At 59.7% G+C, this 189,191-nt stretch carries 177 protein-coding genes, 9 tRNA genes and 2 pseudogenes; 88 read left to right on the forward strand and 100 right to left on the reverse strand.

Annotated elements, in window-relative coordinates; genetic code table 11:
• Positions 1–422: 422 nt before the first annotated feature.
• Positions 423–499: transfer RNA gene (locus tag HDC30_RS04110), tRNA-Val, on the reverse strand.
• A gap of 184 nt (positions 500–683) precedes the next feature.
• Here HDC30_RS04110 and HDC30_RS04115 point away from each other — a divergent pair.
• On the forward strand, positions 684–1,967 hold the full coding sequence (locus HDC30_RS04115; protein WP_027611544.1) for an FAD-binding oxidoreductase: 1,284 nt from the start codon (positions 684–686) through the stop codon (positions 1,965–1,967).
• 147 nt (positions 1,968–2,114) lie between these two features.
• Here HDC30_RS04115 and HDC30_RS04120 read toward each other — a convergent pair whose 3' ends face one another.
• From HDC30_RS04120 to leuC, 23 genes are all read right to left on the reverse strand, one after another.
• Positions 2,115–3,086 (reverse strand): XdhC family protein, encoded by a 972-nt coding sequence (locus HDC30_RS04120; protein ID WP_027611543.1) that lies wholly within the window; start codon positions 3,084–3,086, stop codon positions 2,115–2,117.
• 1 nt (position 3,087) lies between these two features.
• Complete coding sequence (locus HDC30_RS04125) at positions 3,088–4,323, reverse strand: cytochrome c (protein WP_183780977.1); 1,236 nt, start codon at positions 4,321–4,323, stop codon at positions 3,088–3,090.
• A 2-nt stretch (positions 4,324–4,325) separates the two neighbouring features.
• Positions 4,326–4,865, reverse strand: a complete 540-nt coding sequence (locus HDC30_RS04130) for a (2Fe-2S)-binding protein (protein ID WP_003226408.1) — start codon at positions 4,863–4,865, stop codon at positions 4,326–4,328.
• On the reverse strand, positions 4,858–7,689 hold the full coding sequence (locus tag HDC30_RS04135) for a xanthine dehydrogenase family protein molybdopterin-binding subunit (protein ID WP_183780979.1): 2,832 nt from the start codon (positions 7,687–7,689) through the stop codon (positions 4,858–4,860). The genes HDC30_RS04130 and HDC30_RS04135 overlap by 8 nt, the downstream gene beginning before the upstream one ends.
• Before the next feature lie 487 nt (positions 7,690–8,176).
• Positions 8,177–8,253, reverse strand: a tRNA-Asp gene (locus HDC30_RS04140).
• 94 nt (positions 8,254–8,347) lie between these two features.
• Positions 8,348–8,424: transfer RNA gene (locus HDC30_RS04145), tRNA-Asp, on the reverse strand.
• A 55-nt stretch (positions 8,425–8,479) separates the two neighbouring features.
• Positions 8,480–8,555 (reverse strand) — tRNA-Val (locus HDC30_RS04150).
• A gap of 168 nt (positions 8,556–8,723) precedes the next feature.
• Entirely contained in the window at positions 8,724–9,500 is a 777-nt protein-coding gene (locus HDC30_RS04155; RefSeq protein WP_115989372.1) for an SDR family oxidoreductase, read from the reverse strand.
• Positions 9,497–10,708, reverse strand: a complete 1,212-nt coding sequence (locus tag HDC30_RS04160; RefSeq protein ID WP_183780981.1) for an O-succinylhomoserine sulfhydrylase — start codon at positions 10,706–10,708, stop codon at positions 9,497–9,499. The genes HDC30_RS04155 and HDC30_RS04160 overlap by 4 nt, the downstream gene beginning before the upstream one ends.
• A 73-nt stretch (positions 10,709–10,781) precedes the next feature.
• On the reverse strand, positions 10,782–12,287 hold the full coding sequence (gene purF, locus HDC30_RS04165) for an amidophosphoribosyltransferase (RefSeq protein ID WP_003226416.1): 1,506 nt from the start codon (positions 12,285–12,287) through the stop codon (positions 10,782–10,784).
• A 41-nt stretch (positions 12,288–12,328) separates the two neighbouring features.
• Positions 12,329–12,889, reverse strand: a complete 561-nt coding sequence (locus HDC30_RS04170; protein WP_027611538.1) for a CvpA family protein — start codon at positions 12,887–12,889, stop codon at positions 12,329–12,331.
• Positions 12,890–12,987: 98 nt separating this feature from the next.
• On the reverse strand, positions 12,988–13,653 hold the full coding sequence (locus HDC30_RS04175) for an SPOR domain-containing protein (protein ID WP_150369135.1): 666 nt from the start codon (positions 13,651–13,653) through the stop codon (positions 12,988–12,990).
• Positions 13,637–14,944, reverse strand: coding sequence for a bifunctional tetrahydrofolate synthase/dihydrofolate synthase (folC, locus tag HDC30_RS04180; protein ID WP_183780983.1), 1,308 nt, complete (start codon positions 14,942–14,944; stop codon positions 13,637–13,639). Before folC ends, HDC30_RS04175 begins: the two co-directional genes overlap by 17 nt.
• Positions 14,941–15,861, reverse strand: coding sequence for an acetyl-CoA carboxylase, carboxyltransferase subunit beta (accD, locus tag HDC30_RS04185; RefSeq protein ID WP_027611535.1), 921 nt, complete (start codon positions 15,859–15,861; stop codon positions 14,941–14,943). Before accD ends, folC begins: the two co-directional genes overlap by 4 nt.
• A gap of 200 nt (positions 15,862–16,061) precedes the next feature.
• Positions 16,062–16,706: a phosphoribosylanthranilate isomerase gene (locus HDC30_RS04190; RefSeq protein WP_183780985.1), complete on the reverse strand. Its 645-nt coding sequence runs from the start codon at positions 16,704–16,706 to the stop codon at positions 16,062–16,064.
• Positions 16,707–16,770: 64 nt separating this feature from the next.
• Positions 16,771–17,595 carry a tRNA pseudouridine(38-40) synthase TruA gene (gene truA / locus HDC30_RS04195; RefSeq protein ID WP_177439981.1) on the reverse strand — a complete coding sequence of 275 codons (825 nt, stop codon included), beginning with the start codon at positions 17,593–17,595 and terminating at the stop codon, positions 16,771–16,773.
• Between the two features lie 267 nt (positions 17,596–17,862).
• Positions 17,863–20,499 carry a FimV family protein gene (locus tag HDC30_RS04200; protein WP_183780987.1) on the reverse strand — a complete coding sequence of 879 codons (2,637 nt, stop codon included), beginning with the start codon at positions 20,497–20,499 and terminating at the stop codon, positions 17,863–17,865.
• A gap of 209 nt (positions 20,500–20,708) precedes the next feature.
• Entirely contained in the window at positions 20,709–21,719 is a 1,011-nt protein-coding gene (locus HDC30_RS04205; protein ID WP_183780990.1) for an aspartate-semialdehyde dehydrogenase, read from the reverse strand.
• A gap of 248 nt (positions 21,720–21,967) precedes the next feature.
• Positions 21,968–23,080 carry an aspartate-semialdehyde dehydrogenase gene (gene asd, locus HDC30_RS04210; RefSeq protein WP_003226428.1) on the reverse strand — a complete coding sequence of 371 codons (1,113 nt, stop codon included), beginning with the start codon at positions 23,078–23,080 and terminating at the stop codon, positions 21,968–21,970.
• Positions 23,081–23,146: 66 nt separating this feature from the next.
• On the reverse strand, positions 23,147–24,229 hold the full coding sequence (leuB, locus tag HDC30_RS04215; protein WP_027611530.1) for a 3-isopropylmalate dehydrogenase: 1,083 nt from the start codon (positions 24,227–24,229) through the stop codon (positions 23,147–23,149).
• 54 nt (positions 24,230–24,283) lie between these two features.
• Positions 24,284–25,051 (reverse strand): class I SAM-dependent methyltransferase, encoded by a 768-nt coding sequence (locus HDC30_RS04220; RefSeq protein WP_183780994.1) that lies wholly within the window; start codon positions 25,049–25,051, stop codon positions 24,284–24,286.
• 136 nt (positions 25,052–25,187) lie between these two features.
• Positions 25,188–25,832: a 3-isopropylmalate dehydratase small subunit gene (gene leuD / locus HDC30_RS04225; RefSeq protein WP_007969234.1), complete on the reverse strand. Its 645-nt coding sequence runs from the start codon at positions 25,830–25,832 to the stop codon at positions 25,188–25,190.
• Positions 25,833–25,845: 13 nt separating this feature from the next.
• Positions 25,846–27,264, reverse strand: coding sequence for a 3-isopropylmalate dehydratase large subunit (gene leuC, locus HDC30_RS04230; RefSeq protein WP_096796153.1), 1,419 nt, complete (start codon positions 27,262–27,264; stop codon positions 25,846–25,848).
• 141 nt (positions 27,265–27,405) lie between these two features.
• Here leuC and HDC30_RS04235 point away from each other — a divergent pair, with 141 nt between their 5' ends.
• Positions 27,406–28,296 carry a LysR family transcriptional regulator gene (locus HDC30_RS04235; RefSeq protein ID WP_007969232.1) on the forward strand — a complete coding sequence of 297 codons (891 nt, stop codon included), beginning with the start codon at positions 27,406–27,408 and terminating at the stop codon, positions 28,294–28,296.
• A 68-nt stretch (positions 28,297–28,364) separates the two neighbouring features.
• Positions 28,365–31,643, forward strand: a complete 3,279-nt coding sequence (locus HDC30_RS04240; RefSeq protein WP_183780997.1) for a PAS domain S-box protein — start codon at positions 28,365–28,367, stop codon at positions 31,641–31,643.
• Between the two features lie 48 nt (positions 31,644–31,691).
• Here the strand turns inward: HDC30_RS04240 and HDC30_RS04245 are convergent, their stop codons facing one another.
• From HDC30_RS04245 to gltX, 10 genes are all read right to left on the reverse strand, one after another.
• Positions 31,692–32,135, reverse strand: a complete 444-nt coding sequence (locus HDC30_RS04245; protein ID WP_007969230.1) for an Hsp20 family protein — start codon at positions 32,133–32,135, stop codon at positions 31,692–31,694.
• 121 nt (positions 32,136–32,256) lie between these two features.
• Positions 32,257–33,216: a tRNA-dihydrouridine synthase gene (locus HDC30_RS04250; protein WP_102358939.1), complete on the reverse strand. Its 960-nt coding sequence runs from the start codon at positions 33,214–33,216 to the stop codon at positions 32,257–32,259.
• Between the two features lie 231 nt (positions 33,217–33,447).
• Positions 33,448–33,897 carry a thioesterase family protein gene (locus tag HDC30_RS04255; RefSeq protein ID WP_183781000.1) on the reverse strand — a complete coding sequence of 150 codons (450 nt, stop codon included), beginning with the start codon at positions 33,895–33,897 and terminating at the stop codon, positions 33,448–33,450.
• 46 nt (positions 33,898–33,943) lie between these two features.
• Positions 33,944–34,777 (reverse strand): alpha/beta fold hydrolase, encoded by an 834-nt coding sequence (locus HDC30_RS04260; RefSeq protein WP_096796149.1) that lies wholly within the window; start codon positions 34,775–34,777, stop codon positions 33,944–33,946.
• Positions 34,778–34,807: 30 nt separating this feature from the next.
• Positions 34,808–35,347 carry a TetR/AcrR family transcriptional regulator gene (locus tag HDC30_RS04265; protein ID WP_007969225.1) on the reverse strand — a complete coding sequence of 180 codons (540 nt, stop codon included), beginning with the start codon at positions 35,345–35,347 and terminating at the stop codon, positions 34,808–34,810.
• A 181-nt stretch (positions 35,348–35,528) separates the two neighbouring features.
• A tRNA-Glu gene (locus tag HDC30_RS04270) sits at positions 35,529–35,604 on the reverse strand.
• Positions 35,605–35,685: 81 nt separating this feature from the next.
• A tRNA-Ala gene (locus HDC30_RS04275) sits at positions 35,686–35,761 on the reverse strand.
• A gap of 53 nt (positions 35,762–35,814) precedes the next feature.
• Positions 35,815–35,890, reverse strand: a tRNA-Glu gene (locus HDC30_RS04280).
• Positions 35,891–35,969: 79 nt separating this feature from the next.
• Positions 35,970–36,045, reverse strand: a tRNA-Ala gene (locus HDC30_RS04285).
• Positions 36,046–36,248: 203 nt separating this feature from the next.
• On the reverse strand, positions 36,249–37,730 hold the full coding sequence (gene gltX, locus HDC30_RS04290) for a glutamate--tRNA ligase (RefSeq protein WP_003226448.1): 1,482 nt from the start codon (positions 37,728–37,730) through the stop codon (positions 36,249–36,251).
• A 228-nt stretch (positions 37,731–37,958) separates the two neighbouring features.
• Between gltX and HDC30_RS04295 the strand changes: the two genes are divergently transcribed.
• The gene (locus tag HDC30_RS04295) at positions 37,959–39,008 is read left to right on the forward strand and encodes an HlyD family secretion protein (protein ID WP_183781003.1); all 1,050 of its coding nucleotides are present in this window, start codon (positions 37,959–37,961) and stop codon (positions 39,006–39,008) included.
• A complete protein-coding gene (locus HDC30_RS04300) occupies positions 38,998–40,548 on the forward strand; it encodes an MDR family MFS transporter (protein WP_183781006.1) in 1,551 nt (516 codons plus the stop codon). Before HDC30_RS04295 ends, HDC30_RS04300 begins: the two co-directional genes overlap by 11 nt.
• A 114-nt stretch (positions 40,549–40,662) precedes the next feature.
• Here the strand turns inward: HDC30_RS04300 and uvrB are convergent, their stop codons facing one another.
• The gene (uvrB, locus tag HDC30_RS04305) at positions 40,663–42,678 is read right to left on the reverse strand and encodes an excinuclease ABC subunit UvrB (RefSeq protein WP_007969222.1); all 2,016 of its coding nucleotides are present in this window, start codon (positions 42,676–42,678) and stop codon (positions 40,663–40,665) included.
• A 337-nt stretch (positions 42,679–43,015) separates the two neighbouring features.
• Between uvrB and HDC30_RS04310 the strand changes: the two genes are divergently transcribed.
• Both HDC30_RS04310 and HDC30_RS04315 read left to right on the forward strand, forming a co-directional pair.
• Positions 43,016–44,212 carry an amino acid aminotransferase gene (locus tag HDC30_RS04310; RefSeq protein ID WP_027611521.1) on the forward strand — a complete coding sequence of 399 codons (1,197 nt, stop codon included), beginning with the start codon at positions 43,016–43,018 and terminating at the stop codon, positions 44,210–44,212.
• A gap of 220 nt (positions 44,213–44,432) precedes the next feature.
• Positions 44,433–44,633, forward strand: a complete 201-nt coding sequence (locus HDC30_RS04315; protein WP_003226457.1) for a hypothetical protein — start codon at positions 44,433–44,435, stop codon at positions 44,631–44,633.
• On the opposite strand, the gene HDC30_RS04320 is transcribed toward HDC30_RS04315, so the two are convergent.
• A complete protein-coding gene (locus tag HDC30_RS04320) occupies positions 44,630–44,860 on the reverse strand; it encodes a hypothetical protein (RefSeq protein ID WP_003226459.1) in 231 nt (76 codons plus the stop codon). The genes HDC30_RS04315 and HDC30_RS04320 overlap by 4 nt on opposite strands.
• A 228-nt stretch (positions 44,861–45,088) precedes the next feature.
• Between HDC30_RS04320 and HDC30_RS04325 the strand changes: the two genes are divergently transcribed.
• Positions 45,089–45,164: transfer RNA gene (locus HDC30_RS04325), tRNA-Asn, on the forward strand.
• 186 nt (positions 45,165–45,350) lie between these two features.
• Here the strand turns inward: HDC30_RS04325 and HDC30_RS04330 are convergent.
• Complete coding sequence (locus HDC30_RS04330; RefSeq protein ID WP_183781009.1) at positions 45,351–46,874, reverse strand: nucleobase:cation symporter-2 family protein; 1,524 nt, start codon at positions 46,872–46,874, stop codon at positions 45,351–45,353.
• Positions 46,875–47,127: 253 nt separating this feature from the next.
• Here HDC30_RS04330 and HDC30_RS04335 point away from each other — a divergent pair, with 253 nt between their 5' ends.
• Positions 47,128–47,412 (forward strand): BrnT family toxin, encoded by a 285-nt coding sequence (locus tag HDC30_RS04335; protein WP_027611518.1) that lies wholly within the window; start codon positions 47,128–47,130, stop codon positions 47,410–47,412.
• 3 nt (positions 47,413–47,415) lie between these two features.
• Positions 47,416–47,748, forward strand: coding sequence for a BrnA antitoxin family protein (locus tag HDC30_RS04340; protein WP_027611517.1), 333 nt, complete (start codon positions 47,416–47,418; stop codon positions 47,746–47,748).
• A gap of 2 nt (positions 47,749–47,750) precedes the next feature.
• Here HDC30_RS04340 and HDC30_RS04345 read toward each other — a convergent pair whose 3' ends face one another.
• Together HDC30_RS04345 and xth are read right to left on the reverse strand one after the other, a co-directional pair.
• Positions 47,751–48,578 (reverse strand): arylamine N-acetyltransferase, encoded by an 828-nt coding sequence (locus tag HDC30_RS04345; RefSeq protein WP_183781012.1) that lies wholly within the window; start codon positions 48,576–48,578, stop codon positions 47,751–47,753.
• 100 nt (positions 48,579–48,678) lie between these two features.
• Positions 48,679–49,473, reverse strand: a complete 795-nt coding sequence (gene xth, locus HDC30_RS04350; protein ID WP_183781015.1) for an exodeoxyribonuclease III — start codon at positions 49,471–49,473, stop codon at positions 48,679–48,681.
• 127 nt (positions 49,474–49,600) lie between these two features.
• Here xth and HDC30_RS04355 point away from each other — a divergent pair, with 127 nt between their 5' ends.
• Positions 49,601–50,185, forward strand: coding sequence for a GNAT family N-acetyltransferase (locus HDC30_RS04355; protein WP_183781018.1), 585 nt, complete (start codon positions 49,601–49,603; stop codon positions 50,183–50,185).
• Positions 50,186–50,274: 89 nt separating this feature from the next.
• A complete protein-coding gene (locus HDC30_RS04360) occupies positions 50,275–50,574 on the forward strand; it encodes a hypothetical protein (protein WP_097088636.1) in 300 nt (99 codons plus the stop codon).
• A gap of 92 nt (positions 50,575–50,666) precedes the next feature.
• On the opposite strand, the gene HDC30_RS04365 is transcribed toward HDC30_RS04360, so the two are convergent.
• From HDC30_RS04365 to HDC30_RS04380, 4 genes and pseudogenes are all read right to left on the reverse strand, one after another.
• Positions 50,667–52,235 (reverse strand): sensor domain-containing diguanylate cyclase, encoded by a 1,569-nt coding sequence (locus HDC30_RS04365; RefSeq protein WP_183781021.1) that lies wholly within the window; start codon positions 52,233–52,235, stop codon positions 50,667–50,669.
• Between the two features lie 236 nt (positions 52,236–52,471).
• Complete coding sequence (locus HDC30_RS04370) at positions 52,472–52,996, reverse strand: hypothetical protein (RefSeq protein WP_097088632.1); 525 nt, start codon at positions 52,994–52,996, stop codon at positions 52,472–52,474.
• Positions 52,997–53,144: 148 nt separating this feature from the next.
• A pseudogene (locus HDC30_RS04375) lies at positions 53,145–53,254 on the reverse strand (PAAR domain-containing protein); the annotation flags it as partial.
• Positions 53,255–53,390: 136 nt separating this feature from the next.
• Complete coding sequence (locus HDC30_RS04380; RefSeq protein ID WP_183781024.1) at positions 53,391–54,056, reverse strand: ribonuclease T2; 666 nt, start codon at positions 54,054–54,056, stop codon at positions 53,391–53,393.
• A 165-nt stretch (positions 54,057–54,221) separates the two neighbouring features.
• Between HDC30_RS04380 and HDC30_RS04385 the strand changes: the two genes are divergently transcribed.
• The 6 genes from HDC30_RS04385 to HDC30_RS04410 all read left to right on the forward strand — a co-directional run bounded on the left by HDC30_RS04385 (position 54,222) and on the right by HDC30_RS04410 (position 59,503).
• Positions 54,222–54,692, forward strand: a complete 471-nt coding sequence (locus HDC30_RS04385) for a hypothetical protein (protein WP_096796942.1) — start codon at positions 54,222–54,224, stop codon at positions 54,690–54,692.
• Positions 54,693–54,794: 102 nt separating this feature from the next.
• Positions 54,795–56,501 (forward strand): copper resistance system multicopper oxidase, encoded by a 1,707-nt coding sequence (locus tag HDC30_RS04390; RefSeq protein WP_183781027.1) that lies wholly within the window; start codon positions 54,795–54,797, stop codon positions 56,499–56,501.
• Between the two features lie 11 nt (positions 56,502–56,512).
• Complete coding sequence (locus tag HDC30_RS04395; protein WP_183781030.1) at positions 56,513–57,379, forward strand: copper resistance protein B; 867 nt, start codon at positions 56,513–56,515, stop codon at positions 57,377–57,379.
• A gap of 32 nt (positions 57,380–57,411) precedes the next feature.
• Positions 57,412–57,786 (forward strand): copper homeostasis periplasmic binding protein CopC, encoded by a 375-nt coding sequence (gene copC / locus HDC30_RS04400; protein WP_027611506.1) that lies wholly within the window; start codon positions 57,412–57,414, stop codon positions 57,784–57,786.
• A 3-nt stretch (positions 57,787–57,789) separates the two neighbouring features.
• Complete coding sequence (gene copD, locus HDC30_RS04405) at positions 57,790–58,659, forward strand: copper homeostasis membrane protein CopD (RefSeq protein WP_183781033.1); 870 nt, start codon at positions 57,790–57,792, stop codon at positions 58,657–58,659.
• 58 nt (positions 58,660–58,717) lie between these two features.
• The gene (locus tag HDC30_RS04410) at positions 58,718–59,503 is read left to right on the forward strand and encodes a transporter substrate-binding domain-containing protein (RefSeq protein ID WP_183781036.1); all 786 of its coding nucleotides are present in this window, start codon (positions 58,718–58,720) and stop codon (positions 59,501–59,503) included.
• A 137-nt stretch (positions 59,504–59,640) separates the two neighbouring features.
• On the opposite strand, the gene HDC30_RS04415 is transcribed toward HDC30_RS04410, so the two are convergent.
• The 5 genes and pseudogenes from HDC30_RS04415 to HDC30_RS04430 form a co-directional block, all read right to left on the reverse strand.
• Positions 59,641–59,856, reverse strand: coding sequence for a hypothetical protein (locus HDC30_RS04415; RefSeq protein ID WP_027611503.1), 216 nt, complete (start codon positions 59,854–59,856; stop codon positions 59,641–59,643).
• A 102-nt stretch (positions 59,857–59,958) separates the two neighbouring features.
• Positions 59,959–60,738, reverse strand: a complete 780-nt coding sequence (locus tag HDC30_RS04420) for an EAL domain-containing protein (protein WP_183781038.1) — start codon at positions 60,736–60,738, stop codon at positions 59,959–59,961.
• A gap of 136 nt (positions 60,739–60,874) precedes the next feature.
• Positions 60,875–61,747, reverse strand: coding sequence for a methyl-accepting chemotaxis protein (locus HDC30_RS29425; RefSeq protein WP_401277246.1), 873 nt, complete (start codon positions 61,745–61,747; stop codon positions 60,875–60,877).
• A pseudogene (locus HDC30_RS29430) lies at positions 61,733–62,809 on the reverse strand (methyl-accepting chemotaxis protein); the annotation flags it as partial. The pseudogene HDC30_RS29430 and the gene HDC30_RS29425, both read right to left, overlap by 15 nt.
• A 448-nt stretch (positions 62,810–63,257) precedes the next feature.
• Entirely contained in the window at positions 63,258–63,620 is a 363-nt protein-coding gene (locus HDC30_RS04430) for a DUF6124 family protein (RefSeq protein WP_047293169.1), read from the reverse strand.
• Between the two features lie 1,316 nt (positions 63,621–64,936).
• Here HDC30_RS04430 and HDC30_RS04435 point away from each other — a divergent pair.
• The 4 genes from HDC30_RS04435 to HDC30_RS04450 all read left to right on the forward strand — a co-directional run bounded on the left by HDC30_RS04435 (position 64,937) and on the right by HDC30_RS04450 (position 68,152).
• The gene (locus HDC30_RS04435; protein ID WP_183781338.1) at positions 64,937–66,454 is read left to right on the forward strand and encodes a DUF2235 domain-containing protein; all 1,518 of its coding nucleotides are present in this window, start codon (positions 64,937–64,939) and stop codon (positions 66,452–66,454) included.
• Positions 66,455–66,463: 9 nt separating this feature from the next.
• The gene (locus HDC30_RS04440; RefSeq protein ID WP_311659126.1) at positions 66,464–67,114 is read left to right on the forward strand and encodes a DUF2931 family protein; all 651 of its coding nucleotides are present in this window, start codon (positions 66,464–66,466) and stop codon (positions 67,112–67,114) included.
• A gap of 403 nt (positions 67,115–67,517) precedes the next feature.
• The gene (locus tag HDC30_RS04445; RefSeq protein WP_183781041.1) at positions 67,518–67,856 is read left to right on the forward strand and encodes a type II toxin-antitoxin system RelE/ParE family toxin; all 339 of its coding nucleotides are present in this window, start codon (positions 67,518–67,520) and stop codon (positions 67,854–67,856) included.
• Entirely contained in the window at positions 67,853–68,152 is a 300-nt protein-coding gene (locus HDC30_RS04450; protein WP_183781044.1) for a DNA-binding protein, read from the forward strand. Before HDC30_RS04445 ends, HDC30_RS04450 begins: the two co-directional genes overlap by 4 nt.
• Before the next feature lie 87 nt (positions 68,153–68,239).
• Here HDC30_RS04450 and HDC30_RS04455 read toward each other — a convergent pair whose 3' ends face one another.
• The 3 genes from HDC30_RS04455 to HDC30_RS04465 are packed head-to-tail and all read right to left on the reverse strand — an operon-like array spanning position 68,240 to position 71,903.
• Positions 68,240–69,034, reverse strand: coding sequence for a DNA adenine methylase (locus HDC30_RS04455; RefSeq protein ID WP_183781047.1), 795 nt, complete (start codon positions 69,032–69,034; stop codon positions 68,240–68,242).
• Between the two features lie 59 nt (positions 69,035–69,093).
• The gene (locus tag HDC30_RS04460) at positions 69,094–70,146 is read right to left on the reverse strand and encodes a phage portal protein (protein ID WP_183781050.1); all 1,053 of its coding nucleotides are present in this window, start codon (positions 70,144–70,146) and stop codon (positions 69,094–69,096) included.
• Complete coding sequence (locus HDC30_RS04465) at positions 70,146–71,903, reverse strand: terminase ATPase subunit family protein (protein WP_183781053.1); 1,758 nt, start codon at positions 71,901–71,903, stop codon at positions 70,146–70,148. The genes HDC30_RS04460 and HDC30_RS04465 overlap by 1 nt, the downstream gene beginning before the upstream one ends.
• Before the next feature lie 168 nt (positions 71,904–72,071).
• Between HDC30_RS04465 and HDC30_RS04470 the strand changes: the two genes are divergently transcribed.
• The 26 genes from HDC30_RS04470 (at position 72,072) to HDC30_RS04595 (ending at position 89,819) form a co-directional block, all read left to right on the forward strand.
• Complete coding sequence (locus HDC30_RS04470; protein WP_183781056.1) at positions 72,072–72,926, forward strand: GPO family capsid scaffolding protein; 855 nt, start codon at positions 72,072–72,074, stop codon at positions 72,924–72,926.
• A 43-nt stretch (positions 72,927–72,969) separates the two neighbouring features.
• The gene (locus HDC30_RS04475) at positions 72,970–73,977 is read left to right on the forward strand and encodes a phage major capsid protein, P2 family (protein ID WP_183781059.1); all 1,008 of its coding nucleotides are present in this window, start codon (positions 72,970–72,972) and stop codon (positions 73,975–73,977) included.
• 11 nt (positions 73,978–73,988) lie between these two features.
• Entirely contained in the window at positions 73,989–74,705 is a 717-nt protein-coding gene (gene gpM, locus HDC30_RS04480; RefSeq protein WP_183781062.1) for a phage terminase small subunit, read from the forward strand.
• A gap of 95 nt (positions 74,706–74,800) precedes the next feature.
• Positions 74,801–75,097, forward strand: coding sequence for a hypothetical protein (locus HDC30_RS04485; protein ID WP_183781064.1), 297 nt, complete (start codon positions 74,801–74,803; stop codon positions 75,095–75,097).
• Positions 75,094–75,555, forward strand: a complete 462-nt coding sequence (locus HDC30_RS04490; RefSeq protein ID WP_183781066.1) for a head completion/stabilization protein — start codon at positions 75,094–75,096, stop codon at positions 75,553–75,555. The genes HDC30_RS04485 and HDC30_RS04490 overlap by 4 nt, the downstream gene beginning before the upstream one ends.
• The gene (locus tag HDC30_RS04495) at positions 75,555–75,767 is read left to right on the forward strand and encodes a tail protein X (protein ID WP_183781070.1); all 213 of its coding nucleotides are present in this window, start codon (positions 75,555–75,557) and stop codon (positions 75,765–75,767) included. The genes HDC30_RS04490 and HDC30_RS04495 overlap by 1 nt, the downstream gene beginning before the upstream one ends.
• A gap of 49 nt (positions 75,768–75,816) precedes the next feature.
• On the forward strand, positions 75,817–76,131 hold the full coding sequence (locus tag HDC30_RS04500; RefSeq protein WP_183781074.1) for a phage holin, lambda family: 315 nt from the start codon (positions 75,817–75,819) through the stop codon (positions 76,129–76,131).
• Entirely contained in the window at positions 76,128–76,970 is an 843-nt protein-coding gene (locus tag HDC30_RS04505) for an N-acetylmuramidase family protein (RefSeq protein ID WP_183781077.1), read from the forward strand. The genes HDC30_RS04500 and HDC30_RS04505 overlap by 4 nt, the downstream gene beginning before the upstream one ends.
• Positions 76,967–77,209 (forward strand): hypothetical protein, encoded by a 243-nt coding sequence (locus HDC30_RS04510; RefSeq protein WP_183781080.1) that lies wholly within the window; start codon positions 76,967–76,969, stop codon positions 77,207–77,209. The genes HDC30_RS04505 and HDC30_RS04510 overlap by 4 nt, the downstream gene beginning before the upstream one ends.
• Positions 77,206–77,409 (forward strand): hypothetical protein, encoded by a 204-nt coding sequence (locus tag HDC30_RS04515; RefSeq protein WP_183781083.1) that lies wholly within the window; start codon positions 77,206–77,208, stop codon positions 77,407–77,409. Before HDC30_RS04510 ends, HDC30_RS04515 begins: the two co-directional genes overlap by 4 nt.
• Positions 77,406–77,885 (forward strand): hypothetical protein, encoded by a 480-nt coding sequence (locus tag HDC30_RS04520; protein ID WP_183781085.1) that lies wholly within the window; start codon positions 77,406–77,408, stop codon positions 77,883–77,885. The genes HDC30_RS04515 and HDC30_RS04520 overlap by 4 nt, the downstream gene beginning before the upstream one ends.
• On the forward strand, positions 77,882–78,331 hold the full coding sequence (locus tag HDC30_RS04525) for a phage tail protein (protein WP_183781090.1): 450 nt from the start codon (positions 77,882–77,884) through the stop codon (positions 78,329–78,331). Before HDC30_RS04520 ends, HDC30_RS04525 begins: the two co-directional genes overlap by 4 nt.
• Positions 78,321–78,779: a phage virion morphogenesis protein gene (locus HDC30_RS04530; protein WP_183781093.1), complete on the forward strand. Its 459-nt coding sequence runs from the start codon at positions 78,321–78,323 to the stop codon at positions 78,777–78,779. The genes HDC30_RS04525 and HDC30_RS04530 overlap by 11 nt, the downstream gene beginning before the upstream one ends.
• 61 nt (positions 78,780–78,840) lie before the next feature.
• Entirely contained in the window at positions 78,841–79,419 is a 579-nt protein-coding gene (locus HDC30_RS04535) for a phage baseplate assembly protein V (protein ID WP_183781097.1), read from the forward strand.
• Positions 79,416–79,760 carry a GPW/gp25 family protein gene (locus HDC30_RS04540; protein ID WP_183781101.1) on the forward strand — a complete coding sequence of 115 codons (345 nt, stop codon included), beginning with the start codon at positions 79,416–79,418 and terminating at the stop codon, positions 79,758–79,760. The genes HDC30_RS04535 and HDC30_RS04540 overlap by 4 nt, the downstream gene beginning before the upstream one ends.
• Positions 79,757–80,671 (forward strand): baseplate assembly protein, encoded by a 915-nt coding sequence (locus HDC30_RS04545; protein WP_183781103.1) that lies wholly within the window; start codon positions 79,757–79,759, stop codon positions 80,669–80,671. Before HDC30_RS04540 ends, HDC30_RS04545 begins: the two co-directional genes overlap by 4 nt.
• Positions 80,668–81,237, forward strand: a complete 570-nt coding sequence (locus tag HDC30_RS04550) for a phage tail protein I (RefSeq protein ID WP_183781106.1) — start codon at positions 80,668–80,670, stop codon at positions 81,235–81,237. Before HDC30_RS04545 ends, HDC30_RS04550 begins: the two co-directional genes overlap by 4 nt.
• Positions 81,234–82,742, forward strand: a complete 1,509-nt coding sequence (locus HDC30_RS04555) for a phage tail protein (RefSeq protein ID WP_183781109.1) — start codon at positions 81,234–81,236, stop codon at positions 82,740–82,742. Before HDC30_RS04550 ends, HDC30_RS04555 begins: the two co-directional genes overlap by 4 nt.
• Positions 82,743–82,751: 9 nt before the next feature.
• Entirely contained in the window at positions 82,752–83,219 is a 468-nt protein-coding gene (locus HDC30_RS04560) for a phage tail assembly chaperone (RefSeq protein ID WP_183781112.1), read from the forward strand.
• A gap of 90 nt (positions 83,220–83,309) precedes the next feature.
• Positions 83,310–84,482, forward strand: a complete 1,173-nt coding sequence (locus tag HDC30_RS04565) for a phage tail sheath protein (protein WP_183781115.1) — start codon at positions 83,310–83,312, stop codon at positions 84,480–84,482.
• Positions 84,483–84,539: 57 nt separating this feature from the next.
• Positions 84,540–85,055 (forward strand): phage major tail tube protein, encoded by a 516-nt coding sequence (locus HDC30_RS04570; protein ID WP_183781118.1) that lies wholly within the window; start codon positions 84,540–84,542, stop codon positions 85,053–85,055.
• Between the two features lie 44 nt (positions 85,056–85,099).
• Positions 85,100–85,441: a phage tail assembly protein gene (locus HDC30_RS04575; RefSeq protein WP_183781121.1), complete on the forward strand. Its 342-nt coding sequence runs from the start codon at positions 85,100–85,102 to the stop codon at positions 85,439–85,441.
• Between the two features lie 8 nt (positions 85,442–85,449).
• On the forward strand, positions 85,450–85,569 hold the full coding sequence (locus HDC30_RS04580; protein ID WP_183781125.1) for a GpE family phage tail protein: 120 nt from the start codon (positions 85,450–85,452) through the stop codon (positions 85,567–85,569).
• Positions 85,559–88,111, forward strand: a complete 2,553-nt coding sequence (locus HDC30_RS04585; RefSeq protein WP_183781128.1) for a phage tail tape measure protein — start codon at positions 85,559–85,561, stop codon at positions 88,109–88,111. The genes HDC30_RS04580 and HDC30_RS04585 overlap by 11 nt, the downstream gene beginning before the upstream one ends.
• 5 nt (positions 88,112–88,116) lie before the next feature.
• Positions 88,117–88,557: a phage tail protein gene (locus tag HDC30_RS04590; RefSeq protein ID WP_183781131.1), complete on the forward strand. Its 441-nt coding sequence runs from the start codon at positions 88,117–88,119 to the stop codon at positions 88,555–88,557.
• Positions 88,554–89,819, forward strand: coding sequence for a phage late control D family protein (locus tag HDC30_RS04595; protein WP_183781134.1), 1,266 nt, complete (start codon positions 88,554–88,556; stop codon positions 89,817–89,819). The genes HDC30_RS04590 and HDC30_RS04595 overlap by 4 nt, the downstream gene beginning before the upstream one ends.
• A gap of 36 nt (positions 89,820–89,855) precedes the next feature.
• On the opposite strand, the gene HDC30_RS04600 is transcribed toward HDC30_RS04595, so the two are convergent.
• Entirely contained in the window at positions 89,856–90,020 is a 165-nt protein-coding gene (locus HDC30_RS04600) for a hypothetical protein (RefSeq protein WP_183781137.1), read from the reverse strand.
• 251 nt (positions 90,021–90,271) lie between these two features.
• Positions 90,272–91,372: an extracellular solute-binding protein gene (locus tag HDC30_RS04605; RefSeq protein WP_183781140.1), complete on the reverse strand. Its 1,101-nt coding sequence runs from the start codon at positions 91,370–91,372 to the stop codon at positions 90,272–90,274.
• Between the two features lie 117 nt (positions 91,373–91,489).
• On the opposite strand from HDC30_RS04605, the gene HDC30_RS04610 reads away from it, so the two are divergent.
• Positions 91,490–92,257: a helix-turn-helix transcriptional regulator gene (locus HDC30_RS04610; protein ID WP_183781143.1), complete on the forward strand. Its 768-nt coding sequence runs from the start codon at positions 91,490–91,492 to the stop codon at positions 92,255–92,257.
• A 128-nt stretch (positions 92,258–92,385) separates the two neighbouring features.
• On the opposite strand, the gene HDC30_RS04615 is transcribed toward HDC30_RS04610, so the two are convergent.
• On the reverse strand, positions 92,386–92,715 hold the full coding sequence (locus HDC30_RS04615) for a helix-turn-helix domain-containing protein (protein ID WP_183781344.1): 330 nt from the start codon (positions 92,713–92,715) through the stop codon (positions 92,386–92,388).
• Positions 92,716–92,801: 86 nt separating this feature from the next.
• Here HDC30_RS04615 and HDC30_RS04620 point away from each other — a divergent pair, with 86 nt between their 5' ends.
• The 8 genes from HDC30_RS04620 (at position 92,802) to HDC30_RS04655 (ending at position 98,176) form a co-directional block, all read left to right on the forward strand.
• Positions 92,802–93,005 (forward strand): DNA-binding protein, encoded by a 204-nt coding sequence (locus HDC30_RS04620; protein ID WP_183781146.1) that lies wholly within the window; start codon positions 92,802–92,804, stop codon positions 93,003–93,005.
• 11 nt (positions 93,006–93,016) lie between these two features.
• Positions 93,017–93,313 carry an ogr/Delta-like zinc finger family protein gene (locus HDC30_RS04625; RefSeq protein WP_183781149.1) on the forward strand — a complete coding sequence of 99 codons (297 nt, stop codon included), beginning with the start codon at positions 93,017–93,019 and terminating at the stop codon, positions 93,311–93,313.
• A complete protein-coding gene (locus tag HDC30_RS04630; RefSeq protein ID WP_183781347.1) occupies positions 93,313–93,684 on the forward strand; it encodes a hypothetical protein in 372 nt (123 codons plus the stop codon). The genes HDC30_RS04625 and HDC30_RS04630 overlap by 1 nt, the downstream gene beginning before the upstream one ends.
• 72 nt (positions 93,685–93,756) lie before the next feature.
• Positions 93,757–93,990: a hypothetical protein gene (locus HDC30_RS04635; RefSeq protein WP_183781152.1), complete on the forward strand. Its 234-nt coding sequence runs from the start codon at positions 93,757–93,759 to the stop codon at positions 93,988–93,990.
• A gap of 12 nt (positions 93,991–94,002) precedes the next feature.
• Entirely contained in the window at positions 94,003–96,726 is a 2,724-nt protein-coding gene (locus HDC30_RS04640) for a toprim domain-containing protein (RefSeq protein WP_183781352.1), read from the forward strand.
• A 26-nt stretch (positions 96,727–96,752) separates the two neighbouring features.
• Positions 96,753–97,568 (forward strand): ATP-binding protein, encoded by an 816-nt coding sequence (locus HDC30_RS04645; protein ID WP_183781155.1) that lies wholly within the window; start codon positions 96,753–96,755, stop codon positions 97,566–97,568.
• A 58-nt stretch (positions 97,569–97,626) separates the two neighbouring features.
• Positions 97,627–97,890, forward strand: coding sequence for a phosphoadenosine phosphosulfate reductase family protein (locus tag HDC30_RS04650; protein WP_183781158.1), 264 nt, complete (start codon positions 97,627–97,629; stop codon positions 97,888–97,890).
• A 10-nt stretch (positions 97,891–97,900) separates the two neighbouring features.
• Positions 97,901–98,176 carry a pyocin activator PrtN family protein gene (locus tag HDC30_RS04655; RefSeq protein ID WP_183781161.1) on the forward strand — a complete coding sequence of 92 codons (276 nt, stop codon included), beginning with the start codon at positions 97,901–97,903 and terminating at the stop codon, positions 98,174–98,176.
• On the opposite strand, the gene HDC30_RS04660 is transcribed toward HDC30_RS04655, so the two are convergent.
• A complete protein-coding gene (locus tag HDC30_RS04660; RefSeq protein ID WP_183781355.1) occupies positions 98,151–99,302 on the reverse strand; it encodes a site-specific integrase in 1,152 nt (383 codons plus the stop codon). The genes HDC30_RS04655 and HDC30_RS04660 overlap by 26 nt on opposite strands.
• Positions 99,303–99,415: 113 nt before the next feature.
• Between HDC30_RS04660 and dusA the strand changes: the two genes are divergently transcribed.
• Entirely contained in the window at positions 99,416–100,426 is a 1,011-nt protein-coding gene (gene dusA / locus HDC30_RS04665; protein ID WP_183781164.1) for a tRNA dihydrouridine(20/20a) synthase DusA, read from the forward strand.
• Between the two features lie 52 nt (positions 100,427–100,478).
• On the opposite strand, the gene HDC30_RS04670 is transcribed toward dusA, so the two are convergent.
• Positions 100,479–101,312, reverse strand: coding sequence for an undecaprenyl-diphosphate phosphatase (locus tag HDC30_RS04670; RefSeq protein WP_123588482.1), 834 nt, complete (start codon positions 101,310–101,312; stop codon positions 100,479–100,481).
• Positions 101,313–101,819: 507 nt separating this feature from the next.
• Between HDC30_RS04670 and HDC30_RS04675 the strand changes: the two genes are divergently transcribed.
• The 3 genes from HDC30_RS04675 (at position 101,820) to HDC30_RS04685 (ending at position 105,268) form a co-directional block, all read left to right on the forward strand.
• Positions 101,820–102,560: a winged helix-turn-helix domain-containing protein gene (locus HDC30_RS04675; RefSeq protein ID WP_183781167.1), complete on the forward strand. Its 741-nt coding sequence runs from the start codon at positions 101,820–101,822 to the stop codon at positions 102,558–102,560.
• Between the two features lie 278 nt (positions 102,561–102,838).
• Complete coding sequence (locus HDC30_RS04680) at positions 102,839–103,483, forward strand: helix-turn-helix domain-containing protein (RefSeq protein ID WP_183781171.1); 645 nt, start codon at positions 102,839–102,841, stop codon at positions 103,481–103,483.
• Between the two features lie 390 nt (positions 103,484–103,873).
• Entirely contained in the window at positions 103,874–105,268 is a 1,395-nt protein-coding gene (locus tag HDC30_RS04685; protein WP_183781175.1) for an undecaprenyl-phosphate glucose phosphotransferase, read from the forward strand.
• 692 nt (positions 105,269–105,960) lie between these two features.
• Here the strand turns inward: HDC30_RS04685 and HDC30_RS04690 are convergent.
• From HDC30_RS04690 to galE, 6 genes are all read right to left on the reverse strand, one after another.
• The gene (locus tag HDC30_RS04690; protein ID WP_183781178.1) at positions 105,961–108,039 is read right to left on the reverse strand and encodes a YjbH domain-containing protein; all 2,079 of its coding nucleotides are present in this window, start codon (positions 108,037–108,039) and stop codon (positions 105,961–105,963) included.
• A complete protein-coding gene (locus tag HDC30_RS04695; protein WP_311659166.1) occupies positions 108,036–108,797 on the reverse strand; it encodes a capsule biosynthesis GfcC family protein in 762 nt (253 codons plus the stop codon). The genes HDC30_RS04690 and HDC30_RS04695 overlap by 4 nt, the downstream gene beginning before the upstream one ends.
• Complete coding sequence (locus tag HDC30_RS04700; protein WP_096797781.1) at positions 108,794–109,459, reverse strand: YjbF family lipoprotein; 666 nt, start codon at positions 109,457–109,459, stop codon at positions 108,794–108,796. The genes HDC30_RS04695 and HDC30_RS04700 overlap by 4 nt, the downstream gene beginning before the upstream one ends.
• An 8-nt stretch (positions 109,460–109,467) precedes the next feature.
• Positions 109,468–110,529, reverse strand: coding sequence for a polysaccharide biosynthesis/export family protein (locus HDC30_RS04705; RefSeq protein WP_150369267.1), 1,062 nt, complete (start codon positions 110,527–110,529; stop codon positions 109,468–109,470).
• 144 nt (positions 110,530–110,673) lie between these two features.
• Positions 110,674–110,910, reverse strand: coding sequence for a hypothetical protein (locus HDC30_RS04710; protein ID WP_003226528.1), 237 nt, complete (start codon positions 110,908–110,910; stop codon positions 110,674–110,676).
• Positions 110,911–111,141: 231 nt separating this feature from the next.
• Complete coding sequence (galE, locus tag HDC30_RS04715) at positions 111,142–112,158, reverse strand: UDP-glucose 4-epimerase GalE (protein WP_027611482.1); 1,017 nt, start codon at positions 112,156–112,158, stop codon at positions 111,142–111,144.
• Between the two features lie 389 nt (positions 112,159–112,547).
• Here galE and galU point away from each other — a divergent pair, with 389 nt between their 5' ends.
• Positions 112,548–113,381, forward strand: a complete 834-nt coding sequence (gene galU / locus HDC30_RS04720) for a UTP--glucose-1-phosphate uridylyltransferase GalU (RefSeq protein ID WP_027611481.1) — start codon at positions 112,548–112,550, stop codon at positions 113,379–113,381.
• 38 nt (positions 113,382–113,419) lie between these two features.
• A complete protein-coding gene (locus HDC30_RS04725; RefSeq protein WP_183781183.1) occupies positions 113,420–113,824 on the forward strand; it encodes a mannose-1-phosphate guanylyltransferase in 405 nt (134 codons plus the stop codon).
• Between the two features lie 91 nt (positions 113,825–113,915).
• On the opposite strand, the gene HDC30_RS04730 is transcribed toward HDC30_RS04725, so the two are convergent.
• The 8 genes from HDC30_RS04730 to HDC30_RS04765 form a co-directional block, all read right to left on the reverse strand.
• The gene (locus tag HDC30_RS04730) at positions 113,916–115,043 is read right to left on the reverse strand and encodes a GDSL-type esterase/lipase family protein (protein WP_183781186.1); all 1,128 of its coding nucleotides are present in this window, start codon (positions 115,041–115,043) and stop codon (positions 113,916–113,918) included.
• A gap of 110 nt (positions 115,044–115,153) precedes the next feature.
• Positions 115,154–116,197, reverse strand: a complete 1,044-nt coding sequence (locus tag HDC30_RS04735) for an acyltransferase family protein (RefSeq protein ID WP_183781189.1) — start codon at positions 116,195–116,197, stop codon at positions 115,154–115,156.
• A 12-nt stretch (positions 116,198–116,209) separates the two neighbouring features.
• The gene (locus HDC30_RS04740; protein WP_183781192.1) at positions 116,210–117,313 is read right to left on the reverse strand and encodes a hypothetical protein; all 1,104 of its coding nucleotides are present in this window, start codon (positions 117,311–117,313) and stop codon (positions 116,210–116,212) included.
• Complete coding sequence (locus HDC30_RS04745) at positions 117,304–118,533, reverse strand: polysaccharide biosynthesis C-terminal domain-containing protein (protein WP_183781196.1); 1,230 nt, start codon at positions 118,531–118,533, stop codon at positions 117,304–117,306. The genes HDC30_RS04740 and HDC30_RS04745 overlap by 10 nt, the downstream gene beginning before the upstream one ends.
• The gene (locus HDC30_RS04750; RefSeq protein WP_096797763.1) at positions 118,530–119,642 is read right to left on the reverse strand and encodes a polysaccharide pyruvyl transferase family protein; all 1,113 of its coding nucleotides are present in this window, start codon (positions 119,640–119,642) and stop codon (positions 118,530–118,532) included. Before HDC30_RS04750 ends, HDC30_RS04745 begins: the two co-directional genes overlap by 4 nt.
• 14 nt (positions 119,643–119,656) lie before the next feature.
• Positions 119,657–120,739, reverse strand: coding sequence for a glycosyltransferase (locus tag HDC30_RS04755; RefSeq protein ID WP_183781199.1), 1,083 nt, complete (start codon positions 120,737–120,739; stop codon positions 119,657–119,659).
• Positions 120,740–120,779: 40 nt separating this feature from the next.
• Positions 120,780–123,008 (reverse strand): polysaccharide biosynthesis tyrosine autokinase, encoded by a 2,229-nt coding sequence (locus HDC30_RS04760; RefSeq protein WP_183781201.1) that lies wholly within the window; start codon positions 123,006–123,008, stop codon positions 120,780–120,782.
• Positions 123,009–123,046: 38 nt separating this feature from the next.
• Entirely contained in the window at positions 123,047–123,487 is a 441-nt protein-coding gene (locus HDC30_RS04765; RefSeq protein WP_003226547.1) for a low molecular weight protein-tyrosine-phosphatase, read from the reverse strand.
• A 291-nt stretch (positions 123,488–123,778) separates the two neighbouring features.
• Between HDC30_RS04765 and HDC30_RS04770 the strand changes: the two genes are divergently transcribed.
• Both HDC30_RS04770 and tal read left to right on the forward strand, forming a co-directional pair.
• On the forward strand, positions 123,779–124,729 hold the full coding sequence (locus HDC30_RS04770) for a glycosyl hydrolase family 5 (protein ID WP_097088576.1): 951 nt from the start codon (positions 123,779–123,781) through the stop codon (positions 124,727–124,729).
• A gap of 207 nt (positions 124,730–124,936) precedes the next feature.
• Positions 124,937–125,863, forward strand: a complete 927-nt coding sequence (gene tal / locus HDC30_RS04775; RefSeq protein ID WP_027611470.1) for a transaldolase — start codon at positions 124,937–124,939, stop codon at positions 125,861–125,863.
• 214 nt (positions 125,864–126,077) lie between these two features.
• Here the strand turns inward: tal and rssC are convergent, their stop codons facing one another.
• Both rssC and rssB read right to left on the reverse strand, forming a co-directional pair.
• Positions 126,078–126,560, reverse strand: a complete 483-nt coding sequence (rssC, locus tag HDC30_RS04780; protein WP_003226553.1) for an anti-sigma factor antagonist RssC — start codon at positions 126,558–126,560, stop codon at positions 126,078–126,080.
• The gene (rssB, locus tag HDC30_RS04785; RefSeq protein ID WP_041074010.1) at positions 126,557–127,741 is read right to left on the reverse strand and encodes a two-component system response regulator RssB; all 1,185 of its coding nucleotides are present in this window, start codon (positions 127,739–127,741) and stop codon (positions 126,557–126,559) included. The genes rssC and rssB overlap by 4 nt, the downstream gene beginning before the upstream one ends.
• A 274-nt stretch (positions 127,742–128,015) precedes the next feature.
• Here rssB and HDC30_RS04790 point away from each other — a divergent pair, with 274 nt between their 5' ends.
• Positions 128,016–128,315 (forward strand): PilZ domain-containing protein, encoded by a 300-nt coding sequence (locus tag HDC30_RS04790; RefSeq protein ID WP_134786945.1) that lies wholly within the window; start codon positions 128,016–128,018, stop codon positions 128,313–128,315.
• 52 nt (positions 128,316–128,367) lie between these two features.
• On the opposite strand, the gene HDC30_RS04795 is transcribed toward HDC30_RS04790, so the two are convergent.
• Positions 128,368–129,057: a VacJ family lipoprotein gene (locus HDC30_RS04795; RefSeq protein ID WP_115989289.1), complete on the reverse strand. Its 690-nt coding sequence runs from the start codon at positions 129,055–129,057 to the stop codon at positions 128,368–128,370.
• Positions 129,058–129,254: 197 nt separating this feature from the next.
• On the opposite strand from HDC30_RS04795, the gene HDC30_RS04800 reads away from it, so the two are divergent.
• Both HDC30_RS04800 and HDC30_RS04805 read left to right on the forward strand, forming a co-directional pair.
• Complete coding sequence (locus tag HDC30_RS04800; protein WP_183781205.1) at positions 129,255–129,875, forward strand: HAD family phosphatase; 621 nt, start codon at positions 129,255–129,257, stop codon at positions 129,873–129,875.
• 109 nt (positions 129,876–129,984) lie between these two features.
• The gene (locus tag HDC30_RS04805; protein ID WP_183781208.1) at positions 129,985–130,248 is read left to right on the forward strand and encodes a DUF4404 family protein; all 264 of its coding nucleotides are present in this window, start codon (positions 129,985–129,987) and stop codon (positions 130,246–130,248) included.
• 193 nt (positions 130,249–130,441) lie between these two features.
• On the opposite strand, the gene queF is transcribed toward HDC30_RS04805, so the two are convergent.
• Together queF and HDC30_RS04815 are read right to left on the reverse strand one after the other, a co-directional pair.
• Positions 130,442–131,272, reverse strand: a complete 831-nt coding sequence (gene queF / locus HDC30_RS04810) for an NADPH-dependent 7-cyano-7-deazaguanine reductase QueF (protein ID WP_183781211.1) — start codon at positions 131,270–131,272, stop codon at positions 130,442–130,444.
• Between the two features lie 61 nt (positions 131,273–131,333).
• Complete coding sequence (locus HDC30_RS04815; protein ID WP_183781214.1) at positions 131,334–131,867, reverse strand: plastocyanin/azurin family copper-binding protein; 534 nt, start codon at positions 131,865–131,867, stop codon at positions 131,334–131,336.
• A 154-nt stretch (positions 131,868–132,021) separates the two neighbouring features.
• Between HDC30_RS04815 and HDC30_RS04820 the strand changes: the two genes are divergently transcribed.
• Entirely contained in the window at positions 132,022–132,702 is a 681-nt protein-coding gene (locus HDC30_RS04820) for a heavy metal response regulator transcription factor (protein ID WP_047600118.1), read from the forward strand.
• Positions 132,702–134,051, forward strand: coding sequence for a heavy metal sensor histidine kinase (locus HDC30_RS04825; RefSeq protein WP_183781217.1), 1,350 nt, complete (start codon positions 132,702–132,704; stop codon positions 134,049–134,051). The genes HDC30_RS04820 and HDC30_RS04825 overlap by 1 nt, the downstream gene beginning before the upstream one ends.
• A 98-nt stretch (positions 134,052–134,149) precedes the next feature.
• On the opposite strand, the gene HDC30_RS04830 is transcribed toward HDC30_RS04825, so the two are convergent.
• From HDC30_RS04830 to HDC30_RS04840, 3 genes are all read right to left on the reverse strand, one after another.
• Positions 134,150–135,394: a lipoprotein-releasing ABC transporter permease subunit gene (locus tag HDC30_RS04830; RefSeq protein WP_041068958.1), complete on the reverse strand. Its 1,245-nt coding sequence runs from the start codon at positions 135,392–135,394 to the stop codon at positions 134,150–134,152.
• Positions 135,395–135,458: 64 nt separating this feature from the next.
• On the reverse strand, positions 135,459–136,142 hold the full coding sequence (gene lolD / locus HDC30_RS04835) for a lipoprotein-releasing ABC transporter ATP-binding protein LolD (RefSeq protein ID WP_164747873.1): 684 nt from the start codon (positions 136,140–136,142) through the stop codon (positions 135,459–135,461).
• Positions 136,143–136,149: 7 nt separating this feature from the next.
• Positions 136,150–137,400, reverse strand: coding sequence for a lipoprotein-releasing ABC transporter permease subunit (locus HDC30_RS04840; RefSeq protein WP_183781220.1), 1,251 nt, complete (start codon positions 137,398–137,400; stop codon positions 136,150–136,152).
• 94 nt (positions 137,401–137,494) lie between these two features.
• Between HDC30_RS04840 and HDC30_RS04845 the strand changes: the two genes are divergently transcribed.
• Both HDC30_RS04845 and HDC30_RS04850 read left to right on the forward strand, forming a co-directional pair.
• Entirely contained in the window at positions 137,495–138,076 is a 582-nt protein-coding gene (locus HDC30_RS04845; protein WP_007968195.1) for a PilZ domain-containing protein, read from the forward strand.
• Positions 138,077–138,090: 14 nt separating this feature from the next.
• On the forward strand, positions 138,091–138,813 hold the full coding sequence (locus HDC30_RS04850; protein WP_008087738.1) for a glycerophosphodiester phosphodiesterase family protein: 723 nt from the start codon (positions 138,091–138,093) through the stop codon (positions 138,811–138,813).
• Positions 138,814–138,855: 42 nt separating this feature from the next.
• Here HDC30_RS04850 and sthA read toward each other — a convergent pair whose 3' ends face one another.
• Both sthA and HDC30_RS04860 read right to left on the reverse strand, forming a co-directional pair.
• Positions 138,856–140,250, reverse strand: a complete 1,395-nt coding sequence (gene sthA, locus HDC30_RS04855) for a Si-specific NAD(P)(+) transhydrogenase (RefSeq protein WP_003226580.1) — start codon at positions 140,248–140,250, stop codon at positions 138,856–138,858.
• A gap of 197 nt (positions 140,251–140,447) precedes the next feature.
• Positions 140,448–141,497 (reverse strand): FAD:protein FMN transferase, encoded by a 1,050-nt coding sequence (locus tag HDC30_RS04860; RefSeq protein WP_183781223.1) that lies wholly within the window; start codon positions 141,495–141,497, stop codon positions 140,448–140,450.
• 72 nt (positions 141,498–141,569) lie between these two features.
• Between HDC30_RS04860 and HDC30_RS04865 the strand changes: the two genes are divergently transcribed.
• Positions 141,570–142,871 carry an MFS transporter gene (locus HDC30_RS04865; protein WP_183781226.1) on the forward strand — a complete coding sequence of 434 codons (1,302 nt, stop codon included), beginning with the start codon at positions 141,570–141,572 and terminating at the stop codon, positions 142,869–142,871.
• 181 nt (positions 142,872–143,052) lie between these two features.
• On the opposite strand, the gene HDC30_RS04870 is transcribed toward HDC30_RS04865, so the two are convergent.
• Positions 143,053–144,516 carry a glyceraldehyde-3-phosphate dehydrogenase gene (locus tag HDC30_RS04870; protein WP_003226583.1) on the reverse strand — a complete coding sequence of 488 codons (1,464 nt, stop codon included), beginning with the start codon at positions 144,514–144,516 and terminating at the stop codon, positions 143,053–143,055.
• Between the two features lie 354 nt (positions 144,517–144,870).
• On the opposite strand from HDC30_RS04870, the gene mfd reads away from it, so the two are divergent.
• Genes mfd through HDC30_RS04885 form a run of 3 tightly spaced genes read left to right on the forward strand, consistent with a single transcriptional unit; the run spans position 144,871 to position 151,599 of the window.
• Positions 144,871–148,320 (forward strand): transcription-repair coupling factor, encoded by a 3,450-nt coding sequence (mfd, locus tag HDC30_RS04875; protein WP_183781229.1) that lies wholly within the window; start codon positions 144,871–144,873, stop codon positions 148,318–148,320.
• 10 nt (positions 148,321–148,330) lie between these two features.
• The gene (locus tag HDC30_RS04880) at positions 148,331–148,897 is read left to right on the forward strand and encodes a CsiV family protein (protein ID WP_183781232.1); all 567 of its coding nucleotides are present in this window, start codon (positions 148,331–148,333) and stop codon (positions 148,895–148,897) included.
• A gap of 11 nt (positions 148,898–148,908) precedes the next feature.
• Positions 148,909–151,599 (forward strand): DEAD/DEAH box helicase, encoded by a 2,691-nt coding sequence (locus tag HDC30_RS04885; protein WP_183781235.1) that lies wholly within the window; start codon positions 148,909–148,911, stop codon positions 151,597–151,599.
• A gap of 125 nt (positions 151,600–151,724) precedes the next feature.
• Here the strand turns inward: HDC30_RS04885 and HDC30_RS04890 are convergent, their stop codons facing one another.
• From HDC30_RS04890 to HDC30_RS04905, 4 genes are all read right to left on the reverse strand, one after another.
• A complete protein-coding gene (locus HDC30_RS04890) occupies positions 151,725–155,018 on the reverse strand; it encodes a DEAD/DEAH box helicase (protein ID WP_183781238.1) in 3,294 nt (1,097 codons plus the stop codon).
• A gap of 9 nt (positions 155,019–155,027) precedes the next feature.
• A complete protein-coding gene (locus HDC30_RS04895) occupies positions 155,028–155,765 on the reverse strand; it encodes an S-methyl-5'-thioinosine phosphorylase (protein WP_027611451.1) in 738 nt (245 codons plus the stop codon).
• An 11-nt stretch (positions 155,766–155,776) separates the two neighbouring features.
• Entirely contained in the window at positions 155,777–156,787 is a 1,011-nt protein-coding gene (gene nagZ, locus HDC30_RS04900; RefSeq protein WP_041068989.1) for a beta-N-acetylhexosaminidase, read from the reverse strand.
• Between the two features lie 158 nt (positions 156,788–156,945).
• Complete coding sequence (locus HDC30_RS04905; RefSeq protein WP_007961819.1) at positions 156,946–157,653, reverse strand: TetR/AcrR family transcriptional regulator; 708 nt, start codon at positions 157,651–157,653, stop codon at positions 156,946–156,948.
• Positions 157,654–157,882: 229 nt separating this feature from the next.
• Here HDC30_RS04905 and lexA point away from each other — a divergent pair, with 229 nt between their 5' ends.
• Entirely contained in the window at positions 157,883–158,491 is a 609-nt protein-coding gene (lexA, locus tag HDC30_RS04910) for a transcriptional repressor LexA (RefSeq protein WP_003226590.1), read from the forward strand.
• Between the two features lie 10 nt (positions 158,492–158,501).
• Positions 158,502–158,975 carry an SOS-induced cell division inhibitor SulA gene (gene sulA, locus HDC30_RS04915; protein ID WP_027611449.1) on the forward strand — a complete coding sequence of 158 codons (474 nt, stop codon included), beginning with the start codon at positions 158,502–158,504 and terminating at the stop codon, positions 158,973–158,975.
• Positions 158,976–159,069: 94 nt separating this feature from the next.
• Here the strand turns inward: sulA and HDC30_RS04920 are convergent, their stop codons facing one another.
• The 7 genes from HDC30_RS04920 to HDC30_RS04950 form a co-directional block, all read right to left on the reverse strand.
• On the reverse strand, positions 159,070–159,303 hold the full coding sequence (locus HDC30_RS04920; protein ID WP_003226592.1) for a hypothetical protein: 234 nt from the start codon (positions 159,301–159,303) through the stop codon (positions 159,070–159,072).
• A 106-nt stretch (positions 159,304–159,409) separates the two neighbouring features.
• The gene (locus tag HDC30_RS04925; RefSeq protein ID WP_183781241.1) at positions 159,410–159,934 is read right to left on the reverse strand and encodes a DUF6586 family protein; all 525 of its coding nucleotides are present in this window, start codon (positions 159,932–159,934) and stop codon (positions 159,410–159,412) included.
• 144 nt (positions 159,935–160,078) lie between these two features.
• Positions 160,079–162,709, reverse strand: a complete 2,631-nt coding sequence (topA, locus tag HDC30_RS04930; protein WP_027611447.1) for a type I DNA topoisomerase — start codon at positions 162,707–162,709, stop codon at positions 160,079–160,081.
• A gap of 114 nt (positions 162,710–162,823) precedes the next feature.
• Positions 162,824–163,060, reverse strand: a complete 237-nt coding sequence (locus HDC30_RS04935) for a DUF1653 domain-containing protein (protein WP_027611446.1) — start codon at positions 163,058–163,060, stop codon at positions 162,824–162,826.
• A 99-nt stretch (positions 163,061–163,159) separates the two neighbouring features.
• The gene (gene fadA, locus HDC30_RS04940; protein WP_047600135.1) at positions 163,160–164,335 is read right to left on the reverse strand and encodes an acetyl-CoA C-acyltransferase FadA; all 1,176 of its coding nucleotides are present in this window, start codon (positions 164,333–164,335) and stop codon (positions 163,160–163,162) included.
• A gap of 29 nt (positions 164,336–164,364) precedes the next feature.
• Positions 164,365–166,512 (reverse strand): fatty acid oxidation complex subunit alpha FadB, encoded by a 2,148-nt coding sequence (gene fadB / locus HDC30_RS04945; protein ID WP_027611445.1) that lies wholly within the window; start codon positions 166,510–166,512, stop codon positions 164,365–164,367.
• Between the two features lie 527 nt (positions 166,513–167,039).
• Positions 167,040–167,477 carry a hypothetical protein gene (locus HDC30_RS04950; RefSeq protein ID WP_183781244.1) on the reverse strand — a complete coding sequence of 146 codons (438 nt, stop codon included), beginning with the start codon at positions 167,475–167,477 and terminating at the stop codon, positions 167,040–167,042.
• Between the two features lie 103 nt (positions 167,478–167,580).
• On the opposite strand from HDC30_RS04950, the gene HDC30_RS04955 reads away from it, so the two are divergent.
• Complete coding sequence (locus HDC30_RS04955; RefSeq protein WP_027611443.1) at positions 167,581–168,018, forward strand: universal stress protein; 438 nt, start codon at positions 167,581–167,583, stop codon at positions 168,016–168,018.
• 173 nt (positions 168,019–168,191) lie between these two features.
• Here the strand turns inward: HDC30_RS04955 and HDC30_RS04960 are convergent, their stop codons facing one another.
• Entirely contained in the window at positions 168,192–170,114 is a 1,923-nt protein-coding gene (locus HDC30_RS04960) for an ATP-binding cassette domain-containing protein (protein WP_166497692.1), read from the reverse strand.
• 214 nt (positions 170,115–170,328) lie between these two features.
• On the opposite strand from HDC30_RS04960, the gene HDC30_RS04965 reads away from it, so the two are divergent.
• A complete protein-coding gene (locus HDC30_RS04965) occupies positions 170,329–172,257 on the forward strand; it encodes a transglycosylase SLT domain-containing protein (protein ID WP_183781247.1) in 1,929 nt (642 codons plus the stop codon).
• An 85-nt stretch (positions 172,258–172,342) separates the two neighbouring features.
• On the opposite strand, the gene HDC30_RS04970 is transcribed toward HDC30_RS04965, so the two are convergent.
• Entirely contained in the window at positions 172,343–174,121 is a 1,779-nt protein-coding gene (locus tag HDC30_RS04970; protein WP_183781250.1) for an ABC transporter transmembrane domain-containing protein, read from the reverse strand.
• A 256-nt stretch (positions 174,122–174,377) separates the two neighbouring features.
• On the opposite strand from HDC30_RS04970, the gene HDC30_RS04975 reads away from it, so the two are divergent.
• Positions 174,378–174,557: a PA1571 family protein gene (locus HDC30_RS04975; protein ID WP_027611439.1), complete on the forward strand. Its 180-nt coding sequence runs from the start codon at positions 174,378–174,380 to the stop codon at positions 174,555–174,557.
• Positions 174,558–174,635: 78 nt separating this feature from the next.
• Here HDC30_RS04975 and pdxB read toward each other — a convergent pair whose 3' ends face one another.
• Positions 174,636–175,778: a 4-phosphoerythronate dehydrogenase PdxB gene (gene pdxB / locus HDC30_RS04980; RefSeq protein WP_183781253.1), complete on the reverse strand. Its 1,143-nt coding sequence runs from the start codon at positions 175,776–175,778 to the stop codon at positions 174,636–174,638.
• A 171-nt stretch (positions 175,779–175,949) separates the two neighbouring features.
• Between pdxB and HDC30_RS04985 the strand changes: the two genes are divergently transcribed.
• The gene (locus HDC30_RS04985; RefSeq protein ID WP_183781255.1) at positions 175,950–177,359 is read left to right on the forward strand and encodes an MATE family efflux transporter; all 1,410 of its coding nucleotides are present in this window, start codon (positions 175,950–175,952) and stop codon (positions 177,357–177,359) included.
• A gap of 138 nt (positions 177,360–177,497) precedes the next feature.
• On the opposite strand, the gene tusA is transcribed toward HDC30_RS04985, so the two are convergent.
• Positions 177,498–177,749 (reverse strand): sulfurtransferase TusA, encoded by a 252-nt coding sequence (tusA, locus tag HDC30_RS04990; protein WP_003226616.1) that lies wholly within the window; start codon positions 177,747–177,749, stop codon positions 177,498–177,500.
• Between the two features lie 115 nt (positions 177,750–177,864).
• Positions 177,865–178,938, reverse strand: a complete 1,074-nt coding sequence (gene rlmM / locus HDC30_RS04995) for a 23S rRNA (cytidine(2498)-2'-O)-methyltransferase RlmM (RefSeq protein WP_096797183.1) — start codon at positions 178,936–178,938, stop codon at positions 177,865–177,867.
• A 222-nt stretch (positions 178,939–179,160) separates the two neighbouring features.
• Here rlmM and acnA point away from each other — a divergent pair, with 222 nt between their 5' ends.
• Positions 179,161–181,902 (forward strand): aconitate hydratase AcnA, encoded by a 2,742-nt coding sequence (acnA, locus tag HDC30_RS05000; RefSeq protein ID WP_183781258.1) that lies wholly within the window; start codon positions 179,161–179,163, stop codon positions 181,900–181,902.
• A gap of 361 nt (positions 181,903–182,263) precedes the next feature.
• Here acnA and HDC30_RS05005 read toward each other — a convergent pair whose 3' ends face one another.
• The gene (locus tag HDC30_RS05005) at positions 182,264–183,085 is read right to left on the reverse strand and encodes an aminoglycoside phosphotransferase family protein (protein ID WP_183781261.1); all 822 of its coding nucleotides are present in this window, start codon (positions 183,083–183,085) and stop codon (positions 182,264–182,266) included.
• Entirely contained in the window at positions 183,072–183,560 is a 489-nt protein-coding gene (locus HDC30_RS05010) for an SRPBCC family protein (protein WP_183781264.1), read from the reverse strand. Before HDC30_RS05010 ends, HDC30_RS05005 begins: the two co-directional genes overlap by 14 nt.
• 197 nt (positions 183,561–183,757) lie before the next feature.
• Between HDC30_RS05010 and HDC30_RS05015 the strand changes: the two genes are divergently transcribed.
• The 5 genes from HDC30_RS05015 to HDC30_RS05035 all read left to right on the forward strand — a co-directional run bounded on the left by HDC30_RS05015 (position 183,758) and on the right by HDC30_RS05035 (position 186,930).
• Positions 183,758–184,678, forward strand: coding sequence for an ADP-ribosylglycohydrolase family protein (locus HDC30_RS05015; protein ID WP_183781267.1), 921 nt, complete (start codon positions 183,758–183,760; stop codon positions 184,676–184,678).
• Positions 184,679–184,734: 56 nt separating this feature from the next.
• Positions 184,735–185,139: a lysozyme inhibitor LprI family protein gene (locus HDC30_RS05020; RefSeq protein WP_183781270.1), complete on the forward strand. Its 405-nt coding sequence runs from the start codon at positions 184,735–184,737 to the stop codon at positions 185,137–185,139.
• Between the two features lie 219 nt (positions 185,140–185,358).
• On the forward strand, positions 185,359–185,964 hold the full coding sequence (locus tag HDC30_RS05025; protein WP_095140016.1) for a DUF2975 domain-containing protein: 606 nt from the start codon (positions 185,359–185,361) through the stop codon (positions 185,962–185,964).
• 9 nt (positions 185,965–185,973) lie between these two features.
• Positions 185,974–186,180, forward strand: a complete 207-nt coding sequence (locus tag HDC30_RS05030; RefSeq protein ID WP_003226632.1) for a helix-turn-helix transcriptional regulator — start codon at positions 185,974–185,976, stop codon at positions 186,178–186,180.
• A gap of 78 nt (positions 186,181–186,258) precedes the next feature.
• Positions 186,259–186,930, forward strand: coding sequence for a hypothetical protein (locus HDC30_RS05035; RefSeq protein WP_183781273.1), 672 nt, complete (start codon positions 186,259–186,261; stop codon positions 186,928–186,930).
• A gap of 67 nt (positions 186,931–186,997) precedes the next feature.
• Here HDC30_RS05035 and mrdA read toward each other — a convergent pair whose 3' ends face one another.
• Entirely contained in the window at positions 186,998–188,890 is a 1,893-nt protein-coding gene (gene mrdA / locus HDC30_RS05040; RefSeq protein WP_150369307.1) for a penicillin-binding protein 2, read from the reverse strand.
• Positions 188,891–189,191: the final 301 nt, after the last annotated feature.

Below are 189,191 nucleotides of genomic sequence, written 5' to 3' on the forward strand. Positions count from 1 at the left end.
GGAAACAGAGAGACAGAAACGGAATTCGCCAAATCGCAGGCAAAAAAAATCCCAAGCAGCTGATGGAAGCTTGGGATTTAAAAATGCATAAACCGTGGTGGTGAACGCGGGGCAGATGTTACTGAAGTTCACGATCAGCAACAACATTTTTTTGATAACCGGTCGGTTAAAAATACCGGTAACCCGTTCAATATCCACACTTTTTCGACGGATCCAAAAAAAGAACAGAACGCCATATCAACAGATCGTGTTATTTCGAAACACGCTAAGCGCTTGGGTAACGGAAGAGATGCAGTGTTGGAAGGTGCGCTGAGGTGGGGGTTTTGAAAAAGCTTTGCAAAAGTTTTGCAAATCGCAGACAACAAAAAAGGGCCCACCTTTCGGTGAGCCCTTCTAGACCGCCCAGCAGAGCGGATTTTGTTTGGTAGGCGCGATTGGACTCGAACCAACGACCCCCACCATGTCAAGGTGGTGCTCTAACCAACTGAGCTACGTGCCTGCTGTGAGGCGGCATTCTACGGAATTCCGGAGGGGTGTCAACACCTTTTTTTCACCTAACCCTATGAATATGCAAAATATTTAATTTCGGGCCGGCAGATTAGATTTTTCCGGTGGCTGGCGGAGGTTTTTCAACTCGGGTAGGATCGACGCACTCGTAAAATATATTAAACAGAGGCTGCAGGATGGCGAACACCCCTTACCCAGAGTCTTATTACGCTGCGTCGGCCAATGCCGTACCGCCACGTCCGGCCTTGCAGGATGATGTGGAGACGGATGTCTGTGTGATCGGCGCCGGGTATACCGGGCTGTCGTCGGCGTTGTTTCTGTTGGAGAACGGTTTTCGCGTGACGGTGCTGGAAGCGGCCAAGGTCGGCTTCGGTGCGTCGGGGCGTAATGGCGGGCAGATCGTCAACAGCTATAGCCGTGACATCGACGTCATCGAGCGCACGGTTGGCCCAAAGCAGGCGCAACTGCTCGGGCAGATGGCCTTCGAAGGCGGACGGATAATCCGTGAGCGCGTGGCCAAGTACGACATCCAGTGCGACCTGAAGGACGGCGGCGTGTTCGCCGCGCTCTCCGCCAAGCAGATGGGACACCTGGAATCGCAGAAGCGCCTGTGGGAGCGCTTTGGCCACACGCAACTGGAACTGCTCGATCAGCGCCGCATTCGCGAAGTGGTGGCGTGCGATCAATACGTCGGCGGCATGCTCGACATGAGCGGCGGCCACATTCATCCGCTGAACCTGGCGCTCGGTGAAGCTGCTGCGGTCGAGTCCCTCGGCGGCACCATCTATGAGCAATCGCCAGCCGTGCGCATCGAGCGTGGTGCCAACCCGGTGGTGCACACGCCGCAAGGCAAGGTCAGGGCCAAGTTCATCATCGTTGCCGGCAACGCCTACCTCGGCAATCTGGTGCCGGAACTGGCGGCCAAATCGATGCCGTGCGGCACCCAGGTAATCACCACCGAACCGCTGGGCGATGAGCTGGCGAAAACTCTGTTGCCGCAGGATTACTGCGTTGAAGACTGCAACTACCTGCTCGACTACTACCGCCTGACCGGCGACAAGCGCCTGATCTTCGGCGGCGGCGTGGTTTATGGTGCGCGAGATCCGGCGAACATCGAAGCGATCATCCGCCCAAAAATGCTCAAGGCGTTCCCGCAACTGAAAGACGTGAAGATCGACTACGCCTGGACCGGCAATTTCTTGCTGACCCTGTCGCGCCTGCCGCAGGTGGGACGCTTGGGCGACAACATTTATTACTCGCAAGGCTGCAGCGGCCACGGCGTGACGTACACGCATCTGGCCGGCAAGGTACTGGCCGAAGCGTTGCGCGGCCAGGCTGAACGTTTTGATGCGTTTGCCGATCTGCCGCACTATCCGTTCCCCGGCGGGCAGTTGCTGCGCACGCCGTTTGCGGCATTGGGTGCGTGGTATTACGGGTTGCGTGACAAGCTGGGTTTCTGATCAGCTTTCTTGACTGACAAACAACTGTGGCGAGGGAGCTTGCTCCCGCCGGGTCGCGCAGCGGCCCCTCTTTTATTTCGAAAGAAGGCCTGCTGCGCAGTCCAGCGGGAGCAAGCTCCCTCGCCACAAATATTTGCAGAATCCAGATCAGAGCTGGTCTCGGGCAATTCCGCTACGAATCCGCAAGATATCCGCCAGCACCGCCAAAGCGATCTCCGCGGGTGTTTTGCTGCCCAGGTTAAGCCCGATTGGCGCATGAATCCGCGCCAGCTCGACCTCCCCCAGCCCACCAATCCTGCGCAAGCGCTCGAAGCGTTTCTGCGAAGTCTGCTGCGAGCCCATGACGCCGATGTAAAACGCCTCGGTGCGCACCGCTTCCATCATCGCCAGATCGTCGATGCGCGGATCATGGGTCAGCGCCACCACCGCGGTATCGCGATGACAGCCGCCATCGGCGATGAACACTGACGGCAACTGTCGACGAATCTCCACGCCGTTGAGCACCACGCCTTCGAGCACTTCATCGCGCGGATCGCAGAGAATCACTTCGAAACCCAGACCCACCGCGAACTCGGCACAGGCCTGCGCCACGCTGGAGTATCCCGCCAGCAACAGACGCTGAGCAGCACCGACGCGAATCCGCACCCGATCAATCTCGCGCTCGATGCGCGCACCCTGCTCGCGATCAGTGAACAGACTGCGCGCACCGCTGGCCAGATCGACCTCGCGAATCAAACGGCGCTGGCCGAGCAATGCCGATTCGAGTTCACGCAGATGCGCCTGCACCTCGCAGTCGGCGTCAAATTTCTCTACCAGTACGTCGAGAATGCCGCCACAGGGCAGGCTGACCTGCGAGCGCGGATCATCACCTTCGCCGTAGCGCACCACGTTGACCGCATCGAGAAACGCACCTTCAGCGACGCGCTCGAGAAAGTCTTCCTCGACGCAACCACCGGACAGCGACCCGATCCACTGGCCGTTATCGTTCACCGCCAGCAACGAACCCGGCGCACGCGGCGCCGAGCCGTAAGTGGTCAGCACCGTGCAGAGCCAAATGCGCTGCCCCGCCACCGACCACTCCAGTGCCCGCCGCACAACCTGTAGATCGAGATGCTGCATGTCAGTGCGCCTTGTGCTCGACGGCCGGAGCGTCAGCCTGCAGTTTCTGCACGTCGCTCACCGCCAGTTCAGCCGATTGACCGCCCCAGCCTTGACGCAGGTAGTTCAGCAGATCAGTCAGTTGCTCAGGTTTGAGCTTGTCGGCGAAACCCGGCATCGGTTGCATGTGTTCGAACCCGGCGAATTTCTGCTCGCCGATGCCGTCCTCGATCACCCGCACCAGGTTGCGCGGATCTTCCAGGCGCAGCGTGGTATTGCCACGCATGGCCACGGCGATGTGCGGTTTGCCTTCACCACCAGCGGCATGGCAACCGGCGCAGACGTTCAAATATTCCTGACGGCCGCGCTGGGCGCTCGGGCTGAGCTTGTCCAGCGACACTTCAGTCAGCTCTTTCGCCGCTGGCGGCTGGTCGCCAAGCAGGAACGTCGCCATCGCCGCCAGATCCTGATCGTTCAGACCCTGAGTGCTGTTGTGGAACACCGGGAACATCTCGTTGAACATCGTGCCCTGGGCGCTCATGCCGTGCTTGAGGAACGTGCTCAGATCCTGCTGATTCCAGCCGCGCGCCGCCAGATCGGTGGCGAGCAGGCTCGGTGCCAGATAACCGTTGAGGATGCCGCCGGTCAAGCGCTTATCCAAGTGCATCGCGCCCGGCAGGCCGCGTGGCGTGTGGCATTCGCCGCAGTGACCGAGCACTTCGACCATGTACTGGCCGCGCTTCCAGGCTGCGCTTTTGCCTTCGGCAGATTCCAGCTTCAAGGCCTTGCCGTACAGCAGGTTCCAGCCGATCAGGCCCGGACGCACGTTGAACGGAAAGCTCAAACTGGTGACCGGCGCAGCGCGCTCGATCGGCTCGATGGTTTTCAAGTACGCGTGGATTGCATCCGAGTCTTCCCGCGGCATCAGGTGATACGAGGTGTACGGCATCGCCGGATACAGATTGGCGCCGTCGCGACGCTTGCCTTCGGTCAGTGCAGCGAAGAACTCGTCATCGCTGTACAGGCCGATGCCGTGCTCTTTGCTCGGGGTGATGTTGGTGCCGTAGATCGTGCCGAACGGCGAAACGATCGGCAGCCCGCCGGCAAATGGCGCGCCGCCCGGCGCGGTGTGGCACGCCATGCAATCGGCAGCGCGAGCAAGATATCCGCCGCGCTTGACCTGATCATCAGCGTGAGCAAACAACACCGGCGCAGCCAGCCCGACCGCCAGGGTCAGGCGGGTCAATAGATGCTTCATGCTCAACCCTCCTTGACCAGGCCGAGATCGGTCAGCACGTTGCGCGTGGCGTTGTAGTAACGCACGTACCCGGTGCAACGGCAGATGTGGTGGCCGAGGCTGTCCTCGATGACTTTTTCCAGTTGGCTTTTGACGATCGGCTGGCGCTGCAGCTTCTCCACCAGCACCGTCGCGGCGTTGACGAAGCCCGGCGCGCAGTAGCTGCACTGGAAGGCGAATTCGTCGACGAAACGCTGCTGGATCGGGTTCAGCTCAGTGACCTGGCCACTCTCATCACGCTTGGCGTGACTTTCGATGGTGCGGACTTTCTTGCCTTCGAAGTAATGCGCGCCGGTGATGCAGGTGCGCACTTCTTCACTGGTGCCGTCCGGGTTGTCGACGATCACCACGCAGGCGTGGCAAATGCCCTGGCCGCAGCCCAGGCGCGAGCCGGTGAGGTTCTTGTATTCGTGCAGATAGTCGATCATCGGCAGGTCATCAGGGATGTCCACCGGGCCGACGGATTGACCATTGAGGGTCAGTTGAAGCGGACGGTTAGCCATTGAGGGCCTCCTTGATGCGCGCAGCAGTGATTGGCAGATCGCGAACACGTTTACCGATGGCATGCGCCACGGCGTTACCGATGGCACCGACCACCGGGATCATCACCACTTCGGCGATGCCTTTGGACGGATCGCTTGGCGACAGCGGCGGCAGAATCTCCGCGGTCTGCTTCCACACCGCAACGTGACGGGCCATCGGCAGGCGATAACGGTTGAAGTTCCAGTCACCCTCCCCCGGTCCGCCTTCGTACAGCGGCATCTCTTCCATCAGCGCGTGACCGATGCCCATGGCAATCCCGCCTTCGAGCTGGCCTTTGACCAGTTCTTCGACCAGCACCCGACCGCACTCGACCCAAGAATGGTGGTTGAGCACCTCGACTTCCGCCGAGCCTTTGTTGACCTTCAGCTCGACCAGAGTTGCGACCGGGCTGTAGTAAGTCACCGCCGCGTTGTTCAACTGGACCACCGGATAGTTGATGTTCTGGCGATCCAGCAGGTGGAAACCCGCCGTGCTCATCAACGCTTTCTTCGCCTTCGGCGCGCCATCACCGTACTTCACTGCGAGACCGTCGAGCGGCAGACGCTCGCGCACGCCGTCGATGCTGTATTCGGCCTCGGCCCAGCTCCAGCGGTTGAACGCGTGCACGGTGGCGCCGGTGACCAGACCACGTTCGTGAGCGCGTTTGGCCAGCTCTTCGAAGCTCAATGGCTGCATGCCATTGGCAGTGAGCTTGCCATCGACCCAATGCGCATCTTCACGACGCACCACGTAAGGGTTGGCTTGACCGCCGTAAGGGCCCTGACGCCAGATTTCCATGGCCGCCGGCCACAAACCGTTGTTGAACAGCACGCGCGCCGCTTCACGGGTGGCGTGACTGAAGTAGTAGGCCGAGTTGGTCGCGGACGACGCCGAGGCCAGCTTGCCAACCCAGCGCGGGTTGCGCAGCAGGTTGTCCTGTTCTGCCTGGCTCATGATGTAAGGGTTGCCGCTGGTGATCAGCTGCATTTCCTTCCATTCGGTTTCGCCGGTCTTCACGTCGTGCGCCGGGCTGCCAAGGAAATCAGCAACGACCAGCGCCTGCGAAGTGGACATGCCAGTGCCGATTTCAATACCGATGTGACGCAGAGTGATGCGACCTTCAGCAGTGAATTCGATGCTGGCCATCGGCGCTTCGGAACCGGTGCCGAAGTCTTTCTGGCAAATGGCAAAACCCACGCCGTACCAGTTGTCCGGGTCGGCAGCTTCGCGCTGTTTCTTGATCGCGTCGCGGTTTTTCCAGACTTCGTGCACCGAGGCCTTGTCGAGAATCTCGTGCAGGCGCAGGGCACCGGCCGGAATCGCGCCCTGGGTGTTTTTCATGCCCGAACGCAAGGCGTTCTTGCGACGCAGATCAATCGCGTCAACGCCGAGGCGGTTGGCGATTTCGTCGACCATCATTTCGGTCGAGGCCATGCTTTGCAGGGTGCCGTAACCGCGCATCGAACCCGCTTCAACACCACGCGAGTGATAAGCGGTGACCTGCAGATCGTTCTGCGGCATGTAGTAGATCGACTGCGCTGCCGTGGCACCGACTGCCGCCACCGACGGGCTGTAGTTGATGCGACCGCCACCGTCGACGCTCATCTCGGCACGGAAAATCTTGAAGCTGTAGTCATTCTTGTCCACTGCGAGCTGGTAGCGGATGTCGAACGGGTGGCGCTTGATGCCGCTCTGGAACTGCTCGTAGCGGTCGTTGGCCAAACGGATTGGCACACCGGCGCCATACAGCGCAGCGAGGGCCGCGTAGTAGACGAAGATGTTGTGGTCTTTGGAACCGTAGCCCACGGTGTAACCCGGGTGCATGTTCAGGTTTGCCAGGCCGAAGCGCGATGGCGCGATCATTTTCGCGGTCTCGGTCGCCGCTTCCAGCGGGCACTGAGTGGCGACCACGAAGTGCAGGGTCTTGGTTTTCGGGTCGTACCAGCCGTTGCCGTTGTCCGGCTCCATGGCGGCCGGTTCGATCGACGGGGTCTTGTAGCGCTCGTCGAACACCAGCCAGTTGTCCGGCGGCGTATCGATCTCTTTTTTCATGCGGTCGGCGTAGAACAGACCGCGCTCGGTCAGGTTGCCGTGCAGGTTCGGCTGGGAATTCCACACCGGACGCCGGTTTTTCAGCATCGGGAACAGAATCGAGTCTTTCAGGCTGGCGAATTCGTCTTCGTCGGCCGAAGTCGGGCCACCTACGCGCACGTAGCGGAAGCTGCCATAAGGGTCGCCTTCGTAGTACGGCACTTGTGCACCGTAACGAATCGCCTTGTCATTGAATTTGAGTTTGTTCTTGGCCTGGCGGAAACGCTCGAAATCGTTCCAGATCAGGATCGCCACCGGGTGGCCGATGAACATCGGCACTTTGCCTTCCGGCAGCAATGGATCCGGCGCGTGTTCTTCCGGGAAGACGATGCCGTCCTTGTCCAGATCGGCCGCTGTGACAATGCGGTCAGGTTGCAAGTCGGCGCCCAGCCACGACAGGTCGTAGCCTTCGTAGATTCGGTCGGCCTTGATGGTTTTCAGCAACATGGCGTGGCCTTGCTGCTCAGGCCAGCCCGGCATGTCCTTGGAGCGAATGTCGCGAGCAAATACTTTGCTGCCGCAGACCTTGGACAGGGCGTCGTTACGTTGGCGTGCCTTGCCGTTGTTGCCGAGCCACTTCTCGGACGGCACGGTGACGCTGTTTTCCATCAAGGCAGCCAGCGCCTGACTACTAAGCGGCGTGAGCGTGACGCTCACACCCGCCACCAGCCCGCCCTGGAGGAACGAGCGCCGGGATATATCACGGTTGGACATGGATCATCCTCTGGGCGGTTATGTGTCCGCCCTTCTGGTTATCTACTGGGAATCTCGAGTCTTGCAGAAGCCCTTCTTGGCGAAACAAAGGGCGTGTTGACAGTGCAAAGCTGACCGAAAGGTTAACTTTAAAGGTTTCTGAGCGTCCGGCAAACAACCAGTTACAAAAATTTGACTAAAGAATCAAAAAATCAATGCGACGTGGCACCGCAGCAGATCGCCGGGCACACCGACAACCCCCTGTGGGAGCGGGCTTGCTCGCGAAGGCGTACTGTCAGCCAGCACATTATTAGCTGGCACACCGCTTTCGCGAGCAGGCTCGCTCCCACAGGGATTTGCGCTGGATTGAGGAGGGAGGAAGAGAGGAAAGCCAAATTTCAGACACAAAAAACCCCGGTCTTTCGACCAGGGTCTTTGCTATCGATTCCGAAACAACCAGCGGTTGCTTTCGGTGTTTCAAGGCGTTCAGTGGTCCTTGAAACAGATATGGCGCAGCGGACGGGACTCGAACCCGCGACCCCCGGCGTGACAGGCCGGTATTCTAACCGACTGAACTACCGCTGCGTATCGCTTTGAGCTTGCGCTCAAGTAACTCGTTTTGACTGAAAGCTTCGGTGCTTTGCAATCGCGAACCAGACAATGTCTGACTCGTAAAATATGGCGCAGCGGACGGGACTCGAACCCGCGACCCCCGGCGTGACAGGCCGGTATTCTAACCGACTGAACTACCGCTGCGCGTCGGTGGAGGCACTTTCAGCCTACCTCTTGCTTTCGCAAGTTTCTCGGGGAGTGGTGGGTGATGACGGGATCGAACCGCCGACATTCTGCTTGTAAGGCAGACGCTCTCCCCGCTGAGCTAATCACCCGTTTGCATCTCCGAGGCCGCGAAATTTACGCAGGTAGCGAACCTAAGTCAATAGCAGGATTGAAGTTTTTCTGAAAAAGACGAAATTGCTTCATTCCCTGAAGAAAGCAACAACCCTGAAACCGCTATCGCGAGCAGGCTCACTCCCACAGGTTTGCGGCTTCGCTTCTTAGTCCGTGTAAATCATCTTCTTGGTCATGCCGCCATCCACGACGAATTCCTGCCCAGTGACAAACCCGGCATTGCGTGACAGCAACCACGCCACCATCGCCGCGACGTCTTCGACCGTCCCTACCCTGCCCGCCGGATGCTGAGCATGATCGGCATCGGCCAAAGGCTCGGCTCGACGCGCAGAAGGATCCCGCGCATCGATCCAGCCCGGGCTGACCGCATTCACGCGAATCTCCGGCCCAAGGCTGATCGCCAGCGCATGGGTCAACGCCAACAATCCGCCCTTGCTCGCTGCATAAGCCTCGGTATCCGGCTCTGACTGCGCCGCACGGGTCGAGGCCAGATTGACGATCGAGCCGTTGTGCGCCCGCAGATACGGCGCACAATGCTTGGCCAGCAGCATCGGCCCACTGAGATTCACCGCCAGCACCCGATTCCAGTACGCCAGATCAAGACTTTCCAGGGTGATGTTGTGCGGGTCAGCGACTGCCGCGTTGCACACCAGCGCATCGAGACGACCAAATTGGCCGAGCACCTCGGCAACGCCGAGCGCGACCTGACTTTCATCCGCCACGTCCATGGCGATGAACCAGGCATTCTCGCCCAGCACCTTCGCCACTTTCGAACCGCGCACACGATCGAGATCAGTCAACACCACTTGCCAGCCTTCGCTGATCAACCAGGCCGCGATACCCAAACCGATGCCGCGCGCAGCACCGGTAACCAGCGCCACGCGGCCATGGGTGCCCGCCTTCGGAGTAGACAACTCGATCACAACGCCGCCAGACCGCGCGACAGATCAGCCTGCAGGTCCGCCACGTCTTCCAGACCGACCGCGATGCGGATCAGGCTGTCACGAATCCCTGCTGCTTCACGCTCCTGTGGCGCCAGACGGCCATGGGAGGTGGTGCTCGGATGAGTGATGGTGGTTTTGCTGTCACCAAGGTTGGCGGTGATCGAGATCAACCGGGTGGCATCGATAAAGCGCCACGCGCCCTCTTTGCCGCCCTTGACCTCGAAACTCACCACCGCACCGAAGCCCTTCTGTTGACGCCGGGCCAGTTCGTGCTGCGGATGACTCTTGAGACCGGCGTAATGGACTTTCTCGATACCGTCCTGCTGCTCCAGCCATTCGGCCAGTTGCTGGGCGTTGGCGCAGTGCGCCTTCATCCGCAGATTCAGGGTTTCCAGGCCCTTGAGGAAGATCCACGCGTTGAACGGGCTCAGTGTCGGCCCGGCGGTGCGCAGGAAACCGACAACTTCTTTCATGTGCTCGCTGCGACCAGCCACCACACCGCCCATGCAACGGCCCTGACCGTCGATGAACTTGGTCGCCGAGTGCACGACGATGTCCGCGCCGAGTTTCAGCGGTTGCTGCAAGGCAGGCGTGCAGAAGCAGTTGTCGACCACCAGCATCGCGCCTTTGGCGTGAGCGATTTCCGCCAGTGCGGTGATATCCACCAGCTCGGCCAACGGATTGGACGGCGACTCGACGAACAGCAGCTTGGTGTTCGGCTTGACCGCCGCATCCCAAGCCGAGAGATCGGCCAGCGGCACGTAGTCAACTTGCACACCGAAACGCTTGAAGTATTTCTCGAACAGGCTGATGGTCGAACCGAACACGCTGCGCGACACCAGGACGTGATCGCCGGCACTGCACAGGCTCATCACCACCGCCATGATCGCGGCCATGCCCGTGGCGGTGGCGACCGCTTGCTCAGCGCCTTCCAGCGCAGCGATACGCTCTTCGAACGCGCGCACGGTCGGGTTGGTGTAGCGCGAGTAAACGTTGCCCGGCACTTCCCCGGCAAACCGCGCGGCCGCGTCGGCAGCGGTGCGGAACACGTAGCTGGAAGTGAAGAACATCGGATCACCGTGTTCGCCTTCCGGCGTACGGTGCTGACCGGCACGTACGGCCAGGGTATCGAACGCTACGCCTTCGAGGTCGCTGTCCAGCCGACCGGCATCCCATTCCTGACTCATGCTGTCACTCCTTGCCCTGTTCTTGAAAATTAAAAGTCAGATACAAAACCGGCCCCTCAGGGCCGGTAGAAACTCAGTTGTTGTACAGATCGATGATCGCACTGACCGCCTGGGTCTTGACCTTGGAGGCATCGTTGCGTGCCTGCTCGATCTTGTCCAGGTAAGCCTCGTCGACGTCGCCGGTGACGTACTTGCCGTCGAACACCGCGCAATCGAAGTTTTCGATCTTGATCTTGCCGCCACCGACTGCTTCGATCAAGTCAGGCAGATCCTGATAGATCAGCCAGTCTGCACCGATCAGATCCGCCACATCCTGAGTCGAACGATTGTGTGCGATCAGTTCGTGAGCGCTCGGCATGTCGATGCCGTAAACGTTCGGGAAGCGTACGGCCGGGGCCGCCGAGCAGAAGTAGACGTTTTTCGCGCCGGCTTCGCGGGCCATCTGGATGATCTGCTTGCAGGTGGTGCCGCGCACGATCGAGTCGTCGACCAGCATCACGTTCTTGCCGCGGAATTCCAGCTCGATCGCGTTGAGCTTCTGACGAACCGACTTCTTGCGGGCAGCCTGGCCCGGCATGATGAAGGTCCGGCCGATGTAGCGGTTCTTGACGAAGCCTTCGCGAAATTTCACGCCCAGGTGGTTCGCCAGCTCCAGCGCGGCGGTGCGGCTGGTGTCCGGGATCGGGATGACCACGTCGATGTCGTGTTCCGGACGCTCGCGCAGGATCTTCTCGGCGAGTTTCTCGCCCATGCGCAGACGCGCCTTGTACACCGACACGCCGTCGATGATCGAATCCGGACGCGCCAGGTAAACGTGTTCGAAGATGCACGGGGTCAGGGACGGGTTGGTCGCGCACTGACGGGTGTGCAGTTTGCCGTCTTCAGTGATGTAGACCGCTTCGCCCGGGGCCAAGTCGCGGATCAGGGTGAAACCGAGCACGTCTAGCGAAACGCTTTCGGAAGCGATCATGTACTCGACGCCTTCGTCGGTGTGACGCTGGCCGAACACGATCGGACGGATGCCGTGCGGGTCACGGAAACCGACGATGCCGTAACCGGTGATCATCGCCACCACCGCGTAACCGCCGACGCAACGGTTGTGCACGTCGGTCACGGCGGCAAACACGTCTTCTTCGGTCGGCTGCAGCTTGCCGCGCTGGGCCAGCTCGTGGGCGAACACGTTGAGCAGCACTTCCGAGTCGGAACTGGTGTTGACGTGACGCAGGTCGGATTCGTAGATCTCCTTGGCCAACTGTTCAACGTTGGTCAGGTTGCCGTTGTGCGCCAGGGTGATGCCGTAAGGCGAGTTGACGTAAAACGGCTGCGCTTCGGCCGAGGTCGAGCTGCCGGCAGTCGGGTAACGGACGTGGCCGATACCCATGTGGCCGACCAGGCGCTGCATGTGACGCTGCTGAAACACGTCACGCACCAGACCATTGTCCTTGCGCAAGAACAACCGGCCATCATGGCTGGTCACGATACCGGCAGCGTCCTGGCCGCGGTGCTGGAGCACGGTTAGCGCGTCATACAGCGCCTGATTGACGTTCGACTTACCGACGATACCGACGATGCCACACATGCGACGCAACCCCTACTTAATGGATCTGAACTGAACAACACTCACTGAGGCGTTTTGGCCGACGGCAAGAGTTGCTCCTTGAACGGAATATCAGCGGGTACGCTGATTCCGCTGGCAAGCCACCGACTGCTCCACCCGAGAATCAGGTTTTTGGACCAGTCGGCGACCAATAGAAACTTTGGCACGAGCTGTGATTCTTTCCACCACCCGTCCTGCTGTACCGGCCCCAGGCTCAACAGCCCGACTGCCACGACCACCAGCAACACGCCACGCGCCGCGCCGAAGGCCATGCCCAGGAATCGATCGGTGCCGGACAATCCGGTCACCCGCACCAACTCGCCGATAAGATAATTGATCATTGCGCCCACGATCAGTGTGGCGACAAACATGATGGCACAGCCCGCGATCACGCGAGCCGATGGGGTTTCGATGTATCCGGCGAGGTACTCGGACAGTGAGCCACCGAACATCCAGGCAACCGCTCCTGCGATGATCCAGGTCACCAGCGATAATGCTTCCTTGACGAAGCCGCGGCTCAAACTGATCAAAGCGGAGATGGCGATGATTGCAACGATCGCCCAGTCAACCAGGGTAAATGGCACAGTGCAGCCTACAGACGGATAAGGCGGCGCATTTTAGCAGAGCGCACCGCTGTCGGTAAGCTGCGATTTTCAGTGCATTTCAATCGAATCGATAGATCCTAGCCGCGCTCGGGCTGGAAGCGCACGACAAAACCCTTGAGGTTCTGCTGGCGGCTCAATAGATCACGCAGACGATCGGCCTCGGCACGCTCGATCAGCGGCCCGACGAACACCCGATTCTTGCCATCGGCGGAACGGATATAGGCGTTATAGCCTTGGCTGCGCAGAGTTTTCTGCAGGCTTTCGGCGCTGGCGCGACTCGACAGGCTGGCCAGTTGCACCGACCAGCTGACCGACAGGCCATTGGCATCGACGCGACTTTGCGTGGTGTCAGGCTTCGACGCAGCAGCAATTGGCTGAGCAGGCGCCGGAATCGGCTTGGCCACCGCAGGCGGCGCAGTCGGTTTGGCGATTGCTATGGGCGCCGTTGGGGCCGGGGTTGGGGCCGAGACCGCCGCGACTGGAGCAGCAGGCGCAGTGTCTTCTGCGACTTCTTCATCCGCTGGCACCGGTTCTTGCGGCAAAGCCTGCGGCTCAGGCACGGCCACCGATTCCATTTGCACCTGCGGCATCGAAGGGGCTTGCGGCGCGGCAGGCGCCTCGACCGTCACTTGACGTTGCTCGTCCTGGCGGGAAAACAGCATCGGCAGGAAAATCACCGCCAGTGCCACCAGCACCAGGGCGCCAACCATGCGCTGCTTGTACGCTTTATCCAGCAAAGCCATTTGCCGCTTCCTCCGTGGAGCGCCGGGCCAGCCATTCAAGGGCCTCGGCGACACAATAAAATGATCCGAACAACAGAATCTCGTCGTCGCTGGCTGCGATCGCACACTGCCCTTCCAGCGCCGCTGCGACACTGTCATAGGACGTGACGGACGCGCCAAGGTTCTGCAACCCGGCGTGCAATTCACTGACCGGACGCGAACGCGGCGAATCCAGCGGCGCGACCGCCCAATGCTGGACACTAGCATTCAATTCGCCGACAACACCATCCAGATCCTTGTCGGCCAGCAAGCCGAACACCGCCAGGCGCTTGCCTACCGGCGGCCGAGTGGCCAGGCGCCGCGCCAGATACTCCGCCGCGTGCGGGTTATGCCCCACATCCAGCAGCAGGTTCACGCGCTTGCCATGGAATTCGAACGAGCGGCGATCCAGCCGGCCGACCACGCGAGTGGCCTGCAAGGCAGCAACAATTTGCGACGGATTCCACGGCAAGCCGAGCAGCAGATACGCCTGCAACGCCAGCGCTGCGTTTTCCATCGGCAGATCGAGCAGCGGCAAGTCGCGCAGTTCGACCGGCTGGCCTTGCGCATCGGTACCGCGCCACTGCCAGTGCTGGTCTGTGATGCCGAGGTCGAAATCACGCCCACGCAGGAAAAACGGACATGCCAGCTCCCGCGCCTTGTCGAGCAACGGCTGCGGAGGATTCAGGTCGCCGCACAAGGCTGGTTTGCCCTGACGGAAAATCCCGGCCTTCTCGAAAGCCACGGACTCGCGGGTATTACCCAGGTACTCGGCATGATCGACACCAATGCTGGTGACCAGCGCGATATCGGCATCCACCACATTGACCGTGTCCAGACGCCCGCCCAGCCCGACTTCCAGCACCACAGCGTCAAGTTTTGCCTGTTGAAACAGCCAGAACGCCGCCAGGGTGCCCATTTCGAAGTAAGTCAGGGAAGTGTCGCCACGCCCGGCCTCCACCGCAGCGAAGGCTTCGCACAGCTGAGCGTCAGTGGCTTCGACGCCATTGAGCTGCACCCGCTCGTTGTAACGCAGCAGGTGCGGAGAATTGTAGACACCCACGCTCAGGCCCTGCGCCCGCAGCAATGAAGCCACGAAAGCGCAGGTCGAACCCTTGCCGTTGGTGCCGGTGACCGTAATCACCCGAGGCGCCGGCTGGCCCAGTCCCATGCGGGACGCTACCTGTTGCGAACGCTCCATCCCCATGTCGATGGCCGATGGATGCAACTGCTCAAGGTAGGCGAGCCACTCGCCAAGGGTACGCTCGGTCATACGTTGGCAGGCACCGGTGGAACGACGATTGGCTCGACAGGAGCGGCGACGTAGGTAGGAGTCGGCTGGCCGGTCAGCTGCGCCAGCAGATTGCCCAAGCGTGGACGCAGTTCACGACGATCGATGATCAGATCGATCGCGCCATGCTCCAGCAGGAACTCGCTGCGCTGGAAGCCTTCCGGCAGTTTTTCACGCACGGTCTGCTCGATCACGCGCGGACCGGCGAAGCCGATCAGTGCCTTTGGCTCACCGACGATCACGTCGCCGAGCATCGCCAGACTGGCGGAAACGCCGCCGTAGACCGGATCGGTCAGCACCGAGATGAACGGAATGCCTTCTTCACGCAGACGCGCAAGTACGGCCGAGGTCTTGGCCATCTGCATCAGCGAGATCAGCGCTTCCTGCATGCGCGCACCACCGGAGGCGGCGAAGCAGATCATCGGGCAACGGTTTTCCAGGGCGTAGTTGGCGGCGCGCACGAAACGCTCACCGACGATGGCGCCCATGGAACCGCCCATGAAGCTGAATTCGAACGCCGACACCACCACCGGCATACCCAGCAGGGTGCCGCTGACGGAGATCAGCGCGTCTTTTTCGCCGGTCTGCTTCTGTGCAGCGACCAGACGGTCCTTGTACTTCTTGCCGTCGCGGAATTTCAGACGGTCAACCGGCTCCAGATCTGCACCCAGCTCGTTGCGGCCTTCGGCATCCAGGAAGATGTCGATGCGCGCCCGTGCGCCGATGCGCATGTGGTGGTTGCACTTGGGGCAAACGTCCAGGGTCTTTTCCAGCTCAGGGCGATACAGCACAGCCTCGCAGGACGGGCATTTGTGCCACAGACCTTCAGGCACCGAGCTCTTCTTGACCTCCGAACGCATGATCGAAGGGATCAGTTTGTCTACCAACCAGTTGCTCATGCTTTCTTTCTCCAGTACCGGCGGCCCGAACGCTCTGGTTCGCAGCCCCGCGTATGCCCTTCAGCTAAATTCATGTGTGTGGCGATGGTTGGTGGAACGCCGCGGTCAGCGCGGAACATGACCTGCGTGCAACTCCAGAAACCCTCAGCCTCGCCTGCTTTGTGCAAGTGCATTGATGGACGGCAGCAGTTCGCCAGCCGTCACATCGAAGTAGACGCTCCCTGCGAGCTTCTACGTACGGCATTGATGAACGCGCGGATCTTCGCATGATCCTTGATGCCCTTGCTCGCTTCTACCCCGCCGCTGACATCGACCGCGTACGGTTTGACCCGGGCCACAGCGTCGGCGACGTTTTCCGGGGTGAGGCCACCGGCCAGGATCAGCGGCTTGCTCAAAGCTTGCGGAATCAAAGACCAGTCGAACGCCTCGCCGGTTCCGCCCGGCACGCCTTCGACGTAAGTGTCGAGCAGCACGCCACTGGCGCTCGGATAGGCATCGACAGCAGCCGCGATGTCATCGCCGGCCTTGACCCGCAATGCCTTGATGTACGGACGATGCCAGCCTTCGCACTGTTCAGCGGTTTCGTCGCCATGGAACTGCAACAGATCCAGCGGCACGGCATCGAGGATTTCCCCCAACTCGCAGCGGCTGGCATTGACGAACAGGCCCACCGTCGTCACGAACGGCGGCAAGGCCTGGATGATCGCCCTCGCCTGCTGCACGTTCACTGCACGCGGGCTCTTGGCGTAGAACACGAACCCGATCGCATCCGCCCCGGCCTCGACCGCTGCCAACGCATCTTCTATGCGGGTAATCCCGCAGATCTTGCTGCGAACGGCTGACATATCGAGAAAAACTCCGCGTCAAATTCGGGAAAGTCCCGGATGGTAACAAATGCGTTCGAGGGCGTCAGCCGTCAAGTTCCGAGAAACCCGTAAGGAAGTGTGGCCCGATAAAACGCTCGGGCAACGGAAATTCATCGTGATACTCGACCTGCACCAGGTACAGCCCGTACGGATGCGCTGTCACGCCACCGGAGCGCCGCTCGCGGCTTTCCAGCACTTCCTTCATCCACTCGACCGGACGCTCGCCGGCACCAATGGTCATCAGCACCCCGGCGATGTTGCGCACCATGTGGTGTAAAAAGGCGTTGGCGCGGATATCGAGCACGATCATCTTGCCGTGACGGGTCACGCGCAGGTGGTGCATTTTCTTGATCGGCGACTTGGCCTGGCACTGGCCGGCGCGGAACGCACTGAAATCATGAGTGCCGATCAGGTATTGCGCCGCTTCAGCCATGCGCTCAACGTCGAGTGGGCGGTGGTTCCAGGTGATCTCTTCGTTGAGATGCGCCGGACGAATCTGATCGTTGTAGATCACATAGCGATAACGCCGGGCGATGGCTTTGAACCGCGCATGGAAATGCGCCGGCATCACCCGCGCCCAGCTGACACTGATGTCGTGGGGCAGATTGATATTGGCGCCCATCACCCAGGCTTTCAGCGAACGATCGACTGGCGTGTCGAAATGAACCACTTGTCCGCAAGCATGCACCCCGGCATCGGTACGCCCGGCGCACTGCAGCGAAATCGGCGAATTGGCGACTTTCGACAAGGCTTTTTCGAGCTCTTCCTGCACCGTGGCCACGCCGGTCAACTGACGCTGCCAGCCGCTGTAGCGCGAGCCTTTGTACTCGACGCCCAGTGCCACACGGTAAAAGCCTTCGGGTGCCATTTCGGCGACCGGGTTATCTATGTTTGCCAAGGTGGGACAGCCTGCTGATGTACAAAGGCGGGCATTATAAGGCTGTGAGTCGGGGATGCCAGTCAGTTCTGTGTTGACCGATCCGGCCTCTTCGCGAGCAAGCCCGCTCCCACAGGTAGAGCACATTTCAAATGTGGGAGCGGGCTTGCTCGCGAAAGCGCCATTCCAGGCGCTGCAGAATCCAGCCCAAACAAAAACGGCAGCCTCAATGGGCTGCCGTTTTTATTTACCGCTGGCTCATGCCAGGTGCGAAAGCATTTCCTTGGCTTCGCCACGCTGCTTTTCGTCACCCTCGGTCAACACTTCGTTGAGGATGTCGCGTGCGCCGTCGCTGTCGCCCATATCGATGTAGGCCTGGGCCAGATCGAGTTTGGTCGCGGCTTCGTCGGTGCCGGCGAGGAAGTCGAAATCGTCCTCGCCCAGATCATCGCCCATGGCCGCATCGGCTTCGGTGAAGGTCGGCTCGGCGATGCTTTGCGACAGGCGATCCAGCTCGGCGTTGACGTCATTCAGTTCCGCTGCGAATGCGTCAGGCTCGGCCGCCGGGTTGCTGTCCATTTCATCAGCCAGCGACAGATCGAAATCCGCCGGCAGCTCCAGATCGTCCTGTGGCACTTCGTTGGCGACCACAGGCTCGGCCGGCGACAGATCTTTCACGCCTTCGTCCAGATCCAGCAGGAAGTCATCCTCCGCCAGATCCGCCGCCGGGGCTGGCGCAGGCTCGGCACCCAGATCCAGATCGAGGTCGAAGTCCGACAGGTCGTCGAGGTTCTCTTTGATCTCGGTCTGCTGTTGCAGCACCGATTCAAAGCTCAGATCGTCGTCGGCCGGGAACTCGTCCAGCTCCACCGGCGCGTCAGGCTCAACAACAGGTGCAGGCTCAACCGGAGTGATGTTGTCGAGATCGTCCAGGCTCAGGTCGAACGCGCTATCGAGATCGTCTGCCGCAGGCTCAGGTGCAGGCGCCTCCGGCTCGTCGAGCAGCAGCTCCTTGACGTATTGCGCATCGAGTTCGGCGGCGGCTGCCGCTGCAGCCAGACCCGCGACAGCGACGACCGCCATGGCCGGGAAGCGTTTTTTCAGCTCTTCGACCTTGGCGAAGTTATCACCGTTGGCCACCAACTGACGCTCCTGACCCACGAACGCATCGCGGTCACCCTGCTGACCGTAAACCTCCATCAGTTTCAGACGCAGATCACTGCGTTGCGGCTCGAGGCTGACGCCCTCTTCCAGCAACGCTGCGGCCTGATTCAGGCGACCGGCGTTGATGTGCGACTGAGCCTTGTCCAGTACGTCATCGGAACGCTCGGCGGACGGTGCGACCAATGGCGCGGCAATCGGCTCAGCCATCACCACCGGAGCCACTACCGCAGCAGGCGCTGGCGCAGGTGCCGGGGTGTTGAGCTTGACGCTGGCAGCAGGTGTTTCCAGGCCTTCGAAGCTGCTTTCCGGCAGATCCTGTTCGGCGGAGAACTCTTGCTCTTCCGCCAGAGCGCGGGCCATGCGCAGGTGTTTCTCGGCTTCCTGCTGGGCTTTGCGGCGACGGGCCAGCAGCAACAGCAGAAGCAGCAACACCACCGCACCGCCACCGATCAGACCCAGCAGGATCGGATTGGTCAGCAGTTCATTGAAGGTTTTGTCTTCATCGACTACCGGTTTTGGCGCAACCACTGGCGTCTCGGCAGGCGTGTCGACCGGTGGCGCAATCGCCGATTCAGGTGTTGGCGCCGCTTCTGCCGGGGTGGCTGGCGGGGTTGCGGCCAGTTCGGCGGTGATCGCCGGTACGGCAGCGGTCGCGGCTGGCGCAGTGCCCGGGCCTTCGGCCTGCATCTTCGCCAGTTGATTGTTCTTCAGCTCGATCAGGCGTTGCAGCTTGTCCAGCTGACTCTGCAGATCGGCCATGCGGCTTTTCAGTTCCTCGTTGTCACGACGGGTCGTGTCGAGGCTTTCCTGAGTCACCGCCAGCTTGTTGCTCAAGGCCTTGGCATCGCCGGCCGGGCCTTTGCCACGCCCTTTGGCGTTTTCGGCAGAGACCAGACTCAGGTTGTCCTTGGCATTCTGGCCGGCGCCGACATTGCTGCGACCACGCTTGGTGGCATCGAGCTGCTGCTGGCCGGTACCCGGCTTGGCCACATAGCGACGACCCTGACGCCAGGCTTCGTTCTGCGCGGCGACTTCGGCAATCGCTTTCGATTGCGGCAGCGCGGTGCTTTCCACTGAGTCCGGCAGGCGCAGCACCTGACCGGTTTTCAGGCGGTTGATGTTGCCGTCGATGAACGCATCCGGGTTGAGCGCCTGAATCGCCAGCATGGTCTGCTGCACCGAACCGCCGGTGCGCGCCTTCGCGGCAATTTCCCACAGGGTGTCGCGCGGCGTGGTGGTGTATTGCGACGGGTGCGTGGCGCCGGTGGTCGGTGCGGTGATGGTCTGCGACGGTGCCGGTTGCGCGGCGGCGTCAGCGGTCTGTGGCGAGAATTTCGACGGATCCAGCAGCACACTGTAATCGCGCAGCAGACGGCCATTCGGCCACATCACCTGCACGAGGAATTTCACCATCGGTTCCGACAGCGGCTTGCTCGAAGTCACGCGCAGCACGCTTTTGCCGCTGGCGTTGAGCACCGGAGTGAACGTCAGGTCGTTGAGGAAGGCCTGGCGATCGACACCGGCCTTGGCGAAATCTTCGGGTGAAGCCAGGCTCGGCACCACCTCGGCAGCGGTGAGATCCTTGACGTCGAGCAGCTCGATCTCGGCCACCAGCGGCTGGTTCAGGGTCGACTTCAGGGTCAGCTCCCCGAGCCCGAGGGCATGCGCCATACCGGAGGACAGCGCCGAGGCGGCCGCTATTGCTAACACCAGTTTGCGAACTTGAACCATAGCCTCATCCTTTGTTTGAACGTTCCTCGGCCAGCGAGAAGATGTTGATTGCCGCTGCCGTAAGGCATTGCGCGCGACGACGACAGACTGCCGCGCGCGATCATTTCTTTGATGCCCCGGAAAGTCCCGGAGGGTGACACGTTATCAAGTGCTCCGGGCAAGCATAGCGCTCACCTAGAATCAGTCGACAAATTGTTGCCAAGTATCTTTTACAGCAGGTCTTTTATCAACAATTCAGCGACCTGCACAGCATTCAGGGCCGCGCCTTTGCGTACGTTATCTGACGTCAGCCACAGATTAAGTTCCGCCGGGTCGTCGACACCGCTGCGCACGCGACCGACATAGACAACGTCCTGCCCCACCGCGTCACCCACCGCAGTCGGATAATCGCCGGCCTCAACCAGCTCGATGCCGGGCGCATCCTCAAGCGCAGCGTTGACCTTTGCCAGGTCGACCGCGCTCGCTGACTGCAAGGTCACGCTATAGCTATCGCCAAAAAACACCGGGGCTTGAACGCAAGTGGCGGAAATCTTTAATAAAGGCTGCTTCAGCACCTGACGCAACTCGCGCACCAGCCGTTTTTCCAGCAGCGTGTGGCCTTGAGCGTCGGGCGTGCCGACCTGGGCCAACAGGTTGAAGGCCATCTGCCGATCAAAGAAAGTCGGCTCCAGCGGACGCATGTTCAGCAACTCAGCGGTCTGCCGCGCCAGCTCGGTCACAGCTTCGCGACCTTGGGCGGACACGGCCAGATTGGCGGTGACGTTGACGTATTGCAGTTCGAGCAAATCGAGCAGCGGCGCCAGCACCACGGCCAGCGTCGTCGCCGAAGGGCTTGGGCTGCTGACCTGGAACGGTGCCTTCAGACCGGCAATGACCTCGGCGTTGGCCTCCGGCACCACTTGCGGCGCCTGCTCGGCCGGCAATGCGCCGGACAGATCGATCAGCGAGCAACCGGCCGCGTGGGCACGCGCCGCGTAACTCAGGGAAACGGCAGCACCAGCGGCGAAGAACACCAGTTTGACCTTGCTGAAATCGAACTCGTCGACTTCACGCACGCGCACGTTCTTGTTGCGAAACAGCACCGAACTGCCGGCGGATTCGCTGCTGGCCAGCAAGTGCAGGTTGCCGACCGGAAAGTCGCGCTCTTCGAGAATCTGTACGAGGGTTTCGCCGACAGTACCGGTGGCGCCGACGACGGCAATATCAAGGGCCTGGGTCATGGTTCTACCTCTGGCGAAACGGGGGGAGCGGCACTTTACCGGGTGAGTGAGATGCAGGCAATTTCTGTCGGAATGCACAGTGTCTGCACCGAACCCTTCGCGAGCAGGCTCGCTCCCACAGGGGGAACGCATTTCAAGGGTGGGAGCGGGCTTGCTCGCGAAGGCGCCAGACCTGACACCGGGAAACCTGAGGCATAAAAAAACCCGCACCTCTCACAAGGCACGGGTTCTTTCATTGCATCAAGCGATCAACGTTCCAGCAAAATCCGCAGCATGCGGCGCAGCGGTTCGGCCGCGCCCCACAGCAGTTGGTCGCCGACGGTGAACGCACCGACGAATTGCGAACCCATGTTCAGCTTGCGCAGACGACCCACCGGTACGTTCAGGGTGCCGGTGACCTTGGTCGGGCTCAGCTCCTGCATGCTGATGTCGCGGTTGTTCGGCACCAGTTTGACCCAAGGGTTGTGCTGGCTGATCAGCCCTTCGATATCAGCGATCGGCACGTCTTTGTTCAGCTTGATGGTCAGCGCCTGGCTGTGGCAACGCATGGCGCCGATGCGCACGCAGATGCCGTCGACCGGGATCGGGCTCTTGAAGCGGCCGAGGATCTTGTTGGTCTCGGCCTGGGCCTTCCACTCTTCACGGCTCTGGCCGTTCGGCAGTTCCTTGTCGATCCACGGGATCAGGCTGCCGGCCAGCGGTACGCCGAAGTTTTCGGTCGGGTACGCGTCGCTGCGCATGGCTTCGGCCACGCGACGGTCGATGTCGAGGATCGCGCTGGCCGGATCGGCCAGTTGATCGGCCACCGCAGCGTGGGTCGCGCCCATCTGCTTGATCAGTTCACGCATGTTCTGCGCGCCGGCACCGGAGGCCGCCTGATAAGTCATGGCGCTCATCCACTCGACCAGACCGGCCTCGAACAGACCGCCCAGGCCCATCAGCATCAGGCTGACGGTGCAGTTGCCGCCGATGTAGTTCTTGGTGCCCGCGTCCAGTTGCTGGTCGATGACCTTGCGGTTGACCGGGTCGAGAATGATGACGGCGTCATCGTTCATCCGCAGGCTGGAAGCCGCGTCGATCCAGTAACCCTGCCAGCCGGCTTCGCGCAGCTTCGGGAACACTTCGCTGGTGTAGTCGCCGCCCTGGCAGGTCAGGATCACGTCGAGGGTTTTCAGCTCTTCAATGCTGTAAGCGTCCTTGAGCGGAGCAATATCCTTGCCCACGGACGGGCCTTGGCCACCGACATTGGAAGTGGTGAAAAACACCGGCTCGATAAGATCGAAATCCTGCTCTTCCAGCATCCGCTGCATGAGCACGGAACCGACCATGCCGCGCCAACCGATCAGACCTACACGTTTCATCGCAACTACACCTTCTTGAAAAGTGGGCCGCTGCTTTGTATTGAATTTCGCAGCGGGCCCGAGAGATTACAGATTCCGCAGCGCGGCGACTACTGCGTCACCCATTTCCTGCGTTCCGACTTTAGTGCAACCGGCCGAATAGATGTCACCGGTACGCAAGCCTTGATCCAGTACCACGCTGACGGCTTTCTCGATGGCATCGGCCGCATCGTGCAGATTGAAGCTGTAACGCAGCATCATCGACACCGACAGAATCGTTGCCAGCGGGTTGGCAATGCCTTTGCCGGCGATGTCCGGCGCCGAACCGTGGCAAGGCTCGTACATGCCCTTGTTGTTCGAATCCAGCGAGGCCGACGGCAGCATGCCGATCGATCCGGTGAGCATCGAGGCTTCGTCGGACAGGATGTCGCCGAACATGTTGTCGGTCACGATCACGTCGAACTGCTTCGGTGCGCGCACCAGCTGCATGGCGGCGTTGTCGACGTACATGTGGCTCAGTTCGACTTCAGGGTAATCCTTGGCGACCTGCTCGACCACTTCACGCCACAGTTGGCTGGACGCCAGCACGTTGGCCTTGTCCACCGAGCACAGCTTTTTGCCGCGAACCATGGCCATGTCGAAACCGACGCGGGCGATACGGCGGATTTCGCTTTCGCTGTACGGCAGGGTGTCGTAAGACTGACGCTCGCCGTTTTCCAGGGTGCGGGTGCCGCGTGGCGCGCCGAAGTAGATGCCGCCGGTCAGCTCACGGACGATCAGGATATCCAGACCGGCAACGATTTCCGGCTTCAGACTCGATGCATCAGCCAGTTGCGGGTAGAGGATCGCCGGACGCAGGTTGCCGAACAGGCCCAGTTGCGCACGAATCTTCAGCAGACCGCGCTCAGGGCGGATATCACGCTCGATGGTGTCCCATTTCGGGCCGCCCACTGCGCCCAGCAGCACGGCGTCGGCAGCACGGGCACGCTCGAGGGTTTCGTCGGCCAACGGCACGCCATGCTTGTCGATGGCCGCGCCACCGATCACGTCATGGCTCAGCTCGAAGCCCAGGCTGTACTTGTCGTTGGCCAGCTCCAGCACCTTGACCGCTTCGGCCATGATTTCCGGACCAATACCGTCACCTGGGAGAATCAGAATCTGCTTGCTCATGCTTTCCTCGTGTCTTCAATCGGTGCGCCACTCAGGGCGCGCCCGGAAAAATTCTTAGCGCTCAGCCATCAATACGATTACATCTGTACTGAACGAGCCGTCGGCATCAATCTCAAAATATTCTCGTACTTCGTTGCCCATCGACTGCTGCAACTGGCGGATCGCCGCGCGCATCACCTCGGGCGTGCGCATGCGCTCGACCCAACTGCGGTACTCCAGACGCAGGCGCTGACGCGTGGTGCTGCGAGTGTGCAGCCCGGCCTCGCTGACCTGCCGCAGCCACTCGCCGGCGGAATAATCGCGCACGTGGCTGGTGTCGCGCAGCACTTCGACGCTTTGCAGGTAAGTGTCGAACAACGGACTGCCCGGTGACAACACGTCGATGAACGCTGCCACGCCACCCGGTTTCAGCACCCGGCGCACCTCTCGCAGGGCCACCCCGAGGTCGCTCCAATGGTGCGCCGAATAACGACTGAACACGTAATCGAATTCGCCATCGGCAAACGGCAGGCGCTCGGCGGCGCCGTTGACCGTGGAGATATTGGCAAAACCGCGATCCACAGCCGCAGCGGCCACCACATCGAGCATTTGCTGCGACAGGTCGTAGGCCACCACTTCCTTGACCAGTGGCGCCACATGAAAACTCACATGACCGGCACCGCAACCCAGGTCCAGCAGCCGGGCTTCGCCCTGCCCGGCCAGTTCAGCCTGTAGCAGCGCGAACTCGGTGCCTTGCGCGTGAACAGCGCTGCTCAGGTAGGCGGCGGCCTGTTCACCGAATTGCTTTTGTACAATCTGACTGTGCTGGGCGGTGCTGGTCATGGTCACATCCTGCATTTGTGTTGTTTGAGCGGCCGTCTTCGCGAGCAGGCTCGCTCCCACAGGGGAATGCATTTCAAGTGTGGGAGCGAGCCTGCTCGCGAAGAGGCCGGCCCTGACTACATCAATCTCGAATCAATCACGCGTCGCGGAACAACCACGGCTGGCTCACACGATGCTTGGCCTCGAACGCGGCAATCGCATCACCGTCCTGCAAAGTCAGGCCGATATCGTCCAGCCCATTCAACAAGCAATGCTTGCGGAACGCGTCGATCTCGAAGCGGTACACCTTGCCGTTCGGGCTGGTCACGGTCTGCTCGTGCAGATCGATCTGCAATTGATAGCCCGGCTCGGCCTCGACCTGCTTGAACAGTTCATCGACTTCAGCGTCGCTCAGGATGATCGGCAGCAAGCCGTTCTTGAAGCTGTTGTTGAAGAAGATGTCGGCGTAGCTCGGCGCGATGATGCTGCGGAAACCGTATTCTTCCAGCGCCCACGGCGCGTGTTCACGGCTGGAGCCGCAACCGAAGTTCTCGCGGGCCAGCAACACACTGGCGCCTTGATAACGCTCGGCGTTGAGCACAAATTCCTTGTTCAACGGGCGCTTGGAGTTGTCCTGATACGGCTGGCCGACATCCAGGTAACGCCACTCATCGAACAGGTTCGGGCCGAAACCGGTGCGCTTGATCGACTTCAAAAACTGCTTGGGAATGATCTGGTCGGTGTCGACGTTGGCACGATCCAGAGGCGCGACAAGACCAGTGTGCTGGGTAAAAGCTTTCATGCTGCGCTCTCCTTCAGATCAATTCACGAACGTCGATGAAACGACCGTTCACCGCCGCCGCAGCGGCCATGGCCGGGCTCACGAGGTGGGTACGACCACCGGCGCCCTGACGGCCTTCGAAGTTACGGTTGGAGGTCGAGGCGCAATGCTCGCCGGACTCCAAACGGTCCGGGTTCATCGCCAGGCACATCGAGCAACCCGGCTCACGCCATTCGAAACCGGCTTCGAGGAAGATCTTGTCGAGACCTTCGGCTTCCGCCTGCGCCTTCACCAGACCCGAACCCGGTACGACAATCGCCTGCTTGATCGTCGAAGCGACTTTGCGGCCCTTGGCAATCACTGCCGCAGCGCGCAAGTCTTCGATGCGCGAGTTGGTGCAGGAGCCGATGAACACGCGATCCAGCTGAATGTCGGTGATCGCCTGATTGGCGGTCAAACCCATGTATTTCAAGGCGCGGACGATCGAATCGCGCTTGACCAGATCCATCTCTTTGGCCGGATCCGGCACGTTCTGATCAACGGCCAGCACCATTTCAGGCGAAGTGCCCCAGCTGACTTGCGGCTTGATCTGCGCAGCGTCGAGTTCAACTACGGTGTCGAACTTGGCGTCGGCGTCGGAGACCAGGTCTTTCCAGGCTTCAACCGCCTGATCCCACTGCGCGCCTTTCGGTGCGAACGGACGGCCCTTGACGTACTCGACAGTCTTTTCGTCCGCAGCCACCAGACCCACACGGGCGCCGGCTTCGATGGACATGTTGCAGATGGTCATGCGGCCTTCGACGGACAGGTCGCGGATCGCGCTGCCGGCGAATTCGATGGCATGGCCGTTACCGCCGGCGGTGCCGATCTTGCCGATCACCGCGAGGACGATGTCCTTGGCGGTCACGCCGAATGGCAACTGACCTTCGACGCGCACCAGCATGTTCTTCATTTTCTTCGCGACCAGGCACTGGGTGGCGAGCACGTGCTCGACCTCGGAAGTGCCGATCCCGTGCGCCAAGGCACCGAACGCGCCGTGGGTCGAGGTGTGCGAGTCGCCGCAGACTACGGTCATGCCCGGCAAGGTTGCGCCTTGCTCCGGGCTGATCACGTGGACGATGCCTTGGCGGATGTCGTTCATCTTGAACTCGACAATGCCGTACTCATCACAGTTGTCATCGAGGGTCTGCACCTGCAAACGCGAGACCTGGTCGGCAATCGCGGCGATGCCGCCCTTGCGCTCCGGTGTGGTCGGTACGTTGTGGTCCGGGGTCGCGATGTTGGCATCGATTCGCCAAGGCTTGCGCCCGGCCAGACGCAGGCCTTCGAAGGCTTGCGGCGAGGTCACTTCGTGGATGATGTGACGATCGATATAGATCAGCGCCGAGCCATCGTCGCGCTGTTTGACCAAATGCGAATCCCAGAGCTTGTCGTAGAGCGTTTTGCCGGCCATCAGACGGTTCCTCATCAGCTTGTTTCTATGCCCTGGGCTTATCAATAACCCTTTGGCTTGTGAGGCCGATCCTATGGGGTTAGATTAAATAACTCAAATTCATATTTTTTATGCTTTGGATAACCAACTGGAATACGACTCATGGATCTGGCCAACCTCAACGCTTTTATCGCGATTGCCGAGACCGGCAGCTTCTCAGGCGCCGGTGAACGCCTGCACCTGACGCAACCGGCGATCAGCAAACGCATCGCCGGACTCGAGCAACAATTGAAGGTAAGACTGTTCGACCGACTCGGTCGTGAAGTCGGCCTGACCGAGGCTGGCCGCGCCCTGCTGCCCCGGGCTTATCAGATTCTCAACGTGCTGGACGACACCCGCCGTGCCCTGACCAACCTGACCGGCGAAGTCAGCGGTCGGCTGACCCTGGCCACCAGTCACCACATCGGCCTGCACCGCTTGCCGCCCCTGTTAAGGGAATTCACCCGCCGCTACCCACAGGTGGCGCTGGATATTCAGTTCCTCGATTCGGAAGTGGCCTACGAAGAAATTCTCCATGGCCGTGCGGAACTGGCCGTGATCACCCTGGCGCCGGAGCCGCACACACTGGTCAAAGCCACACCGGTGTGGGACGACCCGCTGGATTTCGTGGTGGCGCCGGAACATTCGCTGATCAGCAATGGCGCGGTGAGCCTGGCGGACATTGCCGGTCATCCGGCCGTTTTTCCCGGAGGCAACACCTTTACTCATCACATTGTCCAACGCTTGTTCGAAGCCCAAGGGCTGACGCCGAACATCGCCATGAGCACCAACTACCTGGAAACCATCAAGATGATGGTCTCCATTGGTCTGGCCTGGAGTGTTCTGCCCCGCACCATGCTTGATGAACAAGTGGCGCGCATACCTTTGCCGGGCATACAGCTCAGTCGCCAGCTAGGCTATATCGTGCACACCGAACGGACGCTGTCGAATGCGGCAAGGGCTTTCATGGCCTTGCTGGATGCGCAAATCGATCTGCCAGGGACTCCCGGCTAACTTGTGCTACTCCTATAGAGCCGCTGTCCCTGTGCCTAACGCCACCATCAGCTCAAGGCCCGTTAACAATGCCGAAATCTGTTGACCGAATTCCGCCGATGCCGCGTATTCAGGCCATTGATCCGCGACGTTCCGAGCAGAGCTGGGAGAGTGCGCCGCAATTGCTCGCCGCGCTCAACGGCGCCCGGCTCGGCGCCTGGTATTGGGACATCGAGCGCGGGCAGATCAGCTGGTCACGGGGCACTCAGGCGCTGTTCGGCTTCGATCCACGTCAACCGTTGCCCCAGGACCTGGAATATCTCGACCTGCTGCCGCCCGAAGACCGGGCGAAAACCGTGCGCGCCTTCCACGCGGTGATTGCCGGCGCCCCGCTGGAACAGGCGATGCACCACCGCATCCGCTGGCCCGACGGCAGCCTGCATTGGCTGGAAATCAGCGGCAGCCTGCTGCCGGACAAAAACGGCCGGCCCCGAATGATCGGGGTGATTCGCGAAATCACCCACCAGCGCCAGCGCGAACAGGCTCTGAGCAGCTCGGAGAAACGTTTCGCCACACTTTTTCACCTGTGCCCGAACATGGTGCTGCTGACGCGCCAGGAAGACGGCCTGATCACCGAAGCCAACCAGTATTTCGAAAGCCTGTTCGGCTGGCCGGTCCAGGACGCCATCGGTCGCACCACGCTGGAACTGGGCCTGTGGGTGCACCCGGAGCAACGCGCCGAACTGGTGAAAAAGACCAAGGCCAAAGGCGAATTGATCAGCATGGAAGTGCAGTTCCGCGCCAGCGACGGGCAGATTCATGACGGTATCCTCAGTGCGCAAAAGGTCGAACTCGAAGGCCAGCCGTATCTGCTCAGCACGTTTCTCGACACCACCGAACGCAAAGCCGCCGAACACGCCTTGAAAGACAGTCAGGAACGCCTTGATCTGGCGCTGGACTCGGCGCAACTCGGCACCTGGGACTGGCACATTCCCAGCGGCATGCTCTACGGCTCGGCGCGGGCCGCGCAACTGCACGGGCTGGAGCCGATCCCGTTTCACGAGTCGTTCGAGGAGTTTTTCGAAGGCGTGCCCGGCGAGGAGCGCGACAGCATGCGCGACGCCTACCGCAGCCTGCGCGAAGGCCCGGCCGGCAACTATCAACTGACCTATCGCGTGCAACTGGCGGATGGCAGCTCACGTTATCTGGAAAGCCGCGCCCGCCTCTACCGCGACGAAAATGGCGCGCCACTGCGTATGGCCGGGACCTTGCTGGACATCACCGATCAGGTCGAGCGCGAGCAACGTCTGGTCGCCTCCGAAGAGAAATTTGCCACGCTGTTCCAGGTCAGCCCCGACCCGATCTGCGTCACCCGTCAGGACAGCGGCGAGTTCATCGAAATCAACAACAGCTTCACCCAGACCTTCGGCTGGAGCGCCGCCGACGTGATCGGGCGCACCGCCGAGGACATCGGCCTGTGGGACGCCTCGGCGAAAAGCCTGCAACGTATCGAGCGGGTGATCCGCGAACAGGGCCTGAGCAATGTCGCAATCATCGTCCAGCACAAGGACGGCCAGTCGCTGACGTGCGTGATTTCCAGCCGGCAGATCAGCGTCGGCAATCAGCCGTGCATCGTCACCACCCTGCGCGACATCACCCAACAACAGCGCTCCGAGGCCGCACTCAAGGCCAGCGAAGAGAAATTCGCCAAGGCGTTTCACTCCAGCCCCGACGCGATCACCATCACCGAACGTGACACCGGGCGCTATCTGGAGGTCAACGACGGTTTCTGCCGCCTCACCGGCTATCGGGCCGAAGAAGTGGTGGGCAAAACCGTGTACCAGATCGGCATCTGGGCCGAAGAAAAACAACGCTCGGCGCTGCTTGCCGAACTGCAGATCAAGGGCCGCGTTCATCATCAGGAGATGCTCGGGCGCAACAAGCGCGGTGAGTTGCTGACCGTTGAAGTGTCGATCGAACCGATCACCCTCAACGAAACGGCGTGCCTGCTGCTGACCGCCCGAGATGTCAGCCTGCTGAAAAACGCTGAAGCACAGATCCGCCATCTGGCCTATCACGATCCGCTGACCAATCTGCCCAACCGCGCCTTGCTGATGGATCGCCTGAGCCAGCAGATCGCCCTGCTCAAGCGCCACAACCTGCGAGGTGCGCTGCTGTTCCTCGACCTCGACCACTTCAAGCACATCAACGACTCACTGGGCCACCCGGTCGGCGACACGGTCCTGAAAATCATCACCGCGCGGCTTGAAGCCAGCGTGCGCATGGAGGACACGGTGGCGCGTCTCGGCGGCGATGAATTCGTGGTGCTGCTCAGTGGCCTCGAAGGCACGCGCAACGAGGTCAGTGCACAAGTGCGGGAACTGGCCGACACCATTCGCGAACTGCTCTCGGAGCCGATGTTCCTCGACGGCCAGCGCCTGCAAGTGACACCGAGCATCGGCGTGGCACTGATTCCCGATCACGGCTCGACCCCGACCGACCTGCTCAAGCGCGCCGACATTGCGCTGTACCGAGCCAAGGATTCCGGGCGCAACACCACGCAGATGTACCACAACACCATGCAGAAGGCGGCCAGCGAACGGCTGCGTATGGAGACTGACTTACGTCTGGCGTTGTCGCGCGGTGAATTCAACGTGCACTACCAGCCACAGGTCGATGCGCAGGACAACCGCATCATTGGCGCCGAGGCGCTGGTGCGCTGGAATCACCCGGAACTCGGCGCGCAATCGCCCACTGAATTCATCAAGGTGCTGGAAGACAGCGGGCTGATTCTGGAGGTCGGTACCTGGATCCTCGATGAGGCCTGTGAGGCGTTCAAACAATTGATCGCGCTGAAACTGGTCGACCCGCTCAACTTCAGCCTGTGCGTAAACATCAGCCCACGGCAGTTCCGCCAGAACGACTTCGTCGAACGCATCGAACACAGCATGAGCAGCCACGGCCTGCCCTGCTCGCTGCTGAAACTGGAGATCACCGAAGGCATCGTCATCCAGAACCTGGAAGACACCATCAGCAAGATGCGCCGCCTGAAAAAACTTGGCGTGAGCTTCGCCATGGACGATTTCGGCACCGGCTATTCATCGCTGACCTACCTCAAGCGCCTGCCGGTGGACACCCTGAAAATCGACCAGTCGTTCATCCGCGACGCAACCACCGACCCCAACGACGCCGAGATCATCCGCGCCATCGTCGCCATGGCCCGCAGCCTGGAACTGGAGGTGATTGCCGAAGGCGTGGAGACGCCGGAGCAACTGGCGTTCCTGCAAGGGCTGGGCTGCCATTTGTATCAGGGCTATCTGCACAGTCGGCCGGTGGCGTTGGAGGCGTTGAAAAAGATGCTCGAATGACGAGCACAAAAAAAGGGCGCCAGTGGCGCCCTTCTTTTTTGCTCGGCCTTATTGCAGAACCGGCTTCTGCGCTCCGTTGATCGGGATGCGCTTGGCTTTCGCTTCTTCCGGGATCACGCGCAACAGGTCGATGCTCAGCAGACCGTTGCTCAGATCGGCGGCCTTGATCTCGATGTGATCGGCCAGGCGGAAGGACAGCTTGAAAGCCCGCTGGGCAATGCCTTGATGCAGGAAGGTCACGCCTTCGTTGGCATCACGCTTGCCACCACTGATGGTCAGCACACCCTTCTCGACTTGCAGCTCCAGGTCTTCTTCCTGGAAACCGGCTGCCGCTACGACGATGCGGTATTGATCGTCACCGTGCTTTTCCACGTTGTAGGGTGGGTAGGTGCTGCCTGGCTCGTTGCGCAGCGCGGTTTCGAACAGGTCGTTGAAACGGTCGAAACCCACCGAGGAACGGAACAGTGGTGCCAGGGAAAATGCAGTACTCATGGTTCAAATCTCCTGAAAACAATCAGCAAGGTTTTTTGACTCCGCGACCCGAATTCGGCATCGCGTAACCCTTAGATAGGGACCGCCAAAATGATTTCAAGAGAGTATTTGCAGATTTTTTTCAGGCTGCTTCGGCGACCGGCAAACCGAGCAAACGCGAGACTTGATCCGGTTCTGTCTCGCGACGCAGCACGGTAAACAGCTCGGTCGCCTCGGGATAATTGCGCGTCAGCATCGCCAGCCATTGCTTCAAGCGACCCGGCGATTGCCGTGCGGTCATCTGCGCCTTGGCTTGCAGCCAGAAGTCCTGAATCAGCGGCAGCAGCTCGGCCCAGGTCATCTCGACCACTTCTTCACCGGCGCGCGCGGCAGCGATCTGTTTGGCCAGATCCGGACGCGATACCAGACCGCGACCGAGCATGATGTCTTCGACACCGCTGATCTCGCGGCAGCGGCGCCAGTCCTCGACGCTCCAGATATCACCGTTGGCGAACACCGGCACCTTGACCACGTCCTGCACCCGCGGAATCCACTCCCAATGCGCCGGCGGCTTGTAGCCATCAACCTTGGTCCGGGCATGCACCACAATGTGTTCGGCGCCGCCCTCGGCCAGCGCCGTGGCGCAGACCAGCGAGCCGTCCGGGCTGTCGAAACCGAGGCGCATTTTCGCGGTGACCGGGATGTGCGCCGGCACGGCGCGACGCACGTGTTCGACGATGCTGTTGAGAAGTTCTGGCTCCTTGAGCAGCACTGCCCCGCCCCGGGATTTGTTGACGGTCTTGGCCGGGCAGCCGAAGTTCAGGTCGATCACTTCCGAGCCGAGCTCGCAGGCCAGCGCCGCGTTTTCCGCCAGGCACACCGGATCGGAGCCCAACAATTGCACGCGCAACGGCACACCGGAACGGGTGCGGGCGCCGTTGAGCAGCTCCGGGCCGAACTTGTGGAAGTAGGCCGGAGTGAGCAACTGATCGTTGATCCGAATGAACTCGGTCACGCACCAGTCGATGCCGCCAACGCGGGTCAGCACGTCGCGCAGGATGTCGTCGACCAACCCCTCCATGGGCGCCAGGGCAATTTGCATGGGGAAAACACTACTCAGGAAGAAAAAACGTGCGGCAGTTTACTGGATTACGAGAAAAACCGCAGATCCCTTGCAGGAGTGAGCCTGCTCCCACAGGTATTGGGGTCTGCAGCAGGTTTTGTGGTTTATCGCGGGATCATTGTGGGAGCGGGCTTGCTCGCGAAGGCGGAGGATCAGTCAAATGAATGCTGACTGACACGACGCCTTCGCGAGCAAGCCCGCTCCCACAGGTTAGATTTTCGCTACTCCTGAAGTCTGGATTGCCGGGCCGTAACCCTCGATGAACTCCGCCGGCATGCGCTTGGGTTTGCCGGTGGATAGTTCGATACAGACGAATGTGGTCTGGGCACGCAGCAGGGTGGCGTTGTCGCTGGGGCGGATCAGTTGGAAGTGCCGGGTCATTTTCAGGCGCTGGTCCCAATCGACGATCCAGGTCGCCAGTTGCAGTTCGTCGCCTTCGTAGGCCGCCGCCAGATAATCGATTTCGTGACGCACCACGGCCATCGCCCGATCCAAGCGCCGGTATTCGACCAGATCCAGCCCCAGACGCTGCGAGTGGCGCCAGGCGCAGCGCTCGAGCCAGGTCACGTACACCGCATTGTTCGCGTGCCCCAGCCCGTCGATGTCCTCGGCGCCTACTTGCAGATCAATGGTGAACGGCGTTGCCCGATCCCAGCCCATGCCCCACTCCCGGTCAGATTATTCAACCGGGGCAGTGTAACGGATGTCAGGCCGATTGCCGCGCTTGAAGGCTGCGCCCCGCCAACAGTGATAACACGCCATCAACCACTCGAGGGTCGGCCAGCACCCGCTGGTGGCCGCCGCTTTCCAGGCGCAGCAGGCGACTGTCGAACCAGGATTCGTGGATCAATTGCGATTCCTTGACCGAGACAAAGGTGTCGTCCTCCGCATGCACGATCAGGCCCGGCATATCCAGTTGATAGTGCGCGACATCGAGGGTCGCGGCGCGCATGCCGACGTCCTGCTCGACCTGGCGGATGAACGCCGATCGGGCCCGCGGTGGCATGCCGACATAGCGGGCGAAACCGCGCAGTACGCCGAGGATCCGTGCCGGGGCTGCGATGCTGACCAGGGTTTCGGTGCGCAGGCCCAGTTGCACCGCGAGCATGGCACTGGCGCCGCCCATGGAGTGGCCGATGACGGCTTGAAGAGGAGGCAATTCGGCGGCCGCTTCGAGCATGGCGCGGGCGAACAGTACGACGTTGGCTTCACGCCCCGGCGAACGACCATGGGCCGGGCCATCCAGCGCGACAACGGTGTAACCGGCCTCGACCAGCGCCGTGATCAACGCCGCAAACTGGGTGGGCCGCCCTTCCCAACCGTGCATCAACAGCACCGCCGGTCCCTGCCCCCAGCGCAGCGCCGACAGGCCGAAGCGCAGCGTGATGCGTTCGGCACTCGCCAGCAGCGGCAGCTCCCAATCACGCAACGGCAACGTGCGCGGCGTCATGAACGCCTGACGCATTTTGCTTGCTACTCGTTGCGGTGCAATCCAGCCCAAGGTGCCATTAACGCCACGAACCCACTTCAACGTGTTCATCGCTTTCTCCTCAGGCGTGTTGCCTTCAGGTCAACGCACCGCCGACTTGGCAGCGCGCAGCAATCGATCGGATAAATCGCCCGGGCCCAGCGCGCGTGCCAGCGCCAGACCACCCACCATCAACGCCACATCAGCCAATGCTTTGTCGGTGTCCTCGGGGCTGGACGCCAACTGCGCAATCATCAGTTCCAGGTGTTCGTTCAGCGCGATGCGGAAGGATTCCGGCAGACGCCCCAGTTCGCCGATGGAAGCCGGAATCGGGCACGCGGCATCGCTGGAATCACGGTGCTTGCGTGACAGATAGAACGCAGCGACCAAGGCGCGACGCTCTTCGCCGGTCAGCTCGGAGTCCATGTCGGCAATCAGGTCGCGTCGACGGCTGAGCAGTTGCTTGAACGCCTCGAGCATCATCGCGTCCTTGCTTTCGAAGTGCGCATAGAAACCACCGACGGTCAGGCCGGCGGCGCCCATCACTTCGCCCACGCTGGGATCCGCCGGGCCACGCTGCATCAGTGCGGCGCTGGCAGCCTTGAGGATGCGTTCGCGGGTTTGAGCTTTTTTATCGTTCATCGTTGCCTCCGAATATTACGACTAGAATATTATTCGCATAATAATATTCCGCAAGTCGAGGATATGACCGCTGGTCTGAAGCACAGTGTAAGGAAAAAGGAGAGTTGGCCAAACGCCAGACAAACAAAAGGGCCATTCAATAATTGAATGACCCTTATAAATCCCGCAGAGCGGGTAATCGTGGCGTCCCCTAGGGGACTCGAACCCCTGTTACCGCCGTGAAAGGGCGGTGTCCTAGGCCACTAGACGAAGGGGACACAAACCCTTCTATACAGCTGATCAGTGCTGAGATCTGATCTGATTCAAGGCCGGTGTGGCCAGACCTTGAACTGTAAAATTGGTGGAGCTAAGCGGGATCGAACCGCTGACCTCCTGCATGCCATGCAGGCGCTCTCCCAGCTGAGCTATAGCCCCGGATTTTTCGCCTCGCGGCGGAGCGACATCTTGCAACATCGCTTCTGTAAAACTGGCGTCCCCTAGGGGACTCGAACCCCTGTTACCGCCGTGAAAGGGCGGTGTCCTAGGCCACTAGACGAAGGGGACGCAAACCCTTCTATACAACTGATCAACGCTGAGTGTTGATCGCTTCGGAGCCGGCGTGGCCAGGCTTCGAAGTGTAAATTGGTGGAGCTAGACGGGATCGAACCGTCGACCTCTTGCATGCCATGCAAGCGCTCTCCCAGCTGAGCTATAGCCCCTCATCGTTGATGTCATCGCTGAGGACGGGGCGAATCTTAAGGGCGTATCGAAAGCCTGTCAAACTTATTTTTGAAAAATTTCAAAGTTTTTTGTCGGCATAACAATCACTTACCGCCCTCCCCCAGAAAATCCGGGGGAAAAACGCCGAAGGCCGGAATCAAACGATCCCGGCCTTCGGCGGTTACCGCAGAGTCAGACGTGCTTAAGCAATCGCGCCCAGCAGCTTTTCCCACTCTTTGTTTTCTTTCTTCGACACGCCACCCAGCAGGTCAATCGCCTGGCGCAGACGGAAACGAGTCAGGTCCGGACCGAGGATTTCCATCGCATCGAGCACCGACACCGAACTCGCCTGCCCGGTGATCGCGGCAAACATCAGCGGCATCGCATCGCGCAGCTTCAGTTCGAGGGATTCGACCACCGCCTGAATTGTTGCGGTAATGCTGTCCTTCTCCCACTGACGCAGGCTTTCCAGCTTCCACAGGATCAATTGCATCAACTGACGCACCTGATCACCGGAAAGCTTTTTCGATTCGAACAGCTTGGCATCCGGGTTCACGCCACCGGCAAAGAAGAAGCCGCCCAGCGGTGCAACCTGGCTGAAGGTTTCCACGCGCCCCTGCACCAGCGGTGCGATCTTCATCATGTACTCGGAATTGAACGCCCACTTCTGCACGCGTGCGGCGAACTCTTCCACCGGCAGGTCACGCAGCCACTGGCCGTTGAGCCACGACAGTTTCTCGATGTCGAAGATCGGCCCGCCGAGGGACACACGCTTGAGGTCGAAGTTGTCGACCATTTCCTGCAGCGAGAACTTCTCGCGTTCGTCGGGCATCGACCAGCCCATGCGACCGAGGTAGTTGAGCATCGCTTCGGGCATGAAGCCCATGCGCTCGTAGAAGGTCACCGAGGTCGGGTTCTTGCGCTTGGACAGCTTGCTCTTGTCCGGGTTACGCAGCAGCGGCATGTAGCACAGCTCCGGTTGTTCCCAGCCGAAATATTCGTAAAGCAGAATCAGTTTCGGCGCCGATGGCAGCCATTCTTCGCCGCGCAGCACGTGGGTGATGCCCATCAGGTGGTCGTCGACCACGTTGGCGAGGAAGTACGTCGGCAGGCCGTCGGTCTTCATCAGCACTTGCATGTCCATGCGATCCCACGGGATCTCGACATCGCCACGCAGCATGTCCGGCACCACGCAGACGCCTTCGGTCGGCACCTTCATGCGGATCACGTGCGGTTCGCCGGCGGCCAGACGGGCGGCGACTTCTTCCTTCGACAGCAGCAGCGCGCGGCCGTCGTAACGCGGGGTTTCGCCGCGCGCCATTTGCTCGGCGCGCATCTGGTCCAGTTCTTCTGCGGTGCAGAAGCACGGGAACGCATGGCCCATGTCGACCAGTTGCTGGCAATACTTCTGATAGATATCGCCACGCTCACTTTGCCGGTACGGGCCGTGCGGGCCGCCGACGTCCGGGCCTTCGCTCCAGTCGATCCCCAGCCAGCGCAGGGCGTCGAAGATCTGCTGTTCGGACTCGCGGGTAGAACGCAACTGGTCGGTGTCTTCGATGCGCAGGATGAACTCACCGCCATGCTGCTTGGCAAAGCAGTAGTTGAACAATGCGATGTAAGCGGTACCTACGTGGGGGTCCCCGGTAGGCGATGGCGCGATGCGAGTGCGGACGGTGGTCATGGCATGTCTCGAAAAGAATGAAAAGCAAAACAATCAAGCGGCGAATGGTAACAGGCGACACCCGCCCCGCTCCAGCGGGCAGGGCATTTAAGCCAAGTTTGCGTCTGTAACGCCCATAGACCGTGGTGACGGCCCGAATATCAGCCATTGGCATTTACCGTTTATCGGCGGTATGCCAGATTCAGCCGCAGATAACTTTCCTTACAATTCCTCGACTACAGTTTGCCCATGCCTGCCCAACTCAAGCGTCGCCTGTTTATTTTCCTGCTGCTGGTTCTGTTGATTGCCGGGGGCTTCTTCGCCCACTGGTTTTTCAAGGGCCGTTTTTATGAAAGCACCGATAACGCCTATGTCCAGGGCGAGATCACCCGCGTCTCCAGCCAGTTGAGCGCACGCATCGACGAAGTGTTGGTGCAGGACAACCAGCACGTGGAAAAAGGCCAGTTGCTGGTGCGCCTTGAACCTAATGATTTCCGCCTCGCGGTCGACCGCGCCAATGCCGCCCTCGCCACCCGCGAAGCCGAGCGTTTGCAGGCACAAAGCAAATTGACCCAGCAATCGAGCCTGATCGCCGCCAGCGACGCGCAAGTGGCGACCACCCAAGCCACCCTTGGCCGTTCGCAGATGGATTTGTCGCGAGCCGAAACCTTGCGCAAACCCGGTTACGTTTCCGAAGAACGGGTGACCACCCTCTCTGCTGACGCGCACATTGCCCGCTCGCAAGTGGCCAAGGCCCAGGCCGATGCACAGAGCCAGCGCCAGCAGGTCAACGCACTGACTGCCGAGATCAAACGCCTCGACGCGCAGATCGCCAACGCCCGCGCCGATCTGGCGCAAGCCGAACTCAACCTGACCCGCAGCGAAATCCACGCGCCGATCAGCGGCATGGTCGGCCAGCGTGCTGCACGCAATGGTCAGGTGGTGCAGGCCGGCGCCTATCTGCTGTCGATCGTTCCCGATGAAGACATCTGGGTGCAGGCCAACTTCAAGGAAACCCAGATCGGTCACATGCAGCCCGGACAGAAAGCCGAGCTGACCTTCGATGCCTACAGCGACACGCCGATCGAAGCGCGGGTCGACAGTCTGTTCGCCGCCTCGGGTGCGCAGTTCAGCCTGCTGCCGCCGGACAACGCCACCGGCAACTTCACCAAAGTCGTGCAGCGGATTCCGGTGAAGCTGACCTTCAAGGCCGATAACCCACTGCACGGCAAGATCCGCCCGGGCATGTCGGTCACCGCCACCGTGAACATCAAAGACGCCCCTGACGATGGCCGGTGATTCGCTGATCCGCCCAGTCGGCGAACCGACCCGGCGGGACTGGATTGCGGTAATGAGCGTGATGCTCGGCGCCTTTATGGCGGTGCTCGACATCCAGATCACCAACTCTTCGCTCAAGGATATTCAGGGCGCGCTGTCGGCGACACTGGAAGAAGGCTCGTGGATTTCCACCTCGTATCTGGTCGCGGAAATCATCATGATCCCCCTGACCGCGTGGCTGGTGCAGTTGCTTTCGGCGCGACGCCTGGCGGTTTGGGTGTCGCTGGGCTTTCTGGTGTCATCGCTGCTGTGCTCGATGGCCTGGAGCCTGGAAAGCATGATCGTCTTTCGCGCCATGCAGGGTTTCACCGGCGGCGCGCTGATCCCGCTGGCGTTCACCCTGACCCTGATCAAACTCCCTGAACACCACCGCGCCAAAGGCATGGCAATGTTCGCCATGACCGCCACCTTCGCCCCGTCCATCGGCCCGACCCTTGGCGGCTGGCTCACGGAAAACTGGGGCTGGGAATACATCTTTTACATCAACATTCCGCCGGGGCTGATCATGATCGCCGGGCTGATGTACGGGCTGGAGAAGAAGGAAGCGCACTGGGAACTGCTGAAAAGCACCGACTACACCGGAATTCTCACACTGGGTGTCGGCCTCGGTTGCCTGCAGGTGTTTCTTGAAGAAGGCCATCGCAAGGACTGGCTCGAATCGAACCTGATCGTGGCCTTGGGCAGCATTGCCCTGCTGAGCCTGATCACCTTCGTCATCGTGCAGGTCTCCAAACCCAACCCACTGATCAACCTCGGCATCCTGCGCAATCGCAATTTCGGCCTGTCGAGTATTTCCAGCCTCGGCATGGGCGTCGGCTTGTATGGCTCGATCTATCTGCTGCCGCTGTACCTGGCGCAGATCCAGAACTACAACGCTCTGCAGATCGGCGAAGTGATCATGTGGATGGGCGTGCCGCAGCTGTTCCTGATTCCGCTGGTGCCGAAGCTGATGAAGTTCGTCTCGCCGAAGTGGCTGTGCACGCTTGGCTTCGGGCTGTTCGGGCTGGCGAGTTTTTCGTCGGGGGTGCTCAACCCGGATTTCGCCGGGCCGCAGTTCAATCAGATCCAGATCATCCGCGCGCTGGGTCAACCGCTGATCATGGTCACCATTTCGCTGATCGCTACGGCGTACATCCTGCCGCAGGACGCGGGGTCGGCATCGAGCCTGTTCAACATCCTGCGCAACCTCGGCGGCGCGATCGGCATCGCCCTGCTCGCCACGCTATTGGATGCGCGCACCAAAACCTACTTCGATTATTTGCGTGAAGCCGTTGTGCCGACCAATCCGCAAGTGGCCGAACGGTTGGCGTCGATGACAGACCGCTTTGGCAGTGACACGGCGGCGCTCGGCAAGTTGAGTGAGATCGTGCATCAGCAGGCGCTGATCATGGCCTACAACGACGCGTTTCACTTTGTCGGGATTGCGCTGGGGATCAGCATGCTGGCAATTTTGTTGACCAGGAAATTGCCGCAAGGGCTGAAGGCTGGGGAGTCTCATTAAGACCGCGTTGCCGCCATTCGCGAGCAGGCTCGCTCCCACAGGGGATTTGTGAACGACACAGATCCAATGTGGGAGCGAGCCTGCTCGCGAAGAGGCCCGGTCAGACGATGAAGATCAAACCGCCAAAAGCCGCTCACGCAGTTTGGCAATCTCATCGCGCATCTGCGCCGCCGCTTCGAACTCCAGATCCCGCGCCAACTGGTACATCTTCTCTTCCAGCGCGCGAATGCGTTTGGTGATTTCGCTTGGCGAACGCAGTTCGGCTTCGTACTTGGCGTTTTCTTCGGCAGCCTTGGCCATGCCCTTGCGCTTCTTGCTGCGCGAGCCAGGTACGGTGGCGCCCTCCATGATGTCGGCGACGTCCTTGAATACGCCTTTCGGGGTGATGCCGTTTTCCAGGTTGAAGGCGATCTGCTTGTCGCGACGACGCTCGGTCTCGCCAATCGCCCGTTCCATCGAGCCAGTGATGCGGTCGGCGTAGAGAATCGCCCGGCCATTGAGGTTCCGCGCGGCCCGGCCGATGGTCTGGATCAGCGAGCGCTCGGAACGCAGGAAGCCTTCCTTGTCGGCATCGAGAATCGCCACCAGCGACACTTCCGGCATGTCCAGACCTTCACGCAGCAGGTTGATCCCCACCAACACATCGAAGGTGCCCAGACGCAGGTCGCGGATGATCTCGACCCGCTCGACGGTGTCGATGTCGGAGTGCAAGTAACGCACGCGCACGCCGTGGTCGGCGAGGTAATCGGTGAGGTCTTCGGCCATGCGTTTGGTCAGCGTGGTGACCAGCACCCGCTCCTCGACCGCCACGCGCTTGGTGATTTCCGAGAGCAAATCGTCGACCTGAGTCAGCGCCGGACGCACCTCGACTTGCGGGTCGACCAGACCGGTCGGACGCACCACTTGTTCGACCACGCGCCCGGCATGCTCGGCCTCGTAGTTGCCCGGCGTTGCCGAGACAAAAATCGTCTGCGGGCTGACCCCTTCCCACTCGTCAAAGCGCATGGGCCGGTTGTCCAGTGCCGACGGCAAGCGGAAGCCGTATTCCACCAGGGTTTCTTTACGCGAACGGTCACCCTTATACATCGCGCCGACTTGCGGCACGCTGACGTGAGACTCGTCGATCACCAGCAAGGCGTCGGCCGGCAGATAGTCATACAGCGTCGGCGGCGCAGCACCGGCCGGACGTCCGGACAGGTAGCGCGAGTAGTTTTCGATGCCGTTGCAGTAACCCAGTTCGAGGATCATTTCCAGGTCGAAACGGGTGCGCTGTTCGAGTCGCTGCGCCTCAACCAGTTTGTTGTTGCTGCGCAGGTATTCGAGGCGTTCCTGCAATTCGACTTTGATGTGTTCGATGGCGTCGAGCAGGGTCTCGCGCGGCGTCACGTAGTGACTCTTCGGGTAGAAGGTGAAGCGCGGCATCTTGCGGATGACTTCGCCGGTGAGCGGGTCGAACGCGGAGATGCTCTCGACCTCATCGTCGAACAGCTCGATGCGGATCGCTTCCAGATCGGACTCCGCCGGATAGATGTCAATCACGTCGCCGCGCACGCGGAAAGTCGCCCGGGCAAAATCCATGTCGTTGCGGGTGTACTGCAGGTCGGCCAGACGCCGCAGCAAGGCGCGCTGATCGAGTTTGTCGCCGCGATCGACGTGCAGCACCATCTTCAGATAGGTTTCCGGGCTACCGAGACCGTAGATGCACGACACCGTGGTAACGATGATCGCGTCCTTGCGTTCGAGCAACGCCTTGGTCGCGGACAAACGCATCTGCTCGATGTGGTCGTTGATCGACGCGTCCTTCTCGATGAAGGTGTCGGACGACGGCACATAGGCTTCGGGCTGGTAGTAGTCGTAGTAGGAAACGAAATACTCGACCGCGTTGTTCGGGAAGAACGCCTTGAACTCACCATACAGCTGCGCGGCGAGGGTCTTGTTCGGCGCCAGCACCAGCGTCGGGCGCTGTACCTGCGAGATGACATTGGCGATGCTGAAGGTCTTGCCCGAGCCGGTCACACCGAGCAGCGTCTGGTGCGCCAGCCCGGCTTCGATGCCCTCGACCAATTGGCGGATCGCTTCTGGCTGATCGCCGGCAGGCTCGAAGCGGGTGACTAGCTGGAATTCGGACATACACACCTCTGGGATCGCGGCTCGCGCAGAAAACAGCCGAGCCGCGGGGATGACCGCAAACGACCGTTGTCGCCCAAGGAAAAACGAAGATTGTGCTCAATGTGGAGCCGATTGCCTCGCCTTTCAAGGCAAACGTCCTACATCCGGTAAAGTCTCTGACAGAGTCAATCGACTAACGGTCAAGAAATAATCGGAAAAACTTGCCTGAAAAGCTGAATCGCCTGTCGCCATTGCTCAGTGATGGCCTCTATACTAGCTCCCCGTTTGTGCACCGCTCTAGTGCATTCGGCTGGAGCGCGACACGTCCCTCCACTCTCCATTCAGAGCCGCCGTAATAATGAGCCTGTTCTCCGCTGTCGAAATGGCACCCCGCGATCCAATCCTGGGCCTCAACGAAGCATTCAACGCCGATACCCGGACCACCAAGGTCAACCTGGGTGTAGGTGTTTACTGCAACGAAGAGGGGCGAATTCCCCTGCTGCGCGCGGTGATCGAAGCCGAAACCATTCGCGCTGCTCAGCACGCCTCCCGTGGCTACCTGCCGATTGACGGCATCGCGGCCTACGACCAGGCGGTGCAAAAGCTGCTGTTCGGTAACGACTCGCCGCTGATCGCTGCCGGTCGCATCGTCACCACTCAGGCCGTCGGCGGTACCGGCGCGCTGAAAATCGGTGCCGACTTCCTCAAGCAACTGCTGCCGAACGCCGTTGTGGCGATCAGCGACCCGAGCTGGGAAAACCACCGCGCGCTGTTCGAAACCGCTGGCTTCCCGGTGCAGAACTACCGTTACTACGACGCCGCCACCCATGACGTGAACCGTGCCGGCATGCTCGACGACCTCAACGCCCTGCCGAACGGCTCGATCGTTGTGTTGCACGCCTGCTGCCACAACCCGACCGGCGTCGACCTGACCCCGGCCGACTGGAAAAACGTGCTGGACGTGGTCAAGGCCAAAGGTCACGTACCGTTCCTCGACATGGCTTACCAGGGTTTCGGCGACGGCATCGACGAAGACGCCGCAGCCGTGCGTCTGTTCGCTGAGTCGGGCCTGACTTTCTTCGTTTCGAGCTCGTTCTCCAAGTCGTTCTCGCTGTACGGCGAGCGCGTTGGCGCCCTGTCGATCGTCAGCGAATCGAAAGAAGAAAGCGCGCGCGTGCTGTCGCAGGTCAAGCGTGTGATCCGCACCAACTACTCCAACCCGCCGACCCACGGTGCAAGCATCGTCGCCGCCGTGTTGAACAGCCCGGAACTGCGCGCCCAGTGGGAAGCGGAACTGGCAGAAATGCGCCTGCGCATTCGCGGCATGCGCGAGCAGATGGTCGCCCTGCTGGCGGAAAAAGCCCCGCAGCGTGACTTCAGCTTCGTCGGCCGTCAGCGCGGCATGTTCTCCTACTCCGGCCTGACCACCGAACAGGTGCACCGCCTGCGCAACGAGTTCGGCATCTACGCCCTGGACACCGGCCGCATCTGCGTCGCGGCACTGAACCAGAGCAACATCAAAGCGGTAACGGATGCGATCGTTCAGGTCATCTGATTTCGCCTGGCAATGAAAAACGGGAAGCCTTGGGGCTTCCCGTTTTTTATTTGTCCGAAGGAATCCAACATTCCCTCTAAACTGCACACAAATCTGAATTGTGGGAGCGAGCCCGCTCGCGAATGCGGTGGGTCAGTCGCCATTGTTGGTGGCTGACAGCATTCGCGAGCAGGCTCGCTCCCACAGGTTTCGTACATCCAGGAATTTTGTGAGAACCCAAATGAAAAACGACAACCTGCGCGCTGACCGAGACGACCTGGATGACTTCATCCCCCGCACCACGGCCAAACGCGACAAAAGCCTGGTGCTGCAAGTCGCAGCGGGCGTCTTCCTCGGCGGCCTGGCCCTGTGGCTGGTGCAACTGGCCGCCACCGCCGCTTACGCCAAACTGATGCTCGGTACGATCACCTTCGGCGGTTAGGCGAGTTCCGTCGCCCGTTGACTGGCCGCATCGTCATACGCGACGTAGAGCGATTCGGCGATCTGGCTTTTGATCGCCTTGGTGCTTTCCAGACCGAGGACGAACCCTTCGGCCTTGCCACCAGCACGGTTCAGCTCTTCAGCGGTGCTGGCCTGGGTGATCGCGTCGAAGAGCTTCTCGGCGTGCGGGCCAACGCCCTTGGGCAGGCTGATTTGCGTGACGCTCATACGAGCACCTCGCGTGAAAGGGAAACAACAACGGTTCGAGTCATGGCGCGTACCTTTTCGGCGAATGGCCGGCAGCGCGTGTCACCACTTCCGGGCAACCATGGTAGACCTGTGAGGCGGTTCTGGTAACCGCCAATCGCTGACAAAACACCGTCCGTCCTGCCGAACGCACAAAATTTACACCCGACGCTTGACTTCTCTTTTTGAATCAGTAACATACGCACCAATTCCGCAATAGCTCAGTTGGTAGAGCAAATGACTGTTAATCATTGGGTCCCTGGTTCGAGTCCAGGTTGTGGAGCCAAATAGCAAAGCCCCTGAATCGCAAGATTCAGGGGCTTTTTTGTGGGCGCTCGAAAAGTCAAAAGATCGCAACCTGCTGCAGCTCCGATCCCCTGTAGGAGCTGCCGCAGGCTGCGATCTTTTGCTCTTCAAACCAAAAAGGCCGATCTGTCTCACAACAGATCGGCCTCTTTCATCCATTCAGCGCTCAAACATGCTCGCTGCTCTTCATCTGGGTCTTCGGCGCACCATGCCCATGATCGTGTTCATCAGGCTCGATCACCGGCACTTCCTTGCCATCGCAATCGTGCAGCTTGCCGTCGCTGAAGTAATCGCCTTCACGCAGCGCCGCCAGGTCGCGATAACGCAGGGTGCGCTCTTCTGCGGCGGCAAACACCGACTGTTGGTCAGAGTTGCCGGCGGTAAAGTGGTTGAAGGTCAGATTCAGCACAATCGCCATGATCGCCGACGAGCTGATGCCCGAGTGGAAAATGGTCGCGAACCAGCTCGGGAAATGATCGTAGAAGTTCGGCGCGGCAATCGGGATCATGCCGAAGCCGATCGAGGTGGCGACGATGATCAGGTTGACGTTGTTGCGGTAATCGACCTTCGACAGTGTGCGAATCCCGCTCGCCGCCACCGTACCGAACAGCACGATACCGGCGCCGCCCAGCACTGACGTCGGCACCGCAGCGATCACCCGCCCCATGAACGGCAGCAGGCCGAGAATCACCAGGAAAACACCGCCGGTGGCCACCACATAACGGCTCTTGATTCCGGTCACCGCCACCAGCCCGACGTTCTGCGCGAAGGCGCTCTGGGTGAACGATCCGAAGATTGGCGCAAACATGCTCGACAGCATGTCCGCGCGCAAACCGTTGCCAAGACGTTTGGAATCGACTTTGGTGCCGATGATCTCACCGACCGCCAGAATGTCCGCCGAGGTTTCCACCAGGGTCACCATGACCACGATGCACATCGACAGGATCGCGGCGAAGTGGAAAGTCGGCATGCCGAAGTGGAACGGCGTCGGGAAGCCGAACATCGGCCCTTGGGTGACACCGGAGAAATCCGCCATGCCGAGGAACACCGCCAGAATCGTGCCGATCACCATGGCCAACAGGATCGACAGACGTGAGATGGTCGAGCTGCCGACCTTGCTCAGCAGCAACACCAGCACCAGCGTCACCGCCGCCAGACCGATGTTCTGCATGCTGCCGAAGTCCGGCGCGTGGCTGTTGCCACCCATGGCCCAGCGCGCAGCCACCGGCATCAGCGTCAGGCCGATGGTGGTGATCACGATGCCGGTGACCAGTGGAGGGAAAAACTTGGTGATTCGCGAGAACACCGGGGTGATCAGCAAGCCGATCAACGATGCGGCAATCACCGCGCCCAGCACCGACTGGAAGCCGCCCTCCCCGCCACTGCTGACGATGGCGACCATGGTCGCCACACCGGAGAACGACACGCCCTGCACCAGCGGCAACTGACAGCCAAAAAACGGTAGACCCAGGGTTTGCAGCAGTGTCGCCAGCCCCCCCGCAAACAATGAAGCAGCAATCAACAAACCAATGTCCGCCGGCGACAGCCCGGCCGCCTGGCCAATGATCAGTGGCACCGCAACGATACCGCCGTACATGGTCAGAACATGTTGCAGGCCGTAAGCCATATTCGCGCCGACCCCGAGATTTCCGTCCTCGGGCCGTTGGTGTGAAACATGGGGCGTTTTCATGTGGGGGGTTCCCTGGTTTTTGTTATGCGCACACTGTATTCAATACTCGGGACAAATGTCCATAGAGCTGTATACAACTTGTCAGTCACATAATGGATAGGTAGCCACCCAAGCTTCTATCTCGCCACCTCCATCTCCCACAAATCCGGCAACACATCCCCTCCTGCCCCCGGTTCTTATCGCACTAGGCTGAATTATTCATGGCGACCAGCGGTGCACCGGCGCTCTTTTTTATACATATAAAGTATGCATAATTAAGTCATTCGAAATTCAGTACGACAAAAGCAAGAACGCAGCCAACAAACTCAAGCACAGGGGCGTCAGCCTTGCCGAGACCGAGCCGGTCTTTCATGACGAACGCGCGCTGACGATCGAGGACAACGATCATGACGAACAGCGCTGGATCACCCTCGGTCTCGATGGCAAAGGACGTTTGCTGGTGGTTGCGTACAGTTATCGCGAAGCCAACGTCGTACGAATCATTTCTGCACGTGTCGCCACACCGAGCGAACGTCGCGCATATTTTCTGGAGGCTTGATCAATGAAAGACGAATACGATTTCTCGCACGGCAAGCGCGGTGCCTTGGCGCCCGCCAAGGGCAAGACCCGCATCACCATCATGCTTGATGACGCGGTCATCGAAGCCGCCCGCAGCGTGGCGGAAAACGAAGGCTTCGGTTATCAGACGGTGATCAACAACACCCTGCGCCATGCCCTGCTGGAGGCTGGCAGCAAAAAGCAGGAAGCCGAGCCGCCCCACTCCGGGCAATTCAAGAAAGGCATCACCGCCGCCGACCTCAAGAGTCTGGAAAAAAAGCTGTCGGCGGCGGTCGGGGAAATCCGCCGGGTACTGGAACCGGAAGCCAAGCCCTGAGATCAGGCTGGTACAAGCATCCGCGCCAGCGACTGACGCACATGCGGCTGGTCAGGCAGACGCAAGCCGAACTCCTGCTCCAGCACCTCGATCAACTCATCGACATCCGCCACCTCGCGCCGCTCGCTGTCGGCGCCCATATGATGAATCGCGAAACTGCCGTTATTCAGGGTCCGGCGCCAGCCATCGCCGGTGCGCGCAACCATCAACTGCTGAGCAAACGGTGATTCGGGATGGGTCGAGACGTACCAGTTGCCGAGGGTGTAATCGATGTCTTCCTGGCGTTGCAGATCAAACAGGTACATCGCGCGCCACTCCCCCGCGACATTGGCGCGCAGCATGTAGCCATCGGCCTGTTTCTCGATGCGATAGGACTCGTGCGGCGTCGCCTGTTCAGCCTCGGTATCGAGCAGCAGCGGCGCGGTCGGCACCATACCGCCAAAGCCGACGTCGGTGATGTAGCGCTCGCCATCGATGATTACCAGGCTCAAGCGGTGGGTACGCGCCGTCCACGTGCCTTCGGGTTGCGCCAGCACCACACGCCCGGAGATGCCACGGGCGTCGAAGCCCAGCTCCAGCAATAACGCAAGAAACAGATTGTTCAGTTCGTAGCAGTAACCACCCCGGCCACCGTGGAGAACCTTTTGTTCGACCGACGCCAGATCGATCAGCACCGGCGCGCCAGTGATCGTCGACAGGTTCTCGAAGGGAAAGACGCCGGTGTGGCGCAACTGCAACTGCCGCAGGGTTTCCAGGGTCGGTGCCGGTGGAGCGTCGAACCCCAGGTGTTGCAGGTATAACGCTGGATTCGCCAGACGTGGCTCGCTCATTGCTCAGTCCTTTTGCATGTGGCCGCGGATCGTTGCGCCGCTGGCCGACATGTATACGGGATCGGGCCCCGACTCCGACAATTGATTTCGCCAATCAGCGCTACCCACGCTTGCGCGAACCGATGCGAATCCAGGTCGGCGCATGGTCGCTGGCGTGCGGTTCGTTGCGCACCCAGGCGTCGACGCCGGCCTCGTGCAGATACGGGCTGAGTGCCGGGTTGAGCAGCAGATGATCGATGCGCAGACCGGAGTTGGTTTGCCAATGCTGGCGGAAGTAATCCCAGAAGGTGTAGAGGCGATCGTCGGGATACAGATGGCGCAGCGAATCAGTCCAGCCTTGATCAAGCAGCCGCTGATAACACTCGCGGCTTTCGGGTTGCAGCAGCGCATCCTTGAGCCAGGAGCGGGTGTTGTAGATGTCCATGTCGGTGGGCACCACGTTGTAATCGCCGGCCAGCACCACCGGATGGTCGCTGCTTTGCAAATCCTTGGCGTAGCGGATCAAGCGTTCGAACCAGGCCAGTTTGTAGTCGAACTTCGGCCCCGGTTGCGGGTTACCATTGGGCAGGTACAGGCAGCCGACCAGCACCCCATGCACCGCCGCCTCCAGATAACGGCTGTGCTTGTCCTCGGGATCGCCCGGCAGACCGCGACGGCTCTCCAGTGGTTGCGCATCGCGGGCGAGAATCGCCACGCCGTTCCATGACGCCTGCCCGTGCCAGATCGCGCCGTACCCCGCTGCCTCCAGTTCGGCGGCGGGGAATGCACTGTCGACCGACTTGAGTTCCTGCAGGCAAGCGATGTCCGGTTGCTCGCGCTTGAGCCACGCCAGCAGGTTCGGCAGGCGCGCGCGCAGGCCGTTGACGTTGAACGTGGCGATCCGCAGGTTTTTCATCGTCCAGGCTCCGGCGAACAAGGTGTGAAATTTGTGACCCTGTGCTAACGGCGGTGGTTGCATCGGATCAACCGGCTGCGGCGTAATAGGCGCTCGCCACTGCCCCGAACTGCCGAGACTCGATTCCATGCTCACCACCCTGCAAGGCCCGCGCATCCTCCTGCGCCCGCTTCAGTACAGCGACGCCGACGCCCTGCTCCGCGCTGCCGCCGACGGCGAATTGTGGAACCTCACCGTCACCGTGGTGCCTTCGGCGAGCACCATCGACAGCTATCTGAAAAAAGCCCTCGACGGCCGCGACGCCGGCACGTTCATGCCGTTTGTGATCGTGTTGAAGGATAGCGGCGAAGTGATCGGCTCGACCCGGTTCTGGAAGATCGACCCGCTCAATCGCAAGCTGGAAATCGGCAGCAGCTGGATCGCGGCACGCTGGCAGAAATCCTTCGTCAACACCGAAGCCAAATACCTGATGTTGCGTCACGCCTTCGAGGTGCTCGACTGCGTGCGAGTGCAGTTCACCACCGACGAGAACAACCAGAAGTCGCGCAACGCGATTCTGCGCCTCGGTGCGCAACAGGAAGGCATCGTGCGCCACGAGCGGATCATGCCCGACGGCCGCAAGCGTAACTCGGTGCGTTTCAGCATCATCGATGACGAGTGGCCGCAGGTGCGGCAGGTGCTGGAGCAGAAACTGGCTGAGGATCGAGGCTGAGGCTCGACAACCGCTCGTCAGCCAATCGGCACCAACAGCTGCGGCCGTCAGACCAAAGTCAGGTAACCGAACCTTTTGGGAGACGTACCATGACAACGCGCAAACTGACTTCCCTGTTGCTCGCCGGGCTGCTGGCCACCGCCTCGGTCGGCGCCTTTGCCGCCAATGACGGGGCGGATGCCTCCGGCACCAAATCCGGTGCTACAAGCGGCACCAACATGCCACCCAACAGCACCCCCGGCGCTCCGAAAAACGGTGACAGTACCGATGGCGCCAGCAAGGGTACCGGCACCAACAGTGGCACCATGGGTTCTGGATCGGGAGCGGGGGGCGGCACTGGTTCGGCCGGCGGCGGAACTGGCGGTGCCGGTGGTGGCACAGGCAGCTGAACGAATAAGCGTGACCGCTGGTGATCCGGCATGAAGGAATGAATCTGTGGCGCTGGAATCCGATTCCTCGCCACAGATCAAGCGCGGAGGCTTTAGCGATCCGACCGCATCAACTCGGCAACACCCTCCTCCAGCGACAACACCGCCGCGCGATTGCGCCCGGCATTTTTTGCCTGATACAACGCCGCATCAGCACGCTGGATAAACACTTCAAGGCTTTCATTGCCGCTCGGAATAAATGAGTAGCAGCCCAGACTCACCGTCAGGTAACCGGTGGGCGAACCGCTGTGAGTAATGCGTTTATCCATCACGCTGCGGCGAATCTGCCCGGCAATCGCCAGCACGCCGTTGATGTCGGTATCCGGCAGCAACACCGCGAACTCTTCGCCACCGTAACGCACCGCCAGGTCAGACTTGCGTTGAGAGCAGTTCTTCAACACCTGAGCCACCTGAGTCAGGCAGTGATCCCCTGCCACGTGCCCGTAGGCATCGTTGTAGCGCTTGAAGAAATCAATATCGAGCATGATCAGGCCGACCGGACTCGACTGTCGGGCACCGCGGGCAAATTCGACCTCCAGCGAGCGTTCGAACAGGCGCCGATTCGCCAGCCCCGTCAGGCTGTCGTGGGTCGCGATCTGCTCCAGTGTGCGCTGTGCCTTGCGCAGGTTTTTCTCGATTCGCTCGCCGTCACGCACCTGATGAATGAACACCCAGCCGAACAGGCCGACGCCAAGAATCACCAGCGCCACAATCACGCTGGACTGAAAGGCCCGCTCATACCAACCCTTGAGAATCGTGTCGCGCGAAGAGGCGGACGCTACCACCAGCGGATAAGCCGCCAACTGGCGGTAGCCGTACAAGCGCACCACGCCGTCGACCACCGACTTGATCATCGCAGTGCCGGCCGGGGCTTCGGGCAGCAGCTTCTGGTAGATCCTGCCTTGCGCCAGCGACGAGCCGATCAGGCCTTCGTCGAACGGTCGCCGCGCCAGCAACGTGCCGTCCTTGAGTCCGAGAAACATGATGCCGTTGTCATCGAGGCTGAAGCTTTTGAAGAACCGGTCGAAGTACGCCATCTTGATCCCGGCCATCAGCACGCCCTGGAAGTTGCCGGCGCGGTCGTTGATGCGTTTCGAGATCGGGATGATCCACTGGCCATTCTCGCGGCTGCGAATCGCCGGGCCGATGTGCGCCACGGTAGAAGCGTTTTGCTGGTGAAACCTGAAGTATTCGCGGTCGGCCACACCATTACCACGGGGCAGATCGGTGAACGAGGTGATCACCCACTGGCCCTCGCGATCGAACAGGAACATGCCGTGCAACTGCTCCAGTTGCTGCACCCGACGCGCGAAGGTTTTTTGCAGACGTGGTCGCTGCGCAGCGCCATAACCATCGTCCTCGACCCAATCAGCGAGACTGGTGAGCACCAGGTCAGCGGCCAGAAACGTGTCCTCGGCCTGCTGCGCCATGGCTCGGGTCAGGTTGGTCGACGCGATCTGCGCGTTCGCCAGGTCCTGACGCCGTGTCTGCTCGAGTTGCAGATAGAGCAAGCCGGACAGGCACAGGCACACCGCAACGATGAACAGCGCTGCCGCCTTGCGCAGTGGCAGGCGTTTAAGCGTGCCGGGAGTCTGATGGGGGTCGTGAATGGGGATTGGCAAAAACGTGTCCTGGGCAGGTACGACAGGGGCCGCAGCCCGAAACCCTTACTTTTCATGAGCGTAGCCCAGCGGGGTGCGCACAGCAAACCCGCCCCGCCAACACACGCCTGCCCCGCTGTATCGGCGCGCAAGGGATTTGGATGACCTCCGCACGTCGATTTATTTTCAGTGGTGGTTTTGCGGGTGATCGCCCTCGCGTATCTGCGTAGGGCAATCGCGCAGTGCACCGATGACGGCTATCGGGGTTTGTTGATTTCCCGCAGCAAATCCGCGACCGGCAGGTTCATGGTGTTTGAGTAGTAGGGTTTGTAGCCGTACGCGGTGACGACGACTTTGCAGGGGATTTGTTGTTTGTTCGCGAGGAGTTGATTCAGTTCTGTTACTGAAAGATTTCTCTCAGAACTTCGGTTGCTGGAAGTTTCACTGAGGAATGCGCGAGTAAGGTAGGAAAACTTTCCCTTGTTGTTTTCATTTTTTTCCGATCGTATCAAACCGGATGCGGAGAACTGTATGGCTTTGCCTACTGAGAAATCATGATCATCCGCCAATGCGCAATGAAGCATGCCCGAAATCATCCCAACTCGCTCCCCGCGATCAAAAAGATCCAACACATCAACGTCCGACTGATACCGGATGATGTATAGCAGCGACTTTTCTCTTTCCACAGATTCGAAGTTCAGGTTTGCGGGAGGCTTTGTATGGTCTTTCGCACAACCTGAGCAAATAGCGAGCAAGCAACAAATGAGCACCCTGTACATCATGGAAAATCCTTCATGATTGAGTCAAAAAGCATATCGGCTGCCGATTTGCTCCCCGCGATACGGGCAGTAAACAACCCCAATGCATTTGCATGATTTGTGTCTACATTGACGTTTAATGAAGGGCCAAAGGAGATAAGCCACTTTTCACCAATCCGTCGAAATTCACATTCGGCGAGCCACTGGCATCGGATTGGTGCCATGTCCCGGGTGTGGGCAGGCGGTTGGGTCGGTGACGCGGGCGGCGGGTTTTCCGCTCATGAACAGCTCCTTGCAGTGTGGCGGGTCATCCTTTTTGGGGGCGCAAGCATGCGTGAATTTTCCGGGTGCTTCAAACCTTCAGGCAAAAAAAGGCGCCCGATCGAGGCGCCTTTTTTATTCGTGCAAACCACTCACATCAACGCGATGGCGGCACCCGAATATCCCCCGCCCGGCACTGGGTCTTCACGCCCTTGCCGCACGCGCCAAACTGCAGATCTTTGCCCATGCACACCCGCACTTCCGAGAGTTCCGGGCCGCTGCAGATCACCGCGATGCCATTGGCCGGGATCCCCGGGTTGGCCTTGCGGAACAGGTCGGCGATTTCCTGGGCTTCGAAGTAATACGAGGAGTTGAACGGTTGCAGCTCCTGCGGGATTTTCACCGCGCCAACCGCTTTGTCCGCTTCATCCAGATAGCCCATCGCGCCCAGACCGCTGCAAGTGCCGTGCTTGGACCATTCGTGATCAAGCAGTTTTTTTGTCGGGAACAGTGTCAGGCCCTTGGTGGTTTCCGCCGCCGACAGCGTGGTCAATGGAGGGCAGGATTCCGGCCAGCCGCCATTGGCGTATTGCGGCCACAAGCCGTGCAGCACGAAGCCGTAGCCCTTGCCGGAGCATTGCACGTCATCTTTGTGGGTGAGGCAGAACGTTGGCGACCAGGACAGCGTCAGCAGGTAGTAATCGAACTGCCCCGCTACCGCTTCCGTTTGTACCTTGCTGGCGTTCGACTGACGCGCCGAACTCAGGCCGATGCTACCGGCCGTCAGCGCGATCAGCGCCAGAATTGTAAACAGCTTTTTCATGTACCCGCTCCTTGGGACGCCTGCGTCCGTGGTTTTTGATGCTGACCAGACTTGGCCAGCGCTGATTTCGCCATGCTTGTGTTGCAAGCGCATGACGCAAGGCAAGGCCGTACGCCGTTGAACGGTCTACGATTAACAGGCAGACATCAAACCAAGGGATCCGAAATGAGTAAAGCAGACGAACTCGCCGCCAAACTCAAGCAAACCCGGCACACCCAAGCGGATGCCGCGCTGGAGATCGATTGCTGGCCGGCGCAGGTCTACGATCTGTACCACCGCATCGAGGCCTGGCTGCAACCCGTCACCGAAGTCGGCCTGAAAATCCGTCGCAACCCGACCCACGTTTGCGAAAGCTCACCCGATGGTGAAAGCCACGATTACGCGATCGACCAACTGGTGATCGAAGCCAATCAACAAACCCTGACATTTGATCCCATCGCCCGGTTTACCGAGGACGGCGCCGGCCGCGTGCAGATCACCCTGCCGGATCGCAACACCTACCTGTTGCGCACCGTCGATGAACATCATGAGAGCCATTGGTGGTTGCAAACGGTGGAAACCGGGCAAGAACTGGATGCGATTGCGCTGACCGAGAACAATCTGTTGCAGGTGGTGCAGGAAGGGCTCGGCCTATAACGCGAGTGGCCAAACTGTCAAAACTGTAATCCCCCTCTCAGCCAACTGAAAGCCAGCGCTGGGTAGCCTCCCCGTCATGTATCAAACGGGGACTTCCAGCGCATGCCTTCCAACACCTCAAGACGCACCTTCGTCAAAGGCCTGGCCGCCAGCGGCCTGCTCGGCGGCCTCGGTCTGTGGCGCGCGCCTGTCTGGGCGCTGACCCCGCCTGGGCAGATCAACGAACTGAGCGGCAGCGAATTCGAGCTGTTCATCGGCGAAACCCCGGTCAACTTCACCGGCAGCCCGCGCACTGCGCTGACCATCAATGGCAGTCTGCCCGGCCCGCTCTTGCGCTGGCGCGAGGGTGATACGGTGACGTTGCGGGTGCGCAACCGACTCAGCGCCAGCACCTCGATCCATTGGCACGGCATTCTGCTGCCGGCGAACATGGACGGTGTGCCGGGCCTGAGTTTTCACGGCATCGAACCCGGCGGCGTATACGTCTACCAGTTCAAGGTGCGGCAGCACGGCACTTACTGGTATCACAGCCATTCCGGCTTGCAGGAGCAGGCCGGGGTTTACGGGCCGCTGGTGATCGACGCGAAAGAGCCGGAGCCGTTCCAGTACCACCGCGACTACGTGGTGATGCTCAGCGACTGGACCGACGAAGACCCGGCCAGCCTGATGAAGACCCTGAAAAAGCAGTCCGACTACTACAACGACCACAAGCGCACCGTTGGCGATTTCATCGACGACGTCAGCGACAAAGGCTGGGGGGCCACCGTCGCCGACCGCACGATGTGGGCGCAAATGAAGATGAACCCCACCGACATCGCCGACGTCAGTGGCGCCACCTACACCTTCCTGATCAACGGCCATACGCCCGACAGCAACTGGACCGGGCTGTTTCGCCCCGGCGAGAAACTGCGTCTGCGGCTGATCAACGGCTCGGCCATGACTTACTTCGACGTGCGCATTCCGGGGCTGAAAATGACCGTGGTCGCGGCAGACGGTTTGCACGTCAAACCGGTCAGCGTCGACGAGCTGCGCATCGCCGTGGCGGAGACCTACGACGTGATCGTCGAGCCTGACAGCGAGGCCTGCACCCTGTTTGCCCAGGCCATGGATCGCAGTGGTTACGCCCGCGCCACCCTCGCCACCCGCGCCGGTCTGGCAGCACCGGTGCCTGCGCTGGACCCGCGCCCGCTGGTGACCATGGACGACATGGGCATGGCCGGGATGGATCACGGCTCGATGGACATGAGCGCCATGGCGGGCATGGATCACTCGGCGATGGGTCCGATGCAATCGCACCCCGCCAGCGAACAGGACAATCCGCTGGTGGACATGCAAGCCATGAGCACCGCGCCGAAACTCGACGACCCTGGCCTCGGCCTGCGCAACAACGGCCGTCGCGTGCTGACCTACGCCGACCTGCGCAGCACCTTCGAAGACCCGGACGGCCGCGATCCCGGGCGCACGATCGAGCTGCACCTGACCGGGCACATGGAGAAGTTCGCCTGGTCGTTCAACGGCATCAAATTCTCCGACGCCGAGCCGCTGCGCCTCAAGTACGGCGAGCGCCTTCGTCTGGTGCTGGTCAACGACACCATGATGACCCACCCCATCCACCTGCACGGCATGTGGAGCGATCTGGAAGACGAGAACGGCAACTTTCAGGTGCGCAAACACACCATCGACATGCCCCCCGGTACCCGTCGCAGCTATCGGGTGACGGCCGATGCATTGGGCCGCTGGGCCTATCACTGCCATCTGCTTTATCACATGGAAACCGGCATGTTCCGCGAAGTGCGGGTGGAAGAATGAAGGGGCCGATCATGACTCGAATCGCAGCGTTCTCCTTGTTAATCATCGGCAGCTCCGTCATGGCCGCCGACGACATGCAAGGCATGGATCACAGTCAGATGCCCGGCATGGATCACTCGATGCAGAGCATGGACGACGGCATGATGCAGCCCGCCGCGCCGACAGAAAGTCGCACGCCGATCCCGGTGCTGACCGACGCCGACCGCGCCGCCGTGTTTGTCAGCCCCGGCGGCCATCAGGTGCACGACAGCGCGATCAACAGCTACTTCCTCGCCGACAAACTCGAATGGCAAAACGCCGATGACGGCAGCGCTTTGGCCTGGGATTTGTCCGGCTGGATCGGCGGCGACATCGATCGCCTGTGGCTGCGCTCCGAAGGCGAACGCAGCAACGGCAAGGCCGAGGACGCCGAGCTCCAGGCTTTGTGGGGCCATGCGATTTCGCCGTGGTGGGACGTGGTCAGCGGCGTGCGTCAGGACTTCAAACCCGGCGCCCCACAAACCTGGGCCGCGTTCGGTGTGCAGGGCATGGCGCTGTACAACTTCGAAGCCGAGGCTACGGCGTTTCTCGGCGAAGGCGGACAAAGCGCACTGCGGTTGGAGGGCGATTACGACATTCTGCTGACCAATCGGCTGATCCTGCAGCCCACCGCCGAGCTCAACGTCTACGGCAAAAACGACCCGCAACGGGGCCTCGGCTCCGGCCTGTCGAACACTGAAGCCGGCCTGCGCCTGCGCTACGAAATCCGCCGCGAATTTGCGCCGTACCTCGGCGTGACGTGGCACCGCACCTACGGCAACACCGCCGATTACGTCCGCGAAGAAGGCGAAAATCGCAGCGAAGCACGGCTCGTGCTTGGTGTGCGGCTGTGGTTCTGAATCCCATTGAAAAACAACCCCAGAGGTCTTGCATGCGCACGTTGAATATCACCCTTGTACTCGCCAGCGGATTGCTCCTGAGCAGCCTCGCTCAGGCTCACCCGAAACTGCTGTCATCAACCCCGGCCGAAGGTGCCGACGGCGCGGCTCCCGACAAGATCGAACTGCACTTTTCCGAGAGCCTGCTGACTCAGTTCTCCGGCGCCAAATTGGTGATGACCGAGATGCCGGGCATGGCTCATTCGCCGATGCCGATGAAGGCCAGAGTCAGCGCCGGCAGCGACCCGAAATCCATGCTCGTCACCCCGCTCACGCCGTTGCCCGCCGGCACCTACAAGGTCGAGTGGCGCGCGGTGTCGTCCGACACGCACCCGATCACCGGCAACGTCACGTTCAAAGTGCAGTGAGCGATGGCTGAACTGATCAACATCATTCTGCGCCTGGCGTTGTATGTGGATTTGCTGCTGTTGTTCGGGGTGGCGTTGTTTGCGCTGTACAGCGTGAACGCGCCGCTGCGGTTCAGGCCGCTGTTGCGTGGATTGGCGTTGATCGGGGCCCTGCTGTCAGTGGCTGGAGTGCTGCTGATGACGAGCGCCATGAGTGGCGAAACCGAACTCGCCGCACTCTGGCCGCACCTGCAGATGATGCTGCTGGAAACGGACGTCGGGTTGGCGTGGGCGCTGCGCATGATTGCACTGATCGTGGTGCTGGCTCAGCCGGGGAAGTGGCTCGCGTCGATGGCCGGCGCGGTCGCCCTCACCTCCCTTGCGTGGAGTGGGCACGGAGCAATGGACGAGGGCTCGCTGCGGGTCTGGCATTTCCTCAGCGACATCCTGCATCTGCTGGCGGCGGGGGCATGGTTGGGCGGTATGCTGGCGCTGGTGCTGCTGGCGCGGGGTGGTGTGGATGAAGCACGGATTCGCCTGCTGGCTGCGGCGGTGAAACGCTTCGAATGGATCGGCGCGGCGATTGTGCTGACGCTGTCAGTGAGCGGCGTGGTGAATTACCTGTTCATCGTCGGCCCGAGGCTGGATGAGGTGCTGCTCGGCACCTATGGGATGTTGCTGGCGATCAAGGTTTTGCTGTTTGCCGTGATGCTGGTTCTGGCGGCGCTGAACCGCTTTCACCTTGGGCCTGCGCTGGAGCGATCGCTACGCGATGGACAGCACGTCATCGCGGCGCATGCACTCAGGCGCAGCGTGCTGCTGGAACTGGGCATGGCCCTGCTGATCGTGGCGTTGGTGGCGTGGCTCGGCACGTTGAGTCCGGACGCGGGATGACACCCGAGAAGGCCTTTCACTACACTGGCTCACCGTCCTCTGCAAAAGCCCGATGTCCATGACCATTCTAAAAAGCACGATGATCCTTTGCGGCGCGCTGACCCTGGCCGCTGGCGTTCAGGCGCAGGAAAGCCCTTCGCACCTCGACAGCATCCAGCAACAAGGCCAACTGCGCGTCTGCACCACCGGCGACTACAAGCCCTACACCTTCAAGCGCACCGACGGCGACTTCGAGGGCATCGACATCGCCATGGCGCGCTCGCTGGCCGACAGCCTAGGAGTCAAGGTCGAGTGGGTGCAAACCACCTGGAAAACCCTGATGCCGGACATGCAGGCCGGCAAGTGCGACATCGGCATGGGCGGGATTTCGGTGACGCTGGACCGGCAGAAAAAAGCCTACTTCAGCGACACCCTCGACAGCGACGGCAAGATCCCGCTGGTGCGCTGTGCCGAGCAGGCCAAGTACCAGACCGTCGAGCAGATCAACCAGCCCAACGTGCGTCTGGTCGAACCCGCCGGCGGCACCAACGAAGCCTTCGTCCACGCCTTCCTTCCCAAGGCGCAACTGGCGCTGCACGACAACGTGACGATCTTCCAGCAACTGCTCGACAACAAGGCCGACGTGATGATCACCGACGCCTCGGAAGCGCTGTATCAGCAGAAACTCAAACCGGGGTTGTGCGCGGTGAATCCGCAGCAGTACATGCAGTATGGGGAGAAAGCCTATCTGCTGCCGCGCGATGACATCAGCTGGAAACTGTACGTTGATCAGTGGCTGCATCTGAGCAAAGTCACTGGCAGTTATCAGAAGGTCATTGGTGAGTGGCTGGCCCTGCCGCAGTAATCTTCCAGGCACAAACATTTGTGGCGAGGGAGCTTGCTCCCGCTGGGCTGCGCAGCAGGCCTTCTTTTGAGGGGCCGCCTCGCGCCCCCAGCAGGAGCAAGCTCCCTCGCCACATTGATTCTCAGCCAGGAAATCTATCAATCGTCATGCAACATCCCGGAGCTGTACTGGTTCAAGCTGCTGCCAATGCTGTTGCCGCCAAACTTCAGGGTCGTCGCATGACTGCGCCCCTCCGGCGATTGGCAATCCGAGGAGAAACAACTGGTGGTGGTCAAACCTCCGGCGCCTGAACAGGCACTCAATACCGAGACAGCTGCGGCGATCAACAGCACTTTGACGACATTGGTGCGCATGGTACGGCTCCACTTGGGATGATCTTGTGCAAGCATCCTAGGCCAGAGCCGCACCCGGCAAGATGAAATTTTGCCGATCGACAGCACGGGTTCAGGTTGGCATCAAACCGCCCGCCACGCCTCCATCGGAATCTGCGCCATCGCCTCAAACGCCGGTTTGGCGAACCAGAAACCCTGCATCAGATAAATCCCGCAATCGGCGAGAAAGTCCCGTTCCTCCGGGTGCTCGATGCCCTCGGCAATCACCTCGATCCCCAGTTCAGTACACATGCCCACCACGCCCCGCACGATCGCCTGACGCACACGGTCTCGGTGGATATTGCGGATCAGCGCCATGTCCAGTTTGATCAGATCCGGCTGAAAGTCCGCCAGCAGATTCAGCCCGGAATACCCCGCACCGAAGTCATCAATGGCCGTCTTGAAACCAAACTCGCGATACTCGCGCAGGATGTTCATCAAGTGCTTATTGCTTTCAACGTGCTCGCCCTCGACCGCTTCGAAGATCAGTCGATCAAGCGGAAACGCGTGTGCGCGGGCCGCCTCCAGCGTGCTGCGAATGCACAGGTCCGGACGATAAACGGCGTTCGGCAGGAAGTTGATCGAAAGGAACCCGGTGAGCCCCAACTGCGCTGCCGTAGAGATCGCCCGCACACGGCACAGTTGATCGAAGCGATAGCGGTTCTGGTCATCGACCTGCTGCAGAACCGACAGTGCACCTTCGCCCTGCACGCCCCGTACCAGTGCCTCGTGGGCGAAGGTCGATTGATCACGCACATCGACAATCGGCTGGAACGCGAAGGAGAACGCCATATCGGCCTCGCCTTTTTGCCGGCATCCTTGGCACCCCCCGCTGGGCTGGGGGAAAATTGGTGTATTGGTCATGACGCCCCCTGAGAGCGGGTTGCAACCATCCATGGCCCAGAAAAAAATCACTGCACGGACCGGGTGGCGCCGCTTGGCGGCCCCCGCTTATACAGGCTGACCGGTCAATTCCGGCCAAGTTCATTGCGAAATGCCATCAGGTGCGGAAATGCGCCGTCATGCGTTGCAGGTCCTGCCCCAGCGACGCCAGCTCAATGGTCGCAGCAGCACTTTCTTCGCTGGCGACGGCCGACTGATCGGCCACATCGCGCACACTGACGATGCTGCGATTGATCTCATCGGCCACCGCACTTTGCTGCTCGGCGGCGGCGGAAATCTGCAGGCTCATTTGCTGGATCGTGCCGATCGAATGGTTGATCTCGGTAATCGCCTGTTCGGCCTTCTGCGCCAGCACCACGGTGTCCAGCGTGCGCTCGCGGCTGGATGTCATCAGCGTAGATGCCGCTTGCGTGCCCTGCTGCAGAGTGACAATCAGCGCTTCGATTTCCTTGGTCGAATCCTGGGTGCGCTGCGCCAGCGAGCGCACTTCATCGGCAACCACGGCAAAACCACGGCCCTGCTCCCCCGCCCGCGCCGCTTCAATCGCCGCGTTCAGCGCCAGCAAGTTGGTCTGCTCGGCGACAGCCTTGATCACATCGATGACCTTGCCGATCTGCTCGCTGTCCTGGGACAGCACGTTCATCGCCGCGCCCAACTCCTCGATCGCCACCGACAGTTCGCTGATTTGCACGGTCGCCTGCTTGACCACCGCACTGCCGTGTCGTGCCTGCTGATCGGCCAGGGTCGCGGCGGCGGATGCGTCGGTGGTGTTGCGCGCCACCTCCTGCACGGTCGAGGCCATTTCGTGCATCGCCGTGGCGACCTGATCCACCTCGACTTTCTGCTGACGCACACCGGCGCTGGTCTGTTCGCTCATCGCCGAGAGTTTCTCCGCCGACGTCGAAATATGTGTCACGCCGTTACCGATCCCCTGCACCAACGTGTTCAGACTTTGCGCCATGTCCTGCATCGCGTTTTGCAGATCGCCCAACTCATCCTTGCGGCTGGATTTGGCTTGCACCGTCAGATCGCCCTTGGCAATCCGTCGCGCCAGCTCCACCGTCAGCGCCAGCGGCCCGGTGATCTGCCGCGAGATCAGCACCGCAGCCAACAGACCGACCACCAGTGCCAGCACCGTCAGCACGGCAATCTGGATAAACGCACGCTGTTGATCGTCCCGCGCCAGACGCTGCTGGGTGTCCATCAGGCCGGTCATGATGCTGTCCATCGCCTGGCTCTGTTGATCCACCTGCTGACGCAGGCTCTGCTTCTGCTCGAACAGCGCGGCGACCTCGACCAGCACCTCGCGATAACGGCGCATGCCGGCCTGCGCCTCTTCAAGCTGACTCGACAAGGCCGCCGGCAAACCGCTGCGCGCCTTGCTCATGTCGGCCAGGAAGGCATCGGTGGTGTCCAGCAGCACTTTTTTGTTGGCCTCGCTCGGCACGGCGATATAACGCCGCAACATCAGCCGAAACATCGTCATGCCATTGCGCAGATCCGCCACGGTGCGCAAGTCCGCCACCCGCGCGCTGTCGGCAGACGCCAACGCGCTGGCCGTGGTGCTCTCGAACATGCTGTTGAAGGTCTCGGCGTACTTGTCCGACATCGCCCCCAACGGTTTCAGCGCATCGCTGGTCGCCTTGTCCGCCTCGACCAAACGCTTGACCTGCTGATCGTAAGCCAGCGTGGTGTCCTGCAAACGCTTCAAGGCCTGCTGGTTTTCCGCCCGCGTCAGGGTCTGCAACGCCTTGGCGATCAGCCCCTGCAACACCGTCAGCTGCGACTGATAGGCCTCGGCATAAGCGACATCCGCCGCCGCTTCGTACTGCTTCTCCGACAGCCGCATGTCCTGCGTCGCATCGTTGAGCGTACCGATCAAACGCGTGGTACCCAGGCGATCAACCAGCACATTGCTGCTGTTATAGCCAATGAAGGCCACCGCCCCCACCGCCAGCAAAAGAACGCCAAACCCGGCCCCCAACTTTCGGGAAACCTTGATGTTGCCCAGGAAATTCGATGCTTCTGCCATGTTCAGCCTCTAACGCCCTGACGCGATTCAGCGTCAGGCACAAAAAATAGATCTCTGATAACCGGAGTTACCGCTCATATTCGGGGTCGTCGTCCTGGGCGAAATACGGGCAGCTTCCACTGACCCGGCTGCAACAACCTGACGCGAAAAGCCGTACCGACGGCCCACGCACCAGCGGACAAATCCAGGACTGACGCTGGATTTATCGTTTCAGCAAAGGTGTTGGAACGGATGCTATAAATTTTGGGAAAAGTTGTACAACTTTATATTTTTGTATAATCGTTGAACTTTTTTGAGCGCGTGATGACGCATTGCCATCATTTTTTGTGGCACATCGCTATTGCTGCGAAAACTGGCTGAAACACGCCATTTTGGCCGGTTGTTTTGCGCAATCGACAGAACGCCCTCCGCGATCACAAGCTCGCCGCTCGCCACGGAGGGCAGCGATCTACGCCTTGAGCTCGACGTTATCCAACGCCTGATTCACCGCCAACTCCCCCAACATCACCACCTGCGCAATGCCGAGCAGCGTCTTGCGGTGCGAAACATCCAGCAACGCGGCGAAATCGTTGAGCATGGTGGTGGCGGAACCCAATGATTCACTGGCGTTGGCGAGCAGGGATTCGGTGTCGTAGGCCGGGTTGGCGAGGAACATCGGTCTGGATTGATCACCACTGGCCATGATCTGGCTGGCCGGGGTGAGGTAGTGATCGAGGGCGCGCTCGGCGGCTTCGTGGAGTTTGCGGGAATCGAGGGATTCGTAGGGGGATGCGGGGTTGGTTTCGGGTGGGTTGGGTGTTGGTTTGAACATGGTGCAACTCCTGACGGATAAACGAAAAGGAGCCATCACTCTCGCTACCAAACGAAGGGTGGAGGCCATACGCAGGTTGGTAGACCGGTCGTCAGGAACCCCGGCGCATCCGAAGACGCCCCGCGCATGACCACCATAAAACGAAGACGAGAAACGCCCTCGCAAGACAGTAGTCTTGTGCTTCTGACGGAGACGGGCTACCAAACCCGATCACTGGTTTTCAGTGACGGAGGGACGATAGAACCCGCGAGCTAGACGCACAAGCCGGCGGATTCTGTCTTAGGTGTAGGGGGAGGCGCAAGGTGGTGTAGGAACAGGACTGCAGAGATAGGCCTCATTTAAACAGGCGCTTTTTCACTCCAAAAGGCTTCAAAAATACGCTGATTTTTCGATATAAGGTCACCAGCGCAGAGAGCAATACGATTCTTTTTCAAGCGCTGTACGTCGCTCCAGTGATGGATTGGAACCACTAATTCTGTAGACTGCTAAACACAAGGCCTACAGCGAAGCGATAAAGCTCTCGTACCACTTTCTTACCACCAACCGCCTAAACCAGCATCCCACCAGGGCGAGCGGAACCTCACGCTTATTCCTGTAACGATTGCCTGTCGCTCCAATCCCGACACTATCCACACACGTCACCAGCACCTGACATCGCACGACAAATCCTTCCGGTCGAAACTTGGCATTCGCGCGTGCTCACCCGGATGTATGGATACCTTAGCGTCAAAATTTTCCGGGCTAAAAAAAAGAGTAACATTAGTAATATTTTCCGTTTCTCAACGCCAAAACATTGAAATATAAGGATTTTTTAATCCGTGAAAAAGGTAATATTTCAGTAATATTGAAGCAATCTGATTACTCTTTATGAACGTAATTCTCAAACCTTATAAAGTCCTTTAAAATCAATGACTTGATAGAAAATTACCTTTTCAATTACTTCTTTGTTACTCCTTTTTGTAATCTCAAACCCCACGGATTACGTGGCCTCCAAGCCGTTTCCGTGGGGAGATTACTGAAATTACTCTTTTTGAGACTCCCCCCTTCCCCCTTGAACAGCGCAGCCGCCAGATCCATCAACGGAATACCCGTCGATGCAGGGATCCGCAGGCTTTTATCCCTTCATAATTGTCCACAAAGCTGCCAGCCTGGGCCGACTGCCAACGCTCCGTAATTTATCTGTTTGACACAATCAGTAAGAAGTTCGGCTGATTCACCACAGATCCGTTTGCTAGCCTTCGCGCTCTTCAATGGAAAGAAGTCGAGTGTTCAAAGGAATGTGTCCAACAGATTGGGAAAAAGCGTGTGACCACGTGATGCCGAGCGTTTGCCGGCCCGCGAATCCAAATCCCCCGCGCAAGAAAGCCAAAGCCGCCTGCGCTACACCCTATGAGCCGCCGGCCCTGCTCGAAGAAAAACCTGTTCCGGTCAAGGCACGAATTCGCATCGCGGTGCGTATTGGCGTTTTTTTCGATGGCACCGGCAACAACGCGGCGAACTCGGCCATGGGCCTGGCGTGTGGTGCGCATCATGCAATCAAGCCCGCAGACCTTGCGGCGAGTTGCAAGCCGTACATGAGCGATCCGGACAGCAGTTATGCGAATGACATTAGCAATGTAAAAAAGCTTAGCGACCTTTATTACGAGACTCAGGATGTGGAAGAGGATGCGACAGGTAAGCTGGTTTTACGAAAGCTCTATCTTGAGGGAATAGGAACCACCGCTGGAGCAAAAGATAGTGCAGTGGGAATGGGCACGGGCCGAGGTTCCTCAGGCATTGCAGCCCGTGTACAACAGGCATTTCGGGATATTGACGAGTTGATCCAGGAAGTCGTTGATGCTAATACCGACAGCGAAATTACCTCATTGACCTTTGATGCCTTCGGTTTCAGCAGGGGCGCAGCGGCGGCGCGTCACTTCGCCAATGAAGTTGCCTTGGGCAATCGGGGCCCGTTGCGGGCTATCCTGACCCAGTATGAACGGGCGTTGAGCCGCACCTTCCTGGATTACTACAACAGCGACATTCGCATTGGGTTCATCGGCCTGTTTGACACCGTGGCTTCCATTGGTGGTTTCAGCAATGGCTGGAACGTGCAAAGCCCCATAACGCCTGGTGTGCGTCTGCACCTGCCGCGCGCTCTGTTCAGCGACGTGGTGCAACTGGTGGCACGGGATGAATACCGTGCCAATTTTGCTTTGAACCGGGTGTCGCCCGATCATCTGGAAATCACTTTACCTGGGGTACATTCAAACATTGGTGGCGGCTACCGGGCCGAGGCGCAGGAGTCTGTCTTGATCCGGCCGATGCAAGGCGTGACTGTGGCCAAGGGCACCAACGTCAGACGCACGGATATTTATGCCGAAGCGCTGGTACAAAAAGCAAAGCTGGTGACCAAGGGCTGGCCTGATGAAATGCTCGAGGTGGTCACACCCATGCCCTTACCGGTAAAAACCGAGAAAAATGAGCCCGCGCAGGAGCGGGTATTTGCAGGTTTGCAGCTCAAGCGTCCAGTGCGTGGCGAATTGTCTCGTGTCTATCTGCGCGTCATGTACGAGCTGGCCAAGCAGAAAGGCGTCAAATTCGAAGTGATCGACGAGCAAGATCCGGACTATGTCATCCCAGCTGAACTGCAACCCTTGTGCGATCGCTTTGTCGCCGGCGACTACAGCGTGACCCCGGAAGAAGAAACCATGCTCAGACTGCGATACATTCACATGTCCGCGCACTGGAGCCATCCACTGGACACTACAGGCCAGCGTGAGCCGTCGGTGTTGTACATCAATGCACCTACCCCCGATGCCGTGCGCGTGCGCCACCCCCATGTATCAGGCTGAGACTCAAAGATGATGAAGGTATTAATGGCCCTATTCGGGCTGCTATTGATGGTTGAAGGTCGAGCTGCCGACTCGTTATCCGGTCAACAGGAGTCGCATCATTGGTGGAGCATTGATTTTGGGGGGCCGCCCTATATGGTTGGCTGGGTCGAAAACAGCACTGTGGAAGATATTCACGGTCGTTTTTTTGATAATGGTTCAGGAGGCGCAGTGGGCACGACGCGGCTTCAAGCAGATAATGAAGCAGCTAAGGGATGGCCGAGGGTAGGAGGCAGCGTCAGACCAGTAATAGGTGCCGACTTGCCCAAACGTATATATGTTCGTTGGCAATCGGTTGTGGAGTCGCAGACGTATAAGGTTTGGGTCGACATTCCTGATGACGCGAGACGGCTCATGCGAGCTTCTACCCTGCAACAGTGCACAAAATTAAATCGACCACCACGCTTTAGAGCTTGGCTCATGGTGGGAGTGGCACCTGGCGGAATAGTTCAGGTATGGGTCAAAGACAGTTGCAATGAATCGATAAAGGTCGCGCGAGCACAGGCTGAGGTTGAAGCGCGGGGCCCACATTTGGGAAAAGCCAACGGTAATTACTATCCACAAACCGAAGCGTCCAAACAATACGTCAAAAAATACGGCATTCCTTACGGCAGTTGGTAAGCATACGGTTTTAGCTGCCATTGATTCCCGTCGTGGCGGTTCTTTTTAGGGACGAATTCGGAAAAATCGTACGCCGCCGTTTTCTGCTGTGGCAATGATCCTGAACGGTTTGCTCACCTCATCGCAGTTACCCTCACCGGTGCAGGGATTCGCAGGTTTTTTCTGCACCTGGTTTACGGACGTAGCCCCGGGCGGGCGCCGGCTTGAGCCAGGTGCAGGGGTGCAGAAAAAGTGACCCATTTAGCCCGCAGGCGTGGTGGGGGGATGACTGCGCGCGCCAGGTGCAGATCCCGTACGACCTGTGCAGGCAGCCCAAAACCAGCCAAGCGGACGAGCTGCGCTACCGGCGAGCAACAAATAGTTTGCACTTGCCGGCTTATCGTTTATAAACGACAATGTAGGCATGATAGAGATCAGGCACTACATCGACTACACGGGCGCCGACCCCTTCGCCGATTGGCGCGAGCAGGTGCGCGACATCAAGGCCAGGATTGCCATCGACCGGCGCATCATGCGAGTCGAGCTGGGCAACTTTGGTGACCACAAGCCGTTGCGCGAAGGCGTCTGGGAAATGCGGATCGACGTGGGGCCTGGATACAGGGTCTATTACGCCAAGGCCGGCTTAACGGTGGTGCTGCTGCTTTTCGGTGGCGATAAGCGCAAACAGAGCGCTGACATCGAGCGCGCCTGTGCCTACTGGCGCGACTGGAAGAGCAGTAATCAACAGGAGAACGGACAATGAAAGACCGATCACATGACGCGGCAATGGCCGATGTGTTCCGCAAAGATCCGACCTATGCCGTGGAGCTGCTGAACAGCATCCTTGAGGACGGCGAGCAGGGCGAACTGCTGATTGCTTTACGCCAAATGACAGACGCCTTTGGCGGCGTCCGTGGTGTGGCCAAATCGGCTGACCTGAACCCCAACCAGCTTTATCGAACGCTGTCAGCCGAGGGAAATCCCGCCGTCAGCAGCCTGAGCGCGATCTTGCGCGCCATGGGTTTGAGGCTGGCCATCCAGCCTATTGCTGCGCATTGATGCTGGAGTTTTAGGTTTTGAAGTCTGAGACGAGCAGACAACAAAAAGCCGCCTCATGGGCGGCTAGTGACGGGGTACACCATCAGTTCAAAACAACTGGCCCAGCGCTGCCGGCTCCCAGTTCATGATCACCAGTTCGCCGCTGACCTCAGCTTTGCCTTGGCGTTGGTTGGTGCTGCTGTAGCGGATGTCCAACGTCTCGAAATGAAACCCCTCAAACACGCGCCGGATGTCCGGGTGGTCGTTGATGCTGACCATCACCTTGCCCTTGCAACGACGCATGAAGTCGGCCATCCGTTCATAGTTCTCAAACGGAAAGTCCACCCCGTAGCCTGCGGTCTGCCAGTAAGGCGGATCCATGTAGTGGAACGTGTGCGGTCGATCATACCGCTCGGCGCATTCCAGCCAGCCGAGGTTTTCCACGTAGGTGCCCGACAGCCGCTGCCAGGCGGCAGACAGGTTCTCCTCGATCCGCAGCAGGTTGATCGCGGGACCGGTGGTGGCGGTACCGAAGGTCTGCCCGCTGACCTTGCCGGCGAAGGCATGGTGCTGCAGGTAGAAAAAACGTGCCGCGCGCTGGATATCGGTGAGCGTTTCCGGACGGGTCATCTTCTGCCATTCAAACACTTGGCGGGAGCTGAGCGCCCATTTGAACTGGCGTACGAACTCCTCGAGGTGGTTCTGCACCACGCGATACAACGTCACCAGGTCGCCGTTGATGTCGTTGAGGACTTCCACCGGTGCGGCCTGGGGCCGCATGAAGTAAAGCGCGGCGCCGCCGGCAAAGACTTCGACATAACACTCATGGGGTGGAAACAGTGGAATCAGACGATCTGCCAGACGGCGCTTGCCGCCCATCCACGGGATAATGGGAGTGCTCAAAAATGGCCCTTATTTTGACAATGGTGTTGGTTTACGTTTTGTCCCGCTGCACGGGGGGATTACTTGGTTCCGGAAGGCAGCTCAAACGCCTTGAAGCGCACCACCTCCTCGCCCAGCCACTCGTTCACCTGGGCCAACCGCGCCTGCAGCGGCTCCAGCTCATTGACTGCCCAGACTTCAGCCGCTTCTCTCAGTGATCCGAACCCGCCGGCGTTTTGCGGCACGATGCCCATCAGTTGCGGTGGGATGCGTAAGGACGCGAGCATGTCGTCGCGACTGATGTTTTTGATCGAGGCAAACTCATCCTTGGCGGCCACCTCGCTCACCGGGATCAGCTGAATACCGTCCTTCTTGCCCCCCGGCGCGTAATACAACAGGTTGCGAAAGTTGCCCGGCCCCTTGGAGTTTTTCAGCTGAGCGCGCAAGGCATCGACGTCTTCTTCATTCTTCGCCGCGTCGGTCATGTACAGGATGAATCCAGCATGACTGCCGTTGTTGTAGTACTTGCGCCGGAACAGGGTGGCACTCTCATTGAGCAGCGCACTCTGCAGCGCGGCCAGCCATTCCGGCAGACCGTAGATCTCCTGGTTGATATCGGCTTCGCGCAAGTGACAGATCGAGCCGGGCGCAAACTGGTGTTCATCCTTCCAGCCACGCACCTGGTAATAGGTCTGCAGGTCGACACCTCGGCGCATGTACTTGGCCAGCGGCGGCACCAGGCCCATGGTGCTGCGCAGCATGTTGGTCCGCTTTTCCAGGTAGCAGTTACCGCTCCAGAGCCAGTCCAGGGCGAACTGCTCAAACGCCTGACGGCTGAGCAATCGGTGGGGCACGAACGTGCGGGCGAGCATGTTGCGTTTGAAGTTCAGACCGGACTGCAGGTACACGCTGGCCCGCGTGGTTTTGGCCAGGCCGTCCAGCGATAGCGGCGTTTCAAACCAGCGGCCATTGGCCCAGCATTCCAGGTAATCAAGAATCTCACGGCCGTCGAGCACCGGCGTCGGCTCACCGAAGGTGAACATTTCAGCGGATGCCGTTTCAGGCGGCAGCAGCTCGCCCTCAATACCGGCCGGCGCGCTGGCCACGTGCTTGGAACGCTTGCTTCTGCTCATCAGTAGAACTCCATAAATCCGGTATTGGCCGTGGTCTGCCCTTCGAGAGGTTCGTTGTGCAGCGCGTGGAACGTGGCCCACGCCAAATCGGCGTGACCGGTCTCTTCGCTTCGACCGGCTGTGTAGGTGAACTGGCGCCCGGAGGCGGTGACGGTTTTGCGGATGGCCATCAGCGACTGCGCCATGTCGATCCAACCGGCGTCGAACTCCAGGCGACCGTTTTTGATGACGTCATAGGCCTTCAGCACCAGGCGAGTTTTGACTTCGGGCGAATAGCTGAAGGTGGTGATATTCGGGAAGAACTGCTTCACCAGCTGGGCTACGCCTGCGCCCATGCCGGTGATGTCGATACCGATATAGGTCACCCAATAGCGCTGGGTGATCTGGCGAATAGCCTCGGCCTGGGCGGCGAAATCCATGCCACGGAACTGGTGCCGTTCGAGGATGCGGAACTTGCCACCGGGCACCAAGGGCGGGGCAATCACTACAAGACCGGCACTGTCCCCATTTTCGGCCGGGTCGTAGCCCACCCAGACCTGTCGATCGCCGAACGGCTTTGCGGCAAAGGGTTTGTAGTCCTGTGCCCATAGATCCCAACTGTCGACCATGCACGGCTGCAACATGGCCAGCGGAAAAATGCTCGCGCCGTCGTCGACGAACTGGCACATCAGCAGGTTCTGGAACGCTTCGGCATCGTATTCCTGGCGCAGTTCGTCCAGGTCGAACAGGTCGCAGCCCCGGTCTTCAGCGTCTAGGATCGTGACGATCTGCCGCCACACTTTGTCCTCACACAACCGCCCCTGCTGCAGCGCGTTGTGCGACACATCGATCTTGATCCGCTGCGCCGCCGGCTTGCCCTTGTTGAAGCGCTCCCCCGTCCAGAACGAATAGGCTTCGTGGGCCATGCTCGAGGGCGTTGAAAAGTAGGTTCGACGGTACTGCTTCTGCATCGCCATGCCACTGGCGACCTTGTTCAGTTCCTTGAACTTGAACGTCCAGAAGAATTCGTCGAAGTAGAAGTTGCCGTGGTAGCCCTGGGCGGTTCGCGCGTTGGTACCGAGAAAATGCAGCTCGGCGCCGTTGCCCAGAATAATCGGATCACCGGTGAGTTCGACCCCCACCACCTCACGGGCAAACGCCTGAATGTAGGCCTTGAAGATGTGCGCCTGATTTTTCGAGGCGGAGAGGAAAATCTGGTTGCGCCCGGTGGTCAGCGCATCGATCAACGCTTCCCGTGCGAAATAGTACGTCGCGCCGATCTGCCGTGACTTGAGGATGGCCCGCGTGCGCTGATTGCCGGCCTTGTACCAATCCAGTTGATACCCAAAACAGCCGTCGATAAACGCTTCGGTCAGCTTCTCGATGTGCTCTTCATCGAACTCGTTGCGTTTTGGCGCCTTCTTCGGTCCCTCGTTGCGCTTGGCCAGGTTCGGGTTCAGCTCGGTGTCGGTGCCGCCGTCGTTGAAACGTTGAATACGCGCCTGGCGTTCCAGCTGGCGGTGCAGGAGGTCGATTTCCTTGTAGTCCGATCCGGACTTGGGATCCTTGAGGATCAGTTGCACCAGGCGGGCTTCGGTCGCCGCCTGGATACGTTCCAGCGGGGTCGCCCGGTCCCACTCGTCGCGGGCCTTCCAGCTGTGCAGCGTCTTTTCCTTCTCACCGATCAGCTCGGCAATCTCGGACACGCGATAGCCCTGCCAGTACAGGTGCTTGGCATGGCGGCGGTGATCGGTAGGTATTTCGACGGTGGCGTTCATGGTGCAGATGCTGCCGCCCGCGCGCGAACAGTTCTCCCTGCGGCGCTTGTAAGCGGCGGCTCTACAACGCCACGGCGTTGCCCGTTGGGCTCGCGCTCAACAACATGCCCTTCATCGCAACGTCTGCTGCTCCCTTGGCAGACACTCCCCGCCATGAGGATTTCCGGCATGAAGAAATTTCGCAGTAACTGGTTCCGCGTCGCCGTCGAGGGTGGCACGTCGGACAAGCGCACGATTAAACGCAGCTGGCTGGAACAGGCGGCGAAGAACTTCAATCCGGCCACCTACGGCGCCCGCATCTGGCTGGAGCACTTTCGCAGCCTTCTGCCCGACAGCCCATTCAAAGCCTACGGCGACGTGCTGGCCGTGAAAACGGAAGAAGTGGAAATCAACGGCCAGAAGAAGCTGGCCTTGTTTGCTCAGGTCGAGCCCACTGCCGACCTGATCGCCATGAACAAGGCGAGACAGAAGATCTACACCTCTATCGAAATCGACGACAGTTTTTCCGACACCGGCGAGGCCTACATCGTGGGGCTGGCCGTGACCGACTCACCGGCCAGCCTGGGCACCGACGTCCTGGCCTTCTCTGCGCAAAAACCTGACGTGAGTCCTTTCAAAGATCGCCACTACTCGGCGACCTCGATGTTTACCGAGGCACTGGAGACCGAGCTGTCCTTTGAGGAAGTCGAGGACGTCAGCGGCCAGGTCAAAGGCCTGTTTTCCAAGGTGCGAGACATGCTCGGCGGGTTCAAGGACAAGGAAGGCAAGGACGCAGCGCTGTTCAGCGAACTCGGCGAAGCCATCGAAGCGGTGGCCGAACATGTCGCCAGTCAGACCGAGGCTTTCAGCACCGAAAAAACGGCTCGGGAAAAGCTGCAGGGCGGTCTCGACAAGCTGTCCAGCGACTTCGCCGATCTGCTCAAAAAGCTTGAAAACACGCCGGACACCACCGGCACGACCTCGCAGTTCACCGATCGCCCTGCGGCTACCGGTGGTGACGGAAAGCTCGTCACCGACTGCTGATACCACCGCGGATCCGTCCAGCCTACGAACATCGGAGAACCCAATGCGTAACGATACTCGCGTCCTGTACAACGCTTACCTGCAACAACTCGCGCAACTGCACGGCGTGAGTGACGTCACCACCAAATTCACCGCCGCACCGAGCGTCGCCCAGACCCTGGAAACCCGAATTCAGGAATCCAGCGCCTTCCTCAGCTCGATCAATGTTTTCGGCGTCTCCGAGCAGTCGGGTGAAAAAATTGGTATCGGTATCGACGGCACCATTGCCAGTACCACCGATACCACCCTCAAGGATCGCGAGCCGCGCGACCCAACCGGTCTGGATAACCGGGGTTACGTCTGCACACAGACCAACTTCGACACCGGTATTCGTTACCAGAAGCTCGACCAGTGGGCCAAGTTCAAGGACTTTCAGGCGCGCATCCGTGACGCGATCATCAAGGCGCAGGCCCTCAACCGGATCATGATCGGCTGGAACGGTACCAGTCGTGCAGCCACCTCCAACCCTGAACTCAACAAACTGCTGCAGGACGTCAACATCGGTTGGCTGGAAAAGATGCGTCTGGAGAACGCGGCGCGCGTGCTGCATGAAGTCAAAAACGGCAGCGGCAAAATCGAAATCGGCAACGGCAAGGACTTCGAGAACATCGACGCCCTGGTGATCAGCATGGTCAACGAGTTCATTGAACCCTGGTACCAGGAAGACACCGACCTGGTGGTGATCTGCGGCCGTCAGTTGCTGGCCGACAAGTACTTCCCGATCATCAACAAGACCCAGGCACCGACCGAAATGCTCGCGGCGGACATCGTCACCAGCCAGAAACGCATCGGTAACCTGCCGGCAGTGCGCGTGCCGCACTTCCCGGCCAACGGCCTGCTGGTGACCCGTCTGGACAACCTGTCGCTGTACTGGCAGGAAAACACCCGCCGCCGCACCGTCGTCGACAACGCCAAACGCGATCGCATCGAGAACTTCGAGTCGGTCAACGAAAGCTACGTGATCGAAGACCTTGGCTGCGCGGCCATGGCCGAAAACATCATCCTGCACTGAGGCCGGCGATCATGACCAACCCTTGTCGCCGTCACTTTCAACGCGTCATGACAGCCGAAGCAGCGGCTGCCGTGGCCGGGCCAGCCATGACCATGGAAGGCTGCACCATCTATGAGCTGCACCTGGCAAAACTGCAGCAGGATTACCTGCGCTTGAAACAGGTGCAGTCAACCGAAGGCAAAGCAGAACTCAAGCGACAGCTGCTGCCCGAATACGTGCCCTATGTGGAAGGTGCGCTGGCCGAAGGCAAAGGTGCACAAGACCAGGTACTGACCACCCTGATGGTCTGGCGGATGGATGCCGGCGATTTTGCCGGCGCGCTGGACATTGCCGATTACGTGATCACTCACGCGCTGCTGATGCCGGATCGCTTTGAGCGCACCACCGGCACCATCGTTGCGGAGGAAGTCGCCGAAGTGGCCCTCAAAGCGCAGAAAGCCGGTGGCACCTTCGACCTGGAGCTGTTGCTGCGCACCGAACAGATCGCCGGCAAAGAGGACATGCCCGATCAGGCCAAGGCCAAGCTGCACCTGGCCTTGGGCAAAGCCTTTGCCGAGAAGGTGTCCGAGGACGAATCCGCCGAAAACACCCTGATCGCCCGCACGCATCTCGACTCGGCCAAAACACACCTGGGCCGTGCGATAGAACTGCACACCAACTGCGGCGGCAAGAAAGACCTGGAGCGCGTCGAGCGCCTTCTTAAGAAATTTGCTGCACCCAGCAGCTAACCGAGCGTCCCCACGCACCCCGCCGGCTCGGGGCGGATCGTCAGGCCTGCGCCTGAACGTGAAGCCCCGACCACCGGCGATCTATCGGAGTCATTATGCCTACCGCCTATGCCAGTCTCTACCAAAGCGACTTCAGACTTTCTGAATCGCAACAGCGTCTGCTGGATCTTGCTCAGCGGTACGTCGACGAAACGGAGGCCTATGACCGCACGGTGTGTACCGGCCCCATTAGGCGCGACGGCATCATGCCTGTTACCCGTCACGAATTTGCATTAGTAAACCTTAACGCACGCCTGGCAATGGATCGGATCTGTGCCGCACATCCCGAATTCAATCGTCAGGAAATCCTACGCGCCGTGTCTCGCATCGATAACCGAGGGACTGCGGCATGAGCGCATTTGTAGCCGGTGGCCAGGTCAGTGGCGGCCACATCAACACCGACCCGTTTTGGCCGTCGATCGATCTGCAGGCGCTGCGTGCAAGCCTGCGCATTGATGACAGCGTCACCCCGGCCCGGCTGGAGACAGCGGTGATCGCGGCGGCCATCAACCTCAACCGGGAGCTGAAGTCATGGAAGGCCCAGCAACAGGCGGCCGGTTTCAGCACGTTGGCCGAGGTGCCGGACGATAAGGTCAACGATGTGTCGGTGCAGGCCCATTTGTACCGCCGCGCGATCGAAGCCGGTACCGGTGCCGAGGTCTGCGAGCGCTATCGCTCTTACGACAGCACAAATGCCGGTAACAAAAAAGCTGAAGACCTGATGCCCACCATCGACGACTACCGCCGCGACTTGCGCTGGGCTGTACGCGATTTTCTGGGCATCAGCCGCACAACGATCGAGTTGATCTGATGACTGCCACCGTTCGCGCCCAACTAGGCGACACCGTCGACGCCCTGTGCTGGAGGCATTACGGCCGCACCGCCGGCGTAACCGAGGCAGTGCTCGAGGCCAACCCCGGCCTGGCTGATTACGGCACGAATCTGCCCCAGGGACTGGCGGTACAGATGCCCGAAGCCCAAGCCAGCGCGCCGCAACGCCAAATGGTGAAGCTATGGGATTGAGTTTTTTGTACTACTGCGCCCTTCCACGTCGGCCCATGGAGTAACGCACATGCCTGAACGTCCCGAGACTTGGGCTTGGCTTGCCGCCTGGCTCGAACAGCATTGGTTCATGTTCTACACCGGCCTTCTGGCCCTGGTCATCGCCGCCCTGCGCGTCATCTACGGCGGTGGCTCGTGGCGTCGCATGGCCGTCGAAGCCCCGCTCTGCGGCGCTTTGGCGCTGTCCGCGAGCCACGGCCTGGCCTTGCTGGGCATTCCGGAATCCACCGCGCCGTTCTTCGGCGGGGTGATCGGCCTGCTGGGCGTCGAGGGCACGCGCGCGGCGGCCAAGAAAGTTTTCAATCTCAAGGTAGAGCAACTATGACCACTCTTCGCCACGGCGACCGCTCCCAAGCGGTACGCACCCTGCAAAAGAACCTCAACCGCCACGGTGCCAAACTCGAAGCAGACGGCGCCTTCGGCGACGCCACCGAAGCGGCCGTGCGGGCTTACCAACTGAAAGTCGGTCTGGTGGTCGACGGCGTTGCCGGCAACAAGACGCAAACCAGCCTCGCCGGTGGCGATTGCCGGCGGATGCTGAAAAATACAGACCTGGTTAGCGCTGCGCAGCGGCTCGATGTGCCGCTGGCCAGCGTTTCGGCGGTCAATGAGGTCGAGTCCAGTGGCCGAGGTTTTCTGGACAACGGCAAGCCGGTGATCCTGTTCGAGCGCCATGTCATGCACCGTCGACTGTCAACGGTTCGAAACGAAGGTGATGATGCGGTCGAACTCAAGCGTCAGGCCGACCAGCTCGCCCTGCTCCACCCTGCGTTGATCAACCCGAAATATGGCGGTTATGCCGGCGGTACCGCCGAGCATCAGCGCCTGAGCAATGCTCGCCTGATCGATGACATCGCCGCGCTGGAGTCCGCGTCCTGGGGCGCGTTCCAGATCATGGGTTATCACTGGCAGCGTCTGGGCTACAGCAGCGTGCAGGACTTCGTCACGGCCATGAGCGCCGGCGAATCGCATCAGTTTGATGCTTTCGTGCGTTTCATCGAGACCGATCCGGCCCTGCACAAGGCGCTGAAGGGCCGCAAGTGGGCCGAGTTCGCCAAGATCTACAACGGCCCGGCGTATCAGCGAAACCTCTACGACATCAAATTGCAGCGCGCTTATGAGCGGCACGCTGAATGCGGCTGCGGCCAGGAGGTCGCAGCATGAACACAACTACCCCTAAACCAGAGCGCTTTCCGTACGGCGAATTCTTTAAAAAGGTTCTTCCACTACGGCCGACGCAGATGGACGTTTTGGTACTACCTGCGGATACACCTCCATGGTTGGTAGCAAAAGTCGAATACGCGCTGAAAATGTGCATGCCATTCCCATGCACGGTAGTCACTGGGGATGTGAAGCTTCTGGATGAGTCCGCCATGAATGCAGCAGGTTGGTATCGCCGATGATCGACTATGAAGCCGTACGCAAACTGAAGGTTGAAGACGGTGACCTGCTGGTGGTGCCTGAAACCACCGAACAGGACGACATGCAGCTGCTGGGCGAAGCCCTGCAGATGATGAATGGCTGTCGCGCCGTGATCGTGCGCGGCCCCATCAAGCAACTCGACGTTGCCGCCATGAACAAACTGGGCTGGTACCGCGCATGACCCCACAGATTGCCTATCTCGAAATCTCGCCGCGCATGACCGGCAAAACCACGCGCCTGGTCAAGTTGGCCAACCAGCTCAAAGCCCAGGATCGAACGGTGATTTTCGTCAGCTACCTAGCGGAGGAACTGCGTCGGGAGATGCCGGGTGTCATTGTGCTGGCCGATGGTGAGGAGCCTGCGCCGGACGTCGATCTGCTGGATGCTATCTGGTTCTACGACGAATTTGACTGGCTTAAATCCACCGTGATCCGCGTCGGCGGCTATTACTCGACGACCGCCAAACGCGTCAGAACGCTCGGCGCACCGGTCGATGAAGATGACGTGCTGATGAAACTGCTGGAGTTGAACGGTCTGCGTTTTGAGCGCCACTTTTGGCCCTTCGGTCTGCAGCAAGATGACTGGTTCGCCACCGCCCGAGCCAATCACTCCTCCGAGGACTTTCGCACGATGTTCCTCGGCGAGTTCCTGGCATGAACAAACACGAAAGCCTGCGCAAGCACCTGCTCGCCACCATGCCGGATCTGCGGCACAACCCCGACCGCCTGCTGATCTTCATCGACAACGGCAAGGTTCGTTGCACGGCGGCGCCCAGCTTGTCGTTCGAGTACAGCTTTGACCTGCAGATCATCCTCACCGACTTTGCCGGGCATCCGGACAGTGTGGTGCTGCCCCTGCTCGGCTGGATCAGCGTCCATCAACCCGAGCTGCTGGAGAACCTCGACAAGGTCAAGAACGGTATCCAGTTCGAGGCGGACATCCTGGACAAGAACAAGGTGGACTTCAGTTTGACCCTGCCGCTGACCGAGCGGGTCATTGTGGGCACCGATGCTCAGGGCCAGACCACCATCAAGCATGCCGGCGAGCCGATGCAGGTTGCCGCCCACCTCGATGCGAACTGGATACCCGCCCATGGCCAGTAATCTGGAGGCCCTCGAGGACTGGGCAGCGCCGTTGCTGCAAAAGCTCGAACCCACCGAGCGCAGCAAGCTGGCCCGCAGCCTGGCCCAGCAACTGCGGCGCAATCAGCAGCAGCGCGTGCAAAGCCAGAAAAACCCGGACGGCAGTAAGTACGCCGCGCGAAAGCCACGCAAGCTGCGCGGCAAGCAGGGCCGCGTCCGACGCAAGGTCGGCATGTTTCAGAAGATCCGCAAAGTGGCGTATCTGAAAGCCAAGGGCGACGCCAATGCGATCAGCGTGGGTTTTACCGGGCGCATCGCGCGTATTGCCCGCGTTCACCAGCACGGTTTGAAAGACCGACCGCAGCCAGGCGCACCCGACACGTCCTACGCCAAACGCGAAGTGCTGGGCCTAAGCTCCGCTGACCATGACCTGATCCGCGACGCCCTGCTCGCTCACCTGTCCCTGTAAAGGGCCACGCTACAAGCCCAAGTGGCTGCATTCGCGTGCGCGTGGCCCGAACATCGTCGCCATGACAGACATCGCCGCCCTTTCCCGCCTGATTGAAAACCTCATCCGCTTTGGCGTCATCGCCCAGGTGCAGACGCAGCCGCCGCGCGTGCGGGTGAAAACCGGCCAGTTGCTGACCGGCTGGCTGCCGTGGATCGCCGTGCGCGCCGGCGACAGCAAGGACTGGGACCCACCCAGCGAGAACGAACAGGTGGTGCTGTTCAGTCCATCTGGCCAACTGGCCAACGGCGTTGTCCTCACCGGCGTGTACAGCAACGACAACCCAGCCAATGGTGACCGGGTGGGCCTGCATCGACGCACCTATCCGGACGGTGCGGTGATCGAGTACGACAGCGTCGCGCACCACCTGCGCGCGGTTCTGCCCGATGCCGGCACGACTGAAATCATCAGCAAAGGCGGGCTACGCATCGTCGGCCCGATCGTTCACGAGGGTGACTACACCCAGACCGGCAATCAGACCGTGACCGGCAGCGTCAGCGTGTCGGACGACGTGGTCGCCGCCGGCGTCAGCCTGGTCAACCATCCGCACGGCGCCGTTAAAGCCGGCAACGAACAGTCAGGAGCCCCGCTTCCCACATGAACAGTGAAACCGGCGCCGCCATGGAAGAAATCGACCATATCGTTCAGAGCATGAGCGACATCCTGAGCACGCGCCTCGGCACGCGGATCATGCGCCGTGAATACGGCTCTCTGATTCCTGAGCTGGTCGACCAGCCCTTCAACGACGCGACCCGCCTGCGCGTGTACGCCGCCACCGCGATGGCCTTGATGCGCTGGGAACCACGCATCACCCTGAGCCGCGTGCAGTTCAGCGGTGCCACGCTGCAAGGCGATGTTGCGCTGGATCTGGACGTGGCCCTGGTCGATGCCAACAGCGTGCAGAACCTGCGTATTCCTTTGCAACTGGGGGCCAGCGCATGAACACCTTCGTGCCGATCGACCTCAGCCAGTTGCCCGCCCCGCAGATCGTCGAACAAATCGACTACGAGCAGATCCTGGCCGAGCGCAAGGCGTATGCCATCAGCCTCTGGCCAGTGGAAGAACAAGCGCACATTGCCGCCCGCCTGGCACTGGAATCCGAACCCCTGACCAAGCTGCTACAAGAAAACGCTTATCGGGAGATGCTCTGGCGACAGCGCGTCAACGAAGGGGTTGTGGCCAACATGCTGGCCCTGGCTCAGGGCTCCGACCTGGAGAACCTGGCCGCCAATTACAACGTGCGCCGGATGGTGGTACAGGAGGCCGATCCGACGGCCGTGCCCCCGATCCCGCAAGTGCTCGAAAGCTACGACAGCCTGCGCGAGCGCGCGCAAATGGCCTGGGAAGGCTTGAGCACCGCCGGCCCGCGTAACAGCTACATCTTTCATGCGCGTGCCGCCGATGGCCGTGTGGCCGATGCCACGGCCGAAAGCCCCTCCCCGGCGGTTGTGGTCGTCACGGTGCAGGCGCTGCTCGGTGATGGCAGCGCGGATCCGGATCTGATCCGGATCGTTGACCGCTACCTGAGTGACGACGACCGCCGCCCCGTGGCCGATCGCCTGACGGTGCAAAGCGCGCAGGTCATCCCCTACACGGTCAACGCCCGACTGTTCCTGAAAACCAGCGGCCCAGAGTCCGAGCTGATTCTGGCGGCTGCCGAACAGCAGTTGCTGGCCTTCGTCCACCAACGCCGGCGACTGGAAATGGAAGTATCCCGATCGGCTATTCACGCCGCGTTGCACGTCGAAGGCGTGCGCAAGGTCGAGCTACAGGATTGGGTCGACATCAAGGCGACGCCCTATGAGGCGCCCTACTGCACCGGGATCACGCTCGCTCTGGGGGTGGATAAATGACTGGTCGCTCGTTGATGCCCGGCAATGCTACCCAGCTCGAGCGCCTGGCCGCCGAGGCGTTGGCACAGATCCAGCGCACCCCGGTGCCGCTGCGCCAGTTGTGGAACCCGTCGCTGTGTCCGCTTGAGCTGCTGCCGTACCTGGCTTGGGCGTTTTCCGTGGATCGCTGGGACAGCCAGTGGAGCGAAACCACTAAGCGCGACGCCGTCCGCTCGGCCTACTACCTGCACTCGCACAAGGGCACCATCGGCGCCCTGCGCCGGGTGGTGGAACCGCTGGGCTACCTGATCGAGGTCGTCGAGTGGTGGCAGCTTCGACCGGAAGGCGTGCCGGGCACCTTTTCCATCAAGGTCGGTGTGCTCGACACCGGCATCACCGATGAGGTGTACCAGGAGTTGACCTTTCTCATCGATGACGCCAAGCCGCGCAGCCGGCACCTGATCGGGCTGGCCATCAACCTGGAAACCGCCGGCCGCTTCTACCTCGGCGCCTGCGTCCAGGAAGGCGATGAAATCACCGTGTACCCGCCGGGTTACACCTCTACCCCTCCGGATCTCACTCCATGATCGATCAGACCTCACAGTTCTCCGCCATCCTCACCACCGTAGGCCTGGCCAAACAGGCCGCTGCTGACGCCTTGGGCCAGCGCTGGAAAATCACTGACATGGCCGTCGGTGATGCCAACGGTACCGATCCCGTGCCGGCGGCCTCGCAGACCCAGTTGATCAATGAGCACCGGCGTGCGCCGCTCAATCAGCTGAGCGTCGATCCGGAGCACCCGGCCCTGATCCTGGCCGAGCAGATCCTGCCGGAAAACGTCGGCGGCTGGTGGGTGCGTGAGCTGGGCCTGTATGACGCGGACGGCGACCTGGTCGCGGTGGCCAACTGCGCGCCGTCGTTCAAACCGCTACTGACCCAAGGCACCGGCCGCACGCAGGTGGTGCGCATGCTCATTGCAGTGAGCAACACGAGCCACATCGAGCTGCAGTTCAATCCCGGCGTGGTGCTCGCATCCCACACCTACGTGAATAGCAAAGTGCGCGAGGAACTGGACAAGCGCGGCGCCAAGCAGGCCGTGCGGGTGGCGACCACGACCGACATCGCCCTGACTGACCTGCAGACCATTGATGACGTGGCCCTGGCCGCCGGCGATCGCGTCCTGGTCAAACACCAAACGCGCGCGGCGGACAACGGCCTCTACATCGCCGGCCTCGGCGTGTGGCGACGCACGGCCGACGCCCGTTCCAGCGTGCAGGTGACTGCCGGCCTGACGGTGGTCGTGCAGGAAGGCAGCACCCACGCCGATACCTTGTGGTTGCTGACCACCAACGCGCCGATCGAGCTCGGCGAGACGGAACTGGCCTTTCGGAACATTACGGACGGGCTGGCTCCGATCGCCTCGCCCGCCTTCATCGGAGAACCGACCGCCCCGACGGCGGCAGCGGGTTCCGAGAACGAGCAGTTAGCCAATACGGCGTTTGTGCAGAGCGCAGTCACTGCGTTGATCGGCTCGGCGCCGGAGGGTCTGAGGACATTAGGCGCCCTAGCCAAAGCCTTGGCGGACGACCCCAACTTCTCCGCCACCATGGTCAAGGCCTTAGCGGGCAAACAGCCGAACTTGGGCTTTACCCCGGTGCAACAAGGCACGGGCGCTGGGCAGCTGAGCAACGCGGTGAAGATTGGCTGGAACGGTGCCGACAAGGTCAAAGTGCAGATCGACGCTTCCGACTTTGGTGCCATCGCCCTTGAAAACTGGGTGGCTACTCACTTTGCCCACGTGTCCAGTTTCCAGCGGTACATGGGTGAAAACGGTTATCTGATGTTGCCTCACGGTACGATTCTGCAATGGGGGGCTGGCATGACCGATGCCAATGGTCATGCCACGTTCAGCTACCCGATTGCCTTCCCGAATGCCGTGGTGGGTTTTACATCGACCGCGCGCTGGTTCGCTTCCAATGCGCCTATTCATGTCGGTAACGGCGCGAGGAATAGAGTGCAGGCCACTGTCATGATGAACTGGAACAATACGCCGATTGCAGCGGGTTATGACTGGTTCGCGATCGGATTTTAAGGGGAAAACATGTTCTATTCACCGTCCACCGCCGGTTTCTATAACGCCGAAATCCATGGGGATAACATCCCTGAAGATGCCGTCGAGATCACCGACGCGCTTTACGCCGAGCTGATTGATGCGCCTTCGCGGGGCAAGTGTATCGCCATGGCCGAGGATGGCCTGCCCATGCTCGCGGATCCGCCATCGCCGTCAGCGGAAACCCTGGCAATCATTGAGCGGGCATGGCGAGACACTGAGCTTGCGATCACGGATGCCAGGGTTTCGCGGCACCGAGACGAGTTGGAAAGCTCATCGCCGTGCACCCTCAGCGCCGAAGAATACGGCGAGCTGCAGCAGTACCGCCGGCAGTTGCGGGACTGGCCACAGGCCTCAGCCTTTCCCCGCCACGGACTGCGTCCTGCCCAACCGCAATGGCTCCTCGAACAGCGCCACCACGCCGGGCGCGAACGCTTCCCGCCTCACCGCTCCCTGTAAAGCCCTCCCCTACAAGCCCGCGCGCTCGCCCCGAGGCCGCGCGCGCGGCAGCCTGTGCAGAGTCTTTTCATCACTGCGCAGGCAATCCTTATGGCCGACGAATATCACCACGGCGTCCGCGTCCTCGAAATCAACGAGGGCACCCGTCCCATTCGCACCGTTTCTACCGCTGTCATCGGTCTGGTCTGTACGGCCGACGACGCGGATCCGAGTGTGTTTCCCCTAGACACCCCGGTTCTGCTGACCAACGTACAGGCTGCGATCGGCAAGGCCGGTACCGAAGGCACGCTCGCGGCCAGCCTGCAGGCCATCGGTGACCAAACCAAACCGCTCACCGTGGTGGTGCGGGTGGCCACCGGCAAGACCGACGCCGAAACCACCAGCAACCTGATCGGCACCACCAACGCCAGTGGTAAATACACCGGCATGAAAGCCTTGCTCGCGTCCAAAGGCCGCCTGAAGGTCACCCCGCGTATTCTCGGCGTTCCGGGGCTGGACAGCCTGCCGGTGGCCACGGCACTGGTGTCCATTGCCCAGCAGCTGCGCGCTTTTGCCTACGTCAGCGCCTGGGACTGTTCGACCAAAGAGGAAGCCACCGCCTACCGCGAGAACTTCGGCGCTCGTGAAGTCATGGTCATCTGGCCGGATTTCCAGAACTGGAACACCGTCACCAGTGCCACCGTCGCCGCTCCGGCCGTTGCTCGTGCCTTGGGCCTTCGGGCCAAGATCGATCAGGAAATTGGCTGGCATAAAACCTTGTCCAACGTCGCCGTCAACGGCGTGACCGGCATCAGTGCCGACGTGTTCTGGGATCTGCAGAACCCGGCCACCGATGCCAATTACCTCAACAGCAACGAGGTCACCACCCTGATCAACGAGGGTGGCTATCGCTTCTGGGGCAGCCGTACCTGCAGCGATGATCCGCTGTTCGCCTTCGAAAACTACACCCGTACCGCCCAGGTGCTGGCCGACACCATGGCCAACGCGCAAATGTGGGCCATTGACCGGCCCATGCACCCTTCGCTAGTGCGCGACATGCTCGAAAGCATCAACGACAAATTCCGCGAAATGGTGGCCGGTGGTTACTTGATCGGTGGCAGCGCCTGGTTCCCTGACGACGTCAACGACGAAACCACGCTCAAGGCCGGCAAGCTCTACATCGATTACGACTACACCCCGGTGCCGCCGCTGGAAGACCTCACCCTGCGTCAACGCATCACCGACCGTTACCTGGTCGATTTTTCCAGCCGCCTCAACAGCTAACCCCGGCCCTCCCCGTTGGGGAGGCAACCCCGTGTCCGCCGATCGGAGAACCCCGCCATGGCGCTGCCCCGCAAGCTCAAGAACCTCAACCTTTTCAACGACGGCCACAGTTACCTGGGCGTCTGCAAGTCCCTCACCCTGCCCGCGCTCGGTCGCAAGATGGAAAGCTACCGTGGCGGCGGAATGAACGGCCCGGTCAAGGCAGACCTGGGCTTCTCCGACGACGGCATCCAGCTGGAGTGGAAAACCGGTGGCCTGGATCTGATCTCGCTACGCCAGTTCGGCATGGTCAAGGCCTCGGGCGTGCTGCTGCGTTTCACCGGTGCGTTCCAGCAGGACGACACCGAGGAAATGAGCAACGTCGAGATCGTGGTGCGTGGCCGTCACGAAACCATCGAGATGGGCGAAGCCCAGCCCGGCGAAGACACCGAACACGCCATCACCACCACCTGCAGTTATTACAAGCTCACCGTCGACGGTGAGGACATCATCGAAATCGACCTGCTCAACTTCATCGAAAAGGTCGACGGCGTGGACATGCTCGCCAAGCAGCGTAATGCGCTCGGCATCTGATTACCCCGTTCATCCAACGAAATCCCCAATACCAGGAGCACCGTATGAATACCCCGACAAATGACAACACTGACGCCGCCGAAGTCATCAGCATCAACGACAACCTCGTCATCCTCGACAGCCCGATCAAGCGCGGCCTGCAGCAGATCAGCGAACTCACCCTGCGCAAGCCCAGTGCCGGCGAACTACGCGGCGTGCAGCTGGTGGAGCTGCTGAACCTGGACGTGGCCAGCCTGATCAAGGTGCTGCCTCGGATCTGCTCCCCGAGCATCACCGCCCCGGAAGTGGCCAACATGGACCCGGCGGATCTGCTGGCTTGTGGGGGCAAGGTCTCGGTTTTTTTGCTGCAGAAGTCGATGAAGACGGACGCATCCCTCGTTGCGTAGAAGAGGCCATGGCGGATCTCGCCGTGGTTTTTCACTGGGCACCGGCCGACATGGATGGGCTGGGCCTGCAGGAATTGATGCAGTGGCGCGAACGCGCGCGGGTGAGGCATAGCGCCGATGGCCAATGACTTGAAAATACGGCTGCAGCTCGACGCCATCAATCGCGTGAGCGGGCCGCTGAAGAAGATCTATGCCGGCAGCAACGAAACCGCCCAAGCCTTGAAAGGTGCCAATGAGCAGCTCAAGGCGTTGAAGACGCAACAGGCCAACGTGTCTTCGTTCAAGAAACAACAGGACGCGATCGCCGGCACGTCCGCTCAACTGGTCAAGGCGCAGGCCCACCTGCGCCAGATGAAAACCGCGCTGGGCAGCAATGGCGAAGCGTCGGCCAAGTTTAAGAACGATTTGCGCAAGGCCCACGAAGCCGTGCGCGATCTGACCAGCAAGTTCCAGGAGCAGCGGCGTGGCCTTATTCCTCATATCACCAAGCTCAAGGAAGCGGGCATTTCCACGGGCAACCTGGGCGCCGCCGAGTCCCGCCTGAAGACCTCCGTCGAGGCTGCCAATCGCGCGCTGACCACGCAGAAGGAACGGTTGAGCGCGGTGGCCAAGCAACAAAGCGCTTTGGCCAAGCACCGTGCCGTCTATGACAAACAGCAGCAGTTCGCCGGGCAACTGGCGGGCAAAGGCGCTGCCAGCATGGCCGGAGGGGGCGCAGCGTTGTATGGCGGTGCCCGTGTGCTGGCCCCTGGGATGGCGTTCGACGCAAGCATGAGCCGGGTTCAGGCGATTACCCGGCTAGAGGGCAACTCTGAAGAACTCAAAGGGCTGCGACAGCAGTCTCGCGACCTCGGTGGCTCGACCATGTTCACGGCGGGCCAGGCGGCTGATGCCCAGGGCTTCCTGGGCATGGCCGTATTTGACCCCAAGGCCATCAAAGCCTCGATGCCAGGCATGCTCGATCTGGCCGCCGCCGGCGGCGCTGAGTTGGCTCAGACCGCCGATATCGCCTCGAACATCCTGTCCGGTCTGGGTATGTCGGCTGACCAGATGGGCCGACTCGGTGACGTGCTGGTCGGTACCTTCACCCGCTCCAACACCGACCTGGCCATGCTCGGCGAAACCATGAAATATGCCGCGCCCATGGCCAAGACCTATGGCGTGGAGCTGGAAGTTGCAGCGGCGATGGCGGGCAAGCTCGGCGACGCCGGTCTGCAAGGCAGCATGGGCGGTACTGCGCTCAGTACCGTCATGAACCGTCTGGCTGCGCCGCCCAAAGCTGCTGCGGCGGCACTGGACCAATTGAAGATCAACACGGTCGATGCCAACGGCAACCTGCGGCAGATGCCGGATATTCTCAAAGAGATTCACGACAAAACCAAAGGCATGGGCACCGCTACCAAGGGTGGACTGCTCAAGGCCATCGCCGGCGCCGAGGCGGTCAAAGGCATGGCGCAACTGGTCGACGAGGCTGGCTCCGGCGAATTGCAAAAGCTCATCGCCACGCTGCGCCAAACCGAAGGCGAAGCCAGCAAAACCGCCAAGGTCATGGCCGATAACCTCAAAGGTGACCTGACCACCCTGGGCAGTGCCTGGGAGGATCTGGGCATTGAACTGCAGGAGCAGCAGGACGGCCCGCTGCGCGGACTGGCGCAATCCGTCACCGGCATCATTCGTGACGTGAAAGCCTGGGCGGCAGAGAACCCCAAACTGGCCGCTGGCCTGGTCAAGACGGTGGCCATCGTGGCAGCGCTGGCCGTGGCACTGGGGGGATTATTGGTCACGGTGGCCAGCGTGCTCCTGCCCTTCATCGCGCTGCGTCTGATGTTCGCGCAACTGGGCGTACGGCTGCCGAGCCTGATCGGCCTGTTCTGGAACCTGGGGAAAACCGTGTTGCCCTTTGTTGGCAAAGCGCTGCTGTTGATCGGTCGTGCCTTGATGCTCAATCCGATCGGCTTGGCCATCACGGCGATCGCAGCCGCCGCTTACCTGCTCTACGCAAACTGGGACGCGGTCAAAACCTACTTCGGCAGCGCTTGGGAAGAGATCAAGGCCGGCTTCAGCGGCGGCGTGGGGAGCATCGTCCAGACCCTGATGAACTTCAGCCCGCTGGGCCTGTTGTACCAGGCCTTTGCTGGGGTGATGTCGTACCTGGGCGTGGATCTGCCGAACCGCTTTACCGCGTTCGGCGGCATGATCATCGATGGTCTGGTCAATGGCATCACCCAGAAATTCGGTTCACTCAAAGAGACCATGTCGCAGCTGGGCGACTCCGCCACCGGCTGGTTCAAGGAAAAGCTGGGGATACACAGCCCGTCACGGGTGTTTGCCGAACTGGGCGGTTTCACCATGGAAGGGCTCACCCAAGGCCTCGATGACGGCGCCAAAGGCCCGCTGAGCTCGATGGGACGAATGACCCAGCAGCTGACGGCCGCCGGCATGCTGGCCGTGGGGACGGCGTCGATGCCGGCACTGGCGGTGGATGAACGGCCGCCACTGAGCAGCATCGCCGCACCGTCCTATGACAGCCATGACCACTACGAAATTAACATCCATACCACTCCCGGTATGGATGCCCAGGCGATCGCGCGTGTTGTGCGCGCTGAACTGGCGAACCATGCCAGCCAAAAAGCCGCCCGCCAACGCAGCAGCCTGACCGACCGAGACTAACCCCTATGATGCTTGCACTTGGCATGTTCGTGTTCAGCCTGCACACGGCTGCGTATCAGGAAATGCAACGCCAGACGGACTGGCGCCACCCCAGCAGCAACCGCATCGGCGCCCAGCCTGCGCGCCAGTTCCTGGGACGCGGCGAGGACGCCATCACCCTCCCCGGCATCATGCTGCCGGAGCTGACCGGTACCGCCCTGAGCCTGGATGCCCTGCGTTTCATGGCCGACACCGGCAAGGCCTGGCCAATGATCGAGGGCACCGGGCGTCTGTGCGGGCTGTGGATCATCGAAAGCGTGACCGAGACCCGCAGTCTGTTCTTTCCGGACGGCGCCGCCCGGCGCATCGAGTTCAACCTGTCGCTCAAGCGCATCGATGATGGCCGTATTGACCTGCTCGGCTCCGCCATCAGCAGTGGCCTGAATGTCATGCGAGGTCTGTTGTGATCGAGGCTGCTATTGCCGGTGTCACCGGCTACCTGGACGACGCGATCGAGAAATACCGCCGCCTCACCGCCTACCCGGTACCGGCGTTTCGTCTGACGGTTGATGGCAACGATATTGCGCAGTTAATCAGTCCGCGCCTGATGAGCTTGGAGCTGACCGACAACCGAGGCCTTGAGGCGGACCAGCTCAGTGTCACCCTGAGCGATCATGACGGGCTGCTGTCCATTCCGCCCAGAGGCGCGGTGCTGCAGCTGTGGCTCGGATGGAGCGACACCGGTCTGGTCGACAAGGGCACCTACACCGTCGACGAAACCGAACACAGCGGTGCGCCCGACGTGCTGAGCATCCGCGCCCGATCGGCCGATCTGCGCAAGGGGCTGAAAACCAAACGCGAGCGCAGTTGGACCCACACCACCCTGGGCGAAGTGTTGCGCGATATCGCCACCGGCAACGGCCTGAAAGCCGTGGTGTCCGGCGCTCTGAGCGAGCAATCCATCCTGCAGCTCGATCAGGCGAACGAATCCGATGCCAATCTGATTTGTCGTCTTGGGGAGGAGTTCGACGCGGTGGCCACCGTCAAGGCCGGTTGTCTGCTGTGCCTTCCGGCCGGCGGCGGCAAAACCGCCAGTGGGCTGGATCTGCCCCACATCACGCTAACCCGCGCCGACGGTGACCAACACCGCTACCTGCAGGCCGATCGCGACAGCTACGACGGTGTACGGGCGTATTTCTACGACGTGAACAGTGCCAAGAAGCAGGAAGCCATCGCCGGCGGCGGCGATAACCTCAAGGACCTGCGCCATACCTACAGCGACAAGCAGTCGGCATTGCGCGCTGCGCGTGCTGAGTTCAACCGGCTGCAGCGTGGCAGCGCCACCCTCAGCTACACCCTGGCGCGCGGTCGTCCGGATCTGATTCCGGAACTGACCTATACGCTCCAGGGTGTGAAGGATGAAATCGACGAGATCATCTGGTACGGCGGCAACGTGCAACACAGTCTCAGTGCCGACAACGGTTACACGATGAGTTTGGAGCTGGAAAGCAAGCTTCCGGAAGATACCGTAGAGGGCCTGGCAGAAGAGAACGCTGGGGATTACACCGGAATCAGTGCGAATTATCGCGACAAGAACACCGGGAAAGAAAAGACGGTAACCGCCGGTGATCAGGTCAAGCCGAAGCGGTTACGTTGGCTGTACGCCAGCGAGAAAACCGCAAAGCGAGCGGTTGAAAGGGAATGGGAAAAAATGCAGCGCAACACGTAAACCTAACCCCGGCGCTTGGCCGGGGTTCTTCCTTTCCTATTCTGACAGGAGAGTCAAGGCCTCCAACAAACGCAGAATATCATTTTGATGCTCAACGCTAATCAGGCTGAACATCTGCAATAGCCTCTCTTCTTGATTGCCCATCGCCTGTGCTTGAACAGGGTACACACCTGCTCCTGAATCACTGTTGTCATCCGACATGGAATACTCCTTTTCACACGTGGCGGGCTTCAGGTGCCGACGCATCCCGCTTTCCGGGAACCACGCCACAGCCGCCCAAAAATACGTCTAAGCGTCCAAGATCAAGCGCCAGACATTTGAGGCTTTCCGACATAAGTCGCTTCACGCTTACTGCCTAATAGCTAGGGTGGTTCAGCACCCTCATTTCTGAACGGGGAGGAATTCAGGCCATCTCAAGAAATGAGCAAGCAAATCTATTCCCCTCAAGTTCCTCATCCGGTTTTAACTTTTGTCCAGATGCGCGTTCGGATTCGCTCCATGCTTGATGGTAGTGACTCGAGTGGAAATAGCGTTTTCATAACTTCATGACTGGGCTTGAGTCCCGGGTTTTCGATCACATTTTTAGTAAGCGGAATTTCAGCATCTTTGTTTCCGGTGGCATATCCGGTGTGGGCTCCAACTTTGGCAATGACTTCTGGCCGCATCAAATAGTTTAAAAGCGCCACACCTTGCTCCGGATGTGGAGCATCTTTCAGTAGGACCAGATTTTCAGACCAGACCAAGGCACCCTCTTTCGGAATGCTATATGCGATCCTGCGGCCGTTTTTTGCACTTGCGCTTGCATCCATAGCTACGTTTGCATCCCCAGCCCAGCTAACAATCAAGCAAACATCCCCATTCGCCAGCTCTTGAGGGAGTTTTCCAGAATTAAAATAGCGAATATAGGGACGAATCTTCAGCAATAGCTCTTGCGCCTTTTGATAGTCATCGGCATTTGTACTGTTGTGCGGCAGGCCGAGATAGTGCAACGCAATGGAAACCATCTCGCTCGGAGCGTCGAGCATTGCAACTCCGCACTGCTTGAGCTTGCTGATATTTTCTTCTTTGAAAACTATAGCCCAGCTGTCAACAGGCGCGTTATCCCCTAAAGCGCTCCTAACTTTATCGACGTCATAGCCTATGCCAGTAGTTCCTAAGAGGTATGGAATTGCGTAGCGATTGTGGGGGTCGTTTGCCTCTAACAGTTGTAACACTTCGGGGTCGAGATGCTTCCAGTTACTCAGTTTTGAACGATCTAGCTCTTGGAGTGCCCCCGCTTGGATAAGAGTGGGCAACACGTTCGAAGTAGCTACCACAACGTCATATCCTGACCGCCCAGCCATAATTGTGCTAAGCATCACGTCAGCGGTATCAAAACTACCGTTCACGACTGTAATCCCAGTCTCTTTTTTGAAGTCCGTGGGGGTATCAGGCGAGATCAGCTCAGACCAGTTAAAAAGACGAACTCTGTCACCGTTTGCCAACACTGAAGCGCAAGCCCCCGCACCGAGAACCAAAGCTGTAACAAGATGAAACCATTGTGCGTTTTTCATAACAAGTCCTTATGCGACCGGCTATACCGAGTGGTATCTGCATCCTGAAATTACTGTAACCGGTGCAGAGGGCATTGGGAATACACCCCAATACCTAGGTCTTTGGGAGTAGACGAGATGTCGATCAAAATCGAAAACTTTGCTTGGCATCGCTCGTTCGGAGTACTGGTAGACCAGATCGTAACGCCCAATTTTTGGGGTGCCTTAGTACGTCTGCTGAATGAGTACGTAAAGGTTGATAACTGGGTAGCATTGATCTTCAGCGATACAGGCATCGAGGTAGTAAGCTTTATCGAATGGACAGACGAAACGGAAAGAGATGGCCTCCTTAATAATTATGTCAACGGGCTTTATATGCTTGATCCTTTTTACATCACCAACCGCGAAAACCCAAAAAGTGGACTGCTTCACCTCTTAGATATCGCACCGACACATTTCCTAAAGACAGAGTATTACAACACATACTTTAAACATTACATCTCATCCGACGAAGTAAGCTTCAACGTCCAACTGGAAAACAATAAAACCTTATGCCTCTCCCTCGGCAGCAAAACTCGCTTCTCGCAAAAACAGGTGTCACTGTTAGAAGTAATTAGCCCTTGGGTGATCGCGACGATGCGACTACGCATGAACTTCGAACAGATTATAGAAAAAACACCTGGCAAACGCCCAAAATGGCAAAAAGTAATGGCACAACTGAGCAAAGAACTCACAAGCCGCCAAATGGAAGTCATTAAACTTCTCTTTAGCGGCTACTCTAGCGAGCAAGTCGCTAGCAAACTGTCCATCTCAATAAAAACAGTCAAAACGCATCGACACGATATCAACGCAAGACTGAAAGTAAATTCTTTAGCAGAGATATTTGCCCGTTATTTTAACAGATAAGTAGACGATCATTAACTCAGTCGCCTGCTGTGAGCGCGCCTCTAAACTAAGCCACTCACAGCAATACTCTCTGTGGTCAACAACTCCTATGGCTCAGCTTGTCTGATGACTGCGAGATTTGATTCAAACTATTTTTGCGTCGCTGCGTTAGCCAATGCGAAAGCCATTCTCATCAGTGACTGTCGGTCACTTTCAGCCATCGCCCGATAAAATCCTATCAAGCGATCTTCTTCAGGCGTAACGCTTTCAAGCGGAGTGGGCGTACGCTCGCCAGTAACAACGTACAAAACGTCCACGCCTCTCTCTGCCACGGCTGCTAAATACGCTGAATCCGGGCTTCGCTCGCCTTTTTCGTAGTTGAACTGAGAGGTTTTGGCTACCCCAGCCAAAGTCGCGAATTCCGCTTGGTTTGTGCCCAAACGCACACGTTCCTGTCTCAATCTCTCGCCAATATTCAACAAAACGACTCCATAATAAGTTGACTATTCAACAATCGTTGAATAACCTCTACCTGCCATCACATGAAATCACACGAATCTGAACTATGCACCCCACCTATGCACACGAGCAAGCATGTCAACGGGCTAGAGACCGTCTAACGGGCCTTGGGATCACAGCGAAAGACTGGGCAGAAAAAAACGGATTCAACATCTCAACGGTCTACGCCGTTTTAAACGGGCAACAGAAGTGTCTGCGTGGCGACGCACATCGCGCAGCGGTCTTGCTTGGCATCAAAGACGAAAAGTAGAGGACAGAATAGTGAGCACTTACAAGCTGGTTTGCCCCTGTTGCCGGAGCCCGATGCGCATGCGCACATCTGAAGGCCAAACCCCCTGCTTCCGTTCTGTGTATTCGGAATGCACCAGCTTTCTCTGCGGCGCCACATTCTCTGGCTCATTGGTCTGGGAATATCAGCTCAGTCCGACGGGCCTCGAACACCCTCTGCTAGTCCTTCCCATGGCACCTACAAAAGTGCGCTTGCTAGCGCGCCGTAACCTGATGCCGGCAACTACTCAACCCGATCTGCTGGACCAAATGGAAAAGGAGCAAGCTTGATGAAAAATGCTATAGACCTTGATTATCGGGAATACCAAGAAACTATGCAGACCGCTGCCCTCACCTTTTTAGAGCGCCATCAGTGCGAACACCTGGGCAGCGACCAATTGTTGTTTTCCCGCGCGGTGCAGCACCTGGTCGGTTGCCTAGAGGTGCCATGGCACATAGCTGAAAAACTGGTCAGCCGTGCTTTCGGCGAACTGAAATCCAACAACGACCGTCACCAACTTGACATCAAGGCTAGCTCCAGCCACGTCGCAGTCATCACCGATCCTGCCAGCGGCCTGACTTGGGCCGTACCGATCAGCATGATCTACCAACGCATCCTCAATGCACCGGACAACCGCCGACTGCGCCTCGTAACACCGTAATCCCCGACTAACCCCTCCCGCGCCCGTTTCCAATGGGTTTGGGTGAGCTTTGCCCTAAATCCGAGGTGGACCATGGAAATCGACGTCGCCATTACCGCAAAACTTCCCAGAGAACAGGCCGAAGCCCTGCTCCAGGAGCTGCGCGCGCAATACTCGATCCAGTTCAACGAGCACTGGTACGACGATCGGTTTCGCCGGATCCCCGTGGGTTTGCGGCACGGCTCGTTATTGGCGGCCTTCCCGGTAATGGCCGCACAAAAACGCCTGATTGGCGCCCTTAAACACAGCCTCGACGAAGCGAAGTAAGCCACGATGGAAATGGAACAAAGGCTGCGCGCCGACGTCATCCAACGCATTGAGCGCGACTACCAGCTCAAGCACATTCCCGGCACGAACTACATGCGCAAGGGTGTATGCCCGGCGCCAAGTTGCGGCCAGAAAACCCTGTACACCTTCTACGATTCGCCCTGGACGTTGATCTGCGGGCGACCGGAAAAGTGCGACCACCGTGTCCACGTTAAGGATGTATACGACGACCTGTTCAATGACTGGAGCAAGAACGCACCGTCGACACCGGATAACCCTCTTGCCACGGCACGCGCCTACCTCGAATTTGCACGCGGCTTCAAATTTGAGCTGATCGCCGGTTGGTTCACTCAGGAGAATTACTGGGATGGCCGGAAGAACATCGGCAGCGCCACAGTACGATTCGCGCTTGAGAAAGGTGGGTACTGGGAACGCCTGATCGATCGGCCAGATCGCTTCGGCAACATGAAAGCTCGCTTCCGTCCCTCCGGCGAAGGCCTGACCGGTTACAAGGGCGTCTGGTGGTGTCCGCCAAGCGTTGACCTACTGGAAGTCGACGAGCTCTGGATAACAGAGGGCATCTTCGACGCTATCGCGCTGCTGCATAACGATGTGTCGGCCGTGTCGATGATGTCCAGCGCCCCCTGCCCAACCGACTCCCTCAAGGCCCTGGTCAAACTGCGCCACGACGCTGACAAGCGCTTGCCGCTGCTGGTGTGGGCACTGGATAACGAGCCCGTCGCTAAGGCCAACATGCGCCGCTGGGCGAAGGAAGCACGCGACCTGGGCTTCACCTGCAAGGCGGCGGTGATCCCGCAACCCCATGGCAAAAAGGTTGACTGGAACGACCTGCATCTGCGGTGGAAACCGATCGAGGGCGACGACAAACGTGTCGAGCGGATCGAGCAGGATCTCGACGAAGCCCGCCACCACGGCGATTTGTTGCTGGCTGACTCGGCTGAGGAAAAGGGTTTCCTCATCTACCTGCGTGACGAGCGCAAGGAATTCAACTTCACGTTCCGCAAGCGCCTGTACTGGTTTCGGCTGGATCTTGATAAGTACGACCGCGCCATGGGCGATCTGGAAAGTTCAGACCGCCATGAGGACCAGCTGCTCAACGACGAACAAAAGCGATACAAGGCGCTGCGCCAATCCGGCTCGGTGTCCAGCATCGCCAACTGCAATTTCCAGGCGCTGTATTACATGCGCAACGACCTCACCGATGAGGCTTGGTATTACTTCCGTATCGAGCGCCCGCAAGGGCCTGCCATCAAAAGCACGTTCACGGCCAAGCAACTCACGTCGGCGCCTGAGTTCGCCAATCGCCTGCTCAATGTCTCCAACGGTGCGATGTTTGAGGGCAGCGCTCAGCAACTGAAACGGATTCTGGCGCCTCAGCTGGACTGCCTGAAAACCGTCAATACCATCGAATGGATCGGCTACAGCCGCGACCATGGCGCCTACGTCTTCAACGACCTGGCCTTTCACGGCGGCAAGGTACAGGTGCGCAACAAGGAAGACTTTTTCGACCTCGGCAAGCTGAGTATCAAGTCGCAGAGCCAGTCGCCGGTGTTGCACATCAATACCGACCTAAATGCCTACAACGAGGGTTGGTTCGACATTTACTGGCGCTGCTTTGGTGTACAGGGGCTGGTGGTACTGGCCTGGTGGCTGGGCGCGTTGCACGCTGAGCAAATCCGCCAGATCCACAAGTCGCTGATGTTCCTGGAGCTGGTGGGTGAAGCCGGCTCGGGTAAGACCACCTTGGTGGAGCTGCTGTGGAAGTCGGTCGGACGCACTGATTACGAAGGCTTCGACCCGTCCAAAGCGACCGCCGCAAGCCGTGCGCGCAACTTCTCGCAGGTCAGTAACTTGCCCGTTGTGCTGATCGAGTCGGAGCGCGAACAAAAGGAAGGCCAGCCGGTTAAACACTTCGACTGGGACGAACTGAAAACCGCCTATAACGGCCGCAGTGTTCGCTCTACCGGCGTGAAAAACAACGGCAACGACACTCACGAACCGCCGTTCCGCGCCGCGCTACTAATCGCGCAGAACAACCCGGTGAACGCTTCAGAACCCATCCTGCAGCGCATCTGCCATGTCCACTTGACGCGCGAGCACCACACGCCGGAGACCAAGCAGTACGCCGAGCAGTTGGAGCGCATGCCGATGGACAGCATCAGCGGCTTTCTGGTCAAGGCGCTGCAACGAGAAACCGAAACCATGCGCCTGATGGAGGAGAACACCTCCGGCTACGAACAGGAGCTACTGGCCTTGCCGGGCGTGCGCACCGTGCGTATCGCCAAAAACCACGCCCAACTGCGCAGCCTGGTGGATGCACTGGCCGGGGTCGTGCCCCTCGGCGAGCAGCGCAAAGCTCTCGCACACGCCGAGATCAGTCGCATGGCCCTGGAGCGGCAGCAGGCAATCAACGCCGACCACCCGACCGTGCGCGAGTTTTGGGACCTGTACGAATTCCTCAATGGCATGGACGAGAAAGGCGCGCTCAACCATGCACGCAAGGACGGGCTGATTGCCGTGAACCTCAACGAATTCGTTGAGATGGCTGTCAACAAACGCCAGCAGGTGCCCGCGCTCAGCGATCTGAAACGTCTGCTCAAAACCAGCAAGTCACCCAAATTTCTGGAGTCAAACAAGCCCGTCAACTCGGCGCGGTCGCTCGACGCCTTTGATAAACCGAAAACCATTCGCTGCTGGGTATTCCAGGGCGTTTAACCGCAGTACATACAAGGAGCAATAACATGCAAAACCAACTGAAAACCGCGATTCGTTTTGATGACTTCCTTGCCGTATTTGGTGCACAGGGTGTCGTCGCTATGGCCTGGTGGCTTGGAGCCAAGCACGGCGCTCAGATACGCACGGAAGAACAGGGCTTTCCTTTTCTGTACGTCACCGGTCCTGCAGGCAGTGGCAAAACGACGTTGCTCAGCTACCTGTCGGCGCTCAACGGCGTTGACTCAGTGACCTGTTATGCACCGGCATATGCAACACCTCAGGGCCTCGCGCGGATTCTGGCCAACGCGGGTGAACAGCCAGTGATCCTTGAAGATGGTTACGATGCTGAGCGCAGGTTCGATTGGAGTCAGCTCGCGCCACTCTATGACGGCGGATCGGTTTCGGTGTCCCAAAGTGAGCAGGCTGAAATTACCTTCAAGGGAACATTGGTCATCAGTGCCACCCCTCCCCTCAAATGCAGTCAGGCATTCACAAGCCGTACGGTTCACATCGACCTAAATACGCCGCACACCGCTAATAGCCGCCACCACGCACAAGCAATGCAACAGTTCACGGCCGAGCAAGCCAATAAATTCAGCCATGCCGTACAGAAGCAGGCGGATCAGACAATCAACATGGTCAGGAGGCTGGCCCCGGCTTACGCAGCGTCGCTTTACGACAATCACTCGGCTCAACCGACTGCCCGTGCAGCCCAGATTGGCGGGCTTCTTATGGCATTGGTAGATGTGCTCAGCCTCCTGCTCAATCTCAGCGATGAACAGCGTCGCAAGGCGCTGGCTCAAGTAGAGCAAAACGTTGTCATGGCAGATCTCCCGTACTGATTGACCGTCACTGATGCTTTAGGCGCTGCAAAGCCGGCCCCTCCAAAGGAGAAGCACCATGCAAAACATCGTCAGTGTGAGCGGCGGAAAGGCCAGTACAGCCACCTTATTGCTAGCCATCGTCCAAGAGGTTCCTAATTTGCAGGCTGTCTTCGCAGACACCGCCCACGAACAATGCCTCGACGCTATTCCCGCTCTCACCCAAGCACTCACAGCGACCAACCAGGAGCGGTGCCGGTTTATCTGCGAGATCCAAACAGACGACTCAAAGCCATCCGGAGAAGCCCGGCCGAGGTTCATTCATCAATCGTTTCGGATGTGAGGGGAGCATCATGAACACAGCTTTTATTCTTATGGCCCAGTACGACGGCCAGGCGATCATCCCGCTTGATCAAGTGTGCCGGGATTACTTCACCCATCTGACGCCGGACATGTTCCAGCGCAAGGTGATAAGTGGCCAGATCAAGATTCCGATCACCCGGCTGGAGGCGAGCCAGAAGTCGGCCAAGGGTGTTCACATCGGCGACCTGGCTGCGTACCTCGATCTCCAGCGCGCCGCCGCTGTCAAAGAAAACAGTCAGCTCAACGGCTTAAAACCCGCCTGTTAAGCCATTTCATTGATGCGGCGCCCAGTTGGACGGGCGCCCTCAATATCTTCTCGTGCCATTCCCACCCCACATACCGATCACCTTTTCCGCGCAGGTGGGTGTATCTCCGCATCGAGTTCCAATCCCGATGGCCAGAAACGCTCGCCACACGCGGAATGTCCCAGTCCATTTCAAACAAGCGACTGACACCTTCATGGCGCAGGTCGTGGAAGTGCAGATCTGCGATCTCCAGGAACTTGCATGCTTTCGCCCATGATGAAGAGATTGACTCAGGACTGTAGGGGAAAATGTCGTCGCCAGCCTTCGGCATTGACTGAAGGATCTGCCACGATTCGTCCGGCAGGTAACACCAAACATCGTTACCGATCTTCTGCCCAGGGTTTTTCATGTCACGCACCAGCACTCGCTGACCAGCCTCGTCGACGTCCGCCCAGCGAATACGGGTTATTTCATCCAGCCGACGCGTGGAGAACAGGGCGAACCCTACGACCTTCAACATATTGGTGACAGTCGGGCGCCTCGCCTGCATGGACTGGTAGTGCGTCAGCACCTTTTCCAACTCGTCCAGTGTAGGTCGGCGGTCACGCTCGCGGCTCTTGAGGTTGTAGCCCAGCTTGCGCAGCACCCGGCGGGCGCCGCCCATTGCCAGCGGATCGACCTGGTAACCCCAAGCGTCTTTGGCAATCGCCAGAACAGCACCGAGGTGCGCCAGGTCGTTACCGGCGGTTTGTGGCTGGACCCCGCCGCCCTCTTGGCTCATTCGCCAAAGTGCGAAATCGACCAGGCACTGGGTATTGATGTCCGTATCAGTCAACTTGCCCAGGTACGTCTCGGAAATCGCATTGAGTGTGGCGCGCTTGGTCTTGCCCAGCGGCCTGGCTTTCTCAACTTCGACCAGGTAGCGATCAGTCATATCTTTGACTGTGGCCCCCTTTCGGCTCGCTCGCTCGATTGCGCCAGGCTCATCCAGCTCCGACTCACGCTTACGCGCCCAAGCCTGGGCGGCCTGTTTTCGGGCGAAGCTTTGGGCCTCTTGGTAGACTTGCACACCATCACGTTTAATGCGGATCTGCGCCGTATACATCGCAGTCCCGTCGGTCAGTTTTCTTGCTCGGATCGTAGCCATAGGGAAAGTGGTAAACGTCAGTTTTGAAGTGGTAAATTTTACCACCGAGATGGAAAAAACACCCGAAAACACCCGGAAACGCCCAAAAACACGCCGAGAATACATTGAGCAAAATGATTCAAAAACAGAGCTTTAGCCCAACAAAATCAAGCCCCGCGCTATCTCGGCGATTTAGCGTTGCACCCATGATGGACTGGACCGACCGCCATTGCCGTTTCTTCCTACGCCTCCTGTCGAAGAACGCCCTGCTCTACACCGAAATGGTCACCACCGGCGCACTCCTCAACGGCGATCACGAACGTTTCCTCCGTCACAACGAAGCCGAGCACCCGTTGGCGCTGCAGTTGGGTGGTAGTGTTCCGCTGGATCTGGCCGCTTGCGCACGCATGGCGCAGGAGCATGGTTACGACGAAGTGAATCTGAATGTTGGCTGCCCGAGTGATCGGGTGCAGAACAATATGATCGGTGCGTGCCTGATGGGGCATCCGCAGTTGGTGGCGGATTGTGTGAAGGCGATGCGCGATGCGGTGTCGATTCCGGTGACGGTGAAGCATCGGATCGGGATCAATGGGCGGGACAGTTACGCCGAGTTGTGTGATTTCGTCGGGACGGTGCGGGATGCCGGGTGTACCAGTTTTACCGTGCATGCGCGGATTGCGATTCTGGAGGGCTTGTCGCCGAAGGAGAATCGCGACATTCCGCCGTTGCGGTATGACGTGGCGGCGCAGTTGAAGGCGGATTTTCCGGAGCTGGAGATTGTGCTGAACGGCGGGATCAAGACGATGGAGGCCTGCCATGAGCATTTGAAGACTTTTGACGGTGTGATGCTTGGGCGTGAGGCTTATCACAATCCGTATTTGCTGGCTGAGGTGGATCAGCAGTTGTTCGGCAGCAGCGCGCCTGTGATCAGCCGTGCCGAGGCGCTGGCGCAGTTGCGGCCGTATATCGCCGAGCATCTGCAGGCCGGTGGTGCGATGCATCACATCACCCGGCATGTGCTGGGGCTGGGTACCGGGTTCCCGGGGGCGCGTAAATTCCGCCAGTTGTTGTCGGTGGATATTCACAAGGCCAAGGATCCGTTGGCGTTGCTGGATCAGGCTGGCGAGTTACTGCAAGGGCGTTGATGCCCTCCCTCCGTAAAACGTGCCAGGCGGGTTGATCCGCCTGGCGTGCGCATCACCCCGCCGCCGCTTCCGTCCAGTTCACCCAGCCAAACACCCACGTCGCCAGAATCAACAAGCCAAACGCGATCCGATACCAGGCGAACGCGGCGTAGCTGTGGTTGGCGATGAATTTGAGCAGGCCGCGCACGGCGATCATGGCGAAGATGAACGCGATGACAAAACCGAGGGCGAACACTGGCAGGTCACTGGCCTGGAACAGGTCGCGGTATTTGTAGCCGGAGTACACCGCGGCGCCGACCATGGTCGGCATGGCGAGGAAAAACGAGAACTCTGTGGCGGCTTTCCGGGACAAGCCGAACAATAAACCGCCGATGATGGTTGAGCCGGAGCGCGACGTGCCGGGGATCATGGCCAGGCATTGCACGAAACCGATTTTCAACGCGTCTGACCAGCGCATGTCGTCGACATGATCGACGCTCACCACATGGCTGCGCTGTTCGGCCCACAACATGACGATGCCGCCCACCACCAAGGCCATGGCCACAGTGATCGGGTTAAACAGGTATTGATGGATTTTGTCAGCGAACAGTACGCCGAGGACCACCGCCGGCAGGAAAGCTATCAGCAGGTTGAGGGTGAAACGTTGTGCATTGCGTTGGGTCGGCAGGCCTTTGACGATGTCGAAGATCTTCGGGCGAAACTCCCAGACCACGGCCAGAATCGCGCCCAGCTGAATAATGATGTTGAACGCCATCGCGCGTTCGCCGCCGAAGTCCAGCAAGTCAGCGACGATGATCTGGTGGCCGGTACTGGAGATCGGCAAGAACTCGGTCAGGCCTTCTACCGCGCCCAATATCAACACCTGGATAAAGGTCCAGAAATCCATTAATCCTCCGTCAGAGCGCTCTTGATGAGCGACCGGTCAACTGCATTCAGGAATTGAGTATCTGAAGTTAAACAATCGGTATAACGCGACACCCATTGCCTGATCAGGCGACGGAGAATATGTCTTATCAAAAGACACACTCAAGCCATGTTAATAAACGTCCGCCTACGAACTACACGAAAAATATTTAGGGCTATAGTAGAAAAAAGTTCGACTGGCCAATAAAGTGTGATCCAGCTCACATTGTCTCAGGATCGTCGACAGTGGCAATTGGACATGAACAAAGCCATCGCCATAGATTCAAAATAGTGGCACAATTCCACATCGCCATCATGTAACGACTAGTTCACAACCCCGAGAAAATCAACTAAAAGCTTGAAATGCTTAATTATTGTTAGAAAACTCGGGAGCCACGTCTAAAAATCGCGTGAATGTTACCAATTGTCAGTCACAGATGAGAACCGGTGCTTTAACATCCCGATGTCAGCACCTAATTCGAGTCAAAGCATGATGCTCTCAGGGAACTTGGCGACTAGAAGTCCGCGCCCGACAAACGACGTACCCGGTGTTCTCACACTGGGCCGTACCCGTGGCGTGGCCGAACATTTTAGTGCGCTGATCGCAAAGCACGTACGCACTGATATGGCACTTGAGGCCAGTTCGTACACTAGTTCCTATAACAATGAACTTTCTGGTTCGTATCGAGCCATTTTCATCGTTATCGACACTCCGCAAGCGCTGGAAGACAATCTTGCGCTGATCGAGAACCTGCGTTCCGACAACTTGAAACCGATCATTTGCGCGGTCATAACCGGTCGCGGCGCGTTCAACAAGATCAAGTACTTCCTGGCCGGTGCCGACTTCTGTATCAAACTCAATACCCTTTCCGACGAGGGCGACGAGTTGCTCGGTGAATTCTTCAACAGTGAAGAATGGCAGCGGGATATCAATCTGACGCTCGACCCGACGCGCATCTGCCTGCTCGGCGGCGCCAGCCAGAAACTCGACATCTCGTTCGCCGAGATGAAGATCCTGGAAGCCTTTGCGCAGACCAGCAATCACATTCTCAGCCATGATGAAATCGCCAGCATCATGGGGCTCAATACCAATTTCTACGACCCGAGAGCGCTGGAAAAATCCGTCAGCCGCTTGCGTGGAAAAATCAAGGACATGTATGGTACCAACGCGATTCAGAGCATCCGCGGCTACGGCTATCGCCTGATGCGGGGTCTGATATCGACTGCCTGACTCTCGGGCAGCCATCCTCTTTGCATAATCACGAAGGATCGTCATATGCAACCATACAGCTCAAGTTGTACTTCAAATCTACTAATAATCAAGCCATTGAATGAGCACGGCTACACCGAACCATAACAATAAACTTAACAACATAGCAGCAGAACGAGTGGAATTTATCGAGGCCATTTTGGGCCCAGACCCTGCCTGTCGGTTACTTCCAAGGAAGTTATTGCTCGCCTGCCGATTTACCTTTTCGCCCATTTTGGTGCACATTTTAGGAGAGAGACATGGAAACTAGTACAACCCTCCCAAGAAAATATTTTGTCGTCGTGACCAACAGTACAACGTCGCAGCGTGAACTTGAGAGCATTCTGTCCAGCGAGCGCTTCAATTCGTTTGGCACGTCTCAGGCACAAATGTTTATTGAAGGTGCTACTTCGCCCTCTTCCGCTCCCATGCTGATGGAGTTTACTTACCCAAGGGGCACCCGGAAAAACGTTGCCCGCACGATTGAACACGACACCCAGCGCATATTGGCCACCCTCGAGTCGGAATGGTTGTCCGCACAATCGGCGAAGCCGTTTCAAAGTGCAGAGAGCGACACCCGCATTGCCGCCATCGAAGACGCCGCCACCTGCAACGAAACCTGGCATCTGGACAACGATCAAGGCGCGCTGGTGAAGGAAGGCGTCGAAATCAGTCTTACCGGGCTTGAAACCGCGCTGGTGCGCAAAATGCTCCATCACGAAGAACGCGTGGTCAGTCGAGATGACCTGATCCTCAGCATCGGCCGCGAGCCGGAGCAGTATCGTGGCCTGGAAATGTGCCTGAGTCGCCTGCAGGACAAGTTCAAAAACGCGAGTAATGGTGAGCGATTGTTCCGTGCCGTAAGAAACCGCGGTTATTGCCTCATTCAGGAAATCGTTGCGTAAGTACCGCCGATATCCGCGAACAAAACAAACAGAAACGGTGCGATTACAAAAACAACAAGAGCACTCTGTTTGGTTTCACCTCTCCTGGTAAATTCAAGCTCCCTGCCTCCACCCCTCCTACAGTAACAAACACAACATAATTTATTCACCCCCTGCTCTGCGACCTTTTCTAACAGCCTTGTATTTGATTATTAAAAAGTTGGCACTGTGCCATCTTGTTAGAACTCGTCAGACACCCTATCCCGCAATAACTTAGTCTATTGATTGACGACAGTTCGGCCTATCGACGTTGTTACCTCAGGACACTCGTCCAATAACAACAACAAGCCTATCTAGCAACTCGGACTTCAACTGTCGAAACCTGAATGGACGTATTTCTGGGGATATTTCATGGAACTTTCTCTACGGATCAATCGAAATAACGGCCTCAAGGGACTTACCTTCTGGGGCCAATGGGCACTGGCGCAGGCTTTCATTGTTGCGTTGTTATTCATACTGGCTGAACGGCAGACCGGCACCGTCGAGTTCTATTACCGCATGTGCGCAACACTGGCGGTATTGGCCTCGGTACCGGCGTATACGTTTAGCGGCGTGTACCGCAAGCAGGACAATTACCTGACCGGGCTTGGACGCTTGTTCATGGGCTGGTCGATGACCATGGTGGCGCTGGCCGGCATCGCGTTCGTGTGCAAGGCTGACGAGGTGTTCTCCCGCGAGGTGACGCTGAGCTGGGCGGTCTACGGCTTCCTCGGTCAGGCGTTGATGTACGCGCCACTGCATGCCTTTTCCAAGTACTACCAGCGTTCCCGCACCAGCGCGCAGAAGACCCTGATCGTCGGCACTGGCGAACTGGCTCTGGGTCTGGCGAAGAAGATCAGTCAGGTGGAGAACCTGCCGTTGGTAGGTTTGGTCAGCAATGGCGCGACACCGAATCTGGATTCGGATGCACCGCGTGTGGTCGGTGATCAGGAAGATTTGCTCAAGCTGATCAAGGACCATGACATCCGCCGGTTGTACATCACCCTGCCGCTGGCCGAGGCCGCAAAAATCGAAGCGATGTACGTCGACTTGCTCGGCGCCAACGTCGATGTGGTCTGGGTGCCGGACTTGAACAGTCTGACCCTGCTCAACCACTCGGTGAAGGTCGTGGATGGTCTGCCGGCGATCTGCCTCAACGAAAGCCCGCTGACCAGCCGCCCTACTGCTGCGCTGAGCAAGAGTCTGGTGGAAAAAGGCGTGGCGCTGCTGGCGATTATCCTGCTGAGCCCGGTGCTGCTGTTCATCGCGCTGGCGGTGAAGATCAACTCGCCGGGGCCGGTGTTCTTCAAACAGGATCGCCACGGCTGGAACGGCAAGGTGATTCAGGTCTGGAAATTCCGCTCGATGCGCGTGCACGATGATCGTGAAGTGGTTCAGGCCAGCCGTAATGACTCGCGTATTACTGCGGTTGGCCGCTTCATCCGCCGCACCTCGCTGGATGAGCTGCCGCAGTTGTTCAACGTGCTGCAGGGGCAGATGGCCCTGGTCGGCCCGCGTCCGCATGCGGTGGCGCACAACCACTACTATTCGGGGAAAATCCTCGCGTACATGGCCCGTCATCGAATCAAACCGGGTATTACCGGGCTGGCACAGATCAGCGGCTGCCGTGGCGAGACCGACACCATCGACAAGATGCAGCGGCGTGTGGAGATGGACCTGCATTACATCAACAACTGGTCGTTGTGGCTGGATCTGAAGATCCTGGTGAAGACGCCGTTTACGTTGTTGTCGAAAGATATTTATTGATGGGCTGGTGACAAGCCAGGCGATACCGCAAGGGGACGAAAGTCCCCTTTTTTGTGGGTGGGATTTGGGTAGTGGGTCAGGCTGTTGCGAGGGTGGCAGTGCCGACGTCTTCGCGGGCAAGCCCGCTCCCACAGGGGATCTCGGCATGGATCGGGATATGTGCCTCACCACAAAACACTGTGGGAGCGCGGCTTGCCCGCGAAAGCGGTGGGTCAGGCAGCACAGGTGTTGAAAATGCCGACGCCTTCGCGAGCAAGCCCGCTCCCACAGGGTCCGGCGGCGTTCACTCAAATCGGGCACACCACAAAATCACTGTGGGAGCTTGCCTGCAAGCGATAGCGGTGGGTCAGGCAACATGGATTTTGAATGGACTGGCGCCTTCGCGAGCAGGCTCGCTCCCACAGGGATCGGGGGCGTTCACTCAAATCGGGCACACCACAAAATCACTGTGGGAGCTTGCCTGCAAGCGATAGCGGTGGGTCAGGCAGCACAGATGTTGAATGGGCCGACGCCTTCGCGAGTAAGCCCGCTCCCACAGGGATTGGGGTGTGGACCAAGATATTTACTTCATCCTCGAACCACTGTGGGAGCGTGGCTTGCCCGCGAAAGCGGTGGGTCAGGCAGCACAAATGTTGAATGTGCCGCCGCCTTCGCGAGCAAGCCCGCTCCCACAGGTCGAGAAGGCCCGGGGTTTACTCGGTAATCTTCGAGAAGTTGCGGTAGAACATGTCACCCTCGCGGCTATCGGTCATCGAGTGCAGCTGGAAGCTGCGATTGAGCCTGGCGCCGCCGTCACGGGTCAGGGGGGCCCAGACCAGGTTGGCGCGGCGCATGGTCGACATGCTCATCATTTCGTCGAACGGGATCGACAGGTAGATGCCCTTGTCGAAACTACCCTCCCCGTACTCGGCACTGCCAGCCGTGGTGATCGTCGCCCAGGCACCGAAGCGCACCCCATTGAAGAACTCGCGGGAGATGTCCAGCGTGCCGCCCCAGTCGCCGGCCAGGTAGCGACCGACGCTGACCGCAGCCAGTGTGTCGTACGGCAAATCGGTATAACCGGTGATGTGCCCGGTCCAGACCGAGTAGTCGCGCAGGCCGAAACCCTGGTCGAACTCGCGCTGGCGCACATAGTTCAGATCCGCTCCCACCGACCAGCGCTCACCGGTCGGCCGGAACAGCACCTCACCGCCGACACCGGCAAACATCGATTCCAGATAGCCGCCGTAGACCATGCCATACAGGTCCTTGTCCAACTGCTCGGCATGGCTGACCTGGAACAACGGCATGGTCACTTCCGAGGTGGTCAGATATTGACGCAAATCGGTACGCACCCGCGGCAGGCCGCTTGGTGCATCGTAGGTGAACTTGTCGAAGTTGTTCACCAGGTTGGCACTGAGCAGACCGTTCCACCAGGTGTTGCGGTTGAAGCGGTACTCGGCATCCGCGTCGGCACTGAACTGATAGAGCAAACCATCAGGCCCGCCAACGTTCTGCTTGAAGCCCAGCCCAACGCCATAATTGAAGTGCTGCGGCGCTTCGCTGTAGAGGGTTTTCTCGTTGTGCGGCATCGCCGGGTTGATCTCGGTGGTGCGGTGCAACGACTCCAGCGGCTCCTCGTTGTTGATCACTTCGCGGAAGGTCTGGCGCGGCACGCTGGTCTCTTCCAGCGGCAGGTCGTAGCGCTTGTTGACCACGGTGAACCAGTTGATGTCGTCGTTCACGCTGTTATCGAGAATCCGGCTCGCGCGGCCAACGGCCTTCGACGAATGGAAGTAACGCTGCTGCTCGCCGTAGACGATCAGCTCGGAATCACGCTGACTGATGCGCTCGACCTTGTACCCGGCATTCTGCTGCAAGCGTTGCGACACGTCGGCCCAGTTGACCTGTTCCATCGGCGTGGTCGGCATCTTCGCCGGCAGCGGCTCCGGCGTCGGATCGTAGGTCTTGGCCGGCGCCTTGCGGCTGACGAAATTGGTGTGGAACGTGATGCCAAACATCGCCGTATTGCCCCGCTCCCACGCCGCGCTGACGTCCACCGAATCGGCCACCTTGAACACCGCGCCGAAGTTGATCGGCGAGTCTTGCTTGATCACGTTGTCCTTGGGCTCGTGCTTGTAGTCGTTGCCTTCGTATTCGAGTTTCAGGCTGAGTCGGTCCCACGGTGTCTGATAGCTCACACCACCAAAGAACGAAGGCTTGCCGCGAAAGTACGAACCCGAGTTGACGTCACCGGTACCTTCGAGAGCCGGTCGAGTGTCGAAGCGATCGCTGACGTAGCCCAGCGGGTTGTCGAGATCACCGCGATTACCGAGATAACCCCAGGCAATGCCGGCGCTGAAATCGAAATTGTCGAAGCGCTTGTTAGCGACGAAAAACTCACTGGAGAACAAGCCCGTACCACCGATGTCTCGGAAGCCCAGCGCGACTTCCGGCGCCCAGTGGCTTTCCTGCCACAGCCGGACTTTAGCGTCGACCGCCTTGTCCTTGTAGCTCTGGCTGCCACTCAGCGCCTCGGAGCCGTACGGCCGGTTGGTGATCGCGGTGTAACGGAACGAACCTTCGAGCCAGTCCAGCGGCTGCAAGGACACGCTGTAGCGGCTGTAAGGCTCGGTGCGGTTGGCGTTGACGCTCAGCTCTCCGGCCGGAGCCATGCGCGCGGTCGGGGTCTGCAACAGACCGGTGCCGCCGAAATCATTTTGGGTAATACGCGGCTCGGCATGCACCAGACCGCACGGCAATAACAACACAGCTGCAAAACGTAACTTCAACGAACCACCTCAGCCAGCTGCGTGGCAATCAATTCGGCCAACTGCTGATTCAGTTCAGGAACAGGCGGATCCAGATCATCGTTTTTCACCGGCACCAGAATCTTGCTGCCGGCCACGGGGAACTGCCCGCTCTCGCGATTCCAATGCGCAATGCCCACACGTCGCACCGCCCCATTGGGCTGGATCAGCCACAGGTAATCGGCCTCGGCATCGTCCAGCGGCGTGCAGCTTTCCAGATACTCACGCGCCTCCAGCAAGGGCTGATAAGGCAGGTGGCAGGTCTCGGCGACCGCGCCCAGCACTTGCACCTCCTCGACCCGTTTCGGGTAGATCAGCCGATCGCCATCGTCGAGCCGAATGTTGCGCGCGAAACCGACTTCCACCGCGACCGGATCGAGGTCCGCGACTTGGCGGCCGGTAACCGGCATCTGCCGCACCTGCTCGGCCAGGCGCAGCGCCAGCGCCGCGCGGCTCGGTCGGTCAAACAACGAGGCCATGCGCTGCAACACATCGAGATCGAACAACACCCCGGCCTTGAGCCGCGCCTGCTGTTCCAGCAACGACTGGCGCAGCAACACGCCGGCCAGCCAGTAACCTTCGGCATTCGGTACGGCCACGCTGATCACGTCGAGCAAGCGCCCGCCCGGCGGCAATTCCACCGGCCCCGGATTGGCGACATCGCCGCTGACCGTGACCGCTGCCTGACTGACGCCGCTGAGCAACAGCAACCCCGCCGATAACATTCGCCAGCGCTTCACGGCAGATGCCTGCGATCAGGGGTCAGTTGCACGATGCGCACGCGCATTTGCGCGGTCAGTTGCTGCTCGCTCTGCAGAATGAATCCATCCAGCGGATCGACCCAGTAATGGTTGGTCGCGCGCAGGCCGATCGCCGGGACGTCGATACGTTCGTCGACACGCAGCACGGTGTATTCCTTGTCGAGAATTTGCAGAGTTTGCGTGGATCGGCGAGAGAACCGGCTGTTAACGATCAAACCGACTTCCTGGCCCTTGTACAGGTCGATCCAGCGCTGACTGGTGAAACCATCGACGACTTGATGCAGGCCGCGTTTGAACGGCGCGTTGTCGGCCAGCCGCGTGCCGTCCAGGTCGCCCTCGACGCCGAGGCCGATGGTGCGCACAGCGAGGCCGTCACGCAGCAGCAACACCTGTTTGCCGGAGGCGACCCAGAACTGCAGGTCTTCCCGCTCGCGCACCAGCGCCAGCACCCCGGAGCCAGACGGCGTGGTCAGTTTGACTTGCGGATACTTGACCTCGGCCACCTGGGCCGCGCTCACGTCCAGCTCGTCCGGGCCGATCACCGCCGACTTGAGGTTGCGCACCGAAGCGGTCATCAGCGGGTTACAGCCACACAACATCAAGGCCGCCATCAGGCAGACACCAACTTTCAAGGTTTTCACGGTCGGCCTTATTTGCTGTTGTTACTGAATTCGCTCCAGTTCTTCGCAGCGGAAGCCCCGGTCCCGACAATCGATGCCGACGGCACCAGTTGACTGATGAAGCGGTTCCAGCGCGTGACGTTGGCCGGGCCGACGTAAACCACATCCTGAGGGCGCACTTCAAAGTGCGAAGCGAGTGCCATGGCGGTCGGCGACTGGGCTTCCAGTTGATAGATCTTCGCCGGCTCGACATCGAGGTTTTCCACCCCGCGAATCACGTACACCGCGTTGCCGTTGGAGGTGGTCTGGCTCAAGCCGCCGACCGAACCGAGCACGTCGGAGAGGTTCATCGTCGCGGTCTTGAAACTCAGCGCACGGGGCTGATTGACTTCGCCCATGACGTAGATGCGCTTGTTGTCGTTGTACGGCAGGTACAGCTGATCGCCGCCCTTGAGGAAGACGTGCTGCAATTCGGAATCCTGCTGGTTGAGCGAGTCGAGATTGAGCGGATACACCCGGCCATTGCGGGTCAGCAACAGGCCCGACAGGTCGGCGTTGTTGGTGTCGATGCCGGCAGTACCGAGGGCCTCGACCACGCTCAGCGGGTTGGTGGAAATCGGTTGTGGCCCGGCCTTGGCCACGGCGCCGGAAACCACCACTTTCTGACTGGCGAAACGCAGCACCGCGACATCCACCTGCGGCTCGGCGATGAACGCCGACAGGCGGGTTTCGATGTCCGAGCGCAGCTGTTGAATAGTCTTGCCGGCCGCCTGCACTTCCTTGATGAACGGGTAGTACAGCGTGCCATCGGAGCGCACCAGTCGACCGTTGGCGTCGATCTGCTGTTGTGCCCCCGATGGTGCGGTCAGCTCCGGGTGATCCCACACCGTGATGTACAGCACATCGTTGCTGCCGATGCGGTATTCCGCAGGCGTTGCCAACAGTTCCGCCGGTACCGTTTCACGCTTTTGTGTGGCGCGGGTCATCGAGATCAGCTTGGGCGTGATCGGGATCAGCTCGACCCGACTGCTTTCGCTGGCGCCCTGGCGCGTGATGTCGCCGGTGCTCAGGTATTGGCCGGGGGAAAACATGCAACCTTGCAAAGCGATACTTGCCAACAGCAAAAGAGAAAAACTACGAGTCATAATGGCACTACGCTATTCAAGGGCGAATCTAAAAATAAAGTCACCCGACTTGCGTCGGGCGACCCTGTACTGCACTAACAAATGTTCCTGTTAGTTGTGCGTGCCGGTGGTGCCGGTAGTACCGGTGGTGCCAGTGGTACCGCCGTTGGCACTTCCGCCGCTGTTGGACGCTGCGACTGCACTGGCAACCATTGCAGTACTGGCAGCAGGCGCTGTAGAAGCCGCAACACTGCCAGATACATTGGTCACCGCAGTTAGCGGCGCTTCAGCAGCGGACGCCCAGTTGCTCAACATCGTCAACAGGGCAATCGCCATCACTTTTTTCATATCAACTCCTTTCTAACATTCGACCTGTTAAAAACCGGTCTTTGTTAGCGGTGGTAGCGTTCAAGTCCGCGAAAAGCGCGAACAAGATCCGTCGTTCTTTCACAGTCTTACCCAACTGATAAAAGTCGAACGGCAGGTTTATATCTACGGACTTGCAAAAGGCATTTCCAGCGTATTTTCCCGACGATATCTAACAGCTGACCGAAACTAACATTCAGTATTAGAACGACATCATTCGAGATAACCGCGTGGATGATTCGATTGCCAGCGCCAGGTATCGGTGACCATGTCCTGCAGACTGCGCGTGGCTTTCCAGCCGAGTTCTTTTTGCGCTTTCGAGGCGTCGGCCCAGCTCTCGGCAATGTCCCCGCTGCGCCGTGGCATCACCCGGTACGGCACCGGACGTCCACTGGCTTGTTCGAAAGCATGCAGCACTTGCATCACGCTGTAGCCGTCGCCGGTGCCAAGGTTCCAGGTATGAATGCCCGGACGGTCGGCAATCGATTGCAAGGCTTTGAGATGGCCATCGGCGAGGTCGACGACGTGGATGTAATCGCGCACTCCGGTGCCATCGATCGTCGGGTAATCGTCGCCGAAAATCGACAGTTCCTGCAGGCTGCCAACCGCGACCTGGCTGATGTAAGGCAGCAGGTTGTTGGGGATGCCGCTGGGGTCTTCGCCCATATGCCCGCTGTGATGCGCGCCGATCGGGTTGAAGTAACGCAGCAAGGCGATGCTCCAGCGCGGCTCGGCCTGGCTCAGGTCGCGCAGCACGTTCTCGACGATCAGCTTGGATTGACCATAAGGATTGGTCGGAATGCCGGTGGGGAAATCCTCGCGGATCGGCATCTGCTCAGGCTCGCCATACACCGTGGCCGAAGAGCTGAACACCAGCCGGAACACCCCCGCTGCGGCCATCGACTGACACAAGGTGATGCTGCCGCCGACGTTGTTCTCGTAGTAATCCAGCGGCTTGCGCACGCTCTCGCCGACGGCTTTGAGCCCGGCAAAATGCAGCACCGCGTCGATCGCATGCTCGCGGAAGATCCGGTCGAGCAACGCCCGGTCGCAGACATCGCCGCGAATCATCAACGCGCTTTTGCCGCAGATACCTTCTATCGCGTGCAATGCCGCATCGCTGCTGTTGCAAAGATTATCCAGTACAACAACTTCATAACCTGCTTCAAGCAGCGCAAGTGTGGTGTGCGAGCCGATATAGCCGGCGCCACCCGTTACCAGAATCTTCATAGCGCGGTCCGTCATTGGATAAGTGACAAGTAGCCTGTCAAGTCCCTTTCATTGAATCTGTGGCGCACCACACAAATAAGGACGACAACAGCCTTAAACAAAATTAGTTCAACCACTGGCAATAAATATTTTTGCAGGTCAAACTGTATTGCCCGGTACTTATTAGCACCCCAAGTACACTCATCACTATCAACAGATACCGACTAAAAATAACTAATAACGCCTTAACCGACATCTCATAACATTGTCATGTTTTACCCCCTGCGCTAATTGCCATTAACAACCTGACTCAGGTATTAAAGTACTCGTTCAATAATCATTGAAACTTGTGCGCTTTGATAAGTGCGCGCACCCGTTGCCTGTGTTCCATGACTGTCCAGGATACTTTTATGATTCGTAAATGTTTGTTCCCCGCTGCCGGTTACGGCACGCGTTTCTTGCCGGCGACCAAAGCCATGCCAAAAGAGATGCTGCCGATCGTCAACAAGCCGTTGATCGAATACGCCGTTGAAGAAGCACGGGACGCCGGCCTGCAACACATGGCCATCGTCACCGGTCGGGGCAAGCGTGCGCTGGAAGACCACTTCGATATCAGCTACGAACTCGAACACCAGATCCGCGGCACCGAGAAAGAGAAATTCCTCGCCGGCACCCGCGAGCTGATCGACACCTGCACCTTTTCCTATACCCGTCAGGTGGAAATGAAGGGCCTCGGTCACGCGATTCTCAGCGGCCGTCCGTTGATCGGCGATGAACCTTTCGCCGTGGTGCTGGCCGATGACCTGTGCCTGAACCTGGAAGGTGACGGCGTGCTGTCGCAGATGATCCAGCTGTACAAGAAATTCCGCTGCTCGATCGTCGCCATCCAGGAAGTCCCGGCCGACCAGACCCACAAATACGGGGTGATCGCCGGCGAGCTGATTTCCGAGGGCATCTACCGGGTCAATAACATGGTGGAAAAACCGGCGCCGCAGGACGCGCCGTCGAACCTGGCGATCATCGGCCGCTACATCCTGACGCCGGACATCTTCGACCTGATCGCCGACACCCAACCGGGCAAGGGCGGCGAGATCCAGATCACCGACGCGCTGATGAAACAGGCGCAGAACGGTTGCGTGCTGGCTTACAAGTTCAAGGGCCTGCGCTTTGACTGCGGCGACGCCGAGGGTTACCTGCAAGCGACCAACTTCTGCTACGACAACGTCTACCTCAAGGGCCGCTGAGACGGTCGCCGCCCACTTCTCTTTTCAGGAGGCAACCCATGAACATGGCACAGCATGCAGCAGAGATTGAACGGGAGGTGGGCAACCTCGGCACGGTGAGCTGGCTGTCACACCATCAGCCGTTGCCCAGCGCCAACGAGTCGTGGCTGGGCAGCATTCTGCTGGTGGAACGCATCGGCATGTTTCCCTCGTCCGGCGACATTCGCCGCACGCTGGCGGATCCCTATCCCCTGCTCGCCCATCTGAAACAACGGTATGCCGAGCAGGCGCTGGAAATGGACGATCGTGATGGCCTGAAGGTGATCTTCAGCGACTGGCGCTTCCGCGTACGCCTGTGCTGCAACGAGCCGGCGATCATCATCAATGTCGAGACGCGGTGTGCCACGCAACTGATGCCGCAGAAGACTGCTGAGCTCCTCAGCCAGATAGATAACTTCAAATAAAAACACTCCCCCTGTAGGAGCTGCGGCACGCTGCGATCTTTTGATTTTGTTTTCAAGAGCAAGATCAAAAGATCGCAGCGTGCCGCAGCTCCTACAAGTCGCAACTGTCCGCGTTGATGCCACTGACGATCCAGCGATAGAAGTAATCGGCAATCACCTTCCCGCCCGTGGCCGGCTGCGGATGAATCTTGTCCGGGCCGATCATCGCCGCCGCATAGCGTTTGACGTCAGGGCCGAACGCGCATTGCAGATTGGCAAAACCCAGCTGCTGCTCATGCGCCCACGGCTGCAGCACCTGCGCATACGCCGACATCGGATAGGCACTGGAACGTGTGGTGTCCTGACGCATGATCAGGTTGATGCTCGCCGCCGGTTGGATCTCGCGGATCATCGTTACCAGGCCCTGAACGTTCTGCAGATACTCCGCAGGTTTGACGCCGAAGCCTTGGTCGTTACCGCCGAGCATGATCAGATAAACGTCGGCGGGGATCTTCGACACGGCGGCTTTCCACTGCACCTGCCATTGCGGGTCGCGGTGATAGAAGTCCGCCGAGGCCGCGCCCGAGGCCGCCAGTTTCGAAACACGCACGCCGTGCTGCTCGTTGCTCAGCCACAGGCCAAACAAGGTCGGTGCGCCCTTCACCACTTCCAGTTTGAATGACCAGTCTGGCGCTGAAGAGAGACCTGCAAGCGGTACTTCCTGAACGCCCGAACCCTTGAGCGTCAATGGCTGCCAGTCTTCTGAGGGTGTCCAACGGTAGCGCAGCTCACTGGCTTCGCCGTTGCCCAGATAGAGCAATTTCGCCTGGGTGACTTGGGTGTCGATGGCCGGTGTCGGGCTGGCATCGATTTGCAGCCAGGCGCCGGGCTTGCCGGTCACCGTGCGGCTATCGGGGCTGGCTTGGCCGAGGCCGGACACTTGCCAGCCACCACCGAAGTATTTTTCGCTGCTGCGGGTGTATTTGAAATGCGTGCCGCCCAGCGCGGCGCCGTGGTTGAAACCGACGTAACCGGGACCGGCAAAACCGACCTCGCCGGCCACGCGCTGCACCAGTTTGTTCAGGTAGAAATCCTGCCCGGCGCTGTAGCTGTCGCCGATCACCGAGACCGACAAGACCTTCCCGGCCTTGCCTTCGCGCCACTGCGCAAAGCGCTCGCGGGCATCGCCTACCTCAACCATCGACGCTGCGACGGGCTGAGCGTCATTTACTGCCAACATGCATTATTTCCTTCAGTCTGGAATGGCCCGTTCGCGAGCAAGCCCGCTCCCACATTGGATCTCGGCAACTCGCACAATCCCTGTGGGAGCGGGTTTGCTCGCGAAGCTTTTCAGCTATTGGCCGGCACCACCGGAGTAACGCTCGCCACCGGTTTTTTCTTCGCCGCACGCTCGCCCAAAAACAGCACCAAAGTGACATTGAAGCGGCTGAAAATCATCGACAGCACCACCGGCCCCAACAGACCGAACAGCAGCCCACTGAGCACCAGAATGCTTTCGTCTTTCACTCCCAGCCGCCCCATGACAAACCGCGAAGTCGCCGCGAACAGCACATGGAACAGAAAGATCGCGTAAGAGTAGCCGCCCAGCCAGGTCAGCCACTTCGAGCGCATGTCACTCGACAGCAAGGCGATGCAGGACACGCAGCCCACGGTCAGACCGATCAGACTGCGGCGGTCGACGATCAACTCACGATCAATCGCCGCCACGTACAGCAGCGTCAACGAAATCAACACAAACACCAGCGGCCCGATCACCTTGAACCGCTGCTTCAACGCCTCGACATTTTCCTGGCCGATCATCCCCGCCACAAAAAACGGCAGCAGGTAAATCGCGCCATTGATGCCGAACGCATCGAGCTTGAACGGCGGCAACAGAAACACCGCCGCAGCGAAGGCGAACAGCAGATACAAGCGCGTCATCGAGCGCAGCATCCCGCGCCATTCCAGCAGCCCGACGAACATGAAAATGATGAACACCGCCTGCAGGAACCAGAAGTGATTGACCGGTACCCAGAACGACAGCAACGCATCAATCACGCCGACATCCTTGTTCACCCCCGGCCCTACCGCCTGCAACACCGAGAACGGCACACCGACGCAAAACAGCGGCACGATCAGCCGTCGTACCTTGCCGCTGAAGAACGCGGAAAAGTCATTGCCGCGAATTTTGTAGATCGAATAGATGTAGCCGGAAATGAAGGTGAACAGCGGCATGCGCACGTACACCATCGAGTCGGCGATCACCCGAAACGGCGAGCCGAGATCGATCTTCAAGCCCCCGCCCAACGGGCCAATGACGTGATAGAGCACCAGCAGCAGGCACGCCAGGCCACGCAGGGTTTCGATCTCCAGCGATTTTTTCTTGCTCGACATACAGCACCTGTCTCAATTCAGAACTCGTGATTCAACCCGCACCGGCTTGTTCGCGCGCAACATCAGGCCGAGGCCGACAAACAACACCGGCACCACCATGGAAAAGTGCCGGGCGAAGGAGCCGAAGTCCGGCTCGAACAAACCCTGCACCAACAGGAACGCCAGCGGAATCGCGATCAGTTCCTTGGGTTTGGTTTCGATCGGCGCGCCTTTGTAGTCGGTGGAGGTGATGACTTTGAACAGCAGCAGCGCGGTCATGATCATCAGCGCCACGAAGATCACCTGGCCCGGCCCGGACAGCAGAATCAGCTCCACCGGGAACGACAACCGGAAGAAGATGATCATCGAGTCCAGCGCCTGCGAGACGAAGTCACTGCCGCTGAGCCACGAGACGATCAGCGATTTCGAGCCCTCCTCCCCCGCTGTGCGCAACTCGTTGTTGCTGGCGCGAATCGATGACACCGGGAATCCCAGCGCCAGCTGAATCGCCATGGCCACCGCCAGATAAAACAGGAACAGCATCAGGAAAAAGGTGAAGCGCGACACGTACTTTTTCATCACGCAGACGCCGACCCACGACAGCGAAAACAGAATCCAGTAAGGCCGGATCAGCACGCCGTAGATCACCGCCGACAGAAAAAATCCGCCGCGGTATTTGCGTGTCAGCGAGCTGAACAAAATGCTCAGCACCGCTATCGAAACGATGATTTCCTTGGTCAGGTTTTCCAGAAAAAACGAACGCACAATCCCCCACAGACACAGGGTGCCGAAGATCGCCAGCGGCATGCGCCGGAATACCACCACCGGAATCGCCGTAAGGAAGAAATTGCAGAACATCCCATAGGCCCAGGCGTTGGTCAGGTTGATCCCGGTGGGCCGCAGCAGGAACGCCGAACACTCGTAGGAGGAGCGATCAGGCGAGAACGGGTTCCAGAAATTGCAGTTGTCGGCGCGGGCGTAGGACGACCACAAGGTCATCGCATCCGGGCCCGGAGCGCGCGGGATCAGCAGCGGCATCGCCACCGACAGAAACAGCCCGGTGAACAGAATCAGGAACGACAGCGAAGAATCGAGTTTGCGGCCGCGAAACTCGATGCACGGCAACTTCAACCCCATGCCAGCGCCCCTTTGGCACGGGTCGCCCGAGTCAACACGGCGATCACCCCGAGCTGCACGATAATCGCGAAGACATTGCCCCACGCCGCGCCGTAAATCGAATAGTGCTTGATCAGCAGGTAGCTAACCGGTACCGACACCAGCAGGCAGATCGCCGCGCTGGCGAATGACACCCGACTGTTTTTCGAAGCGATCAGACCGCCCCAGACGATGTCGCCGATGGCCCGCAAGGCAAAGGAAAAGATCAGCACGCCGAGGATCGCGTTATCCGGACGCGGCACGCTGCTGGCGACATAATCGAGCACCACGTTGAAGAACAGATAGATCAACACGGCCACCGCCGCTGACACCACCAACGAGCGCATCACCCACTTGTTGACGAACAAGTGCCGTACGGTGAACGCCTGCTGATCCGCCTGAAACCGCTTGGCCAGCACCGGAATGCCGACCACCGCCACCACCGCGTAAGACAGCGCCTGCAGAGTGTTCGCCGCCGACCACGCGTACACGTATTTACCGAGGCTGGCGTAGGGTTCGAGATCGGCAATCAGAAAGCGCTCGGCGTACTGACTGAGTGCGATCAACCCCGTACCGAAGTAGAACGGCAAACCGGCCTTCCACACCGTCGCGGTCGTCAGCGCCTCGCTGACCCGGCCCTCGTGCACATTCACCACGATCAGGTAACCGGCGACGATCACCAGCACGTTGGCGGCCACCCACAACCACAGCACACTGGCGATGCCTGAGACCCAGTCGAGCATCATCCCGCCCACCGCCAGCAGCGCCCAGAGACCGGTCTTGATGAAGAACAGCAGCGCGCCCGCGGTGGCTTTCTGCGCAGAAAACACGAACGAGTTGATCTCGAACGACAGGTGTTCGGTGAGCAGCACCAGCGTCACGCAAAGAATCAACGCGGTGCTCGCCTCGACCTGCTGAAACAGCGAGTAAATCCCCACCGTGACCAGCGACAGCAGCAGCCCCACCGCCAGGTACAGCAACAGGACTTTGTCGACCACCCGCCGCGAGCTGCCGCCAACGCTGATCAACCGATTGATCTCGGAACTGAAACCAACGCTGTAGAACTTCGAAGCGATCAGCGACGCCGCGACCACCACGCCATAAAACCCCAGCGCTTCGTAGCCCAGGTAATGGGTGATGGCCAACACCAGCAGAAACTTCGCGCCCAAGGCTCCGCCGCGCAGCAGCAAGCGAAATATCATCGAACGACGCCTTTGATGATCTCGTCCATCATCACCGTCTTGGCTTCGATTTCGCGGCAAGTATCGGTCAGGCGCTTGCCGAAATTCGACAGCGCGTTCGGGGCGTACACGGTGTCGATGATCTGGTCGACATTGATGTCGCCGCCATTGATCACCCAGTCTTCCACGCCCATGTCCTGATAGGCGCCAAAGCCTTTGCGCTCATAGCTGATGTGGTACGCCGGGACACCGGACAGCAGCGACTCGATGGCGCCGTGCAGACGCACCGAGATCACCAGGTCCGGCTGATATTTGGCAATCGTCGCCTTCAACGACAGCAGGTCCTCGGTGATGCCCAGTTCGCGATAGAACGCACCGTCATCGTTGCCGCGAACGGCGCTCTGCACCGCGCAGACCACTTTGCTTTTGTTCTTCAGACGCTGTAGCAGCAACTTCAGGTTGGCGACGTAGGCGACCTTCTTGTCCTTGCTCCACTCCGGCGGCTTGCGCAGCACCACGCACACGGTGGCCGGCGATGCGGCGCAGCGGGTGAACTTCGGTTGCTGAAGGATCTTGCTGGCCAGCGACTGGACCGCCAGATCCGGCGCGCGGTAGACGTTTTCGCAGGCATCGAACATCGCCGAGGAGCGGTTATCGCGCACGAACACCGCATCGGCACTGGCGTAGTGCTCGACGATCTGGCGGCTCTCGCCATGGAACGGGCCGATGCTTTGCGGCAGGTACACCGACGGCACCTTGCTGAGGATCGCCGTTTCCAGTTGCTTGGCGTGGCCGAGTTTGAGCTTGATGTGTTCGAAGGCACTTTTCGAGCGCATGTAGCCGCCACCGACGCCGACGATCAGATCGGTCTTGCGCAACAGATCCGCCAGTCCGGCATACGACTGATTGAGGAACACCGCCTGCTTGACCCGCCCCAGGCCCTTGGCCGCCATCACCGGCGCATCGAAACGCGGGTGCGGCAGGTAGGCGAAAGACTGCGGGTCGGACGCCACGACATTGATCGCGGTGTCTTCGCCAAAGTTGCGCTGCACCAACGCGATGGCCAGATCGACGAGCAGGCCGTCACCGGAGTTGGACGCACTGTAGCCATGCAAAATCGTTACGTTCATAAGCTGAGTTCTACTTAATAAGTGGGAGCGCAATACACGTCGTAGGTCTGGCGGATCATCAGCGCGGCGCTGAAACGCTCGCGCACGATGTTCCGGCCTTCGCTGCCGAGGTCGAGCAACCGCGGCTTCTGGATTCGCGCCAGCACGTCGGCCAGCGCCTGATGATCACCGGTGGGAAAGACGTAGCCGGACACTTCATGGGTGACCAGTTCGGGCAGTGACGTGCAGTTGCTGGCGATCACCGGCAAGCCCATGGCCATGCCTTCCAGCGGCACCATGGCAAAACCTTCCCAGCGGCTCGGAACGATCAGCGCGTCGGCCTGTTGATACAGCGCCTGCACTTCGGCCGGCGTGACCCACGGCAGGTACTCGACCGCGTCCATCTCGGGGCACTCGACCGTGTCCTCGTTGACCGCACTGCCGACCACCGTCAGTTTCAGATCACTTCGCTGCACCTTGGCGAAGGCCTTGAGCAGCACGTCGAAACCTTTCTGGTAGTCGAGACGACCGACGAACAGCAGATGGATCGGCGCGGGGCTCTCGGCCTTCGGCGCTTCGTCTCGCTGGTGGATGCCGTTGTAGATCAGCTTCATGCGCGAGCGCTGAATGCCGAACCGCGCAGCTTTGTCCATCTCGTAGCGGCTGACGCAGATGATCACGTCGGTGACCCGCTGCAGGACCCGCTCGATCCGTGCGTAGATCTTCTGCTTGGTCGGCGAGCTTTCCATCAGGAACGAAAAGGCGTGCGGGCAGTAGACGATTTTCGGCTTGCGCCACGGTCGCAGAAGCACACAGACCACGCGGCCGATCACCCCGGAAAAGGTGCTGTGCAAATGCACCACATCGGGTTTTTCCTTGAGCATCACCCGGGTCAGTTGCCAGGCAAATCGCAGCAGCGAACGCACATCACGCCCGCTGCGTTCGAACGTGCGAATCTGCTGTGCATCGATGCCGTGCAGCTCTTGTTTCTGGTCGAGCGGCACCAGATAGACCAGCTCGTAATTCGAATCCTGGCCTTCGGGCGACGCCGAGATGGTGCGGATAACGGTGGCGACCCCACCTTTTATCGTTTCAGCCACGTGCAGTATTTTCTTCACAACCCACCCACTTTCATGCCTGTTGGAACGCCCCTGAATTTCAGGATTTGTCCGACGCGTATTCGTAGTTGTAATAGCCATAGCTGCCATTGCCGTAGTAGCTGGCAGCGCGCTTCTCGACGCCGTTGAACACCGCGCCCTTGAGCTCGATGCCGTTCTGCGCGAAGCGGCGAATGGTCGCTTCAATTTCCTTGGCCGGGTTTACCGCAAACCGCGTGACGATCAGGCTGATCCCGGCTTCACGCCCGACAATCGCTGCGTCGGTCACCGCCAGCAGTGGCGGCGTGTCGATGATCACCACGTCGTAGCGCTGACTCAGCTCGGCGAGCAGATCGCGGAAGTTGGCGTGCATCAACAACTCGGAAGGATTCGGCGGAACCTGACCACGGCTGATGAAGTGCAGGTTGTCGATTTCCACCGTGTTGATCGCCTGCTCGATGCTGCAGCGCTTCACCAGCAGATCCGACAGGCCATTGGCGATCGGCACATTCAGCGTCTTGTGCAAGTGGCCCTTGCGCATGTCGGCGTCGATCAGCAGCACGCGCTGACCGCTCTGCGCCATGACCGCGGCGAGGTTGGAGGAGACGAAGGTCTTGCCGACCTGCGGGCTGGGGCCGGAGATCATGATGCGGTTGTTGGTCGAATCCAGCGCGGCGAAATGCAGGCAGGTGCGCAGGCTGCGGATCGACTCGATGGACAGGTCGGTCGGGTTGCGCAGGGCCAGCAGATAGGCCGGCGTCTCGGCGGTGATTTTGGCTCGGCCTTTTTTCGTGTCCTCGTCACGCTGCAAGGCGCTGTAGGGAATCGACGCGTACACCGGCAGCCCGAGCTGTTCGATGGCTTCCGGCCCTTCCAGACCTTTGCTCAACGATTTGCGCAACAGCACCAGGGCTACGCCGACAAAGGCGCCGAGGAACGTTGCGATCAGCACAATCAGGGCTTTTTTCGGTTTGACCGGGCTGCTCAGGTCAACATCCGCCGGGTCGATCAAACGCACGTTGCCCACCGCACCGGCGCGAACGATGTCCAGTTCCTGGGACTTGTTCAGCAACTGCGTGTAGATCTGCGAAGCCACTTCCACATCCCGGGTCAGGTTGAGCAGCTCCTGCTGCGTGGCCGGCAGATCACCGACCTTGCCTTCCAGCGACTTCTGCTGCTGGGTCAACTCACCGATCTGCGACATCAAGGCGCGATACGCCGGATGCTGTTTGGTGAACTTGCGATCCATTTCCGCCTGCTGCATTTTCAGCTCGGAAATCCGCGTTTCCAGCGCCACGGACTGACCAAGCACCGATTGGGTTTCCAGGGAAATATTCACGGTCTTGCCGTGGGTCTGATACGCGTTGAGCGAATCGCTGGCCTTGGCCAGATCACGCTTGACCTGCGGCAACTGACTTTGCAGGAACGCCAGGCTCTGCGCCGCTTCCGCCGAGGTGCGGCGCACGTTCTGATCGACGTAGAGCGCGGCGATCTTGTTGAGGATCTTCACCGCCTCGGCCGCATCGGCGCTGGCCAGCGCCAGACGGATAATCCCCGACTCCTTGCCTTGCTCGGAGATATCCAGCGCATCCTGGTAACCCTGAATGGTCACGATCCGTGGATTGCGCACCACTTCAAAGCGAGTGCCCGGGTTCGCTTGCAGGCGCTCGATCAAACCTTCGACGCCGTCCTGGGCGAAGGCTTCGCCGGCGACGCCCTCGACCAACAGGTTGTCGTTGTCATCGAGCAACTGAAAGTGCTGTTGTTCGCCAGCCACCAGGGTGAGCTTCTTGCCCAACAACTCTTTGGGCAGATTGAGCCGAGTGAACTCCAGACGCTCGCCGCCCCAGGCGTAGCTGGTGAAGCCAAAACGCGGCGGCGCCACGCTGAACTCGGTTTCGCCGCGATAACGCCGGGCGAGAAAACCGCCGACCACCGGGAAGGTGTTGGGCGTGACGTCGATGTCCAGACGCAGGTCGTCGACGGTTTTGCCGATCACCGCGCGGGATTTGATGATGCCGATTTCGGTCACCGACGGCGATTGCCCGCCGAGCATGCTGCTGAGGTCGGAAAAACCGAGCATGTCGTTCTTTTTCGGTTCGACCTGAACCAGTGCGTTCGCCAGGTACACCGGCGTCGCCAATACCGCATAGGCAACGCCGGCGGCCATGAATGCACCGGTGAATGCACCGATCAACCATTTCTGATCGATCAAACTGCCAAATATGCCGAGAAGATCAATACTGTCTTGATCGTTATCACGGTTGGCGATTACTGACGGTAATTGCATAAGTCTTTCTTACCATTCACTGATCTGAAGAATATTCATCAATGTCCGAGGCGCTGCGCCCACGAGCTAACAGCATCTTCAATCAATGCATGGGCATGAATAAAAGCGGCCTTACCTTGACGATACGGATCCTGTATTTCTCGTTCGCTCTGCCACTTGCCGAGAAGAAATACTTTGCCTCGGGCGTGCGAGGCAATCTTCAGCACCTGATTCACATGTTGTTTTTCCATCACCAGAATCAGGTCTGATTCATTGACGATATCGGCGGTCAATTGCCGAGCCTGGAAACCTTCGGCGCTGTGCCCGTGGTCTTCCAGCACCTGGCGCGCCGAGGCTTCCATGCCTTCGCCGACCCGCGCAGCGAGGCCTGCGGAAGTCACCGAAATGGTTGAGGGGGTCAGCGCGTTACGCAGCAGAAGTTCTGCTGTCGGACTTCGGCAAATGTTGCCAACGCACACGACGAGGATCTTTTTGAACAAGGTTTACATTCCTGTGTAATATCATTCTGCCAACATCTAGAGCGGATCTTAATGAACCCACTAGATCATTCTGCACTCAGAAATAGATTCGCCCTGTTAGTACCAGCGTATTAAGTACCACAGGGTCAAAAGCCGCCAAAACACAATTAACGGACTAAAAATAACTGTGATTTTCAGGTCTTGTTTTCCTGACAAAAAATAACATTGGCGCACTTAGTGCCATTGTCAGTTTCGAAACAGTTATCTCGAGATACTTTTTCGCCGTTGTCACTTCTCACCCGGAGAACCGACATGAAATCAGCCCATCTCAAACCCCTGAGCGCCCTGACCCTGTTACTGCTGGCGGCAACCGGCCAGAGCCAGGCCAATGAACTGTTCCCGGCATTGCCCGCCAATAAAACCATCGGGGTTCAGGTCAAAGTCCAGACCTTCTCCGCTGCGGACGCCGAGCGCGTCAAAGCCACCGGCTTCAGTTTCGTGCGTTTTGGCGTATGGACTGACAGCCTGCCCAGCGCGGCCTACCAGAAGCAGATCAGCAATGCCTTCGCCGTGGCCCGCGCTGCTGGTCTGCCGGTGCTGATGACCCTGCGCGCGACCAAGCCGTTACCGGCCAATGATCTGGCGAACGCGGGGATCGCGTATGCCAACGCGCTGACCAGCCTGGCAGCGACCTATGGCTCACAACTGGTGGCGATCGAGCTATGGAATGAGCCGGACCTCGGCACCTACTGGCCGACCGGCAATTTCGACACGACCTTCGTGCCGTTCATGAGCGCAGCGTGCAAGACCCTGCAAGACAAACCCCAGACTGTCCCGGTGATCGGTTTTGGTTTTGCCCGGCCACCGACCGCCGGCTCGGCGTCCACCGTGGCACTCAACCGAATCGTCAGCGAATACCCCAAATGCCTCAACGCGGTTTCCTACCATCCCTACGGCATGAGCGGCACACAGATCAGCAACGCCCAGGCGTTTATCCAGCAGAACTTCCATCTGCCGGGGGTGATCAGCGAATGGGGCATCTCGGCGCTCGCCTCCAACGGCGGGATTGAGGGTCAGGCCAGCAAAATCAGCGCATTCGTCGCCGATATCAAAACCCGCAACATTGCCCTGACCTCGATTTACGAGTGGAAAAACAGCGACACCGGCAGCAATGACCGCGAGAAGAATTTCGGTCTGTTGACGTCCGATGGCCAGCCGAAACCGGCAGAAACTGCGGTCAAAACCCAGCTGAGCCAGCAATAACCTCCATCAATGTGCTCAAGGGGCGCTGGCCGTCAGTTGCTTTGAACCTGCGGCCGATTTTGGCATCGTATTCATCGATACCGCGCCCCACCGTTCAAACAGCCGTTCTCAGGTTGTTGCCCCCGGGGAACCCGTTACGCCTTGATGCCCTTGAGTGGCCGTCAGCGCTCGGGTAATGTCGTCAAACCCACAGGACAGAGCACACCCATGACTTCCAAGCTGGAACAACTCAAACAGATGACCACCGTGGTTGCCGACACCGGCGACTTCGAAGCGATCGCCCGGGTCAAGCCGGTCGATGCCACCACCAACCCTTCCCTGCTGCTCAAGGCAGCCGCCATCCCCGCCTACGCCGAGCTGCTGAACGCCTGCGTCAGCGACTGCAAGGGCGACGTGGGTCTGGCCAGCGACCGTTTCGGCGTCGCCGTGGGCCAGGAAATCCTCAAAGTGATTCCGGGCCGCATTTCTACCGAAGTGGATGCGCGCCTGTCGTTCGACCAGGACGCCGTGCTCAAGCGTGCGCATCGCCTGATCGAGCTGTACGACAAGGCCGGCATCGGCCGTGACCGCGTGCTGATCAAGATCGCTTCGACCTGGGAAGGCATTCGCGCTGCGGAGATCCTCGAGAAGGAAGGCATCCAGACCAACCTGACCCTGCTGTTCTCCTTCGCTCAGGCTGCCGCTTGCGCTGACGCCGGGGTGTTCCTGATCTCGCCGTTCGTGGGCCGCATCTACGACTGGTACAAGAAGGCTAACGGCAACGACTACACCGGCGCCGATGATCCGGGCGTGCAGTCGGTCACCCGCATCTACAACTACTACAAGGCCAATGACTACAAGACAGTGGTCATGGGTGCCAGCTTCCGCAACCTGAGCCAGATCGAGCAACTGGCCGGCTGCGATCGCCTGACCATCAGCCCGGACCTGATCGACAAGCTCGCGGCAGACACCGGCAAACTGGAGCGCAAACTCGCCCCGGGCCACGCCGGCGAAGCGCGCCTGAGCCTCAACGAAGCGCAATTCCGCTGGCTGTCCAACGAAGACGCGATGGCTACCGAGAAACTGGCTGAGGGCATCCGTCAGTTTGCCCGTGACCAGGAGAAGCTCGAGGCGCTGCTGCAGGCCAAGCTGTGATCTGAATCGCTGAAATGCAAAAAGGGCGAACCCAAACGGGTTCGCCCTTTTTTTTATGCGGTGCTGAAAGATGCATCGTCTGGACTGGCGCCTTCGCGAGCAAGCCCGCTCCCACAGGGTCAGGTGTGGAATGAAGATCTCGGGGTCACTCAATCACTGTGGGAGCGGGCTTGCCCGCGAAGAGGCCGGAACAGACAACCTCAACCCCAAAGAATCAGTGTCTTTCGAGGGCGTTAACCAGATCATGAAAGGCTTCACGATTGGAGTCGTTCAGGCCCATGAGGATCTTGTGCGCTTCGAGCACCTTGATCCGCACCACTTCTTCGGACTGGTCCTGATCCGGCAGGTCATCCAGGCACTCGGGGCACGGCACCGGGTGGTTGACGATGTTGAACACCTGCTCGAAGCCCATCGACTGCAGCAGACGGGTGATGTCTTCGTGGGTGGTGACGACGGTCGGCAGCAGGCCGACCTTTTGCCGCGACAGGATCGACAGTTTGGCCAGCAGGCCGAGGGTGGTGCTGTCGATGCTGCGGGTTTCGGTCAAATCGATCACGATCGCGTTGAAATTCAACGCGGTGAAGATTTTCTCAATAGTCGCATCCAACGCCGAACACAGGGTCAGGCGAACTTCACCGACGAACTTCAGGACGAAGGTGCCGTCCTGCTCGGCGAACTGGATTCTACCGGTACTCATTGAAGGTTCCTGCTCAACACCAACAGGGCGATATCATCCGGCATCTCCCCTAGCGTGGCCAATCCAAACACTTGCCGCAGACCATCCAGGCTGCCGCCCGCCGACTTCACCCGTTGGGGCAAAGCGGCTTCTTTTTCCTTGAGCGTCGGTTCTGGCAACAGATCCAGAATGCCGTCGGACATCAGCGTCAGGCTGAACGTCGGAGGCAGCTCAAGCACGTGATCTTCGTAGGTGGCCTCATTGAACAGGCCCACCGGCAAACCGCGGCCTTCGAGGTAACGAACACTGTCAGGCGTGTACAACACAGGCAACGGCAGATGGCCGCCGATGCTATAGGTCAACAAACCGGTCTCCTCGTCGATGACTCCACCGACCATTGTGACGTGTTTGCCCAGCTTACAACTGATCAGCCCCCGGTTGATATGACCAAGGACTTCCGAAGGCTTGAATTCCGGCAACGTGCCGTTGCGCTTGGACTCGAACAGCAGGCGCGTGGTCATGAACTTCAGCAGCACCGTGACGAACGCTGACGAGGCGCCATGGCCCGATACGTCGGCCAGGTAGAACGCCACCCGACGCTCGTCGACGCGGAAGTAGTCGACAAAATCCCCCGACAGGTACAGCGACGGGATGATCTGGTGGGCAAACTGGAACTCGTCGATGCGCCACGGGCTTTCCGGCAGCATGTTCATCTGCACCTGACGACCGGCGTTCTGGTCTTCCTGGAGCAGGTTCAGGCTGGCTTCGAGCTCGCGGTTGGCCTTCTCCAGCTTCTCGCGGTAGCGCTGGTTCTCCAGCAGCAGGCGCGCACGATCCAGCGCGCGACGCACCGAATGCTCGAGCACGGCCAGGTCTTCGAGAGGCTTGATCAGGTAGTCCGCCGCACCCAGGCGCAGCGCCTCGACCGCGTCGTTCATCACGCCGGCACCCGAAACGACGATCATCGGCGTTTGCGGTGAGCGCTCGGTGACCTGACGGATGAGTTCGAGACCACCCATCTGCGGCATGCGCAGATCGCAGATGACCAAGTCGGGCTTGTCTTGCTCGAATACCTGAAGACCCTGTTGGCCGTTGCTGGCCTGCAGGACGCTGAAACCACTGTCTTCCAAATAGGCCGCGAGGCTCGCGCGCACTACTTCGTCATCATCGATTATCAGCAGCGTGGCACTGGTTTTTGGCATGTGGGCAAACGGCGCCAGAATTAGGTTGGCGTAGCAGGCGGGGCATCGGCCCGGCTCAGACTACTGGATTCGCTTTCTAGCCTCTCTGCTGCACCGCTTTCGAGCATTGAGCCGGAACGCGATTGCACCAGAGGTGCCCTTCTAAGGCGCAGACGGTACTCCCATCCGCGGGGCGTTTCAAGCATGCGCCGATGGTCGCTTGACGACTTTACTTGTCAAATCACCGAGAGTTATAAGAACAGCTCAAACCGTAACCCAATGGAAGGTCGAAGCCATGAGTCAAACCGGTCGGGACTACAGCGAAAAGCGCGATTTCATACGCATGCGGGTCGATGCCGATGTGGTGTTGATTCATGAAGGTGATGAGATCGCCGGCGTGTGCATCGACCTCTCCAGCAGCGGCATGCAGGTCGAAGCACCGCGCCAGTTCGCGGTCGGTGACCGTTTGAGCGTGCGCATCGATTCCGATCATGCGGCGCTGAGCGGGCTGGAGGCGGAGACCGAAGTGGTCTGGGTCAAGGCCCAGGACGGCGATGGCCAGAAGCTCGGCCTGACCATTCTGCAGATGAAATAAGCGCACACAAAAAAGGCGGCCTCATGGGCCGCCTTCTTGTCATCGGTCGAAATTAAAAATCGTCTTCGACCTGACCATCCTTGACCTTGAACTCGCGGTTCTGCAGGTAGGCGTTGCGGATGAAGGTGTATTTGTCGCCGCTGATCAGCTTCTCGCTCGACAGCAGGCTGGCGCGGGTGTCGACGATGTTCAGGCCGAACACCGAGTTACGGACAGGCACGTCGTTGATGTAGCGGTACGGACCGGTGTAGCTGTCGACGTACTTGGACGGTGCATCACGCAGGGTGCTCGGGCCGAGCAACGGCAGCATCACGTAAGGGCCGCTGCTGACGCCCCAGTAACCGAGGGTCTGACCGAAGTCTTCGTCACTGCGATTCAGGCCCATTTTGGTACCGACATCGAAGAAGCCCAGCAGGCCGAAGGTGGTGTTGAAGATGATACGCGCGGTATCGACACCGGCTGCTGCCGGCTTGGCCTGCAGAATGTTGTTCGCCAGGTTGGTGACGTCACCGACGTTGCGGAACATGTTGTGGATGCCGTCTTCGAGGAACTGCGGCGTCACGAACTCATAGCCCTGCGCCAGCGGCTTGAGCGCGTAGGTGTCAACGAAGTCGTTGAACTGGAAGATCGGGCGGTTGACGCTTTCCCAAGGGTCTTCTTCCGTTGCAGCGTTGGCGGCGAACGGAACCAGCAGGACGCTGGCACATACACATAGCTGAGCGAGAGGATTGCTCCAGCGCATAGAAAAACTCCTTGGATTTTTACTGGCGCGGGCACCCGGGCCCAGGCGTTAAGAGCGCTAGTATAAGCGCAAAAGCCGTTTTGGGCAGTCCACCCGTGAAGAGTAATGCAGGACGTTTCCAGGGAGCGCCTTCACACACCTGTCATCCAACTGTCACCGATGTCCCCTAGCCTCATGCCTATTTCAGGGACGTTGCCATGACCCACGCTGAAGTCTTGCCTGTCGCCGCGCCCGGCCTGACCGCCGTGCTGTTCGGACTCAGTGGCTGTCTGGTGGATTTCGGCGCCCGTGCCCATCAACACGCCAGCGTACTGCCCGAGCACGCCCACGCCACACCCGGCGCTCTCGACAGCCTGCTCAGCCTGCAGCGCCAGCAGATTCCCTGTGCGTGGATCGACGAGCTGCCCCCTGCCCTCGCGCAACCCTTGGCGGCCTCTCTGCCGGCGTGGATCAAACCGACGCAATATTCAGCAACAATCAATCCGTGGCCCGCACCGAACGCCTGCTGGCAGGCGCTGATGGGTTTGAACGTCAGCTGCCTGGATGGCTGCGTGCTGGTGAGCGGCGAGCCCCGGTTGCTGCAATCGGGCCTCAACGCCGGGCTGTGGACCATTGGCCTGGCGTCCTGCGGCTCGCTGTGCGGCCTGTCGCCGAGCGAGTGGCAAGCGCTGAGCCAGAACGAACGCGACCAACGACGCGGTAAGGCAACCCTGCAGTTGTTCGGGCTGGGCGTGCATTCGGTGATCGATCATCTGGGCGAGCTCGACACCTGCCTGGCGGACATCAACCTGCGCCGCCTCAAGGGCGAAAAGCCCTGACCGGGATCATGCAGGTTGCCGCAGAGTGGATTAATCTAAAGGTCAGCCATAGACCTTTGGCGCGCGGCTGCGGTCAATGCCAGTGCCTCTTGATAAAAGGAACCCCACCATGCCCGCCCAAGAACTGCAAAAACAACTCGACACCCTGCGCGAGCAACTGGAGCAGAATCCGCCGCTGTCCGAAGCCGAACGTGAAGATCTGCATACGCTGATGGCGCAGATCGAATCGGAAATCAAACTGGAGAACGCCACTCAGGATGCCAGCATCGCCGACGGTGTGAATCTGGCAGTGGACCGCTTCGAACTCGAACACCCGGCCATTGCCGGCACCCTGCGCAATATCGTCAATGCGCTGGGTAGCATGGGGATCTGATTTTCCTCCCCTGAAATGCAAAAAGCCCTGCCAGCGCTGGCAGGGCTTTTTCATTTCCACAATTTGAAACGCATTCCAATGTGGGAGCGGGCTTGCTCGCGAAGGCGTCGTGTCAGTCGACAGCATCGTTGAATGACATACAGCCTTCGCGAGCAGGCTCGCTCCCACATTGGATATGCCACATCCTGATTCTTTATTGACGGACCAGGCGGTGGTTCGGCAGTTGTACCGCTTCAGTGCTGCGATACGGGTTGATATCCAGCCCGCCACGACGCACATAGCGCGCAAACACCGTGAGCTTCTCCGGCTTCAGCAGGCGCTGCAGGTCGAGGAAAATCCGCTCCACGCACTGCTCGTGGAAGTCCGAGTGCTGGCGGAAGCTGACGATGTATTCCAGCAGGCTCGCGTGATCCAGCGCCGCGCCACGATATTCCACCACCACGCTGCCCCAGTCCGGCTGACTGGTCACCGGGCAGTTGGATTTGAGCAGATGGCTATGCACGCTCTCTTCGACAATCTTCGAATCATCGCAACGCAGCAGTTCCGGACGCGGATGCTCATAGTTGCTGACGCTGATGTCCAGATCGTCGATGCACACGCCGGGCAACGCCACGACGCCTTCGTCCTCGACGTCCTTCAGGCTGCGTACCCGTACGCCGACCGGTTTGCCGGCAGCGGCCGACAGGTCCTTGACCAGTGTCGCTTCGAGGCTGGCGATATCGTCAAACGGCGTCTGGTTCAGCGAGTTCAGGTACAACTTGAACGACTTCGATTCGATGATGTTCGGCGAATCCGCCGGAATGCTGAATTCACCGATCGCCACCACCGGCTTGCCCGACGGCAACAGCCACGACAGTTCGAAGCAGTTCCAGAAATCCACGCCTTTATACGGCAGGGTTTCGGCGGTCAGGCCCAGCTCGACCCATTTCGCGGTGCGCGGAATCGGGAACAGCAGGGACGGCGTGTACGTGGCGATGTATTCGCTGGATTTGCCCAGCGGCGAATGTTCGGCTGCGGGATGCATGGCGGAAACCTGACTGAAGAATCAGCGGATTCTATCAGCCTTTGCGCCCGCCTTTGAGTGCTTACTGACTGACAGTCAGTTTGCCGACCATGCCCGCCTGGTAGTGACCGGGAATATTGCAGGCGAACTCCAGGCTGGTGGCATTGCTGAAGGTCCAGGTCAGCTCGGCGGTCTTGCCCGGCTCGACCAGCACGCTATTGGGGTCGTCGTGCTTCATGCCGTGGCCCATGCTGCCGTGATCCATACCCGCCATGTCGTGGGACATTTCTTTCATGCCGGTAGGCGTGAGCATGCCGCTTTGCTGCATCTGCAACATTTCCTGCTGGTGCTGGGCATGCATCGCCGCGTCACCGAGGTTGAATTCGTGCAGCAACTGGCCTTTATTCACCAGCACAAAGCGAACCGTCTCACCGGCCTTGACCTGAATCGCCTTGGGATCGAACGACATGTCGTTCAGTACAACTTCAATGCTGCGAGTAGCCTTGGCTGCTGGTGCCGGTTGGCCAAAATCATAAGTGTGCGCGGGAGCGGCCCAGACAGGTGAACTCAGCGCCAGCACACAGGCGGCGACGGCCAGAGGGTTGCGCAAAAACATAGTCATACTCCAACAAGATAAGGTTCAGCCTGTGGGAAACTCTAGCCCGCCTGCGCTGGCAGCTACCTGACAGGCAGATTACAACTTTGTCAGGTTGGCGTGTGTCGCCTGCTCCCACGGTATAACGCTTTTGTTCCTACAACCCGAGTCGCCCATGAAACTGCTGATCGTCGAAGACCAACCGAAAACCGGCCACTACCTGCGCCAGGGCCTGACCGAGGCCGGTTTCAACACAGAACTGGTGGCCGACGGCGTCAGCGGTCAGCAACTGGCGTTGAGCGGAGATTATGCGCTGTTGATTCTCGACGTGATGCTGCCCGGGCGCAGTGGCTGGCAGATTCTGCAGGCGGTGCGCAGTGCCGGCCTCGACACGCCAGTGCTGTTTCTGACCGCCAAAGATGCAGTCGAAGATCGGGTTCACGGCCTCGAACTCGGCGCCGACGACTATCTGGTCAAACCCTTCGCCTTCTCCGAACTGCTGGCCCGGGTGCGCAGCCTGCTGCGCCGGGGCAGCGCCCTGCCCCAGGAAACCAGTCTGCAACTGGCCGATCTGCGTCTGGACCTGATCCGTCGCCGGGTCGAACGCAACGGCCAGCGCATCGACCTCACCGCCAAGGAATTCGCCCTGCTGGAAATGCTCCTGCGCCGCCAGGGTGAAGTATTGCCGAAATCGCTGATTGCCTCGCAGGTCTGGGACATGAACTTCGACAGCGACACCAACGTGATCGAAGTGGCGATCCGGCGCCTGCGCCTGAAGATCGACGATGACTTTCCCAACAAACTGATTCACACCGTGCGCGGCATGGGTTACGTGCTTGAAGAGCGTCCGGCCTGATGCGTCGCCTGTCCTTGAGCTCTCGTCTGGCCTTGCTGTTTGCCGCCTGCACCGCCGTAGTATCGCTGTTCGCCGGGGTGCTGTTCAGCCGCGCCAGCGAGGCGCACTTCATTGAGCTCGATCAGCAATTGCTGGACGGCAAGCTGATCGGTTTGCGCCGGGCCTTGCAGGATGTGCAACCCGTTCAGCGTGAGGCGCGGCTGGCGGATGAGCTGAGCCGTCAGGCCGATCTGGCGCTGCGTATTACCGGCAGTGACGGCCAGCGCTGGTACGACAGCTCGATCAATTTACCGCAGGACTTGCCGCAACAGCCGGGCCTGTCGACCATCAGCCATGACGGCGCCGACTACCGCGTGCTCAACGCCCCGCTCCACCCGGATCAACCCGACTCGCCACAACTGACGCTTCTGCTGGACATCACCCACCACCAGCACTTCCTGCAACGCATGCAGCATCTGATCTGGCTGACCGTCGGCTTGTCGGCCCTGGCCACCGCGCTGCTCGGCGCGTGGGCCGCGCGCAGCGGTTTGCGTCCGTTGCGCCGTATGAGCGCAGTCGCCCGTGGGATTTCCGCACAATCACTGAATGCCCGACTGCCGGAAGCGCAAATGCCGCCGGAGCTCGCGGAAATGGCCCACAGCTTCAACGCCATGCTCGGACGCCTCGATGACTCGTTTCAACGGCTGTCGGCGTTCTCTGCCGACATCGCCCATGAACTGCGCACTCCGCTGTCGAACCTGCTGACCCACACCCAGGTCACCCTCACCCGCCCGCGACCGATCGAGGATTACCGCGAAGCCCTGCACAGCAACCTCGAAGAACTGCAATGGATGGCCCAACTGGTCAACGACATGCTTTATCTGGCCAAGGCTGACCACGGTTTGCTGATGCCCAAGCGTGAGGTGCTGGAGCTGGCGGATGAGAGCGATGTATTGCTGGAGTTTTTTGCGCCACTGGCCGAGGACGCCGGGGTGACGCTGAGCCGCGAAGGTCATGCGCGTATAGAAGGCGATCGCAGCATGCTGCGCCGGGCCTTGTCGAATCTGCTGGATAACGCGCTGCGCTTCACCCCGGCGTCAGGCAGCGTGCGCCTGTCCATCGTCGATCAACCGCACATAGCGCAGGTGTCGGTGGAGAACAGTGGCGAAGGCATTTCGGCAGAGTTGTTGCCACGGCTGTTTGACCGGTTTTATCGAGCAGATCCGGCGCGGCAGGAAGGCAGCAGTGAACATGCGGGGCTGGGGCTGGCGATTACCCAATCGATCGTCCGCGCCCATGGTGGGCAGATTCATTGCGAATCGGCTGCGGGGTGGACGCGGTTTGTGATCGAGTTGCCCAAAGGAGAATGAGGTCGATAGGACCGGCCCCTTCGCGAGCAGGCTCGCTCCCACAATTGGAATGCATTTCCCTGTGGGAGCGAGCCTGCTCGCGAAGACGGTATTGGCGCTTACGAATATCTCAGCGCATGCGCCGGCTCGATCTTCGCCGCCCGCAACGCCGGGTACACCGTCGCCAGGAAGCTCAGAATAAAGCCCGCCGAGCAGATCAACAGCACATCCCCGCCCTGCAATTCCGAAGGCAGGTTGCTGACGAAGTACACGTCGGAACTGAAGATATGCTGGCCGGTAACGCGCTCGACCCAGCCGACCATCTCGCTGACATTCAGTGCCGCGATCACGCCGAGCACGCCACCAATCAGTGTGCCGACAATGCCGATCACCGTGCCCTGCACCATGAAGATCGCCATGATCTGCCGGGGCGTGGCGCCGATGGTGCGCAGGATCGCGATGTCCGCGCCCTTGTCGTTAACCACCATGATCAGCGTGGCGATGATGTTGAACGCCGCCACCGCAACGATCATCAGCAACAGCAGGCCAATCATGGTTTTTTCCATTTTCATCGCGCTGAACAGGCTGCCCTGGGTGTGAGTCCAGTCGTCAGCCTTGAACTCGGCACCGAGGCCTGCGGCGATGTCCGAGGAGACTTTCGGCGCGGCGTACAGATCCTTCACCGCCAGGCGCACGCTCTGCACTTGATTCGGCTGCCAGTGCTGCATGGTCGCGGCATCGGCCACGTGGATCAGCCCCATCGAGCCGTCCAGTTCAGCGCCGACCTTGAACACACCGACCACGTTCAGGCGCTGCATGCGCGGGGTAATGCCACCCGGTGCGGTGCTGACTTCCGGCACGATCAGAGTGATCTTGTCGCCGACGTTGAGGCGGAAGCGGCGCGCGGTGATTTCACCGATCACTACACCGAACTCGCCCGGTTTCAGGTCATCGAGACGTCCCTGCACAATGTGCTGGGCCACGATCGACACCTTGCCTTCCTGGGCCGGATCGACGCCGCTGATCTGGATCGGCTGCATCAAGCCCTTGTAGGACAGCATGCCTTCCATCTCGGTGAACGGCACGGCGGCGGTCACTTCAGGATTTTTCAGCGCGGCGGCGGCGACCGGCTGCCAGTCATCGATCGGCTTGACGCCAACGATGGTCGCGTGCGGCACCATGCCGAGGATGCGCGAGCTCATTTCGCGCTGGAAGCCGTTCATCACCGACAGCACCACGATCATCGCCAGCACGCCGAGGGCGAGCCCGATCATCGAAGTCATCGAGATGAACGAAACAAAGCGATTGCGGCGCTTGGCGCGGGTATAGCGCGTGCCGATAAAGATCGATAACGGTCTGAACATTCGCTGGGGCACCGTATAAAAATAAAAGACCCGATGCCTTACACAGGCACCGGGTTTCGGTCGGTCAGATGGCGGTCAGGCAACCTTCTTGCAACTGCAGGACGCGGTCCATCTGGCGGGCCAGGTTCATGTCGTGAGTCACCACCAGGAACGCCGTGCGCATCGAAGTGCTGAGTTCCAGCATCAAGTCCTGGATGCCTTCGGCGGTGTGCGAATCAAGGTTGCCGGTTGGCTCGTCGAGCATCACCAGGCCTGGATTGTTCACCAGCGCCCGGGCGATAGCCACACGCTGGCGCTCGCCACCGGACAGCTCGGCCGGTTTGTGCTCCAGACGATGGCCCAGCCCCACGCGCTCCAGCAACGCGGTAGCACGCTGACGTGCTTCCGGGATCGCGGTCTTGCCGATCAGCAGCGGCATGCAGACGTTTTCCAGCGCGGTGAATTCCGGCAGCAAGTGGTGGAACTGGTACACGAACCCCAAGGCACGGTTACGCAGCAGGCCACGCTTCTTCTCGCTCAGCGCCGACAGTTCTTCGCCGTCGAGCCAGACGCTGCCTTCAGTCGGCGTGTCGAGACCGCCCAGCAGGTTGAGCAAGGTACTTTTGCCGGAACCGGACTTGCCGACGATCGCCACACGCTCGCCCGGGTGCAACTCCAGTTGCAGACCGGCCAACACTTGCACCGACTCCGGGCCTTCCTCGTAGGATTTGCCCAGGTTGCGGCAGCTCAAGATTGCTTTATCACTCATGCCCGACTCACTCATAACGTAGCGCCTCCGCCGGCTGGGTGCGCGCAGCACGCCAGGCGGGATACAGGGTGGCGAGGAAACTCAGGACCAACGCAGCGGCGCAGACCATGACCACGTCCTGGCTCTGCACCTGCGACGGCAGGTAATCGATGAAATACACATCGGCGTTGAGGAACTTGTGGCCGATCAGCCCTTCGAGGGCGGAAATCGCCGCACTGACGTTGAGCGCAGCGAAGATCCCGACCACGGCACCAATCGCCGTACCGACCACGCCGATCACGGTGCCCTGCACCATGAACGTGCGCATGATCGTCCCCGGCGTGGCGCCGAGGGTACGCAGAATGGCGATGTCGCTCTTCTTGTCATTTACCACCATTACCAGCGTGGAAATGATGTTGAACGCAGCCACCGCGACGATCAGCAGCAACAGCAGACCGATCATGGCTTTTTCCATGCGGATCGCCTGATACAGGTTGCCGTGGGTGCGGGTCCAGTCGCGGGCGTAGTAATGGTCTTCGCCCAACTGCTGGGCGATGGTCCAGGCCACGCGCGGCGCCTGGAACAGATCATTGAACTTCAACCGGATGCCCTGCACCTGATCAGGCTTCCAGCGGTGCATTTTCGCCAGATCCTGCAGGTTGGTGACACCCAGATAGCCGTCCAGCTCACCGGCGCCGACATGGAAGATGCCGACCACGGTAAAGCGCTTCATGCGCGGGAACATCCCGGCGGGGGTCACGCTGACCTCCGGCGCGACGAAGGTGACTTTGTCACCGAGGCCCACGCCGAGCTTGGTCGCGGCCTTGTCGCCGATGACGATGCCGAAGCTGCCCGGCGTCAAATCGTCGAGATTGCCCTGCTTCATGAAGTTGTCGATGATCGACACATTGCGCTCGAGCGCGGGGTCGATGGCGTTGAGCAACACCTTGGACACCTGGCCGTTGTTGGTCAGCAAACCCTGCATCTGGGTGAATGGCGCAACCGCCGTCACCTCAGGATTGCGCTTGACCTTGGCGGCGAGGCTCTGCCAATCGTTGATCGGTTCACCGGTTTCAAGAGTCGCGTGGGGCACCATGCCCAGCACGCGGGTGCGCATCTCATGATCGAAGCCGTTCATCACCGAGAGCACCACGATCATCACGACCACGCCAAGGGCGAGCCCGATCATCGAAGTCAGGGAAATGAATGACACAAAATGATTGCGACGCTTTGCACGGGTATAACGCGTGCCGATAAATACGAAGAGAGGTCTGAACATGTCGGGGCTTGTTCGGAGGGAAAAGGAACGTCCTTGTGGCGGGGGTCGATAACCAGCTTTACACTCAGACCACCGCCGCTACCATGGGTTCGCCATGTCGACATTAGATGAAGAAGATCGCCGCGAATACTACCGTATCGAGGACATGATCGCACTGGAAATTCGGCCCCTGTCCGCTCCCGAAGCCGCAGGCCAGGAAGTGTTGCAGGATGCTTCTCCACTGTTCAACCTGCTCAGCGAACTGCACCTGAGCGAATTCGAGTCGCAGCACCTGTTGCGCCAGATCAGCGAACGCGACCGGGCTATCGCCGCGTTCCTCAAATCCCAGAACAAACGCATCGACCTGCTCAGCCAGGTGGTCGCCCTGACCGTGCTCGGCCATATCGGCGAGCCACAACCGGTGATCATCTCCGAAGGCGGGATCGACTTTCAGCACCCGACCCCAATCGCCACCGGCGCGCACCTGTCGGTGAAACTGGTGCTGATGCCGCAGGCACTGGGCCTGCTGCTGCGCGCCCGCGTCACCCATTGCGACCGCAAGGGCGACGGCTACGACGTCGGCACCGAGTTCGAACACTTGACCGACGCCCAGCGCCAGTTGCTCGCCCGCTATATCTTGCAGAAACAGGCCCAGGAACGACGCCTGGCCCGTGAACAGAACGAATCAGGCATTTAAATTAAGGAAGCACCGTGACCCTCATCTACGGCCACCGCGGCGCCAAGGGCGAAGCACCGGAAAATACCCTGAGCAGTTTTCAGGAATGTCTCAAGCACGGCGTACGCCGTTGCGAACTGGATCTGCACCTGTCCAAGGACGGCGAGCTGATGGTGATCCACGACCCGACCCTCAAGCGCACCACCGACCGGCGCGGCAAGGTGGTCGAACACACCGCCGCCGAACTGGTGACCTACGACGCGCGCAAGGGCGGCCCGGGCTGGATCAAACCGTGCCCGATTCCGACCCTGGAAGAATTGTTCGAGCAGTGTGATTTCGAGCACTGGCAACTGGAAGTCAAAAGCGCTTCACGCACCCGCGCCGCGACTACCGTACTGGCGATTCGCGAAATGGCCCAGCGTCATGGCCTGCTGGACAAGGTCACCATCACTTCGAGCTCGCGGGAAGTGCTGAAAGCGGCGCTGGACCTGGTACCGGACGTGTCGCGTGGACTGGTGGCCGAATACGCCTGGCTCGACCCGCTAAAGGTCGCGGCCAGCTATGGCTGTGAGATTCTGGCTCTGAACTGGACGCTGTGTACGCCGGAACGCCTGCAAAAGGCGCAGCGTCAGGGGCTGCATGTGTCGGTGTGGACCGTCAACGAGCCTGCGCTGATGCGCAGACTCGCCGACTTCGGCGTTGACAGCCTGATTACAGACTTTCCCGGTTTGGCCACTGCCACCCTCGAGAATTGCTGAAATCGGTCTCCCCGGCCGGCTCAGGCCACCGGCCGGAGCCCGTCAAAAAAGCCGGTTGAGGCCGTCGTACGCCGCTACCCGATAGGCTTCGGCCATGGTCGGGTAGTTGAACGTGGTGTTGACGAAGTACTTCAGCGTATTCAACTCGCCCGGCTGGCTCATGATCGCCTGACCGATGTGCACGATCTCCGACGCCTGATAACCGAAGCAGTGAACACCCAGCACTTCCAGGGTTTCACGGTGGAACAGGATCTTCAGCATGCCTTGCGGCTCGCCGGCGATCTGCGCACGCGCCATGCTCTTGAAGAACGCCTTGCCGACTTCGTACGGCACCTTGGCCTGGGTCAGCTCCTGCTCGTTCTTGCCGATCGAACTGATCTCCGGAATGGTGTAGATACCGGTCGGCACGTCATTCACAAAGCGCCAGCTGCCGTTATCGACGATGCTGCCGGCAGCCGAACGACCCTGGTCGTGGGCGGCACTGGCCAGACTCGGCCAGCCGATCACGTCGCCAGCGCCATAGATGTTCGGCACGCAGGTGCGGTAGGCCTCGTCGACTTCGATCTGGCCACGGCTGTTGACCTTGACCCCGATGTTTTCCAGACCGAGCTGGTCGGTGTTGCCGGTACGGCCGTTGCACCAGAGCAAGGCATCGGCCTTGATCTTCTTGCCGGACTTCAGGTGCAGGATAACCCCGTTATCGACGCCCTCAACGCGATCGTAATCTTCGTTGTGGCGCACGGTGATGTTGTTGTTGCTGAAGTGATAGCTCAACGCCTGGGAGATTTCCGAGTCGAGGAAGCTCAGCAACTGACCGCGGTTGTCCACCAGTTCAACCAGTACCCCCAGACCGCTGAAGATCGAGGCGTATTCACAGCCGATCACGCCGGCGCCGTAAACGATCAGTTTGCGCGGGGTGTGGCCGAGGCTGAGGATGGTGTCGCTATCGTAGATGCGCGGGTGATTGAAATCGATGTCCGCCGGGCGATACGGGCGCGAACCGGTGGCGATGATGATGTGCTTGGCCACCAGCTTCTCGACCACGCCGTTGGCGCAGACCACTTCGATGGTTTGCTCGTCGGCGAAGCTGCCGGTGCCGAAGAACACGTCGACGCGGTTACGAGCGTAGTAGCCAGTGCGCGAAGCGACTTGTTTGGAAATGACTTTCTCGGCGCTTTTCAACACGTCCGGGAAGGAGAACCAGCGCGGTTCGCCGATCGCCCGGAACATCGGGTTGGTGTTGAACTGCATGATCTGCCGCACCGAGTGACGCAGGGCCTTGGACGGGATGGTCCCCAGGTGGGTGCAGTTACCGCCGACCTGGCGACGGCTGTCGACCATCGCCACCTTGCGCCCTGCTTTGGCGGCGTTCATTGCCGCGCCTTCTCCCGCCGGGCCGGAACCCAACACCACCACGTCGTAGTTGTAGACAGCCATGCGTACTCCTCAGAACAGGCCGCGGTGCCAGCTGCACCGGCGGCTAAATCACGCCGAATCGTGGCGCGAAGGAACAATTGGGGGTCAGTAAAGAACCCGGACACAGTCTATAGAAGCGTCAACGCCGCGCACATTAACCCTTGGTCGCGTCGTAGGCTACTTTTGCCTGCACTACAACGCCAGCTTTCGTACTGTTTTCAGTCAACTTTTGCGCCACTGAGGCGTTCGAAAGCCGCACTGGTGCGGATAACAAAACCTGTATCGGCACGAATCACGAAGAATGCACCAATGTGATGTTTTTCGGCATAGTCCCAAGCCCGTTCAGGCCCGAGAATCAGCAACAGCGTCGATAGTCCATCGGCCATCAACGCTGAAGGATGAATTACCGTGACTGACGCCAGGTTGTGTAGGACCGGCGCCCCGCTCCGCGCATCGAAGGTGTGGGAATAACGCCGGCCACCTTGCAGGAAATAGTTACGGTAATCACCGGAGGTGGAAACCCCGTAGCCGTCGACCTGAATGATCCGTTCGGCCACCTGTTGATCGTCTCGCGGCTCTTCCAGCGCAATACGCCAGGATGAGCCATCAAGCTTCTTGCCCTTGGCCTTTAGCTCACCGGTGGCTTCGGCGAGATAGTCATGGATGCCCATCGACTCGAGCCTGGCGGCGATGGTGTCGACCGCGTAACCGGCGGCGATGCTGTTGAAGTCGACTTCGACAGCGGCGTCCTTGCACAAGCGGTCGCCGTCGATATGCAAATGGCGGTAGCCGACTCGCTGCAGGGTTTCGGCCAGCGCGGCGGAGTCGGGGACTTTCTCTTCACGCCCTTGTGGGCCGAACCCCCACAGGTTCATCAGCGGTTCGACAGTCAGGTCGTAGGAACCTTCGCTTTGCTCCGACAGCTGTTCGCCGACACGGACCAATTCAAGCACGGCAGCCGGCATGGTCTGACAGCTGTTCGCTGGCAATGCATTGAAGCGTTCAATATCGGAGTCATTGCGGTAGGTCGACATCTGCCGATCCACTTCCGCGAGGATAGCCTCCACTTCCCGGCGAACTTGCGCCGGTTCGGCAACACCGGCGTGTCGCACGTACTTGATCGAATACGTGCTGCCCATGGTCGGCCCCCCAAAGCTTTCCATGGACTCACCGTTGCCACAGGCAGCGAGGACAACCGCCACACTCACAAGCCAAACCCACCGTCCAGTGAACAATTCTTCATCTCCCCATAAAAGCGCGCCAGCCATTATGGATCAAAGGCCCGCACGCTCCTCAACGGATGCAACGCGTCATAAGAAACCAATAATGAGTAACTGAAAATGTCCTCGACCACGGGCAAAGGCAAAGCGATTTTTCGCGTTGTCAGCGGCAATTTTCTCGAGATGTTCGACTTTATGGTCTATGGCTTCTACGCCACGGCCATCGCCAAAACCTTCTTCCCGGCCGACAGCGCCTTCGCCTCCCTGATGCTGTCCCTGGCCACCTTCGGTGCCGGTTTCCTGATGCGTCCACTGGGCGCGATCTTCCTTGGTGCCTACATTGACCGTCACGGTCGTCGCCAGGGCCTGATCATTACCCTTGCGTTGATGGCCGCCGGTACGATCCTGATCGCCTGCGTGCCGGGCTATGCCACTCTGGGTGTCGCAGCGCCGTTGATCGTGCTGTTCGGTCGCTTGCTGCAAGGCTTCTCGGCCGGCGTCGAGCTGGGCGGTGTTTCGGTGTATCTGGCGGAAATCGCCACGCCGGGCCGCAAGGGCTTTTTCGTCAGTTGGCAGTCCGCCAGCCAGCAGGCGGCGGTGGTGTTTGCCGGCCTGCTCGGAGTGGGTCTCAACCACTGGCTGAGCCCGGAACAGATGGGTGACTGGGGCTGGCGCGTGCCGTTCCTGATCGGCTGCATGATCGTTCCGGTGATCTTCATCATTCGTCGCTCGCTGGAGGAAACCCCGGAATTCCAGGCGCGTAAACATCGTCCTACCCTGCGGGAAATCGTCCGCTCGATCGGTCAGAACTTTGGCATCGTCATCGCCGGCATGGCGCTGGTGGTGATGACCACGGTTTCGTTCTACCTGATCACCGCCTACACCCCGACCTTCGGCAAGGCTGAACTGCATCTGTCGGATTTCGACGCGCTGCTGGTGACCGTGTGCATCGGTCTGTCGAATTTCTTCTGGCTGCCGGTGATGGGCGCGGTGTCCGACAAGAACGGGCGCAAACCCCTACTGCTGGCGGCGACCATTCTGGCAATCCTGACCGCTTACCCGGCATTGTCGTGGCTGGTGGCGAACCCGAGCTTCAGTCATTTGCTGATCGTCGAACTGTGGCTGTCGTTCCTGTACGGCTCGTACAACGGAGCGATGGTGGTGGCGCTGACCGAAATCATGCCGGTGGAAGTGCGCACCACCGGGTTCTCGCTGGCCTATAGCCTAGCGACGGCGACCTTTGGTGGCTTCACGCCGGCAGCCTGTACTTATCTGATCCATGTGCTGGACAACAAGGCTGCGCCGGGGATCTGGCTCAGCGGTGCGGCGGTACTGGGGTTGATTGCGACGCTGGTGCTGTTCCGTGGCAACAAGCATGAACTGCGGACTGCGCAAGCGGCCGTGGCAGGTGGCGCCCGATAAAACGCCTTCGGGAGCAAGCCCCCTCCCACAAGGTCCGGTGGTGCCAACATGATTGTGTGAACACCGCCAAACCTGTGGGAGGGGGCTTGCTCCCGAAGAGGCCGGTACAGGCAATAAAGATTCAGCAGGCATAAAAAAACGCCCCGACCTAAGTCGGGGCGTTTTCATTTGCAGCGAAGGCTTAGCGCGGGAACGCTGGCGGGTTTACACCGGCCATGTCTTCCATCACGCGAACCACCTGGCAGCTGTAGCCGAACTCGTTGTCGTACCAGACGTACAGAACAACGCGGTTGTCCTGAACGATGGTCGCTTCAGCGTCGACCACACCGGCGTGACGCGAACCCACGAAGTCAGTGGACACCACTTCCTGCGAGTTGACGAAGTCGATTTGCTTGTGCAGATCGGAGTGCAGCGCCATGTAGCGCAGGTACTCGTTCATCTCTTCACGGCTGGCGGCTTTCTCAAGGTTCAGGTTGAGAATGGCCATCGACACGTTTGGCGTCGGAACGCGGATCGCGTTACCGGTCAGCTTGCCGGCCAGCTCAGGCAGGGCCTTGGCAGCAGCGGTGGCAGCACCGGTTTCGGTGATGACCATGTTCAGCGCGGCGGAACGGCCACGGCGATCGCCCTTGTGGAAGTTGTCGATCAGGTTCTGGTCGTTGGTGTACGAGTGAACGGTTTCGACGTGACCGTTGATGATGCCGAACTTGTCATTCACAGCCTTCAGCACCGGCACGATGGCGTTGGTGGTGCAGGAAGCGGCGGACACGATCTTGTCGTCAGCGGTGATTTCGTTGTGGTTGATACCGTGAACGATGTTCTTCAGCTTGCCTTTGCCAGGCGCGGTCAGAACAACACGAGCCACACCCGGGCATTGCAGGTGCTGACCCAGGCCATCGGCGTCACGCCATACACCGGTGTTGTCCACCAGCAGCGCGTCTTTGATGCCGTACTGGGTGTAATCCACCTCGGTCGGGTTCTTCGCGTAGATCACCTGGATCAGGTTACCGTTGGCGGTGATGGTGTTGTTTTCTTCGTCGATGACGATGGTGCCGTTGAACGGACCGTGTACCGAATCGCGACGCAGCAGGCTGGCGCGCTTGGTCAGGTCGTTTTCGGCGCCTTTGCGCACGACGATGGCACGCAGACGCAGACCGTCGCCACCACCGGTTTTCTCGATCAGGATGCGCGCCAGCAGACGGCCGATACGACCGAAGCCGTACAGCACAACGTCAGTGCCTTTGCGGGCCGAAGCGTTTTGCTGACCAACCACGTCAGCCAGTTCTTCACGCACGAACTGCTCGGCGCTGCGGCCATTGCCTTCGCTGCGGAATTTGAACGCCAACTTGCCCAGGTCTACCGAAGCCGCGCCGAGCTTGAGCTCGCTCATGGCTTTCAGCAGAGGGAATGTTTCGTGGACGGAGAGTTCGCTATCGTCGGAGGAACGGTGGCGAGCAAAGCGGTGAGCTTTGAGAATCGCGATGACAGACTGGTTGATCAGGCTGCGGCCATAGATCGAGCTCACCACGTTGTTATTGCGGTAGAGCTGACCGATAAGCGGAATCATCGCTTCTGCGAGTGCTTCACGGTCGATCCATTCACCAAGACACTGGTCGGGCTTCTGAGTCACGGGAACCTTCCACATGTAGGGGCAGAAAAAAGGGGCTACATTATGCCGCCGAGAACCTCTTGTAGCAATGCGCGCTTGTCGCGCAATCGGTAACAAAATTCCGTTCAAAAAAATTACGCCCCGCGCCAGCCCAGTAAAACCGGGGCTTCCAGCGCAGTCAATTTTTCGACGACTGTTAGACGATGTCTGTAACCCTCCGTAACACCAGTCGATTTCGGCACTACATAACCACTAAAAAAGTGCTCGTTTTTATGGTTACCACTACATTTTGCGCAAACCGCGAAGATAGACGCAGACTGCAACTGACAGCCGGCACCGGACGCCGCTACAATTACCGACTTTGTCGCAAAGCCTGGAGCTCAACCTTCCGTGCCCGTTCTGCGTCTACCGCTTCTCCCTGCCGCGGCAGGTAAACAGCATTGGGGCAACCTGCCCGGTGCTGCCCTCAGCCTCGCGATTGCCGAGGCTGCCAGCGCTGCCAAGCGCTTCACCCTGCTACTGACCGCCGACAGCCAGAGTGCCGAACGGCTTGAACAGGAGCTGAGTTTCTTCGCCCCGGATTTGCCCGTGCTGCATTTCCCCGACTGGGAAACCCTGCCGTACGATCTGTTCTCGCCGCACCAGGACATCATTTCCCAGCGCATTGCCAGCCTTTATAGACTGCCGGAGCTGGCGCACGGCGTGCTGGTGGTGCCGATCACCACCGCCCTGCACCGCCTGGCGCCGACCAAGTTCCTGCTCGGCAGCAGTCTGGTGCTGGATGTCGGGCAGAAGCTCGATGTCGAACAGATGCGCTCGCGCCTTGAGGCCAGCGGCTATCGCTACGTCGATACGGTCTACGAGCACGGCGAGTTCACCGTACGCGGCGCGCTGATCGACCTGTTCCCGATGGGCAGCAAACTGCCCTATCGCATCGACCTGTTCGACGACGAAATCGAAACCCTGCGCACCTTCGATCCGGAAAACCAGCGCTCCATCGACAAGGTCGATTCGGTCAAGCTGCTGCCGGCCCGAGAGTTCCCGCTGCAGAAAGATGCGGTCACCCGCTTCAAGGCGCGCTTTCGCGAGCGTTTCGACGTCGACTTCCGGCGCTGCCCGATCTTCCAGGACTTGAGCAGCGGCATCACCCCGGCCGGTATCGAGTACTACCTGCCGCTGTTCTTCGACGAAACCTCGACACTGTTCGATTACCTGCCGCAGGACACTCAAGTGTTCTCGCTGCCGGGTATCGAACAAGCGGCAGAAAACTTCTGGAACGACGTGCGCAATCGCTACGAAGAGCGCCGTGTCGATCCATCGCGCCCTCTATTGCCGCCTGCGGAATTGTTCCTGCCGGTGGAAGACTGCTTCGCCCGCCTCAAGAGCTGGCCACGGGTCGTCGCCAGTCAGCAGGACGTCGAATCCGGTGCCGGTCGCGAGCGCTTCCCGGCGCAGGCACTGCCAAACCTGGCGATCGAAGCCAAGGCCACACAACCACTGGCGGCGCTCTCGACATTCCTCGACGAATTCCCCGGACGCGTGCTGTTCACCGCCGAATCCGCGGGCCGGCGTGAAGTCCTGCTGGAGCTGCTGGAACGCCTGAAGCTGCGGCCGAAAACCGTCGACAGCTGGCCGGACTTCGTTTCGAGCAAGGATCGCCTGGCGATCACCATCGCGCCGCTCGACGAGGGCTTGATGCTCGATGACCCGGCGCTGGCGCTGGTGGCGGAGAGCCCGTTGTTCGGTCAGCGCGTCATGCAGCGTCGTCGCCGGGAAAAACGCGCCGACGCCAACAACGATGCAGTGATCAAAAACCTTACCGAACTGCGCGAAGGCGCGCCGGTGGTGCACATCGATCACGGTGTCGGGCGTTATCTGGGCCTGACGATTCTGGAAATCGACAACCAGGCTGCAGAATTCCTCACTCTGGAATATGCGGAGAACGCCAAGCTCTACGTGCCGGTGGCCAACCTGCATCTGATCGCGCGTTACACCGGCAGCGATGACTCACTGGCGCCGCTGCACCGCCTCGGCTCCGAGACCTGGCAGAAAGCCAAGCGCAAAGCCGCCGAACAGGTGCGCGATGTCGCCGCTGAGCTGCTCGACATCTATGCCCGTCGTGCCGCCCGCGAAGGCTACGCGTTTGCCGACCCGAAAGCCGATTACGCGACCTTCAGCGCCGGTTTCCCGTTCGAAGAAACGCCGGACCAGCAAGCGACCATCGAAGCGGTGCGCGAAGACATGCTCGCGCCAAAGCCGATGGATCGTCTGGTCTGCGGCGACGTCGGTTTCGGCAAGACCGAAGTGGCGATGCGCGCCGCGTTCATTGCCGTGCACGGCGGGCGTCAGGTGGCGATTCTGGTGCCGACCACCCTGCTCGCCCAGCAGCACTACAACAGTTTCCGCGACCGTTTCGCCGACTGGCCGGTGACCGTGGAAGTGATGAGCCGCTTCAAATCGGCCAAGGAAGTCAACGCGGCGATCGCCGACCTGGCGGAAGGCAAGATCGATATCGTCATCGGCACGCACAAGCTGCTGTCCGACGATGTGAAGATCAAAAACCTGGGGCTGGTGATCATCGACGAAGAGCACCGCTTCGGTGTGCGGCAGAAAGAACAGCTCAAGGCCCTGCGCAGCGAAGTCGACATTCTCACGCTGACCGCCACGCCGATTCCGCGCACGCTGAACATGGCGGTGTCGGGCATGCGTGATCTGTCGATCATCACCACCCCGCCGGCGCGCCGCCTGTCGGTACGCACCTTCGTCATGGAGCAGAACAAGAGCACGGTCAAAGAGGCTCTGCTGCGTGAACTGCTGCGCGGTGGGCAGGTTTACTACCTGCACAACGACGTCAAAACAATCGAGAAGTGCGCGGCGGATCTCGCCGAACTGGTGCCGGAAGCACGGATCGGCATCGGTCACGGACAGATGCGCGAACGCGAACTCGAACAGGTGATGAGCGACTTCTATCACAAGCGCTTCAACGTGCTGATTGCCTCGACCATCATCGAGACCGGCATCGACGTGCCGAGCGCCAACACCATCATCATCGAGCGCGCCGACAAGTTCGGCCTGGCGCAATTGCACCAGTTGCGCGGACGTGTCGGTCGCAGCCACCACCAGGCTTACGCCTACCTGCTGACCCCGCCACGCCAACAAATCACGTCCGATGCGGAAAAGCGTCTGGAAGCGATTGCCAACACTCAGGATCTGGGCGCCGGTTTCGTGCTGGCGACCAACGACCTGGAAATCCGTGGCGCCGGCGAACTGCTGGGCGATGGCCAGAGCGGGCAAATTCAGGCCGTGGGTTTTACGTTGTACATGGAGATGCTCGAGCGCGCGGTGAAGTCGATCCGCAAGGGCGAGCAACCGAATCTCGATCAACCGCTCGGCGGTGGCCCGGAGGTCAACCTGCGCGTGCCTGCGCTGATTCCGGAAGACTATCTGCCGGACGTTCACGCCCGCCTGATTCTGTACAAGCGCATCGCTTCGGCCACCGACGAGGAAGGCCTGAAGGATCTGCAAGTGGAGATGATCGATCGTTTCGGCCTGCTGCCGGAGCCGACCAAGAATCTGGTGCGCATCACTGCGCTGAAGTTGCAGGCCGAACAGCTGGGCATCAAGAAAGTCGACGGTGGCCCGCAGGGTGGGCGCATCGAGTTCGCCGCGCAGACGCCGGTCGACCCGATGACCTTGATCAAACTGATCCAGACTCAGCCAAAACGCTACAAATTCGAAGGCGCCACGATGTTCAAGTTCCAGGTGCCGATGGAACGCCCGGAAGAGCGCTTTAATACTGTAGAGGCGCTGTTCGAGCGCCTCCTCCCGAAAACTGTTTGAAGGACGCCGCATGCGCCTGTTTCGCTCACTGACTTTGCTACTTGCCTTGGTAGCCCCTTCGGTTTTCGCCGATGACCTGTATCAGGTCGAAATGATTCTGGTGCGCCAGAACGCCGTGCCGGCTATCGTCAGCCGCGCCGCCCCGGAAGACTGGGCCGCCGGCGCTCAACGCCTGGGTGATGACAGCCTGCGCACACCTGCGCTCGGCGACGTTGCCAGCAAACTCAGCGCCAGCGGTGATTACAGTGTGCTGATGCACAAGGCCTGGCAGCAGCCCCTCGGCGAAGCGCCGACCAAGGTGGCAGTCAGCGACGGCAAGGAACAGTTCGGCCAGTTCCCGATCGAGGGCACGCTGGAAATGAAACTCGGGCGCTTTACCGACGTGAACGCCGACTTCTGGGTCAACCAGATCGACGCCAACGGCATGGTCACTGCCAGCGAACACCTGAAACAGGACAGCCACACCAAAAACGGCCAGCTCAACTATCTCGACAACGGCCACCTGGCGCTGCTGATCAAGATCACGTCCCTGACGGCGCCCGCCCCACGGCAAGCCCCTGAAGCGATTCCGGACTGATCGAAGTCCTTATGTCCCCGCCCCTGAGTAAACCGTTGGCACCCTCCTGGGTCAGCCGATTCAAGGAACAGAGCCTGGAGCGTGGCCGCCGCTACGCCCTGGAGAACCGGGTACGCATCGCCCAGGTCGGCGATGCGACCATCACCGCCAGTTGCGAAGGCTCTGGCGGTAATGTCTACCGTCAGACCATTCACCTGCGCGAGTCAGCCAAAGACACCCTGCTGCTGGTTGACGCCACCTGCACCTGCCCGGTGCGCAATAACTGCAAACACTGCGCCGCAGTACTCCTGCAAGTGCAGGAAACCCTCGAATACCCTGCCGCAGCGAAAGACGCCGAACTGCTGGAAAAACTCCAGGCCGTATTGGAGAACCGTAACCCCAAAGCGCCGCCGCAAGTGCTGGTGGACAACGTGCAACCGCTGCCGCGCCTGTGGCTGGCCAGCGTCGAGTTCAGCGCGTTCGAGCCGCGCAACGGCAAGATGCAGCGCTATATTCAGCATCGGGCGGCGCTGTCGTTCAGCTATCTGGATGAGTACGTCAGCGGGCAGAAAAACAGCGACATTCTGATTCGCCAGGAAACCCAGATCCTGCGGATAAAACGCCATCCGGAAGTGGAACAGTCCTACCGCGAACAGTTAAGAATCCTCGGCTTCCGTATCGCCACGCGCCAGAGCAAAGCGCTGCCGGAAAGCGCCGGCGAGCTGTACGAGATGGTCAACGACAGCGCCTGGCTGACGTTTACCCTCAACGAACTGCCGAAGCTGCGCACCCAAGGCTGGGAATTGCAGATCGACGAGGAATTCGGCTTCGACCTGACCGCCGTCGACGACTGGTACGCCACCGTCGAACAGGCGCCGGAACGCGACTGGTTCGATCTGGAATTGGGGATCATCGTCAATGGTGAGCGCCTGAGCCTGCTGCCGATCCTGCTCAACCTGATGCGCTCGCACACGGAAATCCTCAACCCGGAACGCCTGGCGCGGCGCCGCGATGACGAGCTGATTCTGGTCAATGTGCCGCAACGCAACAGTGAGCACGGGCCGCTGCAAGTGGCGCTGCCCCTTGGCCGACTAAAACCGGTACTGGCAACGCTGGGCGAGTTCTACTTGCAGGAGCCGGGCGAAACCACCCTGCGCCTGAGCAAGGCCGACGCCACACGGCTCAACTCGCTGGAAGGCATTCCCCTGCTGTGGGAGGGTGGCGAACAGATTCGAAGTTTCGCCCAACGCCTGCGCGACATCCGCGACTACAGTGCACAAGCGCCGAAGGGCTTGAACGCGACGCTGCGTCCCTATCAACTCGAAGGCTTGAGCTGGATGCAGTCCCTGCGTCAGCTTGAGGTCGGCGGGATTCTGGCGGACGACATGGGTCTGGGTAAAACCTTACAGACCCTGGCGCATATTCTCAGTGAGAAAAACGCCGGGCGTCTGGATCGACCGTGCATGGTGGTGATGCCCACCAGCCTGATCCCGAACTGGCTCGACGAAGCCGCGCACTTCACGCCGCAACTGAAAGTGGTCGCGCTGTACGGTGCCGGCCGCAAAAAGCATTTCGAGCATCTGGCCGACTTCGACCTGATCCTGACCACCTATGCACTGCTGCCCAAGGACGTCGAACGGCTGGCACAACAGCCGCTGCACGTTCTGGTGCTCGACGAAGCGCAGTACATCAAGAACCCTAACAGCAAGGCCGCGCAGGCCGCTCGCGAACTCAACGCGCGCCAGCGCCTGTGCCTGAGTGGCACACCGCTGGAAAACCACCTCGGCGAGTTGTGGTCGTTGTTCCACTTTTTGCTGCCGGGCTGGTTGGGCGATGTCAAAAGCTTCAATGCCGACTACCGCGTGCCGATCGAAAAGCGCGCCAGCGAAGTCAGGCTGCAGCACCTCAATGGTCGGATAAAACCGTTTCTGCTGCGCCGCACCAAGGAACAGGTGGCCACCGAACTGCCGCCCAAAACCGAGATCATCCACTGGGTCGATCTCAATGAGGCGCAGCGCGACGTGTACGAAACCATGCGCCTGGCGATGGACAAGAAAGTCCGCGATGAGATCACTCGCAAAGGCGTGGCGCGCAGCCAGATCATCATTCTTGAAGCCCTGCTCAAGCTGCGTCAGGTCTGCTGCGATCTGCGCCTGGTCAACGACGCCACCCTGCCCGCCCGTGGCAGCAGCTCGGGCAAACTCGACAGCCTGATGGAAATGCTCGAAGAGTTGTTCGAAGAAGGTCGGCGGATTCTATTGTTCTCGCAGTTCACCTCGATGCTGTCACTGATCGAGGACGAACTGAAGAAACGCAACGTTGCCTACGCCTTGTTGACTGGCCAGACCCGCGATCGGCGCACGCCGGTGAAGGAATTCCAGAGCGGCAAACGTCAGATTTTTCTGATCAGCCTGAAGGCCGGCGGCGTCGGCTTGAACCTGACCGAAGCGGATACGGTGATTCATTACGATCCGTGGTGGAACCCGGCGACCGAGAACCAGGCAACCGACCGCGCCTATCGAATCGGCCAGGAGAAGCCGGTGTTCGTCTACAAGATGATTGCCCGCGGCACGGTGGAAGAGAAGATTCAGCACCTGCAGAAGGAAAAATCCGACCTGGCGGCAGGCGTACTGGATGGGCGCAAGGCCGGGGACTGGAAACTGCAGAGCGATGACATCGAAGCGCTGTTTGCGCCGCTGCCGGATAAGCTCGACAAGCGCTGAGATGTGCAGTGTTTGCTAGATAGCTTTCGCGAGCAAGCCCGCTCCCACAGTTGGATCGCATTTCTCCTTGTGGGAGCGAGCCTGCTCGCGAACGGATCACCTCAGTTGAAGGTTCAAACTGAAGCTTACTGCCTGGAAGCGGGCAACGGCGCAAACAGCGCTTCGATATCACTCTGTTCCAGTTTGAATCCACCCGTCGTACCACCTTCAAGCACCGCCCCGGTCAGCGCTGCTTTCTCCTGCTGCAACGCTTGTATCTTTTCCTCTACCGAGCCGCGAGCGATCAGCTTGTAAACAAACACCGGATTGTTCTGCCCGATACGATAAGCGCGATCGGTTGCCTGACTCTCCACCGCCGGGTTCCACCACGGGTCGAAGTGGATCACCGTGTCCGCAGCCGTCAGGTTCAGACCGGTACCGCCAGCCTTGAGGCTGATGAGGAACAACGGCACCTTGCCGCCCTGGAAATTCTTGACTGGCGTGCGCCGGTCGGTGGTGTCGCCAGTCAGCAACGAATAACCGATAGCGCGCTGCTGCAACTCCTGCTCGATCAGCGCCAGCATCGAGGTGAACTGGGAGAACAGCAGGATGCGCCGACCTTCGCCGAGCAACTCTTCGAGCATCTCCATCAGGCTGATCAGCTTGCCGCTGCCTGAGCGCAATGCCTTCGCCGTGAGAGGCATGTTGATCAACCGCAGATCGCAGCAGACCTGACGCAGCTTGAGCAAGGCATCAAGAATGATGATTTGACTGCGCGCCACACCACTGCGGGCAATTTCATCGCGCACTTTTTTGTCCATCGCCACGCGCACCGTTTCATAGACGTCGCGCTGGCCGTCGCTGAGTTCAACCCAATGGATGATTTCGGTTTTCGGCGGCAGCTCAGTGGCGACCTGATCTTTCTTGCGACGCAGCAAAAACGGCTTGATGCGCGCCGTCAGGTGCTGCATGCGCTGGACATTGCCATGCTTCTCGATCGGTGTGCGGTAATCGCGGTTGAAGGACTTGCTGTCGCCCAGCCAGCCAGGCATGAGGAAATGAAACTGCGACCACAGCTCGCCGAGATGGTTTTCCAGTGGCGTGCCGCTCAGACACAAGCGCTGACGGGCCTGCAAGTCACGTGCGGCCTGCGCCGCTTTGCTCAGCGGGTTCTTGATGTTCTGCGCTTCGTCGAGAATCAGCACGCTCCACGACTGCGGCCGCAACGTTTCAAGATCCCTGGGCAGCAAGGCGTAAGTGGTCAGCACCAAGTCGTATTCGGCGAGATTGGCGAAGTCTTTTTGCCGCCCGGCCCCATGCAGCGCCAGAACCTTCAACTGAGGCGTGAAGCGCTGGGCCTCGTCGAGCCAGTTGGGAATCAGGCTGGTCGGCATCACCGCCAGTGCCGGGCAATCGAGGCGACCGGCGTGCTTTTCCGTGAGCAGATGCGCCAGGGTCTGCAGGGTTTTGCCCAAGCCCATGTCATCGCCAAGAATGCCGCCGACCTCCAGCTCCCGCAGAGTCTGCATCCAGCCAAGGCCTTCGAGCTGATATGGGCGCAGTTGCGCATTAAGGCCGGCCGGCGCAGCAATATGGGTGTGACTGGAATTGTGCAGCCGCTTGGCAAAAGTGCGCAGGCGTTCGCCGCCCTGCCATTCCAGTGGCATGCCATCGAGCATACTCAGGCGCGCGGCGTCTGGAACAGTCAAGCGCAGCGCATCGCCCTGATGTCCGCCCAGGTACAGCTCGCCCAGCGTCGCCATCAGCGGTTTGACCCGACTCAGCGGCAACGCCACCTTGGCGCCTGCCGGGTCGCCAAAACCGCTGGGCTTGAGTTCGATCAGGAGTTTTTCGTCGTCGCTGCGTTGCGCCAGATTCACCGGGTCGAGCAAACGTGGCTGGGTGCGCAACAGATGCAGAAGGATCGGCAACAAGCTGTAGCGCTCGCCATTGACGACGATGCCCAGTTGCAGATCAAACCATTGATGCCCGGCCTCTTCTTCGACCTCCGCGTACCAGTGTTCGACCGGCTGCACATCGAAATGGAAGCCGGGACTGATTTCGATTTCCCAGTCCGCGGCGCGCAGTGTGGCAAGCCCTTCATGCATGAATCCGAGCCAGGCGGAATCATCCGGCAAGGTGAACATCTCGCCGAGACGATCCATAGCGCTCTTGCGCGTGGCTTTTTTGAAGCCGTGCTTTTGCAGGCTCTGGCGTAGCTTCTTTTCCATCGCAGGCTGGCGTCGAATGCGCTGGGTTTCAGTGCCATTGAGGATCATCACTTCCGGATTACGATCCACCGCCGGATGACCGTTGTAGGTAAACACCAGAGCGGCGCGGTGCTCCAGAACGTATTCCCAGCGCGAACGCTCCCGGCCGCCGACCAAGGTCAGTTGCGGCTGCGGAAGCACGTCATCGATGATTCGTTCGGTGAGCTTGTGCGGCGGCGGGATTTTGGTCATCGCGCTCATGCGATGGCTGAACTGCATCGCCTGACGCGCCGGGATGTCTGGGGCGAGGGTCAAATGGCAGGCCAGTTTTTCTTCCAACTCACTGAACAGAGGGCCAACCTGTCGCTGCTCACGATCGATGTAATAAAGCGGCTCCAGCGCCAGCACGGTTTCCTGCGCAGCCTCGGCACTGCTCCACTGGGCGCGGAACCCACCATCGGCCTGCTCGGCCCAAGAGAACAGACCCATGCGTTTCGCGCCCGGCGTCAGTGGCTGCAAGTTTTCGAAGTCGAGGAACAGGCGCGAGGTGCGCAGGAGCATTTCCAGCAGTTCCGCGCCACTGCTGCCTTCCAGCGGATAGCCGCTGTAGTAGGCGTGATGGGAATGCATGGCGACCAACAGCCTGGCGACGCGCAGATCCAGTTCGGACAGATAACCGGGCTGACGCATGAGCATGTCCGACAGCGAATACAGCGGTTTTACTTCGCGTAACTCGCCGCTCTTGAGCTGATAGACCTTGAAAATATCAAGCAACCACTTGCCGTTCGCAGACGTGGGTTTGAGTTTGTAAAACAGGCGCGTGCCCGCGGTTTGCGCCCCTTCGTCGACGGGCCTGGCCGGGACGGGGACTGTCGAAAGCCAATGCTCCAGCGCCCGACCCAAGGGGATCTGTGCGTCACCTTCGGACGTATCGTCGTCAATGCCCTGTAGGTGATAGAGCACCGCCGCGCAGTGCTTGCAATCAATCGCGACGGGGCAGGTGCATAAGCATCGCAAATTAACCGATCCCAGGCGATCATCGGACAGGTAGATGCTTTGTTCATACGCCTGTGTTTCCGAACCGACGCAGAACGCCTCGATTTTCCTGTCATCGATCTCGATGATCTCTACCCGATCATCGGCAGCATAAGCGCGGGCCTTGGCCAACGCCTTGCTACTGAATGCGTGAGTCCATGCCAGCCCTTTAAGCCGCTCGATGAAACTGCTCATGGACAGTCCTTAGCTGGCCAACACCCGCGCCAACGTCGATTTCACCTTGCCCATCCCGTCATGCAGCGCCTGCTCGATCTCGGCCATGGTGATCACCGCCGTGGTCTTGCCCGCCGCCGGATTCACCACCAGCGACAGGCAGGCGTAATCCAGATCCAGCTCACGAGCCAATGCCGCTTCCGGCATGCCGGTCATGCCGACGATGTCGCAGCCATCGCGCTCCAGACGCACGATCTCGGCCACGGTTTCCAGACGCGGGCCCTGGGTGCAGGCGTATACACCCTGATCGCTGTATTCGCAGCCTTCGGCAGCCAGCGCGACGATCAATTGCTGACGCAGCGGCTCACTGTAAGGGAAGCTGAAATCGATATGGGTGACGTGCTCCAGATCATCGGCGAAAAACGTGTGTTCGCGACCGCTGGTGTAATCGACGATCTGGTGTGGCACACAGAAATGCCCGGTGCCCATGGCCGGATGGATCCCGCCCACCGCGTTGACCGCGATGATCGCCTCGGCGCCGGCCTGCTTCAGCGCCCACAGGTTGGCGCGGTAGTTGACCTTGTGCGGCGGGAAACGATGGGGATGGCCGTGGCGGGCGAGGAACAGCACTTCCTTGCCGGCATATTCCCCGATCTGCACTTCAGCCGACGGCGAACCGTAAGGCGTATCCACCGCCAACGACTGACGAATGCTCAGGCCTTCGAGCTGGGTCAGGCCGGTGCCACCGATGATTGCATAAACCGTCATAGCAAAAATCCTTAATCGATCAGTTGAGCGTCTTTGAGCGCGCCGATGGCGGTGAGCCAGCGCGGATCCTGACGGTAGTCGGTGCTGGCGAACGCCTGACCGCGCATCCGCGCAATGCGTGCGGACGGCTTGACCTTCATCCGTTGCGCAGCACTCAGGGCCAGTTCGGCCGCAGCGCGGTCATTGCACACCAGGCCCATGTCGCAACCGGCAGTCAACGCGGCTTCGATCCGGCTGGCAGCGTCGCCGACCACGTGGGCGCCGGCCATCGAAAGGTCGTCGCTGAAGATCACGCCGTCGAACTGCAACTCGCCACGCAAAATATCCTGCAACCAGCGGCGTGAGAACCCGGCCGGCTGCGAATCGACTTGCGGATAGATGACGTGCGCCGGCATGACCGCAGCGAGTTGCTTGCTGAGTCTGGCGAACGGTACGAGGTCGTTGGCGCGTATCTCGTCGAGACTGCGCTCGTCATTCGGGATCGCGACGTGGGAGTCGGCTTCGGCCCAACCGTGACCGGGAAAATGCTTGCCGGTAGCGGCCATGCCCGCGCTGTTCATGCCGCGGATGAAGGCGCCGGCGAGCAACGCTGCGCGCTCGGGATCCCCTTCGAACGAACGAGTGCCGACCACGGCGCTGCGCTGGTAATCCAGATCCAGCACCGGGGCGAAACTCAGGTCGAGGCCGACCGCCAACACTTCGGTGGCCATGACCCAGCCGCATTGTTCGGCGAGGTATTCGGCGTTCGGGTTGTCGGCGATGGCACGCATCGCGGGCAGGCGCACGAAGCCCTGACGCAGACGCTGCACCCGGCCGCCCTCCTGGTCTACCGCCAGCAGCAGATCCGGGCGAATGGCGCGGATCGCAGCACTCAGCTCGCGCACTTGGCGCGGGTGCTCGATGTTGCGCGCGAAAATGATCAGGCCGCCCACTTCGGGCTGGCGCAACAATTGGCGATCTTCGGCCGTCAGCCAGGTACCGGCGACGTCCACCATCAACGAGCCTTGCAGGCCAGCAGTCATAGAGATTCCTTGAAAACGAAAAACCCGATCCGCCAGAAATCGCTACCGTGAGCAATGCTCGGCAGGCCAATAATTTCTATGGAGATCGGGTTCAGAACGAGAGTCGGCATGGGCGGCTAGCTTAGCGGATACAAGCAGCCGCGCCCACCCGTGTGCGGTTAAACCTTGGCGGCCACCGGAGTCGATTTGCTACGCGGGCGAAGCTGCGCAGTCGCCATCGCGGGGTCGGTGACACCGGTTTCGGCACGCATGCCGGCGGCAAGGAACGGCACCATCAGACGCATCACCTGTTCGATCGAGGTGTTGACGCCGAAGTCGGTCTCGGCAATCGCGCGCAAGGCCTTGATCCCGGACATGCTGAACGCCGCAGCGCCGAGCATGAAGTGCACGCGCCAGAACAGCTCGATTGGCGGGATGCGCGGAGCCGCTTCGTTGACCAACAGCATGTAGCGGCGGAACACCTTACCGTACATGTCTTCCAGATAACGACGCAGGTGACCCTGGCTCTGGCTGAACGCCAAACCGAGCAAACGCATGAAGATCGACAGGTCGTTACCGCTGCGTGGCTGCACCACGAGCGCTTGCTCGACGAGGATTTCCAGCAACTCTTCAAGGGTCGGCTTGTTTTCAGGCTTGGCCTGGCGACGCTCCAGCTCTTTATCGAGGCTGATGCAGAACGGCCCGAGGAAGCGCGAGAAAACCGCCTGGATCAGCGCTTTCTTGGAGCCGAAATGATAATTCACCGCCGCCAGGTTTACCCCGGCCTTGCTGGTGATCAAACGCAATGAGGTTTCAGCGAAACCTTTCTCCGCGAACAACTGCTCGGCAGCATCAAGAATGCGTTCAACGGTTTCCGACTGGGCCATGGCTACTCCGCCTGACAAACACTTGTTTGAAACATACGTTTCAGCCCAAGCCTTGTCAAGCCTGCCAGTTCGTTTTGGGAATGGTCGGTCAGCTATTTAACCACACTCGACCGGCGCATTAATAAGCACGGCAACCGACCGTCCGGCGGGCTGCAAAAAAACGGGCATTGCCAAGACCGCTTCACTGTATATAATCCCAGTCACTGTATAAAAAGACAGAGCGATCAATATGCTAAAGCTGACGCCACGCCAAGCCGAGATTCTGGCCTTTATCAAACGCTGCCTCGAAGACAACGGCTACCCGCCAACCCGCGCGGAAATCGCTCAGGAACTGGGTTTCAAGTCGCCCAACGCGGCGGAAGAACACCTCAAGGCCCTCGCCCGCAAAGGTGCAATCGAAATGACCCCGGGCGCCTCCCGCGGCATTCGCATCCCCGGTTTCGAAGCCAAGGCTGACGACTCTACCCTGCCGATCATTGGCCGGGTCGCTGCCGGCGCACCGATCCTCGCCCAGCAGCACATCGAAGAGTCCTGCAACATCAATCCTGCGTTCTTTCACCCACGGGCCGATTACCTGTTGCGCGTACACGGCATGAGCATGAAGGACATCGGCATTTTCGACGGTGACCTGCTGGCGGTTCACACCACCCGCGAAGCACGCAATGGCCAGGTGGTGGTTGCACGGATCGGCGATGAAGTGACGGTCAAGCGCTTCAAGCGCGAAGGCAGCAAAGTCTGGCTGATTGCCGAAAACCCTGAGTTCGCCCCTATCGAAGTCGACCTGAAAGATCAGGAACTGGTGATCGAGGGCTTGAGTGTCGGCGTAATCCGCCGCTAAAGGAGGCTTTATGCAGTTCCCACACACACCCCAGCAAACACAACTGCCTCTATTCGAAGCGTTTCTGGCACAACCGATGGCACCGATCCTGAAAGATGTGGTCGAGCGCCCATGGATTGCCGAACCGGAAGTATTCAGTGAGCTGTCACTGCGCGGTGCGGCCGGGAACTGCCTGAACCTGCTGGCCCCGATCCTTCGCGAACTGAGCGAGGATCAGGATGCTCGCTGGCTGACGCTGATCACCCCTCCAGCCAGCCTGACCCAGATCTGGCTGCGAGAGGCCGGCCTGAACCGTGAACGCATTCTGCTGTTGCAACCTCGTGGTGCGCAAAGCGCTCAGCAACTGGCCTGCGAAGCACTGCGCCTGGGTCGTAGCCATACGGTGGTAACCTGGCTCAATCCGCTGAACACAAGTTCACGGCAACAACTGATCAGCGCAGCCCGCACGGGCGACGCTCAGAGCCTGAACATTCGATTGGGTTGATTCACTTGTAACGCGCGCTGTGTGAAGCGCAGGGCTTCTCCAGGGACAGAGAAGCCGATCTGATGTTGCAGCGGCAAGCGCCGACAGGCGGATCTCAGTGAAGAACCCGCGGCCCTTCTTCCTTATCAAATTCGCCTTCGACCATACGGCCGGCCATCTGTACGCCGACGCTCAACATCGCTTTCGCGATTTCCACATGCTGGCCTTGCAGGAATGCTTTGGCATCCTCGGAGAAATCCAGCGTCACCAGAGAACCCTCGTCCTCAGCCCTGCGCAGTTCGATTCGGCCGTCTGGTAACTCGACAATTTCTAGAAAGGACGTTGGCATATAGGTCTGTTCTCCACGAAAGGCAGGGATTATATAGACATCATTCGGGCTTCGCTCGGGATCTTGACCAGCAGCATGTTTCAGATTGCCACCGTGTCAATTGTCCTCAGCATTCGTTCAAGCCTTCGCGAAAACGGATTGCCAGGCCCTTGAGACTCTGCCGCCAGCTCTCCAGCTCTTCCCGACTCAACTCCTGCGGCGCCTCTTCTTCATCGAGATTAATGGCCTGAATCAATGGCTGTGTCACATCACCCTTGGGCTTGTGGGGCACCCGTGGCGGCTGAAACAACGCCGAATGCGCCGCCAGCAATTTCGCCAGCCAGGTTTCAGGGTTACCAGCCAGCTCAACCATCTCGGCCAGTTCCGGGATCGCAATCGATTCCAGGACTTCGCGAGTCAGCAACGCTTCGGCTCGCGATGCATTGGCCTGAGGCAGACGATAGAAACCGGCGATCTCGTGACACAGCCCCAGAAGCGCGCCATAGAGGTGAAACAATGCTGATTCACGGCCAGCCTGAATCAGCGCCAACGCATTCATCGCCCGCCCCTCTTCGGCGCGAGCCAGAGCCTCCAGCGACAGGCCGGCGAAATAGATCTTCTGATTGGTGCGGGTATAGAGTTCGTGCGCCATGCCGGCAGTCTCCACAGCGAAATAATTGCGTCACACAGACCCGACAGTGTCGTGGATCAGCGGATCCGACCGCAAGCACAAAACAAAAAGGCCGCATGAAAACCCGAGAGTCATCATGCGGCCTTTTGTGGATCAGGCTAACGCTTACTCAGCCTTGGCTTTCGTACGCTTGTCTTCAACAGTCCACTTGCCACCGTCGTAGAACGCTTTCCAGCCGGTAGGCTTGCCGTCGACCTCGGTCTGCACGTATTGCTCCTTGGTCTTGCGGCTGTAGCGGATGACCGCTGGCAGACCATCAGGATCCTTCTGCGGCGCTTCGCAAAGGAAGTGGTATTTCGGATCGATCTCATCTTTGTGCGGCAGAATCTCGATCACCAGCGGAGCACGGGTCTCGCGGTTTTTCGGGAACTGGCTAGCCGCCAGGAACAGACCGGAAGCACCGTCGCGCAGAATGTAGGTGTCGTTGACCTTTTCACATTTCAGCTCAGGCATCTTCACCGGGTCCATCTTCGGCGGCGCCGCGTCACCACTCTTCAGCAGTTTGCGGGTGTTCTTGCAGGTCGGGTTGGTGCAGCCGAAGAACTTGCCGAAACGGCCGGTCTTGAGCTGCATCTCGCTGCCGCACTTGTCGCATTCCAGGCTCGGACCTTCATAGCCCTTGATGCGATAGTTGCCTTCCTCGATTTCGTAACCGGCGCAATCCGGGTTGTTACCGCAGATGTGCAGTTTGCGCTTCTCGTCGAGCAGGTAGGCGTCCATCGCGGTGCTGCAGATCGGGCAGCGATGCTTGCCGCGCAGCACCAGCGACTCCGACTCGCCCTCGTCGTCCGCAGCGATCTCGTCGCCCGGCACCAGGTTGACGGTGGCCTTGCAGCGCTCTTTTGGCGGCAGGCTGTAGCCCGAGCAACCGAGGAACACGCCGGTCGATGCCGTACGGATCTGCATCGGACGACCGCACGTGGTGCACGGAATATCAGTCATGACCGGCTGGTTGGCACGCATGCCGCTTTCCGGGTTCTCGGCCACTTCGAGCTTCTTCTTGAAGTCGCCGTAGAACTCGTCCAGCACGTTTTTCCAGTCGCGCTCGCCCTGAGCCACATCATCGAGGTTCTCTTCCATGCCGGCGGTGAAGCCGTAGTCCATGAGGTTCGAGAAGCTCTCCGACAGACGCTCGGTGACGATATCGCCCATCTTTTCCGAGTAGAAACGACGGTTGTGCAGGGTCACGTAGCCGCGATCCTGAATGGTCGAAATGATCGCTGCGTAAGTCGAAGGACGACCGATGCCGCGTTTTTCCATTTCCTTGACCAGGCTGGCTTCCGAGTAACGGGCCGGCGGCTTGGTGAAATGCTGCGACGGATCGAGCTTGATCAGCTTCATCGCATCGCCCTGCGCCATGTCCGGCAGAACATCGTCATCGCCAGGCTTGGTGATTTGCGGCAGAACGCGGGTGTAACCGTCGAACTTGAGGATGCGGCCTTTGGCACGCAGCTCGAAGTCGCCAGCGGCAACGCTGACGGTGGTCGACAGATATTGCGCTGGCAGCATCTGGCAAGCGAGGAACTGGCGCCAGATCAACTCGTAGAGGCGCTCAGCATCACGCTCCATGCCTGCAAGCTTGCTTGGCGTGGTGTTGGCATCGGAAGGACGAATCGCTTCGTGAGCCTCTTGTGCGCCTTCCTTGCTGCTGTAGACGTTCGGCGTTTCCGGCAGGTACTTCTTGCCGAACTCGTCCTCGATATAGGTACGCGCCATTGCCACGGCATCAGCCGAGAGGTTGGTCGAGTCGGTACGCATATAAGTGATGTAGCCGGCTTCGTACAGACGCTGGGCCATCATCATGGTTTTCTTCACGCCGAAGCCCAGGCGGTTGCTCGCGGCCTGCTGCAGGGTGGACGTGATGAACGGCGCCGACGGCTTGCTGCTGGTCGGCTTGTCTTCGCGCTTGACGATGCTGTAGCTGGAGGACTTGAGCTTCTCCAGCGCGGCTGTGGCCTGAGCTTCGTTCAGCGGTTTGAAGGCTTCACCCTTCTCGCGCGCCACTTCGAAACGTACGGTCGAACCCTTGGCGGTGCCAAGATCAGCATGCACTTCCCAGTACTCTTCCGGGTTGAATGCACGAATCTCGCGCTCACGCTCCACCACCAGCTTCACGGCAACCGATTGCACGCGACCGGCCGACAGGCCACGGGCGATCTTGGCCCACAGCAGCGGCGAGACCATGTAACCCACAACGCGGTCGAGGAAACGACGCGCCTGCTGGGCATTTACACGATCAATGTCCAGCTCGCCCGGCTCGGAGAAGGCTTCCTGAATCGCCTTCTTGGTGATTTCGTTGAACACCACGCGCTTGTAGCGGCTGTCGTCACCACCGATGGCTTCGCGCAGGTGCCAGGCAATGGCTTCCCCCTCGCGATCCAAGTCGGTTGCGAGATAGATGGTGTCAGCATCCTTGGCGAGCCGGCGCAGCTCTTCGATGACCTTTTCTTTGCCCGGGAGGATCTCGTACTGGGCTTTCCAGCCATGATCGGGATCGACCCCCATGCGCGAGACCAGTTGCTTGCGCGCTTTCTCTTTCGGCGTGAGCACCGGCCCCTCGCCCGCGGCAGCCTTGCCGCGCTTGGCGGCTGGCTCTTTGCTGGCGCTAGCCGAACCGCTGGTGGGCAGGTCTCGGATATGGCCGATACTCGACTTCACCACGTATTGGTTGCCCAGATACTTGTTGATGGTCTTGGCCTTAGCCGGGGATTCCACAATGACCAGCGATTTGCCCATGGATCAGAAAATTCCTGAATTCTAGAAGTGAAAGGCGGTTGGCGCCTGACGCGGCACCGCTATATATAGTGGCTACAAGGTGAGGTCAAGCACAGGGTTCTGTGCGCACTCGCCTTATGCCTTGGAAAAAAGGCTCGGTTCGGCGTGCACCAAAGCAAAGCGTGGCACCTGCTCGCCGTCAACCTCGACCGACTCGACGAACATGCTCAAAGGGCGCACCCAAAAGCCGTAATCGCCATACAGGGCTTGGTAAAACACCACTTCCTCTTCGGTCTCGGAGTGCCGCGCAACACTGAATACGCGATACTGCGGACCTTTGTAATGTTGGTAGAGCCCAGGTTGTATCGGCATGCTTCGGCCCTCACTCAAATTTTTTCAAAATAAATACAAAAATAAATCCGCAAAAACAAAAACCGGGGCACTGGGCCCCGGCTTCCATCGACGAGACGCTTAAACGCGTTCGAAGACGGTGGAGATGCCTTGGCCGAGACCAATGCACATGGTGGCCACCCCGAAGGTGCCGCCATTCTGCTTCATCACGTTCAGCAAGGTGCCGGAAATACGGGCACCGGAGCAACCGAACGGGTGACCCAGGGCGATCGCGCCGCCGTGCAGGTTAACCTTCTCGTTCATCTTGTCGAGCACTTTCAGATCTTTCAGCACTGGCAGGGCCTGTGCAGCGAAAGCTTCGTTGAGCTCGAAGAAGTCGATATCGTTGATGCCAAGGCCCGCACGCTTCAGGGCTTTTTGTGTAGCCGGCACTGGACCATAGCCCATGATTGCCGGGTCCACACCCGCCACTGCCATCGAACGGATCACCGCCATCGGCTGGATCCCCAGATCCTGTGCACGCTGCGCCGACATCACGATCATGCACGAAGCACCATCGGTGATCTGCGACGAAGTACCGGCTGTCACGGTGCCGCCTTTTGGATTGAAGGCAGGTTTGAGGGCCGCCAGACTTTCCAGGGTGGTTTCCGGACGAATGGTTTCGTCGTAGTCGAACAGCTTCAGGAAGCCGTTTTCGTCGTAGCCCTGCATCGGGATGATTTCGTCTTTGAACTTGCCTTCCACCGTTGCTTTATGGGCGAGCTGGTGGGAGCGCACGCCAAAGGCATCCTGCTGCTCACGAGTGATGCCGTGCATCTTGCCGAGCATTTCAGCGGTGAGGCCCATCATGCCCGAGGCTTTCGCCGCGTACAGCGACATGTGCGGGTTCGGATCGACACCGTGCATCATGCTCACGTGGCCCATATGCTCGACGCCGCCAACCACGAATACGTCACCGTTGCCGGTCATGATCGCTTGCGCTGCAGTGTGCAGGGCGCTCATCGACGAGCCGCACAGACGGCTGACAGTCTGGCCGGCCGAGGTGTGCGGAATCTGGGTCATCAGCGACGCCATGCGCGCGATGTTCCAGCCCTGCTCCAGGGTCTGGTTCACACAGCCCCAAATCACGTCCTCGACTTCAGCAGGATCGACCTTGGCGTTGCGTTCCAGCAGTTTGCTGATCAGGTGCGCCGACATGTCTTCGGCGCGGGTGTTGCGGTGCATGCCGCCCTTGGAGCGGCCCATCGGAGTACGACCGAAGTCGACAATCACGACGTCTCTAGGATTCAAGCTCATAAGTTCACTCTCACTCTAGTTGGGGGCGCTTAACCGAAGAAGCTCTGGCCGTTTTTGGCCATTTCGCGCAGCTTCGCGGTCGGGTGGTACAGCGCGCCCAAATCAGCGTACTGGTCAGCCAGGGCAACGAACTCGGCCACACCGATCGAATCGATGTAGCGCAGCGCACCGCCACGGAATGGAGGGAAACCGATACCGTAGACCAGACCCATGTCGGCTTCGGCGGCGGTTTCAACGATGCCGTCTTCCAGGCAGCGCACGGTTTCCAGGCACAGCGGGATCATCATCCAGTTGATGATGTCTTCGTCAGTGACTTCGCGCTGCTCGTAAACGATCGGCTTGAGCACTTCCAGCACCGACGGATCGGCAACCTTCTTCTGCTTGCCTTTCTTGTCGGCTTCGTAGGCGTAGAAGCCCTTGCCGTTCTTCTGGCCCAGACGCTTGGCCTCGTACAGCACGTCGATGGCCGAGCGACGGTCATCCTTCATGCGATCCGGGAAGCCTTCAGCCATCACGTCGCGACCGTGGTGACCGGTGTCGATGCCGACCACGTCCATCAGGTACGCCGGGCCCATCGGCCAGCCAAATTTTTCCATGACCTTGTCGATGCGGACGAAGTCCACACCAGCGCTCACCAGCTTGGCGAAACCGCCGAAATACGGGAACAGAACGCGGTTGACCAGGAAGCCCGGGCAGTCGTTGACGACGATCGGGTTCTTGCCCATTTTCTTGGCGTAGGCAACGGTAGTGGCAATTGCCAGCTCGCTGGACTTCTCGCCACGGATCACTTCCACCAGCGGCATCATGTGCACCGGGTTGAAGAAGTGCATGCCGACGAAGTTTTCCGGACGCTTGAGGGCCTTGGCCAGCAGGCTGATGGAAATGGTCGAGGTGTTGGACGCGAGGATGGTGTCCTCTTTGACCTTGTCTTCTACTTCAGCCAGCACAGCTTGCTTGACCTTCGGGTTCTCGACCACGGCTTCAACAACCAGATCGACGTGACCGAAGTCGCCGTAGGACAGGGTCGGACGAATGCCGTTGAGCACTTCAGCCATTTTCGCGGCGGTCATGCGGCCTTTGTCAACGCGACCAACCAGCAGTTTGGCGGCTTCGGCCAGCCCCTGCTCGATACCGTTCTCGTTGATGTCCTTCATCAGGATCGGCGTACCTTTGGAGGCCGACTGATAAGCGATGCCGCCACCCATGATGCCGGCGCCCAGTACGGCAGCCTGCTTCACGTCCTTGGCGATTTCGTCGTAGGCCTTGGCCTTTTTCTTCAGCTCCTGATCGTTCAGGAACAGACCGATCAGGCTCTGCGCGGCAGAGGTCTTGGCCAGTTTGACGAAACCGGCGGCTTCGACTTCCAGCGCCTTGTCACGACCGAAGTTCGCGGCTTTCTGGATGGTCTTGATCGCTTCGACCGGCGCCGGGTAATTCGGACCAGCCTGCCCTGCCACGAAACCTTTGGCGGTTTCGAAAGCCATCATCTGTTCAATGGCGTTCAACTTGAGTTTTTCAAGTTTTGGCTGACGCTTGGCCTTGTAATCGAACTCGCCGGAGATGGCGCGCTTGATCAGTTCAAGGGCAGCTTCCTGCAACTTCTCTGGAGCAACCACGGCGTCGACGGCGCTGACTTTCAGCGCATCTTCAGGACGGTTTTCCTTGCCGGCGGCAATCCATTCGATGGCGTTATCGACGCCAATCAGGCGCGGCAGACGCACGGTGCCGCCGAAGCCTGGGTAGATGCCCAGTTTGACTTCCGGCAGACCGATCTTGGCCTTGGTCGACATGACGCGGTAGTCCGCCGCCAGGCACATTTCCAGACCGCCACCCAGGGCGATGCCGTTGATCGCGGCCACGGTCGGAACGTTGAGGTCTTCGAAATCGCTGAAGATCTTGTTGGCTTCGAGATTGCCAGCAACCAGCTCGGCATCCGGCAGCTTGAAGTTGTCGACAAATTCGGTGATGTCGGCGCCGACGATGAACACGTCCTTGCCACTGCTGACGATCACGCCCTTGATCGAAGCATCTGCCTTGATGGTGTCCACGGCCTGACGCAGTTCGTTCAGGGTAAGACGGTTGAACTTGTTGACGGACTCACCCTTGAGGTCGAATTTCAATTCGACGATGCCACTTTCAAGAGCTTTAACCGTGATGGCTTTACCTTCGTAAATCATCAACTGATCTCCACGATATGGAAGCTGAACAGTACACGTCGGACGCAGGTAAATGGCTCGGCAGGACGCTTTTTCGTCGATGCTGACGCCAATCCACCCGGCACACCCGCCAACGCGATAGTCGGGATTCTGTAGGAGCAGTCTGTAAGACAAACGCTCAATTCATACGCCCGTTTGATTTGGGTACGTCACCTTCACGGAATTTCCAACAATTGTCAATCGCCCAAAATACGGGTTGAAATGCGACTTTGTGGTCATTTCCGTTGCACACAGATCCGCAACACGCAGCTGCATGCAAAGCCATTCATAGAATCAATAGTTAGAAAAGTCGCCCTAATTCCCGGCGAGCCTTGTTTAACAGGCTACGCTGGCTGGACTACAGGGAGAATCGCTGACCGCGAAAAGCCAAATCAGCGATAAAAACAGTTACCGGCCTGCCTGGCCACCCCGCCCGATGAATCATGTCGGGCTTTTTATTGCTCGTCTGCCGGACGCTCCCCACCCTTGCAGTGGGAAAAGTCCGCGAGTCAGGCCAGCGCTTTCAGAGTCGCGTCGATATCCTGCAAAACCGTGGCTTCGCCCTTCTCGCCCCAGTACAGCGCGATCATCTGCTTGTCGGCCTCGACCTTGAACACGTTGCCCGGCAACTTTTCGAAATGATCGAGCAGCAACCGGTCCTTGCAGACTTCCTGCCACTGATTGACCCATACCCCCGGCGATTTCTGCCAGTAGGTCCAGCACGCCGGCTGGGTGCCACGCCGCGGCCGATGATATTGCGCGCACGGGCTGGGCGGCTCCTGAGACAGCCAGTGCGGCCACTCCTGAGGCGCCAGCTGCATGGCCAGCCCGATGCGCCGCGCCTCCATGCGCAGGGCCATCCGGCCGCTCTGCACGCGCGATGGGCGCAACCATGCCAGTGGACTCAAAACCACCAGCAGGATTGACACCACCAACCAGACCGTCATATCTCTACTCCCGACTTAAGGTGAGCGCATTGTGTCACTTTGGAACCAATGCGCTTGAAACCAGCCATACTTAACAATATTGAACCGTCACGAGGAGCACCTCATGCCCTACAACCATATCCTGGTCGCCGTAGACCTGACCGAAGAGTGCGACCCTGTGATTCACCGCGCCCGCGAGCTGTCGGCGAGCAATGGCGCCAAGCTGTCGCTGGTGCATATCGTCGAACCGATGGCCATGGCGTTCGGCGGCGATGTGCCGATGGATCTGTCACAACTGCAACAGCAGCAGTTCGATCAGGCCAAGGAGCGTCTTGAGCGCCTGAAAGCCAAATATGCCGAGCTCGAAGGCGCCAATTGCCACCTGACCTATGGCCAGCCACGTCAGGAGATCCATCATTTCGCCAAGGAAAACTCGTGCGATCTTATCGTGGTCGGCAGCCATGGCCGTCACGGTCTGGCACTGTTGCTGGGCTCCACGGCCAACGACGTGCTGCACGGCGCGCCTTGCGATGTTTTGGCGGTACACCTGGTCAAACGTTGAAACACTGATCATTGTGGGAGCGAGCCTGCTCGCGAAGGCGTCGGCACATCAGCATTAATGCCGCATGACATACCGCATTCGCGAGCAGGCTCGCTCCCACATTAGGTCTCCACCCGTATATGAAAAGCCCGGCGCTCATCACTGAGCGTCGGGCTTTTTTGTTACCGGATCAATCAGGCATCCAGCTCGGCCCAACGCTCCACCAGTGCATCCAGCTCAGCCTGCAACTGCTCCAGCGAAGCAATCACCTTGGCCGTTTCTGCTGGCGGACGCTGATAGAAGCCGGCTTCAGCCATCTCGGCCTCGACCGCAGCGATCTGCTGCTCCTTGGCATCGATGTCGCCCGGCAACGCTTCCAGTTCGCGCTGCAGCTTGTAGCTCAGTTTCTTCTTGGCTGCCGGTGCGGCAGCGACAGGTGCGGCAACCACGGCGGGCTCAGCGGTGACCACCGCCGAATTCAGATCAGCCTTGCCCGACTTGCTCTCGGTCACGCCCAGCAGGCGCGGCGAACCTCCCTGACGGATCCAGTCCTGATAGCCACCGACGTATTCACGCACCTTACCTTCACCTTCGAAGACCAAGGTGCTGGTGACCACGTTGTCGAGGAACGCCCGGTCGTGACTGACCATCAGCACAGTGCCGTTAAAGGTCAGCAGCACTTCTTCGAGCAGCTCGAGGGTTTCCACGTCGAGGTCGTTGGTCGGTTCGTCGAGGACCAGCAGGTTCGCCGGTTTGCTGAACAGTTTGGCCAGCAGCAAACGCGCACGCTCGCCACCGGACAGCGCCTTGACCGGCGTGCGCGCACGCTGCGGGCTGAACAGGAAGTCACCGAGGTAGCTCAGGACGTGGCGGCTCTGGCCGTCGATATCGATGAAGTCGCGACCTTCGGCGACGTTGTCGATCACGGTCTTTTCCAGATCCAGCTGATGGCGCAACTGGTCGAAATAGGCCACGTCGATGCGCGTACCCTCTTCCACTTTGCCGCTGGTCGGTTGCAGACCGTTGAGCATCAGTTTGAGCAAGGTGGTCTTGCCGGTACCGTTGGCACCGAGCAGGCCGATCCGGTCGCCGCGTTGCAGGACCATCGAGAAGTCCTTGATCAGGTACGGACCGTCCGGGTGATGGAAGCTGACATTTTCCAGCACCATCACTTGCTTGCCGGACTTGTCGGCAGTTTCCAGCTGGATATTCGCCTTGCCGGTACGCTCGCGACGCTCGCTGCGCTCGACACGCAGGGCTTTAAGGGCGCGCACACGGCCTTCGTTACGGGTACGACGGGCCTTGATGCCCTGACGGATCCACACTTCTTCCTGAGCCAGACGCTTGTCGAACAGCGCGTTGGCGGTTTCTTCAGCGGCCAGCGCGGCTTCTTTGTGCACCAGGAAGCTGGCGTAGTCGCCGTTCCAGTCGATCAGGCCGCCGCGATCCAGTTCGAGGATGCGCGTGGCGAGGTTCTGCAGGAAAGAACGGTCGTGCGTGATGAACAGCACGGCGCCCTGGAAATCCTTCAGGGCTTCTTCGAGCCAGGCAATCGCACCGATGTCCAGGTGGTTGGTCGGTTCGTCGAGCAGCAGCAGATCCGGTTCCGAGACCAGCGCCTGCGCCAGCAGCACGCGACGGCGCCAGCCGCCGGACAACTCGGCGAGGGTCTTGTCGGCCGGCAGTTGCAGGCGGCTCAGAGTGCTGTCGACCAGGGTCTGCAAGCGCCAGCCGTCACGAGCTTCGAGGTCATGCTGAACGTGCATCAGCTTGTCCAGATCGGCGTCGGTAACGATGTTCTGGCTCAGGTGATGGTATTCGGCGAGCAAGGCGCCAACGCCGTCGAGGCCTTCGGCAACCACGTCGAATACGGTCCGCCCGTCGGCCACCGGCAATTCTTGCGGCAATTCACCGATTTTCAGACCGGGGGCACGCCACACCGAGCCGTCATCGGGCTTCTGGTCGCCCTTGACCAGTTTCATCATGCTGGATTTGCCAGTGCCGTTGCGGCCGATGATGCACACCCGCTCACCACGGGCGATCTGCCAGGACACCTTGTCCAACAACGGCATCGCGCCGAATGCAAGGGACACATCGCTGAATTTGAGCAGGGTCATGAGCTTCTCCAAAAACCGGGCGCGCATTCTACCTGAGTTAGCCCCTCAGCAGGCCGGCAATTTGTCTGCCGAAGCACTCTGCACAACATTTGTTGCGAACTTGTGCTGCAAGACTGGCAAAGCTTTCGCCCGTTGCTGGCAAAAGGCTAAGCTACAGACAATTCAGTGCTGGCCGCGGCCGGTGCTTGTCATGATTTCTCTGCCCGGATGTCTCATGCGCAGTCGCCTTTTCAGTGTCTTGTCCTGTTTGCTACTTACCGCCGCTGCCGCTCAATCCGCCCAGGCGGTGGATCTGTCCACCCAACGCCAGTATTACGATGAAGCCAAGCGTGCCTTGGCCAAGGGCGATACCGGCCCGTACTTCCGTTATAGCCAGGCCCTCGCCGATTACCCGCTGGAACCGTATCTGGCCTACGACGAACTGACCGCGCGTCTGAAAACCGCGAGCAACGCCGAAATCGAGAAGTTCCTCGCCGAGCACGGCGACCTGCCCCAGGCCAACTGGATGAAGCTGCGCTGGTTGCGCTGGCTCGCCGACCGTGGCGACTGGGCTACTTTCACCAAATATTACGACCCTAAACTCAACTTCACCGAACTGGACTGCCTCAATGCGCAGTTCCAGATCAGCAGCGGCCACAAGGCCGAGGGCTATGCCAACGCCGACAAACTGTGGCTGACCGGTAAATCGCAACCGGCTGCCTGTGACGGGCTGTTCGGCATCTGGGCCGCCGACGGCCAGTTGACCGAACAGAAACGCTGGGAACGCACCAAACTCGCCGCCCAGGCGCGCAACTATCCACTGGCCAACAGTCTGGTCAACGGCCTGACCACCCTCGCCCCGCGCGGTCGGCTGCTGGTAGATGTGGCGCAGAAACCCGAGCTGCTCAATCAGCCGTCGCGCTTCACCCCGGCCGACGAGCCGATGTCCGACGTGGTCAGCCTCGGCCTGCGCCGCCTCGCCCGTCAGGATCCGGACAAGGCCATGGCCCTGCTCGACGGATACGCCAGCAGCATGCATTTCTCCCGTGACGAGAAAGTCGCGATTGCCCGGGAAATCGGCCTGACCCTGGCCCGGCGTTTCGACAGCCGCGCGCTGGACGTGATGACCACATACGATCCGGAACTGCGTGACAACACCGTGTCCGAATGGCGCCTGCGTTTGCTGCTGCGCCTGGCACGCTGGGACGATGCCTATCAGTTGACTCGTCGTCTGCCACAGGATCTGGCGACCACCAACCGCTGGCGTTACTGGCAGGCCCGCAGCCTGGAACTGGCGCAACCGCAGAACCCGGAAGCGCAGACCCTGTACAAGAATCTGGCGAAGGAACGCGACTTCTACGGTTTCCTCGCTGCCGACCGCTCGCAACTGCCTTACTCGCTGATGAACAAGCCGCTGGTACTCAGTCAAGCCACCATCAACAAGGTGCGTAACACTCCCGGCGTGCGGCGCGCGCTGGAATTCCATGCGCGCGGGCAGATCGTTGACGGTCGCCGCGAGTGGTATCACGTCAGTCGCCATTTCAATCGTGACGAAATGGTCGCTCAGGCCAAACTGGCCTACGACCTGAAATGGTATTTCCCGGCCATCCGCACCATCAGTCAGGCGCAATACTGGGACGACCTGGATATCCGCTTCCCGATGGCCCACCGCGACACCCTGGTGCGTGAAGCCAAGACGCGCGGCCTGCACTCAAGCTGGGTGTTCGCCATCACCCGCCAGGAAAGTGCCTTCATGGACGACGCCCGCTCCGGCGTTGGTGCCAGCGGTCTGATGCAGTTGATGCCCGGCACTGCCAAGGAAACCGCGCGCAAGTTCAGCATCCCGCTGGCCTCGCCGCAGCAAGTGCTTGATCCGGACAAGAACATCCAGCTCGGCGCCGCTTACCTGAGCCAGGTGCACAGCCAGTTCAACGGCAACCGCGTGCTCGCCTCCGCCGCCTACAACGCCGGCCCCGGCCGTGTGCGCCAGTGGCTGCGCGGTGCCGATCACCTGAGCTTCGATGTGTGGGTGGAAAGCATCCCGTTCGACGAAACCCGCCAGTACGTGCAGAACGTGCTGTCGTACTCGGTGATCTACGGGCAGAAGCTCAATTCGCCGCAACCGCTGGTGGATTGGCATGAACGGTATTTCGACGATCAATGACAGGTGCTGAATACCTGAAATGAAAAATGCCCGCATCAATCGATGCGGGCATTTTTTTGTCTTCAGCAAAGATCTGCGGCAGTTCCTACACCGCCACTGCATGCCCGTCGTTGAACTGCAGCGCTGCCAACCGCGCATACAGCGGATTGCTTACGATCAGTTCCTGATGGGTACCGATGGCCACCAGGCTACCCTGATCCATCACGGCGATCCGGTCGGCGTTTTTCACTGTGGCCAGGCGATGCGCGATTACCAATGTGGTGCGATTTTTCATCAGGCTTGGCAACGCTTCCTGAATCAAGTGCTCGCTCTGCGCATCGAGGGCGCTGGTGGCTTCGTCCAGCAGCAGAATCGGCGCATCCACCAGCAACGCGCGGGCAATCGCCAGGCGTTGACGCTGGCCGCCGGAAAGTCCGAGGCCGGCGTCCCCCAAGTGGGTCTGATAGCCATTGGGCATCTTCTCGATGAAGTCATGGGCGTGGGCAATTCTTGCCGCTTCCTTGACCTGTTCCAGCGTCGCATCTGCATTGCCGTAACGAATATTCTCTTCGACGCTGCCGAAAAACAGCGCAGGCGATTGCGAGACCAGGGCGAAATTGCGCCGCAGATCCAGCGGGTCGAGGCTGGTCAGCGGCACACCGTCTATCAGAATCCGCCCTTCAAGCGGGTCGTAGAAGCGCAACAGCAAGTCATACACCGTGGACTTGCCGGCCCCGGATGGCCCGACAAGGGCCAGGGTCTCGCCGGCCCTGATGGTCAGGCTCAAGCCGTTGACGGCGTAGCTGTCCGGACGTGACGGGTAGGAGAAACGCACATTCTGCAATTGCAGCTCGCCCTTGATCCGTTCTGGCAATGTCACCAGTCCGATGCTCGGTGGCTGGATGATGTTCTGCGAACTGAGCAGTTCCGCAATGCGCTCGGCGGCACCCGCCGCACGCTGCAACTCGCCGATGACTTCACTCAACGTGCCGATCGCACTGCCGACGATCAGGCTGTAGAAAACGAATGCTGCCAGCTCACCACCGGTAATGCGCCCGGCAATCACGTCCATGCCGCCGACCCACAACATCACCGCTACCGCGCCGAGCACCAGCACGATCACCACGGTGATCATCCAGGAGCGCTGAAAGATGCGCTTGCGCGCGGTATCGAACGCGTCCTCGACCGTCGTGGCAAAACGCCGCTCGTCCTGCACCTGATGGTTGTAGGCCTGCACGGTCTTGATCTGGCCAAGGGTCTCGGAAACATAGCTGCCGATGTCGGCGACCCGATCCTGGCTCAACCGCGACAGATTGCGCACGCGCCGACCGAAAATCAGAATCGGCGCGACCACGAACGGCAAGGCAATCACCACGATGCTGGTGAGTTTCGGGTTGGTGATAAACAGCAGGACCACCCCGCCGATCACCATCAACAGGTTGCGCAAAAACATCGACAGTGACGAGCCGATCACCGATTGCAGCAACGTGGTGTCGGCAGTCAGCCGGGACTGAATCTCCGAACTGCGGTTGTTTTCGTAAAATCCAGGGTGCAGATACACCAGATGGTTGAACACCTCGCGCCGGATATCCGCCACACAGCGCTCACCGATCCACGACACCCAGTAAAAACGCGCGAACGTGCCGACTGCCAGGCCCAGCACCATCAGCATGAAGATACCGATGCTCTGGTTCAGTTGGTGCGGCGACTGCGTCATGAAGCCCCGATCGACCAGCAATTTGATCCCCTGCCCCATCGACAAAGTGACGGCCGCGGTGACGATCAACGCCAGCAGCGCAGCGCCGACTTGCCAACGATAAGGCGCCAGAAACCGGCTGGTCAGGCTCAGCGCTCGACGGTGCCGGGAAGAAAGCTTCGAGATCATTCAGGTACACATCCGTGTTGGTGAAAGGGCTAGCCTAAACCTTCTATGGGGCGGAACTCTGTAAATCACAATGAGTCAGGTTAAATATGCCCCCAAAGACTAGGCCATAGTTGCTATTGGTCTAATGTCCCGGTTGAGACGAGCGGTCATTTCTGTTGGACTGGAGGTGCCGCTTTTGACAGACCCAAGGGTGTTGTCACAGCCTGGTCACGTGGCGGTTTTAATCTACGTGCACAACCTGATGAGGAGACAGGCCATGTCCTTGCAACACAGCAGCGATGACAAGATTCAAGTGATCCGCACCAAGCCCGGCCAACCTCTGGGTTGCTCGATTATCGACAAGGATGGGCGTGAAGTACCGATCACTGAAGACATGATCCAGGACGCGTGCCGCGAACTGGAGAAGCGATTGGTCAAGCCTGCCGAACAAAAGTGATATAGCCACCGTCTTCCTGACCCGGCCCCTGTTTGGCCGGGTTTTTTCTGCCTGCCGTTTTGTTCTGCGCAGGGATTTTCAGACAGCCACCGCCCCCAGCGCCGACACAATCTGTTGCAACTGCGGCGAATCACCGTCGATCCGCACCTTCAGCCCCTCGATCTCGCGCCGCAACGGATACTGCTTGCGCAACACATCGAAGGCCGCACGCTGTTCAGTGACATTGCCTACAAGACTGCGACGAAAATCCGCGTCATCACGGCGCGGGTCGTACACCCCGCGGCACAGCATCGCCAGCGCCCAGGCCGGATCGCTGTCGGCGTGCAGGGTCACTTCTGACAGCCAGGATGCCGGCAACAAGTCACTGAGCTGGATGCTCGGCAGTTGACCGATAAATGCGCAATAAGCCTGATAAATCTGCGCCGTCCCGCGCTGTTTGCCATCGAGGCTGTAACCGGCAATGTGCGGCGTGGCGAGCACGCAGAGTTCGGCGAGGGCGACATCGACTTCAGGCTCGGCTTCCCAGACGTCGAGCACCGCTTGCAGGTCTTCACGCGCAAGCAGCACTTTGCGCAACGCAGCGTTATCCACCACCGGGCCACGCGCGGCATTGATCAGCCAGGTGCCGGGTTGGAGCTGTTGCAAACGCTGTTCGTCAAACAGATGCCAAGTCGCGCCTTCGCCGGTACGGGTCAGCGGCGTGTGCAGGCTGATCACGTCGCACTGCTCGATGATCTGCTCGAGGCTGACGTAATCGCCGCCCTCGGCTGCCTGACGCGGCGGATCGCAAACTTTGACATTCCAGCCCAGGCCCTTGAGGACCTTGATCAACCGGCCGCCGACTTCACCGGCACCGATGACGCCGTAAGTACGTTGTGGCAGATCTACGCCTTCAATTTCCGCCAAAGTCATCAGGCTGCCCAGCACGTAATCGACCACGCCCCGCGCATTGCAACCAGGCGCGCTGGACCAGCTGATGCCGGCCTCGTTGAAATAATCGAGATCGAGGTGATCGGTACCAATGGTGCAGGTGCCGACGAAACGCACTTTGCTGCCTTCAAGCAACGCGCGGTTGACGTTGGTCACCGAGCGCACCAGCAACACATCGGCCTGCTCGACCGTTGCACGATCGATGGAACGGCCCGGCACCCGGCGGATCTCGCCGAAACCGGCAAAAAAGGCATCGAGCAGCGGAATATTTTCGTCGGCAACAATCAGCATGGCGGGCTCCTTGAGGGGATCGGCAGTTTAGGTGCAGATCCACCGTTGGGCCAGCGCCACAGTGGATGGCATCGATGATTACAAATCCGCAACAGAGGATTTTTCCTGACTGTCACGTCAGCGGCGTAGAATGCGGCGCCTTGCGCATCAACACCTGTGGACGCTTTGCCTGTGAATTCTGTTACTGATCAACCTCTCGCTGCCTCACTCACCCGCCCCGCGCGAATTCGCCTGGAGTTCAGGAACCTGCTCGCCCTGGCCTTGCCGATCATCATCGCGCAACTGGCGACTACCGCGATGGGCTTCGTCGATGCGGTGATGGCCGGCCGTGTCGGGCCGAAAGATCTGGCGGCGGTAGCGCTGGGCAACTCGATCTGGGTCCCGGTGTTTCTGCTGATGACCGGCACCCTGCTGGCCACCACGCCGAAAGTCGCCCAGCGTTTTGGCGCTGGCACCCACAGCGAAATCGGCCCGATCGTGCGTCAGGCGCTGTGGCTTGGGCTGGTGGTGGGCCTGATCGCGACAGCGATGCTGGTCGCCGCCGAACCGGTGCTGCACCTGATGAAGGTCGATCCCGAGCTGATCGGCCCGTGCATGCAATACCTGCACGGCATTGCCAGCGGTCTGCCAGCGGTGGCGTTCTATCACGTGCTGCGCTGCACCAGTGACGGCATCGGCCGCACTCGCCCGGCGATGGTGCTGGGGCTGTGCGGTCTGGCGCTGAACATTCCGCTGAACTACATCTTCATCTATGGTCACTTCGGCGTGCCGGCCATGGGCGGCGTGGGTTGCGGTTGGGCCACGGCAATCGTGATGTGGGTCATGGCGCTGGGGCTGGCCGGTTACGAGCGCTGGGCGCCGGCCTATCGTTCAAGTGAAATCTTCAGCCGCTTCGACTGGCCACAATGGGCGGTGATCAAGCGTCTGCTGGCAATCGGTCTGCCAATTGGCATCGCCGTTTTTGCCGAGTCGAGCATCTTTGCGGTGATCGCCCTGCTGATCGGCAGCCTCGGCGCCACCGTGGTGGCCGGGCATCAGATCGCGCTGAACGTCAGCTCGCTGGTGTTCATGATTCCGTATTCGCTGGGCATGGCGGTGACCGTACGCGTCGGCCAGGCACTGGGCCGTGAAGAGCCGCGTGAAGCACGCTTTGCCGCCGGTGTCGGCATGGGGACTGCGCTGGCCTACGCCTGTATTTCGGCGAGCATGATGCTGTTGCTGCGCGAGCCGATTGCGTCGATCTATACGGCTGATCCGACGGTGATCCACATCGCGGCGATGCTGATTGTGTACTCGGCGCTGTTTCAGTTTTCCGATGCGATCCAAGTGACGGCTGCCGGCGCTCTGCGCGGTTATCAGGACACCCGGGTGACGATGATCCTGACCCTGTTCGCCTACTGGGGCATCGGCCTGCCGGTGGGCTACGCCCTTGGCCTGACCGACTGGCTCGGCGAACCGCGTGGCCCGAGCGGCTTGTGGCAGGGTTTGATCGTCGGTTTGAGCTGCGCGGCACTCATGCTGTCGATCCGCCTGACCCGCAGCGCGCGCAAACGTATTCGGATCAGTCGCAGCGCCGGCTAAAACCCTTACGCAGGATAAAAAAAATGTGGGAGCGGGCTTGCTCGCGAAAGTGGTGTTTCAGTCGACATTTACAGTGACTGACACACCGCTTTCGCGAGCAAGCCCGCTCCCACATTGGGTTTTGCGTTTGCCTGAGGGTCAGGCTTGTTTCTTGCGGATCCAGTACAGATAAGTACCAGCCTCTTCGTGCTGGCCCACCAGTTCGTGGTCGAGAAACACGCAGAACTTGGGAATGTCGCGACGGGTCGAGGGATCGGTGGCAATCACCTTGAGCAGGCCGCCAGGTACCAGGTCACGGATGTGCTGGTGCAGCATCATCACCGGCTCCGGGCAATTGAGGCCGGTGGCGTCGAGGGTGCCGTCTACCGGGGTATCGATCATTTCACTCATGATTCACTCCTGAAACTGGCCGGCATTGTCGCGCATTGCCGGGGGCTCAGTCATCTGTAGCGAGGGGATTTATCCCCTCACCACAGAGATCATTTCCACAGGGTTTAGTGGTGACTTAGCGGGATTTGGCTTTCTTGATGTCATGCCGACGCAAATGGCAGGTCACTTCCTCGCGGTCGTGATACAGCTGCTTGCAACCAATATCGACCTTGATCCCGCGCGCCTTGAAGCCATCGGCGATGCGTTCGAGCAAGCGCTTCACTTCGGCATAGCGCTGTTTCATCGGCAGTTTGAGGTTGACCACCGCTTCGCGGCAGTGGCCCTCGCCGATCCATTCTTCAAGCATCGCCGCGTTACGCGCCGGCTTCTCGACGATGTCGCAGACCATCCAGTCCACCGGCTGCTTGGGCTTGAAGGTGAAGCCGTCGGCCATCAAGTGCTGCACCAGCCCGGTGTCCATCAGACTTTCAGCCATCGGGCCGTTGTCGATGGCGGTCACCAGCATGCCACGGTTGACCAATTGCCAGGTCCAGCCGCCCGGTGCTGCGCCGAGATCGACGCCGGTCATGTCGCTGTGCAGGCGCTCGTCCCACTGATCACGCGGGATGAAGTGGTGCCAGGCCTCCTCCAGCTTCAAGGTCGAACGGCTGGGTGCCTCGCGCGGAAACTTCAGGCGCGGAATGCCCATCGGCCACATCGCCGAGTTGCCGGCATCCGCCATGCCGAGGAACACTTCGCGACCACTTTTGAAGGTCAGCAGCAGGCGCGGTTTGCTCGCGTCGTCCACCAGTTTACCGGCACCGGTCAGCGCCTTGCGCAGCGGGCCTTCGAATTTCTTGCAGAAGTTCGACAGCTCTTTACCGTCGTTGGTGTCGACCACTTCCAGCCACAGGCTGCCGCAGACCGGGAAGTCCGCCATGTGCTCGAGGATCACGCTGATACGGTCGGTTTCCGGCAGATTGATGAAGACGCCGCGCGCCCATTGCCGCGGGAAAATCAGCTCGGCGAAGCGTTGGCCGCGCATCAGGCGCTCGGCACCGTCTGCTTCGGTGCAGACAAACTCGGCGTACGCGGTGGCCGGTTTGGCCTTGGCGTAACCGGCGACGTTGAGTTGGGCGGCGAGGTCGGAAATCTCCGAACAGACTTCGCCTTCGAAGCCTGGCCGGCAATGCATGAATAGGGTGTTCATTCTTACTCCTGGGCAGAGGGCGGACATTCGGCCCCTGCACGCTGCTCAAGCCTTGCGGTGAAGCAAAGCCTGTCACGAAAACCGGCGCATGATAGCCGATGTCGGAACCTTGGACTTGCCCATAGAGTCCAGTTATTAGCCAGCTACTGAAAACAGGGCTACGTTGATAGCTCTGCCCGTCCCCTCAATCCGTAGCCGTGCGGATTCAAAGGAGTGATCGTAATGCCGTCCCTCGATAGTCTGAAGACCCTTAAAACTCTACAAATCGACGATAAGACCTACCACTATTTCAGCCTGCCCGATGCCGCCAAGAGCCTTGGCAATATCGACCAGCTACCGATGTCGCTGAAAGTCCTGCTGGAAAACCTGCTGCGCTGGGAAGATGAAAAAACTGTCACTGGCGCCGACCTCAAGGCCATCGCTGCCTGGCTCAAGGAGCGCCGCTCCGACCGGGAAATCCAGTACCGCCCGGCTCGGGTATTGATGCAAGATTTTACCGGTGTACCTGCGGTGGTGGATCTCGCCGCGATGCGCGCCGCCATGGCCAAGGCCGGCGGTGATCCGCAGCGAATCAACCCGCTGTCGCCGGTGGATCTGGTGATCGACCACTCGGTGATGGTCGACAAATTCGCCACCCCGAGCGCCTTCGAACAGAACGTCGACATAGAGATGCAGCGCAACGGCGAGCGTTATGCGTTCCTGCGCTGGGGTCAGAGCGCCTTCGACAACTTCAGCGTGGTGCCGCCGGGTACCGGGATCTGCCACCAGGTCAACCTCGAATACCTCGGGCGCACGGTATGGACCAAGGATGAGGACGGCCGCACCTACGCCTTTCCCGACACGTTGGTCGGCACCGACTCCCACACCACCATGATCAACGGCCTCGGCGTACTTGGCTGGGGCGTCGGCGGGATCGAGGCGGAAGCCGCGATGCTCGGCCAACCGGTGTCGATGCTGATTCCGGAAGTGATCGGTTTCAAACTCACCGGCAAACTCAAGGAAGGCATCACCGCCACCGACCTGGTGCTGACCGTCACGCAGATGCTGCGCAAAAAAGGGGTGGTCGGCAAATTCGTCGAATTCTACGGTGACGGTCTCGCCGATCTGCCACTGGCCGACCGCGCGACCATCGCCAACATGGCCCCGGAATACGGCGCGACCTGCGGCTTCTTCCCGGTCGATGACGTAACCCTCGAATACCTGCGCTTGTCTGGTCGCCCGGCCGAAGTGGTGAAACTGGTCGAGGCCTACTCCAAGGCCCAAGGCCTGTGGCGCCTTCCCGGTCAGGAACCGGTGTTTACCGACAGCCTGGCGCTGGACATGGGCAGCGTCGAAGCCAGCCTGGCCGGGCCAAAGCGCCCGCAGGATCGGGTTTCGCTGCCGAACGTGGCGCAGGCCTTCAGTGACTTCATGGACCTGCAATTCAAGCCCACCAGCAAGGAAGAAGGTCGCCTGGAAAGCGAGGGTGGTGGTGGCGTGGCCGTGGGCAACGCCGATCTGGTCGGCGAAACCGAGTACGAATACGAAGGCCACACCTATCGCCTGAAAAACGGCGCGGTGGTGATTGCCGCGATCACCTCCTGCACCAACACCTCAAACCCGAGCGTGATGATGGCGGCCGGTCTGCTAGCGAAAAAAGCCGTGGAGAAAGGCCTGACCCGCAAGCCGTGGGTGAAGAGTTCGCTGGCACCCGGTTCGAAAGTGGTCACCGACTACTACAAGGCGGCGGGGCTGACGCAATACCTTGATCAACTCGGGTTCTCGTTGGTCGGTTATGGCTGCACCACCTGTATCGGCAACTCCGGGCCGTTGCCGGAGCCGATCGAAAAAGCCATTCAGAAAGCCGACCTCACCGTGGCGTCGGTGCTCTCCGGCAACCGCAACTTCGAAGGCCGGGTGCATCCGCTGGTCAAGACCAACTGGCTGGCCTCGCCACCGCTGGTGGTCGCCTACGCCTTGGCCGGCAGCGTGCGCACCGACATCAGCACTGAACCGCTGGGTAACGACCAGCAAGGCAATCCGGTTTACCTGCGCGACATCTGGCCGAGCAGCAAGGAAATCGCCGAGGCGGTGAATCAGGTGAACACCGCGATGTTCCAAAAGGAATACGCCGAAGTGTTTGCCGGCGACGAGCAATGGCAAGCGATCCAGGTGCCGCAGGCCGCCACCTATGTGTGGCAGGACGATTCGACCTACATCCAGCATCCACCGTTCTTCGACGACATTTCCGGACCGTTGCCGGTGATCACCGACGTCAAGGGCGCGCGGGTTCTGGCGCTGTTGGGCGATTCGGTAACCACTGACCACATCTCCCCTGCAGGTAACATCAAAGCTGACAGTCCGGCCGGGCGCTATCTGCGCGAAAAAGGCGTGGAGCCGCGGGACTTCAACTCCTATGGCTCACGGCGTGGCAACCACGAAGTGATGATGCGCGGCACATTCGCCAACATCCGCATTCGTAACGAGATGCTCGGCGGCGAAGAAGGTGGCAACACAATCTACATCCCGAGCGGCGAGAAAATGCCGATTTATGATGCCGCCATGCTGTATCAGGCCTCGGGCACGCCGCTGGTGGTGATCGCCGGTCAGGAATACGGTACCGGCTCCAGCCGTGACTGGGCGGCCAAAGGCACCAACCTGCTGGGCGTCAAAGCGGTGATCGCTGAAAGCTTCGAGCGTATCCACCGTTCCAACCTGGTGGGCATGGGCGTGTTGCCGCTGCAGTTCAAGCTCGATCAGAACCGCAAGAGCCTGAACCTCACCGGCAAGGAAACCCTGGATATTCAGGGCCTGACCGGTGTCGAGCTGACCCCGCGCATGAACCTGACGCTGGTGATCACCCGTGAAGACGGGCGCCAGGAGAAAATCGAGGTGCTGTGCCGCATTGATACATTGAATGAGGTGGAGTACTTCAAGTCCGGCGGGATTCTGCACTACGTGTTGCGGCAGCTGATCGCCTCTTGATTGCTTGATTCCTGTGGTGAGGGGATTCATCCCCGATGGACTGCGCAGCAGGCCCTTTTTTGAGGTCGCTTCGCTACCCATCGGGGATAAATCCCCTCGCTACAGGTGCTCGACACAAGCCTTCAGCGCTTTTGTACAGGCGAAAAAAAACCCGCCGAAGCGGGTTTTTCCCAAGACCATTATCGACTCCCTGTCGGCAGCGATCCTTGCTATGGTCGATCATCCGTGATCCTGAAACACTCCCTGTGTCTCAGTTGATGGGTGTAGATTACGCCGTGGATCCAATCGGCAATAGTCGCAAAAGCTACCACCGCGTGTAAGACATTCGCTATACCAGCCCTTCCGAAAACCCTTAGCCCTCTCAGTCATCCAGCAGGCAAGCGGCGATTTGCGCGACCTGCAGCTGTTGGGCAGCCTGTTGCTGCGCATCGTCCTCCAGGAACCAGGCGGCCGACAATCCGGCAAACGCCAGCACCCATTGCAGCAAGCGTCGGCGATCAAGCCCGGACGCCTCGACGATCACCTCAACCTGCCGGCGCAATCGCTGTGAATCGCCAGCCGTCGGCAAGTCCGGGTTGCAGATCAGGTTGGCGTAGTCATAACCGCGCTCGCCGCGTATTCGTTTGGGATCAATAGCGAGCCAGCCGTGTGCAGCGAAATCGAGAACATTGTCGTGGTGCATGTCACCGTGCAGCACCACCACGTCCTGCGGATCTGCGAGCAAGGCTTCAGCCGCTCGCAGGCTCAGGGCATAGGTCCCGCCATGTTCGGCCGCGGCCACGCGCAGCGAGGCGAACCACGGTGCCAGCTCCACCAGCGGCGGTGGCGGCGTCGGGCGCGGCGCATGCAAGCGCGCTAGTGTCGTGCACATGATCTGCGTGGCTTCGTCGTCTTCACCGTTGAGCGCCATGTGCATCAACGAACGCCGGCCCATGGCCCGTTCCAGCAACAAACCTTCCTCGTGATGGGCCAGCACCTGCGCTGCGCCCTCACCGTCCCACCAAGTCATCAGTCGATTGCCGAATTGCTCGTCGGTATCCAGCGCAACCTTGAGCATGGCCGGCGTTTCGCCAAAACGCACCGGCAACAGACGGCTGCCGGGGGTGATGATCGGCTCACCGTCCGGCACCAGCGCCCAGCGTTGCAACCAGGGTTCGAAGATTGCGCAGTCAGTCACCGTCACGCTCGCGCGCCTTCGCGCTTTCGGCGAGAAACTGTTCAAGTCGACTCAGCTGTTCCTCCCAGCCACGGCTGTCCATGTAATACGCCTCCTTCTGTCGTACATCGGGAATGTGCGCGAAGCCGGACTCGGACACTTTGAGCAAAGTGCCGCCCTCGTAATCCTGCAGCTCGAACTTGACCAGCGTCGTCGGCTCCTGTGAATAGTCGATCTTTGGATTGACTGCGTAGGGGTGCCAGCGAAACGAAAACAACTGCTGTGGCTCGACCCGCTCGACGAGCACGTTCCACAACACATGCTCATAACCTGGATAGGTGACCTGCCCTTGCGTCCATTCCCCGGCAATGAACCGCCTGCCCTCCAGCGCTACACCAAACCACTGGCCAAACGCCTCGGCATCAACCAATGCGCGCCAGACATAAGAACGCGGCGCCTTCAGCGTGATTTTGCGTTCGAAACTATTGGGTACCGGCTTCATAAGTCACCTCCTGTTTTGAACAGTAGGCTTGTATGACCACATGTCCAACCTGAAGTTGTATCAAAGGGCTGCACCTGTTCAGTCCAAAGGAAACATTCGGCGGCATTTCCGATCGTTGAATGAGTGAATGACTGACGCAACCCTCTCGCTGAACCTGTTACCTTTTCCAGCGAAATGGAAACAAACAAGGACGAAGCATGCAGCCATCTCTATCCGAACGTTATCGCGGCGCTCTGCTCGGTCTCGCTTGCGGCGACGCCGTCGGCACCACGGTGGAGTTCAAGCCACGAGGCTCATTCCAGCCGCTGACGGACATGGTCGGCGGTGGCCCCTTTCACTTGAAGCCCGGACAATGGACGGATGACACCTCGATGGCGCTGTGCCTGGCGGAGAGTCTTCTGAGCAAAAACACATTCGATGCGGCGGACCAGATGGGACGCTATCTGAACTGGTGGCGGTGGGGATATCTCAGCTCGACGGGGGATTGTTTCGATATTGGAATGACCGTCAGTCAGGCACTGTCGCAGTATCAGCAAACCGGTCAGCCCTTTGCCGGGTCAACCGACCCGTTTACCGCCGGCAACGGCTCGCTCATGCGTTTGGCGCCGGTGGTGCTGTTTTTCTTCCCTGACGTCCAGCAGATTCGCCAGTTCGCCAGCGACAGTTCGCGGACAACCCACGCGGCCCCTGAAGCCATCGAATGCTGTCAATTGTTTGCCGAACTGATCGCCAACGCGCTGTTCGGTACCTGCAAAAACGAACTGTGCAGGCTGCCGCGCTCAGCTTTCACTGAGCCTAAAGTTGCCGCGATTGCTCGGGGAGATTATCTGGCCAAATCAGTCAATGATATCCGTGGCAGCGGCTACAGCGTTGAGTCGTTGGAAGCCGCGCTGTGGTGTTTTCATCACACCGACAGTTTTACAGCGGCGATTCTGCAAGCCGCCAACCTCGGCGATGATGCTGACACCACTGCCGCGATCGTCGGTCAATTGGCCGGGGCCTATTATGGCGTTCGGGCGATTCCTGCTCACTGGCTGGAAATACTTCATGACGGCGAGGAGATTGCAGCCACAGCGGATCGCCTGCTCGAAGCCTCCCGACTGCGCGTTCCTGAATAGAAGCACCACAGCCGCTAAACTGCTCTGCACTTTCATCCGACACAGTGAGATTAACCATGTTCCAACGCCTGCTCCTGGCCCTGACACCCGTCCTGTTCACGCCTCTCGCCCACGCGGCCGTCGACTGCGCCAACGCCAGCGATCAGGCCACCATGAACCAGTGCGCCGGGCAGGAATTCAAGGCAGCGGACAAGCAGCTGAACGCGGTGTATCAGCAGATCACCAGTCGTTTGAAGGACAACGCCGACAGCAAAAAGCTTCTGGTGAGCGCGCAGCGGGCGTGGATCGGCTTTCGTGATGCCGAATGCAAGTTTTCCGCGTCCGGTGTGGACGGCGGGAGTGTTTATCCATTGATTTACAGCAATTGCCTGACCGAGGTGACAAAGGTGCGGGTCGAGGCGCTGAAGCAGTATTTGAAGTGTCAGGAAGGTGACATGAGTTGCCCGGTGCCAGGGGCCTGATGTTGCAGGAGTTTCAGTTTTGCCAACAGGTTTGTTGATTCCACACTTGAAACACCTGTCGCGCGCTGGCCAGCCTACCGACTCCCCGCACCATGCGAGCGACCATACGGCGCCGGATTAGAAGAGGATGCTCAAGCATCAAAATCAAAAATTAATTATTGTAATTAGATAATTTATCATCGAGAATTCGCTACCAAATTGTAGCAACCAGGAATTTTCATGAGTACTCACATCAACGGATTGGCGCTGCAGCGCATGCATTGGATAGGGCTGCTGGCAGCAATTCTCGTCTGGGTTCTGGGGGTAACGGAGGTCGGCGGCAACGCAACGATCTGGTTCTTCAAAAAGGATGAAATGCTGGCGGGCCTGCTCTATGCCTTTGCTGAGGGCTCGCCGCAATTGCTTGACCCGTTTGTCGAAGGTGCACTGCTTGATCCCGACACCTGGCTGTCATCAACGGTCACGGCGCTGATCGTCTTTCTGGATTTCCTGCCCGTGGTCCTGTCGGCTTACGCGTTATGGCTGACCGGTTTGTTCTTTTTGCGCTTGTCGCGCGGCGAAACCTGGACCGACCGCAACATCAGGGTTCTCTGGCGAGTAGGCGTGCTCTGCATCGTTTCTCCGGCAACCTACCCGCTAATAGAGACCTTGCAAGGTCTGGCGTTGTCGATAGATCTGCCGCCGGGGGATCGGATTTTCCAGTTCTCGATCGGCATGTCTTCCGCTTCTGCCTACGAAATAATCAAAGGCGTATTACTCTGTATTTTTTCAATTATCATGCGTGACGCAAAAGTACTCAGCGATGAGCAAAGCCAATACATATAGAACAATATAATGACCATTATTGTCCGCCTTGACGTAGTCATGGCCACGCAAAAAATTCGTTCAAAAGAGTTAGCCGCCCTGCTCGGGATCACCGAGGCGAATCTGTCATTGCTCAAAAACGGCAAAGTCAAAGGCGTGAAGATGGCAACTCTGGACAAGCTCTGCGCTGCGCTCGATTGCCAGCCTGGCGATCTGCTGGAATACCAGAAAGACTAGCCCGCTGGCGGCGGTTTATTTATCGCCCCCTCATCCGTTTAACTTTTATTCAATCCTTAGTTGCAAGGCGTCTTTGTCATGTCCCGTTATTTGTTCTGCGTCCTATTAATGCTGACCGCGTTGCTTGGCGGCTGCGCCACGCAAATAGACGTAGCACTCAACGCAATACCTGATCCGGACTATCAGTTCGATCGAAAGGCAACCGTGCTGGTGACCTCGGCCAACGGCGCCGATGAGAACGCACTGAATGCCCGCTACTATCTTCGCGACATGGTCAACGCACTGAAAGACAGAGGCTTTCAGGAGGTTTATACCGACGCCAGCCTGCCCAGGAATCACGCGCCGATCAAAATGATCATTACTCTCGATATCGGCAGCCGGCAAGTGTCTTACCGCTATACCGCCACCGACTATGGGCAAGTGCCGACCAGCACTACGACCGTGTGCAAGAACGCCAAGAAGAAAGATGACCGACTGACCTGCACCAGTAAGCCCAATACGACCTATGGCCCGGTGGGAACTTCAGAGCGTATCGGCTACACAACCCTCAGTACGTTCATTGCCACCGCCCGGGATGAAGCGAGCAAGCGCACGGTGTATCTGCTGCGGGCGTCGTCTTATAACGAGGACTGTCAGGCCGCCAAGGTCGAAGCGTTTCTGGTCGAGCAGGGCCTGCAGAATTTGAACTTCCAGGATCGCATGCAACGCAACTACAGCGTCACGATGCCCGAGGGTTACAGCTGCAAGTAGTCAGTTGCCCAAACGTAAGAGCTTCACAGCTCAGCCGGCGTGAGGCGGTGCTGTGAAGCTGACTCCGTTAGACGTGGGGATCACCCGGCGGCTTGGCCGGCGCCGCGTATTGCGGCTTGAGGTGGCCGTCCTGGTCCAGTAACCAGGCGTCCATGATCTGCCGCACCACAGGCCCGGCCACTCGACCACCGGCCTCACCGTTTTCGATCATCACCGAGATGGCGATTTTCGGGTGCTCCGCCGGAGCGAAACCAACAAACAAGGCGTTGTCGCGATGGCGCTCAAGAGTTTTCTCCCGGTTGTAGCGCTCGCCTTGCTTGATCGCTACCACTTGCGCGGTACCACTCTTACCGGCAATGCGATACTGCGCTCCTGCCGCTGCGGCGCGCGCGATACCCCGGGCATCGTGCATCACCATCTGCATGCCGTGGTTGACCTGATCCCAGTCACGCGGGTTTTTCAGCAGGATATTCGGCATCGGATGCTCGTCGACCGGTGCCACGCCATCGACCGTTTTCGCCAGGTGCGGGCGATTCCATACGCCCTTGTTGGCAATCAGCGCGGTGGCCTGAGCCAGTTGCAACGGCGTAACCTGCATATAACCCTGGCCGATACCCAGAATCACCGTTTCCCCAGGGAACCACGCCTGACGACGTGTGGCACGTTTCCAGGCCTGAGATGGCATCAAACCGGGCGACTCTTCGAACATGTCCAGCGAGACTTTTTCGCCGAGGCCGAACATCGCCATATAGTCGTGCAGACGATCGATGCCGAGCTTGTGTGCCAGGTCGTAGAAGTAGGTGTCGTTGGAGCGCATGATCGCCGCGTCCATGTCCACCCAGCCATCGCCACTGTGGTTCCAGTTGCGGTACTTGTGATCGAAATCCGGGAGTTGGTAGTAGCCTGGGTCGAAGACGCGGGTCTGCGGCGTCACGACACCGGCATCGAGGCCGGCGATTGCCACTTCCGGCTTGATGGTCGAACCCGGCGCATAAAGGCCGCGCAACACACGGTTGAACAGCGGGCGGTCGATGGAATCGCGTAGCGCCGAGTACTCCTTGGAGCTGATACCGGTCACGAACAGGTTCGGGTCGAAACTCGGATTGCTGACCATGGCCAGCACTTCACCCGTGGATGGATCAAGCGCGACCACCGACCCACGACGATCGCCCAGCGCGGCTTCGGCAGCCTCCTGCAGTTTGACATCGAGACTCAGAACAATGTTTTTGCCAGGCACTGGATCGGTGTGCTTGAGCACTCGCAGCACGCGGCCTTGGGCGTTGGTTTCTACCTCTTCATAACCGACGTGGCCGTGCAGCTGCGCTTCGTAGAAGCGTTCAATGCCGGTTTTACCGATGGATTGTGTGCCACGATATTCAACCGAATCGAGGGTCTTGGATTCTTTTTCGTTGATCCGGCCAACGTAGCCGATCGAATGCGCGAAGTGCGCCCCCAACGGGTAATGCCGAACGAACTGCGGCTCGACATCGAGGCCAGGCAAACGGAACTCGTTAACCGCCAACACGGCGATTTGTTCCTCCGTCAGCTCGTAGAACAGTGTCACCGGGGTGAATGGGTGACGGGACTGCTTCAGGGCCTTATCGAAAACCGTACGATCTTCGGCGGGTAAATGCAGCAGATTAATTACCTCGTCCAGCTCCTGATTAACATCAGTGGCGCGTTCGCGGGTAATGATCAGGTTGTAACTGGGACGGTTATCAGCGAGCAGCACACCATTGCGATCGTAGATCAGGCCTCTTGTCGGCGGAATCGGCAAGACGTGCACGCGGTTGTTTTCAGAGATAGTCGAGTGGTAGTCGTATTCAACCACTTGCAGGATGTACAGGCGCACCACCAGCGCGCAGCTGATAGCAAAGACGAACAGAGCGCAGGCGATCAACCGCTTGTTGACCAGACGCGTCTCTTTTTCGTGATCCTTGATCGGGATGGGTTCAGGCATTTCTACAGCAACTCTTTGACATAAATTGAGTGCCGATCCGTGGGCATGACATCAGTCCGTTAAAAAACGAGCTGCACCATACCAAAAACCGAGTGGTCACTTCAGAAGGATTTTCCCTAATGGCAGTCCCGGCGACGGTTGGAACTCTCGTGCCGTCTGACTCTGGCGAGAGAAGCACTTTCCTGCGGGCAAAACAAAACCCCAACTGCTTTCGCAATTGGGGTTTCGGAATTTAATCTTGACGATGACCTACTCTCACATGGGGAAACCCCACACTACCATCGGCGATGCATCGTTTCAC

The organism is Pseudomonas sp. JAI115, assembly GCF_014200835.1.
Classification (GTDB): Bacteria; Pseudomonadota; Gammaproteobacteria; order Pseudomonadales; family Pseudomonadaceae; genus Aquipseudomonas; species Aquipseudomonas putida_A.

Excerpts from the sequence above, each read along its gene's own strand:
- HDC30_RS04115 (WP_027611544.1), top strand. The coding sequence starts at position 684 with ATGGCGAACACCCCTTACCCAGAGTCTTATTACGCTGCGTCGGCCAAT.
- HDC30_RS04120 (WP_027611543.1), bottom strand. The coding sequence starts at position 3,086 with ATGCAGCATCTCGATCTACAGGTTGTGCGGCGGGCACTGGAGTGGTCG.
- HDC30_RS04125 (WP_183780977.1), bottom strand. The coding sequence starts at position 4,323 with ATGAAGCATCTATTGACCCGCCTGACCCTGGCGGTCGGGCTGGCTGCG.
- HDC30_RS04130 (WP_003226408.1), bottom strand. The coding sequence starts at position 4,865 with ATGGCTAACCGTCCGCTTCAACTGACCCTCAATGGTCAATCCGTCGGC.
- HDC30_RS04135 (WP_183780979.1), bottom strand. The coding sequence starts at position 7,689 with ATGTCCAACCGTGATATATCCCGGCGCTCGTTCCTCCAGGGCGGGCTG.
- HDC30_RS04160 (WP_183780981.1), bottom strand. The coding sequence starts at position 10,708 with ATGAGTCAGGAATGGGATGCCGGTCGGCTGGACAGCGACCTCGAAGGC.
- purF (WP_003226416.1), bottom strand. The coding sequence starts at position 12,287 with ATGTGTGGCATCGTCGGTATCGTCGGTAAGTCGAACGTCAATCAGGCG.
- HDC30_RS04175 (WP_150369135.1), bottom strand. The coding sequence starts at position 13,653 with ATGGCTTTGCTGGATAAAGCGTACAAGCAGCGCATGGTTGGCGCCCTG.
- folC (WP_183780983.1), bottom strand. The coding sequence starts at position 14,944 with ATGACCGAGCGTACCCTTGGCGAGTGGCTCGCCTACCTTGAGCAGTTG.
- accD (WP_027611535.1), bottom strand. The coding sequence starts at position 15,861 with ATGAGCAACTGGTTGGTAGACAAACTGATCCCTTCGATCATGCGTTCG.
- HDC30_RS04190 (WP_183780985.1), bottom strand. The coding sequence starts at position 16,706 with ATGTCAGCCGTTCGCAGCAAGATCTGCGGGATTACCCGCATAGAAGAT.
- truA (WP_177439981.1), bottom strand. The coding sequence starts at position 17,595 with ATGGCACCCGAAGGCTTTTACCGTGTGGCACTGGGCGTCGAGTACAAA.
- HDC30_RS04200 (WP_183780987.1), bottom strand. The coding sequence starts at position 20,499 with ATGGTTCAAGTTCGCAAACTGGTGTTAGCAATAGCGGCCGCCTCGGCG.
- HDC30_RS04205 (WP_183780990.1), bottom strand. The coding sequence starts at position 21,719 with ATGACCCAGGCCCTTGATATTGCCGTCGTCGGCGCCACCGGTACTGTC.
- asd (WP_003226428.1), bottom strand. The coding sequence starts at position 23,080 with ATGAAACGTGTAGGTCTGATCGGTTGGCGCGGCATGGTCGGTTCCGTG.
- leuB (WP_027611530.1), bottom strand. The coding sequence starts at position 24,229 with ATGAGCAAGCAGATTCTGATTCTCCCAGGTGACGGTATTGGTCCGGAA.
- HDC30_RS04220 (WP_183780994.1), bottom strand. The coding sequence starts at position 25,051 with ATGACCAGCACCGCCCAGCACAGTCAGATTGTACAAAAGCAATTCGGT.
- leuD (WP_007969234.1), bottom strand. The coding sequence starts at position 25,832 with ATGAAAGCTTTTACCCAGCACACTGGTCTTGTCGCGCCTCTGGATCGT.
- leuC (WP_096796153.1), bottom strand. The coding sequence starts at position 27,264 with ATGGCCGGCAAAACGCTCTACGACAAGCTCTGGGATTCGCATTTGGTC.
- HDC30_RS04235 (WP_007969232.1), top strand. The coding sequence starts at position 27,406 with ATGGATCTGGCCAACCTCAACGCTTTTATCGCGATTGCCGAGACCGGC.
- HDC30_RS04240 (WP_183780997.1), top strand. The coding sequence starts at position 28,365 with ATGCCGAAATCTGTTGACCGAATTCCGCCGATGCCGCGTATTCAGGCC.
- HDC30_RS04245 (WP_007969230.1), bottom strand. The coding sequence starts at position 32,135 with ATGAGTACTGCATTTTCCCTGGCACCACTGTTCCGTTCCTCGGTGGGT.
- HDC30_RS04250 (WP_102358939.1), bottom strand. The coding sequence starts at position 33,216 with ATGCAAATTGCCCTGGCGCCCATGGAGGGGTTGGTCGACGACATCCTG.
- HDC30_RS04255 (WP_183781000.1), bottom strand. The coding sequence starts at position 33,897 with ATGGGCTGGGATCGGGCAACGCCGTTCACCATTGATCTGCAAGTAGGC.
- HDC30_RS04260 (WP_096796149.1), bottom strand. The coding sequence starts at position 34,777 with ATGAACACGTTGAAGTGGGTTCGTGGCGTTAATGGCACCTTGGGCTGG.
- HDC30_RS04265 (WP_007969225.1), bottom strand. The coding sequence starts at position 35,347 with ATGAACGATAAAAAAGCTCAAACCCGCGAACGCATCCTCAAGGCTGCC.
- gltX (WP_003226448.1), bottom strand. The coding sequence starts at position 37,730 with ATGACCACCGTCCGCACTCGCATCGCGCCATCGCCTACCGGGGACCCC.
- HDC30_RS04295 (WP_183781003.1), top strand. The coding sequence starts at position 37,959 with ATGCCTGCCCAACTCAAGCGTCGCCTGTTTATTTTCCTGCTGCTGGTT.
- HDC30_RS04300 (WP_183781006.1), top strand. The coding sequence starts at position 38,998 with ATGGCCGGTGATTCGCTGATCCGCCCAGTCGGCGAACCGACCCGGCGG.
- uvrB (WP_007969222.1), bottom strand. The coding sequence starts at position 42,678 with ATGTCCGAATTCCAGCTAGTCACCCGCTTCGAGCCTGCCGGCGATCAG.
- HDC30_RS04310 (WP_027611521.1), top strand. The coding sequence starts at position 43,016 with ATGAGCCTGTTCTCCGCTGTCGAAATGGCACCCCGCGATCCAATCCTG.
- HDC30_RS04315 (WP_003226457.1), top strand. The coding sequence starts at position 44,433 with ATGAAAAACGACAACCTGCGCGCTGACCGAGACGACCTGGATGACTTC.
- HDC30_RS04320 (WP_003226459.1), bottom strand. The coding sequence starts at position 44,860 with ATGAGCGTCACGCAAATCAGCCTGCCCAAGGGCGTTGGCCCGCACGCC.
- HDC30_RS04330 (WP_183781009.1), bottom strand. The coding sequence starts at position 46,874 with ATGAAAACGCCCCATGTTTCACACCAACGGCCCGAGGACGGAAATCTC.
- HDC30_RS04340 (WP_027611517.1), top strand. The coding sequence starts at position 47,416 with ATGAAAGACGAATACGATTTCTCGCACGGCAAGCGCGGTGCCTTGGCG.
- HDC30_RS04345 (WP_183781012.1), bottom strand. The coding sequence starts at position 48,578 with ATGAGCGAGCCACGTCTGGCGAATCCAGCGTTATACCTGCAACACCTG.
- xth (WP_183781015.1), bottom strand. The coding sequence starts at position 49,473 with ATGAAAAACCTGCGGATCGCCACGTTCAACGTCAACGGCCTGCGCGCG.
- HDC30_RS04355 (WP_183781018.1), top strand. The coding sequence starts at position 49,601 with ATGCTCACCACCCTGCAAGGCCCGCGCATCCTCCTGCGCCCGCTTCAG.
- HDC30_RS04360 (WP_097088636.1), top strand. The coding sequence starts at position 50,275 with ATGACAACGCGCAAACTGACTTCCCTGTTGCTCGCCGGGCTGCTGGCC.
- HDC30_RS04370 (WP_097088632.1), bottom strand. The coding sequence starts at position 52,996 with ATGATGTACAGGGTGCTCATTTGTTGCTTGCTCGCTATTTGCTCAGGT.
- HDC30_RS04380 (WP_183781024.1), bottom strand. The coding sequence starts at position 54,056 with ATGAAAAAGCTGTTTACAATTCTGGCGCTGATCGCGCTGACGGCCGGT.
- HDC30_RS04385 (WP_096796942.1), top strand. The coding sequence starts at position 54,222 with ATGAGTAAAGCAGACGAACTCGCCGCCAAACTCAAGCAAACCCGGCAC.
- HDC30_RS04390 (WP_183781027.1), top strand. The coding sequence starts at position 54,795 with ATGCCTTCCAACACCTCAAGACGCACCTTCGTCAAAGGCCTGGCCGCC.
- HDC30_RS04395 (WP_183781030.1), top strand. The coding sequence starts at position 56,513 with ATGACTCGAATCGCAGCGTTCTCCTTGTTAATCATCGGCAGCTCCGTC.
- copC (WP_027611506.1), top strand. The coding sequence starts at position 57,412 with ATGCGCACGTTGAATATCACCCTTGTACTCGCCAGCGGATTGCTCCTG.
- copD (WP_183781033.1), top strand. The coding sequence starts at position 57,790 with ATGGCTGAACTGATCAACATCATTCTGCGCCTGGCGTTGTATGTGGAT.
- HDC30_RS04410 (WP_183781036.1), top strand. The coding sequence starts at position 58,718 with ATGACCATTCTAAAAAGCACGATGATCCTTTGCGGCGCGCTGACCCTG.
- HDC30_RS04415 (WP_027611503.1), bottom strand. The coding sequence starts at position 59,856 with ATGCGCACCAATGTCGTCAAAGTGCTGTTGATCGCCGCAGCTGTCTCG.
- HDC30_RS04420 (WP_183781038.1), bottom strand. The coding sequence starts at position 60,738 with ATGACCAATACACCAATTTTCCCCCAGCCCAGCGGGGGGTGCCAAGGA.
- HDC30_RS29425 (WP_401277246.1), bottom strand. The coding sequence starts at position 61,747 with ATGCAGGACATGGCGCAAAGTCTGAACACGTTGGTGCAGGGGATCGGT.
- HDC30_RS04430 (WP_047293169.1), bottom strand. The coding sequence starts at position 63,620 with ATGTTCAAACCAACACCCAACCCACCCGAAACCAACCCCGCATCCCCC.
- HDC30_RS04435 (WP_183781338.1), top strand. The coding sequence starts at position 64,937 with ATGCCGAGCGTTTGCCGGCCCGCGAATCCAAATCCCCCGCGCAAGAAA.
- HDC30_RS04440 (WP_311659126.1), top strand. The coding sequence starts at position 66,464 with ATGATGAAGGTATTAATGGCCCTATTCGGGCTGCTATTGATGGTTGAA.
- HDC30_RS04445 (WP_183781041.1), top strand. The coding sequence starts at position 67,518 with ATGATAGAGATCAGGCACTACATCGACTACACGGGCGCCGACCCCTTC.
- HDC30_RS04450 (WP_183781044.1), top strand. The coding sequence starts at position 67,853 with ATGAAAGACCGATCACATGACGCGGCAATGGCCGATGTGTTCCGCAAA.
- HDC30_RS04460 (WP_183781050.1), bottom strand. The coding sequence starts at position 70,146 with ATGAGCAGAAGCAAGCGTTCCAAGCACGTGGCCAGCGCGCCGGCCGGT.
- HDC30_RS04465 (WP_183781053.1), bottom strand. The coding sequence starts at position 71,903 with ATGAACGCCACCGTCGAAATACCTACCGATCACCGCCGCCATGCCAAG.
- HDC30_RS04470 (WP_183781056.1), top strand. The coding sequence starts at position 72,072 with ATGAAGAAATTTCGCAGTAACTGGTTCCGCGTCGCCGTCGAGGGTGGC.
- HDC30_RS04475 (WP_183781059.1), top strand. The coding sequence starts at position 72,970 with ATGCGTAACGATACTCGCGTCCTGTACAACGCTTACCTGCAACAACTC.
- gpM (WP_183781062.1), top strand. The coding sequence starts at position 73,989 with ATGACCAACCCTTGTCGCCGTCACTTTCAACGCGTCATGACAGCCGAA.
- HDC30_RS04485 (WP_183781064.1), top strand. The coding sequence starts at position 74,801 with ATGCCTACCGCCTATGCCAGTCTCTACCAAAGCGACTTCAGACTTTCT.
- HDC30_RS04490 (WP_183781066.1), top strand. The coding sequence starts at position 75,094 with ATGAGCGCATTTGTAGCCGGTGGCCAGGTCAGTGGCGGCCACATCAAC.
- HDC30_RS04495 (WP_183781070.1), top strand. The coding sequence starts at position 75,555 with ATGACTGCCACCGTTCGCGCCCAACTAGGCGACACCGTCGACGCCCTG.
- HDC30_RS04500 (WP_183781074.1), top strand. The coding sequence starts at position 75,817 with ATGCCTGAACGTCCCGAGACTTGGGCTTGGCTTGCCGCCTGGCTCGAA.
- HDC30_RS04505 (WP_183781077.1), top strand. The coding sequence starts at position 76,128 with ATGACCACTCTTCGCCACGGCGACCGCTCCCAAGCGGTACGCACCCTG.
- HDC30_RS04510 (WP_183781080.1), top strand. The coding sequence starts at position 76,967 with ATGAACACAACTACCCCTAAACCAGAGCGCTTTCCGTACGGCGAATTC.
- HDC30_RS04515 (WP_183781083.1), top strand. The coding sequence starts at position 77,206 with ATGATCGACTATGAAGCCGTACGCAAACTGAAGGTTGAAGACGGTGAC.
- HDC30_RS04520 (WP_183781085.1), top strand. The coding sequence starts at position 77,406 with ATGACCCCACAGATTGCCTATCTCGAAATCTCGCCGCGCATGACCGGC.
- HDC30_RS04525 (WP_183781090.1), top strand. The coding sequence starts at position 77,882 with ATGAACAAACACGAAAGCCTGCGCAAGCACCTGCTCGCCACCATGCCG.
- HDC30_RS04530 (WP_183781093.1), top strand. The coding sequence starts at position 78,321 with ATGGCCAGTAATCTGGAGGCCCTCGAGGACTGGGCAGCGCCGTTGCTG.
- HDC30_RS04535 (WP_183781097.1), top strand. The coding sequence starts at position 78,841 with ATGACAGACATCGCCGCCCTTTCCCGCCTGATTGAAAACCTCATCCGC.
- HDC30_RS04540 (WP_183781101.1), top strand. The coding sequence starts at position 79,416 with ATGAACAGTGAAACCGGCGCCGCCATGGAAGAAATCGACCATATCGTT.
- HDC30_RS04545 (WP_183781103.1), top strand. The coding sequence starts at position 79,757 with ATGAACACCTTCGTGCCGATCGACCTCAGCCAGTTGCCCGCCCCGCAG.
- HDC30_RS04550 (WP_183781106.1), top strand. The coding sequence starts at position 80,668 with ATGACTGGTCGCTCGTTGATGCCCGGCAATGCTACCCAGCTCGAGCGC.
- HDC30_RS04555 (WP_183781109.1), top strand. The coding sequence starts at position 81,234 with ATGATCGATCAGACCTCACAGTTCTCCGCCATCCTCACCACCGTAGGC.
- HDC30_RS04560 (WP_183781112.1), top strand. The coding sequence starts at position 82,752 with ATGTTCTATTCACCGTCCACCGCCGGTTTCTATAACGCCGAAATCCAT.
- HDC30_RS04565 (WP_183781115.1), top strand. The coding sequence starts at position 83,310 with ATGGCCGACGAATATCACCACGGCGTCCGCGTCCTCGAAATCAACGAG.
- HDC30_RS04570 (WP_183781118.1), top strand. The coding sequence starts at position 84,540 with ATGGCGCTGCCCCGCAAGCTCAAGAACCTCAACCTTTTCAACGACGGC.
- HDC30_RS04575 (WP_183781121.1), top strand. The coding sequence starts at position 85,100 with ATGAATACCCCGACAAATGACAACACTGACGCCGCCGAAGTCATCAGC.
- HDC30_RS04580 (WP_183781125.1), top strand. The coding sequence starts at position 85,450 with ATGGCGGATCTCGCCGTGGTTTTTCACTGGGCACCGGCCGACATGGAT.
- HDC30_RS04585 (WP_183781128.1), top strand. The coding sequence starts at position 85,559 with ATGGCCAATGACTTGAAAATACGGCTGCAGCTCGACGCCATCAATCGC.
- HDC30_RS04590 (WP_183781131.1), top strand. The coding sequence starts at position 88,117 with ATGATGCTTGCACTTGGCATGTTCGTGTTCAGCCTGCACACGGCTGCG.
- HDC30_RS04600 (WP_183781137.1), bottom strand. The coding sequence starts at position 90,020 with ATGTCGGATGACAACAGTGATTCAGGAGCAGGTGTGTACCCTGTTCAA.
- HDC30_RS04605 (WP_183781140.1), bottom strand. The coding sequence starts at position 91,372 with ATGAAAAACGCACAATGGTTTCATCTTGTTACAGCTTTGGTTCTCGGT.
- HDC30_RS04610 (WP_183781143.1), top strand. The coding sequence starts at position 91,490 with ATGTCGATCAAAATCGAAAACTTTGCTTGGCATCGCTCGTTCGGAGTA.
- HDC30_RS04620 (WP_183781146.1), top strand. The coding sequence starts at position 92,802 with ATGCACCCCACCTATGCACACGAGCAAGCATGTCAACGGGCTAGAGAC.
- HDC30_RS04630 (WP_183781347.1), top strand. The coding sequence starts at position 93,313 with ATGAAAAATGCTATAGACCTTGATTATCGGGAATACCAAGAAACTATG.
- HDC30_RS04635 (WP_183781152.1), top strand. The coding sequence starts at position 93,757 with ATGGAAATCGACGTCGCCATTACCGCAAAACTTCCCAGAGAACAGGCC.
- HDC30_RS04640 (WP_183781352.1), top strand. The coding sequence starts at position 94,003 with ATGGAACAAAGGCTGCGCGCCGACGTCATCCAACGCATTGAGCGCGAC.
- HDC30_RS04645 (WP_183781155.1), top strand. The coding sequence starts at position 96,753 with ATGCAAAACCAACTGAAAACCGCGATTCGTTTTGATGACTTCCTTGCC.
- HDC30_RS04650 (WP_183781158.1), top strand. The coding sequence starts at position 97,627 with ATGCAAAACATCGTCAGTGTGAGCGGCGGAAAGGCCAGTACAGCCACC.
- HDC30_RS04655 (WP_183781161.1), top strand. The coding sequence starts at position 97,901 with ATGAACACAGCTTTTATTCTTATGGCCCAGTACGACGGCCAGGCGATC.
- HDC30_RS04660 (WP_183781355.1), bottom strand. The coding sequence starts at position 99,302 with ATGGCTACGATCCGAGCAAGAAAACTGACCGACGGGACTGCGATGTAT.
- dusA (WP_183781164.1), top strand. The coding sequence starts at position 99,416 with ATGATTCAAAAACAGAGCTTTAGCCCAACAAAATCAAGCCCCGCGCTA.
- HDC30_RS04670 (WP_123588482.1), bottom strand. The coding sequence starts at position 101,312 with ATGGATTTCTGGACCTTTATCCAGGTGTTGATATTGGGCGCGGTAGAA.
- HDC30_RS04675 (WP_183781167.1), top strand. The coding sequence starts at position 101,820 with ATGATGCTCTCAGGGAACTTGGCGACTAGAAGTCCGCGCCCGACAAAC.
- HDC30_RS04680 (WP_183781171.1), top strand. The coding sequence starts at position 102,839 with ATGGAAACTAGTACAACCCTCCCAAGAAAATATTTTGTCGTCGTGACC.
- HDC30_RS04685 (WP_183781175.1), top strand. The coding sequence starts at position 103,874 with ATGGAACTTTCTCTACGGATCAATCGAAATAACGGCCTCAAGGGACTT.
- HDC30_RS04705 (WP_150369267.1), bottom strand. The coding sequence starts at position 110,529 with ATGTTTTCCCCCGGCCAATACCTGAGCACCGGCGACATCACGCGCCAG.
- HDC30_RS04710 (WP_003226528.1), bottom strand. The coding sequence starts at position 110,910 with ATGAAAAAAGTGATGGCGATTGCCCTGTTGACGATGTTGAGCAACTGG.
- galE (WP_027611482.1), bottom strand. The coding sequence starts at position 112,158 with ATGAAGATTCTGGTAACGGGTGGCGCCGGCTATATCGGCTCGCACACC.
- galU (WP_027611481.1), top strand. The coding sequence starts at position 112,548 with ATGATTCGTAAATGTTTGTTCCCCGCTGCCGGTTACGGCACGCGTTTC.
- HDC30_RS04725 (WP_183781183.1), top strand. The coding sequence starts at position 113,420 with ATGAACATGGCACAGCATGCAGCAGAGATTGAACGGGAGGTGGGCAAC.
- HDC30_RS04730 (WP_183781186.1), bottom strand. The coding sequence starts at position 115,043 with ATGTTGGCAGTAAATGACGCTCAGCCCGTCGCAGCGTCGATGGTTGAG.
- HDC30_RS04735 (WP_183781189.1), bottom strand. The coding sequence starts at position 116,197 with ATGTCGAGCAAGAAAAAATCGCTGGAGATCGAAACCCTGCGTGGCCTG.
- HDC30_RS04740 (WP_183781192.1), bottom strand. The coding sequence starts at position 117,313 with ATGGGGTTGAAGTTGCCGTGCATCGAGTTTCGCGGCCGCAAACTCGAT.
- HDC30_RS04745 (WP_183781196.1), bottom strand. The coding sequence starts at position 118,533 with ATGATATTTCGCTTGCTGCTGCGCGGCGGAGCCTTGGGCGCGAAGTTT.
- HDC30_RS04750 (WP_096797763.1), bottom strand. The coding sequence starts at position 119,642 with ATGAACGTAACGATTTTGCATGGCTACAGTGCGTCCAACTCCGGTGAC.
- HDC30_RS04760 (WP_183781201.1), bottom strand. The coding sequence starts at position 123,008 with ATGCAATTACCGTCAGTAATCGCCAACCGTGATAACGATCAAGACAGT.
- HDC30_RS04770 (WP_097088576.1), top strand. The coding sequence starts at position 123,779 with ATGAAATCAGCCCATCTCAAACCCCTGAGCGCCCTGACCCTGTTACTG.
- tal (WP_027611470.1), top strand. The coding sequence starts at position 124,937 with ATGACTTCCAAGCTGGAACAACTCAAACAGATGACCACCGTGGTTGCC.
- rssC (WP_003226553.1), bottom strand. The coding sequence starts at position 126,560 with ATGAGTACCGGTAGAATCCAGTTCGCCGAGCAGGACGGCACCTTCGTC.
- rssB (WP_041074010.1), bottom strand. The coding sequence starts at position 127,741 with ATGCCAAAAACCAGTGCCACGCTGCTGATAATCGATGATGACGAAGTA.
- HDC30_RS04790 (WP_134786945.1), top strand. The coding sequence starts at position 128,016 with ATGAGTCAAACCGGTCGGGACTACAGCGAAAAGCGCGATTTCATACGC.
- HDC30_RS04795 (WP_115989289.1), bottom strand. The coding sequence starts at position 129,057 with ATGCGCTGGAGCAATCCTCTCGCTCAGCTATGTGTATGTGCCAGCGTC.
- HDC30_RS04800 (WP_183781205.1), top strand. The coding sequence starts at position 129,255 with ATGACCCACGCTGAAGTCTTGCCTGTCGCCGCGCCCGGCCTGACCGCC.
- HDC30_RS04805 (WP_183781208.1), top strand. The coding sequence starts at position 129,985 with ATGCCCGCCCAAGAACTGCAAAAACAACTCGACACCCTGCGCGAGCAA.
- queF (WP_183781211.1), bottom strand. The coding sequence starts at position 131,272 with ATGCATCCCGCAGCCGAACATTCGCCGCTGGGCAAATCCAGCGAATAC.
- HDC30_RS04815 (WP_183781214.1), bottom strand. The coding sequence starts at position 131,867 with ATGTTTTTGCGCAACCCTCTGGCCGTCGCCGCCTGTGTGCTGGCGCTG.
- HDC30_RS04820 (WP_047600118.1), top strand. The coding sequence starts at position 132,022 with ATGAAACTGCTGATCGTCGAAGACCAACCGAAAACCGGCCACTACCTG.
- HDC30_RS04825 (WP_183781217.1), top strand. The coding sequence starts at position 132,702 with ATGCGTCGCCTGTCCTTGAGCTCTCGTCTGGCCTTGCTGTTTGCCGCC.
- HDC30_RS04830 (WP_041068958.1), bottom strand. The coding sequence starts at position 135,394 with ATGTTCAGACCGTTATCGATCTTTATCGGCACGCGCTATACCCGCGCC.
- lolD (WP_164747873.1), bottom strand. The coding sequence starts at position 136,142 with ATGAGTGATAAAGCAATCTTGAGCTGCCGCAACCTGGGCAAATCCTAC.
- HDC30_RS04840 (WP_183781220.1), bottom strand. The coding sequence starts at position 137,400 with ATGTTCAGACCTCTCTTCGTATTTATCGGCACGCGTTATACCCGTGCA.
- HDC30_RS04845 (WP_007968195.1), top strand. The coding sequence starts at position 137,495 with ATGTCGACATTAGATGAAGAAGATCGCCGCGAATACTACCGTATCGAG.
- sthA (WP_003226580.1), bottom strand. The coding sequence starts at position 140,250 with ATGGCTGTCTACAACTACGACGTGGTGGTGTTGGGTTCCGGCCCGGCG.
- HDC30_RS04860 (WP_183781223.1), bottom strand. The coding sequence starts at position 141,497 with ATGGCTGGCGCGCTTTTATGGGGAGATGAAGAATTGTTCACTGGACGG.
- HDC30_RS04865 (WP_183781226.1), top strand. The coding sequence starts at position 141,570 with ATGTCCTCGACCACGGGCAAAGGCAAAGCGATTTTTCGCGTTGTCAGC.
- HDC30_RS04870 (WP_003226583.1), bottom strand. The coding sequence starts at position 144,516 with ATGTGGAAGGTTCCCGTGACTCAGAAGCCCGACCAGTGTCTTGGTGAA.
- HDC30_RS04880 (WP_183781232.1), top strand. The coding sequence starts at position 148,331 with ATGCGCCTGTTTCGCTCACTGACTTTGCTACTTGCCTTGGTAGCCCCT.
- HDC30_RS04885 (WP_183781235.1), top strand. The coding sequence starts at position 148,909 with ATGTCCCCGCCCCTGAGTAAACCGTTGGCACCCTCCTGGGTCAGCCGA.
- HDC30_RS04890 (WP_183781238.1), bottom strand. The coding sequence starts at position 155,018 with ATGAGCAGTTTCATCGAGCGGCTTAAAGGGCTGGCATGGACTCACGCA.
- HDC30_RS04895 (WP_027611451.1), bottom strand. The coding sequence starts at position 155,765 with ATGACGGTTTATGCAATCATCGGTGGCACCGGCCTGACCCAGCTCGAA.
- nagZ (WP_041068989.1), bottom strand. The coding sequence starts at position 156,787 with ATGACTGCTGGCCTGCAAGGCTCGTTGATGGTGGACGTCGCCGGTACC.
- HDC30_RS04905 (WP_007961819.1), bottom strand. The coding sequence starts at position 157,653 with ATGGCCCAGTCGGAAACCGTTGAACGCATTCTTGATGCTGCCGAGCAG.
- lexA (WP_003226590.1), top strand. The coding sequence starts at position 157,883 with ATGCTAAAGCTGACGCCACGCCAAGCCGAGATTCTGGCCTTTATCAAA.
- sulA (WP_027611449.1), top strand. The coding sequence starts at position 158,502 with ATGCAGTTCCCACACACACCCCAGCAAACACAACTGCCTCTATTCGAA.
- HDC30_RS04920 (WP_003226592.1), bottom strand. The coding sequence starts at position 159,303 with ATGCCAACGTCCTTTCTAGAAATTGTCGAGTTACCAGACGGCCGAATC.
- HDC30_RS04925 (WP_183781241.1), bottom strand. The coding sequence starts at position 159,934 with ATGGCGCACGAACTCTATACCCGCACCAATCAGAAGATCTATTTCGCC.
- topA (WP_027611447.1), bottom strand. The coding sequence starts at position 162,709 with ATGGGCAAATCGCTGGTCATTGTGGAATCCCCGGCTAAGGCCAAGACC.
- HDC30_RS04935 (WP_027611446.1), bottom strand. The coding sequence starts at position 163,060 with ATGCCGATACAACCTGGGCTCTACCAACATTACAAAGGTCCGCAGTAT.
- fadA (WP_047600135.1), bottom strand. The coding sequence starts at position 164,335 with ATGAGCTTGAATCCTAGAGACGTCGTGATTGTCGACTTCGGTCGTACT.
- fadB (WP_027611445.1), bottom strand. The coding sequence starts at position 166,512 with ATGATTTACGAAGGTAAAGCCATCACGGTTAAAGCTCTTGAAAGTGGC.
- HDC30_RS04950 (WP_183781244.1), bottom strand. The coding sequence starts at position 167,477 with ATGACGGTCTGGTTGGTGGTGTCAATCCTGCTGGTGGTTTTGAGTCCA.
- HDC30_RS04955 (WP_027611443.1), top strand. The coding sequence starts at position 167,581 with ATGCCCTACAACCATATCCTGGTCGCCGTAGACCTGACCGAAGAGTGC.
- HDC30_RS04960 (WP_166497692.1), bottom strand. The coding sequence starts at position 170,114 with ATGACCCTGCTCAAATTCAGCGATGTGTCCCTTGCATTCGGCGCGATG.
- HDC30_RS04965 (WP_183781247.1), top strand. The coding sequence starts at position 170,329 with ATGCGCAGTCGCCTTTTCAGTGTCTTGTCCTGTTTGCTACTTACCGCC.
- HDC30_RS04970 (WP_183781250.1), bottom strand. The coding sequence starts at position 174,121 with ATGATCTCGAAGCTTTCTTCCCGGCACCGTCGAGCGCTGAGCCTGACC.
- HDC30_RS04975 (WP_027611439.1), top strand. The coding sequence starts at position 174,378 with ATGTCCTTGCAACACAGCAGCGATGACAAGATTCAAGTGATCCGCACC.
- pdxB (WP_183781253.1), bottom strand. The coding sequence starts at position 175,778 with ATGCTGATTGTTGCCGACGAAAATATTCCGCTGCTCGATGCCTTTTTT.
- tusA (WP_003226616.1), bottom strand. The coding sequence starts at position 177,749 with ATGAGTGAAATGATCGATACCCCGGTAGACGGCACCCTCGACGCCACC.
- rlmM (WP_096797183.1), bottom strand. The coding sequence starts at position 178,938 with ATGAACACCCTATTCATGCATTGCCGGCCAGGCTTCGAAGGCGAAGTC.
- acnA (WP_183781258.1), top strand. The coding sequence starts at position 179,161 with ATGCCGTCCCTCGATAGTCTGAAGACCCTTAAAACTCTACAAATCGAC.
- HDC30_RS05010 (WP_183781264.1), bottom strand. The coding sequence starts at position 183,560 with ATGAAGCCGGTACCCAATAGTTTCGAACGCAAAATCACGCTGAAGGCG.
- HDC30_RS05015 (WP_183781267.1), top strand. The coding sequence starts at position 183,758 with ATGCAGCCATCTCTATCCGAACGTTATCGCGGCGCTCTGCTCGGTCTC.
- HDC30_RS05020 (WP_183781270.1), top strand. The coding sequence starts at position 184,735 with ATGTTCCAACGCCTGCTCCTGGCCCTGACACCCGTCCTGTTCACGCCT.
- HDC30_RS05025 (WP_095140016.1), top strand. The coding sequence starts at position 185,359 with ATGAGTACTCACATCAACGGATTGGCGCTGCAGCGCATGCATTGGATA.
- HDC30_RS05030 (WP_003226632.1), top strand. The coding sequence starts at position 185,974 with ATGACCATTATTGTCCGCCTTGACGTAGTCATGGCCACGCAAAAAATT.
- HDC30_RS05035 (WP_183781273.1), top strand. The coding sequence starts at position 186,259 with ATGTCCCGTTATTTGTTCTGCGTCCTATTAATGCTGACCGCGTTGCTT.
- mrdA (WP_150369307.1), bottom strand. The coding sequence starts at position 188,890 with ATGCCTGAACCCATCCCGATCAAGGATCACGAAAAAGAGACGCGTCTG.